Here is a 191,875-nt window from a genome sequence, read left to right on the forward strand (position 1 = left end):
AATGAATTTTTTCTGGGTGAAGAAGAACAAAATCACGACGGGAACCGTCATCATCGTAGCGACCGCCATCATGAGCCCCCACTCCGAGCCCTTCTGATTCTGAAACTGCTGAAGCCCGAGCGACATCGTATACGAAGCTTCATTCGTCAAGTAAAGCAACGGACCGATAAAATCCGTCCAGCTGTTCATAAATTGAAACAGCGCCACCGACAAAACGGCGGGCTTGGCTAACGGGAGAATCACTTTCCAATAAATCGTGAATTCGTGCGCCCCGTCGATTCTCGCTGCGTCCAGCAATTCATCCGGAAGCCCCAGGAAAAACTGCCGGAGCAAAAAAATAAAAAACGGAGCGCCAAAAAACAGCGGAACGATTAAAGGCAGCGGCGTGCCGACCCATCCCAGTTTGTTAAACAACACGAATAACGGGATCATCGTGACCTGGCCGGGAATCATCATCACCGCTACCGTCAGGGCGAACAGCGCTTTTTTGCCGTTCCATCTCAGTTTGGCAAAGCTGTAGGCGATGAGTGGGCACGACAGAACGGCGCCGGCCGTGCTCAAAATGGTAATGACCACCGTGTTCTTGAGATAGGTGAAGAACGGAATGTACTCCATGGCGTCCGAGTAATTTTCCCATGTGAAGGGCTTCGGAATCCATTCCGGAGGCCAAGTGAAAATTTGCGTAGACGGCTTGAGCGAGGTAGAGACAAGCCATATAAACGGCGTAATAAAAAAGACGGAAGCCAGAAGCAAAACGACATGGGCCGACACGTTCGTCAGCCTGCTCTTCGATTTTCGGTTCACCGTGGATTCGCCCCCCTCATTTCCCCTGATAATGAACCCACCGCTTGGAGGTCGCAAACAAGATTCCGGTCAGCAGCATGATCGCCAAGAACAGGAGCCAGGCCATTGCCGATGCATAGCCCATTTTGAAATATTTGAATCCGTTATCATATAAATGCATGACGTAAAACATAAGCGAATGGGCCGGCGTTCCTTGCCCTTTGGTGAGCGTATACGGCAAAGTAAATTGTTGAAACGCCCCGATGACACCCATGACCAGATTGAAAAAAATAACCGGTGTCAGCAGCGGGAGCGTTACGCTTCGAACCTTCTGCAGCCAGCTCGCCCCATCCACTTCCGCCGCGTCGTAATAGTCCTGTGAAATATCCTGCAAACCGGCCAAATAGATGACCACGGCCTGACCGATTCCCCACAAAGACATCAGGATGAGGGACGGCTTGGACCAAAATTCGCTTCCCAGCCAGGCGGGGCCGGCGATCCCGAGCTTATCGAGCATGCCGTTCACCAAGCCGAAATGGGGATTCAGCAGCCACATCCACAAGACGGCCAGAGCGACCTGGGGAACCAGCGTCGGCAAAAAATAGAGCGTCCGGTAAACCGCCAGCCCTTTCACCTTCATGTTCAAAAACAAGGCGAGCATAACGCCGAACACAATGCTGAGCGGAACAAAGAACACGGCGAAGTATACGGTATTATAGACTGCCGCCCAAAAGACTTTATCCTGCATAAGCTCGCGGTAGTTGCGAAGACCGATGAACTCCCCCGGCTCCAAAATGCTGTAGGTGGTAAAGCTGAAGTAGATGGAAGCAGCCAGCGGGAGAAGGAAAAAGATAAACAAGCCGATCAGCCAGGGCGAAGCAAACAACCAGCCGTACAGCCTTTCGCCCGCTTCCACACTTTGTCTTGTCATCGCCGAACCTCCTGTGGCGGCAGCGATAGAGAAGCCGGAAGACGGCTCCCCTACCGCGTCCTCTCCAAAACTATTTATGTAATTCGGAGTTCACTTTTTGTGAAACTTCCTGCAAAATGTCTTTCGGCGTCCCTTTATCATGAATCGCGTTGTCCCTGGCTCGGGATAACTCGTTCCACAACAAGGAACCTGCGGATATGACGGGACGGTTATGGGATTGCGGAAGAATCTCCGCGAATTTCTTCGTCGCCGGGTCTTTAATCCCTTCGTTGACCGATGGGATGGTCGCCAGATTGCCGGTCGTCTCGCTGAATATTTTTTGCCCGTCCTTCCCTGCCGCGAATTTAATGAATTTCCAGGCGGCATCCGCATTTTTCGCGCCTTTGGGGATGATGTAGCTGAATCCGCCGGACCAGCTCGTAAACTTGTCGCCTGTCAGCGTAGGAATCGGGGTGACGCCGTAATTTAAAGCCGGCTTGTATTTTTTGATTCCGGCGATGCGCCACGGACCGCTGACGGTCATGCTAAGCTGCCCCGTGAGGAAGGGATTATCCGCTCCCGAGCCCGCCGAATCGGTAAAGGCGGCGACATCCTCAATGTTATATTTCTTGGCGTAGTCGCGCATCCATTCGAGCGCTTTGACCACATTCGGGTGATCCGCCGTTACTTTGTCGGCCGACTTGTCATAGAAATCGCCGCCAAAGGTCCAGCCCCACGTATAAATCCAGCCCTGATCGTACCAGGGGATAAATCCGATCCGCTCGAACCGCTTGCCTGTCTTCTTGGTCAGCTTCTCCGCCGCGGCTTCAAGCTCGGCGATCGTCTTCGGAGGATGCTCCGGGTCCAGTCCGACCTCCTTGAATTGTTCCTTGTTATAGTATAAAAGCCGGGAGTCCGTGTCGTTCGGGAGCCCGTACAGCTTTCCTTTGTACGTCGCTTCGGCCATCGCAAATTCATAGTAGTCGGAGGCGTTGATCTGGTCGGCCTTCGCTTTATCGGTCAGATCGGTCAATGATCCGCGCGCCGCCCAGGAACCGATTTCGAACCGGTCGAAATAAGCCGCATCGGGAGGATTTCCGCCCGCGATGGCGGCCAGAAGCTTCTCGTTCTGCCCCTCGCCCTGCTGAGCGATATAAGTCATATCAACCTGAATATCGGAATTTTGCTCGTGGAACGCTTTGACGATTTTCTCAAGCGCCTCTTTTTCCGTATCCGTATTGCCGTGCCAAAAGGTCACCTTTGTTTTTTGGGCGCCAGTTCCGTTTCCGGAATCCCCGCTGCCTGACGAACATCCGATCAAAACGACTGAAAGCGCTATCAACGATGCGAACGATCCCATTAAGCATTTGTTCATAGGTTTCACCGGATTGCCTCCCCATTTTGTAATCGGCTGCACAACCTGTAAAGGCTTTCATAATGATCGATACTTTCTTTCTGTTTCGAGCTCCCCCTTTGCTTAAAAATAAAAGCACATTGATATACCAACTTTGATATACCAACATGCTAATTATATTAACATCATCTTTTATTTGTGTCAATTCAGTGATTTTCTTGAAAACACAATAAAAATTCGCTTATTTTGCCGATTTTTGTTATAAAACAACGATCTCCCCCGATATTTTTTCACAAAAAAATATGGTATATCAATATACCATATCATAAATTCAATATTCATTTTCATATCGGGTCTCGTTGTGATCTGATCTTCAGCTTAAAGCCGACAGGGTTCAACAGCGGGACTTCCCGGCGTTCCAATTGCGCCAACAGCAGCTCCGCCGCCTTTTGTCCGATTTCCCGTTCGTCTTGAAGAATGTGGGTTAACGGAAAGTAGCCATGGCGGGAATAGATCATATCGAAGCACACGACTTCGCAGTCGTGATGTCTGTCGAGCTGGCGAAGCACATGGGAAAGCAGAATCGCGTTGTCGTATTCGCAAGCGAATATGGCCGTAATCGAAGGATTCTCGTCCAAGAAAGCTTTCAGCGGTCCGGTATCCCATCCCATAGGATCGGCCGCGTCGTACGCCATGGTATTGAGGGCAGGCATGTCCGTGAAGATGGAGTTTACTCCGATCGCCATCCCCCGCTTCAAAAAGGCGCTCGTGAAGCCTTGAATCCGCTCCTCGATCGACGACGTGTTTTCGGCCGGAGCCGAAACGAAAACGATCTGCTCATGCCCCTGGTCGAGCAAATAGTCCGTCAGCACGCCGGCCGCTTGCTTATGATCGGTATATACGGAGCAAGCCGGAATCCCGGGGAGATATTTATCGATTAGCACGAGGGGAAATTTTCGATAAACTAATTTTAACAGTTCCTCGTTGTAATGCTCTCCGTTGACAGGGGATACGATGAGACCGTCTACGCCGTAGTCGAGCAGCGAACGGATGAACTGCTCCTCCAGCTCCTTCTTGCCGTATGTGCATTTGACGATCAAATGATAATTCCGCGCGGAAAGCGTCCTTTCCACCGTACGAAGAATGTTGAGGCCGAAGGAAGCGGAAAAATACGAAGCAATAATGCCGATCGTTACTTTCTCTGCTGCGCCGCCGGTCGGGCCGCTCAGCTGGAAGGACTCTTCCTTATCCGCAGCATGGCCGAATTCAGCGAACTGCGTACTGTCGAAATGCTCCGAAACATAGGACCCCTTGCCGCGAATTCTGGTGACGACGCCGTACTGTGCGAGTTTCTCCAGCGCTTTTTTTGAAGTGATCCGGCTGACCCCGAATTGATCCGCCAATTCTTTTTCCGACGGGACTCTTTCTTTCGGTTTAAGTTGTCCGAGTTCAATTTTTTTTAACAGATGCTGGATTATTTTCTCGTAAATCGGAGTCCCCATCGTTTCATCCCTCTTGCTTGTTATGTTAACATACCAATTAGAGTGTAACATAGCGCCTTCTTACAGGCAAATAGGAAATTCCTTACGCAGAAAATTGACAACGTTCTATTTTTATAGCATAACGTATTTTTTCATCAGATTTTAAGAAAAATAGAGTATAGTATGCCTATCCTATCAGAGGGGGAAATAGAATTGCTCTCGCAGGAAGCCAACGAAATGAAACAACCATGGATCCCCCGTAGAGAAAGATTGTGGGTAGCAGCTGCAATTGTCGTATCCGTGCTGCTTGTGCTGTGGGAACTCTGGAGTTTGCTGCATCTTCCGTCGTCAACCGTGCATAGCCGGAGTTTCGAGCATACGTTTAAGAACTATGGCTCGATAGCAAGAATAGCTTTGTTCTTCGTCTTGGCGAATTACGTGCTTGCCTTTATAATCAAACAGCGTATATGGGATCGAATGGGCAACCCGAAGAAATGGATAGCTGCCCTGCTTCGCTTCGCGCGAAAGTGGCATACTCCTATCGCGATTGTTGCCATTGCTTTTATTTTGCTTCATGCGGTTGCCGTCTTCATGTATGGCATTAAATTGGATTTCCATAATATGAGCGGGCTGCTTGCGCTGTTCGTCTTGCTACCGGTACCGGTTTCCGGCTTGTTGAGATATAGGCGAATGGACCGAAAGTGGCATTTACGGTCTGGACTGGCTTTTGCTTTTTTGTTTCTGATTCACGCATTCGTATAGTAAAAAGCCAGGTCAACGGACCTGGCTAGAACAAAACCCGGCCAAAATAGCCGGGTTTCGTTTTATTAGATGCCCTTTATCCTTTGGTTCTGAGGCTGCTCATCGGCCGCCCTGCACTTCCTTTACCCAGCGCTCGATCAGCCGGCTGCGGTTGGCTCCCGCCCAAGTCTGATCGTACGGCACGATGCGCAGCGCGTCCAAAGCGACCGCTTCCTCGGGAGATACCGCCTCCCGGTTCGTCAGCCACTGGTAATTGCCGACCTGCTTGCCGAGCTCCTGCGCCTGCTTCGTCAGCGCCCAGTCGATAAAGGTCTGCGCTTCCTTCTCATTCGGACCGCCCTGGATCATGCCCATCGCGCCGATTTCGTATCCGGTGCCTTCACCCGGGTAATGGATCAGCAGATCGCGAAAGCCTTCCTTGTAAAACTTGACGGCATCGTGCGCGAACATGATGGCCGTTCCCGCCTCGCCCATCCCGACGCTGCGCCCGGGCGTGCTCCCGCTCGTCGTATAGCTGCGGACCTGTCCTTGCAGCTTCTTCAAGTAATCGAACGCTTTCTCTTCGCCCCACAGCTGCACAAGCGTGGCCAATATCGTATAAGCCGTACCCGAAGATCTCGGATCGGCCATGACGATCATCCCTTTGTACTTCGGATTGAGCAAATCTTCCCAGGTTTGCGGCACCGACAACCCGACGTCCTGCAGCCATTTGCGGTTGGAGACCAAGGCCAGAGCGCCGACGTAAACGCCGATCCAATAGTTGTCCGGATCTTTGTATTTCTCGTCAATCCACTTGGCATTCGGCGACAAGTAAGGAGCCAGCAGCCCCTCCGCTTTCGCCTGGACGAACGTATCCGCGGGACCGCCGTACCAGACGCTCGCTTTCGGGGCGCTTCGCTCCGCGCGTATGCGCGCCAGGATTTCCCCGCCCGACATGCGGACGTAGGAGGTTTTGATGCCCGTTTCCTTCTGGAACGCTTCTACGACTTTAATCGCGTGATCTTCGTACAATCCTGCATAAATGGTTAACGTTCCTTTGCGCTCGGAAGCGCAGGAGGTCAGCACGGCAGCGCAAAGGATAAGGATTAATGCTCCCCGCCATCTCTTGTTCATGCCTGCTGCCCCCTTGCTGTCTGTAGTTTAGGCCGGAACGACTTGAATCGAATGCTCGGGAAATTCGAGCGTCACGTGCTCCCCGGTCGAGAAAACCGAGCCTGCGACCGGATTATGCTGGGTGACCTGAAACGTTTTGCCGCCGAAATCGATCTCGTATTCCTGCGTTTGTCCCATGAAGACGCTCTTCGTAATGACCGCGTTGTTGTTCGCCGTCTTCAAGATGACGACGGATTCCGGCCGGATGACCAGCGCTACCTGCTGTCCCGCCGTCACTTCCGCATGGTTCGCTGCTACCATTATACCCATTGGCGTATCGATCTCCAAGCGGTCCTCGGCGACCCGCGCCACCTTGCCTTCAACGAAATTGGCCGAGCCGATAAAGTCGGCGACAAATTTCGTCTTCGGTCTTTGGTAAATTTCCTGCGGCGTGCCGATCTGCTCGATCCGCCCTTTGTTCATGACGATGACGACGTCGCTCATGTACATCGCTTCGCTCTGATCGTGCGTGACATAGACCGCGGTGATGCCGAGCGTCCGCTGAATGCGGCGGATTTCGTCGCGCATGACGATGCGCAGCTTGGCGTCGAGATTGGACAGCGGCTCGTCGAACAACAGCACGCTCGGCTCCATCACAAGCGCCCGGGCCAGCGCAACGCGCTGCTGTTGGCCGCCGGACATTTGGGAAGGCATGCGTTCCTTGTACTCGTTCAGATTCATGATTTCGAGCACGCGCGATACTTTTTCCCGAATGACGGCTTGATCGAATTTTTTGATTTTAAGCCCGTAGGCGACATTGTCCCATACATTCAAATGCGGGAACAAAGCGTACGACTGAAACACCATCGTGCAATCCCGCTTATTCGGCGGAATATCGTTTACCGGCTGGTCCCCGAACAAAATTTCACCGGAGGTAATATCCTCGAAGCCCGCAATCATGCGCAGCGTCGTCGTTTTGCCGCAGCCGGACGGACCGAGCAGCGTGGCGAATTGCCCCTCTTCGATGACCAGATTGACATCGGATACCGCATTCGACGGCTGCTTGGTGCCCAAGCCCGCATAAGCTTTCGTAACCTGTTTGAGCGTGACCGATTTGGCTGCCAAGTCTTTCTCCCCCTACATTAACGTTTTTTCTTTGCTGCCGCCGACGAAGCGAAGCAGCAGATTAAGCAGCAGCAAGGCTGCGATCATGATCGCGATCAGAATCGTGCAGTACGCGCTGGCAACGCCGATCCGTCCGGATTCCACCTGCGTGAGAATGGATGCCGTGATCAAGTTGTATTTTGCCGAGATAAGGAAAATGACGGCGCTCATCGCGGTCATGCTTTTGACGAACCCGTATACAAGTCCGCTGTAAAAGGCCGGCTTGATGAGCGGCAGGACGACGGTGAAAAAGTTGCGCGCCTGTCCGGCCCCCAAGTTCGTCGCCGCCTCTTCGATCGACGGATCGATCTGCTGTAAGGACGCGATCCCGGACCGGATGCCGACCGGAATGGCCCGCACGACGAACGCGACGATAATGATCAGCGCCGTGCCCGTGAGCGCAAGCGGAGCCTGGTTAAACGCCAAAATATACGAAATCCCGATGACCGTCCCCGGAATGGCGATGGACAACATGCTGACGAATTCGAGCGCTTTTTTCCCGATGAACCGCTTGCGGACGATCAGGAAAGCGATGATCATGCCGAGCAAGCCGGCAATTGGCGTCGCGATGATCGACAGCACCAGCGTGTCCTTCATCGATTTTTGACCGAGCGAGAACACGTACTTGTAATGATCCCAGGTGAAGCTGTTGTTAATGCCCCACAGCTTGATGAACGAGCCGATCGGCACGAGCAGGTAGAACGCGATGACGATAACCGATAGCAGCATGCACAGCACGAACAGCGCCTGCCGCGTTATCCCTTTCTCGATCAGACGGCGGCCGTGGGCAGGTTTGCCGGTAACGGTGACGTAGCTTTTTTTGCCGATCCAAAATTTTTGCAGCGCGTAAATCAGAAACGTGATGCTCATCAGCACCATCGCCAACGCAGCGCCGGCTTGAATATCATAGCTGCCGACCGCTTGCAGGTAAATTTCGCGGGCGACGGTGGTGTAGTTGCCGCCGAGCGTCATCGGATTGCCGAAATCGGCCAGCGATTGCACGAATACAAGCAGAAACGCGTTCGCAATCCCCGGCATCGTCAGCGGCAGCGTGACGTTCAGGAACGTGCGCAGCCGCCCCGCGCCCATGTTCATGCTCGCTTCTTCCAGCGACGGGCTGATCGAGCGAAGCAAGCCGGCCAGCACGAGGAAAGCGACCGGGAAATACGTCAACGTTTGGACGAGCACCAGGCCTTTGAAGCCGTAAATGTTGGCGTTTTCCAAACCGAGCAGATGCTTGGAAACGAAGCCCTGCTTGCCGAACAGCAAAATCGCGGAAAGCGAGATGACGAACGGCGGGGAAATGACCGGTAATATCGCGACGGCGTTAAACAGCTTTTTGAACGGAACCTTCACGTACGCAAACGTATAAGCGAACATGTAGGCGATGGCCGTCGACAGAACGGATACGATGACTGCCAAGAGCAAGGAGTTTTTCAATGCTTCGAACAGCTGTCCGCCCGACAAAACGCCCACATACGCGCTGAGCGAAACCGATCCGTCCGGGTTGATAAAGCTGCTTTTTAAGATTTGATACAGCGGATAGACGATAAATACCGCCAGACACGCCATGACGAGCAGGATGCAGAGCAGAAGCAGCGGTTCCCGCGTCAGTCTGCGGAGCTCGCTTGCGGTACGGTTCCATGACATGGGCCACAGGCTCCTTTCTTGGGTGGGCCGGGACGGTCTTTGGATTTGGGGCGGGAAATGCAGGATTCTCTTTGGCGATGCCGTGGAGTATATCCCTCCGGCCGCTCTTGAAATCCGTGAAATTTTGATTAGATTTTCATGGTGTTTTCACGGATTTCAAAGGCGGACGTAAACTCCTCCGGGATATACTCCACTTTTCGCAGAGAAAATCTAACAACATCTTCCCGTTCCCGGGAAAATTCAAGGACCGTCCCGGAGTATTATTTCTTCACTTCGCTGTTCCATTTGTCGAGCAGGCGTTTGCGCTCTTTGCCCGCTTCCGTAGGATCGTATTGGATCGGGTTGATATCGGACAGCTTGATTGCCTTTTTCGGCTCTTTCGCGTCTGGGTTCGTCAAGTTCTGGTAGCTGCCTGTGCGCTGTCCGACTTCCTGCGCGCTTGCACCGAGCGACCAATCGACGAATTTTTGCGCCAGCTCTTGGTTTTTCGTATTTTTGATGACCGCGACGGCGCCGGTTTCATAGCCTGTCCCATCTTTAGGGATCGTCAGCTCCATCGTGTCGAAGCCTTCCTCTTGGTACTTGATGACGTCGTGCGCGAACAGCACGCCCACGGCCGCTTCGCCCATCCCGACCATACGCCCCGGAGCGGAGCCGCTAGTCGTGTACTGTTGAACTTGCGGGTGCAGCTTTTTCAAGTAATCGAATCCTTTGTCTTCCGATCCTTTCACTTTCAATACCGTGTAGAGAGCGGTATAGGCCGTGCCGGACGAAGCCGGGTTCGCCATGACGATTTGTCCTTTATACGCAGGATTCAGCAGGTCTTCCCACGTTTGCGGCGCTTGCAGGTTATGATCCTTCAGAAACTTCTTGTTCGACGCAAAGCCGAGGAACCCGACATAAATCCCGGTCCAATGCCCGTTCGGATCTTTATACTTCGCGTCCACCTTCTCGGCAGCCGGCGATTTGTAAGGCGCGAGCAGCCCTTCGTTCATTGCGGCGACGAATGTGTCCGCCGGGCCGCCGTACCAGATATCCGCCTGCGGGTTGTCTTTCTCCGCACGGATTTTGGCGAGGATCTCGCCACCGGACATACGGACCATATCGGCTTGAATCCCGGTGTCCTTCGTGAACTGCTTCATCGCCTCGACGGCGTGGTCTTCCTGGAATCCGACGTATACGGTCAGCTTGCCTTTGGACTTGTCCGTTTTCGATGCTTCGCCGGATGCCGGAGCAGATGCGGCTCCGCCGGAAGCAGGCTTATCGGCGCTGCCGCAGCCGGCAGCTACGGATGCGGTCAAGATTACGGCGAGCGTAGCGGATAGTGCTTTTTTCATTTTTTGTAACGACTCCCTTCGGTTGCTTGGATAGCTATATCATAAGTGAAGCGTTTCCACCCCGGAAGTTTAAGTCTTTGCCACATCAAACGGCAAAAAATAAAACCTCCGGCCCATGACCATAAGATCATGAACCGGAGGCTCAAGCCAAGCAACAACCCGTATTAACCGGCCACTATGCCGAACAAGCGAAGCAGGCCGTTCAAAATCAGCCCGACGACGGCAAAATCCGTATCCGCGAACGTCGCCCGGACGAAGCCGAGGCTGGAGAGCAGCGGCAGCAAAAAGACCGGCAGCAGCGTAATGACGAAGCCGTGGCACAGCGCAGCGACGATCAGCCCTCTCCGGCCGCCGACCTGATACGCGATGACGCCGGAAGCGCCTCCCGAGAAAAAATGCGGGATGACGCCGGGAATGATGACCGTGTACTGGAATGCCATGAGCGTGCCCATCGCGGCAAGCCCGCCGAGGAAGCTGAGCAGGAAGCCGAGCGCCGCCGCAATGGGCGCGTACGTGAACAAAACCGGGCAATCCAGCGCCGGAATCGCTCCCGGCACGATTTTTTCGGCAATGCCGTTAAAGGCGGGAATAATTTCGGCCAGCATCATTCGTACCCCAGACAAAATAACGAACACGCCGGCCGTGAACCAAATCGCCTGAATGGCCGAGACGACGACCGGATGACGACCGGAAAACATCTCGGACAGCGCTTCGGCCGGCACGAACAAGCTGGACAAGCCAAACAGCAGTAGCGTAAAGACGGCGATGACGACCATATGGTCCTGGAAAAACGGATAAATCCGTTTCAAGCCTTCCGGCATCGGCTTCTTTTCCTTCGTCCCCACCAACTGCGCGATCACTCCCGAAAGCGCATAGCCTACGCTGTTGAAATGCCCGATGGCGAACTCGCTGCCCCCGGTCGCTTGCCGGACGTACCGCTGGCTCACCGCCGGTCCGAACGACATGGCAAGCGCCAAGAACAGCCCGCCCCATCCGTACAGCTGCCAAGCCGGAAGATGGGCCGAATCGAGCAAAGCCGCCAGCATCGACGCCATGAAAAGCATGTGATGGCCGGTAAGGAATACATACTTGAACGGCGTCCAGCGGGCGATAGCCAGATGAAGCGCCATGCCGATCAGCATGATAACCGCGATCTCGCGACCGTAGTTGATCTGAGCAAGCCCCGCAATCGTCTCGTTGTGCGGCATAATGCCGATCATTTGCAGCCCGCGCTGCACGATAATCGACAGATTGGATAAAGACGAACCGGCGGCGGAAGCTCCGATCTGCAGCAAAATATACCCGAGCATCGTTTTGATCGTACCGCTCAGCAGCTTTTGCGGAGAAGCTTTTTGCAGCAGCAGTCCGATCAAGGCAATAACCCCGAGCAAAAAGGCCGGTTCGCCGAGCAGCCCTTTATTGATAATTTGCGACCAGTTCATTCCCGCAATCCCTTCTCCCGTTCCCGCCAGGCCAGAAAACGCGGGCTTTCCAGCAGCTTGGTCCGCAAATAATTCCGGTCCGTCATATTTTCCAGCGGTATCCATTCGGCTTGCTCCAGCAGCCTGGGAGGCAAAGAATCGGCGATATGGTGAGCGCCGACAATCAAGTCCGCGGCTGGACTTAAGCCGAGCGACGCGACATCCATATGCTCGATGTCGGCGCGGAGCCCCTGCTCCCGAAGCAGCGCTTCGAGATGGATGCGGATCATCAGACTGGTGCCGAGGCCGCTTGTGCAAACCACGTTAATTTTCAGCGTCAAGCGTCTCGCCCTCCTTTGCCTTCAAACGATCCCATACGGCAGCCGCATCGTCGGCCCGTTTCAGAAATTCCATGAACGCCGCATCGCCAAACACGTCCAGCAGCGTGGATAACGCGGTCAAATGCGACGTCTTGTCCGCAGCGGCCAGCGTAACGAGCAGCCACACCGGCTGCCCCGACGGTCCAAGCGGTACAGGCTCCGTCAACGTGACCAGGCTGAAGCCGGTGCCCCATACGCCATCCTGTGGCGATGCATGCGGAAAGGCAATGCCTTCCCCGATGACAAAATAATGCTTCTGCCCGCCAATCATTTGGAGCAGTTTTTCTTCATACTGAAGCCCGATGATTCCCCGCTCGCGCAGCAGCCTGCTGCCCAGCCGCACCGCCTCTTCCCAGTATTCGGCCGTTTGCCCGGTCAGGATCGAGCCGGCGGGCAGCAGATCCGTCAGCCGCTGAAGCCCTTTGTGGCCGGATACGCCTCCGCCCTGCAGCAGATGGATAAGATCCTCCAGCAGCCGATTCCGGTTGCGAACATCGGCATGCCGCTCGACGATACGGACGATCTCGCCCACCCGCTGCAGCGTATCGGCTTCCATCGGCCGCCCCAGCGGCGACACGCCGAGCAAACGCCCGATTGTGCTCTCGTCCTCGGGGCTCAGCAGCGGCGACACTTTGATCACCTGCACCGGAAGCGACAGTTGAATCTCGATCGTCGATAAAATCGCGTCGATTTGCTCGAACGGCAGCTGCTTGAGCTCCTTGTAAGCGAATCTCCCGGCAATTTCCAGCACAGGGAACATCGACTCCAGCCTCCGCTGAAGAATCGCCGACGAGCCGAGGCCGGAGCTGCATACGATCGCTACCCGTTTCCGGACCGCGCTTACGGCATGCGATAGCCCGCTGCTTAAATGCAAAGAGATGTAACCGATTTCATCACGGTCGAAGCAAACGCCATGCTCCTGCAGCACCCGATTGACCACCTCTTGCGTCACGTCGAGCAGCGAAGCATATTCCTGCTCCAGCTGCGGCAGCAGCGGATTCGCGCTCTGCAGCCCGAATTTGGCACGGTACATCGCAGGCTTCAAATGGACGGACAGCCCGTGCACCACCTGTTCGGTACGCTGAAGCGGCCGATGCAGCTCCTGCTCCACCTCCATGACGATCCGTTTGGCCAGCTGGACGTAAACGGACTGTTCCGCCTTGGCATCCTGCGCTTTTTGCGCACCCAGAATGTGCTGGGTAATATAGCCCGCTTCCTCCAAGGGCACCTCAAGCTGAAAATAACGCTCCATTTCCGGCAGCGCAAGCTGTCGGACAACCCGGAACTCCTCCGCTTCGCTCACCTCGCCGAACAGCTCCGGGTCCATTTGAATGCGGTGGTTGTTTTTCAGCCGCTCGACGGCCATCAGCAGGTGAAGGACTAGTGCCGAATACCCCGCATCCGTAAATTCGACGTTCAGCTTGCGCTCTAGCATCCGCACGATATCGAATAAAAACTGCGCATCCTTAGGCGAGAACCACGGGTTCCACAGATTCGTTCCCCCCATCCGGTCTTCCCGGTCCCCAAGAACGACCCGGAGAACATTCTCATCCGTAATCTCCAGCCGCAGCAGTTCGAGATAAGCCGATCTTTTTTTCCGTTCGTCCCCCAGCACCCGAATCCATCCGCCCTCTCTGGCGAGCTTCAGGTCTTTACCGCCCAGCAGCTTGGTGACTTCCGCGAGATCGCTCAGCAGCGTGCTTTTGCTGATTTTCAGCTCTTCCTGCACCTCGTCCATCCGCAGCTTGGACGATTCCAGCAGGCGCTTGGCAAGCCAGCGCGACCGCCGCTCCGCATCGAGATGATCCGGCCGTTCTCTAAGCAGACGCTCAAGCTTCTCCCGCCCGTCCTCGTCTATGATAAGCGCAATGCCGTGCTTGCGGTTGCGCTCGATCCCGATGTCGTACCCGGCCAGCCAGTCTTCGATCTGCAGCAGATCGTGGCGAACGGTCCGCGCCGAAATGCCATACTCTGACTGAAACCGGTCCACAGGCACAAATCCGCGTTGTTCCAATAGTTCCGTCAATATGCTCTGCTGTCTTGCGGATAACATGCTCTTCTGCCTCCGTAGCCGTAAACTTAAGTGGAAAACGATCGCGAGGCTAAGCCCGCAAGAGCAGCAAGCGCCTCTTGCTCGTCCGGTCCGCTTGCGCACACCTCAAGCTCTGCACCGCCCGGAACGGCGAGCGCCATGAGCCCGAGCGCGCTTTTGCCGTCGACCGTTTTGTCCCGGAACGTCACGGTAATATGACTTTGAAAGGTCTGCGCAAGGCTCACCCACCGCGAAACCGGTCTGGCGTGAAAGCCAAGCGGCACATGTACAGCAATCGTTAATCGCTCCATCGTTTCTCTCCCACGCCCCGTCATAGTCGGAACTATTATATCATAGATTTTCTCGATAAAAGAAAAAAGCCCGGTCAGCTGACCTGGGCTTTACCTTCTCTGTAAAAGTCTAAGTTGATTTGTCTCCTCTTGATCTCGTCTAACAACAATTCGACAAAATCTTCTTCGAGTTTCAAATCGACGGCTTTGAAATAGGAGTCCACTAAAATCTCATTACTGATCAGTTTCATGGAACAACTCACCTTATTCTGTAATGTAAAATTATATTAACATGCGCCCAAAATTAGAACAAGCGTTCCGTTATCCACATGAAATTGTGCATATCTTGTGAGTATTCTGTTAATAAGTGTCGAATACATGTCATTGGCGGGGTGTATAGTGTGGACAAAGTTATACACAAGCTGCGTACCGATTTCGTGATAAAAAAATATGATCGATTTACGACCATTTATAACCAATTAATCTAATATAGAGTAATTATGGATTACGCATGTTATTTATTGTTTAAACTTGAAACTATGCAGCGGGGCGATGCAAACCCGAAACCGGCTGCCGCCTCCGACGTAAGTAGTCATAACATCGATGGATTTTGATATACGAAGAAGGGAGCATCCCTCATGGATACACGTAGACTGATCGCTTCGCTTTGTTATTTCAGCATCTTTTTCGCCGGATTCCTTGTACCGGTTGTCGTGTACTTCGTCACCAACGACGGCTGGGTCCGCGAACACGCCAAAAAAGCGCTTCTCTCGCACATCCTGCCGTTCCTTTCACTGATCTTCTTCCTCATCATCTGGATCGCGACGATCTCGGTCACCTCCACGATTTTTCTGGGCGTCATCAGCCTGATTCTGTATTTCGTCGTTATGATCTGGAATGTGATCAAAGGCATTCAAGTTCTGCTGGAACAGTAACAGCCACGCTGCGGACGCCACTTCGACCAAGAAGTGGCGTTTTTGGCGTTCACCGGATAAACGGCATGCCGCGCTGTGCCGCAGTCCAAGCAATCTAAGCGTGCGGTGCGTATGCTGGAAGTCAAAGAGAGGCGATGGCATATGACGAACGTGTACTTAGATGATCTGCGTCCTTGTCCGAAAGGCTTTACGCTGGCAAGGTCGGTCGAGCAGTGCATCGATTTGATGAAAGCTGGACCGGTTAACATCTTGTCGCTCGATCACGATTTGGGTCTCGGCAAAGCCAGCGGCTACGATCTGGTCAAATATATGGTCGAGAAAAGCTTGTATGCAAAAAAAGAAATTATTATTCACAGCGCCAACCCGATCGGGCGGCATCTCATGTGGACCCTGCTGCACAAGCATAAGCCAAGCCATGTCAAGCTGTCGGTTCGACCGCAGCCGTTGGCGTTTAAGATTTAACCGGCGGATGCGGATATGATACAATGAAGTATCCGTTCGCACGTTCGCTGCCAACTACAGCAGGGACCCGCGGAATAAACCTATGGCTTAGATAGGAGCAGTCACGTGAATGCCAATGTGCTGAATTTTGAAGGAAACTCGCCGAAAGAGGAGGCCAAAGCTAAGCTCGCCGCTAACCCGGATATCATGTTCGAAGAGCTTCAAACGATTGCGATCCGACGGAAGGACGCCGACTTTTGGCTGAAATTTGCTTCTGAATGGGGCGGGGCTTTGTATTTGCTGGACGAAAAAAACTTCAAGCAGTTCGAGCGCGAGGAGATCGACCCGCAGGCGTTTGAGTTTGCACGGAGAACGTATCGGCTCGGCCTGATTACGCTAAGCGTCTTGTATGACAAGCTGAAGGCTTGGTCGGATTCGAATCCGCAAGAGGACTACCGGCTGGCGATGAATGTATTGGAATGTTACTTTTTGCCGAGCTACCTGGACGACTACGGCCGCGCCTACGCGCCGGGAAAGAAACAGGGCCAAGCCTACGTCGAAGCGATTCGGCAAGCCTTCGGCGAAGACGGCGGCCTCAAGCAAAAGGCGGAAGCCCTGCAAGCGCTTGTGCACGAATATATCGAGCACCTGCATGTCTACGCCAAACAGTGAGACGGCTTGCGGCAAACCATCGACAACGGCAAAAAAAGCGGACACCTTGTACAGGAACGTCCGCTTTTGGCATGGGTCCGGCATTCATCCGGCTTGCTTCTCCGCCAGCTGTTTAATGTAGAGATTTCGTTTCAGCAAAAAATTTCTCATGTACGATTCCAGAAACATTCGGTCCGCCACCTTGCCAAAAGGCCCTAGCGGCGACGTGTAATCAAATTCGTCAATCATCAACGTTCCCGAATCGACGGCGCAAAACTCATGCGTATGCCGAAACCGCTTGAACGCGCCCCGGACCATCTCGTCCACAAAATAAAAAGGCGACTCAAATTCCGTTATTGTTGCGGTCAGCCGCTGCTTGATGCCAAAATGGACGGCCTCCCACGTTACCGTCTGCCCCAGCTCGATCAACCCGCTCATGACTCCGCCGACCGCTCTTTCCTTCGTTTGCGAAGTCGATTGGGCATGAACATCGATGCTTCGCGCCAGATCGAAGCAGGTTTCAATCGGCGCTTCTATGTACAATTCGGATCTGATTACCGGCATATTCGTCCTCCTCTCCAAATTGAACGAAGCGCTGCGTCTTCCACGCCTCCCGGTAACAAACACCTGTTCTGATATTACTACAAAATGGTTATTTGAGCAACGAAACCGTAGTTTCTAAGCACCAAGAGCCTGATGTGTTGTAATCGCATTCAAGGTTTCAGTGAAAGCCAAAAAGCGCCCGAAACTCACGAAACCCGCGAGTTCAGGCGCTTTTCAACGGCAGAGCATAAGAGCGGACCTGCAAGGTAGCCCGCTCCTACTCGCCCTTCTCATACAGCGAGCGGATAACCAGCCTAAGCGTCCGTACGGACTTGGCCGCCGAGTCGGCAGCTTCCTCCAAGATGACCCAATTCGGCGCTAGCGTCGAACGCAGAAGCTCGACTTCCGCGACTTGCAGCTTGAGTCCGTTTACCCGGCCGTGCTCGGGCACCTCGTAATCGACGTCCGCTTCGAACCCGAAGCGGTGCTGGAGCCACAGTTGCACCCCGCCGGGGGTATTGAACTTCATCCGGTAGCCGCTGCGAATGGCTTCCTCCAGTGCCTCCCCATGCTGATCGGCGTAGGCATAAAACTCATCATAGCTGTACCATTCGCCGACCGCAGGCTGCAAAACAGCCGTATCCCCTGCCGCAAGCCCGGCGAGCATCGACTCGTCCGTAATGCCGAACCGGCGCGCCCTCTCCAGCAGAATGGCCGTATTTTGCGAAAGCTTTGCCGTTGTGCTCATGCTTCTGTACCCCTTTCCAATGATCTGATGTTTTGCCCAATTGCTTTTCCGTCCGGCTTCCAGCAAGCACTTAAAATCTCATCCTTCGTGCAAATGGCATGCCGCATAATGCCCCGGCGCGATCTCCTTCAAGGCCGGTTCCTCCGCGGCGCAGCGCCCGTTGGCAAACGGACAGCGTGAACGAAACCTGCAGCCTGCGATTTCCTCCAGCGGGCTCGGCAGCTCGCCTTGCAGCAGCTCGCTATCCGCGTTCGCCACCTTAGGGTCCGGCACCGGAATCGCCGCAAGCAGTGCCTGCGTATACGGGTGCGCCGGACGCAGGTACAACTCGTCGCTGGGAGCGACCTCCACCAGCTTACCCAAATACATAACGCCGATCCGGTTCGAGATATGCCGCACCATGGACAGATCGTGCGCGATGAACAGATACGTCAAGCCGAACTCGCCCTGCAGGTCCTCCAGCATGTTGACGACCTGCGCCTGCACCGAAACGTCAAGCGCCGAGATCGGCTCGTCGCATAGGACGAACTCGGGGCGGGGAGCGAGCGCCCGCGCGATGCTGATCCGCTGCCGCTGGCCGCCGCTGAATTCATGCGGATACCGGTCCGCATGCTCGCGCTTCAGCCCGACCTTGCCGAGCAGCTCAAGCACAACCTCCCGCCGCTCCGCACGGCTGTAGGCGGTATGAATTTCCAGCGGCTCGCTAATTAGCTGAAGCACGGTCATCCCCGGATTGAGCGAGGAATACGGGTCTTGGAAAATCGCCTGCATCCGCCTGCGGTAAGGTCTCAGCTGCTTCTCGCTCATCGCCGCCATATTTTGACCTTCGTACCGGATTTCGCCCGCGGTCACATCGTACAGCCGGATGACGCTGCGTCCCGTCGTCGATTTGCCGCAGCCGGACTCGCCGACGAGTCCGAACGTTTCGCCGCGGTAAATCTGAAAGCTGATATCATCCACCGCCTTCATGTGCCGCGTCGTCCGGCCGAACAGCGAGCGCTCCGCCGGGAAATACTTTTTCAGGCCGCGCACGTCGATTAATACATCTTGGCCGGCCGGATGAATACGGTTGCCATTGCCGCTCATAGCGTTTCCCCTCCCTGCTGCGATGCCGTCGAGCTCACTGAAGTCAGCGGCTGGGACGGATAGCCTTGACCGTCCTGCAGCCAGCATAACGAGCGGTGGCCCGGCTTCGACTCGAAGTAAGGCGGCAGCTCGCCGCATTTGTCCGTGGCGTGCGGGCAGCGCTCCTGAAACGGGCAACCTTGGGGCGGGTGCAGCAGATTGGGCGGCGAGCCTTCGATGGATACAAGCCGTTCCCGCTTCCCTTCGGTCACACGGGGAATCGACCGGAGCAGCCCCTGCGTGTACGGATGCTGCGGCGCTTCGAAAATGTCGCCCACCGCGCCCTCCTCCATCACCAGCCCCCCGTACATCACCACGACGCGCGTGCATACTTGAGCGACGACGCCAAGATCGTGCGTAATCAGCACGACGGAGGTGTTGGTCGTCCCGCACAGCCGTTTCATCAGCTTCAAGATTTGCGCTTGAATCGTCACATCCAACGCCGTCGTTGGCTCGTCGGCGATAAGGAGCTCCGGCTCGCAGGACAGCGCCATCGCAATCATGACCCGCTGCCGCATCCCGCCGCTGAATTCGTGCGGATACTGGTCAATCCGTTTCTCCGGCGACGGGATACCGACCTCGCGCAGCCACTCGATGGCGAGGTGGCGCGCTTCGGCCCGCCCAACGTTCCGGTGGCGGCGAATGACCTCGGTTAGCTGCGTCCCGATCTTGAGCACGGGATTCAAAGCCGTCATCGGGTCCTGAAAAATCATCGCGATCCGCTTCCCTCGCGCCGCTCTCAGCTTAGGCTCCGGGAGCCGGAGCACGTCCTCGCCGCGCAGCAGCACCTGACCGCCGACAATTTTGCCCGGCGGCGGAACGAGGCCGAGCAGCGACTTCGCCGCAACGCTCTTGCCGCTGCCCGATTCGCCGACGATGCCGACCATCTCGCCCTCGCCGACGCCGAAGCTGACGCCGCGGACCGACCGCACCTCCCCGTCGCGGGTAAAGAACGACGTATGCAAATCGCGAACTTCCAATACTTGTGCCATATCGCTTCACTCCGTTGCTTTCACGAATTATCGCCGGCCGACTTTCGGCTCGAATGCGGCGCGCAGCACGTCGCCCAAGAAATTAAAGCTGAGCACGGTCGTTAAAATGAACAGCCCCGGAAACAACGCTAATGTCGGCTGCTCTCCGATGTACCCTTTTGCATTGTTCAGCATGCTGCCCCAAGACGAATCCGGCGGCCGGACGCCGAGCCCCAGGAAGCTGAGCGACGATTCCATCATAATAATGCCCGCGATATTGACCGATGCCGCCACAATCACCGTAGGAATGACGCTCGGAATAATATGCTTTGTCAGGATGCGGAAATTGCTTTGTCCCGATACCCGGGCGTACAGCACGTACTCCCGTTCTTTGACGGATATCGTCTCCGCTCGCACAATGCGCGCAATATACAGCCAGCTCAGCAGCCCGATGATCAGTATCATCGTCAGAATGCTCGGCTTTAGGTAGGCATTCAGCACGAGTATCAGGAAAAAGGAAGGCACCGACAGCAGCACATCGATCAGCCGCATCAGAAGCTGATCCAGCCTGCCGCCGAAATAACCGCTGACCGTACCAACAAATGTGCCGACCACGACCGAAATAATCATACTGATAAAGCCGATGCTCAGAGAAATACGTCCCCCATATAACACGCGGGCAAAATAATCGCGCCCGTTATCGTCCGTGCCGAACCAATGTGCGCCGCTGGGCGGAAGCAGACGCTCGGTGATGTTGATGGCGTTCGGATCGTAGGGAACGAGAAACGCAAACGCCGAAGCCAGCGCGTACACCGCCAGCAGGACAAGCGCAGCCAGCCCCGCCTTTTGCTCGACCAATTGCAGACGCAGCATGCGCCATCTCATGCGGTTCATTTTAGCTTCACCTCATTGCCTTAATTCGGGGATCGACCAAGCCGTATAGCAGATCGGCTGCCAAGTTGCCGACGATCAGCAGGAACGAAGACAGCATCGTAATGCTCATGATCAGCGGATAATCGAGCCCGAATACGGCATTGACGCCGAGCGACCCCATTCCCGGCCAGGAAAAGATGCTTTCCACGAGGAAGGAGCCCGCCAACAGCTCGGGAAGCGACAATCCCATGATCGTAATGACCGGCAGCAGCACATTGCGCAGGACGTGGCGAAAAAGCACCGTACGCCGGTTGGAGCCGTACGCATATTGAATCTGCACGTAATCCTCTTCAAGCTGGCTGATCGTACTGGAGCGGATATAACGCATGTACACGGAAATGTGCGTGGCACAAAGCACCATGCACGGCATCATCCCGTGCTTGACGATGTCCCAGACCGAATTCACGCCGATCGTCCGCATCCCCATGCTCGGAAGCCAGTGCAGCTTCACGGAAAACAGGTAGATCAAAAGCATCGCGAACCATAAGCCGGGGAGCGAAATCCCGATATACGCGGTCAAGCTCAGCATGCGGTCGACGAAACGGTTTTTGTACAGCGCCGAGATCAGACCGAGCAGCGTCGCAAAAATCAGCGACAGCACCGTGGCCGAGCCCATCAGCCCGATCGTGGCTGGCAAACGTTCGGCAATCAAGGTCAGCACCGGGCGGTGATTGTTCAGCGAATAGCCGAAGTCGCCTTTCAGCAGATGCAGCAGCCAGTAGACGTATTGCATATACAGAGGTTCGTCCAGCCCCATGCTGTGCCGGATTCGCGCGACGTCGTCCGGGCTCATGTTGGGCGTGACGAACGACATCACCGGGTCCCCGGGGGATAACCTAAGCAGAACGAAACAAAGGATGGAAATAAAAAACAACAACAGAATCATTTGCAGAATGCGTCGGATTGCATGCGTTTTCAAAGTCGGAATTCCCCCTGAGCGACGCCGGCTGGACATTACCGCGCAGACAGGCGTGTTACTTCATGTAAATTTTCGTAAAATCATCGAACAGCACCACTTGCTTCGGCACCGCTTCCTGCAGCCCGCCGAATCTTTTATCGACCGCAATGATCGATTTGCCGTAGGCGATCGGATACGTCGTCACGTCGTCTGCCGCCATTTCCTGAATCCGCTTGTATAAATCCGCTCGTTTATTCGCATCCGTTTCGACCGCCGCTTTGATCCACAGCTTGTCAAACTCGTCGTTCTTGTAGTGCGAATAGTTGTAAGGCGCGTTGCCGAGATAAATCGCTTTGTAGGCATCCGGCTCGTAGCCCATGCTGTAGCCGCCGAAGGACAGATCGTAATCCGCATTGTCCTTGTTCAGCGCCTTCTTGCCGAGCGTAGCCCCGTCGAGCGGGATCAATTCGACTTGAACGCCGATTTCCTTCAGCTTTTGTTGAAGGTACAGGGACATATTGCCTTCCGCCTTGCTCGCATTGTAGTAAGCAAAACGGATTTTCAGATTGTCCGCGCCGGCGGTTTTGAGCAGTTCCTTCGCTTTGGCCTGATCGTATTCGTACGTTTTGAGCTCTTTCTTCTGGTACAGCGTATCCGGGGAGAAAATCGACGCGGCCGGCTCGGCAAAATCAACCGAGGAAAATCCCATCGTAATCAGCTCTTTCTTATCGATCGCATGGGCGATGGCCTGGCGCACTTCCCTCCTCTTCATCACATCGATATTCGTATTGAATACCATCGTCGTGACCCCGCCGGACGGGAACATGAGCAGCTCGGACTTGCCGGTATCCTTCACCTTGTTGTAATCCTGCGGCTCTACCAGCATCATGTTGATCTCGCCGTTTTGCAGGGCGAGTATCGCCGCGTTGCTATCTTTCGCCACACGGTACGTGATCGAGTCGAGCTTCGCCTTGTCGCCGAAATACTTGTCATTACGCTCCACAATCACGTACTCGCCCGAGCGGTATTCCTTGAATTTGAACGGGCCGGAGCCAACCGGGCTGTGGTTCTTCGCGCTTTTCTCCATATCCGCTTCGCCTTCGAAGATGTGCTTCGGAATCGGCGAAATCTGCACAAGGGCCCCTTCGAACGAAGCCGATGCTTGAGGGAGCACAATCTCCACAGTGAGCTCGTCCAGCTTGTTTACTTGCACCGGCTTGCCGTCCAGCACGAACAAGCTCCGAAAATAGCTGTGCTGCTTCTCGTCCAGGATGCTGTTGAGCGTGAAAACTACGTCGTCCGCCGTCAGCTTCTGGCCGTCATGCCAGGTTAAGCCGCTGCGCAGCTTGAGCGTGTATTTCGTCAGATCGGCCGAAGGCGTCAAGCTTTCCGCAAGCACGAACGTTTTCTTGCCATCATTGATCGTGAACAGCGGCGAAAACAGCGCTTTGCCGATGGTTAGCGACATCCGGTCGCCGGCGTAGATCGGATTGAACGTTTTCGGATCGTCCTTGATGGCGACGATCAGGTTGCCGCCTGCTTTTGCGGCGGACGTATTCGTTGAGCCCTCGTTCGCTTCCGGCTCCGAGTTGCATGCGCTTACGATCAATCCCAAAGCGATGACGAGCGCGGTCAGGAAGCTCCGTTTCTTTTTCATCCGTAAACCCCCTATTTCAATAATAAACACGCAATGGATGCCGCTAGCCGTCCAGTAGGCACTTCGGGTCAAACTTCGAAATTCACATAAGATTACTTGGTTAAAGAATACAAAAAGACCGCTTCGTAACGGGCACAAAACGATGCGCCCGCACGTCACGCCGAATCTTACAGCTTTTTAGGCTCCGTTGCGGAGAGTCTCATGTTTGCTGGGAGTTTGCTTTATCCTTCAATACGTTCTCCAGCAATTCGTTCAGCTTCGTCAGACCATGCACAATATCTTTCAAATCGTCTTCCGACGCGTTCCTCACGAACAGCTCCTGGAAGTCTTTCACGTTCCCGAGAATTTCCTGCATCTTATCCCGGGCCGTATCGGTCAATTGAATCTTAACCACCCGCTGGTCTTCCTTCGTCCTTACGCGCTCGATCATATCCATCGTCTCAAGCCGCGAGCACACCGCCGATACGTTGCTGTCCACCATATTGAGCCGCGCCCCGATATCGCCCACCCGGGTCGGACCTTCATGATGCAGCAGCAGCAAAATGTTGATCGACGGGCCGGTCAAATTGTGCGGAGAGTAATGCTGGTTCACGATCTTCGAATGCTTGGTGTCAATGACCCGCAGCAGCTCCCCAATCATGATACAGTAGTCGATTAAACTCATTGCGTACCCCTCACTGAATAATTTATTTATCGCGATAAATATTATTAAAATAAATATTATAACGATAAGGACAAGCCGTCAATCTTTTTCCTGTTTTACATGACAAAACCATTTATAGTGCCAAAAGAGAGTCCATCTTCAACGAATTAGGCTCAGTTTATCTGCATCATGGAGCACGTGAAAATTCAGAAGTTCGTAAGCTGTCATGGCATGGAGTTTCTCGTGCAGGTCGAAAATAGCGATATCTCCTTTATGCGTCTTGCCTAAAATTAATCTGGCACCGCATTCCACGTAAATTCGATGATTTTGTGTCCGGGAAGCCATGGTATAATGAACAATATGGTTTGATATAAAAAATGCGTGCGATTCGTCCGGCGTCAAATAAGCGTCTGTAAGTTCAAAATCATTTTCGCCTGCTTCGAGAACAAGGGTTACCCTCTTCAACATGTTCTGCCACTCCTTTTTGTTTTAAATGTGTTCGTTCCGCAGAAGTACTAAAGCTGAAGCTGCAAAAAATGAACTTTAGTCAATTGACCGTTAAACGTTCATATCACCACTATAACAATTGATCGTTAAACGGTCAATAGATTGCTTATTATCTTTTTGCTATATTTATTTTAAGTGGATTGCGAATAGGAGATTATTGATATGGATATGAACGATGTGAGATTACACTGTCATCTTGGTGAAATTATAAAGAAGAAAAACATCTCGGCGCTTAAACTCTCAACCGAAATTAATTATCGCCGATCGACAATTAATGACTTGATTAATAATGTCGATATGGAAAATAAACGAATTCCCGCAGAACTTATAGCCAAACTGTGCGCATATTTTAACATCACTCCAAATGAACTTTTTAGCGTAATACCCAAAGACGGCAGCCGATCGGAATAAGGGAGTTAGCCTCTAACCCGACAAGCTGCCGTCTTAATTTGTTTCTTAAATTGCGTTAAGGGCATAAGTGATTGCAACGTTGTTACTCCATCCCCTTCCCCTAATATTCGATCCCAAATGAATTAAAATAGTTCTTTCCACGGTAAAATAAGACTTAATAAGTAACGCCACCCGAACGGATAATTCCGCTTGAGTGGCATTTTTGTGTAACGTTATGTTGACCTCTTTAGATCTTCTTTGACTTCGTTGCGTGTCCCCCGCCTTTATCCTCACAAGGCTGCGCCAGCGCTTCTTCCTCCGCCTTCGTGCGGAAGCTGGAGCCGCAGCCGCATGTGGCTACTGCGGCACCTTAAATCCTATTTATTTCTTCTTCAACGCCTGTACATCATCTCTAAAAGCTTCACTATACTGCTCGAATAATCCCGTATTAAACTTATAACTCTTGTCATTGGCTTGGGGCTTATTTTCCTTAAGCTGTTTGTACAAGTTATCGGTTTCACTCGATAGTTTAGTCCATACTTGCTTCACATTATCATACTTCGCATCCAATCCCTTTATATAAGCATCATATTCCGCTTTCTTCTCCATCGCTTTACCAAGTCGGTCAATGGTGAAATCTATGTCTAACTCCTTGCCTGTGCTGCTAGTACCCCTACTTTTGTACGAACCGATGTTTACGAATCCTTCGTTCCAAACAGACACGGTTATAAAGTTGCTAATCTCAACTAGTTTTGACTCCACTGTAGGCTCTTCCTTTTTAGTAGAAGCATCCGCCTTATTAGCAGAGTTCGCAATCGATTTCTGAATGGCCTCAGCCAGCTTTTCCTCATCGGTTTTTTCTTTTGCACATCCGGAACTGACGAACAGCAATACAACGGCCATTCCAATCAAAAAACCAATTTTGTTGCGATTAAACATCTCAATACTCTCCTCTTTTACACATGTTGATTTCCTTTAATATCAGTTACCTCCATATATATCGGATTTTTTAACAAAATTTTGAAGGATTTTTTATGAAGGAAATGATCTTTTAATCATTAAAAACACTGCCCGGCTGCCGACAGCTCCGAGCAGCACACTTTTTTGTATGTACTACATACATGTTTTTGAGCATCAAAACAAAAACCTCCCAACGTTGTATTCCGAAGAATAACGTCGGGAGGTACATAGTCCACAACCCATAAATGAAAAAATTCGGGTTGTTATCGTTCATTTCACACGGTTGATATTACGCTACTTTTTCGATACAATCCGCAACCCACCGCCTCGGCTCACACCAAAAACAGACGTTCAGGTCACCGTAATGCACTCACTCAATCCTCGCAAGGCTGCGCCAACGCTTCTTCCTCCGGCTTCGTGCGGAAGCTAGAGCCGCAGCCGCAGGTGGCTACCGCGTTCGGGTTATGAATGCTAAATCCGCCGCCGATGCCGGTGTCTTGGAAATCGATCTCCACGCCGTACAAATATTTGGCGCTCTCTTCGTCCACGACGACCTTCAGGCCGTGAATGTCCATGACTTTGTCGCCTTCCTGCTCGTTGTCGTCAAAGCCCATCCCATAGGAAAAGCCGCTGCAGCCGCCTTCCTTGACGCCCACGCGCAGGAACAGGTTCGGAGCTTCCTCCGCCGCAAGCATTTCTTTAATTTTATCGCAAGCCGTTTCGCTAATTTTAATCATATCGCCATGCCTCCCTTACCTGCTCGAAAATGTACTTCTATATAGAAGTATACTCCTTCCGGCCTCGGTCCTCAAGGGCTGCCTCATTTGCGGTTGTCCGTTTTATCGGCTTCATAATAACGAAGCAGCAATTGATCCAATTGTCTGCTGCAGTGCTGCACTTCCGGATGCATGAACCCGAGCTGATTGCCCAAACTTACCATCTGCTCACGCATGTCTTCGATTTCTTCGGAAATGGAGGCCTGCTCATCGAGAGCTGGAGTAAGCAACTTGGCACCGTCCTACCCAATGTTATTTCAATCTAACAGTATACTAAACTCCCCTGCCCATGAAAATAGGAACTAAACCCTATCTTGCTTAAAATTACAACAGGAATATAGTTTTAACGATTCATGTATTGCCCCTCTCCGGCAGTAGGTTTATAATAAGGAGTATTGTTTATCACACATGTCATTCGAGAGAAACACATTGTCGGTCTGTCCAAGCGCTCAAGCGAAGCTTCGTATTTCATGGAATACGTCCAAGCTTCGCCTACCTGTGTGTCCTTGGCCGGCTGACCATGTGCAAGCTTTCACAGCTTCCGCCGGTTCATCTGCAGCAGACTGTGAAAGGCACGATTCCCTGTATCGTTGTACAACTTCATCGACAGAGCGTCCCGTCAGTGGAAACCAGGGGCGCCTGACCCATTTACGGAGGTGGCTAAACCATGAGTATGATCATCAACAGCCAGGAAAGGCGCATGGCCGAAATCGCCGAAAAAGTGGAGCACGGAGAGCGTTTGACCCTGGAAGACGGCGTTTTTCTGTACGAAACGGACGATTTATTAACCATCGGACAATTAGCAAACCAAGTGAACCTGAAGAAGAACGGCAAAAAAGTGTATTTCGTCGACAACATGAGCTTGTACTTCACCAATGTTTGCGAGGAGCACTGCGCGTTCTGCCATTTCCGCCGCGACGAGGGCGAGGACGGCGCGTACACCCTGACGGCCGAGCAAATGTTCGATTACATCGACAAGCATTACCACTCGGACATGCGGGAGTTCCACATTACGGGCGGCCACAATCCGAACGTGCCGTTCCAATATTATGTCGACTGTATCAAGGGGCTGAAGCAGCGTTATCCGAATGTGACCATCAAGGCGCACACGGCGGCGGAAATTGAGTTTTTTTCCCGGCTCAGCGGGTTAAGCTATAAAGAAGTGCTGCAAACGCTGATGGATGCCGGACTCGGCACGATGCCGGGCGGGGGCGCGGAGATTTTGTCCGAGCGTTACCGCAAAAAAATGCACTTGGTCGACAAAGCATCCACCGAAGCTTGGCTCGAAGTGCATCGCACCGCGCATCAGCTCGGCATGAAAACACACGCCACCATGCTGTTCGGCTCCATCGAGACGTTCGAAGAACGGATCCGGCATATGATGTACCTGCGCGAGCTGCAGGACGAAACCGGCGGCTTCATGGTCTTTATACCGAACTCGGTTCAGCCGGCTAGCGTCAACGCAAGCATTAAGCGCCGGGTATCGGCGTTCGACAATCTGAAGACGATTGCGATCAGCCGTCTGATGCTGGACAACATTCAGCATGTCAAAGCTTATTTCATCAATCTCGGTACGCAGCTTACGCAAATTGCCCTGACGTTCGGCGCTTCGGACGCCCACGGCACGATTATCCAGGAACGCATCAGCCATGCCGCTGGAGCGACCTCGCCGGAAGGCATGACACGGGACGAACTGGTTTGGCTCATCCAAGGAGCCGGCCGCATTGCTGTCGAGCGCGATACTTTCTATAACGAGATCAAGGTCTACTAATTAAGTCATAAGAGAAAGGGTTAACCGTTGTATGAAAAAACTTGTCATTTTGGGCGGAGGCTACGGTGGACTGACGGTAGCGAAAGAATTGCTGGAAGGAGACATCCCGGCCGATACGGTGATGATCATGGTCGACCGGATGCCTTATCAGGGACTGAAGACAGAATATTACGCGCTTGCTGCCGGAACGGTGTCCGAACAAGAAGTCCGGGTGCATTTTCCGGTAGATCCGAGATTGATTCTGAAATACGGCGAAGTCACGGCTGTCGATCCCGAGCAGAAGGTGATCCGTTTCGCGAACGACGAACCGTTGACTTACGACTGGCTGGTCATCGCGCTCGGATGCGTGGACAAATACCATAACATTCCCGGGGCGGAGGAATTCTCGAACAGCATTCAGTCGTTATCGGCCACCCGCAAAACGTATCAGGCTTCCAATGATGCGGCTCCTTACGGTCAGATTACCATTGTCGGAGGCGGTCTTAGCGGCGTAGAAATGGCGGCGGAGCTGCGCGAGAGCCGGCCGGACCTGAACATCCGCATCCTGGACCGCGGCGCCAGCGTCCTATCTCCGTTCCCGGAAAGGCTGCAGCGGTATGTGCGCGAGTGGATGCTTGAGCACGACATCGAACTGCGTTCGCACGTATCGTTGAGCCGTTTGGAAAGTGGTCTGCTGTATAATCAGCAGGAAATCATTCAGACCGACATTACCATCTGGACTGCCGGCATTCAGCCCAGCCCGATCGTACAGAACTTGAATCTGCCCAAGGACAATCAAGGACGGTTAACGATTAACGAATACCACCAGCTGCCAGATTACAATGAAATTTACATCGTCGGCGACTGTGCGGCCCTGCCCTTCTCCCCGAGCGGACAAGCGGCAGAAGCGCAAGGCAAGCAAGTGGCGGAAGTCCTGCAAGCCGTATGGAAAAACGAAACTCCCCGGCTCGGTAAAATCAAGCTCAAGGGAGTTCTCGGATCGCTCGGCAAAAAAGCCGGCTTCGGCCTGATGGGCAAGCGGACGGTCATGCTCGGCATGGTGCCCCGCGCCTTGAAGAGCGGCGTGCTTTGGATGTCCAAGCGCCATCTGGGGTAAACTTTATTCGTCTTGGAAGAGATCGAGCATAGCCTCGATCTCTTTTATTTTAAGCTGAATGGCCGCCTCCAGCTCCTCTGCGGTGGCTGCCGCTACGATCTCGCCGTTCACCAGCGCGAACGGAGCCAGATAGCATTCGCCGCAGTTGCCGAGACATCCGTACTCGATCACGTCGTATTCCGGATTTTGCTCCAGTTGCTGCATCAGTTTGGCTGTCCCGTGGTGCATATTATTCGTACAAAATTCAATGATCGGTCTCATCGCACTTTCGCCTGCCTTACAGCCATTTTAATTTTCGATTGATTGTACTATAATAAAATAAGAAGGGAGATGATGCAAATGAGCGAGAACACTCAGCAAAGCACCATGTACGACGAGGTTCTTGAAGTTCTAGATAAGCTGCGCCCGTTCCTGCAACGCGACGGCGGCGACGTAGAGCTGGTTGACGTTGAAGACGGCATCGTTAAACTGCGTTTGATGGGCGCTTGCGGCAGCTGCCCGAGCTCGACCATCACGCTGAAAGCCGGTATCGAGCGCGCGCTGCTTGAAGAAGTGGAAGGCGTACAAGAGGTAATGCAAGTATTCTAATGCATTGACCGGCCAAGTTTCTGCGAAAAAACAGCCCCGAGCCCGCATGCTCCATGCGCCGCTCAGGGCTGTTTTTTTGTGCCGCTTGCGGCCGTTTGCACGGACCCGCTGCCAATCATGGCGCGTATCGGGTCCAGTCCTCCGGACACGTCCATAATGTTGCCGGTAATGAAATCCGAGCGCTCTTCGCATAAAAAGGCGATGACCCGGGCGATGTCTTCTCCCGTTCCGGGACGTCCGCGCGGAGATTCGTCATCCTGCAGATGCTCCACCTCGCCGATGGTCCGCTCTTTATTCGCGCCGCGAATGTCTCCCGGACAAATCATGTTGACCGTAATTCCTTCCGACGCTTCTTCCACGGCCAACGTTTTCGTGAAGGAGACGAGACCGACTTTGGCCGCCGCATAGGCTGCCCGGTGCGGCCACCCCCGCGCCTCCGCCGCATGGCCGAAGCCGAAATGAATAATCCGGCCCCACTGCTTCCGGCGCATCATCGGAATAACCAGATGATCCAAATGCATCACGCCGAGCAGATTACCCTGCATCAGCTCGTTGATTTCTCCAAGTTCATACTCCATGAACAGCCGGCGTTCGCGGATGAACGGACCGGCGTTGTTGATCAAAATATCGATCGATCCAAAATGACGAGTCGCTTCCTGTACGAGCCTTTCCCTGTCCTCGGGAACGGATACGCTTCCCTGAACCGCCTCGCAGCGGACGCCCTTGCGGCGTATCGCCTCGCGCAGCTCGAACGCTTCCTTCTCGCTGTGCACGTAATTCAGCACAATATCGGTTCCCCGTTCGGCAAGCAGGAGCGCGGTCATTTTACCAAGACCTTTGGCGCTTCCCGTAATGAGGGCGGTTTTCCGCTGCCCTTCCATGCTCCCACCTCCCGATTCTTGTTCGTTCCCGTTTAATACAAAGTATAGTGCAAGCCGAAGAGCGATTCAACTTAAAGCCACCTCGGATCACCGGACAAGATAACGAAATACGGTCGTCACCGAACGGAAGGCCATATCGCAGCCTTGTTCGAGATCAGCCAAATTTCCGCGGACATTCTCTGTATCGGAACGCAGCCGTTCCCCGTATTTCGCTTCCTCCGCCTTCATCAAATCGTCCAGCAGATCGGCGTTAATCGTATGGATTTCCATGTTGCGCTGATTGCGCAAACGCGTGAGCGGCTCTTTGTAGCTCGTTTTTAGCTCGTAGAGCTTCGCCTCCAAATCCGTAAACAGCTTGTGCTGATGCATATTGCGAAGAACGGTGAAATACGAGAACCGCGATTTGATCTTTTCCGTCTTCAAAGCAAAACGTTCGTTCATGAAATGCCCCAGCTTATCCAGCACGGCGAACAGACGAATTAATGCGTTGTTATAATAATATAAATGGCGGTAGTAATCGTCCAGCTCCTCGCGCTCCATCCGGTCGATAAACGTCGTCTTCACCCGCTCCCCGTAGCGGACGGCCGCGTACTGGCTTTGCTCCATTTCGTCCAATGCCCGCAGAAAGCTTTGGCACCAGATCGCATAACGGCGCTCCTGCGGAGTCGGAGCCGCTCCCTTCTTCCGGATGACGGTCCGCAAATATCCGCGGATCGCCTCGTTGGCCTCAAGCAGCAGCCCGGTATCCTGCCTGCGCGGCTCGCCAAAAATCGCTCTTAACATAGGTGTCCCCACTCCATCCCGTTGTCCCATTCAGTATACCCGATCCCGTTTTGCAAAAACAATCGCATCTGCAAAAAAACGACAGCGGCGCATGGCCCTGGGTAAAGGACACGCCGCTATCGTCGGTTGCGTTCATGATATTAAGCAAAATATTCGCTCCACCGGGAATCAACCAGCTTCACGATATCTTCCCGCGGGAAAAGCTCGTCCGGGTACCCCGGCTTCATCCGGGCGTCGATCACGAGCGGCAGCTCGTAGCCGATATGATGGCGCTTGACCTGCGTGCGCGCGTAGATATCGGCCGCCGGGTTGAAGCGGGTGAACACCGTCCACAGAAACGCCGTCTGGTCGCCGGCAATGGACGTCTCGTCCGCGACGATGACAAGCGGCCATTGGGCAAGACGATCTCCCGCCTCTTCCACCAGCCGGTTAGCCAAGCCGGGGTCGTCCGTATAGGAGGCCCCGGAGACAACGAGACAGCCGCGGCAGTAAACGGCAGCAGCCGAAATGCCCGGCAGCTCCCCGCCCATATAGACGGCCGGCAGCTCTCGCTTCGGCTCGCCGACGCCGACCAGCACCGCCTTGCTTCCGTGGTTAAGCCGGTCGCCGGTATAATCGAGCGTATCGTGCGACGTATTGCCGAATACGTACAGATCCTGCATCGGATCGAATCGCTCCAGCACCGTTTCCAGCAGCGTCGGGAAACGTTCCAGATCCAATTGCCGATCCGTCACCATCAAAAACTTCGTCAGCGACAGCTGGCCCTCACCGAGAATACGGAACGCCGAGACGATCGCTTCGCGGCTGTAGCTCTCGCGGACAATCGCCGCGGCAAGCGCATGAAAGCCGGTTTCGGCGTACGTCCACAAGTCTTTGACGCCCGGCATCGCCATCGGGAAGGCAGGCGACAGCAGCTTCTGCAGAAACTCACCGAGATAGTAGTCCTCTTGTCTCGGCTTGCCGACAATCGTAGCCGGATAGATGGCGTCCTTGCGGTGCCACATATGGCTAACATTGAACACCGGAAAATCGTGAGTCAGGGAGTAATAGCCGTAATGGTCTCCGAACGGACCTTCGGGACGGCGCACATGCGGCGCTACCGAGCCGCGAATCGCAAATTCCGCCTCGGCGACGAGACGATGTCCGCCTTTCGGATCAGCCACGAGCGGGAGCTTCTGTCCCATAATGAGCGAGGTCAGCAGCAGCTCCGGCAGATGCTCAGGCACCGGCGCGATGGCCGATGCGATCAAGGCCGGCGGCCCGCCGAGAAAGACCGTCACCGGCAGCGCTTGTCCGCGCTTCTCCGCTTCGTGGTAATGGAAGCCGCCGCCCTTATGAATTTGCCAGTGCATCCCTGTCGTCCGGTCGTCGTACACCTGCATCCGGTACATGCCCAGGTTATGATGACCGTTTTCCGGATGCTCCGTATATACAAGCGGCAGGGTGACGAACGGCCCTCCGTCTTCCTGCCAGCTCGTTAATACGGGAAGCCCGGCAAGCGGCGCCTCGGTCTTGCACTGCTGCAGCACCGGAGCCGACTCGGAGGACACGTTTTTGGTCCCGACTTTGAGCAGATCCAGAAGAAGCTGCCGCTGATCCCAGACCGCCTTCGGCGTCGGCGGAAGCAGCGTATCCTTCGCCGCGATAATATCCTTCATTAGCTGCTCGGGACGCGGCCCGAACGCAAGGTCTACCCTCCGGCTTGTGCCGAACAGATTCGTTACGACCGGGAAGGAAGCACCTTTTACATTGGTAAACAGCAGCGCAGGCCCTTGCTCGTCGATAACCCTGCGGTGAATTTCGGCAAGCTCCAGATTCGGATCGACCGGCGCGGAGATGACTTTTAATTGATTTTCCTTACGAAGCGCTTCCAGAAAGCTGCGTAAATTTTCGAATCTCATGGCCGAGCGTCTCCCTTCTTTCATCCCACGAAGTGAAATAGATCATTGCTAGATGCCCCCGGATAGGGCGTATAGTAATAAGAGAGGCTTACGGCAGCCGAGGAGCCGCGTAAGCCTGTACCTTCCCCTCTGCCGCGTGCAGAGACGTTATCCCCAAGTAACACAAGATGCCGAACAAGCAGGAGATCAACAACGCATGCAGCATGCTGGCGAGCAGGTAAATGTCGTATCCCATGGCCAGCGTAACAAAGCCGCCGCTTAAGATTTGCAGGATAATAAGCACCAGCGACAAGCGGGTCGCCCGATAGATTGCGCTGTCCGTATGCGCCTGCATCCGAACGACGAGGAACAGAACCAGAATAGCGATCCCCAGTACCGCAGCCGCCACGCGGTGCATGAAGACAATGCCGGTCGCCCCGCTCAGCTCCGGAATGACTTGTCCGTTGCACAGCGGCCAGCCGATACAGCCGCCGGTCGATTCACTATGCCGGACATAGGCTCCCAAATAAACGACGACATAAGAGTAGATCAAAATGCCCCAGATAGCGATGCGCACGCCTTTGGTCAACCTCGTTCCGTCGCCGCGGTGCATCGCCTCTCCGAATTTCGTGTAGACCAGGTACAGCAGCAGCGTAAAGGCAAACGATAGCAGCGAGAAGCCGAAGTGCAGCGCAAGCACCGGGCCGGATTGCGGCCATACGACGGCCATGGCGCCAAGGATCGCTTGCAGCACCGTGAACGCCATCGCACCGCCTACGTACCATTTGGCATCCTTGCGGTGGCTGTATAGCAGCACCAGAATGGTCGTTGCGAGCAAAATCATCCCCACAACGCCGACGACAAAACGGTGGCTGTACTCAATCAACGACTCGATCGTATACGCCGGAACGAACTTTCCGTTACACAGCGGCCAATCGTCGCCGCAGCCCCGTCCCGATTCCGTTTTCGTCACCAAAGCGCCCATCAGCAAGATCAAAAACATGCCGGCCATGCTCGCAAAAGATAAGCGTTTAAGCCAACGTTGTATGTTCATGCGTAACATTCACCCGCTTCTTCTATAAAATACGTCTATACTCATTTGTCGACAACATTAGACAAAAGCGAACGTCCATCCCTTATTATAGCGATAAAAAGTACCTAAATCCATGCGGAAATGTTACAAAGCCTTGAAACCGGGCGAAACCTCCGCATCGCCCTCTTCAACGAACAAAAAGCCCGGCCGGAACGGTTTCCGGCGGGCTTTTGAGCTTTGGTCCTCTATAGCTGTTACTTTTGCAGGGCGTTCGATACTTCCAGCGCGCGGTCCAGGAATTGCTCGATCTCGTCGCGGGTTTTACGCAGCTTGCTGACGAAACGGACAAGCTCTTGCCCGTCGCGGAACGCGATAAAGCTCGGGATGCCCAAAATGTTCAATTCCGAGCAAAGATCCGGCAAATCGTCGCGGTCAATATGAATGAAGTTCAGGCGATCTTGGTACGCTTCCTCCACTTGAGGCATGAACGGATCGATGAAATGGCAGTCCTTGCACCAAGTCGCTTTGAAAACGGCAACGGTCGGCTTGGAGCCGGCGATTACTTCTCTAAATCGTTGTTCGGTTGTCACTTGTTCCATGGAAAGCACCGCCTTCGGTCATCGTTTTGCGCTTATTTCTTTCGCTTACCCCACTTATAGCACTCGGAGCGGCTTCTGTCAATCTTGCGCAGGAGGACCCTATTTCATTGCGAAATTGAACTTCCATTTTATCCTACTTTACAATTATTACTAAAAGTGATATCATAAAAATATCAAAACAATATGATTCCCTTTAAACAAAAGGAGTGTTTGCGATGAAGGAAAGAAAAGCATGGGTGATGAACGGATTTGTCGGGCTGCTGCTGGTGCTTGCACTGGTCGGAGTAGGACTTTTCCTGCTGATTACCGAAACTTCACCCGTTCTGGGCATTATCCTGATCATCCTGTCGGTGCTGCCCTTGTCCTCGTTAACCGTCATTCAACCGAATCAGGCGGTGGTCGTGACGTTCTTCGGCAGCTACGCCGGAACGCTGCGCGAGAGCGGCATGTGGGTAACGGTTCCGTTCTCCGGACGCAAAAAAGTATCGCTGCGCGTCCGCAACTTCAACAGCGCCAAGTTAAAGGTGAACGATATCGACGGCAATCCGATTGAAATCGCCGCCGTCGTCGTCTTCCGCGTCGTCGATTCGGCTAAAGCCAGCTTCGATGTCGACAACTACGAGCAATTCGTTGAAATCCAGAGCGAAACTGCGCTGCGGCACGTAGCCAACAAATATCCGTACGATTCCTACGAGAACGGCTACTCCTTGCGCGGCAACTCCGAAGAGGTTGCCAAAGAGCTGAGCCGCGAGCTGCAGGACCGGCTGTCAGTAGCCGGCGTCGAAGTCATTGAAGCGCGTCTGACGCATCTGGCTTATTCCACAGAAATCGCGAGCGCCATGCTGCAGCGTCAGCAGGCGACGGCGATCATCGCCGCACGCGCCAAAATTGTAGAAGGCGCCGTCGGCATGGTGCAGTTGGCTATCGCCCAATTGCAGCAAGAAGGCGTCATCGAGCTTGACGAAGAACGCAAAGCAGCTATGATCAACAATCTGCTCGTCGCCATCGTGTCGGACCGTTCCGCCAATCCGGTCATCAATACGGGAAGCTTGTACTGACGGTCTGCCATGGCCGGCAAAAAAAATTTCCCGCTGCGGCTTGATCCGAAGCTGTATGAAGTGCTGGAAAAATGGGCTGCCGACGAATTCCGCAGCGTCAACAGCCATATCGAATACCTGCTGCGCGAGACGGCCGCCCGAGCCGGTCGGCTGCCCTCCCCCCGGTCGCTGGGACCGGGAACGGAGACGCAAGCCCCGCCTTCCGATTCAACAACACAGGATTAAGCCTGATCCTCATTTACGAAAAAAAGAAACAGCCCCCATCTTTCCGAGGCGGAGTCGGATGGGAGGCTGTTTTCTGCTTCCAAGGCCGGAATAGTCCGGCCGTTCAAGCACATATTAAGGATAAAGCCAAATTAATCGCGGGTAATTTTCACGGTTTGCGTTTCTTGCTCCCAGCCTATTTTCGCTCCGAGACCTTCGGAAACGACGCGAACAGGAACATAAGTAACGCCTTCTACGAGAACGGCCGGCTTCTCCAGCTTCACGGTTTTGCCGTTGACGGTAGCTTCGTCGCTGCCGATCGTTAACACGAGCGCCGCGCCGTTGAGCGGATCGGTCACTTTGACTTGCTTGGTGGCCTCATCCCACTTCACATCGGCATCCAGTTCCTCGACGACGAAACGCGCAGGCACCATGATCGTGCCGTTGTCGTTATACGGAAGCGTGCCGTACGAATACTCTTTGCTTTCGCCGACGATCATGCTGATATTTTTCTTCGTTACGCCAAGATCGTCTTTAAGCAGTTTATATAACTGGGAGTTCGGATCGAGCGATGCGACGAATTTGCCTGCCGTCAGGCGGCCGTCCGCACCGTTCATTTCGATAACGCCGCCAGCGGTGTCAATCGTAGCCGCTTGTACCGGCTTGTTCACGTTCCACACTTCGTAGGCTGACGTGATTTTGACGCTTTTCAATCCTTCTCCCTTGCCTTGCGGAAGGGTGAATCCAATTTCCGTGTTCGATTTGCGGGTAACGTAATCTTTGTCTACATACAGATCCATCTTAAGCGATTGGTTGTCGTTCAACCAAGCTTTGGCTTCCGGACCCATTGCGTCGACCGACGCGTCGAAATCCTTGAGCGCTTGCTCCAAGTTGGTTTTTACGAACGTATGAATGAATTCTACAGCCAGCGCTTTATTGTTCAAATAAGGCGTAAGCGGGTCGTTCATCGAATTGGCATCATCCTTGCCGGCTTCCTTGGTGACTTCCTTCAGAATCGGCACGTACAGATCGTACAGCACGCCGATGAAATCTTTCAGGCCTTGATCGTCGGCGAGCACGTTCGTCAAAAAGCCTTTCACCAAGCCAAGCAGCTCGTTACCGTAAATTTCGGCATGAACCTTTTGCAAGGTCAGCGCTTCGCCGTTCACGGTTTCGTTCACTTCCGCAGCCGTAATTTTGCTCGGGTTCGGGAAGTTGCGGGTGAAGAACGACGTAAGCGAAGGCATCGCTTCGACCGCTTTCTTGCTAAGCTGTTGGAGCTGCTCCTGCATTGCCTTCGGAAGCTCGGCAGCGGAGCCGTTTATCGCCGTCGCGCTGTTGCGGATGACGATCGGCTTTTTCGCGCCTTCGACTTTGAGGGTGTAATTCATGTCGGACATGACCAGCTCGAACGGCACGCGGCCCTTCTGATACTCGAATGCGCCTTTCAAAGACGCATGCAGCTGATCTTGCATTTTCATTTCGGTAATGTCGATCTTCACCTTGCTGAACAGATCGAAAGCCCGTTTGCCCTCCGGCGACATCGTGACCGCCGGGTCCGGCGTCAGCTCCAGCGTTACCGTTTGCTTGCCTTCCGAAGATTTGACGGCCAAGCTTCCGGCCATCGCCTTGCCTACGTCGACATTGCCGACCGGTTGGCAGCCGGCGAGCAGGATCAGGATGCCGACCAGCACGAGGCTGAGCATGACGTTCCAACGTTTTGTTCTCATCGGGAACCTCCTAAAAATATGTACTATAATGCATGCAACCTACCGTCTTATACGAAATAAATGGCAGAACGTTGCGCACTTGCATATGGAATTATACGACAGCAGTTTGGAAAATCCTTTTTTTAAGGCGGGAGGTCTCGGACCATGAACCGGGGAAAATACCGTTGGAACGGCATCGATCTGCTTCATAAACTCGCGGATTTGCCACAGGAAGCGGTAGAGTGGGTCAAAGGAAAAGCGCAGACATTGGCGCATGAAAAAAAGCTTTTGGCCGCGGCGCACCGCATTCCGATCGATCCGCTTTCGGTCGAAGCGCTGCGCAAGCGCCTGCAATGGAAGCTTGCGCTGCAGGAAGGGAACGCGGAGCCGGCAAAAGAAGCCCCGGAGACCGAACCTGAGGCCAAGGAAGAAGAGCAGGAGCTGCTGGAGCGCATCCTGCGCGAGCGGGACGTGCACATCCGCAACAATGTGACGCGTACCGCGGCTTATTTGCATATGTATCGGGAGCATCCGGAGCTGCATTGGGCGTTATTGGCCCATATGGTGTCGCGCAATGGGGGCTGGAGCATGACGGATCTGCGGGGAGATCTGCTGCCGTTTCTGCTGAACGAAGAGCAGTGCGAGAACGTGTTCGCTTTTTTGGAAAGGGCCAACGCGCTCATCTTCCGGGACGCTTATCCGCAGCTTCTGCTGTACCGGGCGAGCTTGCAGATGAAACGTCCGCTGTTTCATCTGCTTCCCCGGCTCGGCGTCTCTCGCTTTATGCGTCCGGTCTGGGACCGCTTCTGGGTCGAGCGGGAATCCGGGCTGCTCACCGTCGCGTTAATCGTAAACGAGCAGCATTATATTGAGGAGCGCGTCGTCCGTCATCCTTCGTTTCAAAGCACTGTGCTCGACACGTTGTTTTTTCAGACGCAGACGCTGCTTCAGCTGAATCAGGTTTTGCTTCCTTATGTCCAAGGCGACCGCATACGGCTCGCAGGTCTGATTCTGGAGAACTTCAGCAGCGTGCGCGAGCGCATTGAGGTCGGCAAAAAGCTGTATGCCATCCTATTCGGGATTCGCGCGGTAGCCGAAGGCGCTCAGGCGTTCGCTTGCGGACGCCGTCACAGCGGCTCCCGTGCGGATTATTGGCCGCACCTGTTCGCACCCGTGCGCAAGGAGCCGCCCCGGCCCCGCGGCCAGCTGCTGGAGCGGCTGGACGGCTGCAAGCTGCGGCCCGGCGCGGCCCCGCTGTACAGTCCGGCGCTGACGGATGTATGGAAGGACAGGGACGTCGAGCCGCCTATTCCGGGAGATTGGTTCTGCGACCTGTCCGTCCTCGATTATTTTACGGAAATCAGCGCACCGTTCTCCTTCGAAATGACGCAGGATTGCGGCATCGGACTGAAAAAAATCGAGCTTGCCGTGCTCGCCGGCGATCTGATCGTGTAACGAGCGGGCACTGGCGGCGCGTTTAAAACTCCCGGAAGCCGTAACGCTGCGCCGCGCTCCCGTAGAGCCAGCCCCTGGCGACCTGCAGCGCCGTCTCGCGGTCGATCCAGCCCCGCTCCGTTTGCTCGAAGAGGAACTCGGCCATCAGCCGTTTGACGAGCGCGATTTTGCCGTAGCTCCATTCGATGCAGCGCGCATCGGAAACGATCAGCGAGCTTTTGAGTGCAGGCAGCGCCTCCAGCCGGTACTGCATCGCATCGCGGTACGTGCTGGCGCGGAAATTGAACCACCACTGCCCGCCCGTGTGCACATTGGGGAAATTCCACGCCGCTTGGACGATGTCCAGGTTGTTCAGCTCCGAGGCGGCTACCAACTCGAACGGAACGGCATACCGCTCGAACAAGCCGGACAGCTTGGCGATCTTCAGCGGATCGTTGACCGGAATTGCGGTACCGCACCAGGACCGTTCCACGCCCACGAAGATTTGCACCACCAGCCCGTGGCGCTCGGCCGCTTCGCACACCGCATGCAGAAGCATCATCAGGATTTGGTCCTCCGTCGATCCGCCCTCCAGCGAATACGAACGGTTGGCGCTGGCCTCGAAAGCGGGCAGCGTCGTCATCACGCCTGGGCACCCCTGCTCCCGGTACGACGCGAGCAGCTTGTCTATGTTTTGTCTCGCCTCTTCGTACGCTTCCTCCGGCTGTGCCGACGCCGCGATGGCCCGGGTCCACTGCGGCAGCTTGCCGTCGATCCGCGGGAGCAAAATCGCGTCGCGCTTCATGCCGACAAACTTCGCATGGTCCGGGTGATTGACCACGAAGGCGCGGACGTTCAGCTTATCCGCCACCTGCTGCGCCCAGCCTGCCTTTTGAGCCGAAGCCCTCACCGCCTCATCGGCTTCGTAGACGGAGCGCTCGTCGCGAAGCTCAATCCCGTACAGTTGCTTGAATATATGCGTGACGGTCCAATTCATCAGCGTGTTCCGCGTGGCGCGGTACGCCTTCATGAACGCTTCGATGCGCTCCTTTTCCGGCAGCTCCGCCGCATTAGCAGGATACCCGCCCGCCTGAATTTCCCGGTTCAACCAGAAATAATGGGCGATGTCCCAAAAGCTCTGCGCGCACAGCTTATCCCCGATCAAATGGGTGTGCGTATCCAGCGTTTCCATGCCTTCAACTTCCGCAATCCACGTTTCCCGCTCGGTCATGACGGACCTCCCCCCTCCCTAATCCCTTGATCTCTTCATCATACTACTTGTTCGGATAAGGGAGGATGGATTCGTTTTGGAATCGGTTGTATTTTTTTAAGGCTTGCCGCCCCCAACGACCGGCTGGTTATAATCCTTCGCTGGCAGGCCTCTCCCCGTCTCGCGCTCTTTTGTCCCAAGGCTTCACGGACAGCAGGACGGACGAAGCGACGATGAACAGACCGCCCATGATTTGAAAAAACTTCAACGGCTCTGCAAGCCACAGCATCGAAACGACAATCGTCACGAGCGGCTCCATGACGGACAGCGTGTTCGTTTCAGCGGGCTCCAGGTAATGAAGGCTCTCCAAATAAAACAAAAAGGCCAGGCACGTGCCAAACAAGACGATAAACAGCACGAGAATCCAGGAGATGGCGTCCATGCCCTGCACGGCCGAGTAAAAGCCCCCCGAGACAGGCAGCGCGTTAAATACGATCCCGCCGATCAGCATCCCCCAGCCTAGCACAAGCGTGCCGCCCCAGCGGCGGATGAGCGGAACCGGAAACAACGTATAGAAGGCGAACGCAACCGCGGTGGCGAGCCCCCAGCCGACGGCTTTGGGCGATAAGGAAATGCCTGCCAAAGACCCGTTCGTGACCATGAAAAACAACCCGATAATGCACAGCGATACCAGTACCATCTCGATCCAGGTCGGCGGCTTCCGCTTTTTGAACGCCAATACGATCATGACGACCGCCGGGCTCAAAAATTGAAACAAGGTAGCCGTCACGGCATTGCCCGTCTCAACGGTGCTGATGAACGCGTACTGCAGCACCATGATCCCGCAGACCGAAAAGATGATTAAAGATAGGGCCAGGCGAAAATCGGTCCAGACCTTCCATATATTCTGCTTTCTACCCATGGCGATCAATAGCAGGATGGCGCCCGATAGCATGAACCGGAATTGCAGAAGCGCCGTGGCCGACATTTTCTGATGGGAGAACAACCATTCCATCATGGGGGACGACAATCCCCAGCAGCCGGCACCGATAATGATGAGCGCCAGCCCAAGATTTCTTCCTCGATACGACTTTTTCAACATGCTGCTTATGTCCTTTCCTGTCTATGTTTTTTCGATTATAATCATTATTTGAACGGATCATAAGCTTCAGTTTTATGCAAAATGATGAGGTCAGTTTGAGGAAGGGGCATCGCTGATGGATATGTTCACGGTTCATTTGGACCCGGGACGCAAGCAGCCTTTATACGATCAGCTCTACATGCACATTAAGCGGGAAATCGAGTCGGGGCATCTTTCCTACGGGACGAGACTGCCGTCCAAGCGGAAGCTGGCCGGGTACCTGCGCATCAGCCAAAATACGCTCGAAACCGCTTATCAGCAGCTGGTTGCGGAAGGCTACGTCGAAGCGGTGCCGAAGCGCGGATTTTTCGTCAGCAAGACGGACGAAGTGCTGCGGATCGGCACGGAAACGCCCTCGCCCACCATGCGGATGCCGGTAACGGACACGGACGCCATCGTTCCCCGGTACGATTTTTCGCCGACCAGTATCGATTTGGACGTGTTCCCTTTTGCCATATGGAAGAAGCTGGCTAAAGAAACGATTCAGTCCGAGCACAAATCGCTGCTTCAGCTCGGTCATCCGCAAGGAGACGAGAGGCTGCGCAGCACGATTTCCCAATACTTGTACTACTCTCGTGGAGTATCCTGCACCCCGGAGCAAATTATCGTCGGCGCCGGGACGGAGAGCCTGTTTCAGCTGCTGCTGCAAATTTTGGGCCGGGACAACTCGTTCGCCGTCGAGAATCCGGGGTATTACCGGATGTACCGCATTCTCCGAAGCTACGGCATTGACGTTCAACTGCTGCCGCTGGATGAAGAGGGCGTCGACGTTGCGCAGCTTGCGGACGGACGCTCGAACATCGTGTATACGACGCCCTCCCATCAGTTCCCGATGGGCATGGTTATGCCAGTCAACCGCCGGATGCGGCTGCTCCAATGGGTCAGCGAGCGGGATGGCCGGTATATCATCGAGGACGATTACGATAGCGAATTCCGCTATAGCGGCAAGCCGATCCCTTCGCTGCACGGGATGGATTCGAGCGGCAAAGTGATCTATATCGGCACGTTGTCGAAGCCGTTGTCCCCTTCGCTGCGCATCAGCTACATGGTGCTGCCCGGCCGGCTTCTGGAGGTATACCGCACGCATTACATTTCATATGCCTCGACCGTTTCGCGCATCGATCAGCACGTGCTGTACCGGTTTATCCAGGAAGGGCATTTTGAGAAGCACTTGAACAAGATGCGCCGCATTTACAAAAGAAAACGAGACCGGCTTGTGGCGGCCGTACGCAGGTTTCCGCAGCCGGTCGACATCATCGGGGAAAACGCCGGCCTGCACCTGCTCCTGAAGGTGCGCAACGGCTTGAGCGAGGAGGAGCTGTTAGCCCGCGCGAAGGCGGCGGGCGTCAAGGTGTACGGCATCTCGGGCTACTGCTTCGATTCCGTCCCCGAAGGGCCGGACCCGGTCATCCTGCTCGGCTTCGCCGGGCTGTCCGAGGATGACATCGACGCCGCGGCCCGGATCTTGGAGCAAGCTTGGTTTTCAGCGGGACTTCCAACGAATAAAACATAAAAGATTCCATGTCTTTCTTAAATTGTTCAATACCCGTCGCAGCCCGAATCGGATATGATCATTACGGAATCGAAATCACTCTTTTTTCCAAAATACGGAGGGATCGCCGTCAATGAAAAGATACCGTTTGAGCGAGCTGCAGGACGCCCGCGAAGGGCATATTTTGAATCAAGTGCTGCCGGGCGCCTATGTGTCCTCAGGTGGGCTGGCGTTCAGCAAGCCCGGCGAGCGCAGCCACACGAACGACGGGCCGGGCGGCCGGGACTATCACGTCCATGCAGACTGTGAAGCGTTCCTGATCGTGCAAGGCCGTGGGACAATGGAGATCGACAAGACGTTCCACCCGGTAGCCCTAGGCGATATTATCGTCGTGGAGCCGGGAGAAGACCATCACCTGCACTCCAGCATCGAAGACCCGATCGTGACCCTCTGGTGTCATGCCGGCCCGGTACGGCACAAAAATCAGCAGCCATGAGCGGCGAACGTTCAATCCGGAACGCGCGGGGTGCGCGCCAATGATAGCGCTCTCAATTCCCGCCGTCTCCGGACGCCGAACAGCCCCGAACCTTCGCAGCAACATCATCTGCTTGCAAGGCTCGGGGCTGTTTTCATAATCGTCTACCAGCGCTAACGCTTCGCTTAGCGCTTTTCTTGCTGCGTCGTGCGACCAAGACGGGCGAGCAACGGCTTCGCCAGCTTCCGGAGCGGTCCTGGCAGATGCTGCAAATCGTGCAGCGTCATGACCCGCGTCAGGAAGAGCAGGACAGGGTAAGCCGCTCCGGCGATTACACAGATGATCAAGGATTGTACCATATCGTCCAAGCGTTCGCTGCCGAACGGATGGACGTAGGCAACACAAAACTGCTCCAGTCCGTAGCCGATCAGGCAGATCAACGCCGTCGTTGCCGCGAGCGACAGCCAGCGGCGCGGGCCGAACACCCGGAACGGCACGGCGGACCTCAGCACCTTCAGGTTGAGCCAAGTCATCACGATGAAGCACAGAGCGGTGGCGGCGATGATGCCGTAGATGCCCCAGAACGGAGCCAGCGCATAGCTGCCCGCCAGCTTGACGGCGATGCCAAGAATCACGCTCAGTACAAGCGGCCTCATGCGACCCATCCCCATCAGCACCGCTCCCGAGGTCTGCATGACGATCTGGAACATCGCGCTGACGGTGAGCAGAGTGATGATTGGAGGGGCATACGTATCGACGACTGGCGAGCCGGTCGTATTCCCAAAAATAAATCCGTTAATCGGACGGGCCGCCAGACTGATGAGCAGCACCATCGGCAGGCCGGAAAGAATCGATAATTGCAATACTTTGGCCGTCTGATCGGATACCTGCTTCGTGTCCCTTTGCGAATACGCCGACGAAATAATCGGAACGATCGATTGGCTGAGTGCAACGGCTAGAATGATCGGGATGCCTGCGAGCGATTGCGCCCGGCCGGTCAAGATCCCGAGGATTTCCCGGGCCGCCTCCTCACCGAGCCGATCTTTAAGTAGCAAGGTGACGATCGACGAATCGATCGTATAAATCAGCGTGACGGTCATCGAGAAAATGACGATCGGCACGGACAGCTTGAACAGCTGCGCATAGATCGCTTTGAACGTCAGCGGTTGGCCGGACGCGCCCGAGCTCTCTGCCGCTGCGTCGGCGCCCTCCGCGGACCGTTCTCGGCGATCGCTTTGCTTCAGCCGCATCACATAGTACAGCATCACGGCCGCCGCCGCAATGCTGCCTACCACGCCGCCGAACGAAGCGCCCGCGACGGCATAGTCTAAGCTGTGGCTGAGCAGCAAGTAAGCAAGCGCCACCGAAGTGACTACCCGGAACACCTGTTCGATGATTTGCGATATGCCGTTCGGCATCATCATCCGACGTCCCTGGAAGTAGCCGCGCATGATGGCGATCAGCGGAAACAGCAGCAGCGCCGGTGCGATGGCTTGGATCGGCAGCGCCGCCTGCGGGTTGAGGATGCTATCGGCAAAATACGGCGCTGCGGCATAGAGCAGTACGGTCATCAGCACACCTGCGCATACGGCGAACCACAACGCCGCCTTGTAGATCCGGTCCGCCTCCGCATGCCGGCCGAGCGCGGTCTTCTCGGAGATCATTTTGCTGAGCGCGCTCGGAATGCCTGCGGTGGCGACGACGAGCAGCACGGAGTACAGGTTGAAGGCGATGCCATAGGCCGCCATGCCGATATCGCCGAGCAAATAAACGAGCGGGATGCGCTGTACCACGCCGAGCGCCCGGGCGACCAATGCCGCCAAGGTTAGAATCAGCGTTCCTTTGACTAATGAATCTTTGGACAAAACGTTCCCTTCTTCCCTTAATGCCTTACACGACCCAGATGATAAACAGCACGATCATCAGAAGCTGCAGCACGAGTTTTACGACGAGCCCCGAGAAAAAGCCGACCAACGCCCCGATTCCCGCCCGCACCGCTTGACGGAATTTCGTTCCGACGATCAGCTCGCCCACGACGGCACCGAGAAACGGACCGATCAGCAGCCCTGCGACCGGGATAACAAACGGTCCGATCAACAGCCCGATCGTGCTGCCGATGACGGATGCCCGCGTGCCGCCGAACTTTTTGACGCCAACCGCACTGACGGCATAATCCGCCACCATCAGAACGGCCACGATCGTCGTTTGAATGAGCCAGAACCAGACCCCGAACGGTTCAAAGCCGACCATAAAGCCGTAGACGAAAAACGCCGCATAAATCGCGAGCGCTCCCGGCAGTACCGGGTATACCGCCCCGGCCATGCCGACGAGAAACAGAACTACGACGATAATCCATGCGGCGATGAGCATAGATAGATGCCTCCCTTCTCAGCTGTCATGCCTGCCCCGCCGGATGGCACGATCCGCTATTTCAGCGCATACTCTCTGATAATTTGAGCGACGCCGTGTTCTTCGTTCGTCCCGGTCACCGTATCGGCCAGCTGCTTGACTTCCTCCTGCGCATTCCCCATCGCCACCCCGAGTCCCGCTTCGCGGATCATGGCGACATCGTTCAAGCTATCGCCCATGGCGATCACCTGCGACATCTCGATGCCGAGCATGGCGCATACTTGTCTCAGTCCGCTAGCCTTGCTGATTCCTTTCGGATTCACCTCGATATTGAACGGATGAGAATTGGTAATTTCCAGCTTGTCCCACGATTCCAGCTCCCGGCGGATAGCGGTCAGGCTTTCTTCGTTCTCGATATAGTAGCCAAACTTCAGCCACTGCTGCCCATCGATCTCCGCCTCCGGCAACCAGTGCTCTTTGTTGTAGATTTCCTTGACGCAATAAGCCCAAAACCAGGTATCGTAATGAACCGCGAGCGCATGCATGCGGCGGATCAACTCCGCGTTCAACGTATGACGCTCAAGCAGCTCGCCCGGCGCTTTCCATACTTCGCTGCCGTTCACCGTGACGAGCGGCGACTTCAGACCGAGCTCCTCCGCATAAGCCTGACAGTTCTGAATCCCCCGCCCGGTCGAAAACATGACTGTTACTCCAGCGTCGTGCGCCGCCAAAATAGCCGCGCGGTTCTCCTCCGAGATCGTCTTTTCTTCCGTCAGCAATGTGCCGTCCAGATCCAACGCTACCAGTTTGAATCGACTCATGTTCGCTTCTCTCCCTTTTCGTCCGTCCCTTTGGGCGCGTACCTGCCGTGGTCGGCGGCCGCACGCGCTCCTCTGCGGACCTTAGCTTATTGAGCGTGCGCGAGCGTTCGGGCCGGCAGCTCCTCCATATAGGCCGCATGCCAAAGCGCGAACATATAAATCGTCCAAATGCGCCGGGCGTAATCGCCCTTGCCGCTCTGATGATTTCCGAGCATCGCCTTTACCGTATCCATCCGGATGTAATTGTCGATGCCGCTTGCCGCGATCTGCTCCATCACGACGTTTCCTTGCGGACCCTTCAGCCACTCGCGCATCGGCACAGGGAACCCGAGCTTCGGCCGATTCAAAATAAAGTCCGGAATAATGCCTTCCATCGCTTTGCGGAACACGTACTTGGTCGTGCCTTCCGCAATCCGGTATTTGGCCGGAATCCGGCGCGCCACCTCGTACACTTCTACGTCGAGGAACGGCACGCGCAGCTCGATCGAATGCGCCATCGTCATTTTGTCCGCCTTCATCAGAATGTCGCCGGGCATCCACAAGTTCATGTCGATATACTGCATCCGGGATACAGGGTCCAGATGCTTGCTTTTATCGTAAAATGTTTTGGCGATGTCGAACGGATTGCGGTATCGGCTCAGCAGCTCGCGGTCGGCCCGCACGATCTCGGCCTTCATGTCTTCGGTGAAAATTTTGGCGTTGCCGAGGAACCGCTGCTCCAGCGGCGTCGTGCCGCGCAGCACGTAATTGCGGCCGTAGACGCCGTTCGGCAGCAGCCGGGCCAGCGCGTGCAGCAGCCGCTTCACGCCGTGCGGCAGCCGCTCGATCGGCGCGAGCGATTGCGGCTCGCAGTAGATGCGGTACCCGCCGAACAGCTCGTCCGCTCCTTCGCCGGACAGCACGACCGTTACGTGCTCGCGCGCAAGCTGCGCCACATGGTAAAGCGCAATCGCCGAAGGGTCGGCCACCGGCTCGTCCTGATGCCAGACGGCTTTGGCCAAAGTGCCGAAGTAATCTTCCTTCGTGATGATTTTGTCGTAATGCTCGGTGCCCAGTGCCTGCGCGGTCTGACGCGCGATGACGGTCTCGTTGTTGGCCCCCTCGAAGCCGACGGAGAACGTACGGATCGATTCGATCTGGCGCATATGCGCGGCAATCGCCGTCGAGTCGATGCCGCTGGATAAGAAGCAGCCCCGCTCCACGTCGCTCTGCATATGGTGAACGACCGAATCCTTGAGCGCCTCGCGGATCCGCTCGACGCATTCGTCAAATGGCCGCTCCTCCGGCTCCAGCATCGGGTCCCAATACCGCTTCACCGACAATTCGCCGTCATACGATACGGTAACGGTATGTCCCGGCGGCAGCTTATGTATGCCTTGAAACATCGTCGCCGGCTCCGGGACGTACTGGAACGTCAAGTAGTTCAGCAGACTTTCCGAATGAATCGTCCGGGCGACTCCGGCGGCCAAAATGCTTTTGATCTCCGAGCCGAACAGGAATTGGCTGTTGTCGTGGTAATAATAGAACGGCTTGATGCCGAAATGGTCCCGCGCGCCGAACAGCTGTTTTTTCCGGCGGTCCCAAATGACGAATCCGAACATCCCGCGAAGCTGCTTCACGCATTCCTCCCCGTACTCCTCGTACAGGTGGACGATGACTTCGGTGTCCGAATGGGTTTTGAATTGATGTCCTTTCGCTTGAAGCGTATTGCGCAAATATTTATAGTTATAAATCTCGCCGTTGAACGCAATCCATACCGTTTCGTCTTCATTGGCGAGCGGCTGATGGCCTTCCTGCAAATCGATGATGGACAACCGGCGGAAGCCGAGTCCGATGCGGTTCTCACTCCAAAATCCAAAATCGTCCGGTCCCCGATGCACGATACAGTCGGTCATGCTTTTCAGTATGGACGGGGAAGGCTCGCGGTCTTCAAAATACATGACGCCGGTGATCCCGCACATTGTTTTTCCTCCTCAAGCGCTAAAAAATAGTCCGATACAACAGTATACCATATTCGTACGGGTTTCAGGAAATGGTAGGTTTCCGGCAAAAATCATGTCGCTTTTTCCGAGTAGACAGCTTGCGGAGCGGCGGTTTATGATGTGGGCGGGTATACCTTGTCGAAGGAGTGGACGAACGGATGATCAAAGGATTGACAAGAGCGGGCATCGGCGAAGCTGGGCCGATCGACAAGTTTGTAGAGCTGGCTTCCCGCTTCGGGTTCGGCGCGGTCGACGCGCACGGCCAAGAGCTGGAGGAATGGATCGCAGCGGCAGGCTTGGAGCAGGTGAGAGGCTTTTTGCAGGAGAAGCAAGTGCGCATTGGCGCGATCGGACTTGCCGCGGAGTGGCGGCAAAGCGAGGACGCCTTCCGGGAAGGCTTGCCCCGGCTTGCTGCGGAAGCGGCTGCGGCCAGCAAGCTCGGCGTAACCGCTTGCTGCACGTACGTGCTGCCGTCGACGGACGAGAACGCCGCGCGCTTCATGGCCGTCGCGACCCGGCGGCTGCGCCTTTGCGCGGACATTTTGGAGGCGTACGGCATCCGGCTCGGACTGGAGTTCGTCGGTCCGCATCATCTGCGCACGCGTTGGAGCCATCCTTTTCTATGGGATGCGGAAAGCATGCTGGAGTGGATCGATACGATCGGCAAAAGCAGCGTCGGCCTGCTGTTCGACGCCTACCATTGGCATACGACGGGAGGCACGGCGGCCGACATCGCCAAGCTGCGCGCCGACCAGATCGTCCATGTCCATATCAACGATGCCAAGGACGTTCCGATCGCCGAGGTGCTGGACAACGACCGGCTGTATCCGGGCGAGGGCGTCATCGACTTGACGACGTTTCTGCAAGGGCTGCACCGCATCGGCTATACCGGCGTCGTGGCACAGGAGATTTTGACGCCGCAGCCGCCGGCGGACACTGCCGAAGCGTTGGCCGCACGATCGCAGCATGCGTTTAAGCGCGTATACGAAAAAGCCGGGCTCGCCTAAGCCCGGCTTGAACTTGTTGAGAAAGTGGTCTTTTACAAAAATAGAGATGCACACGGAGGTGGGGTATGCACTGGAGGAGCGATAGCGTTCGCCTTTGTCCGCGGGAAATATCCGCTGCGAAGTGGCTTCAAATCAAAATTTCCTGCGGACCCGGGGTCCCCGCAAAGTAGTCGGATTAAGCTTCCCCGGTTCAACTTCACTTTGCGGGGTGGAGCAGCGACCGGAAGTGGATACCCCACCCCCTCATACCCTCTATATTACGCGACTGCGGCCTGCTTCCGTCTGAATTGGCGCCAGACGACGCCGTGCGTCGGCGAGAACAGCAGCGCCAGGATGAACAGCACGCCTGCAGCGACGATCATGCAGCCGGCGATCGAGGCGTCCAGCAGCACGGCGGCAAGGTAGCCGAATACGGCGCTCAGCACGCCGACTCCCATGCTGTAAAGGATCATGCGGCTGAGCTTTTCCGTAAGCAAATACGCCGTGGCGGCCGGCACGACTAGCATGCCGACGACCAGAATGGCGCCTACGCTTTCGAACGAGGCTACCGTCGTCATGGAGACCAGCCCCATCAGCAGGTAATGGAACAGCGCGACCGGAATGCCTACCGCAGCAGCCATGGCCGGGTCGAACGCGCAAATTTTGAACTGCTTGTAGAACAGTCCGATGATCAAAGCGCTGAGCGTCAGTACGATGCCGAGTCCCCAGACCGCTTTCGGACCGATATCGATCCCGTTCCACTCCACCGTTTCCCACGGCACATGAATAATTTCCCCGTACAGCACGCAATCCAGATCGAGGTCCACCTGCCGTGTATACAGACTCACCAAGACGACCCCTGCGGCGAACAAGGCGGTAAACACGACGCCGATGGAGGCATCGGATTGAACGCCGTTCTGATGAAACCATTGGATCAAGAACACCGTCACGAGGCCGATAACCGACGCCCCAAGCATCATCCAGAGCGAATCCCGCGAACCGCTGAACAGAAACGCCAGCACAATGCCCGGCAGTACCGAGTGGCTGATCGCATCCCCAATCATCGCCATTTTCCGCAGAACGAGGAAACAGCCGAGCAGGCTGCAGGAGCAGGCTACGAGCGCAGCCGTCAGCAGTATCCAAAAATCGTTCATGCCTGCCCCTCCTTCCGAAGCGATTCGCCTGCCGCACCGATGCCGTGCAGCTGCGGCCGAAGCTCCCGCTCGCTTAACACGCTCCGTTTGACAGCCAATCGCTCCAACAATTTGGCCAGCAGCCCCCGGCGCGGCGCGAACAGCACCGATACGACGAAGAAAAAGGTCGCGGCCAGCACCGTAAGCGGCCCGGTCGGCATATTGTTCGCCATGCCGCTAAGCAGTGTGCCGAAGAAGCCGCTGAGCGCTCCGAAGACGCCTGAGAGAGCTACCATGACGCCCAGCTTCTCGGTCCAATACCGAGCCGAGACGGCCGGTGTAATAAGCAGCGCCGACATCAGGACGACACCTACGGCCTGAATGCCGACGACCACGGCCACCACGATCAGAAACATCATGAATTGGTCGAGAAAAGCGACCGGCAGCCCGATCCCCTTGGCAAAGCCCGGGTCGAAGCTGAGCAGCTTGAATTCCTTGAACAACAAGGCGCAAATCATCGTCAGCAGCAGCGCCACAACCGCCATTGTGATGACATCCGACAGCACCATGGATGCGGCCTGCCCGAACAGAAACTTGTCGAGGCCGCTCTGGTTGCCGCTGCCGCCGTGCTGAATTTTGGTCAGCAGCACGATGCCGAGTCCGAAAAATACCGACAATACGATGCCAAGCGCCGTATCCTGTTTGATTCGGGAGTTTCGGGTAACATAGCCGATCCCGAAGGTGGCCGCCAAACCGGCGACAATCGCGCCAAGCAGAAAGAAAAAGATCGATTTCGAGCCGGTAAGCATAAAAGCGATGCACACGCCCGGCAGCGCCGCATGCGCAAGTGCGTCGCCCATCAGACTCTGCTTGCGCAAATAAGCGAAGCTGCCAAGCACGCCGCTGCTCAGGCCGAGCAGCATGCTCCCCATCAAGATCCACTGTGCGTTAGGATCACGGAACAATTCCAACCATGCCATGCCGCTCACCTCGCGTTCACGACGAGTGCGCCTTCACGCTGATCCAAAAACGCCAGCCGCCCGCCGTATGTTCGTTGAAGATTGTCCCGCGTAAATACTTCTTCCGCGGGCCCGATGCCCTGAAGCTCTACGTTCAGCAGAATGACCCAATCGAAATACTGCTTCACAGTCGCGAGGTCATGGTGCACGACCAGAACGGTTTTACCCTGTTCCCGGAGCTCGCCGAGCAGCGTAACGATCGCTTTCTCCGTAGCCGCATCGACACCGACGAACGGTTCGTCCATAAAATACAGCTTCGCATCCTGCGCCAGCGCGCGGGCCAAGAACACGCGCTGCTGCTGTCCGCCGGACAACTGGCTGATCTGTCTGTCAGCAAAGTTGGCCATGCCTACTTTGGACAAGCAATCCATAGCAATCTCCCGCTCTTTGGCACCCGGCCGCTTGAGCCAGCCTAAATGACCATATCGTCCCATCATCACCACATCGAGCGCGCTTGTCGGAAAATCCCAATCAACGGACTCCCGCTGCGGCACGTAGCCGATGAGCTTCCGCTGCTCGGCGTAAGGCTTGCCGTAAATCGAAACTTCCCCGGTTACGCTGGGAATGAGCCCGAGAGCCGCTTTGATCAGCGTCGATTTGCCGGCGCCGTTCGGTCCGACAATGCCGATCAATTTTCCTTCCGGTACCTGCAGCGATATATCGCGGAGGACCGGCTTTTTCTGGTAAGCTACAGTCATGCCTAGTATGGATAACGGTATCCGCTGTTCTTTCATTGGTTTCCTCTCCCCTTTTTCGTTGTCCGCTTCTCGCCCTCTCTCCCGGACTCTTATTTCAACGCTTGAACGATCGTATTAATGTTGTGCTTCACCATGCCGATATAGTTTCCTTCCGGCGTTCCTTCTTCCCCCATCGCGTCGGAGAACAGTTCCCCGCCGATTTGAATCTCGTGCCCTTGCTTTTTAGCTCCTTCGATGACGGCTTCAATCGATTTTTTCGGCACGCTCGACTCTACGAAAACCGCCTTAATCTTGTTCGCTACGAGGAAGTCGCGCAGGTCGCTGACGTCCTTGGAGCCGTATTCCGACGCGGTGCTGATGCCTTGAAGCCCCATCACTTTGATGCCGTAAGCATCCCCGAAGTAACCGAACGCGTCATGCGCTGTAACGAGTACCCGCTGCTTTTCCGGAATCGAAGCGATCTGCTCCTTTGCGAACTGATGCAGCTCCTCCAATTGCTTGATGTACGCCTCCGCATTTTTCTTGTAATCCGCCGCGTTCGCCGCATCGTGCTTGCTGAGCTCGTCGCGCACCGTCTCGGTCGCGCTGATCCAGTGCTTGACGTCGAACCATACGTGAGGGTCATGTGCTCCGGTTCCGTCCTCCATGCCGCGAAGCTTCGACTCCGGTATGTTTTTCGTCACGGCCACCGTCGGCTTCGTTTTCTCCATTTTCTCGAAGACGTCGGTCATTTTGCCTTCCAAATGAAGCCCGTTATAGAAAATGATGTCCGCCTGATCCAGCTTCTTCAGATCGCCTTGTGATGCTTTGTATAAATGCGGGTCGACACCCGACTTCATCAATCCGGTCACCTCGACGTGCTCTGCCCCGACCTGCTTGAGGATGTCGGCGATCATCCCGATCGTGGTCGTTATTTTCACTTTGCCAGGAGCGGCGTTCTCCTTCTCCTTAGACGCTCCGCACGCAGCGAGCGATACGGCAAGCGCGAGGAACATGATCGTCATAATAAATCGCTTGAACGAAGACGATAGCCTCGGTTTTGTTTTTACGTTTTTCAAAGTACCCCTCTCCCATCTCTCTAAATAAGTTGTATTAGTCCATTTTTATTTCCCCAAAGACTATATGTTTATAATATACAAATATGTTTACCAAGTGCAACATTTTTTTTATAAAAAAAAGAAATCCCCTCATTCGCGAGGAGATTTCCGGTGCTTTGCTATGGCGTTTTGGTTTCCGTCGGAGGCCCTTTCGGTTTTCCGTCCAATCCGTAATATTGATCGTAAGCGTCGAAGATTTTACGCGCGATCGGCGCCGCTCCGTAGGAGCCGAATCCGCCCTCCGGAACGACGACGGCGACGGCAAGCTTCGGATTTTCCGCAGGCGCGAAGGCGATAAACACAGCGTTGTCGATTTCTTTGCCGCCAGCCACTCTTTGCGTCGAGGTCCCTGTTTTTCTCGCAATCGTATACGGAAAATCATCAAAGCCTTGAATGCCGACCTGCAGCATTCCTTTGATCACGGCATCCCAATAAGCTTTCGGGAAGTCGGTCTGATCCAGCACGACAGGCTCGTCGAATTTCTTAAGTACTTGTCCTTTGTCATACGTCTCGATCCGGTCGACAAGCAGCGGTTGAAGCCGTTTGCCCCGGGTCGCCAGCGTTGTCGCGTACTGCGCCAATTGGAGCGTCGTATACTTCTCGTTCTGCCCCCAGGAGGCGAATACCATCCGGGATTGGGCCGTCTCTTTCATATTCGTCTTGTACTCGCTGATTCCCGGGGTCTCTCGCGGCAGACCACTGCCGGTAAGCACGCCCAGGCCGAACTTGGCCAAATACTGGTCCCAAATTTCTACGGCTTTGTTCGGGCTGCGAGTGTACAGCGCGTTGCCGATCAAAGCGGACATGAACGTGTTCGACGAGTGTTGGATCGCCCCTGTAGCATTGATCGATCCAAAGGCAGCTCTGCCGGAATTCGTCAGCTTGGAACTGTTGTCTTTTCCGTACGTAAATACGCCGGTATCGGTATAATACGTATTGGTCGTGAACAGCCCTTCGTTGAGCCCGACCAGCACCGAGAGCGGTTTAATGACGGAGCCCATATATACAATGGACGTAGGATGATATTTTTGCTCGTCCTCCGGGTAATCCGGATACGCGGTCGTGATCGTGCCGTTGTTGATTTTCGTCTGAACCTGCTTGTAGTCGGTATCCGAGAACGGATTGCTCCAGAAGGTCGGATCGTAATCCGGCATACTGGCCATCGCCACGACTTTGCCCGTATTGACCTCCATCGCTACGGCATAACCCGCGACGGCGTTGACTCCTTTGTTCGCGTACGGGTTGGAGCGGTAAGCCGGACCTTTTAGCGTCCCCAGGTGGTCCATGATCGCCTTCTCGGTGGCAAGCTGGACGTTCTTGTCAATGGTCAGGAACAGGTTGTTCCCCTTCTCCGGCGGGATGACCGGGGGCGCTTCCGCGCTGCCAATAATTTTCTGCAAGGCGTTGACCGGATACGACTTCACGCCGTTTTTGCCGCGGAGCTCTTCCTGGTACATCAATTCAATGCCGTCATAGCCGACGTATTCCCGGTCCAGGTAGCCTTCCGTCTTCGTTTTGTCCTTATAAAATTCAAGCCCGTTCTTCGCTTCTCTCGCCGTCGAGAACGGCCGCATGTACCCGACAAGCTGCACCGCAATCGTGTTCTCGCGATCGTATGTGCGAAGGCTTTCCTCCATGATCTCGATCCACTTCAGCTCGTCGCGATGCTCCAGAATAAATGCCATTTCCGCTTGGGTCAAGTCGGTCTTGATCCGTCTCGGGACCGAGTAATAGCTCGGTTTTTTGGCTGTTTCGTGCTGGTTCAAATCGAAGCCGACATCCATTTCCTTGATAATTTCCTCCGCGGTCGGCTGCTTCACGTCCTTGTTGCCGTACTGCGCGAAAATGTCCGCCAAGCGCTTGGCCAACGCGACCACTTGATCCTTGGGCTGATCCTGCTCGATGCGGAAGTACAGCGACTGCGCTGATGTCGTGTAGGCGATCGGGGCGTTTTTGCGATCGAAAATATTGCCGCGAATCGGCGGGATCGGCGTATCGGCATTGTTGATTTTGTCCTTTTCCGCCGACAGCTCTTTGCCTTCGACAAATTGCAGCATCGCCAGCCGCACGATAAGTACCGAAAACAGGAAAAACGTAAAGAAAAAGAACAGGTTGATCCGGGTCGTAAAATGACGGCGCTGGCTTCCGTCCTGCTTGCTTGAGTCGTCCATGCCGATAGGTTTCTTCATCTTGCTTGCGGCTCCTTCCTTCTAAAAATGGTTCCCCTATGCTACTTCGCATCCTGCAGCAGCTCGCGCAGGGAAAGAATGCCGTCCCCGGAATGATAATCGTATCGCTTGATCTTTACCGCATCGATGCCGACTTGCGCAGGAGCCCAAATGTCGTTGCGATCGTGATCCCCGATGTACAGCACATCTTCCGGTGCCAGCTTGGCGCGCTCCAGCGCCAGACGGAAAATCGCCGGGTCCGGCTTCTCCAGACCGACCTCCGTCGAGACGATAACGGGATCGAAGTGATGCAGGATGCCCTTGTATTCCAAAATCGAACGCAAGGTCGGCGCAAAGTTGGAGATGATGCCGAGCTGCAATCCTTTCCCTTTAAAGGCGAGGAGGCTTTCCTCCACATCCTCGAACAGCGCATACTGCTGCGGAGCCGTGAATAAGTCGTAGAGCTCGTGGCAGCAGACGTGAATCTGCTCTTCCGTCCATTTTTCCTCTTCGACGCCCAGTTTTTTCAAGATATAATCGTACAGCTTCATCCAGAAAGCCCGGTCCGATTCCGGTGTGCAAGCTTCGAACGGATCAAGCTGCTTCCCATAATAAAATAAACGAAAAGCTTCGGTAAAAAGTTCCCCGATTTGCTCTTGTCCCCGATGAAAAGACCGGCTCGCCAAAAACTGCTGCATGATGACCCTAGCCGCCGGAATCGTCATCAGCGTATCGCCGACATCGAAAAATATCGCTTTATATTGCGTTAACGGTTTGCGCTGCAACGATAAACCCACCTTTTTCAGACTCATATCTTCACAAGTGTATCATATTCGAGGAATTTATAGAAACGTACGGAAAAGGAAAAAACCGGTTCGTCGCTTGTGGCGGCCGTCCGGCTTCCGTTATTACGTATCTTTAATATGCGTGTCCTGAAAGCGGGGCGGATTGAACCAGTTGCCCCCGCTGGCCACCCAGGTGGAATCGAGCGGCACCCACTCTTTTTTCTCCCCCAGGTACACTTCGTTCCAGGCGTGAGGGCCGTAACCGCCCCGCCCGTCGTAACCGAGACCGGTCACAACCTTGACGTCCAGCCCCACCGACCTCGCCATGACCGCGTACAACCTGGAAAAGTCGATGCACACGCCCTTCTTCGTGTTAAACGTATCCTCCGGCGTCTGCTCTCTCCAAATGCGCTGCTCCTCGTACGCCTTTACTTTGTCCCAGTCATACTTGATACGCGTACCGACCCAGCGGTACAGCAGCTTGGCTTTCTCTTCGTCGGTCTGACCTTTGGCTGTCACCTGCTTGGCCGCTTCCGCGACATCCTGAGGAACGCGGGCATCCACGACCTCGTATTTCCGCTGTAAAATGTTGCCGAACTCCTGTTCTACAGCCCGCGTGAACACCGGGAGCTGGTTAGCAAAAAAGTCGCCCGTCATCGGCCGGATCACTTCCGTCGCCCCTTTCTGAAAAAGGGACGAATCTTGAATATAAGCGGCCACCGGCGTCTGCGGGAACAGCGTCGTGACGATAAACAGCACGGCAATCATAATCATCCCCCGGCCGAACCCAGTCACCGAGCCGATGATACCGCCGATCAGACTGCTGAGCAGGGAGGGAGAGGCGACTCGCCCTCCCTTGGCGGAGTCCGCATTCGTCCGTTCCGTCAGCCAATCGTCCACCAGCGGGTCAATAATGCGGTAAACCAGCTGCTTAATCAAGCCGTATCCCAAAACAAACAGGACGCTGAACCGCAGTAGGGAGAAATCGCGCAGAGCCGTTGCGGCGGTGTAATACAGCTGCTTCCAAAAGCCGAGCTCCTCGGACGGTATCGTCAGCCCCAGACCTACAAGCCACACCTGCAGCTTGGGCGATAGCCATGAAGTCAGCTCCCAAGCGAGAAACAGGCTGAGCAGCGTAACTGCCCCTTCCGTTACCATGAGTGCGAGATGCTTCGCGGAGGAGGACGCCCCGCGAAGTAAACCTTGTGCAATCGATACTACAAACAATACGGCGATAAGCACGGTAATCAAATTGATTTGCGCCAGCTTTGGCAGTTCGTTCACCAGCGTCCCCCTCCTTTCCTATCGAGATGTGTGCCGACGGCTTATTGGCCGGCGTTTTTCTTCGCCTGTTCGATGAATCCTTTCAGGACATCGTCCAGCTTCATCGTGAACGTTTGGTTCATAAAGGTAACCTGCACATCGCTAGAGCCGGGTTTGCCTTCAAGCTTCACGCTTTTGGTGCTAACAGTATACGAGCCGTCGGCGTTCTGGCTGTATTTCGCTTCTTTCACTTCGTCGGTAATCGCTTTGACCGCTTGATTTTTGGCTTCGGCGGCGACTTTCGCTCCGACCGTCGTACCCAGCTCCAAAAGCTGATCCTTGTAGCTGGCGCCATACCAGACAACACCTGCCAGTATCGCGAGCACGAGAACCCACTTGATGACGGTTTTCACCACTTTGACGACGAGAAACAGCACAATCAGTGCCCCGACGAGCACATACCACCGCTCGGATAAAAAAGCCGTCACGAAATCCACTTCCATCGCTCCCCTAAAAGTCCGTCTTCCATCGCTTATGTAAATCCCTTAAAGCGATTCTCCGCCCTTATCATACACCAGCTCCGCGTCACTCTTCATCTCTTTTTTTGCGGAGCTCGGCGAGCTTTTGTTGGATTTCCGCCCCTTTATCTTCTCTTCGCCTAGTTCGGCGTAACGATCCGAACAGCCTCCACAGCGCCAGCAGCAAGACGGCCACCAGCACGATTCGGATAAACAAGTCCATCCGGCATCCCTCCTTTTGTCAGCCGGAACCCACGTTTCTTATACGCTAAACGATCCGGCACGTTGCAAAAACTTGTACTATCCCTTTGCCGGCAGACGTAAACGTATAGAGTAGCGGTAGACGGACGAACCCCATTATGGAAAGAGGTGATTTCATGAAAACCGCCGTATGGCTCTATCTGTTCATGTTCGTCGCCATTTTCGACCTGCATGCCCAGTACCCGATTCTTACTCCGTTTGCCGTGTCGTTAGGTGCGACGCCTTCGTTCATCGGGCTAATTCTCGGGGTCTACTCGATCACACATTTGCCCGGAAACCTGATCGCAGGCTACGGCGTCGACCGCTATGGAAGCAAGGGCTTCATTGTGTTCAGCCTGATTGTAGCAGGAATCGTGCTCTTAATTCAATCCCGCGTCAGCGATCCGTGGGGACTGCTCGTCATCCGTTCGATCAGCGGCTTCGTCCTGGCGTTTCTATCGCCGGCCTGCTTGTCTCTGCTCGCCAAAATCGCAAAAAACCAGATTCAACAAAGCAAGCTGATGGCCGGCAACGGCATGGTACATACCATCGCTTCCGTGCTTAGTCCGGCGGCCGGCGCCTACCTGGTCTCGCAGCTTGGCTTTGCCAAATCGTTTACGTTTCTAGGATGGGGCCTTATCCTTACCGGCTTGCTCGCTTGGGTCGGGGTAAAGGAACAGCGAAGCGAGCGCCCCGCCAATGCGCCGATTGCCGAGGAACACGCCCTTCCTCCTGCTTCTCAGGAGAATTTACCGGTCTCCGGCCATGAAAACGTTCCTTGGCTTTTCTTCGTTGTTCCTCTTGCGCTTTCTTGCTCGCAAGGCATTTTGTTTTTCGAGCTTCCGTTGATGAAGGAGGCGAGCAGCTCCATCATGACCTCCGGCGTGTTCTTTTCCGTCATTTCCATGGGGTCGCTGGTGACGCTTAGCCTGTTGTTTTTGAACCGGATTTTCCCTTTTTATCGAATGCTGTTCGGCTGTCTGGCGCTGGCGTTCATTTTTTTCGGGATGTCCGTTCATTGGCCGCTGCCGCTCTACGCTTCGCTGTTTCTGATCGGGATGGCCAAGGGCGTCATTTTTCCGGCCATCGCATCGATGCTTGCGGCCCTTACACGCGCGGACCGTTACGGACGCGTCTTCTCGATTCTGTCGATTTCCTACTCGATCGGCGCCTTTATCGGCCCGATTGTCGCCGGGCATACACGGACACAAGTATCGCCGTATTTCCTCGCTTTTCTCTGCCTTATGCTTGCGCTCTCTCTGCTGCCTTCCCGTTCGTTCGCCGCTCCCGTGCGAGTTTGATACGATCTTGGGGATAAGGAGAGATTTGGGCCGTCCGGATGTCGGGCGGTTTTTTTGCTTTTCCAGATGAAATGAGAATCGTATCGATATTCCCAATTCGGTATTTTATAGGAATTTAGTCGCAAATTAATAGTACAAAAGTATCGATAAACGGTTCGTAACGCAACTTTATTTCTGTCTCTGCCGTTTAAGATGCCGAGATGTTTCACTGCGGGCAGATTTGGGTAATGTTCAAAGTGCTGCCGTAATGGATCATTCTGCCATTGGCGCGACGGACATAAATGGTTCTGTCCGATTCGAAAACATCTAACTGATATTAACTTATTGGCAGAAGGAGGTGAAATGCATTTGTCCAGGAAACCCGTTCAAGGCACTAGTAATAATCCATTATTCGTCAAGGAAGATAGGAGTGAAACCTGCATGAAACCTGCTGTGCTTAAAAAGACAGCACAAGTGACCGTACTGATGCTTATCATCTCTGTTTTGGTTCCTGTGTTGGCGTTTGCGGCTTCGGGATTCAAGGATTTGAAGTACAGTAGCGACGGTACGGTGACCGGTGTCGTATACTCCGACGTATACGACGTTAACGCTCAAGTGTATGCCTACGATCCGAGCGGAAATCGGGTAGCTGTAACCAATGTTACGTATGATACGTACGATGAAGTCAACAAGTTGTATATTTACAAACCATTTACGGTAACGGCCGGAGTATACGATTCCGTTTATCTCCATGGCTTGTACGTAAACGGCAAGGAAGTAACCGGGGCTGTTTACGCCCAAGTAAATCGCGATAAGGGCGACGGCAGTAACCCTGGCGGCGGCTCTACTTGCTGCTCCGGCGGCGGTGGCGGCGGTGGAATCTGGGGTTCGGAAATAATCAACGTGAACTCTGACGGTTCCGTCGATGCCGACCAACTGAAAAATTCGTTCAAGAGCAACGACAAAGTGACATTGAAGCTGAGCGGCGACATCGCCCTGATTCCGGCTAAAGCGCTTGTCGATTACGTAACGGATTCCAAGAAGACACTGGTCATCGTTAACGACAAAGGTGCTTACATCATTCCGCTCAACGCGCTGAAGCTGCAAGACTTGGCCAGCAAGCTGTCAGTAACGACGGATGAGCTGAAGGTGAAAGTAACGATCGCCAAAGCAAGCGATACAACGAAGGACGGCGTAGACAAGGCTGCTAAAGCGCTTGGCGGTACGGTAGCCAGCAATGCTGTCGATTTCGATATCGTCGGCCTTGGCAAAGATCAACAAACCGCTGCTCTAGACCTCGGCAACAACTACATCAGCCGGATTCTTCCGCTGAGCAAAGCTGTCGACTCGTCCAAAGCGACAGGCGTTCTTTACAACCCGACAACGGGTAAACTGAGCTTTGTGCCTGCTGTCTTCTCTTCGACGGATGGTAAAAGCGAAGCGACGTTGAAACGCAACGGCAGCAGCATCTATGCCGTAATCGAGTTGGATAAAACCTTCTCCGACATCAACGGCCACTGGGCTGAAAGCTACATCAAGCTGCTGGCTAACAAACTTGTCGTTGACGGGGTAACCGACACGACATTCCAACCGGAGCGCAATATTACCCGTGCGGAATTCGCAGCACTGGTTGTTCGCGCGCTGGGTCTGGATACGAACAGCGGCAGCAGCACGTTTAAAGACGTTGCAGCTAGCGACTGGTACGCAAGCGTTGTAGCAGCAGCGGCCAATGCGAAGCTGGTTGATGGCTACGAAGACGGAACGTTCCGTCCGAACGCTACAATCAACCGCGAAGAGCTGGCGGCTATGGTCGTACGCGCTCTGAACTATGCCGGTGCGAAACCGGACGTCTCGGCTGATAAACAAACTCAGCTGTTGGCGAAGTTCAAAGACGCAAGCAAAATCGTATGGGCGAAGAACGAAATCGCCGCTGCGATTGACGCCGGCATCATCGACGGCATGACGGACGACACGTTGGGCGCCCGCGATACGGCGACTCGCGCACAATCCGCAACCATGCTGAAACGTCTGCTCTCTAAAGCAAGCTTTATCAACAACTAATTGTTAACGCATCATGAACCACTCTCCATGAAAAAGGGCCGTTTCTTTTGTCTCTCGCAGACAAGGGCAACGGCCCTTTGTTAACGAATGTATCTTCCTCAGAAAAGGGGACAATATGGATTTTAATGAATATATGACGTTTGTCAGAAAATGCAGTCAAGAGCCCATCCAAGAGCTTACTGAATTAGATTTTCATGAATTAGAGAAAACTTTAGGTACAAAATTGCCAGTAGAGTTTAAATCCTATTATTTGGAGCATAATGGAAACCATTCTGTTCCAGATGAATGTTATTTGTTTTTCCCGATAAAATATGGATTTTCTATCGAACGTCGATTAGAAGTTTATGCCAAACAAGGTATTCACTTCGGAAAAAAGATACCGTTTGCCGGGGATGGATATGGACATACTTATGCTTTGTCATTGGAAGATAACAGCTTTGGAAAAGTACTATTTTTGCAGCATGAAAACGAAGATAATCAGGAATATGAGGTCGTTGCAAATAGCTTTTCTGAATTTTTAATTTTTTTTGTATCAAAAGGAAAGACATTTGTAAGGTAAACTGATTGGCCTTAGTTTCCCTAAGATTGCCCCGCCGTCCATTACAGACGGCGGGTTTTCTATATCCGTCTTACGCCTCGTCCTCAAGCTCCATCAGCCTGCTTTTCCTCTACCATTCCGAACGACGCTTCTGTCGTTTCTTCTACCGTAACAACAGCCGGTTTCCGACATTTCCTGGGAAATGTAAACACGAAGGGATTGGATCGTACAGCGAAAGGGGATATACTACAAGAAAGAAATTCATTGCAGGAACGGAGGCCATCGATGTCTATCGCGATTATTGTGGAAGGAAAGAACGACAAAAGCAGGCTTCGCCGCTTGCTGACAGAGGACATCATCATCGTTTGTACCTTCGGATCGCTGAATACGGATCGTTTGGAAGAGTTGAAGAAGAGGATCGGAACGTGCGATGTGTACCTGTTTACGGATAATGACCCCTCGGGCAAAAAAATACGCGCCATTCTCCGGGATACGTTTCCGGATGCCGAACAAATTTATACGCGGCGCGGCTATGCCGGCGTCGAAGGCACACCAGACGAGTATCTTATTCAACAATTGGAAAAGGCCGGGCTGGAGGAGTTTATTATCTATCCCCCGATAATCCCGACCTTTGAGAAGTTCTAACCTATAAATTTTATCAAATAAATAACCAGCGTCACCGTAAAAATGCTAAATATCGTCGAAGAAAACACGGCTTGTGACGAAAATTCCGGCTCATTGTCGTACTCGACGGCAATGAGTACGCTGCTCAACGATGTTGGCACTGCGCAGGACAGCACAAGCGCCTGCGCCATGACCCCTTCGATCCCCATTAACATGACGATCAGAAAGCCGACGGCCGGGCCCACACAGAGCCTCAGTACGTTTGACAGCAAGACATCCGTCAGGTTGAACGTCCATTTCATGCTTCCCAACTGTACCCCGAGCGTCAAAAGAGCGGTTGCAATGAACGCATCCGACACATAATTGATCGGCGTATACACCGGTCCCGGAATAGGAATGTGCAGCCCCTTCATCAAAAAGGCGATCGGAATGATATAAATGACCGGCAGCGTCAGGATCGTGCGGAGCGTCTGCCTCATGTCGTTGCGCTTAGAGGCATTGACAGCATAGATGCCGTATGTATTCGGCAGCAGGCTCTGCATCATCATAATGATGATCTGAATCGACAAGGTGAACGCGTCCCCAACAAACACAAGCTGATTGAGCGGAATCGCATAGTTCGCGCTGTTGTAAAAAATAACGCTGTTGCGCATCGCCGGGATCATGCCGCCCTTATATCCCCGCAGACGGATCACGACTTCCATCAAAAGAAACATCACGGCAAAAAATAAGACGAAAAACAGCAGCGTTTGCCCGAGAACAGCCAGCGACAGCGACGATTCATAAAGCATTTTGAATACGAGCGCTGGGGAGAATAAGTAAAAATTTAATTTGGAAAGCGTCTTGATATCGAGCTTGAATGCTCGGTACAAAATGACGCCTATCGCAATCATGATAGTCAGCGGAATGACATTATTGAGCAAGATGTGCGTAAAATAAGTCATGTCAATTGGGTACCCCTGCCGCTTGCCTAGGATTCCTTGCTAACCTGAATCAAATCGTTTGCGATTCTTTCGATATCGATATTTTCATCGTTGCCCGAATAGTAGGTACGCACGTCACCTTTGCCGTCGACCAGCAAAAATAAGTTTGTATGCGTAAAATTGCCGGTTTTCGGGTCTTTAGCTACAAGGACGTCAAATTTTTTGGCAAGGTCTGCCGTATAGGCCTCGTCGCCGCGCAGGAAATACCAGCCCTTATAATCCGGATGAAAGCGACTGGAAAATTCCTTGAGCCGTTCAGGCGTATCTCTCGTCGGATCGAAGGTAATGGAAAGAAGCGCCGTCTTCGTGCCGAATACGCCTTTTTTCACCAATACGTCCTGAATTTTAGACAGGTTGTAGGTCGTCGGCGGGCAGACGTCAGGACAATACGAAAAATAGAAATAAACCAGCTTCGCTTTTCCTGCCGTATCGGCCAACGTTACCGTCTTGCCGTCCAAGTTTTCCAGCTTGAAATCCGGCGCCTTCTTAAGCACCCCGATTTTTTTCTCCGGACCTTTCACCAGCATATAAGCCAATGTTGCGATCAAACCAACCAGCAGTACCATGACGACGACTTTAAAACCGGTTTTCTGCATACCATCGCTCACCTTCCCATTATTCAAAAAATAAATCCCAAGGCCGGGGCCAAGGGATTGTTATCCACCGTTTTGCACCGTCCGCGAATACCCTACGGTAAAGGAGTGGTGCTGATGACCATGATGATATACAGCAAGGTCAAATAGTTAATAGAATAAATAAACATTTTTTTGGCCCATTGCACTTCATCCTCCGCTTTGAACCCTTTCAGGCTCAAGAACGCCCAGTACAAGCCCATAAGCGTTGCCGCGAAGAAGTAAAGTGGTCCTACGAAACCAAGCCAGTACAGCAAGAGCGAAACGGGCACGAGCAGCACGATATAACGGATCATCGCCATCTTGGTAATATACGTTCCTTTAACAACCGGCAGGAGCGGGAAACCGGCGGCGCGGTATTCTTCCATCCGACGAATGCCAAGCGCCCAGAAGTGCGGCGGCTGCCACAGGAACATAATGCCGTACAGAATAAGCCCCGCGGCATCGATCTGTCCCTGAACGGCACAATAGCCGAGCAGCGTAGGCATTGCGCCGGAAAAGCTGCCGACGAACGTGCTCCATACGGATGACCGCTTAAACCATGCAGTATAAATCCAAACGTAAATAAACAAACCAAGTAAACCGAGCAGAGCCGTGAGTGGATTCGTCAAGAACCACAGCACCGATAGGCCAATAACGCCGAGCACGATGCCATACCATAATACGGTTTGCGGAGCAATGGTGCCTACTGCGGTGGCACGCTTTTTCGTCCGGGTCATCTTCTTGTCCATGTCCCGGTCCAAATAGTTGTTCAGCACACAACCGGACGCCATCACCAACACGGTGCCGAGCAGCATATATATCAATTTATCCCACTGGATATGCCAGCCGGAAGCGACCCAAAAGCCGCCAAATGCCGTAATCGCGTTGGAAAATAAAATGCCGGGTTTGGCAAGATTCACAAAATCTCTCCACGTAGCCGGCGAGTTGGCAGCGGTATCCGCCTCAACATCTGTCGTCTCTACGCCCATCCCCAAACTTGCCTGTTTTTCCACCTCTATGCAACCCCCTTGTGTGAGGAATTCGAAATCGATTGTGATTTCCTTCACTCTTAAAAAGTCTTCTTTATCATAACAACCTACGAACCTTTTGACAACAACGGATGGCGTTGTTCAAAATATTGTCGAATCCCCCATCAAGAGACAAGACAGATTGTGCGCTTGTAGACGCCGGGCATTGCACCGTATATTTTTTTGCATATCATCGGAAAATACAAGAAGCGGCGGACTGTCCGGATCTGCCCGAAAAACATACGCAAAAAAATACCTCCGGCAAAAACCGGAGGCAAAACGTGAACTACATAGGAACCCTCAACGTTTCCTTGCCGAACGCTTGTGGTCTTTCGGCTTTTTCGCCCGGTAATAACAAACGCTCGCGCTACCGCTCAACGCGGACGGGAAACTTGGCAAGAAATCCTCTCTGCCCGAGGTTTTCGCTCAAGCTCCATTGTTCGGGCAAAATCAGCCGGGAATACCGCTTCATGAACTCGGTCAAGCCGATGCTTGCTTCCATCCTCGCGAGGGGTGCACCCAGACAGAAATGCGTCCCTTTGCCGAATGACAGATGCTGCTGATTATTCGGCCGGTTCAGATCGAACTGCTCCGCTTGAACAAAATGCTCCTCATCGTGGTTGGCCGAGCCGATCCACGCGATAATCGATTCCCCTTCCTTCATTTCCGCACCGAACACATTCGTATCCTGCGCAACTCTGCGCATCATGAACTGGGCGGGCGAGCGATAGCGCAGCACTTCTTCCACCGCCTTCGGGATGAGCGATAACTCCTTCCTGAGCAGCGGGTAAGCGGCTGGCTGGTCGATTAGGAAGCAATAGAACGCATTGGAGATCAGTCTCGTCGTCGTCTCGTTCCCGGCAAAAAGCAACCCGATACCAAAATAAATAATTTCTTCGTCGCTCAGACGCTCCCCTTCGAGCTCGGCGATCGTCAAATCCGAGATGATGTCATCCGTCGGACGGCTTCTTTTTTGCCGGATGATAGGCAGCAAGTAGTCAGCCATTTCCTTCAGCGCCTGCGTCCTTTCCTTCACGCTTTCGGCATAGGTGTCGCGGCTGCCCGGTGAGATAATTGCATCCGACCACAGCTTGAATTGCTTCCAATCGCTCGCCGGAACCCCCAACAGCTCCGCAATAACGGTCACCGGCAGAGGAATGGCCAGATCGTAGACAAGGTCGATCGTATCCTGCTCCCGGATTTGATCCAGCCAATATTGCGCCACCGTGGCAATTCGCGGTTCCCATGTCTTAAGCGACTTTGGGGTGAACGCTTTGGCAACCAGACCCCGTCTTTTGGAATGCAGGGGAGGGTCCATTGAGGTCAGGCTTCTTTCTTCCTTACCTATAACCGGGAACGACGACAGCTTCCGGTCGTTTTTGCTTGAAAACAAATGATAATCGGACAATACCCGCTCCACGTCCCGGTATAAAAAAACATTCCACACCTTTTGCTTCGGATCGAAATAGACCGGATGGCTACTTCTCATCTCCCGATACCACGAATACGGCTCGAACCGATGCTCCTCCGTACTGAACCCGGTAATCTCATCGGGGTAAACGATCTTTTCCACAACCTCCACTTTTACCGCTCCCTTCGTTTTTTTCAAACAAAAACAACGACGGACGAATGATGGATATGCCATGATGAAAGATGCTTTAAAACAAAAATATTAAGCAATGAAAGTTTATGCATGGATAATTATATTAAATTATGTTATATTTGTAAATGTCTTATTTGAGCGGAACCTCTCTGGAGTTTGGCGGCAAATCAAAAACGCCCCGGAAAAACCGGGACGCTGCGTTATGAACAGTCTATGGGCTGCGATGAGCGGAACGAATTCTTACTGCCTTAACACCGCGTCCTGTACGCCTTTTTCTTCCGCCATCAGCTTACGGGCACGCTCAAAATGGCTAAAGCAGCTGCGGCTTAGCGTCAAGGATTCAGGTACGCCATGCAGCAGGATTTCGTAATTGCCCGGCGTGATCAGATCGGCGCAAATTTTTTGAATATATCTCACGTTGACCAGTTGGCTCTTGTTGCACTGGAAGAGAAGCGGCGAAGTCGCCGCATTCAGCTCCTTTAGGGTGGAGGAGGTATGAATCGTCTGCACCGAATTCGAATCCGTCCATTTGATCGAAATGTGCTTGCAGTCCTTGGAGATGTAAACAATTTTCTCCTCCTTGACATAAAGCTCCCGCTGGATGTTTCGCCCATCCAAATCACAGATTTTTTGCTTGAAGCGGATCAAGCGTTCGTCGTTTAATTCGGCTGCGGGCGATTGCTTTCTTTTCTGCGTCAAATGCTTCTTGGCCTTCTCCAAGCTTTTCTTGAACCGTTCGGAGGTTACGGGCTTCAGCATCAGGGAGAGCGAGTCGATTTCAAAGCTTTCCTCCGCATATTTCATGTCCGTGAGCGCCGTAACCACAATAATGCAAGGATCGTACCCCTTCGCCTTAATCAGTCGGCAAGCCTTCAGACCGGAAATATCGTCCAGGTTAATATCCGTAAGGATGAGGTCCGGCTGCAGCTCGATATACTTGTCCACCAGCTTGCTTCCCGACGACACCGTATCGACGACGATGAGATGATGTTCTTCGGCGAATCGAATTAAAAGCTGCTTTTGTGCAAAATCGTCTTCCGCAATTAAAGCGGTCAGTCGTTCCCTTTGATTCAACGTTCGGTTCACCACCTTATGGATCGTTCATTGGATTGTCTAAATGTGGATTTTGAACATAAACGTAGCGCCAGCGCTTTCAAAATCTTCTACCCAAAGCTGCCCCTTATATTTTTGCACCAGCTCTTTGACCACTTGCAAGCCTAAGCCTTCGTGCTTGAGTTTCGTAGAATAACCCGCGCTTAGAAGCCCGGGCAGCTCCTCATCGCCGATCCGCCTCCCGCGATTGGATACTTTGAAATACAGCAAACGCCCTGCGGTCCAAGCGGACACTTGAACTAGGCGCTGCTCCGCTGGCAGCTTCACGGTCTCGTCAAACGCATTGGATATTAGATTGGTTGCGATGCGAATCAAATCGAGCGATTTCTCCCCGTTCAGCTTCAGATCGCCCGTTACGGCGATGTCGTGCTCCAGCTTCACCTTTTGCTTGATCGCACTGCTGAAAGCGAATTGTACGATGGCTGACAGCGTCGGATGCCGGATCACAACGACATCTTGAATTTCAACCACTTCCTTCACCCATGCTTGCGTTACTTTCTCCAGCTCGTCGTATTCTTTCTTTTGCACATGAGCATGAATCGCGTTGACAATATTGCCGACATCGTGATTTAGCCCCCGGATGGCCGTAAATAAGCTGTTCATATTTTCAAGATATATTTTCTCGGCGGAAATAACAGCCGCTGCAAGCTTGCTTCTCCGGATCAAGACCAGCACGAAAGCACCAAGCATCAGAAAGGACACGACGCTGATCGTCAGAAGCCGCTCCGATTGCCGGTCAAGCTCGTTCTGAATATAGCTGTAATCCGAGACAAGGCCGACCACTAAGGGCACCCCGGTTTCGATAGGCACAAAACTTTTAATCACGTCGCTGCCTTGAACGCTTGCCTGATAGCTGATCGTCTTTTTTTCCCGGTGTGCCTGTCCGACCATCTCCACATCATCGCTCGACCGCATGGTATACTGCCCAAAATAGATCTGACGTTTCGGATAAGGAATAATCAACCGATTATTTTGCTTGACTTCATAAATTCCTTTTCCGATACGCTCGGCATTGAAGCCTGTGATTTCGATCAGGAACGGTTTTTCTTTCTGCAGACGCTCGATCATGTCCATGTAAGAAGCCAAGGTCACATATTCCTCCATATCCTCCTGTCTGTAGTACGGGTTGATCATATAGTCGGTCTGGCCATCATGATAGTATCCGAATTTATGGAGCACGGTCGGGTCCGAGGATGAAACGTCCACCGGTCCGGACCAATAATGGGGAAGCTTATAGCCTTCGGAAATCGATACATTCTTACCGTCCAGCAGTTGGTTGAAGGCGAGAAACCAAAAATCGGCAAATTGTTTGGAAGATATGTTCCGTTGGGTGGGATTGGAGGAGCGCATGGCTACGATATCGTCTCCCTTACGCTGAAATAACGTAATATCCGACACGCGCAGCTCCTTGCTTAGTTCCGTCAACTCCTTATTGCTCACCTGTTCCAAGCGCGGGGGCAGCTTGCTTTGCGCGAGCATGGCCGCCAGACGCAAATTTTGCGCCAGCAGCTTTTCGGCATAGTCGACGGACCGCTGAGAATGCTCCAAATAGATTTTGATACTGCTCGAGATACTTTCCACTTCATTATAGTGATTGTTCATCAGCATCTGTTTCGTCGTATAATAGTAAATGACGTTGCTCAAAGCGAGCAGACACGTTACAGGCACGACAAACCACAAAATAAAGGACGTCCGAAGCTTCATGTTTATTCCTCTCCCTGCCGATGTAGTGCGGCCAACGTTCTAACAGAAACAAGAAGGCAATACACATGATTACCGTTTCGTTCTAATATTTTCCTTAACTTACATAATAAACGCTTTATTACCGGCGTTCAATAACGAAGTTTTCCAATCGGCGGACGGCCCGGGCGAATTTTTCGTTCCGCATTCGATTGTGTTATCATGAAATAGATTGAAATTTGTCCAAGGAGGGAATTTGAACATGACCGCGATTCAGCGAAACGACACTACGGTGTTGAACAATGGCGTCCACATGCCATGGCTCGGACTGGGCGTCTGGAAAACCAAGGAAGGCGACGAGGTCGTCCAAGCCGTGCAGCATGCGCTGGAAGCCGGTTACCGCTCCATCGATACGGCTGCCGTCTACGGCAACGAAGCCGGGGTAGGCCAAGCGATTCAAGCCAGCGGCATTCCGCGCGACCAGTTGTTCGTCACGACGAAAGTATGGAACGCGGATCAAGGCTATGACAGCACGCTTCGGGCTTTCGAGGAAAGCCGGCGGAAGCTGCAGCTCGAGGTCATCGACCTGTACCTCATTCACTGGCCGGTGAAGGGCAAATATAAGGAAACTTGGAAGGCGCTCGAAAAGCTGTATAAGGACGGACTCGTCCGGGCGATCGGCGTCAGCAATTTCAAAGTGCACCATCTGGAGGATCTGCTGCAGGATAGCGAAATCGTTCCTGCGGTGAACCAAGTCGAGTTCCATCCGCTTTTGATTCAACAGGAGCTGCGGACGTTCTGCAAGGAGCACAAGATCCAGCTCGAAGCTTGGAGCCCGCTGATGCAGGGCAATCTCGATCTGCCGCTGCTGAGCGAGCTTGCGAACAAATACGGTAAAACGCCGGCGCAGATCATTCTCCGTTGGGATTTGCAGCACGGGGTGGTCACCATTCCGAAGTCCATTCGCGAAAGCCGCATCCGCGAGAATATCGACGTCTTCGACTTCACTTTGTCCGACGAGGATATGGCGCGTCTGGACAGCCTGAACCAAGACCGTCGCTTCGGTCCGGACCCGGATCATATTGATTTTTAGTTCGGGAAGAGCCCTTGTGAATCGAGGGCTCTTTTTTGCATCCGCGTACGAAAGGAAGATGTTTGGAATGGTGTCGCTATCCCCGGTACGAGACATACAAAAGCTATCTGAAACCGATATTTCCGGTCTTATTGCGCTATCCGAATCGGTCGGGTGGGATTATGCCGAGCCCGAGCTGCGAACGGTGCTCCCGCTTCCTTTCGGGCTGCATATCATCGCTCCCCAATTCCAATAAAAAAATCCGTCACCAAACATTCGCCCACACCATAGTATGAATGGTGTGCTCCAGCCCAGTCGAAACCCAAATCAAGCGAAGTTTGAAGGAGGATAACGAGCGATGTATACCAATCCGAAGAAAGCAGTACCGACTCCATACGGCGCCGGTTACCCGAGCCCCGGCCACGCCCCGATGGGGGGACATCCTACGGCGCAAGCGGTGCCGCCGATGGTTCCGGCAGGCTCGATGATTACCGCAGCAGGACAGCCGGTGCCGACGGCGGCCGCGCCGACCACCCCGGGCCAACTGCCGATGGAGCAGTCCTTCATCGAAAATATTTTGCGCCTCAATCTGGGCAAAATCGCTACGCTGTATATGACGTACGAGAACAACACCCAGTGGAACGCCAAAATTTTCAAAGGACGCCTGGAAGCCGCCGGCCGCGACCATATTATCATCAGCGATCCCAAAACCGGCATGCGCTATTTGCTGCTGATGGTCAACCTCGACTACATCACGTTTGACGAACCGCTTCAGTATACTTACCCGTACGGCGCGCATCCGATGCCGGGACGTTAAGCGCATGAAAGACCGGGTCCTGCCAGGCGGCGGGGTCCGGTCTTTTTTTCGCGTACGAATGCGGGGATTATGCGCGGGAATCCGCAACTGCGGCGCTTCTCCGCTTCAGCATCACGGCCTGGAACACAAGGTACAGCACGAACAGCGCGAGCACCAGCCCGACACCGTAAATCGACGTCTCCACGCTTGTTCCCGCAGCGGTCGCCTGCGTATACGCCCGCACGCCTGCGAACATCAGGACGTTCTCGAACAAGTTTTGTACGGCAATCGTTTTGCCTGCGCCGATCTTCGGGTTACCCACCTTCTGCAGCACCGAGTTTAGCGGTACGACGTAGACGCCTCCGGCGAAACCGACCGCTAGCAAAATGAACACCGTCACGTACAAATTGCCCAACATCGGGAAAACGAGAATGAGCACGACCATCACGACGCCATACACGTAGGAGTTCAGGAACTTGTGCGCCGGGACAAGTTTAGGGGCCATCAGTGCTCCGGCCATAATGCCGATCGCCGTGACCGCAATCAGCATCGAAATCTGATCGACTCCGTGAATGCCGAGGTGCAGCGGAATCCAGGAGATGACCGCCACGCGAATGACCGACGACGTCATCCAGAACGAGCTGGTGCCGATCAGGCAATAGCGGGCCGTCCGGTCCCGGAACAGCCGGGCGATGTCTTTAAAGAACAAGATCGAATCTTTGACGTAATGAATGTTCGGGTTCCCCGCGACCCGCGGAATCGACAGTGACAAAAGCAGCGCGGTCACGTACAGCAGCATACAGGCGACAATGCATACCGTCAGCGACTGCTTCGCCAGAATGCCTCCGCCCACCGTACCGGCCAGAATGGCGATGATCGTATAGCCTTCGATCTTGGCATTCGCCTTGAGCAGATCGGAATCGAGCTGCTTCGCGTCCGTGGCGGAGCGGCTCAAAATTTCGCCGAGGATGCCGTACTTCGCCGGGCTGTACACGGCTGCGCCGATTCCGATTACGGCATAGCTTAAGGCAGGCTCGAGACCGAGCAGCAGCCCGACGATCCCGAGCGCTTTCAGCGCGTTGCCGATCAGCAGAACGACCGACTTCGGATGCTTATCCGCAAAGCTGCCGACGAACGGCGCCAGAACGACGTAAGCGAACAAAAAAGCTTGCTGCACGTTGCCAATATACGATTCGGGATAAGCCTTGGCCCGCAGCATCTCAATGATCGCGAACAAAATGGCGTTATCGGCGAACGCGCTCCAAAATTGCGAAACGAGCAGCGCATGGATCGGCTTGAGTCTGAGTTTGTTCCATACGTTCATACGGCGTTCGCTCCTTCGTCTGCCGCCGGCTCTTCGGCCAGCTTCTTGAGTGCCACATAATCCGGCTTGCCGCTGCCCAGAATCGGCAGCTTCTCGACCCGCACCAGCTTGGACGGGGTCATGAGTTGAGAATGCCCGTGATCCTTTACGAATTGCTTGATCGTCTGAATCTGATGCTCTTCCTGGGTCACGAACAGAATGATGCGTTCGCCTTTGCGGCTGTCCGGCACGCTGACTGCAGCTACATTCGCATCCCGGTAGCAGCTTGCCGCAATCTCCTCCACTTGGTTCAAGGACACCATCTCGCCGCCGATCTTCGCGAACCGCTTCACCCGGCTCACGATCGTCACGAAGCCGTCTTCGTCGAGCTTCACCACGTCTCCGGTATCGTACCATTCAGGGCATGGCTTAAAGCCCTCTTCATGAAGCAGGTAGCCCTTCATTAAGTTCGGGCCTTGAATCAGCAGCTTGCCGCCTTCCAGCCCCGGCACCGGCTCCAGCTTATATGCGATGCCCGGGAGCAGTTGGCCGACCGTGCCTTTGCGGTGCCACATCCGGGTGTTCATCGCCACGACCGGCGACGCTTCCGTCGTGCCGTAGCCTTCCACCGGGCACACATGAAACTTGTCGACCCACAGCTGCCGGACTTCGTCCTTCAGCTTCTCGGCTCCGGCGATCACGCAGCGAAGTGATTGAAAATCGTACGGATGCGCCGCCTTGCCGTACGCCGCCAGAAACGTCGAGGTGCCGAATAGAAATGTCGCATTTCGATCGTAGGCCAGCTCCGGAATGACTTTGTAATGGAGCGGGCTCGGGTACAGGAACACCTTCACGCCGTTCAGCACCGGAAGCACCGTCACCAGCAGCCCGAGGCTGTGGAACATCGGCATTGCGTTGAAAAAGACGTCCCGAGCGTTAATGTCCATCACCGTGCGCGTCTGCTGCATGTTCGCATACAGGTTCGCATGGTCCAGCACGACCCCTTTCGGGACGCTTTCGCTGCCGGAAGTGAAGAGCACGATCTCGGTATTCTTCACCTCCGCCTTCCGCTTGAGCAAGAAATCCGCAAAGCCGGACAGCTTATCGGTCATACGGAGCGTGTCCTTCATGTCTTCCAAATACAGCACGCGGTACTTGTGGCCGAGACTTTCGATCATCGGCGTCAGCTTTCCTTTGTCGACGAACTGTCTGGAGGTCAGAATCGTACGGACGGAAGCGGTTTCGCAGGCGATGCGCATGTTCTTTTCCCCGGCCGAAAAGTTGAGGATCGCCGGCCGTTTGTCAAGCTTGAACAGCGCGAACAAAACAAGCAGATGGGCGGCGGAATTCGGCAGCAGGACGGCGACGCCCGACTCGTCTTTCAGTTCGGCCGCAAGCTTTCTGGCAAATACGTAGGAAGCGGTCAGCAGCTTTTTATAAGTAAACGTCTGGTTTATATCCTCGCACACCGGGAAATTGTACCCGTGATGCTTGGCGGCGGTCAGCAGTTCGTTGAACAGGTTGATCCCGGTCTTCACCCGGCTGCTCACCAGCTCGGCCTCCAGCTTCTTCTGGATTTGCGCCGCAGCGCGTTCCTTTTGCGATTTCATCAACTGGGTGCGGTCGTAATCTAGGGTAAACGGATCGCCGATCTGCACGGTCACCTTGGGGAACCATACCTGCCGGATTTTATGCTTCAGGTAAGAAAACTTGGACCGTTCCGGGCCGTTCAAGGCAATCGGATACAGCGTCGCACCCGTGCGGAGTGCAATGTAGCCGACGCCGCTGTATATTTTCATCAGCGAGCCGCCGCTCGCAGTATTGACGCGCCCTTCCGGGAATACGAGGAGCGGAGCCCCTTTCTGCACCGTCTTGACCATCTGCTTCACGGAGTACGGATTCATTGGATCGACGGCAATATGTTTGCGCAACCGGATCAATGGGGCGAACCTTTTGGCAATGCGCGTGTTCACGACGAACGTGACTTCTTCCGGCAGCCGCGTAGCAAGCAGTGCCGCATCGATCAGCGACAGATGATTCGGAATCAGAATGGTCGGTTTGCGGAAATCTAGCTTTTCCAAACCGCTGAATCTCGCTTGAAATAACAGGTTGAGTACGATTCGGGCCAACCATTTTACCAATACCATAGCCATTCCCTCCGTCGGTGCTTTATGTTTTTTTGCGATTAGTTCTTAGCACCTGGTCTTAAATCTTATTGTACGCGAATTCGACAAAGCGGGTAGTACTAACTTTGCGTAGTACCTGATGCGTACAACATCCTATTCCGGAAGAATGAAAAAAGAAGCGCCTCCAACCGCTTTCGCCGCAAGAGGTGCTTCCTCTGTAAAATAGACGGATCAATTATGAGTTCAGCGGACTACGCTCCTCAAGAGAGGCCAACTCGATCACGGACAACGCCTTCGCTACCTCGGTCCGCGCATCCCCCGGATTCGACCATTCCCGGGTATAGCCGAGACAGCTGCATACGTACAGCGTGCCGCCGAAGGTCTGCCGCTTCCGGTAATGCACATGGCCGCAGACGGCCAGCTTCACGGAGGAGGCGTACGATTCGATCAGCTTCCCGTACTGCTCGCTTCCGAGAAAGGCGTTAAAGTAGCCCCACACCTCGGACGCGTACGGAACGGTAAAATAACGGTGCGGCAGCACGTGAGTCATCACGATGACCTTTTTGTCCCGAAGCGCGCTTAGCTGCTTGTCCAGCTTCTGCACGAAATAATCGCAAACCTCCGTCGTCGGCCGGTCCCACAGGGCAAACAGGCTGTCCTGCCACGTCCGCTCGCCGAGCGACATCCGGTCAAACTCCTCCTTTGTGTAGCGGTCTGCGCCGAACGAGTAATCGTACCAGCCGATATCTCCGACGACGGCCCATTCTTCATTGATCATGTAGGCGCCGTTCGCAAGGTTCCCTTCGAACGCCTGCAGCTCGCGGTACGAATCCCACGCTGTACGTTCCGGGTCGTGGATGTTCCACAGATCGTGATTGCCCGGAACGAACAAGCAGGGTATGGATAACCGCTCCCGGATGTACCTGAGCGTCTTCAGCGTCGTGGCGCTGTTGTTGGATATATCTCCGCCGATCAGCAGCAGATCCACCTTCTGCGCAAGTGCCGCTTCGCAGAGCGCCTCCTCGACCGGAACGGAGCAGCCGGGGTTATTGGTATCAATATGCAAATCCGACAAAATGCCGATGTTCAAAAGGGTTCCCTCCTTGTTCACCTGTAGGCTTGGGCGGATCGGATGGCGATGGCGGCTTCTGTAAGCTGCGCTCCGCCACTCCGATGCGAATGCTGCTTAAGTCATCAGGCAGCGCGCGTAATGGTCCGGGCCGACGGACTTCCACTCCGGCGGCACATGGGCGCATTCCGCCACCGCCTGCGGGCAGCGCGTATGAAACGGGCAGCCCGCGGGCGGATGAAGCGGGCTCGGCACCTCGCCGCGGAGCACGATGCGTTCGCGCCGCTCCCCGTCACGTACGGACGGGATCGCCGAGATCAGCGCCCTCGTGTACGGATGTACCGCGCCGCGAAACAAGGTTTCAGCCGGCGCAAGCTCCACAAGCGTGCCCAGATACATAACGGCGACCCGGTCGCTCATGTACTGCACGACGTTGAGATCATGCGAGACGAACAGCGTCGTCAGCGCGAAGCGCCGCTGCAGCTCCTTGAGCAGATTCAAAATTTGCGACTGCACCGACACGTCGAGCGCCGACACCGGCTCGTCCGCCACGATGAAGGACGGGCGCAGCATAAGCGCCCGGGCGATGCCGATGCGCTGGCGTTGACCGCCGCTTAATTCGTGGGGATACCGGGAGGCGTAGCCGCGGTCCAGACCTACCGTCTCCAGCATGTCGCGGGCCTGCTGCCTGCGCTCGGCGCTTGATCCGATCCGGTGAACGCGAAGCGGTTCCTCCAGAATCGAGCCGATCGTATGCCGTGGATTGAGCGACGCGTACGGGTCTTGAAAGATCAGTTGAATATGCCTGCGCATATCACGTATTTCGCGGCCCCGCAGCGTTGTCAGCTCCCGCCCCCGAAAGCGGATGGACCCAGAGGTCGGCTCCAGCAGCCGCGCAAGCAGTTGGCCCGTCGTCGATTTGCCGCAGCCGCTTTCTCCGACGAGGCCGAGCGTCTCGCCGCTGCGGATCTCGAAGGAGACGCCGTTCACGGCGTTCACCCATGCTCTGGGCTTGCCGAAGCCTGCGGCGGCCGGGTAACGCTTCGTCAGCCGGTCGATGGCCACCAGCGGTTCAAGTTCAAGCGAGCTGATACTCACGGACGGACGGCCTCCCTTCCTCGGCAAGCAAGCAGCGGACCTCGTGTCGGTCCGCGATCATGCGGCTCGCCGGCTTTACGCCGGAGCAAGCCGCAACGGCGCGGTCGCACCGGGCCGCGAACGGGCAGCCTCCCGAGCGCTCCTCCGGCGGCGGCACGCGCCCGGGAATCGCATACAGCGCCTCGCCCCGCTTGTCCGGCGAAGGGATCGACCGCAGCAAGCCGGCCGTGTACGGATGGGCGGGCGAGCGGAACAGCTCCGCTGCCGGAGCCGTCTCCGCCACCTGTCCGGCGTACATGACGGACACGCGACTGCACATTTCCGAGATGACGCCGAGGTCGTGCGAGATCAGCAGCACCGACGTACCCTCCGTCCGATTCAAGTCCTGCAGCAGCTCCAAAATTTGCGCCTGCACCGTCACGTCGAGCGCCGTCGTCGGCTCGTCGGCGATCAGCAGCTTCGGCCAGCACGCCAGCGCCATCGCAATCATGACCCGCTGCCGCATCCCGCCGGACAACCGATGGGGATATTCGCGCATCAACTGCTCCGCGCGGGGCAGCCCAACTTTTTCCAGCATCCCTACGCTATGATTATACGCGTCTTTGCGGGACATCGCCAAGTGCAAACGCGGCCCTTCCATCAGCTGTTCTCCGACCGTAAATACTGGATTGAGCGAGGTCATCGGGTCTTGGAACACCATGGCGATCTCCCTGCCGCGCAGCCTGCGCATTGCCTCCGGCGACAGCTGTGTCAGCTCAGCGCCGTCGTAGTCGATCGCACCGCCCGCGATTCGGGCACCGGCAGGCAGCAGTCCCATCACGGCCTGGGCCGTTATGCTCTTGCCGCAGCCCGATTCCCCCACGATGCCGACGATTTCCCCGCGCCCGACCGACAGCGATACCCCTTCGAGCACGGCGCGCATGCCCTGGCGGGTCGGAAGCTCGATATGCAGCTCGTCCAGCCTCAAAAGAGGCATTTCTTTTCCTCTGGCCATGGTTCGTTCCCCCTTCATCGTTTCGGGTCGTTCCAATCGCGCAGCCCGTCGCCGAGCAGGTTGAAGCCGAGCACGGTCATCGTAATCATAAGCCCCGGCGCCAGCGTGTACCACGACGCTTTCGCAATATAGCTTTGGGCCTCGTTCAGCATGCGTCCCCAGCTCGGGTCGGGGGGCTGAATGCCGAGCCCAAGGTAGCTTAGTCCGGCTTCCGCGAGAATCGCCCCCGAGAAGCTCATCGTGGCCGCCACGATGAACGGCGACAGGATGTTCGGAAAAATGTGGCGGAACACGATGGCGAGCGGACCCGCCCCGATGCCCCGCGCCGCCTTCACAAAATCCATCTCCTTGTACTGCACGAACCCGCTGCGGACGATGCGGGCAAACCCGGGTACGGCCATCAGGCCGATCGCCAGAATGGTATTGGTCAGGTTCGGCTGAAACACCGCCACCAGCATGAGCGCCAGCAGCAGCCCGGGAAACGCCATCATCGCGTCCATCAGCCGCATCAGCGCTTCGTCCAGCCAGCCGCCGACATAGCCGGCAGCGGCTCCGACGAGCAGCCCCCCGGCCCCTCCGATCAGAACGGTCAGGAAGCCGACCTGAAAGGCCGTCCGGGAAGCCGTCATCACCCGGCTTAAGATGTCCCGTCCGAAATTGTCCGTTCCGAGCAGGTGCTTCACCCCGGGAGCGAGAAACCGTTCGGCCGGATTCATGCTATTGACGTCGTAAGGAACATACAACCAGCTAACCAGCATGAGCGCCAGCATCGCGCCGACCAACGCGCCGCCCACGATCAAATGAACGTTCCGATTTCGTATCATGCCGCTCTTCTCCTACTTCAACCGAATTCTCGGGTCCAGCACCCGGTACAGCATATCGACGGCAAAATTGATCGCAATGACCGTCACGGCCGTGAATAAAATCATCCCCTGCACAAGCGGAAAATCGCGGGCGCCGATCGAGGAAACAAGCAGCCGCCCGAGCCCCGGCAGCGCAAATACCTGCTCGACCACCAGGCTGCCGCCCAGCACGTCGGCAAAAATCATCCCCATCACCGTGACGACGGGAATGAGCGCGTTTTTCAGCACGTGCTTGTACAGCACCACTCGTTCTCTCAGTCCCTTGCTGTAGCCGGTCCGGACGTAGTCCTGCTTGAGCTGCTCCAGCATCGTCGTCCGCAGGTAGCGCACCACGACGGCGACCTGCGGAATCGCGACGGCCAGCGCAGGCAGGAACAGGGAGCGCAGCGCTTCCAGCGGCGAATCCGACCACCGAACGTAGCCTCCGGCCGGAAACCAGCGGAAGGTCAAAGCGAACAGCAGCACGAGCAAAATGCCGAGCCAAAACGACGGAACGGCCAGTCCAAGCTGGCTGAGCAGAGAAATCCACCAGCCGGACGCCCGGCGCTGGGACTTGGCCGCCGCAATGCCGAGCGGCACGGCGATGACGATCGTTATCGCCATGGACAGCACCGCGAGCGACGCCGTCACCGGCAGACGGTCCAGAATCAGCTCCCCGACCGGCCTGGAAAACTTGAGCGATTCGCCAAGATCGCCAGAGACGACGCCTCCGAGCCAGCTCGCAAATTGCTCGCCGAGCGGGCGGTCGGTGCCCAGCTTCGCTTCAAGCGCCACCACCTGCGCCTCGTCCGCCTCCATCCCGAGAATGGTCAAGGCCGGGTTCCCCGGAATGATCCGAAAGACGGCAAAGGTCATCATCAGGACCAGCAGCACCGTCAGCACGAACGTAAAGGCTCTCCGCCATGCGTACGTCACGTCGCTTTCTCTCCTCTCCTGAAAAGTTGCGCGACTTCTGAGACCGCTTCGCGAGCGGATCGTTTTTTCCAATTGATCCGCCCGCTTAACTCGTCATTTTGCGCAGCTTGTTACTTCACACGGTGAATCGTGGACATATCCTGCACGTAAATCGGGTACAGCTTATAGCCGTCCAGCTCTTTTTTCATCGCTACGGTGAAGTTCGGGTCCATGATATAGACGGCGACGGCGTCTTTGGTCAATAGTTTTTGCGCGTCTTTATAAAGCTGCGCCCGTTTGGCGTCGTCTAGCTCGACCTGGGCCGCCTTGATCAGCTTGTCGTATTCCGGGTTGTTGTAGTTGTAGAAGTTCGACTTGTAGTCGGACGCGTAGCGTACCAGCACCTCGTGCGGATCGAGCTTGCCCGTCAGCCCGATAATCGTCATATCGTAGTCGCGGCCTTTGTAGATCCGGTCCAGCCAGACGGCCCATTCGACCATTTCGATTTTGGCGGTGATGCCGACCTTTGCGAGCTGCTGTGCTATGACCTGCGCGGTATCGACATGGAATTTGTAGTTGGATGGCACCGAAATCGTCGTGCTGAAGCCGTCCTTTAGCCCCGCTTCGGCCAGCAGGCTTTTCGCCTTGTCCACGTTCACGTTGTAAGTCGATTCCAGACCTTCCTGAAAATATTTCTGCATGACCGGGCTCATGTTGGAGCCAAGCTTCGTTCCTTTGCCGTCAGCCACGACTTTAATGATTTCATCCGTGTCCACGGCGTAATTGACCGCCTGACGCACGCGCGGGTCATCGAACGGCTTGCGGGCGATATTCATCGTCATGAGCTGGACCATGTTTTGCATGCCTTCCACATAGCGGAATTGATCCCCCAGCTCGGCGATGCGTTCGTTGCCGAGCCGCGGATACATGTCGATGTCCCCGGATTTCAATGCGAGCAGCGAAGCTTCGGCATCCGGCATGATGCGAAACTCGACCTTGTCGAGGTAAGGCACGCCTTTGATGTAATAGTCTTTGTTCTTCTCGATCACGAGCTTCTGGTTCGGCTGGAACTCGACAAACTTGAACGGCCCGGTGCCGATCGGCGCTTTATTCTGGTTGTCGTATCCCTTTGGCAAAATAGCGGCCGTGAAGTTGCTCATGAACGAGACGTCGTTCTTTTTCAGCTTGACGGTAACCGTCTTGGCATCCGGCGTATCGACGGCTTCGACGTTCGCAAAGGCGCTGGAGAGGGGCTTGCCCGTATCCTTGCCCATCAGCCGCTCGTACGAAAACTTCACTTCCTCCGCCGTCACCGTCTTGCCGTTATGGAACTTGACGCCGTCGCGCAGTGTGAACGTATACGTCAGCCCGTCAGGAGAAACCTTGTATTCCTGTGCGACCGCGGGCTGCAGCTCCCCTTTTTCGTTGGGCTTCAGCAGACCTTCGAACACGTTGAACATCATCTCCTGCGTCCCCGAAGCGACGGCCAAGTGCGGGTCGAGATAGTCCGGGTCCTGCGGAACGGCGACGACGACGCTGCCGCCCTGCACGGGCTCTTTGGCAGCTTCGGCGCCGGTCGTCGGCGTCTTGGCCGGGTCGCCCGAGCCGCAGGCGGACAGGACGGTGACGGACAGCAGCAGAGCGGCAAGCAGCAGGGGGGTCCTTCGCAATCTTTCGGTTAGCATGGTTTCTCCTCTTTTCTATCCGTTGTTTTTATTTCTTCCAGCTGTATTACAGCTTGGACAAGGCGTTGAGAAGGTGGTTTTTGACTTAAATAGAGAGATACATACGGAGGTGGGGTATCTACTGGAGAAGCGATAGCGGCCGCCTTTGTCTTCGGGAAATGTCCGCTGTTAAGCGGCTTCCAATAAAAATTTCCCGATGACAAGAGCGGTCGGAAGTAGATACCCCACCCCCTCGTACACCTCTATCACCTCAATTCAATACTTTCTCAACGCCCACTCCAGCCGTATTACAGCCGATATTGATCGCCCGTGCGGGCGAGATCAATCGGTCCATGATACGTCTCCTGCGCTTCCCGGACAAGCTGGCCGAGATCGCCGTACTGGGGAAGATGCGTCAGCACGAGCCGCTTCGCTCCGCACTGCGAGGCGAGCCTTCCCGCTTCGCCGGCGGTCAGGTGTCCGCCGATTTTGCCGAAGTATTCATTGTACAAATTGCTTTCGCAGAGCAGTAGATCCGCATTCCGGCCGATTCGCACCAAATCGTCGTTCCAAGCGGTATCCGCCGTAAACACAAGCGCCTGCTCCCCATGCTCGATGCGCATGGACAGACACGGAACAGGATGAGTCGTATGCCCGAAGGTCCAGGTCAGATCTCCCAGCGTAAGCGTATCTCCTACCGCAATGACATGTGAGTGCATGTACTCTCCGTAAGCGAGCGTTGCGAAGGCCTCAGGGTCCGCGTCGTGAGCATATATCTCGATCGGCTTCGTCCTGCGGCCAAGCTGCATCAGGATCATCGCCGCATGCTGAAGGCAGTACACGTCGGCGATATGGTCGGTATGGTAGTGCGTGAGCACGACCGCATCCAGCTCCTCCAGCGGCAGATACCGCTGGAGCTGGGCGAGCGCGCCGGAGCCGCAGTCCAGCAGCACGTTGACCGACTCGGTCTGAATCAAATACGACGCCGACGCGGAATCCGCAGCCGGATAAGCGCCCCACGGGCCCAAAATCGTCAATTTCATTTCGTTGTCCCCTTTCCGTTCGGTCCGGTCCACCCGGACGATTCCGTTTCGAACATCCGGAACTTCCGTTCCATCTCCACCATATTGCGCTTGATCCGCTCCAAGTCGAGCTGGGCCATCTTCTTGATCAAAGCATTCGCCAACGCGAGCGGCGCCACGTACGAATCGAGAAAGCCCCGCGAACGGGTCGCGGCAAGCAAATACACGTCGGCCAGCTTGGCAAAAGGCGATACCGGCGAGTCCGTCAAGGCGACGATGCGCGCGCCCTTCTCTTTTGCCGCTTCCGTCAAGTGCCTCGTCGTCTGGCAGTAGCGGGGAAACCCGGAGACAAGCAGCACGTCTCCCGGCCGGAAATGCGCCGCATATTCCGCCGCCTCGCCTTGCGGCACCAGCCGGGCCTGGCCGAGCATGTAATGCATGATGTAGGCGAGCGGCGCCGTCACCGTGAGACCGGCGCGCCAGCCTGCCGTATACGTGCGCTCCGCGTCCAGCAGCAGCCGGACCGCCTCCTCCACTTTCGCCTCCTGCTTGAGCGCAGCGGTCTCGCGGAGATTGTCGATATCCTGCGCGAACAACTCGTCAAGCCACGTCGCCTGCTCCTCCTGCGCCGTCTCCAGCAGCCGCTGCACGGGACGCGCCTGCAGAAACTGCGATTGCAGCTCGCTCTGCAGTGCGGCGTAGCCTTCGAAGCCGAGCGTCTGTGCGAGCCGGTGCACCGTAGCCTCACTGACGCCGGCCAGCTCGCCCATCTTTTTGGCCGGCAGCACGGCCGCCTGTCGGATGTCCTTGGTCATAAAGTAGGCGGCTTTCTTTTGACTCGGACTCAGCGAATCGAATAGTTGCTCGATCTTGCGCTCTACGCTCATACGCTGTGCTTCCATTCCTTTCTTTGCAAATAAGCGGGCAGCTCCTGCACCGACGCAAGGACGGGCTCATGCTGCACCTCTTCGATGCCGGTCCGGCCGAACCGGTTGATCAGGCAGCATTCCATCCCCACCTCGCGGCAGCCGACCACATCGTCGTAATAATTGTCTCCGACGTAGCAGCACTCCTCCGCACGTACGCCCGCCTGCCGCAGCGCCAGCTCGAAGATGGCCCGGTCCGGCTTCTCGACGCCTACCTCCGAAGAAACGATCACGTGGTCGAAATACGGCAGCAGCCCGGTATCCGCCAGCACCTGTCTAGCGCTGGAATCCCAGTTGGAGATCAGACCGATGCCGTAGGACGCCTGCTTCAGCTCCTCCAGCATCTGGGCCGCGCAAGGATACGCCGCCCAAGGCGAACGGCGATCCGTCCGCAGCTCGTTCAGCCGCCGCCACTGCTCCTGCAGATTGAGACACAGCCCCAGCCGGTAATTCAGCACGCCGAGGTACCACGGGAAGAACGTCGCCGCTTCCCGGCCGAGGACGCCGGGGTATTCGCGCATGAACAGCTTGTCCGCATAATGGTAAGCCAGTTCGATCTCCCGCAGCTTCCTGGCGATCCCCTGCTCGGCCAAATAAGCCGCAAACCATTGTTCCCTTTCCAAATAAACTAACGTATACCCCAAATCGAACCACACAAACGTCGTTTCCATGCCTTTCCTCCGCTCCGTTACCCGTCAAGAAGGAAATCCTTCATCTTCCTTCACTTTGTTGTATTCTCTACATCTTCACTTTATCCTCCGATTGTTTGCGCAATGTTAAATGAATCCAAAGATGGTGTGAAGACAGCGCGTAAATAAAGCAACAGGCCCATGCCTAATGACATGGACCTGCCGAATAATCCGATTCCGCACCTATCTTCCTTTTGTCTTGTCTCCCCGTTTCGCTGCGTCCGATGGATATGCCGCCGAGATTCCTGAAAATAAAGGAACTGATGTTCGTTATTCAGAGGTTTTGGTCGTCATTCCGAGCAATAGAGGAACCTGGTTCCTCTATTAAGACGGATGGTGCCTGATAGCCCTGATTTATGCCGTCGTGGCGGGACAATAGATCACCGGAGTTCCTCTATATTTCAGAATGGGGCTGTTGGAAGCACCATAGCGCATCTGGGTTCCTCTATTGGCCGGGAGAAGGTGTGCCGGTCCGGCTGCCCGGGGGCGCCTTTCTTCCTCGCAGAGAGCCGCGCCAATTACTTGATGGCCCCGCTGCTCTTGAGCGTCAGCTTGACCTTGACGTTCACGTCCGCTTTTGCGAGCACGTCTCCCCACTGCTCCTGAACCTGCTTGAATTCCTTATACTGATACGCCCTCGCGATGATGCCGAAGCCGACCGGATCGATCTTCAGGCTCTGGAACTTTTTCACCAGCTCCGAGAATTGCTTGTCCAGTTGCTTTTCAATCGCGGCTTCCAGTTCTCCTCCTTTTTTGGAAAAGTCAAAAGGGAACAGTCTCTGCGTCAAAGCTCCCGACAACTGGATGCCGACATCAAAGCGAAACTTCCCTTGATTGTAGGCCGTTTTGATTTTGACCTTCTCCACACCGGCGTTGAAGCTGACAATATCCGAGGCGAAAACACCACTTTTCCGCTCGTTCGGGACATGGATACTGAAGGGAACTTCTTCTACCGTACGCCGCTGCAGAATAAGCAACAAGGAGCTTTCCTGTTGATTCAGCGAGCCCTTGTATTTGCCCCTTCTATCCAGCAGCGCCGTGCCCGTCACCTCGATTTCCTTGTTCAATTTTAGCTCGGTTATGGAGATGGTCATGCCTTTCTCATATTTCTGATCGATCAGCTTTTGAAGCGTCGTGCGGACGGTGAAATTTCGCTGGTTATTTTTATCGAGCAGCCTGGTCAGATGAAAGGAAAGCCGTGGCTTGTCCTTGGGATAATGGTGTATCACATCGGATACCGGACCGTTCACGAGCACGACCTTCGCATTGACGGTTTGCTTCCCGTCCCGGAAAAAGGTATCCGTTAAGGGAAACCAATCCCCCCGCTCGGTCAACCGCTTGCCGAGAAACAATATTTGCGACTTCCCCCCGACGGTAAGAGCACTCACTACGGCATCGAATCGGTTTCTGGCCACGCGGAGCGTCTTGGACCGGAATTCGTAGACTTCATTTTTTTTCTTCGCTTCTTTACTGAACACGGGAGCGGCCATATACACCATCAAGTTATCTTTCTCGTCCAAATCGATGCCTGTCGTTAAACTGAGCGTTAAATCCTCGATATTCGCCTGATCCCAACATCCGGGCAGCATCGCCACGCATACGGCCAATGCCACTGTCCGTACCCATCTCTTCATGCCCCCCTTCGCCTCCACCGCAAACGATCGTGAAGCCATACGTACAGCCACAAAACATAAGGAGACAAATAGCCGAAGAAGATCCCGATCAAGCTGACGATTTCAATCCATTTATCGGTCTTGTTGAACGTCGGCTTAATAAAGAGCACGCTAACGACAAGAAGCAGCATGAACCATTGAAGCAGTTTACGGTGATCTTCTTTGCCGAACATCCAATTTATCGAGAAAACGGACAGGTAAATTACCGGCAACCATGTCGTTGAAATGGTCATAATAAAGAAAGAGAGAAAAACGATTTCCAGCCGTTCGATAAACCGGAATTCCATCGTTTTGAGCACATTGACCGGCGGCTCGTTAAAGTGGGTAATCGTATCCGGACTGTAAAAGACGTTGCAGGTCAAGGTAACATGCAGGTAAACGAGCAGCGTGAGCGTATTGGCAACAATAATTCCCTGGGAGGCGTATTGTTTGGATTTTAGAAACGGATAAAAGAGAAACGCCGCTTCAAACCCTAAAAAGGCGAACAGCGACGGCTTCACCGCGAGCAGGATCGGCTGCAGGCCTTCTTTAAACAAAGGAAGCATATACAGCCAATTGCTCTCTCTCAAGGAGAGGAGGTAGAAAAAGGGCATCCACAAGGTGATATAAAAAACAAGCTCCGCATAGCGGCCTAACACGCGGACGCCTCCCCGGGCAATCAAATACGACGGGATGGCGAGCAGAATCAGCATGACGAAATCAGGCGTTTTCGGTAAAATCCACGACCTGACGAACAGCACCGCCCTCACCATAATGGTATAGGAAAAGAAAGCGAAATACAGCGCGGTCAAGAGCGCTGCGGCTTGTCCCGCCCACTTCCCTACGTAGCGCTTCAGCAGATCAAAAAGCGTCCCGTCCGGGTACCGCTTCATCACTTGGACAATCATTAAACTGGAGCAGGTGGCGATGACAAAACCGATAAGGATGGCGATCCACCCGTCGGTTCCCGCAAGCTCGGCCAATTCACGGGGGAGCTGAAGCAGACCGACCCCCAATTGAATACCGGCGATCAGAAAAATATATTGCATCAATGTGATATCATTAAACGCATACTTTTTCATTCGTCATCACCCGCTTTACGGATTAAACATGCTTCGGGCATCGCTTATTTGACCGGCCCCATATCGGTAATTTCCGTTTTCACGGAAAGCTTCACGTCGGCCTTAGCGAACGCTTCACCCCAATGCTCCTGCACCTTCTTGTATGCCTCGTATTCATGAGCGCGGGCGTATAGTCCGAGACCGATCGGATCGATTTGATGCTTTTGAAAGCTGTGGATCACTTGTTCGAATTGCCGCTTCAACTGCTCGTCAATGGCCTTCTGCAGCTTGTCTCCCTCTTTTCTAACGTCAAACGGGAACAACCGCTCCGACAAAGCAATGGGCAGTTTGATATCGATGTCGAATTGAAACCTGTCTTGAACGTACTTGGTTTTAATTTTCGTCTTGGCGCTTTTGATCCGAAAGGTGATTATGTTTTTGCGAATCGGCCCTCCATGACCCTTTCCGGGAATTTCAACCGACACATTCATTTCCTTCACGTTCTTTTGCAAAATAAGCAGCAAGGTGGTCTCTTTCAATTTCAGCAGCTCCGCATACTTTCCTCGATCGTTCAGCACCGCCGTTCCTGTCACCACAACGGCTTTGTTCTTTTTCACTTCACTGATCGAAGGCGTTATCCCCTTCTCATACATTTGCCGGTGCAGCTCCTGCAGCGTCGTTTTCACGGTTAGCCCCCTCCGATTGGCCGTATCGATCAATTTGGTCATATGCAGAGGCAGCCGCGGCTTATCCAACGGGTAGAAGTTGATGATCTCCGAAACCGGACCGTCCACGGCAACGACTCTGGCGTTCACGGAATACTTGGCGTCCCGGTACGCGACATCGAGCAATCGGAACCAATCCGGATGCTGCAGCACGCGCTTCCCTATCAGCATCACCTGTACCTTCCCCCGAATAGTCAGCCCTGTCGTCATTGCATCGAACCCCGACATCGATTGGCGAAGCGTTTCCGCCTTGTGGCCGAACTCTTCGTTCTTCTTCTTCGCCTCTTTGTTAAATACAGGGCTCGACAAGTAATACACCATATGGTTATCTTGGTCCAGATCCATGCCGAGCATTAAGCCGAGCGTCAAATCCTCGACATTGATCTTATCGCTGCTGCAGCCGGTCACGAACAGAAGAACCAGCAGTCCGAGCGTAAGCCATCGTTTCATGCAAGCTTCCTCCGGGTAAACCGAGTTTTCATCCACAGCACAAACCATAAGGCGAAAGGAAAGCCGACGATAAGATACAGCGCAATGTTGCCAAAAATCTTCTGGGACTTATCGCTCTGGGGAAATGTCGGAACATAGAAAACGACATAAGCGATAACAACCGCCGCCACAACCAGAAAATGCCTACGGATAGCCTTCGTGCCGAACAGCCAGTTCGAGCAAAAAATAGTCAAATACATCATCGGCATCGTTGTGGTCGACAGAATGAATAAATAAAAAGCCAGGAAGACAATTTCCATCCGCTCGACAAACCGGAGCTCCGTCACCTTCAGCACACTAAGCGTCGGTTCGTTGTATCGCGTAATTTCGTCCGGACTGAAAAACACGAAGCAGATGAGCGTAACCCCCAGATACACGATCATGGTGAGGATATTCGCGACGATCATTCCTTTGGAAGCGGACTGTTTCTTTTGCAAGAATGGATAGAGGAAAAAGGCCGTTTCAAATCCCAGGAAAGACACGATGGTCGACAGGGAGGTCTCCATGATCGTTTTCCAGTCTGTCTTCAGCACGGGAAGGAGATGCAGCCAATGATGGCTAACCGACAAAGGAAGCAGGTAGAAGAACGGAAGCCACAATGCCATATAAAAGACCAGTTCCGCGTACCTCCCCAAAATGCGCACGCCTCCCGGAACAATGAGGTAGCTCGGGATCAGAAACAACACCATGATCATTGCATCCGGGGTCTGCGGCAAAATCCACAGCTTCAAAAAAAGCACGGCCCGGACAACGACAATAAAGAAAAAGTAAAAGAAGTATGCGCAAAAAACGAGCGCCCCGAGCTTCCCTGCCCAACGGCCGAAATAATGGGACAGGAGCTCCAGAATCGTTCCCTCCGGGTAATATTTCATGACCCGGATGATCACTAGACTGACAGCAAGAGCAACCAGCCAGCCGATGAACAGCGATATCCAGCCGTCGGTTCCGGCCTTCTCCGCCAGTAGACGGGGGAGCTGGAATACGCCGATGCCGACCTGCATCCCGTGTATCGCCAAAATATATTGCATCAGCGTGATCTCGTTAAACGCATACTTCTTCATTCAACCGTCACCTTTCGGATGGTTGTCACCCATTCTTCGCGATTGAACGGCCCGTGAGCTCTTGGGACGCGTCTTCATGCTCCATAAGGGCAATCGAAGGAACGTGTCTTTCATATCCGCGAATCGCATTGGGGCAATCGGGTTCCCGTAAGGCGTGCCCAGCGATTCCAGCGAAATCAAGTGCCCGATCAAGGTCATCATGCCGATCACGATGCCCACAATCCCGAACATCGAGGCGATGATCATCATCGGAAACCGAAGCAGCCTGATGCCGGAGGCCATGTCGTAATTGGGGATAATAAACGAAGCGATCGCGGTGGAAGCGACCACGATAACCATAATGTTGCTGACGATTCCCGCCGAGACGGCCGCTTGACCGATAACGATGCCTCCGACTATTCCGACCGTTTGCCCGATCGGCGCCGGGAGCCGAATCCCCGATTCCCGCATCATTTCCAGCGTAATTTCCATGAGCAGCGCTTCGACAAGCGGAGGAAACGGAACGCGCGCCCGGGATTCTCCGATCGACAATAGCAGCTGCAGCGGAATGACCTCATAATTAAAGGAAATGACGGCGATATAGAGAGCCGGTAAAAAGACGGCTAAGGCAAATCCCCCAAACCTCATCAAACGTATAAACGACGCGACCATCCAACGTGTACTGTAATCGTCCACACTTTGAAAAAACGAGGTAAACGTTGCGGGGCCGATCAGTACGCTGGGCGAACGGTCGACGATGATGACGATTCTCCCTTGCAGCAATTGAGCGGCTGCCGAATCCGGGCGTTCGGTGGCGATAAACTGCGGGAAAGGCGAGTACGGGTTGTCTTCGATCAACTCGGCCAATTCCCCCGTGTTAATAATGGCATCGATGTCCACCTGGCGAATGCGGTCATCGATTTCCTTCAACACTTCGGGATGAACGATATCCGCCATATATAAGATGGAGACTAGGGCGTTCCCCCTTCGGCCAATCGTTAGTTCTTTAATTTTCAGCTCACGATTCGGAATGTAGCGGCGGATCAGTGCAATGTTCTGGCTGCCGGTTTCGACAAAGCCTTGATGCGCGCCCTTAAGCGATGCTTCGAGCTGCGGGTCTTCGATCGCCCGCTGCGGCCATCCCTGGGTATTGAAAATGACAGCTTCACTGCGGCCATCCTCGAATAAAATGCTGACGCCCTGCAGCATGGCCATTTCGAGATCGGACCATAGACTTAAGGTCCGGACATTCCCGACATTCACCCGGGGCAAATTGCCCGACGCGTCCGCATCCGATTCAAATTGAAGCGGGCGCAGTACGTTGTTGTTAAGGGCGTTTTTGTCCGTGAGCCCGTCCAAATAAGCGATTGCTGCCTGGTTGCCCGTTTGTTTGATCACGAAATGGCGTACGACCAAATCGGGCGTCTGGCTGAACAGCTCATGCAAATCGACTATATTTTGCGATAATACGGAGCTGATCGGGGTATTCAGCTTGTGGTTTGCCTGCGCCTGCGCCGCAAAGCTCTTCTTTCCTCGAATCCAATTATGCAAAAAAGCCATGGCAATCATCCTGTGTGTTAGAGAGAATAAGTTACACGTTAGGATGCGATTTCCATGGCAAAGTTATACGTCATCATCCAGGACTCCTTTTATATGGTGCTTAGCCCGATCCATCTGTAGACCCCTAATCAACTTACTGACCCATGCTGGAGAACATCCCAAGATTTTGGCTAACTCTCTTTGTGAGGCTCTAGGGTTTTCCTTCATCACTTGATGTAGCCGATCCAATGCTTTTTTCCTTCTTGGAGCATTGTCTTTCTTGTTGCTCTCACTTGCTCGTTCACGTTCTACCCGCGCCAAGAAAACTTGAAGCGCCGGAAGGCTTTGAATACAGGACACACAAATATAAAATTTTTTAAAGTAAATGGTTTGTTTCCCACTCAAGCAAAACAAACATTCTTTGCTATGGTATCTATAAACCAAAATCGCCTCTCTCTTGTCATCACAGAAGTACTCTGTCTTAACGTTGGGATCAAGATTCAACATACGCCTAAGCTCTGTAGGAATTACGATTCTTCCTACATTGTCGACCACTCTAACAATTCCAGTTCTTCTATCCTCTTGCATAAGCACACCTCAAACAATAACGATTTCTAGCTCACACATCGCATTTTTCGAATTTGAGCAATTAAAACGTATGTATCTAATTGTTGACTCAACTGGACCACATATTCACTCGTTAAGCTTTCGCCTTGCTGTACCGCCTCTTTCATTTGGTTTAGGATGCTTTCCATACCGTTCTGCAATGCCTCGTCGCTGATATCATCTCGGGCATAATCCTCCTTTCTGGATACTAACACGACCATGGTAAAATTCCCCTTTCTAATCAGAATGTAACAAAAATAGCATATCAGCTATTCCTTCTATTCGTGATTTGACTGCATTTGAGGAATAAAAAAAACAGGTACCAATTAGCACCTGTTTGCATAACATTTTATTTTCAGTATCGTTTATCGTTTTACAACCCGGGTTCAACCTCACTATATTGAATAATGCGACCCGGTTCTTTAGTTAAATCTGGTGGGAAATTGAACAATGTTACAACAAAAACTAAAGACAATATTGCCAGTAGCACTTTCTTTTTCATGGCATTCGCCTCCGAATAAGATTAATTCAAAGACCCTATTTGCGATTATATACCTCCTTCATGAGAAGGAGATGTTTTAATTCTATTGCATTTCCACTTCTTATGCAATAATTAACAATTTTGTTCATACATTCTTCCCTTTCCTTAAATGCGTTGACTTTCCCATATGAATCCATACTTTTCATGATACCTTGAATTCCCTCGTTAATGAATCCACGGATAAATTGATACTCCCCTTTATGCAAGTAGTATTTCCCAACTGCTTTGCATATTTGAGGACCATTGATATCTACTGGTAAGAAGTCTTCTTCTCTTTGTATTAGTTTCTCACATGCATTCAAATCGCCCATCTCAAGGTAAATTTCAAAAAGTTCGTCCGCTATATGAATCTTGTAGTTTCTACTCAGTTCATCCAAGTATTTTTGAAGTAACGGTAAGGCGACATCATATTCTTTTTTTCTCGCTTTTGTTATGGCCCGTGTAATTTTCGCTGATTCTGGGACAAATACATAATTAAATTTTTCGAAGATATCTAAATTTCTTTCCACTTCTTCATAGTTTTTCAATATTAAATATGAGTTGATCATGGCAAGGTACGCTCTTGCTTTTAATTCGGTATCATTCTTCTCCATAACAATTCCGGTCTGACACAATTGAATACAGTCCTCATATTTTTTTGCTGCAAAAGCTAGTAATCCCATTCTTAAATAAAATGTGATTTGTTCCTCAAACGATAAAAAATTGATGTAATGTAAAATCTCCTGTCCTTCCTGAAAAGATTTTTCCAATCGCTTTAAATTGAGTCGTTCTATTAAGTGCTTTTGTAGCAATCCTTTGGCTAAATATTTCATAACTCCATGCTCTCTGGAATATTTAATAATTCCTTTGTAAAGTATCACTTTTAAAGTATTATCATTTACAATTTCAATAAAATGATATAACTCATCTAAATTATTCTCCGTCTCACCCTGAGGACATTGTAATATCTTCAAAGCTACCATTGATACTAAAGAAAAGTGCTCCTCCTCCTTTTTATTAACAATTTCACTAAGTATCTCAAACAAAACATCAATTCGTTCCTCATCTTGAATGTAGGACTCCATAATTTTTTTAGAGTGAGTAGGATATATTGCCGCGATTGCCTTCACAGTTTTAAATTCTGGATGTTTCGTTTCCCCATGTTCAATTCGATACAATACACTTCTGCTAACACCTGTTCGTCCTTCAAGTTCCGAATATGTTAAGTTGTTCTCTTTTCTAAGTTGGAAGATGATATCTGAGATGGTTTTATATTTAATGTCCACCATAATACATACCTTCCCTTTAACCAAAATTTTACACTGGTTAATTATAGCAAAGTATGTTCTGTCTTACAATTTATTGATTCTTACAAAATCCTCGTAATTCTTACACGAAACACAACTATTCGATAAACTTCTACAAAACTAAACAGGTATTTGGTAGTAACTGTATTTACTTGTACATTTTGAGGAAACTATCGAAACGAAAATAGACACCTACTCCTATCCCATATTTTGTGCCATTATGATAAATTATGTTTGGACAAGCAGTCGGCCGACCATTGTTCAAATTTTTTTGAAGGAGCGGTTCGGAATGGTTTTTAATGTAAAAAAAAGTGTAGTAGCACTTGGGGTGGCAGCGTCTCTTCTGGCGACGTCCTTCCTCCCAACAGAAGCGGCATTTGCTGCAAACACCGAAACGGCAATTTCATCGCAACGGTTTCAACAATTAAGTGCAAGTCAATCGATGCTGCTCAATCAGACGTTGTCCGCCGGGGAAATTATTAACCCTTACATCAAAGTGGAGGACAATCTTTACAAGCTGGACCCCGCAGCAGCCGATCTTGTCAGCAAAGAAGTTTTGAAACATATTCAAGAGGGATTAACGTTGTCAATGAAGCTATCAAGACGAAGCTAGTAAAAATTGAGAACGGCCAGCTTGTTTCAACCGGTGCTCCATTACAAGCGTCTCCTCACGGATCAATCTCCCCAGACGCATTTGGTGGGTGGTACTGGTGGGGAATCAATCTGTACTTCACTCAACAAGAATCCAAAAATCTTGTTTACGAAGTAAGAACTCAAGGCCTTTACGCAACTACTGTATTTGGATTAGCAGGTATCGTGAATCCACCTGCGGCGCTTGTAGCGATCCTCGTTAATTTCGGAGCAACTGCTTTTGCAAACAAAGTTGAATTCGAAACGACTTCGAATGGGGTAAACATCGATATTTCGTACGTTGGAACACTGAATATTTATGGTAAATAATCCGGCATAATTTAGTTTGCATTTGGCTGTAGAAGGGGTAATCCCATCTACAGCCCTATATCTTTTCAGGGGTTTCAATAAGTAAATAATTTGCATATAATAAAAAAAATTCATATAATAAGATGAGTTTGGAATTTAAACGAATGGAGTGATTGGATGAGTACAACCTTGACTGCCTCCCTGATCGTATCCATATTCATTATTTACGCTCTTGGTTTAGTTTTCTTGCTTAAATTTCTTACTACTAAAGCATTAACCAAAAAATCAGCGGTTTATTTCGTCTTAGGTGGAATTGCTTTTTTAGTCCAATCCTACATGTTATATGATAATTTGAACAAAGGAGCCCTCAGCTCCACTAACATTCTACTTTTCATCCTCGTGCTTATGATGTTTTATCGAGGCTACACATCTTGGAAAAGTGAAAAAGCAAAGTAACTGAAAATAAGCCCCTCGTCGGCGTAGTAGCTGACGAGGGGCTTTTACTATTGCGCCGGCTGCCTCGAAGCCTTCCGCAGCTCGTTCGCCAACCAATGAATGTAATCGGCCTGCTCCTCATACGCTGCGGCCGCGGTGCCGTCTCCGGCACGCTCCGCCTCTTGCCGTTTTACCTCCGATTCCTCGGCTATGCCTGCATACGGTTTTTGCGAAATAAACTTTACATCAATTCGCCTTCTTTGTTCCCCTCTTCTTCATATACTTGCTGTGTAAAATGCTCTAGTGAAGCTACGCACTCGTCCAATTTATTTTGACTTTCTGTCGTGTAATTCGTTTGGAAAAAATCGCGGTTCAATATTTTCCGATGCCATCTTTTGAGTCGAACCAGTTCTACCTCATTTTCTTCTACTTCATGATAAGAGAAGTTCCCTATGCTTGTTTCCTTTTTAATTTCTTCAAGAAAGACATTACAACTCTCGATAAATTCCTTATACTCGACTTCACGTTGTTGATTAAACGAAGCGACCATCTGCTCTTCTGTAATGCCTGAAAACTGCTCAACCTCTAACAATATCACCTCGCCATGATTGTCGGAAATGAGGTTTTGAAGTTGAGTGGCTTTCCCTTGAATATCTGACGTAAGAGGGAGCACGCATACGGATTGCTGTAAATAAAAGGCCCCAATGGATTTGAGCGTCCGCCAAACCCGAACGCGCAATGTAGATGGCTCTGCAGGTACACGATACGATAATATAAGCCACTTCCGCTTTTCGCTCAAAATGATTGCCCTCCCAAGTAGTGGTTTGAATTAAAAACGAAACAACTGTTGCATTTTTCGTATTATTATACTATATAATTAAATGTAACATCTGTTTCATTATTTTACAACGTTGGAGGGAATCGTTTTGGTTGCTTTGAAGATGATTGCTTTGATTTTAACACTTGGAATGGATACGCTTATGATTTCGCTATCTTTAGGGTTTGTAAAAACAAAAGGAAAAATGAAAATTGCCTTTGCATTTGCGTGTGCGGAAGCATTAATGCCTTTAATTGGGCTATTTATCGGACAAGGCGTGGGTCAACTCATTGGTAATTGGGCCTCGTTAATTGGCGGAATTGCTCTGTTAGCGGTAGCCTTCTGGCTTATCTTTTTTGAAGACAAGGATGATACAGAAGAGAAGCTGGAACGGAATTTGGTTGGATGGACATTGATTGTAACAGCACTTAGCATCAGTTTGGATGAATTGGCAGTTGGTTTCTCCATTGGTCTTGTTGGGGTGCCTATTGCGTTAACCATTAGTTTAGTTGCACTTCAAGCATTCGTTTTTACGTTTTTGGGACTTACGTTTAGTTCAAAGTTGAAACGGTACCTTGGCGAATGGTCAGAGAAATTTGCCGGAGTTATTCTAGGATTGCTTGGATTATGGTTACTCACTGATGCCATTATACGTTTATTACATGACTAGACTTCTTCAAGGAATAAACGGAGCTTTCGCAGCAAGCAGACGAGCCGTTGATCTTCAGCCGATGGGTATATATAATTGCATGTCACTTGCCGCGTGTCACCTGTCCATACCTTTGCTTTGTATTTGAATATTCTATGATTAAGAGTTACCGGGAAGGGTTAAAACGGTACTCAATCCAATTCAGAGGAGTGTTGACTAATGAGTTGCGCAAGAGGATTCCATCACCATTTTACTTCTACAGGTGTTATTCTGGTTCTTTTCATTTTGCTGGTCATTGTTAGCCGCAGTCTTTTCATTTAATATTAAAACGAGGTTTTTTTGAAAAAGCCGCCGCAAGCGGCTTTTTTTCTTCAGCGGAATAACCGTACAACGAAAAGAACCCTTGTCCGTCGAAGTAATGAAGTACGATTACTTTGATGAACAAGGGTTTCCTAAATATACAATGAACGCATCTTTTGAGCGTTTAGCCTGTATCGTTTCGTTCATCCGTTCTCATTTCGCGGCTGTTTCCCCATTCAAATCTTCATCCGTTATTGAATATCTAATCAGAAATTCATACCAATATTGATCAAAAGAAATTTTGTTCCTGTCCTGTAAGGTTAAATATCGATCCCATAATCTCATCCGGAGTTTTTCCAAGTCGGTCGTTGGCTCCATGTAGCATTCTCCTCCCAGGGCGCATGATCAACTTTATGTGATCAGTCTATGGGGATATATCCAGAAGAAGCACGGTATTTACCTAATAAGAAGAAATAATGATATCGCAAAAAAATAGAACCAGCCTGTTACGGCTGATTCCATAAGTTCTAGCGCTCCGGGTGCTTCGGCTTAAGCTCTGGCATCTCCAGAACGGCCGAAATGTTGCACAACATGCCGTTCGCCATGAACATGCTGACGGCCACCTCCGGCTGCGAAATGCCCGCTTCGCGAAAGCGCGCCTCCACGGAAGCCGTCACCTGATGTATGCCTTCCCGCATCACTTGGCGGATCGGCTCTTCCTTGATGACCATCGCTTGCATTTGCAAAACGATCTCATGGTGATGCGTGCGCATCAGCTCTTCGTAAGTTTGAATCATCGCCTGCTCCAGCCGGTCCGAAGACGCATCCACCCCCGAGAACGCACGGACGATACGCTCGAAGGCCAGCTTGAGCGCAGCGGCGAACAGCTCCGCTTTGCTTTTGAAAAATTTGAACACATAAGGCTGCGAAATGCCTACCCGCTCCGCAACTTGCGCCGTAGTGGCGCTGTAGTAGCCATGCTCCGAGAACACCGCAACGGCGGCTTCCAATATTTCTTCTCTGCGGTTCGCTGCGGCAGACTCGCCGGTCTTCGACTTTATCTTGCCCATCGTTCCTCCTGCGAAACCGGAGTGCTCCGGCCGATCCCCTTGATCAGTTAGTTATTAATTACTAACTGTACTATACGCGGACCGGCCGGAAATTTCAAGAATCGATTTCCGCCGGAAACAGCCAAGTCATCGCTTCCGGAAAACGCTTAATGAAATATTTCGCTTCGTGACCCGCGCCGTCTTCGATCTCAAGCCGCAACCGGTCCCCGGTAAACCCGCGCTCCGTCAATATCGCATGTGCTTCGTGGGTGTACGGAACCATCATTTTCTGGGCGCTCGGTTTATGGATGCCTTCGATGCTTCCGACATACATGTAGATTTTGCGTCCTGCTGCCTCCATCGGCTTCGTTCTCACATACTCCATGAAGTCCGGATACCAGAAGGAAGCGGACAGCAGTCCGAATCGGCCGAACACGTCGGGATGCAAATAAGCGGCGTAAAGCGAGACCAAGCCTCCGAACGAACCGCCGGCGATGCCCGTCTCCTCCCGCAGGCGGGATGTCCGGTACTTCTCATCGATCCAGGGCTTCAACCGGCCGGTAACGAAGGCTAGATAGTCGGCGCTCTTTCCGCCGAAATTCCGGGACGTGTCCGCCAGCGAGGGGGCAAGCCACGGCGTGTATTCGTCATTCCGGTCGAACGGCGTAATGCCGACGAAGATAAGCTCGCGCAGCTCCCCGCTCTCAAACCTTCGTTCCAACTCCTCCATGGAGGAATCGAACAAATAGCTTCCATCTTGCACGTAAACGACCGGGTATGCCGCCCCGCTTGTAACATACGAAGGCGGGAGATAGACGGCTATCTCCCTGCCATCGAATAATTCGACTATGATTTTTCCCTGCATGACGCCCTCCCGGGTTGGGCCAGTCCTTGCATCAGGCTCTGGCCTTAAATAACAAATATACAAAATACGGCACGCCGATAATTGAAATCACGATGCCGACGGGCAGCTCGGCGGGCGAAAATACCGTCTTCGCAATAAAATCCGATACGACGACCAGCGCCATGCCGATCAGGCCGCAGAGCGGAACCATGCGGACGTGCCGGATGCCCACAAGACGTCTGGCGATATGAGGCGCCATCAGGCCGACGAAGCCGATCCCTCCCGATACGCTGACGCAAGCGCTCACTAGTCCGATGCTGCCGAGCAGCAGGATCATCCGCTCTTTTTCCACAGCGACGCCCAAGCTTCTGACGCTGTTCTCCTCCAGTTGGAGCAAGTCCAGAATGTACGATCTGCGCACGATGACGGGAATAAGAACGATCAGCCACGGGAGCATCGCGACAATAAACTTCCAGTTGGCGTTGTAGATGCTGCCGGTCATCCAGACCGTCGCCATCTCGAAGTCGGACGGATTCATTTTAAGGCTGATGTACATAGCAACTGCGCCGAGACCGGAAGCGGTCGCGATGCCTACCAGAAGGACACGCTGCGGGTCCAGCTTGCCGTCCTTCCAAGCGAACAGATAAAGGAATGCTGCCGTAGTTAGACCGCCCGCCCAACCGAACAACGGCATCGCCATCGTGGAGAACCAGCCCGCTCCCTTAATTTGCCCGCTGAAAAAAAACATAAAGATGACAACTGCCGCGCCTGCTCCGGCGTTGATGCCCAAAATTCCCGGATCGGCCAGCCCGTTCCGCGTGACGCCTTGGATCGTCGCGCCAGCCACGCCCAGCCCCAAGCCGACCAAGGCAGCAATAACGATCCGGGGCAGCCGGAAGTCGAAGATGACCAAGTCGTGCTCGGGCTGCGGGTCGATCCGAAGCAGCGTTCGAACGATATCGCCTACCGTCATGTCGAAGGCCCCGTTCGTGAGAGACAGGTAGGCGGCGGTGACGATAAGCGCGACCGCTCCGAGCAGCACCGCGATGTACCTGCCGGTTGATTGATTACGCACGCTGTTCCCCTCCTTTCTTCCGGATCAGATACAGAAAGAAAGGAACCCCGATCAAGGCCGTCACGACGCCGATCGGCATCTCGAACGGGTAGTTCATGAAGCGGCTTGCTACATCGCATAAAGCAAGAAATACCCCGCCCAGCACACCGGCGCACGGCACGATCCACCGGTAATCGAGGCCGACGAGAAAACGGGTAATATGCGGAACGATCAGGCCGACGAAGGCGATCTTGCCGGCCAGTGCCACGGAAACGCCCGTAAGCAAAATGACGGCAAGCATCGCGACCACTTTAACGAGCAGTGTCCGCTGTCCGAGGCTGACCGCCACTTCTTCGCCCAAGGAAAGAATCGACACGGATTTCGAGATGAGCAGTGCCAGCGCGACCCCGACCACAGCAAAAGGAATCGCCAGCTTGATCAGATTCGGGTCCATCTGATGCAGGCGGGCGTTATACCAAAAGCCGATTTTTTGCGAAACTTGAAAATACGTCGAGAACGCGGTCGCCATGCTGCCGAGAAACGTTCCGATCACAGTGCCTGTCACCGCCAGCCGGACCGGAGACATTCCGCCCGGCAGCAGCGACGCCAGTCCGAAGACAAGCCCTACGCCGAACGCCGAGCCGATGAACGAATAAACGATCATTTCGATCGAAGAAGAGCCGGGCAGCGCGATCATGCAGACCGTAATGGCGAATACCGAGCCGTCGGTCACCCCCATGATTGAAGGGGATGCAAGGTAGTTCCTTGTCATCCCCTGCATGAGTGCTCCCGACATCGCCAGGAAAGCGCCAATGAGCAGAGCTCCGACCGCGCGCGGGACACGGGAGTGCATCACGATTTGATGATTGACGTTGCCCGGGTCAAAATTGGCGAACGCCTCCCAGAGCGTGCCTGCATCGATCGTTTTGGAGCCGAAACGGACGGATAAAATGATCGAGAGGACGATCGCAACCGGCGAAAGCCATAAGATCCACGCCGGGTGAAGCTTGTATGCTTGTCTCATGTTTTGTCGGCTCGCCTGCCTGGAATCAGGAGGCCAGCTTTTCCATAGCTGCTTTCAGGAATTGAATTTTGCTCCACGAGGTGCCGCCTTGTCCCAACGGATCGACGACGTTGACGAATACTTTGCCGTTTTTCACCGCATTGATGCTTTGCCAGATCGGATTTTTTTGCAGATCCTCCAGCGCCTTCGGCGTGTCTTTGTTTTCGTCCTCCGAAAACTGCAGGAAAATGTAATCCGGGTTCATTTCGCTAAATTTTTCGATCGAGATGAGCTCCTGCGCCTTCGCCGCTTTCACTTCCGGAGGCGCCGTAAAGCCAAGATCGGCATATAGCGACGAGTTGAAGAACACGCCTTCAGGATAAATGTACATGTTGCCGACCCGTACTCTTAGGGCGACGACCTTCTTGTCTTTCATACGATCGCCGAGCTTCGCTTTGGCCGCTGTGGCATCGTCCTTATACTTTTGCAGCACCTGCTTGGCCTGCTCCTGCTTACCGGTCAGCTCGCCCAGCAGCAGCAGATTGGACTCCCAGTTCGTCGAAACATGGGAAACCGGGATCATCGGCGCGACTTTGCCCAGCTTCTCGGCCATTTCTGGCGGAAACTTGGTGGAGCCCAGAATAACGTCGGGCTTCATCTTCAAAATGCCTTCGATATTCGGCTGCATTTTTTCGCCGCTGCTTTCCACGCCTTGCGTGATGCTTTCGAACAGCTTCGGAAATTTGCCGCTCACGGTATTCGCGCCGATCGGCTTCACGCCCAGCACAAGCGCGTCCTCCATCGCTTCCATCGCGCCGGCGATGACGATTCGGTCCGTTTTGCCGGGAACCGTGTAATCCTTGTCGAGATATTTGATCGTTTTGGTCGCCGGAGCCGCGGCTTCTTTGGTCGCTGCCGCCGGTTTCTCCGTTCCTGTCGAAGCCGCCGGCTGCTCTTTCCCCTGACCTGCCGTGCCGCAAGCGGACAAGGCAAGCGCCAGCAGCGCCGCAGCTCCTATTCCTGACCAACTGCGTTTCATCATCTTGCTAATCCCCTCTCATTGATAACGATTCTCATTTGCGATTATAAACTACCCTCCCCCCTTAAACCATGGACGATTTCCGGAGTCACTTTGGACAATTGTCGGAAAACAGATGTAGCGCTGCATCGACGATCCGATCGTGGGCGGTAGCGGAATATTCGTACCACGGGTCGGAAGGAATGCGGTGCACCCGATGCTTCCGGACCGCTTTCAAATCCTGCCATGCGGGAGCGCTGCTTAAACGCTTGGCGTGAGCCAGCGATTCGGGCTCCTGGCGAACGAGCAGCAGCAGGCGGTCCGCATCGATCTCCGCCAGGCGTTCCAGCGTAATCGGCTCATCAAGAACGGTGCGGCCAACCGGGCAAGCCGGCTTCACTTGCAGGTCGCCATACAGCACTTCCCGCATGCTCCGGTTGCTGAACACATGGCATTCGTCCTTATAAATGCGCAGGATCAGAACCGTATCGTCCCCCGCCTCGCGGGCAAGCCGCTCCCGGACGGACTGCACCTTGCGATCGTACTCTCTCAGCCACAGCTCCGCTTCCTTCGACGCCCCCAGATATTCCGCCGTAAACTGCAACTGCTCCCGCCAGTTCTTCTCGGCCCACGGCACCTGCAGGAGCGGAGCGATCTGCTTCAGCTTATCCTGTTCTTCCTCATCCAGTCCGGTGCGGCACAGAATAACGTCCGGCCGCGCTTTGCGCAGCGTGTCGATGTTCGTTTCCCAATCCATATTGTTGCGGTAGGCACTGAGATGAACAGGAATATCGTTGCGGTATGTTTCGTAGTAGTAAGCCGTCCACTTCGGATGAAGCGGGGCGGCATAAGGCAGCATCCGCAGCGCCACGAGCTGGCCGGTGATGGCCGAGCTGTAGGCGGCTACCTTGCGGCTGCGGTTCTTCATATAAACCGTCGGCGATACGCCGACTTCCTGCTTGAACTTTCGGCTTAAATAAAACTCGTCGCTGTAACCGACCTGCTGGGCGATGTCCCGCAGCCTGACGTTCGAACCGGCCATCAGCTGCTTGGCCCGCGTCATGCGGAGCTCCGTCAAGTAATCGATGGCGCTGCTGCCATACGTTTTTTTGAATAGCTCCACATAGTATTTGGGGCTGACCCCGGCCATCCGGGCGAGCTGCTCGATCGACAAGCTTTCGTTGAAATGGCGCTCCATATAGTCTTTCGTCCGCCGGATGGCGGCTTCCGAATCTTTTCTCGCGGAGAGTCCGACATTCTTCATGACGCCATAGATCAGCTCGCGGAAGGCAAGGCGGGCGCGCGGGCGTCCGGTATCCTCGCCGCTCTGCCAATGGCGGCTCACGGCGTCGCATAGCGTAATCATCTGCGCGGCGGGAATCATCGGAATTTCGTCCTGCACCCAGAACAAGCCTTGCTCCTTCTCGAACCGGAGCTGCCCCTCGTCCTCTTCCGTCTCCCGGTACAAGTCAAACCGGAACAAAAACAGGCTCAACCCTTCGGCCGTATCCGAGGCGGCGCCGAACGTCTGGCCCGGAGAGCACACATAAGCGGTATCCTGGCGGAGCCGGCCTTCCTTCCGGTCCACAATCAACCGCCCGTGTCCCTTCGTCACCGCGAGCAGAACGTACGAATCCGCGAGCTGCTGCTCCATGCGCCATTCGCCGTCCCCTTTGACTGCTTCTACGTCCCGAAGCTTCCAATGCTTACCGTCCAGCCAAGTGACCACCTTATCCCCCGGTTCCGTGATGCTTGGATTCATAAGCTTGTGCACCATCCTATATGATAATGATTCTCAATACATTTTTTGAAGTATACCAAAAAGCCATCCCCTTGTCGATGAGATCGGCGTCCAGCAAAGAAAAACAGACCTCCGATACCACGGTGAAAGTGGAATTCGAAGGTCTATTTTTCAGTCCGATCATTCAATTGTCTAATCGAAAGCGGGCTTTACGGCTTCACCCATTTCGCTCCCTGCCAAGTGTGGATGTAATACCAGGACTCCCCGTTGGGGGATTTCCAGACCCGCGATGCCGTAACGGTTTGCGGGGTAAACGTGAGCCATTTTTCCGCAGGCTGATTTTCCACATAAGGGATGTCGAACCCGATCGAGGACCCGGTAAGCTCAAGCCGTTCGCTGCTTAGCTGCACCCCAAGCTTGGCATCCTGCTCGAAATCGCCGGTTAATCGCGAGGCGATTTCCATGGACGGATTGATCCATTTCCCGACGCCCTCGCTTACCGTAAAGTACCAACTTCCTTTTTTCCCGATGACCTGAACGGTTTGGGCCGGTTGTTCTCCCGCCGTTTTATTGGGATCGGAAGAGAAAGCCAAAGGCGTCTGGTAATAATGGAACGAAACGGGAATATCCAGCTTCCGATCAACCTGCTCCAATCCTTCAATGCCAAGCCCGTAGTCGTCGCTGCAGCGTATCCATCGCAGCCCGTTCGGCGTCTCGACCTGGTACCAGACGCTCGGAGGAACCATGCGGGCTTGACGTGTATACTTTTCCACAGGCTTCAATACTTGAGGAGGCAGCTTCGGCTCGTCGGCCAACGGCTTTTCAAAGGGCAGGCTGTACACCTCACTCTCCCGCGCAATAGGAATCATGCCATCAACCGGTTGGCCTACGCCCTCGTAATACTCCGCATAATGCTCCGAACGAATCCATTGCTCCCCCAGCCAAGAGGTCGCGATCAAATGCCACTTCGCCGACGTGCGGCAGGGCGTATACGGATCGCATGCATCAATGGAGGCAACGGCCTGAACTTGCTGCGGAGAAAGACTGTATCCGGTTACTTTCATCCGGGAGTCATAAAGCGGGGTCTGGAGATCCAGCAGAGTCAAGGTCTGTTCCTGCTTCTGCAGCTGGCCGTACTTGTACGCCCCTTCCTTCAAGTTAATCCACGCTTTGCCAAGCCACGTCTCGACCGGCACTTTGTCCATCCTCGTAATATCGAGCAGTCTGTCGCTTTCAATCGGGGCGAGCTTCACCGATTGATAAGCGCTGATGGAGCCCAGAATTTCATTCGGTTTCGTTTTATCGCTGGCGTACAGTTTAAAATCGTCAAGCAAAGTAATATAAGGCATCGCGCTCGGTTCGGCAAGCTTCTGCTCCGCAGGCTTTTGGTCGGCACGAGCGGTCTGCGATCCCGACGGGAAGGTTACCGCTGCGGCCAGCAGCAAAATGAGCCATTTGCTTATGTCGTCCATCTCCTTTTCAAAAAAACCAAAAGTTTTCCATTTTTCATCCTAGCATAAATATGGAATAAAAAACAGAACTTTCCCATGCGTTTCCCCTCAACCGGCAGACGGCTTTTGCCAAAAAGTTCATTTTATCTTCACAGGAAACCACCCCCGATAGCCCGACCGGGCTATGGGCAACCCGCTTGCCGTTCTATACAATGAGGGTGCTTGCCTGTTTTGTAAGGAGTGATGAGATGAATCGTAAACGAATGCTGACGGTCTTGCTCAGCCTGCTGCTGGCGGCCGTGATGACCGCCTGCTCCTCGGAGCGTCCGGTCGACCCGTCGGAGGTGGAGGTCACGCTGACGACCGAGCCTTCGCCGCCCAAGGCGAACGCCGTCATCAAGTTCACCGCTACGGTAGGCGGTGTGCCGGAATCGACCAAAGCCACCCTGGCCTTCGACATTCGCAAGTCCGAAAACGATACGTTGTCGTATTTGAATGCGAAGCCCGAAGGAAACGCGTACTCCGCGGAAAAAGAATTGAAGGAGCCGGGAACGTACACCGTCTATGTGCATCTGTACATCGGCGACCTGCACATCATCAAGAAAAAGAAGATTGAGGTCGCTTCATGAGCCGCAACCGCATCCGCAGCCTGATGCCGCACGGGTCCGCCCTGCGCGCCGCGCTGCTGGCGTTCGCGCTCGCGGTGCTGCCGTCTACGGCGGTCTGCGCCGAAAGCAGCGGCAACAGTGGAAGCAGCGGGAAAGAGATCCCGCTCCAGCAGCTCATTGACGAAGCGCCGCCGGGCGGCACGCTGAAGCTGGCGGAAGGAACCTACCGGGGACCCGCCATCGTTGCGAAGCCGCTGCGGATCGAAGGCGCGGGCGGAGCGCAGATCGTCAACGAGTCGGATCAGCCGGCGGTAGAGCTCCGTGCCGACCGCTCCGCGTTAGCGGGCCTGGCGATCCGGGACACGGGAGCCAAGACTACGGCAGCCGTGCTGCTTTCCGGCGCCGACAGCACGCTGGAGAATCTGCGGATCGAGACGGTGTCCTCCGGCATTCATCTGCGGGACGCGAGCCGCAACGAGATCCGCCGTACAACGGTGAGCTGGGCGGGGCCGGACGTCAAGATAACGGAGAAAGGCAACGGCATCGACCTGTACGCCTCCCATGACAACGTGATCGCAGGTAACACCGTCACCGGTATGCACGACGCCATCTACATCGAGAACAGCAACGGCATCCGGGTAGAACAGAACGAGGTGAACGAGTCCCGGTACGGCGTGCATTTCATGTACGTCAACGATTCGTCGATCCGGGGCAACACCGGGGCGCGCAACATCACCGGAGCGATGGTCATGGCCGTCAAAAGCGTAGAGGTAACGGGCAACACGTTCGTTAAACAGAGCGAGAACGTCAACTCCCAGGGCCTGCTGCTGTTCGACGCGAGCGATTCCGTCTTCGCGGACAATCGTCTGGAGGGCAACCGCGTCGGCATCTACGTCGAGCAAGCGCAGAAGAACGTACTGGAGCGCAATCGGGTGACCGTGAACTACGTAGGCCTGCAGCTCAAAGAATCCGAGAACAACCGGTTTCAAGGCAACGATTTTCAGGGCAACGTGATTCCGGCGGAAGCGACGGACAGCCAGAATAACGACGTGAAAGGCAACTATTGGGACAGCTTCCAAGGCGTCGATCTGGACGGAGACGGGTTCAGCGATATGCCGTATGCGATCAATCCTTTTTTTCAGAAGATGACCAAAACGACTCCGCCGTTCCAACTGTTCTTCCAGTCGCCCGGCATGGCGTTTCTGGAAGGCATGCTGACCTCGTCCAAGAAAGCTTGGACGACCGACCGGGCGCCGGCGATGAAGCCTTACGCAGCGGACGCCTACCGTCTGCCGGCCGGATCTGAAACGGCGGGAACGCTAATCGTCAGCCTCCTCCTATTGGGGAGTGCAGTAACAACCATATTCGTAACGGGGGTTCGAAAAAAATGAAAAAATTTACTTTAAGCCTAGCCATCGTCATGATCATTCTAGTGCTGTCGGCATGCGGAGCCAAAAAATACGAGCCGCAGGCCATCAACGAAGCGACGGACAAATGCGCCGTGTGCAACATGCAGGTGAAAGACGACCAGTTCGCAACGCAGGCGGTCCTGAAGGACGGCAAATCACTGAAATTCGACGATATCGGCTGCTACAACGAATGGAAGAGCAAAAACGGCACCGAGCAGGTCGGAGCGACATTCGTCCGGGACTACCATTCCAAGGAATGGATCGAGCTGGAGAAGGCTTACTACGTATACGACAAATCGTTCAAATCGCCGATGGCTTACGGCATCTATTCGTTTAAGGATAAAGCGACTGCGGAGAAGTTCATCGCGGAGAATGGAAAAGGCAAGCTGATGACGGGCTCCGAGCTGGGCTCCCATACATGGGAACGCAATTCGGACAAGATGAAGCATATGAAAGACAGCCACAAGCCCGGCGATGAAGGCAAGCAAGATATGAAAGATATGAAAGACATGAAGGACGGTCATGGCGGCAGCGAAGCGAAGAAAGAAGAGCCGAAGGTCGCACACTAATGAAACCGATGCTGACTGTGGCGATTCGCGAGATGCGAATCGGCTTCCGCAACCCGTGGGCATATTCGTTCCTTGCGCTCTTTTCCCTGTTCAGCCTGGCTCTGCTGCTGATTCACTCCAGCCGGGTCGTTGAAGGATACTCCAGCGTCACGGGAACGATGCTGAACCTGATCTTGTACCTGCTGCCGCTTATGACGCTGCTGCTCGGCTCCTTCTCGCTAACCGCGGAAAAGGAAGAAGGCGGCTGGCAGCTGCTCTCCGCCTATCCGCTCGGCACGCCCGCGTTCGTGCTGGGCAAATATGCGGGCATTGCCGCCGTGCTGCTCGTCATCGTCGCCTTCGGCTACGGCTTGACCGGCGTCGTCGGACAGCTCACCGGAAAGCCGTTCGATGTGAAAACCTTCACGTTGTTCCTGGCTTTCTCGGCCGGCATCGTTCTGCTGTTTCTGGCTGTGGCCGCTATCGTCGGCACGCTCGCCAAAAACCGCTGGCAGGCGCTGACGTACGGCGTGGCGATCTGGTTCTTCACCGTCATCGGCTGGCCGACGCTGCTTGTCGCTGTGCTCGGCTTGCTGCCGTACCTGTGGATCAAGCCGGCGCTGGCCGTGCTCACCCTGTTCAATCCGGCGGAGCTGGTCCGGCTGTTCATCGTCGTCAAGCTGAGCGGAGGGTCCGTGCTCGGGCCCGAATATTACGAATGGATCGGGTGGATTCGCGGAACGGGCGGCACTCTTCTGTTCCTGCTCGTCTCAGCCGTCTGGATCGCCGGTTGTCTGGGCGCCGCCGTCGTGCTCTGGGAAAGGGGGCGGTCGCGTGGCTGAACCGGTGCTGAAGCTGACGAATGTCCGCAAAACGATCAACAAGCAGCCGATCGTCAAGGGAGTCGATCTGGAGCTGTACCTGGGGCAGGTGATGGCGCTGTGCGGCGGCAACGGAGCGGGCAAAAGTACGCTGCTGCGCATGATCGTCGGCAGCTCGCAGCCGACCGAAGGCTCCATCGAGGCGTGCGGCCTCCAGTGGCGCGCCGACCGGATGCGCTACGCCGCTTCCGTCGGCTACATGCCCGACGACTATGTGTTCGGGCAGGCGCTGTCCGCGCGGGAGACGCTCACGTTCTGGGCGAAGCTCCGCAACGTACCGCCGTCCCGCGTCCAGGAGCTGCTGCACAAGGTCGGCTTGGCCGAGGTGCAGCAGAAGCCCGTCACCTCCTTCTCCAAAGGGATGCGGCAGCGGCTGCTGTTCGCACAGGCGCTGCTCGGCGACCCGCCTCTGCTCGTGCTGGACGAGCCGACGAACGGCCTCGATCCGTACTGGCTGCAATCGTTCGTGCATCTGATCGAAGAAGTGAAACGCGAAGGCCGCGCCGTCATTTTCTCGACGCACCACCTGCAGGTGGCCGAATCCGTCGCCGACCGGGCCATGTTCCTGCGGAACGGGGAATTGGTGCGGCAGGGCTCCATCGACGAATTTCGGGAGCACTACGGGCCGAAGGGACTGGACGGAGCGTTTACGGAATTTATGGCTTAAGCGCATCTCGTCTGGACTCAACAGAAAAGCCTTGTCCTCTTTCCAAGGGAAGAGAACAAGGCTTCTTTCATTATCCGCGAACAAGTCCCGCCTGTCTGCACGCCGCCTCCAGCTCCGCCAGCAAATCGGCCGGCTCCGGGGAACGCTTCAAATTCGCCAGCATGCCGAGCACGATGACCTTGCGTGGACGAATCTCCACCAGCTCCTGCTCCAACACCGCCAGAGAATCGAGCGCCTCATTGCGCGCTTCCCCTTCGGAGAGCCGCTCCAGCCGTTCCCGGCACCGCTTCACAAGCAGGAGCGGATGAGCCGACTTCGCATTTCTCGCGCATACCTCTTTCAGCCTCGGCCAATTGCTTTCGTTCAAAAGAGGGCGCGGCTTCTCCCGCAGCACGCGTTCCGCTACCGCATCGACGATATGCAGGATATGGCTGCATACTTCGTCCGGTACCAACGTGATCTTCTCGACCAGTTGCAAGCCCATGTAGGTCGACAGCAAGCTGCTTAACAGCAATACGCCTTCCGGCGCATAGGGCGTGTAGCCGTCCCCGTAAATGCCAACGAGGCTGTCGATAAAAAACATACTGATCTCGGTATCCATCCGCTTCAAGTAATCCCGAATTTCCTGATTTACGAAGCCTCCGTTTTCCCGCATCTGCATGGTAAAAAATTCGGGATATTCTATCCACAGGCGAAGGCAGACGAGTATTTTCCGCTCCAGGCGCTCCCTCGGGCCCAACTGCCGTTCGCGTTCCACGAGCTGCATCCCGTCGTTCAAACGCTTAAAAAAGAATTTAAAAATATCCAGCAGCAGCGCTTCCTTGGAGGAAAACTGCTGATACACGCTGCCTTTGGACATTTTGCAAGCTTCGGCGATTTCCTGCATCGTCGTCTGCACATACCCGTTCGCAGCGAACAGCTTCATCGCGGCAAGCAGGATGTGCCGCTTCTTCTCGTTCCATTTCTCTTCCACCGTTACACCGCCCCGAAACTTGTATGGTCTGCTTCGTTTCCGTCATAGCGACTATAGCGGATACGCAGGTAACTTGCAAGCATCGTCCTAGTCCCGAACGGCCGCGGCACCTTCTTGTAACGGTGCCGTGCTTCCACCCCCATTGCGTTCCTTCCAGCCGATCAGCATGGCCGTGCTTGCCACCATGAAGGCCGCTCCGAGCACGTAAGGGTAATTGACGTTAACGTCGAACAGCACGCCGGCAATCGACGGTCCCGCAATCGTACCCAAGCTCATATAGGCGTTGTTCATTCCCGCAACGAACCCCTGCTCGTTTCCGGCCATTTTGGACAACAGCGTATTGACGGCCGGCCGGATAATCGTCGTGGCAACGAAAAACAGAATGGTTACGGCAAAAACGGAAACGTACGTCTTCGTCACGAGGACCGCCAGCATCATGACGGCGGAAAGCAGAAACATAGCAATAAGAATTTGACGCTCGCTAAACCTCCGCAGCAGTCTTTCGAACAGAACGGCTTGGGTGAAAACCCCTGCCAGCGCGCCGAGCGTAATCATCAGTGAGATGTCCTTCGGTGTAAATCCGTGCTTCACGTCCACATATAAACTAATCACGGCTTCAAAATTCATCAATCCGAACGTCAGCATGAAAACAAGCAGAAGCAGCACGAAGTACGGCGCGCGAAACGAGCCATGCAATTGCTTGAACAGATTTTCCCGCTTTCTCTCCGCCGTCCGGGCCAATTGCCTCGCTTCCCGGCTCTGCGTCTCCGGCAAAAACAACAGGGACAGCAGCACCGACACGCCGGCTATCGCCGTCGCCACATAGAACGGAACCCGCAGCCCGTAGTCGGCCAGAAATCCGCCGATGCCGGGTCCGATCACGATGCCCAGCGACATTGAGGCGCTGAACAGGCCCAATCCTTTTCCGCGATCCTTCTCCTGCGTAATGTCGGCCACATAGGCCATCATCGCCGGTGTCAGAAGCGCCGCCCCGATTCCGCCGAGCAGCCTGGACACGTAAAGCAGCCACATCTGATCGGCCAGCCCGAACAGCAGCTGGGACAAGGCAAACACCCCGATCCCCCCGACAATCATAATTTTACGTCCGTATTTGTCGGACATCTCGCCGGCGATAGGCGAAAATACGAGCTGTGTCACCCCCACAGCGGCGACAAGATATCCCATGTCCTGGCCGCTTGCCCCGAATTCCGTAATGAATTTTGGCAAAATGGGGATGATCAATCCCATTCCCACCATCGTAATAAACATGTTCACCATCAAAATGACGAGCGGTCCCCAATTCGATCCGGTTTTCGTCATAACGTTCACCTCTCTTGCAGATTCCAATTTCATTTTGACCAATCGGTTCTATAAACGACCATATGGTCATTCGAAATTATATCCTTCCCCTCCCGTGAAGTCAAATAGTTGATATTAACAAATAGTTATGATAAGATGGCTCTAAATTAATGACAGGAGCTGAAAAGATATAATGTAAAATAACTTTCTTGCTAAAAAATATAAAATAGTAAAACAAACAAGCGATACGAGCGCATGTTTTATTATTTATATGCAAGAAAGTTACGATATCTTTTCACTCAAACAATATATCCTTATCTAACTCTATATCTGGGTTGGATTTGTTGTATTTATTTGAGCTGTGGGAAAGGTAACTTTCTTGCAGCTCTTTTATTTTTGTACAGGAGGATCTATTCCATGTCATTAATCAATGTAACAAACCTGGCGTTTGCCTATGACGGCAGTTACGATAACTTATTCGAGAACGTAAGCTTTCAAATCGATACCGATTGGAAACTCGGATTTACGGGAAGAAACGGCAGAGGCAAGACCACCTTCCTCAACCTTTTGCTTGGGAAGTATGAATACAGCGGAACGATTTCCGCCAAGGTCAGCTTCGAGTATTTTCCATTTCATGTGGAGAACAAGGAGCATAACACAATCGATGTCATCGGCGACATTTACCCGGATTACCTTCACTGGGAATTGATGCGTGAGCTTTCGCTGCTCAAGGTATCGGAGGATGTTCTATACCGGCCCTTTGCTTCATTGTCCAATGGGGAGCAAACGAAAGTACTGCTGGCTGCCTTATTTCTGAAGGAAAACAGCTTTCTGTTGATTGACGAGCCGACCAATCACCTGGACATGAACGCCAGAAAGCTTGTCAGTCAATATCTCAATACGAAAAGCGGCTTTATTCTCGTCTCTCACGACAGGTCGTTCCTGGATCGCTGCGTAGACCATATTCTGTCCATCAATAAAACCGACATCGAAATTCAAAACGGCAATTTTTCTGATTGGTGGGAAAATAAGCAGAGACAAGACCAATTTGAGCTTGGCGAGAACGAAAAGCTGAAAAAAGACATTAAACGCTTGTCGGAAGCGTCCAAACGAACGAGCAATTGGTCGCATGAGGTGGAAAAAACGAAGAACGGAACAAGGAATTCCGGCTCCAAGGTGGACAAAGGGTACATCGGGCATAAGGCTGCCAAAATGATGAAACGCTCCAAATCGATGGAGCACCGGCAGCAAAACGCGATCGAGGAAAAGTCGCAGCTCTTGAAAAATATCGAAAGCTCCGAGAGCTTAAAGATTACCCAACTGGCTTTTCATAAAAATCAGCTCGCCGAACTGGACCACGTTTCCATTTATTATGGGGAGAAGACGGTTTGCACTGATATCAGCTTTACGATTGAGCAAGGGGAACGAATCGCGCTCTCGGGTGCGAACGGCTCCGGAAAATCAAGCATTATTAAGCTGATTTGCGGCGAGGATATCGTGTATACCGGCACGTTCAGAAAAGGAAGCCAGCTGAAAATATCGTACGTTTCGCAGGATACTTCGCATTTACAGGGAAATTTAACGGATTACGCCAGAAGCAGCGGGATTGATGAAAGCCTGTTTAAATCGATTCTTAGAAAGCTTGATTTTTCCAGAGTTCAATTTGACAAGGATATTTCAGATTATAGCGGCGGCCAAAAGAAGAAAGTGCTGCTGGCGAAAAGTCTTTGCGAGAAGGTTCATTTGCATATTTGGGACGAGCCGCTTAATTTTATCGATGTGATCTCCCGCATGCAAATCGAGGAACTGCTGCTTGAGCACTCGCCGACCATTCTTTTTGTGGAGCATGACAGCGAATTTTGCAAAAATGTGGCTACCAAGATCGTTAAGCTCTAAATGGGCGCAAGCTAAATAGAGGCAGCGGCAGTCTGGAACGTTATTTTTACGTCCGAAGCTGCCGCTGCCTTTTTATTTGAGAGTTTACTTTTTTTCCATGACCGCAAAGTAGTTGTCTTCATCATCTGCAAAGTTAAATACTCTTCCGGCAGGCATCGTTACAATTTCTCCGACTTTGACATTTTTATTGGATAAATCGCCATACAACTGATCGAGATTTTCCGTAAAAAACATCAGAGAGGGCGTACCGAGATCTAATCCGGGCGACATTTTGGCAACGAACTCCTTATTATGGAGAATGATGCTTGTTTCCGCACCCTTGGCAGGAGCAATTTCAATCCATCTCATGCCTTGGCCGTTATTTTCTTCTGAAACGACCTTAAATCCTACTTTTTCCGTCCAAAAATCCCGCGCCTCATCTTGGTTATTTACATACAACATAATTTGACCGACTTGACTAATCATTCGCTGTTCATCTCCTTTGTTATAAGTAATTACCAAACCCGATGCTTCTCATTACTACAGGTACAGGTTTCTTGATCGGCAGTAGAATTATGGCCTCCTTTTCCGACGCGTTTATCAATCCAAGGAGTCTTCCGGGCCGTACGCCTCCAGATTTTCCTTGACCCGCTGCAAAAAGCGCCCACAAACGACCCCGTCCAAGATGCGATGGTCCAGCGCAAGGCACAAACGGACCATCGAACGCACGGCGATTCGGTCGTCGACGACAACCGGCTTTTTGACGATTGATTCGAATGTTAAAATCGCGGCCTGCGGGTAGATAACGGTCGGAAAAGAAGAGATCGAGCCGAACGCTCCCGTATTGTTGACCGTGAACGTGCCTCCCTGCATGTCGCTTGGCGATAGCTTGCCTGTACGCGTCAATTGAGCCAGTTTGTCGATTTCCAGCGCCAGTCCGGCGATATTTCGGAGATCGGCACCCCGGATGACCGGGGCCAGCACCGAGTCTTCCGTCCCGACCAGAAGCGAGAGATGGATGTCCCGCTTCACGATAATTTTATCGTCCGCCCACATGGAATTCATGATCGGATAGTCCTTGATTGCCCGGACGACCGATTGGATAAAAAAGGCAAAGTACGTCAAGTTGACGCCTTCTTGCCGCAAAAAGTCGTCTTTGAGCTTGCTGCGCAGCAGGACCAGATTCGTTACGTCCGCTTCGATAACCGTCAGGGCATGTGGAATCTCCGTCACGCTCCGCAGCGTGCGTTCGGCAATCGTCCTTCGGATAGGCGTCACGTCGATGGCATAATCGGCAAGCTCCTCCTGCCGCTGAGGCACGGTCATTTCCATAACATTGGACTGGCTCACGATGTTTCCTCCAATCTTTGTTCTAAACTCACCCTCTCCCCACGAAGTCTTCACAAAAAGTTAGTATGTAATCATAGGATCAGGTACTAATTCTAATCCAATCGTACCCCTAAGAAAGACGGGTGTCAACTCCGGTATTTCGGTTCATTTCGTATCCCCAAGCCGCAAAAAAAGAGCGCTGACAGATCCATCGGTCGAACCTGCCAGCGCCCAAGTCTGCCTCGCCGAAAACTCGTTATCCTTACGGCCAAATCACCGCTTCTTCCCGGCTTAACGGCCTGTCGTATAAATTATTGCTCATCTGGCCCGAGTAGACGATATGCCGGACCACTTTGCCTTTATCACAAAAAACGACGATCCTATCGGCATCGTCATTGGACAAATATTGATCGGTCCAGTTATAGCCCACAGTGGTGTTGATGGTTTGCGGATCGGTGTAAGGCCCAAAGACGTACACCTTGTCCCAAGCATGCTACAGCTCTTTTCGGAAAACTTGCTGCGTCTTCGTATTTTCGAATCCTGCGTGCTTGTAAAATTGGTGGGCCTCCACTCGGGTGACGTTGACCCGGACGCGAAGCTCCTGGTACCCCTTCGTTCTCGCCCATTCCTCGCAATGTCGTACCAACTGCTTGCCGATCCGCTGGCCTCTGAACTCCTGATCCACGACCAGGCCTCCGATTTCAGCGTAGGGCGGAGATTCGACTAGCAATCTCCCATGCGCATGAATCCAGCCGACGAGCTTGCTCTGCGCTTCCGCCACGATCACGACATGATCGTCCGCATTCAGAATCGGAGCCAATCTTGCTTCGATTTGCTCCGAGTTAGCAGGGTAGCCTAATTGACCGGATAACCGGGCAATCTCCAGGCTATCCTGCGGCACGGCTTTCCGGTAAAGCAAGTCCATTTCGTCTCATCCCCTGTCTCTGTTCTATTCTTCTTTTATACCGTCAGCAAATAGTTTATCACATCATCCTCCCTAAAAAATAACACTTGCTTGCGGCAAGCCGGAAACGCGAAAAAGGACCGGGCATAAGCCCAGCCCCTACGAAGCGTATCAAACCGGAGGATTCGGATCGAACGGATAGTTCACCGGCGTAAAGAAGTCCTTGTATCGTTTGAATGACGGCGTCGTCGGCGACAAGATCTCCGCTACGGAGTTGCCGACAATCGTTGCGACGTTGGCCAATTTGTCCTTGCTGATTTTATCGATGGTGTCGTACCGGGTATGGTATTCGGGCTCGGCAGGAGAATGGGTATACAAAGCGGTGGCGACTCCCCGCTGGTAGAACGGAACATGATCGCTCCGTCCGAACCGGCCGTACGGAATAACCCCGGATAATCTGGAGGCAAAGGTCGCACCCAAGTCGGTGACCACGTTTTTCTGTCCATTCACCGTGTACATGCCCAAAGTGCCAGAATTTTTGCTGCCTACCATATCGAGTTGAAAATGCCCGATGAACCGGCCGATATCCGTGGAGCTGAGCGAGTTGGCATAGGCTTGAGAGCCGTATAAGCCGTATTCTTCCGCGCCGAACGTCAGGAAGCGGACCTCCGAATCCCGCTGGGTACCGGCGACGGCCCGTGCAACCTCCAGCACAACGCCTACGCCGGAAGCATCGTCGTTCGCTCCGGGGCCTGCGGACACCGAGTCGTGATGGGCGCCAACCGTAACCAGATCGCTGGTCGTTGGCGTCGTATTGGGCCCAAGCGTAGCTATGACGTTATAGGAGGTGGCAGCCATGGCGGCTACGCCTTGAACACTGAGACGTACCCGGGGAGCGCCGTTTACCGCCGTCTTTTGCTTCAAGGCTTGCGCGTCTTTACCCGAAAGGCTGACGGTCGGAAGGGAAAGGGTGCTGAATTGCGTATCCGAAATCGAGGCATCGGAGGAAGGATTGTAAAGAATGACGGCCACGGCGCCCTGGTCTGCGACGTTGGCAATTTTTGCATTGGTGTCGATTTGGCCCGCTTCGATCAGAGCTATTTTTCCCTTGAGCTCAAGACCTTTCAAATCCTGCGGCGTGCCTTTTTTCGCATCGACAACCTCGCCGCTGACATCGCCGCCTTGCGTGTTTTGCAGGGCTTGCGGGGCAAGCTGCTCGCTTGCCAGTCCATGAGCTCCTTCGATCGTCAGTTGAATGCTGCTTGGGGCGGTAAATTTGGGGAAGGTAAAGGACTGCAAGGTGACCGTATAGCCGTACTTCTCGAACTCGCCTTTGATGTACTGCACCGCATTGTACTCATTTTGCGTCCCGGCTACCCTCGAAGACGCGGCCAAGCGCGAAACGTGGTTAAAGATGGCGTCTCCATTCACAGTAATGGCGGTAGGCGAGCCATGGACGACAGCGCCTTCGGGTCCGGCCTCCGGAGGAGCCGCTAACGCGAGTCCTGCGCCCGACCCCCAGCAAAGGCTGGCTGCCAAAAGAAAACGCGACCAAAAAATTCCTTTCATCATGTCACTCCTTTTTGTTGTGAAATGTAATACGCTTCTACTTTATTGCGGCGGCCAACTCAAATATGTATGCATTTTTGGAATGAACGAATGAAAAAAGCGCAGCCATCTTCCCGTAAACCGGGGAGGCTTGCGCTTTTGAATAATTAACCTATGTTTAATTTTATTTAATGAATCACGCTCTCGATCCGATACGGCTTCGGTCCGAGCTCGATACTGCCGGCACGTTCCGTCTGAAGCTTAACCGTCGTCGGAAAAATGCCGGGCATCCGCTCATCCGGAAACCAAGGGCGCTTGATATCGATCACGATCAGCAGACCTTCCACATTGCCGACCGCGGCAAATTGCAGGCCGTCTCCGCTCCATTTCTCCAGCGAAAACGATTCGTGCAGCTCCCGGAGGGCGGCTGGCAGATCCTCGACCGGAAGCCCGATCTCGCTAATCCGTAAAATATCTTTGGACGAGAAAGGCTCGTTGGTTGCATTGCTCAAGGAATGGTGAGCGATCAATTCGACGAGATTGCCGTCCGGATCGTAGAAATATAAAGCCGTGGCATTCCAATTCGGAAAAGGATATTGCACGGCATCGTCTTTGGCAATCGGCTCGATTCCTTTGCTGCGTACCCATTCGAGCGCTTCATCCGCTTTATTGTCGGGAATCGTGAAGGCGATGTGGTAGTAAGCTTGCTCCCGGTCATCCGCAATAAAAGTAAGCTTGGATTCCCCCGCCTGAATCACCAGCGAATCCGCACTCTCTTCAAGCACGGGAAGCTGAAGCGTATCGCAATAGAACTGTTTTGTCGCCTCGTAATTGGAGGAGTGCAAAATCACTTCGCGTATTTTCATTTCGATCTCTCCTTCGCGATAGATAGGTCACGAGAAGACTTTCGACGCGTCCCTTCCTGCCCGCGGAACCAAGGGATAGCTGTGGAACCCTTGTCCGTACACTTCGCTGGCCTCGCTTAGAATGACGAACGCTTGCGGATCTACCGTGCTGACGATCCTCTTAAGCGGCGCAATGTCGGCATTCCTCAGGACGACCATCAGTACCCCGCGGGGTTCCCCGGTATAGCCGCCCCAGCTTGTGAACCGGGTCAAGCCGCGGTCCAATTCCAGCAAAATCGCGGCGCGCAGCGTCTCTTCGCGTGTTTGATCCGTAATGATAAAGGCTACCTTGGAATCCGAGGCCGAGTGGACCAGCTCCAGCGCCTTTTTGGTTAAAAACAACCCGATCCATGCATACAGCGCCTTCTCCGGCGAAAAGACGATCGCAGCCATTAAAATAACAGCAAAGTCGAGGATCATCAGCGCCTTTCCCAGCCCGATGCCGAGCTTGCGGTTCAGAAGCAGCGCCACGATCGTAAACCCGCCGGAGGAGGCGTTGCCTTTGAAAATCAAGCCCAGCCCGAGCCCTGTCCCGATGCCGCCATAAATGGCGGCCAGCAGCATGTTGTCGGTCAGCGACGGCACGCCTTCGGTCAACAGGATACACAAAGGCAGCAGGAAGGAGCCCAATACCGTTTTGACCGCAAATCCCCGGCCGAATACCGCCGCTCCCGCCAGAAGCAGCGGCACGTTGATCAGCCATTGGCTGATTGCCGGCTTCAAGCCCGTTACATATTCGAGGACGGTGGACAAGCCGGTCACACCGCCCGCAGCAATCTGATGCGGATGCTGAAACATGTTATAGCTGATTGCCATCAGCAGGCAACCAATTGTCAAATAAGCCATCTGCACTCCGAAGGCCGCCGCACGGCCATACCCGGAAGTGCCGCGATCCTGTTTCATGTTGCCTTGCACACTCCCTGCTCTTGGATGTAGTTCTTCATCTTTTTATCATGAATGCTACACCCCCGCAAGAGCGCAGTGCACCGCGAATTCGCTGTATAACGCCTACGCCGCAGTGCTTTCACACTTTCTTGCAGTACAGCAATCCGCTCAACTCCGGCTTGCTTTCAACCGTTATCCGATCTGCAGCATGTCGCGTTCTGCGTAGCGTCCGCCGTTCATTTCACCGGTGACCTCCATAGCCTCCGGACCGTTGATATGCATCGCCAATTTCTGAATTTCGCTCACCACTTCGCGCAGCGCCTGCCCTTTCGCTGTCAGCTCATAGTCAATACGTACCGGAATTTGGTTGCTTACCTGTCGGATAACAATGCCTTCAAGCTCCAGATGCTTCAACCGCTCAGACAAGGTGCGGGAATTCAGGTTCAGCAGCAGGGCGATTTCCGTAAACCTAGTATAGCCGTCAAGCAGCGCGGATATGATTTGCAGATTCCAACGCGTTCCGAGAAAATGATAAGCTGCCGAGCAATCAGAATGATTCGGTTCAGCACCCGTTTCCGACAGGTCATGAAGCGGACGGGCCGCCTGTTTGCCGCTATGTACCATGAGGGCTTCCTCCCTTCTCGCAAGGATTTATATACTTTTTAAACTTTTATGTTTATAAATTATGGTATCAGTTTGCGAATTTGTCAATCACTTCTTCGCTAGCCTTTTTCCGACCCGCCATGACTACGAAATTAAAATATTTGTAAATGCAGTCTACGTCCGAAAATCCGGCCTGCTTCAGCCAGACAAGCTGCTCCTCCAAGGTGGACATCTGATCCAGCTTGGTCCGTTCGTAAGCCGCCGAAATTTCAGCCGCAGACAGTCCGCTGCTCTCTACCTTGCAGCTCCAATCCTGCTTATACCGCTGCTCCAACGCAGGCGTGCTTCCCAACACCTGATCCGCATTAATAAACAGTCCGTTGTCGTTCAGCAAGGCGTAGGCGGTACGGTATACCTTTTGCTTCTCGGCATCGGCAAGATGGTGAATCGAAAGGGACGAGATGACGATGTCATACTTCTCCCGGTACTCGCAGGTTGTGTAATCCCCGACAATGTACGTGACATTCGGCACGCCGCTAAATCTCGTCCGGGCCACGTCCAGCATAGGACCGGAAAGATCCACGAGAGTCAGCTTAGCCCGAGGGTGCTTCTCCAACATGAACGCCGAAAATAAGCCGGTGCCCGCGCCCAAATCCAAAATGCTCAGAGCATCGTTCCCCTCGTCCGTTAACGAAACGGCAATTTGGTAAAAGTCATCGAAGCAAGGAATCAATTTGCGCCTTTGGCGGTCGTATGCGCTTGCGGCTTCGTTAAACTGTTCCATAAGCTGCTTTTTGGTATGGCCCATCTCGGTTCCCTCCAGAGAAAAAGATTAGAAGATTGCTTTAGCGATAGTATAAGCAAAGTACAGTTATAACGAAAATATATTAAACTTATAAAATATATAGTTAATAACTATTAATATGTGCTGATCAGCATAGCTTAACTGGGTATACCCACAATATAGTTCTTTTTTTTGGAAATATATTTAAATATTGGGTTCAAAATGGTATTATTATAGAGTAAAATTATTCCAAAAATCAGGAGGTTTGGATCATGAAAAAAACATTTCTTGTCCTGCTGGTCTTCATCACATCGCTTAGCGCATCCTTGTCCGCATCTGCTGCAAATCGGGATTCCTGGATTAAGTGGTATACGCAATCCTCGACTTATTCGGGAATTGTCGGGGAGCTTATCGTTCCATCAAATGTGAATGCAACCAATGGCAGCGTTTTAAACTTTCAGTTAGGTTTGGGCGACTATGTTGAAGGCGGAATTTCTTATACAGCCGGTAAGTATAAGGCCTTCATCAACACCGGGTACCACGCTTGTAAAAACACAGGAAAATCGGATAGCGAATGCGCCCCCTACTGGAGATCCGAATTTTTGAATGTGCAGCCGTCGCCAGGGGAAAAAATTACCGTCAAAATTGTCAATAACGGAAATAGTACTTTTGATTTTTATGTCAACGGATCAAGGGTGATTAACGGCGCCGACTGGGGGACAAGAAAACACTTCCTTACGATACCTGCAACAACGCAAGTTAAACAAATGCACATTACAACCGACACGGATGGAAAAACGCACTATTCCAACGCGTCATGGCAAAACGTTAAGATGAGAGCCAATGCCACTGGCAGCACTTACACGGATTGGAACGGCAGTACGCCGGTTATCGCTGCCCATCAAAACCAAACTGATTTTATCATTCATAGCAGATATGATCCATTGAAAACATCGCGATAAGATGATTATGCGGATAAGTATTTAAACAAAGGAGCTGCGATTCCGCAGCTCCTGAGAAAAACAACCGCCCCGGAGCCGTCACAGACGCCAGGGTCAGTCCAATCCGATTCGATTATAGCGCGAGCTCCTTCAGCTCGGCCGACTCCAGAAATCTCTCGCAATCGAGCGCCGCCATGCAGCCTGTGCCCGCTGCGCTGATCGCCTGCCGATACCGGCTGTCCTGAACGTCACCGCATGCGAATACGCCGGGAATGTTCGTTTCCGTCGTACCGGGCTTCACCAGCAGGTAGCCGTGCTCGTCGGTCGTCAGCTGGCCGTCCAGAAACTTCGTATTCGGCGTATGGCCGATCGCTATGAAGATGCCGTCCGTTTCGACGATTTCTTCCTCGCCAGTGTCGTTGTTTCTCACCTTAAGCCCAGTCACACCCCGTTCGCCCGCGATGACTTCCAGCGGAGTCCGGTTCAGCTGCCAGCTGATTTTCTCATTGGCGCGCGCCCGCTCCTGCATGATCTTCGACGCGCGAAGCTCGGTGCGCCGGTTCACCAGAACGACCTCCGAAGCGAAGCGGGTCAGGAAGTTCGCCTCTTCCATGGCCGAATCCCCGCCGCCGATGACGATAATTTTTTTGCCCCGGAAGAAGAAGCCGTCGCATGTCGCACAGGTGCTTACCCCACGGCCGACGTTTTCCTTTTCTCCCGGAATGCCGAGGTATTTCGCGGAAGCTCCTGTCGATACGATCACCGTTTCCGCTTGAATATCGCCCATGCCTTCGACCGAAAGGGTAAACGGCCGCTTGGAGAGATCGGCTTTGTTCACCCATCCCGTCCGGAATTCGGCGCCGAAGCGTTCGGCCTGCTTGCGCATATTGTCCATTAATTCGGGGCCCATGATTCCTTCCGGGAAGCCCGGGAAGTTCTCGACCTCGGTCGTCGTCGTCAGTTGTCCCCCCGGCTCCGGACCTTCGATCACCAAAGGCTTCAATCCCGCTCTCGCCAAATAAATAGCCGCCGTCAACCCTCCGGGGCCGGTTCCGATAATTACGCTATTGTACATGATGTGTTCCTCCTTCATACTGCCTATCCTTAAGCTTTATCATATCTCCCTCGGAGACAGGTTGCATGAAGGTTTGATTAAGGTCACATGAAGGATTCATGAAGAAATCGCCAGCGGCGGAGCCGTTCCTCCGCCATGCGGCTATGCTTCGAGATATTCCCGGAAAAAGCGGACAATTTCCGTATTCATCGCGATGTGATTTTCCATTTTTTCCGTTTGATGCCCTTCGTCCTCGAAAATAATCAGCTTCGCTTCTTGACCGCGGGCCCGCATGTCCGCATACATCTGCTCCGCCTCGCTGACCGGGACGCGCGTATCGTTGCGGCCGTGGAAAATGAGCAGCGGCACCTTGATGTTCTGCGAATGGTTGAGCGGGGCGATCTCCTCGAAGAAGTCCGAATCGTCCGCCAGCGTGCCGTATTCCGCTTCGCGCAGCGCTCTGCGCCATTCCCCGGTGTTTTCCAGAAACGTGCGGAAATGCGAGATGCCGACGATGTCCACCCCGGCCGCCCATAAATCCGGATAATGGGTCAGCGCAGCCAGCACCATAAATCCGCCGTAGCTTCGCCCCATAACGCCGATTTTGCCGGTGTCGACCGTCGCGAAACGGCTCAAGTCCTTCACCATCCACGCCAGATCGGCCACCGCGTCCATCCGTTTTCTCGCGTTGTCGAGGTTCAGGTACGTTTTGCCGTAGCCCATACTGCCGCGGACGTTAGGCGTCACGACGTTAAAGCCTTGCCCGACCAAATATTGAATGACCGGGTGAAATTCGAACCGGATCTGCGATTCCGGCCCGCCATGCACGTACACCACCGTAGGCGCGGGCCCACTTTCCTTCGTCTGCTCGGCGCTTCCGGCCGGCCGGTAATAAAAGTACGGCACCTCCACCCCGTCAAACGAACGGAACGTGTACAGCTCGGCTTCCTGCCACAGATGCTCGATCGTCTCCGACCTGCCGAACGAGGTGAGGCGCCGGAGCGTCTCGCCCTTCAGCTCGTAGCGCCAGATGTCCCCCGGCAGCACCGGGCTTTTCAACGCGAAAATCAGCTCGTCGTCATTCAGCCACGACAGCGACTGAATCACGCCGCGCGGCAGTTCCACCGCCGTGGATTGTCCGCCTTCCACCTCGTACAGGTACAGCGCGGAAATGCCGCCTTCGTTCACGATGTATGCGATCCGGCTGCCGTCCGGCGACAGCTTCGCCGCCTCGATATCCCACGCCGGGACATGGACGAGCAGCTCCGCCCCCGCCCGCTCCGGCGAAAAACGGTATAGCGCCATCGTGTTCTCGGCCGCATTGGTCACCAAGTACCCCGTGCCGTCCTTTGCGAGCTGCACCGAAGCGTAATCGCCCGCCCCCGGCACGCCGATCTCCCGGATCGCGCCGCTGCGCAGATCAAGCACGTGAAGCGACTGGACCACATTCGTCACATCGGCCAAAATCAGCAAGCCGCTGCCGTCCGGCAGCCAGCAGAGCGGTACGCACCGGCCCTCATGCCGGTAAACCTCCTCGACCTGCTTCGTTTCGACGTCCTGCACGAAAACATCGAACAGTCCGGGACCCCGTCGGTTGCTGGAAAATGCAATTTTTCGCCCGCAGGGAGACCAGTCTCCGACATTGTGAAAATGCTGTGGGGAAACCGTTAGCTCCTGCACGTCCAGCGTGTCGTTGTTCAGCACATAAAGCTGCTGCTTCTCGTTCCCCTTATGATCCATCCCAATAACCGTACGCGAACCGCACGGAGAGTGCTTGGCTTCCACGACCCGGTCGGGCAGCTGGATCACCTGCTCGCAGCAGTCCGTCGCCGCATCCCAGCTCCACAGCTGAGGTAGGCCGGTTTTCTTGGTCAAAAACGTAACTCGCCCGCGCCCCGGAACCACTTGCGGCTGATAGGCGGACAGTACGGTAAGATAAGCGTGCAGCTTATCGTTTTGCTCGGTCAAAGCTTTCGATTCCATCGGTTGGTCGCTCCTTTATAGCGGAAAATGGCAAGCCGCCAAATGGCCTTCCGCTTGCCGCTCCAAGGCAGGCGGCGCGCTGCGGCAAATGTCCTGCGCGTAAGGGCAGCGCGTATGAAAGCTGCAGCCCTTCGGAGGGTTCGCCGGATTGGGCAGATCGCCCTGCAGAATGATGCGCTCCTTCCGCTGCGTCGGATCGGGCACCGGAACGGCCGATAGCAGCGCTTGCGTATACGGATGGCGGGGGTGCGCAAACAAGGAATCGCGGTCCGCCAGCTCGACGATTTTGCCCAAGTACATGACGGCGATGCGGTCGCTGATATGCTTGACCGCCGGCAGCCCGTGGGCGATGAAAATATAAGTCAGCTTCAGTTCCTTTTGCAGCTTCTTGAGCAGATTCAAAATTTGCGACTGGATCGACACGTCCAGAGCGGACACCGCCTCGTCGCATACGATCAGGCTCGGATTCAATGCGAGCGCCCGGGCAATCCCGATGCGCTGCCTCTGGCCGCCGCTGAATTCGTGGGGATGCCGCGACATATGGTGCTCGTCCAAGCCGACCAGCCGCAGCAGCTCGACGACCCGCTCCTTCAAAGCTGCGCCTTTGTACAGACCGTGCACCTCCAGCGGCTCGGCGACGATGTCCTCGACCTTCATTCTCGGATTGAGCGACGAGTACGGGTCCTGGAAAATGATTTGCAGATGGCGGCGCACCTTGCGCACGTCCTCTTTGCCGAGCGCCGTTAAGTTCCGGCCCTCAAACCAGACTTCGCCTGCCGTCGGCTCCAGCAGCTGCAAAATAAGCTGGCCCGCCGTCGACTTCCCGCACCCGGATTCGCCTACGATCCCGAGCGTCTCCCCGCGGTTCACGGTAAAGTCGAGGCCGTCTACGGCATGCACAACCCCTTTTTGCCGCGAAAACAAGCCTTGCTTATAAGGAAAATGCTTTTTTAACCCTTTAACTTCCAATAGTAGCTGGCTCGTTTGGCTCATGTCAAATCACTCCTTACTGTAGAAGCAGCGCGCCCAATGGCCTGCGGCAACGGGTTCAAGCATCGGGACGTTGGACTTGCAGTGCTCGGTTGCGACCGGACAGCGCGGGTGGAACGCGCAGCCGCCCGGCATGTTCAGCGGATTGGGCACCGAGCCGTAAATGGAGTCCAGCTCTTCGCGCTGCTCGTCAAGCTTCGGCAGCGAGCCGAGCAGTCCTTTCGTATACGGGTGCCTCGGGCGGGCGAACAGCTCGAACACGTCCGCTTCCTCCACGACCTCGCCGGCATACATCACGACGACCCGGTCGGCCATCTCCGCGACGACGCCGAGATCGTGGGTGATCAGCACAACGCCCGTATCCCGGTCCTTGCTCAAGCCTTTGAGCAGCTCCAAAATTTGCGCCTGAATCGTCACGTCAAGCGCGGTTGTCGGCTCGTCGGCGATCAGCAGCGCCGGATGGCAAGCCAGCGCCATCGCGATCATGACGCGCTGCCGCATACCGCCGGAGAGCTGATGTGGGAAATAATCGACGACTTTGTCCGCCTGCGGGATGCCGACGCTCTCCAGCATGGCGATGCTTTTCGCTCTTGCCTGTTTTTTGTCCGCGTTCTGGTGATTGCGAAACACCTCGCCCAGTTGATTCCCGATCGTGAATACCGGGTTCAGGGATGTCATCGGCTCCTGAAAAATCATCGAAAGCTTGTTGCCTCTGAGCTTGCGCATTTCTTTATGACTCTTGCCGAGCAGATTCTCGCCTTCGAGCAAAATCTCCCCGCCGACTACTTTGCCCGGCGAAGCGACGAGTCCCATAATGGACAGGGACGTGACGCTTTTCCCGCAGCCGGATTCGCCGACGATGGCGAGCGTCTCCCCTTTCGATACCGTGAACGAAACCCCATTGACGGAAGCGACGACGCCTCCCTCGGTTTTGAAATGGGTTTTTAAGTTTTTAACTTCCAGCAGTGGCGCCAACGGTTTCACCTCGATTCGTGTCGTGTACATCCCGCGAGTCAAGATTCTTTCGTTTTCATTCGCGGGTCCAATATATCGCGCAGCCAGTCGCCGAGGAAGATGATCCCCAGCACGGTAATCGTAATGGCGATGCCGGGGAACGTCGCGACCCACCAGCTGGTGGCCAGATACTGTCTGCCGTCGCTCAGCATACCGCCCCACGTGACGGTCGGCGGCTGAATGCCCAGACCGAGAAAGCTTAAAGAAGCTTCCAATATAATGGTCGTGGCGATGCTCAGCGTGGACACGACGATGAATGATGATACGACGTTAGGCAGAATATGCTTGAAAATAATCCGTACGTCGCGCGAGCCGACGGCGCGGGCCGCTCGCACGTAATCGCGCTCCTTGACGCTGAGCACTTCCCCCCGGATAATGCGCGCGTACTTGACCCAGTTGGTGACCCCCAGCACGAAAATGAGCGAGAACAAGCCGGGACCGAGCACCGCAAGAATCACAAGCATGAATAAAATGTTCGGAATCGCCAGGAAGGCGTCGACGATCCGCATTATGATCCGGTCGGTCCAGCCTCCGTAATATCCCGAGACCAGCCCCAGAATGACGCCGATCGTTCCGGCAACGGCCACGGCGCATACGCCGACGAGCAGCGAGATTTGCGAGCCGTAGATGATGCGGCTGAGGACGTCGCGTCCCAAATTGTCCGTGCCCAGCGGATGATCCGCCGTGCCTTTCGCCATCCACATCGGAGGCAGCAGCCGCTTGGCCGCACTCGTCTTGGCAGGATCGTGCGGGGCCACGGCGCCCGCAAAAACCGCCATGAACAAGACCGCAACGACGATGATAAATCCGATGGTGCCCGTCTTGCTCTTCAGCAGCGAACGGACGATGCGCGCCGCCTTGCCGGGACGCTTCGATGCGGATGCTGCGCCGACCTGTCCGCTTTGCGCTTCTATCGATACGCTCATGTGTGCGCTCGCCTCCTGCGTTTAATTGAATTTGATGCGCGGATCCAGCAGCCGGTAGACGAGGTCCGCGAGCATGTTGCTGAGAATGACCAAGAACGCGATGACAAACACCGCAGCCTGCACAATGGCCATATCCCGGGTATTGACCGCTTGAATAATGAGCTGCCCCATGCCGGGCCACGCATAGATCGTCTCTGTAATGAGAGCCCCGCTGATCAGCGTGGAAATTTGCAGCGCCATGATCGTGACGACCGGAATGAGCGAGTTGCGGAACGCATGCTTGTAAATGACAAGCTTCTCGGCTACGCCCTTGCTGCGGGCGGTTCGAATGTAATCCTGTCCCAAAATTTCCAGCATACTGGAGCGGATCAAACGCGTCATTTCGGCGGCGATCCCCGTGCCGAGCGTCACCGCGGGCAGGACCAGATGCAGCAGCGTGCCGCGGCCGGACACCGGGAACATCCCCAAATTCACGGAGAAGAGAAGAATAAACATAATGCCGAGCCAAAAATGCGGCATCGCCTTGCCGAGCACCGCCGCTCCGGTAGCGAACACGTCCCAGAACGAATTGCGCTTGGTCGCGGAAATGATGCCGAGCGGAATGGCGATAACCGTCGCGACAAGCATCGCCGCAGCCGCAAGCTCGAACGTCGCCGGCAGCCGATCCAGCACGATCGGCAGCGCAGGCTGGTGGTAGCGGAACGAATTGCCGAAGTCCCCTTGTACCAATTGCGCCATAAATTTGAAATATTGAACGTACAGCGGCTGGTCTAGGCCGAGCGCCGCGGTCAGCGCCCTACGGTCTTCGTCCGTCGCCGTGTCCGGAAGCATCAGCGTGACCGGATCTCCGGAGACGTGGACGAGCAGGAACACGATCAGGGAGATCAGAAACAGCACGGGGATGAACTGCATAATCGACTTCACGAAAAATTGCCTCACGGTGTACCTCCCAAGGACAGGATGGAATGACAAAGGGGTCTGCGACTGAGACCCCTCGAACAAGTTAGGTTAGCCTACTTCAAAATAATTTCGTCCGCATATGTGATTTCGTCGATTCTCGGAGTAAATTCTATGCGTTTGTTGATGCCGTAGTTCGCGCCCAATTGCAGCAATGGAATTTGCGGACGGTCCTTGGCTAAAATGTCCTGTGCCTGCTGGAACTGCTTCTCCCGCTCCTGGGCGTTCATATTTTTCTCTGCGTCGCTCAGCAGCTTCATCACTTCGGGATTGTTGTACCCTGTATCCGGTTTCAGACGCTTGTACAGCAGCGCGGCGTCGAACATCGAGTTGGAGTACGCGACAAGGAACATATCGCCGGTCGTACCGGCATTGCGTTTTTCGTTGAATTTGCTCGATTCCAAAATTTCCATCTTCACCTTGATGCCGACCTCTTCCAGCATCGCCGCGATCAGCTCCGACGTTTCCTTATCCTTGAGCGACTTACCTACCGAGCCGGTGAAGCTGATCGTAAGACCGTTTTCAAAACCGGCTTCCTTCAGCAGCTGCTTGGCGCGCTCGGGATTGTAGTTCGACTTGCCGAACAAATCCGGCTTCGCTCCGAAGATGCCCGGGATAATCGGCGTCAGCGTTTCTTTGCCGTCGCCTTCGAACAGGCTGTCGATAATCGCTTTTTTGTTAATCGCCAGATCGATGGCCTCGCGCACGCGCGGATCGGCCGTCGGGCCGCTTGTCGTACGCAGCGACAGCAGCATGACGCGTGTCGTCGGACCGCTGATCGTCTGAGTCGAGTTGACGTTGTTAATCCGTTTCATATCGGTCGGCGGAATCTGCACCGCGATGTCGACTCCGTCGGTCAGCAGCTCGGAGACCCGTGTCGCTTCCTCCGGAATCGAGCGGAACACCAGCTTGTCCCATTTCCCTTTTTCGCCGAAATAATCGTCGTTTTTCACCAGAACAACGCGGTCGTCGCGAATCCATTCGGAGAATTTGTACGGGCCGGTGCCGACAGGCTTTTTAAGAAACTCGTCCCAGCCTTTTTCCTGAATATATTTGGACGGCAGCATGCTGGAGCCGAGGCGGGACAGGCGCGACAGCAGAACCGGCTCCACTTCGTGGGTAATGACGTCGGCCGTCAAATCGTCGACCACCTTCACTTCCTTGATCTGCTTGTAGTTGCCGTTCTCCACCAGCTTGGCGTCTTGGGCGACGCGCTCCAGCGAAAATTTCACGTCGGCCGCCGTAAACGGATCGCCGTTCTGGAATTTGACGCCCGGGCGCAATTTGAACCGCCAGGTGGTCGGGTTCACATTTTCCCACGATACGGCCAGATCGGGCTGAAATTTGCCTTCTCGGTCCCGCTTGACCAAGTAGTTGAACATGTTGACGTGAACCGACTCCGTGCTCGTAAAGCCATGGTTGTGGACGTCGAAGCCGAGAATGTCGCCGCTTCGGGCAATGGTCAGCACCTTCTCCTTCGCTTTTCCGCTCCCCTGCTGCCCGCCTGCGCCCGCCGCATCCGGTTTGCTGCAGCCGGCAAGGCCGACCGACAACGCAAGAACCAGCGCCAAACTGATGGATGTAAACCTTTTCACAAATGTGTCCCCCTTCAGGATTACTCTTGGATGGAAAAGTCTTCGATAATGGCCGCGATATGCTTGATGCCTTGGATATAATCCTCGACGGCGATATTTTCATTCGGGGCATGGTTATTCGAAGCAAAATGCCCGACCCCGACGGAAACTGCAGGAATGCCGATGCGCTGGCACAAAATGTACATTGGGCCGGTCGCGGGCGACATCGGCTTCAGCGTCGGCTCCGTCCCGTAGACCTGCTTGGCCGTCCGGACGACCGACCGCGCCAGAGCGTTATCGAGCGGCGTACGGGCCGGATACGTCATCGTATACGGAATCGCTTCGATATCGGCGAAGCCGTGCTCGTCCAGGTGCCGGCGCAGAAGCCGGAATATTTCGAACGGGTCCTGGTTGGGCACGAGACGAAAATCCAGCTTCACTCTCGCTTCGGACGGCAGGACCGTCTTCTTGCCCTGGCCGGTATAGCCCGATTGAAACCCGCACACGGTACAGGTCGGCTGGTAAATCAGCTTTTCTTTCAGCGGCAGACCGGACAGCCCGAGGACGAACGAGTCCAGACCGAACTTCTCCAAAGTGCTTTCTTCGTCGTAATCCATTTGCTTGAGCACTTCGATGTCCGTTTCGGACAAGGTAGCCACCTTATCGTAAAAGCCTTTGATATGTATGCGTTCGTCCGGCGTTTTGAGCGTGTTCAGCGCCCAGATTAACCGCCAGGCCGGATTTTCGATGACGGCCGCGTGCGAGGAATGCATCTCCGTATTCGCCCCCCGGCACACGAGCTCGACGTAGCACATGCCTTTTACCCCGAAGCTAGCCTGCAGGCTGCCGTCCGCGTTCTTGTAGCCGAACTCCCAGATGCAGCCGTCCGCTTGCACAAGCTCCCTGTGCCCGTCGACGAATTCGCGGAGATGCAGGCTGCCGATCTCTTCTTCGCCCTCAATAACGAACTTCACATTCAGCGGAAGCCCGCCCCGCACCGCCGTATAGGCATGCACCGCAGCGAGCCGGGCGGTCAAATTGCCTTTGTTGTCTGTGACCCCCCGGGCATAGATGCGTCCGTCCCGGATTTCGGCGGCAAAAGGCGGCGAGTCCCACAGCTCCACCGGGTCTTCCGGCTGCACATCGTAGTGGTTATAAAAAGAGAGCGTTTTCTTTTTATCGTTTGCAAACTCGCCATAAACGACCGGGTAGCCGGAAGTGTCGATCCGCTTCGCGCGGCCGCCGATCTCCCGGATCAGCCCCTCCACCATCTTCGCGGTTTCCGCCATCCCCCGGTTTTGCGCCGCAACGCTCGGCTGGCGGCATAACGCCTGCAACCAGCGGATGTACTCGTCCTGGTGCCGCTCGATATAGTCAAAGACGTCCTGCAAGAATAACCACCCCCGATTTAGTGGAAAAATTCCCTTAATAGTCCCTTAATAAACTATAAAACATGTGCTATGATAGTGTCAACAAATAAAAATCGATCCGGACCCGCATTTCAGAAGGATTTTTACAGGCTGCTCCGAAACTGGAATAGGTCCGGCATTTTACATTCGGAAAGGACATCAAACGATATGATTGCCAGAGTTGGAGCCGTCGGCCCGAAAGATTCGATCGACCTGATTCGCGAGATCGGCCAAGAGTTTCAAGACCGGTTGACGATCGTTCCGTTCGTCTATCAGAACGTAAGCGAAACGGCGAATATCGTCCGGCGCGAAGAACATCACATTGACCTATGGGTATTTTCGGGACAAGCCCCTTACGCGATCGCTCAGGAGCAGAACATTAAGCAAACGGCGCTTTTCCCGCAGTTAAACGGGTCCTCCCTGACGAAGGTGCTGCTCGAAATCGTATACCGCGACCGGCTGCAGCTCGGGCGTGTCAGCTTCGATACGATCCTGCCGGAGCATTTCTACGAAACCTGCGCGGAGTCGGATCTGGCTTACGACGCCATTCCGCTGCTGTCGTATACCGGCTTCAAGCCGACCGAAGAGCTGGTCGCCTACCACTCCGGACTGTTCGCTCAAGGCAAGGTCGACGCCTGCGCCACCTGCTTGAGCCGGGTGTACGAGGAGCTGAAGTCGCGGGGCATTCCCGTATACCGGATTACACCCAACCGGATGACGATCCGCACGATGCTCCATCTGGCCAGCACCGCGGGCGAAACCATGCATTTCAAAAAATCGCAAATCGCGGTCATGTTCATCGATATCGAGGAACCGGAAAAGCTGATCGGGCAAAACAAAAGCTCCTACGACGTGCGCCGTCTGGACCTCCAGCTTCAAGAGACGATTCTGGGCCATGTCGAGGCGCTGTCCGGCTCCTTCGTCGCCCTCGGCAACGGCAAATATATCGTCTTCACGACCCGGGGAGCGTTCGAAACGGCCGAGGAGAGCGCCCATCCTTCCGTGCTGCTCGAAAAAATCGCCTTGCTCACCGACCTGAAAACGAACATTGGCATCGGATTCGGCGTCACCGCGCTGGCTGCCGAACGCAATGCGCAGATCGCCCTGCAGCATGCCAAAAAAATCGGCAACTTCTGCGCCATTCTGGTCACCGACACGGGAGATATCGAAGGTCCCCTGCGGCAGACCGGCAGCATCAACTTCAACTATCGGACGGAAGATATCAAGATAAGCGAGCTGCTGAAAAGAGCGGGCGTGACGATCACGACCTACAACAAGCTGCTGTCCGTCCAAAAAAACTTGGGGCAAAATTCGATCAGCGCCCCCGACATCGCCGAATGGCTCGGCATGACCAAGCGGAACGCGCGCCGCATCCTCGGCGACTTGGAAGAGCACGGCCTCGTCGAGCTCATCGGCGAGGAAGCGCCGACCAGCCGCGGCCGTCCGCGCAAAATATTCCGCGTCAAGGAGCTGCACTAATCGTTCGCCGCAACCGCTACCGCCCGCCAACGGCGCTTACGCACGGCGCCGCTTTCGCGGGCGGACGGTCAGGTTAGCGCTTTCATAGAATAACACACCCGATTTGTCCCCGCCTGGACCCCTTCTTCTTAGACTCATCAGTCCTGACATGCCAATACAAGCCGGACCAAAATTTCCGTCCCGATCAGCAGCACGTCCTCGTCAAAATCGAAGCGGACCTGATGGTGCCCGTCGGTCAGCGGCGAGCCGAACAGCAAGTAAGACGCTTGACCGCCCTGCTTCTGCACGCGGTTCATCATATAGACCACATCCTCCGAGCCGCCTAAATCCATTCTCGGCACGAAAGACTTGACACTGCCCATCTTCTCCGCTTCCTGCCGGATGAGCGGAATTAACCCGGGACTGCTCTCGGCTCCCGGCGCTTCGCCGACGATCTCCCATTCGCAGGCGACGTCGTGCAATTTGGCCGTCTGCTCCAGAATGCGGATCGTCTCCTCTTTCATAAAATCGTTCAGCTCGGTCGTCTCGCCGCGCGTTTCCAGCTCCATCACCGCTTTGTCGGCTACGATGTTACGGCCCGAGCCCGCTTTGAGCGTGCCGACGTTAATCCGGGTCGCCCCTTCGCTGTGGCGGCTGATGCCATTCAAATGCACAATCGCCGAGGCCGCGGCCAGCAGGGCATTGCGCCCTTCCTCCGGAGCCGCGCCCGCATGGGCCGCTTTGCCGGTGAAGACGGCGTTGATCTTGGTCGTCGCCAAGAAGCCTCCGACCGCGCCGACGATTTCGCCCAGCATTTTGCTTCGGAAGGCGATGTGGCCGCCGAACAAATAATCCACGCCGTCGAGCCATCCGGCATCGACCATCGCTTTGGCCCCGCGGCTGCCCTCCTCGGCAGGCTGGAACAGCAGGCGGATTTCTCCGGTCAGGCGTTCCTTGCATCCCGCCAGCAGCTCCGCCACGCCAAGCCCGATCGCTGCATGTCCGTCATGCCCGCAGGCGTGCATCATGTTCTCGTGGCGCGAAGCGAAGCCTTCCCGGACGGGACGGTGGTCGGCGGCGGCGCACTCCGTCAGGTCGTTGGAATCGATGTCGAAGCGCAGCGCTATGACAGGTCCCGGCTTCCCCGTCCGAATGACTCCTACGACGGCCGTATGACCGTCCCGCATCCGTTCGACCCAGCGCGGATCGGCCCCTTCCTCAATCGCTCTGTTCTCGTGGTACCACAGCACTTCGGGCTGGGGAACGCCCATGCGCGAAGCGGATTTGCACGCTTCCTCCCGCACGTGAACATGGTACCCCAACCGGCTCAATTGTTCCGCGATAATCGCCGCCGTGCGGTATTCCACCCAGCCCGATTCGGGGTACATGTGAAAGTCCCGCCTTCTTTGTATGAGCTTGCTTTTGATGCGCAGCACTTCCTGACTGATGTCCATCGGTTTATAATCCTCTCCTGTGCGAAACCTGACTGGCATTTTATTAACGGAATAATTCCTTAATAGTTCCCAATTAAAATATAAAATTTAATACCGCTTCTGTCAACAAGAAGCGGTATTATCCGGGAAGCCAGTTATTATTTTTGCTTTCCAGCCAAGAGAGAGAGTAAAAACGAGGCTGCGGCGAGTACCAAACCCAAAATAGCGACCCCCGGCCATCCTGCCAAATTCCAAGCGGCGCTGCTTGCGGCCGATCCAAAGGCGCCGAACAGAAAAAGGCCCGTCATATAGACGGTATTGATCCGGCTGTGCGCACCGGGCTCTAGAGCAAAAATGACCGACTGATGGGAAACCATCGCCGTCTGAACGCCCGCATCCATCAGCGCCACCCCCAGGCCCAGTCCCGGGATCGTCGGGTAAACGGCAAAAAGCGCAAATCCCGCCAGCGTCAATAAAGCGCCAAGCCCCCGAGTGCTGCCCGGGCCGCGTTTATCGGCGATACGTCCGGCAAGCGGAGCAGCCAATATTCCCGCGAGTCCAATGATTCCGAAGAGTCCGGCCACATCGCTGCCTAAATGATAAGGAGGTCCTTGCAGCAGCAGGGATAGCGTAGCCCAAAAAGCGGAAAAGCCGGCGAACAGGGCACCCTGAGCGACAACGGCCCGCCGCAATTGGGGATACGACCGGACCAGTTGGACAAGCGAAAGCATCAGGCGTTTGTAAGAGTATGTTTTCTCTGGCTTGAATCGCGGCAGTTTTACGGCAAGCATCGCGCCGATTGCCACAGCGATACCCGCGCCCAAGAAGTACATGGCGCGCCAGCCAAAGTGCTCACCCACCAAACCGCTCAACGTCCTGGCAAGCAAAACGCCCGCAAGTAAACCGCCCATGACCGTCCCTACCATACGGCCCCGCACTTCCGGCGGCGCCAGCTCCGCGGCAAGCGGAATGATGTGCTGCGCGATCGTGGCGCTCGCCCCAACTACAACGGACGCCACCAGCAACAGCAACGGGGATGGAGCCAAAGCCGCTGCGACGAGAGCGAGAACCAGCCCCGCCGTTTGCCATAAAATCAGCTTCCTTCGGTCAAGCGTATCGCCAAGCGGAACAAGAAGCACCAGGCCAAGCGCGAAGCCGAGCTGGGTTGCGGCCGGAATGAAGCTTACGCTGTTGGCGCCCTCGCCATAGCTATGGGCCATATGCCCTAACAAAGGTTGGTTGTAATAAATATTTGCGTTGGAGAAACCTGCGGCTGCGGCCAAAAACAAGGTAAGACCACGGATGCCCCGCCCCTTATCGCTCATATTGCCTTCCCCTTTCTTTGCCGGGGCGGATTACTTGATCGTCGCGTGTTCCGGATACACCCGGTTCACGACATTGTAGTTCAGTCCGGTCCAATATTCGGATGCTTTCGGGTCGGCGATCCGGCGCTCGTCTTTCTCGATTTCGCTGTAATCATCGGTCATCAGAAAATCCTCTACATCGTTCATATTGGCAAAAGCCATGATCGTAATACCGTCAATTCCGCTTGAGGCGGGATGCCAGAACGGCTCCCCTTCGGATACCGGACCTATATTATGAAGCTGAACGTAACGCTTGACGTATTTGTGCGCCGCAGACTTCGCCAGTACCAGATTCGCATGCTTACGGAGCCAGTCCTCCTGAAACTCCTCTCGGCTCATGCCCTCTTGTCTTCGGTGAATCTTCACGAGCAGGATCGGGTCGCGCTGCGTTGCGCTCGGCAATATAATGTGCTCTGTCGCAATAACAGGGGCCAACTCGCGGAAAATGGCCTGGTCTTCAGGAACAATTTTCGTCCGGAGATTCTCTTGGCTGAAAACGGCTTTCAAATCGTCGGGGGTGCTAAAAGCAAGATAGGCCATGCCATCCCAATCCGGTCGTCTGTATTCCGGAATGTGACCGATGACCGTATCGTACAGCTCGCCGTTTGCGTCGGTCGGGGCCACGTAAGGCGGCGGGGTAAACTGGGTCGGACCCGCGGAAATGCGATGCACCTGATCGTATCGGGCCAAGTGCTGGATCTTTCCCTCCTCCGTGTCCTGCGCATAAATAAAGCGGGGGCCGTGAACTTTGCGCCAATACTCCGCCCATTTTTCATAACTGGTATTCGGATCGCCCCCTAATGCAAGCTTCTGCGAGGGATCCGCAGGGTCGGCAACCGCCTTTCCTTCCTGATCAAGAAGGGTATTCGGATCTCGTCGGCGTTGATCCAGCGGCGTGTTGTCGGCGCGGGACAACAAGGAGGCCAGAACGGTCATTGGCTCCCGGAGAGACCGGTAATTCTCAAGATAAGGCGAACGATGGGAAAACTCACTCTCGCGTGGCGAATGCTGTTTCATGATACTCGCTCCTTTTGAAATTTTTGTTGGCATGGACTCCATTTAGATACCAAGGCGAATCCAACTTTTCGTCCGCATTTCTCAATATGTATATATCCAGAAATTTAGATATATAACTGCAAAAAATAAGAAGGCAGTGCCCGACGAACAGGCGTGCCTACAATTCATTCCGCATATATTCCGTAAATTCCCGCAGCAATTGTTCATTTCTTCGGTAATAGGTCCACTGGCCGTAACGTCTGGATTCCAAAAGTCCTGCTTTTTGCATCATGGACAAATAGCTCGAAACAACGGATTGCGTTAACTCGGTTTTGGCTTGAATACTGCCTACGCAAATCCCCCCTTTGAAATCGGCATCTTTGGGCAAGTAGATTTGAGGGCCAAAATGTTGTTCCGGATGCTTTAGCCATTCCAAAATTTGACGACGGGCTTCGTTAGACAACGCTTTAAATATCATCGTGGTATCCATAGCTTTACTATATCTATTTTTTCAGATATGTCAATGTCTATATTTCGATGGCGCTGTTCTACAAGCCAAGTCCGGGTCCAGAACCGGCGTGACTTTGCACATCCGTCAAGAAAAGAAAGAGGCAACTCAACCGCCTGCTCTACTCGACTGGGCGTTTTGATCGTTAAACCATCACCTCCTCAATGTGCAGCTGCCGCTCCCCGCTCAAATCGAGAAACGATTCCCCGACTTTGACCAGCGGATGCGTATCGTCATGCGGATTAATGAACACCACCTCTCCCATCCGGCCATCGGTTAGCTTGACACTGCGCCCGATCAAGCCTTTGATCATGTTATCCAGAAAAACAGCGGATACGTGCGGATCCAACTGGCCGAATGCACCCTTGCGCATCCGGTCGATCACCTCATGAAACGGGAGAGCTTCGTGATAAGGACGGCTGGACGACATCGCATGATACACATCGGCCACGGCGACGATCCGGCTTAACAAATCCGGTTGATTCCCCTTCAGCCTCAATGGGTATCCTCTTCCGTCTGCGCGTTCATGGTGCTGCAGGGCAACTTGGGCTACACGGGAATTGAGCCCGACCGTCTCCTTTAACATCTCGTAGCCGTAAATCGTATGGCGCTTCATCTCCGCCGATTCTTCGGGAGTTAATTTGCCGGGCTGCTGCAGGATTTCACCCGGAATTTTTACTTTTCCAACATCGTGAAGCACGGCCGCCAAGGACAACAGCGCCATATCGGCCTTTCCGAGCCCCAGCCACTTGCCGAGCATGATCGACAGCACCCCGACCCCGACACTGTGCTTGTGGATATACTCCTCGTCCTTTGCCTTAACGGCTGCGAAAATGTAAAACATATCGGGATATTCCGCGATTTCCTGCACCATGGGAAGAAGCTCGTTTTTGATTTCGAGCAGGGGAACCTTTTTTTTCCGAAGAATGTGTTCGAACAAATTTTTAGAATAGCGTGAAGCCTCCGACACCAAATCAATGGGGGCCGGTTCGAGACCCGATGCATTGTTATCCATTAAGATCACCTCCGAATAATTCACACGGTGCTGCTCCAGCAGCCTGATATGCTCTTGCTCCATCGGGAAGCGCGCAGGAACCAGTACAAGTCCCGCGGCATTGGTAATATCCCGCTCCGCCTGCTTGCCGAGCAGTTCTTCTAATGACATGACGGGCCCTCCCTTTTTTCCATATGCTATCAAACCGTCCTCTCAAAATTCTCACAGACACCGACCGGAACGAAAAAAAAGAAGCCGCCGGAGCGACTCCGACGGCCTGTGTGCGTTACGGATCAATCGTTTCATACTCTTCCCAGGACCCCTGCGCGGATCCTTATCTCCTCCGGCGGCTCCGTTCCGAACTCTCGGCGATAAGCGGCTTCGAACCGTGCATAATGCGCCGCCAGCTTCTCTAATTTCCCGCGGTTCGCGTACATGTCCATCAGGAGCAAATTCATCTCTTCCTGCAGCGGATACAGCGCCAAATAGCTGTCCAGTCTCCGCTCCGCTCTCGTCCATTCTTGTCCGGCGATATCGCGCTCGACCAAGCTGCGCAGAAGCGCCGTATACTGTCTGGCGTACCCTTCTTCAAGCGAAGCTTTCCACACGTAATCTTTTTTATCCAGCAGCGGACCTTTGTACAAGGAGCATAGCCGTTCCGCTTGCTCGGCATCCTGCATGACTCCGAGCAGCACGGGTCCGTACCCTTCATACGCCAGCACATCGTACGTCAAGCCGGCCGCGTCCAGTCTGTATCCATCGTTTATTTTTCGGATGTCCATTCCGATCTCGTGCCCTTTCAGCAGCTTCTTCAAACGGTAAATCGTATTGTGCAGATTATGAGACGCCCGGTCCTCCTTCATTTCCGGCCACAATAAATCGGCCAGATGCCACTTGCTGAGCTCCCGACCCGGATGGCAGAGAAACAAAGCGAACAACTCCTCGGTTTTGCGTGTCGGAAATCGGACCGGCACCCCTTCCCGATTGCGGACCTCGAAGCCGCCGAAGCAGCGGATCGCGGCCGCGCGTTCCTGCGGCTCGGCAGGGAGAACAGACCGCTGCTGCTTGACCAGACGATCCGCAATCCGTTCGATCGCCGCCGGGGTCACAGGCTTCAGAATATAATCGAAGGCATATACTTGAAACGCGTCCAGAGCATACTGCTTATAGGCTGTACTAAAAATAATTTTGGTCTCTTCGGACAGCTCGTTTATGTTCCGCGCCAGTTCGAGTCCGTTCATCTTCGGCATTTCCACGTCGAGAAAGACGACATCCGGCTTAAGCTCCGACAGACGGGCCAGCGCTTCCAGCGGATTCGTAAATGCGCCCACAATGGTATAATGCGGATTTTGGCCGATGACATAGTTCATTAAATCCAGAATCGGTTTTTCGTCTTCGACAATAATGGTATGAAACAACCTCTTCCCTCCCAATAAGGCATTTCGCAGGCAAAATCCGCTTTCCGGCGGCTTCGTTTAACCGTCGCTGCCGGACGCCTCGGCAGAGTCCACGGGCAAGTACATCGTTACCTTGGTTCCGCTTCCCGGTTCGGAGCTAATGATCAATGTAGCTCCCGGGATCGAATCGAGCCGCTTGCGGATGTTCGCAATGGCGATGCCGCCGTCCGACGCCTCGCCTTTGGACATCCGGTACAGCAGATCGTCCGGAATGCCGATGCCGTCGTCCTCGACGACGACTCTTATGTACCCTTCTCCCTCGTGAATCTTTAGCGCAACCGTGCCGAACCCTTCCTTTTCGAACAGTCCGTGCCGGATCGCGTTCTCCACGAACGGCTGGATGCATAAAGAAGGAATGTGATGATGATGATCGACCTCGTCCACATCGCATTCAAATTGGAACCGTTCGCCGAAGCGCGCCTTTTCGATCTCGACATACGCCTGAATCAGCTCCAATTCCCTATACAAGGGAACGAACAGCGCGGAGCGGTCCATTTCGAGAATATAGCGCAAATATTGGCTGAGCATCGTCAGCAAATAAGCCGCCTTCTCGCCATTCGTGTAACAGAACGAGATGACGCTGCTCAAGGCATTGTATAAAAAATGCGGCTTGATCTGGGCTTGATGAAACGCATGCTCGCTCTTGATCGCTTCTTGAATCGACGTCTTCATGGCGATCAGCGTTTGAATTCTGGCGGTGAGCGTCTCCGCCACAAACGGCTTGGTGATATAGTCGTTCGCCCCGGCTCCGAAGCCGAGAGCAATGTCCTGCGGGGTGTCTTTAGCCGTCGCGAACAAGATGGGCAGATCGAGAATGGAATACTGGTTCCGCAGCATCCGGCACAGCTCGATCCCGGACATACCCGGCATCATGACGTCCAGAATGACCAGATCGACCTGCGGATGCTTTCCCAGCTTGACCAACGCTTCTCGGGCGGAAAACGCCGTCAGCACGTTATATTTATGCTGCTTCAGAAGGTTAAGCAAAAGATGAATATTCGAAGCCTCGTCGTCGACGATCATAATCGTGCGGCCTGGCTGATCCTGAACATCCAGCGGCACGCTGCCGGAGGCGACCCGCTGCGGCTCCGAAGTCGTATACGCCGCTTCGCGGTAAGCCGGAATCCGCTCCACACTTGGCAAAGTAAACATCATCCGCGTTCCTTGGCCGACCTCGGACCAATCTACCCGGATTTCCCCTTCCATTCGCTCGACCAGCTTTCGGCTAATGTACAAGCCGACGCCTATCCCGGTGTATCCGTCCTGCGGGAGCGGTGGACCCGGCTGTTCGAAATAATCAAAGATGATTTCGTGTTTGTCAGGAGCTATCCCCGTTCCCGTATCCTCGACGAAGATCGATACCGTGCCGCCGAGCACGCTTGACCTTACCCGGACAGTCCCTTGGCTCGTATGCTTGATCGCGTTATGTACGAGGTTGTACATGACCTGACGCAGCCGGTTTTCGTCCGCCCGCACCCAGACGTCGGAACCGACTTGATTATCAAGCCATACCTCTTTACCCAAAAGCTCGAACTGCAGCACATCGAACACGATCTGCACCACGACCCTCACATCCACGACGGTTAGCTGCAGCCGCAGCTCTCCGTGCTTCAGACGGCTGACATCAATGAGATCGTGAATCAGCATCGACAGTTTGACGGACGTATCCTTGATCAGCCACAAATTTTGTTTTTGCTTCGAAGATAAATTGCGCTCCTCGTCATCCAGCAAATACGCCGTCATGTTCATGATGCCGTGCAGAGGCGTCTTGATCTCGTGGGACGTCTGCGCCAAAAATTCATCCTTCAGCTGATTGGAAACCGCCAGCTGATGCGAAAGCGCCTCCGTCTTCTCATAGGCATTGGCGAATCGCACCGCCAGCAGCATGTTGATGAATCCAATGAAGCAGGCAATGCCCACTTTTCCTAGTAAGTCGGTCGGGGTCATATTCACCGTGTAAAGAATACTATCGATCATAAAGACCGTCAGCGAGACGATCCCCCCGATAAACAGGGTCAATTCCTTCCGGTTTGCCGCATCCCATTCTTTGCGGGTATACAAATAAATCATTCGACCAAGGAGAAACAGGGAGACAACGCCCATATACATTAAAAATAAAGGCTTGACCTCGCTATGCATACGATAGGGCAGAACAACCACGGCCACCATGTAAACGACAATCGGGGCCAGCATTCGGCCGATGGTGCGGGATCTCAGCAAACGTACGTCGATGGAGCAGAAGAACAGCACAATGACAATCCCGCCGAAAAACTCGCTTAAATCGATCAGCTTGTAGGCGATGTCGAAAGGAACCCAGGGCAGCAGCCTCATAAAAATTTTCTCGCCGATAAGCGTCTGCTGAAACAAAAGGGTCAACAAATAGATGCCGCTGAATAAATACGTTTTGTCTCTTCTGCCGAGATAGTAGAAGCTGAGATGATACGCTCCGAATATGCCCAAAATAAAGACAGACGCAATGTCGGTGCCGATCTGGATGCTGTTGAGCTTCGTCATATCCCCGTGCAATCCGAATTGAATCGAATTGACGATGCCGCCGTTGGCGTACACGTGATTCGCCACTTGAATCACAATTTCGATTTCGCGCCCATTCGTGTGAAAAAATGCAGTATAAGGTGTATTGCCCGGTTGATGCACGGCTCCGTCCGCTGCGGGATATCCGCTGCCCCCTTCGGCCTTTCCATTGACGAACAGACGGTGGGACATCCGGATGCTTCTTATTTTTAAACCGAATACTTCATCCGCGGCCGGCACGATCACTTTCAGCCGGTACGTCCCGAAGCCCTGCTTGCTGATGCCGCCGGCTTTTTGCTCCCCTTTCCACGTGCCGGGTACGGATACGTAAGAACCCCCGGCAAGCGGGCCCCGCTGAAAATCGGCAGGCTCCAGCAGCCGCCCTTCGTAAAACTCCCACTCCCCGTCCAAGACGGCCAAACCCTGCCGGTGAAAATCCCAGCCGGACAAATCCTGCACTCCCCGCTTGGCCGGCGGAGTGTTCCCGTTCGGGATCGTCTGGGCATAAATCGCGACGAATAGCGCCATGGAAAGTGAAAAGATCAAGCCGATCATGATGAGCTTGCGGTAATGTGCGCTTGTCATTTCTAATCTCCTTCCCATGAAATGCCGTCCTATGGTCATTCTATCATTTCAACCTCTCAAAAAACTCACAAAAATTACAGCATGATGCAAAAACAAAAAAAGAGCAGCTCGCCGCTTGCTCCATGCCGTTTCTTTCGTTCGGTTTTGTAAATGCGTCCGCTTGTCCGTCCGGTCCGTTGCTCCCTCTAGCCTTCTCCTTTTTTCAACGCCTCGGATACTTTCGTCAGGGCCTTCTCGACGGCCTTCCGCTCCTCTTCGTCCAGCACGCTGACGAAGTAATTGTAAATCCCCTCCGCATAGACCGGCCACGTTCTGAGAAATTCCCGCTTCCCTTCCCGGGTCAGTACGGCAAAAGCTCCCCGACGGTCTTCCTCCGTCCGTTCCCTTTCGACAAGCCCTTCTCGTTCCAGCCGCTCGATCACCCGGGTCAGTCCGCTGCGGGTTAACACGACTTTATTGGCCAAATCGCTCATCCGCAGCTTTTTGTCCGGCGACTGGTACAGGGCTACCAAAACATCATACGTCGTAAGCGGCTCTCTTCGTTGATCGGATAAATCCGCTTCGATTCGTTTAATCACGGCGGCATGGGCATTGACAAAAGCCCGCCAAACCGAAAGCTGGTCTTCCTCAAGTCGGTGCATCCCGTTCTTCCTCCTGAATTGAACATCGGATAACTTCATCATACTTGATTCCGCGTTGACGGAGCAACTAAACCGTGTTAATTTAGTTGCATAAGAAATAGTTGATTACACAACTATATTCGAAAGGGAGGGAGCTTTCTTGAACGGCATGCTTCTCGGGCTTGTGTCGGCTTTATCCTTCGGAACGGCCGATTTCTTCGCGGGAAAATCGAGCAAAAAAATCGGCGTATTTTCCACTCTCTTTTATATGCAGCTCGTCGGCCTCCTCTTTTTGACGGCCGCCGTCTTCTGGAAGGGACAATGGCATGCTCTGCTGTCGCCCCAACATGTTGCCGCAGCCAGCCTCTGGATGGCGGTCGATCTGATCGGAATTCTTTGTCTGTATCAAGGCCTGCGCACCGGAAGCTCCGCCGTCGTCGCGCCTGTCGCCTCCAGCTTCTCGGCAGTGACCGTCGTTCTGGCTTTTCTGTTCGGGGAACGATTGGGCGCAGGGACTTGGCTCGGCATCGTCATCACGTTGTCGGGAGTCGTACTCGCATCCATGGTATGGTCCGGGAAGTCAAAACAGCGCTCAGGCGCTGCGATGGCAAGCGGAGTGTTTTGGGCCATCCTGGCCTCTCTGTTTCTCGGTGTGGCCTTCTTCGGACTCCGTTTCGCGCAGGAAGCGCTCGGCGGTCTGCTGACCGTCTGGATCGGACGGCTTCAGGCCACGATCCTGCTTCCAGTCCTTTATTGGCTGCTGAAGATCAAGCTCACTCCTCCAAGCCGAAGCAGTGCCGGATTGGTCGCCATCGTCGGCATTCTGGATGCAGTCGCTCTTGTCAGCTACAACACCGGGTTGGGACTGGAGGATACCTCCATCGTCATCACGGCAACTTCGCTGTTTGCCATCGTGACTTTGCTGTGGGGGGTGCTTGCGGGAGGCGAAAAACCGGCATGGAATCAATGGATCGGGGTAGGCTGCACCTTCGCCGGCATCCTGATCGTGTCTTGGCAGTAACGGCATGAAAGTCAACTGTTCGCAAAAAAATAAAAAGATTGCCGCGCCCCGGCCTTTCTGGCGGGACGGTCGGCAATCTTTTTCGTACATATTACCCTTCGGCAGGAGAGCTGCGTTCTCCCACAGTTTTGACCGGGGCTGGAGCGCCCCGCTTGCGGAGCGTTGTGGCGGCATCGGAATCGCGGATACCGGACGCCAACCACAGGCCGAGCAGCAGGAAGCCTGCCGCCCCTAGCAGTGCGGACCGGTAAGCCGTCAAATTCGGCTCTATGACTCCGACAGCGTTCGCCGCTCCCGTGCCTACGGCTGCGAGAATGCCGGACAGCACCGCAAGACCGATCGCGGAGCCAAGCCGGTTCTGGACCGAAAACCAGGTCGATGCGCGCCCCATCGACGAAGGGGGAATGTTGGCGAACGAGGCGATCTGCACCGCGCCGACCGTATGGCCCAAGCAGACGCCCACGCCGAACAGCAGACCCCGGATCAGCCATGGGTCGGTACCCTCGTGAACGAAGCTCAGCAGTACGAAGATCGCCGTCGTGCAGAGCAGCCCCGTCATGATGAGGCGTTTGGGGCCGAGCTTCGGATAAGACCAAGGCACGAGCTGAGACGACACCATCAGCCCGAGTGCTTCCGGAAACGTCGTCAGCCCGGTCTCCAGCGCCGAGGCGCCCAGTACATATTGGTACATCAGCGGGAAGACGTAGAGCATCCCCAGCAGGCCAGCGGCCGAGCACATGCCGACAAGCCCCGCCGTGCGAAACAGCCTGTCGCGCAGCAGACGCAAATCCAGCATCGGCCTCGGCGCACGCAGTTCGACGACGACGAGAGCGGCCAGCAAAAGCAAGCCCAGGAAGCCGGAGCCCGCAATCCAAGGCGAATGCCAGCCGAGAACCGGCCCTTGGCTAAGGGCGTACATCGTCAGCGCCATGCCGGGAGCGGAGAGCAGGAAGCCTGGCAGATCCAGCCGGCCGGCTTCCGGTTCCTTATGCTCCTTGAGATACAGCAGTCCGAACAGCAGAACTGGAATACCGACCGGGAGATTGATGTAGAATATCCACCGCCAGGAGAACTGATCCGTCAACAAGCCGCTGACGATCGGCCCAAACGCAGGCGCTGCGGCAATGGGCAGCACCAGCGCCCGCGACACCTTGGCCCGCTCCTGCGGCGGGAAAGCCCGGAACAGCATCGCCATGCCGACGGGCGTGAGCAAGCCGCCACCGATGCCTTGCAGCACCCGGTACACGGTAAGCTCCGCCAGACCGTCGGCCAATCCGCACAAGGCGGAAGCCCCGGTGAACAAGCCGAGCGCCAGCAGCAATACCCGCTTGCTCCCCCAGCGGTCTCCGAGCCAGCCGGCGACCGGCAGGACAAGAGCAAGGCTCGCCAGATAGCCGACGTTGAGCGCGCCGGAAGCCGCCGGCGGTATGTTCAGCTCCCGGCTGATGGTGCCCAACGCAACGTTCAGCACGGTGGCATCCATCGCCGTCATGAACATGGCGGCGACGTAGACGATGCACACGACGACTTTGGGACTCGGTCCTCCCTTCATCCCTGCTTCGTGTCGGCGTAGGCAGGCTCGGCATCAAGGCTGCGAGGCCGCAGATCCGACCAGTGTGCAGCGATGTAGTCGAGGCACGCCTCCCGTGCAGCCTGCCCGAACACCGCAGTCCAGCCCTGCGGAATCGGGATGAAAGCGGGCCACAGCGAATGCTGCCCCTCGTCGTTGATCAGCACCAGATAGTCGCTGTCCGTTCGCTCGAATGGATTGGTCATCGTTTGATTTCCTCCCTGAAGGTTTTGACTGTCCGGTTTTTCAGCGCCTGCAGCTTCACCGAAAGCTGCTGTCCGATCTCCGTCAGCGGTCCGGGCTGGCACAGGTCTTTATGCCGGCACGCAATATCGTAGCGCTCCATCTGCCCGCTAATATACGGAAGCCACATCTCGGGATCGATCGGATCGAACCAGTCCGGGATGATCGTGGAATGGAAGAACAGCAGATCGCCCTCGTACCGCTTCGGCACGTACGCCCCTAATAGACGGACCGAGTTCTCGTAGGTCGTGCGCAGATTCCGGATAATCGCTTCGTCCAAGCTTGCCAGCGCGCTGCCGTCGCTGCGCAAAATCTCAATAGCGGCGGCCATGGTAAGCGGAACGTCGCCGAGACTGTCCGGGTCGTAGCCGCCGAGCGCCAGCATCGCGGTCAGTGCTTCTTCCTCGTCCACTTCGCCGCGAATTGGCAAATAATGGCTCGGAAAGGCATCCAGCATCGCAAGGAACTCGACTTCCTCCCCTTCCTGCTGGAGCTGAACGGCCATGGCCTGCGCCACGTTGCCGCCGAGCGACCAGCCGAGGAGCCGGTACGGGCCTTTTGGTTGCACCGTGCGGATGTGCGCAATATAATCCGCCGTCATCTCGTCCATCGTCTGCGGCAGCGTCTCGCTCTGTGCAATGCCCCGGGCCTGAAGGCCGTAGATCGGGTATTCCATCCCGAGATGCTTCATCAGGCCGGCGTAGCACCAGCTAAGCCCGCCCGCCGGATGCACGCAGAAGAGCGGCCGTTCGGTACCGTGAGCCCGAAGCGGCAGGAGCACTTGGAGCGCGGATTGATCCGTCCCCATCTCCAGCCGCTCCGCAAGCCCGGCCACCGTCGGCGTCTCGAAGAGGACGCCGATGCCGAGATCGCGGCCCATCGCTTCGCGAATGCGGCTCATCAGCCGTACCGCCAGCAGCGAATGCCCCCCGAGCTCGAAGAAGCCGTCGTCAATCCCCACGCGCCGCAGCCCCAGCACTTCGGCGAACAAATCGCACAGCACTTCCTCTTGCGGCGTCCGCGGGCCTCTTCCGTCGGGATCGACGGTCCAATCCGGCGCAGGCAGCGCCTTCCGGTCCAGCTTGCCGTTCGGCGTAAGCGGCAGGGCGTCCATGCCGATGACGGCCGACGGCACCATGTAATCCGGCAGCGTGGCGCCCGCATACCGGCGCAGCTCGGCAGGCTCGGCGAGCGAGTCCGGCGCGGGGACGACATAAGCGACCAGCCGCTTGTCGCCCGGCTGATCCTCGCGCACCACGACGGCGACCTGAGCGACGCCGGGATGCTTTGCCAGAACCGCCTCGATCTCGCCCGGCTCGATACGGAACCCGCGGATCTTCACCTGATGATCCGCCCGGCCCAAATAATCCAGCGAGCCGTCGGCGAAGCACCGGGCCAAATCGCCGGTACGGTACATCCGGGAGCCCGGCGCACCGAACGGATCGGCCACGAAGCGCTCCGCCGTCAGACCCGGCCGTCCCCAGTAACCGCGAGCCAGCCCGGCGCCGGCGACATACATTTCTCCCGTTACCCCAGGCGGTACGGGCTGCAGCGCCTCATCCAGAACGTAGACCCGCAAATCCGGAATCGCTTCGCCGATCAGGCTGCCGCTCCCCGAAGCGGCGCTGCTGCGGTCCAGCTCCTTGTAGCTGACATGTACGGTTGTCTCGGTAATGCCGTACATGTTGATCAATCTCGGAGCGTCGTCCGGATGGCGCGCATACCATTCCTCCAGCCGTCCGAGCTCCAGCGCCTCGCCGCCGAAGACGACGTAGCGCAGAGCCAGCTCCCCACCCAGCGACGGATGCTCGCGGTCCGCCTGCATCAGCTGATAAAACGCCGACGGCGTCTGATTCAGCACCGTAACCCGCTCGCGTACGAGCAATTGCAGGAACTCCGCGGGCGAGCGGCTGACCGTATGCGGCACCGCCACGAGGCGGCCGCCATGGAGAAGCGGTCCCCAGATTTCCCATACGGAAAAATCGAAAGCATACGAATGGAACAGCGTCCAGACATCCTCCGATCCGAAGCCGAACCAATGCTGCGTCGAGGCGAACAACCGTATGACGTTCTGATGCGGAATCACGACGCCCTTCGGCTTGCCCGTCGAGCCCGAGGTATAGATCATATACGCAGGGCTAAGCGGCGACAGCGGCCCTCTGCGATCACGGTCGCCGGGGTTATCCGGCGAATACGCCCTTAGCCGTTCCGCCGTATCCGGCGCATCCAGCGCCAGGCGCGGCAGGCTGCCGGTATCCGGCAAGCCCTGGGCCCCAGCTTCGCTTGTGACGACATACACCGGCCGGGCGTCCTCCAGCATATAAGCCAGCCGGTCGGCAGGGTAATCCGGGTCCAGCGGCAAGTACGCAGCCCCGGCCTTCAGCACGGCCAGCACGCCGACGACCATCTCTACCGAACGCGGCAGCGCCAACGCCACCATTTGCTCGGTGCCGACGCCTTCGGCGATCAGCAGATGCGCCAGCCGGTTGGCGCGGCTGTTCAGCTCCGCATAGTCGAGGAGCGCATCCTCGCAGACGACCGCCGTCGCGTCGGGAGTGCGGGCAGCCTGCGCTTCGAACAGCGCGGGCAGATGGGCCCCCGGCGTCCCAGGCAGCGGCTCGCGCCATTGCGCCAGCAGGCTGCTGCGCTCGTCGGGCATCAAAATATCCAGCCGTCCGATCGGCTGATCAGACTCGGCCGCCGCTCCTTCGAGCACCTGCACAAACCGCGCGGCCAGCCTTTCTGCCGTGCTGCGCTCGAACAGATCGGAGCTGTACTCCAGCAGCCCTTCCAGCCCGTCTGGCGTGCCATCCGGCCTGCGGCGCTCGTTCAGCTCGAAGGTCAGATCGAACTTGGATGTTCCGGGGCTGTCCAATTGGAGACGTGCCGACACTTCGGGCAGCTCCAGCGCAGCATCGGGCGTATTTTGCAATACCAGCATGATCTGGAACAGCGGATGCCGGGCCCGCGAGCGTACGGGATTCAGCACTTCCACCAGACGCTCGAAAGGCACATCCTGATGCTCGTATGCGGCCAGACTTGCCTTGCGGACGCGGGCCAGCAGCTCGCGGAAGGACGGATCGCCGGACGTATCGGCGCGAAGCACCAGCGTATTGATGAACAAGCCGATCAGGCCGTCCAGCACATCGTCGCTCCGTCCCGCAATCGGACTGCCGATCGGGATATCCGTCCCGCCGCCGAGCCGGGTAAGCAGCGCCGCAAGGGCGGACTGCAGCACCATGAACAAGCTGGCCTTGCTTTCGCGAGCAAGCTCCGCAAGCCGGAGGTTCAGCTCGCTGCCGATCCGGAAGCGGACAACCCCTCCCCGGTAGCTTGCGGCCGCAGGCCTCGGACGGTCGGTCGGCAGCGTCAGCTCGTCCGGCAAGCCCTGCAGCGTCCGGGTCCAATAGGCGAGCTGCCGCGCAATCAGGCTGTCGGCGTCGCCCTCGCTGCCAAGCAGCCGCTCCTGCCAGATCGCATAGTCGGCATACTGCACCGGCAGCGCAGCCCAAGCGGGCGATTCTCCCCGCAGACGGGCAGCGTAGGCGGCGGACAGCTCACGGGTGAGCGGCACCAATGACCAGCCGTCGCCCGCGATATGGTGCAGCAGCAGCAGCAGGGCGTATTCGTTCTCGCCCAGCACGAACAATTCGGCGCGGAGCGAAGGCTCCTCGGCGAGCCGGAAGCCGTAGCGCACCGCCTCCGCCAGCCGCTCGGGCAGCTCGTCTTCGCGGACTTCGGTCACCAGCAGCCGAGGCTTGGCAGCCGCCGCCTCCAGAATGAGCTGCTGGGAAGAACCCTGCGTATCCGGGAAAATCGTGCGCAGCGTCTCATGTCGGCTCACCACATCGCCGAGCGCTTCTTCCAGCGCAGCCACGTTTAACGGGCCGGACAGCCGGGCAACCAACGGAATATTGTAGGTCGGACTCGGGCCTTCCAAACGATACAGAAACCACAGCCGGTTCTGGGCAAAGGAAAGCGGAACCGCCTCCGGCCGCTTGGCCGGACGCACGGCCGGTCTCGCGGCCTGCGCCTGATCGAGCCGCTTGGCGAGACCGGCCACGGTAGGCGACTCGAAGAGGCCTCCGATGCCGAACTCCACGCCGAACACTTCCCGGATTCGGGCCACAATCCGCCCCGCCAGCAGGGAATGGCCGCCGAGCGCGAAGAAGTCGTCGTCGATGCCCGCCTTCGCCAAGCCGAGTACCTCCGCGAACAAGCCGCACAGCAGCTCCTCCTGCGGCGTTCTCGGACTGCGACTGACGGCTGCATGAAAATCCGGGGCAGGCAGCGCCTTGCGGTCGATTTTTTTATTGGGCGTCAACGGCATGGCGTCCAACGGCACGAAGGCGGAAGGCACCATGTAATCGGGCATCTCTTCGGCCACATATTGCCGAAGCTCCGCCGGATCGGGAACGTCCGGTGAATTGGCTGTGAAATAAGCGACTAGCCGTTTATCCCCGGGCCGGTCCTCCCGTGCGACGACCGTAACCTGATCGATGGCGGGATGCCGCGAGAGCAGCGACTCGATTTCGCCGAGCTCCACCCGAAATCCGCGAATCTTGATCTGATGATCGGCGCGTCCTATGTAATCGAGGGTGCCGTCCTCAAGCCATCTCGCAAGGTCGCCCGTACGGTACATCCGGCTGCCGGGCGGTCCAAACGGATCGGCTACGAATCGCTCGGACGTCAAGTCCGGCCGGCCCAAATAACCGCGGGCCAGTCCCGCCCCCGCAAGATACAGATCGCCCGCTATGCCCGGCGGTACCGGTGATAGCCCCCCATCGAGCACATAGGCCTGCGTGTTCGCAATCGGCCCCCCGATCGGCGGCGTTCCCGTACGCTCTTCGCCCAGACGCCCGGCGGTAGAATAGATCGTCGTTTCCGTCGGCCCGTATTGGTTATGAACCTCGCAGCCGAGCGACTGCATCGCGAGCTTCAGCCCCAGCGGAAACGCCTCGCCGCCCGTGATGATCCGCAGGCCGGGGAACGGCTCGGGCTTGCTCGATGCGAGCGCCTGCCATAAGGTCGGCGTCGCCTGCATGATCGTAGCCCCCGACTCATGGATCAGCCTCACCAGCGCGGGCGGGTCGATGATCACCGGCCTTGGGGCAATAACGATGCTGGCCCCCGTCGTAAGAGGCAGGAACATCTCCAGCACCGAGATGTCAAAAGCAATCGTCGTCACCGACAGCAGCCGGTCCCGGACGGTTAGCCGGAACTTGTCCTGCATGGCCGTGAGCAAGTTGGTCAAGCTGCCGAAGGTCACGATCACGCCCTTCGGCTTGCCGGTTGAGCCCGACGTGTAAAGAATATAGGCAGGATGAAGAGGCGACAGACGGCCGGTACGGTCCTCGTCGCCGGGAGAAGTTTCCGGCTGGCGCAGCAGATGTGCTTCGCTGGCGGGCTCGTCAAGCACCAGAAGAGGCCCTGCCGCTCCGGGAGGCAGCCGGGAAGCCGTTTCCCTGTCCGTCAGGACGCACAGAGGGGCGGCGTCTTGGAGCATGTAGACCAACCGGTCCTGCGGGTAGTCGGGGTCCAGCGGCAAATACGCGGCACCGGTTTTATGGACGGCCAGCACCGCCACGACCGCTTCCGCCGACCGCGGCAGCAGCAGCGCCACGATGCCTTCCGGACCGATGCCTTGCGAGATTAACGCATGAGCCAGCCGATTGGCGCGCCGGTTCAATTCGGCGTATGTGAGGACCGTGTCCTCGAAAACGACGGCGACCTCATCCGGCGTGCGGGCCGCTTGGGCCTCAACCATCGCGGACGTGGAGACTTCCGGCAATTCACGGGCCGTTTCGTTCCATCCGATGAGCACCTGTTCCCGTTCCTCGGGCAGCAGCATGTCGATCTGCGAGATCGGCTGCCCGGGATCGGCCGAGGCAAGCCGCTCCAGCCAGCCAAGGAACCGCCGCTGATGGGCCGCCAGTTCTTCCGCCCCGTACACCGCGGGATTTCCGTCGAAGTCCACCCGCAGCCCGCTTCCGTCCGACCGATCATAGACGTGGATCGATAAATCGTCCACAGGCCCGGCGGACAGATTATGCGGAATGCCGGGGCAGCCGGCAAAGCTCAGCCGATAGTCGAACGGCATCACGTTGACCATTGGCCCGAACAAGCGGCGGTTTTCCCCGAGCAGCTTCAACTCCCTCCGCATGTCCTGCTGCCGGTAAAGCTGATGGCGCCGGGCCTCGCGAACCTCCCGCGAGACTTGGCGCAGCAGCTCGGACAGCGGCATCTCGGGCCGCACGGCCAAGCGCAGCGGCAGCAGGTTCATGACCATGCCCGGAATGCGCAGCGAAGCCGAGCCCAACCGGCACATCATGGGCAGACCGAGAATCACGTCGTCGGCCCCGGTCATCCGGTGCACGTAAGCCGCCACCGCCGCAATCACGACATCGGGCCAAGTCGTTCCCGTCCGGTCGGCTGCGTCCCGCAGCGCGGACGCATCGTCCGGCGACAGCTGCGCGGTCCGGCGCAGGAAGCCCGCCCCGGCTCTGGCCGTCCGGCTGCCCAGACTCACCGCTTCCGGCACGTCGGCGAAGCGGGCAAGCCAGAAGGCCCGGTCCCGCTCCTGCTGCTGCTGCTCCGAAGCGCGATAAGCCTCGTCCTCCTGGAGAATCGATTGCAGCGCGCCGAACGCTCCTGGTCCGGGCGACTGGTCATGGGAGAAGGTGGTATAGAGCTGAGCGGCTCTCTGGGCCAGCAAAGAAAAGCTGTAGCCGTCGATGACAAGATGATGGATGCGCTGATACCAGAGAAACCGGTCCGGGGCCAGCTTGAACAACGCTTGCGTAAACAGCGGTCCGCGCGTCAGGTCCATCGGCTCGGCCAAGTTCTGTCTCATCCAAGCCTCCGTCGCTTCCAGCGGATGGCCCGTTTCGCTGAAGTCGATATGATGCAGCATCCAATCGGACGACGGCTCAAGACGCTGCCAAGGTCCGTCTCCGTCTTCGCCGAAGCGCAGATGCAACGTTTCCGCCTCCGCCACGGTTTGACGCAGCGCCGCTTCGAAACGCGCCGGGTCTATAGATCCGCGAATATCGATATATTCCCCCGTATTGAACATCGGGCTCTCCGGGTCAAGCTGCTGGGCGAACCAAATCCCCAGCTGCGCCCCCGTCAACGGCCAGCGGGCCTGCCGAGCTTCGGACATTTGCGCTCCCTCCTTCATGTCGTAATATAATCCCCGTTCGGCAAAGTCCTGCTTAGGCGAGTAGACAGCAGAGCCCACCAATCGTGCAGCGTCGGACGCTCCGCCAGCTCTACGAAAGTGACTTCCGCCCCGGAGCGCCGCCACCGTTCGGCCAGACTCATGATGCGGATCGAATCCAAGCCCCACTGCGTAATCAAGTTGTCGTGCTCCGCAATGGACGGCGGAGCTTCCTGCAGCAAGTCCGCCACCAGCTCCCGCAAGCCGTCCTTGGTCAACGTCCCACTTTCTGCCGCCGAAGCCGCTTCCGATCCAGCTTCCGATAGGGCTTCCGGCTCGGCTGCGATCCCCGCTTCACTGTGGAGCGCCTTGATCAAACGCTCCGTTGTCATGACAACCGCGCAGCGTTCGGCCGCGTAGGTGATCGCCAGCCGGTGCTTCTCCAGCGAGAAGTCCGCCACCGCATCGGCGACGAAGAAAGGCTCCACTTCCTGCATGAACGCTTCGCAAGAAGTCATGAGGCAGCCGATGTGAGCGTAGATGCCGCACACGATTAACTGGTCGCGGCCAAGCTGGTTCAGTCTGCCGCGGAAATCGGTCTTCTGAAAGGCGCTGTACCGCCATTTGGTCAGCACGATATCGCGCTCGCCCGGCGGCAGCTCCTTGACGATCTGCTTCTGATAGGGTCCGTCATTGATCCCGGGACCCCAGAAATCCTGCAGCAATCCGCGCTGCTCCGGCGTCTGTCCGCCCGGTTGGGCGGAATAGACGACCGGTATGCCCAGCTCGTCGCAAGCGCTTCGGAGCGCGCGGATGTTCTCCAGCAGCTCGATCACAGGGGATGCCCCTTCTGTGAAAGCATCCACGAAATACTGCTGCATGTCATGAATCAGCAAAACCGCGCGTTGCGGGTCGGGCGTCCAATTCACCCGGTTGGCGGGCAGGTCGGACGCCGTCGGCATCGGATAAGGCGTTATGGCAGGAAGAGCCATCGTATCTCCTCTTTTCTCACGTTATTTTATCGGAGGTGCAGCTAAAGTCTGCTGCTTCTGTTCTATCAGTTCACGCAACGCCTTTTTGCTGATCTTGCCGACCCCGGTTCGGGGGAACGACTCCATAAATTCTACCCGGTCCGGAATTTTGTAAGCGGCCAGCCCCCGCTCCCTCAGGAACGCTTTGAGCTCGGCCGGAGTAGGCGCCGGTGAATACGGTACGATAAAGGCGCAGGTGCGCTCGCCAAGGTAAGCGTCGGGCATCGATACGACGGCGGCGTCATGCACACCCGGATGCGCGAGGAGATGGTTCTCGACCTCCTCCGCCGCCACCTTGTCGCCGCCGCGATTGATCTGGTCCTTGGCCCGGCCCTCGACGACAAGATAGCCCTCGGGCGTCATTCTCGCCATATCCCCTGTGCGGTAAAAGCCATCCGCCGTGAACGCTCTGGCGTTGTGCTCTTCGGCTTTGTAATAGCCCCGGATCGTATAGGGGCCCCGCGTCAGCAGATGTCCGACCTGACCGGGAGCGACCTCTTCATCCTCGTCATCCACGATGCGAATCTCGTCATAAGGCGACATCGGTCTGCCCTGCGTGTTCACCACAATGTCCTCGGGATCGTCCGGGCGGGTATAGTTGACCAGCCCTTCCGCCATCCCGAACACCTGCTGCAACGTGCAGCCCAGCATTGGCTTGACCTTGCGGGCGGCCTCCGCACTGAACTTGGCCCCGCCGACCTGCAGCAGCCGAAGCGACGAGAGGTCGCTGCGGCGCGACTCGACGGCGTCCAGCCAGACGAGGGCCAGCGGAGGCACGACGGCGGTGATCGTGACGCGTTCCCGCTCGATGAGAGGGAACGCCTCGTCCGGGCTGGAGCCGCGGGACAGCACGACGCGTCCGCCCGCGTAGAGCGTGCCCAGCACACCCGGGGAGCTCAGCGGATAATTGTGGGCCGCGGGAAGCACGGCAAGATAGATGCTCTGCTCGCCGAGAGCGCACACTTCGGCGCTCATTCGCAAGCTGTAGATATAATCGTCGTGCGTGCGCGGAATCAGCTTCGGCAGCCCGGTACTCCCGCCGGACAGCTGAAGAAACGCCACGTCGTCGGAGCTTGGCCCCGGCAAATCGGGCAGCGGATCGGCGTACAGGTCGCGCAGCGCCGTAAACTTCCCGGGATCGCCGGCTACGATGACATGGCGCAGCGTCGGTACCTGCTCCTGTACTTGCGCCGCCAGCTCCCGGTAATCGAAGCCCGCTTCGACATCCGGAATAATATAAGCATTCGCATTTGTAAACTCGGAAAAATAAACAATTTCACTCCGGCGGTGGAGCGGAAGAGCGAATACCGGCAGCGCGCCCAGGCGAAACAGCGCAAAACACACCTCGATAAACTCCGCGATATTCGGAAGCTGTAAAATCACCTTGTCGTCCTGCCGAATCCCGAGCTTGTAAAATCCGGCGGCCAACCGGTCAACTCTCGCATCCAGCTCGGCGTAGCTGATCCGGCTCGTTCCGCTGACGACCGCGATGCGGTCCCCGTAAGCGGCGGCGCGCCCGCGCAGCATCTCACCGAACGTCTCGCCCTGCCAGCAGCCGGTCTCCCGGTAAAAATCCGCCAGCTCTTTCGGCCACGAAGGGTATTGCGAACGCATCATTTGTCCCCCCTTACAGCTGTCGGCTGCGGCTGATTCAGCCCCATCGCCTGCAGAAGCGTACGGAATTTGGCGGACGTTTCCGCCAGCTCGGCCTGCGGGCTCGATCCCTCGACGATCCCCGCGCCCGCGAACAGCCGCAGCTCGCGCCCTTCCACCTCGGCGCAGCGAATCGTCACGATCCATTCCCCGTCGCCGCTCGCATCGCACCAGCCGACCGCTCCCGTGAAGAAGCCCCGGTCAAACGGCTCGCTCTCGCGAATCGTTTCCCGCGCCAAATCGGTCGGCGTCCCGCAAATCGCCGGTGTCGGGTGCAGCGCCAAAGCCAGCTCCAGCGACGATGCCCAAGGATCGGCCAGCTCTCCGGTAACGACCGTGGACAGATGCCACATCGTGGACGTCTGTACGAGCGAAGGCTCGCGTGGTACGTCCAAGCGGCTGCAATAGGGGCGCAGCGCGTCGGCGACGGCTTCGATCACGACCGCATGCTCATGCCGGTCCTTGGCCGAAGCAAGCAGCGCCTCCGCTCTCCGCCGATCCTCGACCGGATCGCTGCTGCGGGGCGCGGAGCCCGCCAGCGGATTTGCCTTCAGCCGCCCTCCCGTTCTCGTGACAAGCAGCTCCGGGCTGGCACCGATCAGCGTTCGCGGTTCCCGGCCGTTCGGCTCGTCCGGCGTCCATGCGGCCCGGGCTTCTCCCGGAGCCAGGTTCACCGCAAACGTATAGCCGTGCGGATTATGCCGGGCTAGACTGCGGAGAAGCCGGTTGACATCAACCTTCGTCGGAAGCGTCAGATGCAGGGTTCTCCCAAGAACGACCTTGCGGAGGTCTCCCTTCTGAAAACGAGTCAACGCCCGGCTCACGCTATGCTCGTAGACTTCCGGCTCCGGTACGGGGCGCAGCTTATAATCCGCGGCGTCGGACTGCCTTTCCGCAGCCTCGCTGTTCAGCTGCAGCTTACCGGCCCACCGGACGGTCTGCGGCACAATCAGCTCCGCAGGCTTCGCGAGATCGAAGGGAATCGCTCCCACGACAACGGAAGGCGCCCCGCCGGAAAATTGCGTGCGGGCCAGCAGCTCGGCCACGTGCTGCGGCAAGCTTTTGAGCCGATCCGCACCTCCCTGCACGGACAGCCTGGCCGCCTCCCCTTTCGCCAGCAGCGTACGCTGCGGCGAGGCCAGGAAAAACGACGAGCCGGCTTCGTACATATCGATCAGTTCGGAAGCCCATGCGGCAGGAACCGTTTCCAGGTTCACCATGTCCATCATTCCTCTCTTTAGAATGAAATTATTTTCCCAGCATTGCACCGCCGTCGATGCACAAATCGCTCATCGTAATATGACCCGCCCGGTCGGACACGAGAAAAACGACCGCATCCGCAATATCGGACGGTCTGGCCAGCTTCCCGAGCGGAATGCCCAGCCGGAACGATTCCGGCGAGCCCGCAATGACCGCCTGCTCCCCGGCCTCATCCGCCCACAGCAGACGCTGCATCGCCGTATCGGTCGAGCCCGGCGAAACGATATTGCAGCGGATATTGTGCCGGGCATGCTCCAGCCCCAGACATTTGGTAAATACCGTCGACGCTGCTTTGGAGGCCGCATAAGCCGCCATATGCATGCGCGGCACCCCGGAGGCATTCGACCCTACGGTCACGATCGCCCCGGATCGGCGGAGTGCCATGCGTCGAACGACGGCGCGGGATACGTAAAACACGCCTTTCGTGTTGACGGAAAATGTCGCCTCCCAGTCCTCGTCGCTGTACGATTCGATAGGCCCCATCCGGAGCACCCCGGCGACATTGACGAGAATGCCGATGGGCCCAAGCTCCCGCTCGATCCGCTCCACCGCGTCCTCTACCGCCGAGCTGTCGCTGACGTCCACCGGATAAGCCGCAGCCTGATAGCCCCGGGCTTTGAGCTCCGCTGCAAGGCTGTCCAGCCCGTCCGCATTGCGGTCGACGGCGGCCACGGAAGCCCCGAGCTCAGCCAGCGCACGCGCCACGGCTTCCCCTATGCCTTGGGCCGCTCCGGTGACGAGCCCGACTTTTCCTTTGATTCCAAGCTCCACCTCTTCATCTCCGTCCTTTCCCCTAATCTCGATGTCCTTGCTTCTCCTGCATCTCCTTCCCGGTAGCTCGGCCGCCGTCACGGCTTCGGCCGAAGCGCCAGCCGCAAAGCCCGGCTGATCAGCACGGGCAGTACCGATACGTGCCCTTCGCCTTCAAACTCCTTATATTCCACATCCAATCCGCGCCCGGACAAGGCCGCCAACCGCTCCGAGAGCGCCAGCGCGCGGTCGCAATTGCGCGAGACGTGCGTCTTCTCCAGCTCGCCTACGCCGAGCAGCAGCTCGATCCGATTGGCCGCAGGCTGCAATCCTCTCGCAAATTCGCGCTCCGCCTCAAGCAGGAACGGCTCGTTCCAGTGCAGCGACGGGCTGCCCGCGATATAGCTTTGAAACGTATGCGGCTTCGCAAACAGCGCGTACAACACAAATAACCCGCCGAGCGAATGTCCGAAAATCGTCTGTCTGCTGCGGTCCACTGGAAACTCGCCTTCGATTTGCGGTTTTAACTCCTCCTCGATGAATTTCAGGAAATGAGCGGCTCCGCCTTGCTCGGGAAGCGGCGTGCTGTCCGATCGGTTCAAATATTCCTTCGTAGCCGCCGGCGTCAGATCGTAAAACCGCTCCGGCGCGAACGGTCCGTTCACCGGATACCCGATCCCGACGATAACCGCCGGGACGATCCCGGTTTTGTCGGGCCGCCGGCTTTGCAGCCGTACGGCTTCCACCATCGTGCCGAATACCGAATTCGCATCCAGCAAATAAATGACCGGAAATCCGGCAGGAGGCGGCGCCTCCGGAGGCTTAGCCACGAGAATCTGGTACCTCCGGTGATGATCGCGCGATTTCATCGTCCACGTCTCCGCCCACGGAATATCGACTTTGCCGCGCGCGAGGTCTTTCAGCGTTACTTCGCTTTGTTCGTTCGGCTTGAACGCCACTATGCTTCCATCTCCTTCAATGCTTACGCTCTGAACCGCCACGTTTCCGTTCATCGGCAAATTCCGCTTATTTGACCAAATGCTTGACCGTATCGTCAATAATTTTCTCGTAAGCGATCAGGCCGTTCCCGAGCCAATAATTGTCGCTCACCTCGAACACCTGTCCCTGCTTTGCCGCAGGCATCGCCTTCCAAATCGGGCTTCCCGTAATTTCTTTTATCCGCTCCGTGCCTTGACCATATTGATTGATGATGAAAATATAGTCCGCATCCAGCTGAGGAAGAATCTCCAGGGAAATGGTGGCGCTATTCTCCTTCTCCACCAGCTTGGGCTTGCCCAGACCGAGCTTCTGGTACAGAACCTGCCCGCTCATGTAGTTCCCGCCCATCAGGCTCACGCCTCTGGCTGCGAAGCGGATGACCGCCACCTTTTTCCCTTTTGCGGCTTGATCCAGCTTCTCCTTGGCTTCCTGTACTTTCTGACGGTACGCTTTCAGCGCTTGCTCCGCTTCTGCCGACTTGCCAAGCAGATTCCCCAGAGTCGCAAGCGATTTCTCCACGTCGCCGGAGGCATTCGTAAAAGCGTACGTCGGTGCAACCTTGGCGTACTTCTCGTAATTGCCGTTGCCCGAATAGCTGTTATTTTGCAAAATGATCAAATCGGGATTATAAGCCATCAGCACCTCGGGAGAAGGGGGGCCGCCCGAGAAATCGAGCCGGGGAACGCCGCTCAGCTCCTGCTGCAAATAATCTTGTCCTTGCGTACCGCTTGACCATTGGGCGACCGGTTTGATCCCCAGCTTCAACAAGGAGTCCTCCAGATACGGGGCAAACACCCGCTGCGGCGCGGCAGGCACCTTGACTTCATGACCCAACTCGTCCTTGACGACCTGTTCTTTGGCAGGAGCCTGGCTTTGGCCGTCGGCGGCAGCGCTTTTTTCGTCGGTATTGGCCTCTGGCGCATGGGCTGCCCCCTTGTTCGCCGTGCCGCAGCCGGCCAGCAGCCCGCCCGCCACAACGAGACACAGCAAGACGGACAGCGGCATGCGGCCGGCCAGCCTTAATCGATGAAGCATGTCACGCATGGAATCTCTCCTTCGATGATAATAATTCTCATTCACGAGGATTATACATCATGGTCCGAAGCGGGCACCATGGACGCTATCCTGTATTGAATTTGGACAATTCCCTGTAAACAAGAGCTGCGCTTCATCCAGCATCCGCGCAACGGATACAGCAGAATACTCGAACCAGGGGTCCGAGGAAATCAAGTGCACCTGCCCATTTCGGACGGCTTTGAGCTGACGCCATGCTGCCGAATGCTGGAGCGCCAGCCAATACGCCCGCGAAGCGGCCTCGGGACATACGAGGAGCAGCAGACGGTCGGGATTCAGCTCCGCAAGCCGTTCCATTGTAAGCGGCCGGTGGCCGGACGGCTCTGCCCGGTAAACCAAGTTCAGCTTTAAATCCCGGCACAGCACGTCCTCCATGCCGCGGTTGCAATAAGCATGAAGACCTTGCCCGAAAATACGCAGAACCAGAATACCGTCGTCACCGAGCGCCTCGCCGATGTGCGCCCGGGCCAGCTCCGCCCGCCGTTCGTAGCCGGCGATCCACTGCTCCGCCTTGTCCTCCTGCCCCAGAAACCGGGCGATCAGGCGAAGCTGCTCCCGCCATCCGTCCCGCTCCGCCGAAACGAAGAAAGACGGCGCGATGTCCTCCAGCTTCCGTTTCTCGTCCTCGCCCAGCCGGTCGGTGCCGATAATCGCGTCGGGGCGAGTCCGCGCCAGCGTCCCCAAATTTTCCTCGAACGACCAGCTCGTATAAGGGTCCGTCAGCTTGAGGGGGCGCTTGATCCGCTCTTTATAGGCGTTATAGTAATAAGGAGTCCACTTGGAATCGAGCGGCGCCGCCGCCGGCATAATATTCAGCGCCAGCAGCTGGCCGGTGACCGAGGAAGAGCATGCGGCGATTTGCTGCCTGGCTTTTTTGACATAGTCGGAGGGGGATACACCCACCTCCTTCTTGAATTTGCGGCTGAAATAAAACTCGTCCCGGTAACCGACCTTTTGGGCGATTTCCCGCAGCCGCTCCTCCGATTCCATCAAATAACGCTTGGCCCGGTTAATCCGGAGGTCCGTCAAATAATCCATCGCGCTCTGCCCGTACGTTTTCTTGAAGAGGTCCACAAAATATTTGGGGGTAATATTGGCCATCTGCGCCAACTGTCCGATGGACAGAGGCTCGTTATAGTGCTCATTCATAAACTCGCGGATTTCAATCAGGCTTTTCTTCGGACTCCGGCTCCTCGCAGACGCGGTTCGTCCCCTCGGCAGCCTTTCTTTTTGAAGCATGATAGCCCTCCTCCCGGTATGCACACGATGATTTTTCGATAATGATAATCATTATCAGTAAGGTATCATATCCCTTTATTTCCAGTCAATCCCGTTCAAGAAAAATATAAGATTCGCCCTTCCGCGCAGCGCCGATAAAAAAATGACCGAAGAAACAAGCAACGTTGCTTCGAACGTCGCCTTTCTCCGGTCAGGCTATCAACTCAAATCTGCTTTAGGGATAATCAGGATTTTCCGTATTCCGCACATGCCGCCTCGTGAAACGCCGCTCGGACTTCCTCCACGTCAATCTTGTAGCTGCAGCGAATGGAGAAAATGAAGCCGTCGGCGTGAGACGTGGCGATGCAGTTGAACAGCGAATAAATCGGCAGCGGATTCGGCTGTTTCACGACGGTTTCATCGTACAGGCTTTCCTCCAAATGCCCTTTAGTGCTGTTGCCCAAATAATTAAACATGAACAGATCGAGGTGCTCGTACTGCTCCCCAAACTGCACGAGCTCCTTGGTTCGGTCCCAGTCGCCACGGCAAGCGGGATCGGTAAGCAGGTGCATAAAATTGATGTTGCTGTCCTTTAGAAGATCCAGCCGGGTTCTTACGGTACGAATCATCCCGTCCTGATGCAGCCGCGCATCGATCAAGAGAGGCACGAAATCGATAAATTCCCCGACCGTATTGTAATACGACGCCTCTTCGTACCTTCGACTGTCATATAGGAACAGCAAGGGCAGATGATTTGCCGCCAAATAGGTTTGCAGCCCCTTGGTATAGACGGAAAGCGCAGCCCCCAAAGAGTGCTCCTTCGCCGGAATATTTACATTAAACAACAAAGCCTCGTCACTCGTTCGATGCGCCATCCGCCGCAAAATGTCCCGTTTGCTCTGTTGAAACGTTTCCAGCTCAAAGGCCGAGATCCATTCCTGTTCCGTGATGCCTCTGGGGCCGTGCTGAATTTGCTGCACATATTGGGCAAACGGCTTCACTTCCTCCGAAGGCGGCGCCTGGCCCTGAAGCAGACTTCGGTAGCAAGAGACCAACTGCCGCTCGATGACTTCCGTTGTCACCCGGTCGCACAGGACATGATGCAAGAGCCCGATGACATAGTGCTCGCGCAGGTTTCGTTTCAACAGTACCATTTGATACAAAATATGCTCCCCGACGTAGCGGGTGTTTTCAACGAAATCCTGCAGCATGTCCATAAACGGACCGCTCGGATCGCGGCCCGAAACGTCGATGAGGCTAAGCTTCGGCGGGCGTCCGGAAGGAAATGTGTATTCCTTCCAGCAAACGCACGGCTCCCCTTGGACGGGAACGCTTCTCAGCTGACCTTGATTTTGTACGAGCCAAGCGTAAGCCCGGTCTAAAAGCGCGTAATCCACATACTCGTCCAGCTTGAAGAAAACCAGGCTGGAAGGCGTGTGGAAATTAATTTGCACCTGTTGTATCGCCCCGAGCGGGTATTCGTGCGTCGCTTGCCCCGTTTTGATCCACCGGTCCGCTTGATCGTAATCGTCCTGAAGCTGCCCGCGAACAGCTGCGGCCTCATCCGCTTCCATCCTTGTTAAACCGAGACGGCGGCAAAAGACCTCTTCATCGATCGATTCGTCGATCGCTTGGTTCGGGTCCGTTTCGATCCTTTGATGCAGAGGCACGATATAGTGGGGCAGGAGCGTTTTGGCCACTTTGCCGTTCATCATCCGTACGAGGCTTTCAACGCGGTCCCCCTCTGCGGCATCGCTGTAAAGAACGTAAATCTCTTTCGTTTCGTGAAGAAAATCCCGCACGCGATACGAGACCAGCTCGTATACGCCCTCCGTTTCCCGGTGCAGCCAGGACACCAGCTCTTCTTTCGTTTCGATAAGATGTTCCTGCTCCTTGGCCGATTGAAGGTAAGCGGCCAGCGCGCGGATCGAATTATAGTGGTAAATATCGGTTAAGGTAACGTAACAACCCGCTTTCTCCATTTCCGACATCAACGCCAGCGCTTTCAGCGAATGTCCGCCAAGATCGAAGAAGCCGTCCAAGACGCTGAGGTTCGGAACGCCCAGTACCTCCTGCCAAATGTTCGCCAACTTGGCTTCCAACTCCGTCGCGGGAGCGGCGTGCTCTGCGCCGGTGTGCAGCCTGTCTTCCGGAGCCGGCAGCGCCTTGCGGTCTACCTTGCCGTTGATGGTGAGCGGGATCTGCTCCAACTGCACGAAGTAGGACGGGATCATGTAGTCTGGCAGCTCTTGCGCCAGAGCGCTTCGCGCCTCGCTTGCGGTGAACGGGCGGTCCGCCACAAAGTAGGCGCACAACTGCTTCTGCCCGCTCTCGTCCTCCCTGGCGACGACGACGGCTTCGCGGATCGCTTCCACCTTCGCGAGCTGCGACTCAATCTCGCCCGGCTCGATCCGGTATCCGCGAATTTTCACCTGCCCGTCGATCCGGCCTTTGTATTCCAGCGTGCCGTCGGCTTGCCACCGGACCAAGTCTCCCGTGCGGTAGCAGCGCTCTCCCGGCCGAAAAGGGCTGTTGACGAACTTCTCCGCCGTGAGCTCGGGAAGGTTCAAATACCCGCGCGCAACGCCGTCCCCGCCGACGAGAAGCTCGCCCCATGTTCCAACGGGCAGCAGCTTCATCGAACGGTCCGTCACATAGGCTGTCGAATAGCCGATCGGACGGCCGATGGGTACCGCTTCCGTCTGCATGCCGACGACCGGATACGTCGTGGAGAACGTCGTGTTTTCCGTCGGGCCGTAAGCGTTCACGACAGCGAGCCCGGGGTTATCGCGCAGCACAAGATTGACGTGCGGTACGGATAGGACATCGCCCCCGACAAGCAGCGTTTGCAGGCTGCCGAACAGCGTGCTGTCCTGCTGGGACAATTGATTAAAGAGCGGCGAGGTGAGCCACATCGTCGTAATCCCGTAACGCCGGATCGCCTCCTTCAATTTTTCCGCGTTCAAGATGACCTCGTTGTTCACGAGATACAGCCGTCCGCCATTCAGCAGCGCTCCCCAAATCTCGAACGTGGAGGCGTCGAAAACGATAGCGCCCGTTTGCAAAATTCGCGTCGTTTCATCCAGTGCGACGTAGTTGCAATATTTCACCAGCCGGACGATGCTGCGGTGCTCGACCATCACGCCTTTCGGCTTGCCGGTCGAACCCGATGTATAGATGACATACGCCAAATGATTGGGCCCCGTTGCGGGCTCGACATTCGATCCGTTCCCGTCGTAAGCTTGCGGATCATCCAAACGTACCGTTTTCCCGCTAAAGTCCGGATGTCCCGCTAACCCGCCCCGGGTGAGCAAAATGTTCGCGCCCGAATCGTCCAGCATGTAGCGAGTGCGCTCCGCCGGGTAACCGGGATCGATCGGCACGTACGCGCCGCCGGCTTTCAAGATGCCCAGGAGGCCCACGATCAAGTCCAAGGAACGCTCAATCATGATGCAGACCGGTTGATCCGGCTGCACTCCTTCCGCCCGCAAGGTACGCGCCAACCGGTTGGCCCGCTCGTTCAATTCGGCGTACGTCAGCTGCCGGTCCTCGAATACGAGAGCCGTTTGGTCCGGCGTGCGCTCCGCCTGCTCCTCGAACAGTTGAACGATCGTCTTCTCCCGCGGGTATTTGGCCTTGCTCTCGATCTTTTGCAGCAATTGCGCCTCCTCCTGCATCTTTACTGCCTCCCGTTCATCCATGCTTCCATTTCCGGACGATTGCCGATAACGAAAGTGCATTCATATATCATACAAGATTGTTATATATTAACTCTTTCATTTCTAAATGTAAGATTAACATTATTGTTACTTTTTTGTCCAACGAAGCGCGATCGTCCCATCATTCGTCCGATAATTGGATCCCGGCTACCGAATATAACCCGGAACGCATAATTTTGGTCAGCTGCTCGGCCATAAAGTCTGCGGAGTAGGGCAAATCCTTATCGAGCCATCCCTTGATGACCATCATCAGAGCGCCTGCGGAATAATGCGCGAGGAACGGACCGGGCACTTGAAGCTTTTGCGGATCGGAATTAAGCAGGGTTATATCTTTAAGAATATGTTCCTTAATCATTTCGACGGTTTTCCAAATGAAGCCCGGGACATGCCCGACCATGACCCGATAAAACTCCCGATTCCGATGAATGTGCTCGAACAAGCATATGAATCTCGGCATCGGATTGTATTTTAAAGATGTCCCCACAGCTTGAACGCTGTTTGTAGCCGACTCGATCTCCGTAACGGCTTGCTCCAGCATTTCGCGAATGCTTTGCTGCAAGAGGTCCTGCTTATCCTCATAATGATAATAATACGTGGACCGGTTGATATCCGCCCGCTCGATAATATCCTGAATTGTTAAAGAATCAAACCCTTTCTCGGCGATCAGTGATACGAGCGCTTCTTGGATCGCTTGCCGGGTCCGTTTAATTCTGCGGTCCATGGCTCTGCCTGAATGCGACATGTGCTCCTCCTTTGTTGAACATTTTCGCTTTCCCCCACATTTGCGTTCGTTTTGTACGATTTCCGATAAATCGCGGCAAATTAACGGTAGAACGCCCTCCTATAATCGTTATAATAAGGCTTAAGCTTCACGATTTCCAACACTTTGTCGGAAAAATTCAAATTGGAGGGGAGCAAGGTTTATGTCACATGTTTTCTTCAAAGGCGGCACCTTGATTGACGGGAATGGCGGAGTTATGGAGGATTCGGGAGTTTTGATCCGCAATGACGAAATTGTCCAGATCGGGAAAGCTTCCGAAGCCAATCTGCCACCGGACACCCGTGTGCAGGAGATTGGCGGGAAAGTGATCATGCCCGGACTGATTGACGCTCATGTGCATCTGGTCGGCGTCAGGACGCCGAACCCGATTTCCGCTTCGTTTACCCCTCCCGAGCTGCTTGTGGGACGAGCGCTGAACGATACGAAAAAATTAATCGAGGCAGGATTTACAAGCGTCAGAGACGTGGGAAGTCATATCGCTCTGCATGTACGCAATCTTATCGCGGAAGGCGAATATGAAGGACCAAGAATTAAAGCGTCGTATAAGCTGCTTAGTCAAACAGGCGGACACGGGGATATGCATATGCTGCCTCCGGAGTTTAATTCTTACGGGCATATTTGCGACGGCGTGGCGGAATGCCGAAAAGCGGCGCGGACCATGTTCCGCGAAGGCGCCGATTTTATTAAGGTATGCGCTTCGGGAGGTGTAATATCCGAAAAGGACGATCCCCGTTCGCCCCAGTTTACCCTCGAAGAGTTGGAAGCGATTGTTTACGAGGCGGGCGCGGTGGGTTCCTATGTCGCCGCTCATGCCCATAGCACGCTGGGCATCAAAAATGCGCTGCGGGCGGGGGTGAAGACGATCGAGCACGGCATTCTGATGGATGACGAAGCCATCGAATTGATGCTCGACCGGGATGTTATCCTGGTTCCTACAATGACCATTACCAGCCTTCTGGTTGCGCACGGTTCGCGCATAGGCTTGCCTGAATCGACCTTGCGGAAAGCCCAGCTCCTGAAACAAGTTCATACTCAAAACCTGCAAAAGGCATACCGGGCCGGCGTCAAAATTGCAACGGGAACCGACCTCATGGGCGTAACTCCGGTGGAACACGGCCAAAATGCCATGGAGCTGAGTTTGCTGGTCAGCGAAGTCGGTTTAAGCCCGATGGAAGCGATCATTGCCGCCACCAAAACCGCGGCCGCCGCACTCGCGCTCCAAGATTCCGTAGGCACCGTTGAACCCGGCAAAAAAGCGGACTTGCTCGTTGTTTCCAACAACCCGCTCCAGGATATCAACGTGCTGACGGATACCGCGAATATCGAACAAGTCTATGTGGGCGGCAAACGCTTGAAATAAGAGGATAGCCGTCGAAGGCGAACTTTGCTCCCGGACACTAACTTGTCATTAGTGTCCTGAGCTTGTTGAGAAAGTGGTCAAACGGGATTATAGAGGTTACGATGGGGTGGGGTATCCACTTCCGACCGCTCTTGTCCTCGGGAAATTTGGATTGGAAGCCGCTTAGTAGTGGACATTTCCCGAAGACAAAGGCGGCCGCTATCGCTTCTCCAGTGGATACCCCACCTCCGTATGCTTCTCTATCTTTGTAAAAGCTCACTTTCTTATTCCAAAAAAAGAAGACGCGCTCAGGGAACAGTCGTCCCCTAAAGCACGTCATCCATGCTATTCGTTCATGTATGATTGCATCATCGGATCTTTGAAGATAAATCAGTCGGGAAACTGAACACTCCCGGGAACCATGTAGGAGCCGGACCCATGCTCGGGAAGGCCGGGGATGGTGTCTATGACGGTGGCTTGTACGCCGTTGTAATTATAATCCGCAGGATTTAATGCCGTAATTTCCATATCGGACGGAATCGGATCAAGCAGGTTCAAAAATACGTTATTACTTCTTGCTTGCAAGGAACGCATCGAGCTGTTTTTGCTTTTCGGCCTGTATTTTGTCTAAACCGGCCGCTTTCAGCTTCTCCGTATATTTCGGAAGCGTTTTTTCAGGATCTACGGACCCCGTATCGAGAGCGGGATCGTACTCTTTGCCGACATTCACGAGCGCCGCAACTTCCGTTTTAACGGGCTCGGCATTAAAGGTAAAACCAAGGCCGGGGGATTTTTTCGCATCCTTGTTGAATTCTTTGAATTTATCCCATTTTTGCGGATCTTCGGTATCCCAGATATAGTTCAGGAACTGATTGCCGAACATCCACGAAGCCCCGGGGCTGTAATTCTTTGTGGCGTCCGTCGCCTTGATCGTATTGTCGGAAACTTTCCGGTAATGCACGCCTTCGATTCCAAAGTTGAGCAGATTGTTCAATTCTTTGTCCGTATGCAGCAAGTTGATGAGCATCATGGCCCGCACCGGATCATCCGACGTGGTCGAAATTCCAAGCATAGAGCCTGCGGTTTCTCCTGTCGATACGGTTTTGGCCGTCATTTCGATTTGCTTCAGCTTCCCCTGCAGGTTAATCCCATTGGCCATCTCGGCATCTTTCCCCGGTTTTAAAGGAGAAACGATCATAAACACGTTCCCTGCCTTTAAAGCGTCTCCGGTGCCAAGCGAAGTCGTGGCCGCATCTTTGTTGATATAGCCTTTTTTCATATAATCACGCGTCATTTTCAAGGTTTCGTTATACCGGTCAAGCTCGCTTGTTTTCACTACCTTCGTACTGTCCTGATCCTTCAGAATGACGCAGGGAATGGTAGCATCGCCAAGAGCGTCGGTTTGGGCAAAGTAATGCGCGTTGAACGTATCTCCTTGTCTCAGGAACAGTGGAATCATATCGGGCCTTTTCTCCTTGACGGCATATAAGATAGGCTCAAGATCTTGGATTGTCTTGACGTGGGTCATATCCAGGCCCAGCTCTTTAGCGATATCGGAACGATAGATCACTCCGCCCTGGGCAGCCAATTCCTTATTTGTCGGCACGGCGTAATTTTTACCGTTAATTTTCGCTCCTTCCAGGAACATGGGACTTAAGGTGTCGAGAATGCCTTGGCCGTACTTTTTCAGCAAATTTCCATAGTTGTCGAGTCCGTCGTCATTCAGCGGGAGAAACGCGCCCTTGGACACATTGACGGCATGCCCGTTCCACTGGGCGCTAAACAGGATGTCAAACTTTTCGCGGGACGCGATCATCAGATTGGATTTATTATCCCATTGTCCCCAGTCGATCGGCATCAGTTCAATCGTAGCATTGATTTTGGGCTGCAAAATTTTGTTCAAGGCTTCTTCGACTTTGGCTTGATCCGGCTGAGGGCTTCCCGGGTACACCATTTTCAATGTATATGGCTTCTGGTTCATCGCGGATTGACTGCTGCCTTTCGAAGGGCTACCGGCCTCATTCATGCTACCGTTATCACCGCTGCATCCGGTCAGGGTTAAAGAGAAAAATAAGAAGAACGCGAATAACCCAAGAACGTTTCTTCGCCATGCTTTCATGTTAATACAACCTCCGTTTAGCTAAATTGCTTTAGGCCAGCACCGCTCACCCTTTTACAGCGCCTACCGTTAACCCTTTGACAAAATATTTTTGGAAAAAGGGATACGCGAACACAATGGGGCCGATTCCCAGCACGGCCATGGCCATACGCGCGGTTTCCGTTGGAAGCTGAAGAGCTCCCGATTGATTGATCGCTTGCAGGGCTTGCGTGTTGGAGTTTAGGAATTGGATATCGAGCATCGTTTTATACATTAAATACTGCAGATTGACATTTTTACTGCCGGTTATAAAGACCAGGCTCGTAAACCAATCATTCCAGTAATTTAAAGTCTGAAACAAGGCAACGGTAGCGAGGACGGGTAAAGAAAGCGGCAAAATAATTTGCGCAAATATTCGAAACTCGCCGGCTCCGTCAATTTTAGCCGACTCCATCAGCGCCGGCGGTATCGTGCCCGAAAAGAACGTTCGCAGCATCAGCACAAAAAACGCGGATACCAACAATGGCAAAATCAGAGCGGCCAACGTGTTTTTCAGATTCAGCATTTGGGTATAGACCAAATACCAAGGAACAAGTCCGCCATTAAACAGCATCGTGAAAAACATAAAGAAAGAGAATACGTTTTTGTGCGGAAAATCCTTGCGTGAAATCGGGTAAGCATACATCGCCATAATGATCACGCTGATGATCGTCCCGACCGCCGTAACAACGAGGGAAACTCCAAACGACCGCAAAATTTGTTCCCAGTCCTTGAACAGAAATCGATACGCCGAAAGACTGAATGACTCCGGTAGGAAACTATAGCCGTTTAGCAAAACAGCCTTTTCATCGGAAAAAGAAACGATGATCACGAGCAGGAGCGGCAAGATGCATACTGCCGTATAAAACCAAAAAAACAGATTGATGATAAAATGAGCCGTGTTTGAAATGTCGTTTGGCTTACGTCCGTTCACCCGAACCACCCTTTTTAAAATAACGCATTCTCTTTGCTGATCCGCCGTACAATCAGGTTTGAGCCAAGAACCAGCAGAAATCCTACGACCGATTGAAATACCCCCGCTGCAGATGACATCCCGATATCTCCCATCGACAAAAAGGTTTGATACACGTAAGTGTCAACGACCTGCGTCGCAGGATAGAGCGCTCCCGCATTCCGTGTCACTTGAAAAAACAACCCGAAATCGGCATAAAAAATTTTTCCGATTTGTAATAAGGTCATCACGATCATGACCGGTACAATGAGTGGAATCGTAATGTTTTTGATTTGATGCCATTTCGAAGCGCCGTCCATTAGCGCGGCTTCATAGTATTCGTTGTCAATTCCCAGCATGGCCGCCATGTAAATCACGGTATAATAGCCGATATTTTTCCAAATATTGACGAACGGCAAAATCAATGGCCAGTACTTCGGTTCGGAATACCATTCGATCGGCTCGATCCCGAATTTGGGAAAAACGACGGTGTTCAAGAAGCCGTGGTCCTGCCCAAGAAAAGCATAAACCAAATAGCTGACAACGATCATCGATAAGAAAAACGGAAGAAACATCGCGCTTTGATGGAATTTCGACAGAAACCTGCCGCGCATTTCATTGAACATAACGGCAAATGCAATAGCAACCAAGAGATTCAGGATAATAAATACGGCGTTATAACAAATTGTATTTCGGGTGATGATCCAAGCGGCTTCTGTGGAAAATAAAAACTTGAAATTTTGAAAGCCAATCCATGGGCTTTGAAGAATTCCTTTGGCGTAGTTAATGTTCTTGAAAGCGATGAGCACGCCGAACATTGGAATATAGTTGTTCACAATCAGAACAAGACCCGCGGGCAGCATCATGAGATAGAAAACCCAATAGGCGCGGACTGTCTTACAAAACGCGGGAAGCGATTCAGGCATTTTCCAAACGTGCCCTCCTCTTGGCCGAATTGCTTATACCATTGCTCATGGTTCTGTCCCCCCTAGTCGGTTAGTTATTACTTATTATCACAAATATGGATTATCCAGGTCTATCCGATGTGTAACTTTTTGAGCAGCATTATGACTTGTTGGTTTGGAATTTTTTTCGGTATTCTTGCGGGGAAATGCCGGTGACCCTCTTGAACATTTTGGCAAAATGTGAGAAATGGCTGTAACCGATAACTTCCGCTACGCTGCTGATTTTACGATTCGACTCGATGAGCAGCTTCTGCGCTTTGTCCATTCTGATCTTGAGCATATATTCAGATAGCGATAGCCCCGTTTCTTTCTTAAAAAGACGGGACAAATAAGCCGGATTCAGGTGGACGAAATTAGCAATATCGTCCCTGCTCACTTCCTCATGCAGATGATCGTTCATATATTGCTGGACTTTAGCGACGACAGCGGAAATATCCTGATGATGCCTGCTCATATACTCGATGCCGGTCGATACAACGCGAATGGCCCAGCTGCGAAGCTGGTTGAGCGACCGGGTAGCGGCAGCAATATCCTGCAGTTCGTCATGAGGGAACATGTTCTGAATCGACAAGCCCTTTTTATGACCCACATGATATACCATATGAATTAGACCGTAACCCAAAGCTTGCAAGGTTTCCGAACGCACCGCGCCTTGCTGCATCCGAGCTGTAAGTTCATCAATGCGCAGAAGCAGTTCGTCCAGCTTGCCGAGTTCATACAGTAAAAGCCAATCGGTGATTGAAGGAGCCGCCGGCAAGAGACTCCCGGGTACTTCGTCGCGAAGCTGATGCAGCACGCAATTGACCTTGACCACATTATCCCGTTCCATTCTAAGCAAAGTGCCCACCACCTGATTGATTTCGGTAACAGGCGTCTTTTCCCCGATATAACACGATAAGCTGCAGTGAAAGAACCGATTGCAGGCCTGAATGTAGTCGTAACACCTCCTGTCTAATTCCGTGGGAACAGGAGGGCTATCCTGTACATAGAGGAGCACCAGATGAAAACCGTTTTGATCCAGTATGACGCAGCCGGGATGCTCTTGAAGAATCATTTCCGCACCCGCTTTGCGCAAAGCGTAACCCATGATTTCCTCGTCTCTTGCGTTCAAGTCTTCCTTCCATTGTTCCACGCTGATCAGAACGGGAATCACCAAGCTCTGTGCGTTCAGCGGAATGCCGTACATTTCGAAGGCCGCCTGCAGCCGTTCTTGCGTCAAGGGGATTTTGCCGGCCAACACCTCTTGCCAAAACCGCTCTACAAGAATAGGCAGTTGATTTAACCAATGCTTGTAATAGGTTTCGTACGTTTTATTGAAATCCAGCAGCTCCTTCTCCGATTGAATTTGGTGAATCGCCTTGGCGACGATTTCCTTCAATTGGCTATGATCCACAGGCTTTAACAAGTAATTAAAGCTTCCAAGCTGGATCGCTTTCTGCGCGTAATCGAAATTGGCGTGGCCTGTCAAAAAAACGGTTTCTGTAAAGGGAGATTGCTCCTTGACCCATTCCTGCAGCTTCAAGCCGTTGGCATCAGGCATTTCGATGTCGGAAATTAATACGTCAATAGGGCAGGCCGTCAATATACGCTTGGCTTCTTCGGCACCGTAAGCCTCATAAATTTGCCCGATAGGCAGGTCGGACCAATCGATCCCTTGCGTAATGCCTTTTACGGCGAATTTCTCGTCATCCACGACAAGTAAGTTAAACACCCGAATCATCTCCATGTCCAAAATGTTGAAGAGGAAAGCGAATTTTAATTTCAGCCCCCATGTGCTCCCGGTTTGCAAAATGGATTTTGACCGCCCCGGAGCTCATTCCAAGCCGGCGCATCACGTTCCAAATCCCCAAATGCTCCTCTCCGGATTTCTCCGCATAGCCCCCGGAATTCAACTCATGCAGCATCTCCGGCGCAAATCCTTTTCCGTTGTCGGAAACCGTGACAATAAAGTAATGTTCCGGATCATCCGGGTCGGGGAGCGCTTCGATTTCCACATAAAACCGGTCTTGATCCATCCGGTAGCCGTGAATCACCGCATTTTCCACGAACGGCTGCACGGTCAACGGCGGCAACGGATACTGCCGGTACGCTTCTTCGACTCGTATGGCAAACGTCAGATTGTCGGGATATCTCATGACCTGGATTTCCAAGTAATTGCAAATGTGCTGAAGTTCGTCTCCTAGCGATATGGATGTGCGGTTGGTGCGAATGAGATTGCGGAAATAGTCGGCCAAATGAAGCGACATTTTTTGCACGGATTGGTGGTCTTTTAAAGCGGCTAGATTGTAGATGATATTCAAGCAATTCATGTAAAAGTGGGGATTGATTTGCACCTGAAGATGTTTGAACTCGGCTTGCTGCACCCTTATTTTTTCTTCGTATACGGAAATTTTTAAATGCTCGATTTGCTTGGCCATATCGTTAAAAGTCGACATCAGGTACGCAAACTCGGCAGAGTGGCTTTCATTCAGACGGACATCGAATTGACCACGGCCGATTTTTCTCATCCCCTGAATGAGCTGAGCCATCGGCTTAAAAAAAATTTTTTGCAGGAAAGCAAGATATAACGCAAGTACCAAGGCGACTCCTAAGGGGAGGAAATAAATGGCCTTTTGCAAATATGGCAAATTCTGCAAAATGTTCGTCTCGGCTACTACAACCAGGTAACGAATACTCGCATACTGAGACGATCTTCCGACCACCAAGTATTTCTTGTTATTCGTGTCGTCTCGTACGGTTTGATATACCTCGCTATCGGGGGTAAGCTGGCTTTTAATCGCAGCATAAGTTTGAACCGGCAAAGCACGGCTCGTCAACGGCTGTCCGTCGCCCGTCACGATAATCGTTCCGCCTCCTTCCCCCACATCCCACGTGCCAAGCGGCTTCGCCAAGCTGCTCAAATCTATAAGACAGCCTGCATACATATCGGAACCTAAATCTTTCATTTGTGCTATGAAATAAGAATCTTTCGATTCAATGAGCCTCCAGTTGCCCTGATGAGGCGCCGTTCGACTCGAATTTAAGGCTTGCGAAACATATTTCTGTACCGTTTCATAGCGCTCGTGGAAACGCCCGTTCTCCTGCGTGACGATGAGCAGGTCATCGTTGGACTTGGCGTAAACGAAAAAAGTGTTGATCAAGCTGTAATATCCGATGTCCTGGATAAGTTTGTTGTACACTTTTTGTTTGGCCAAAATGTAGTCGTCCTTAAAGGATTTATAAGCTTGCATCGAAACAATATCCGGGTCGCTCTCCATGCGGTAGAAATAGTACTCGAATTCCTTCAACGCATTATCCGTAACATTTACATAATGAGCGAGCATTTTGCTGTAATTCATGGAAACTTGATCGCGAACTACATTTATCGAATATACGTTATTGTAAAAAAGAAAAAATACAAGCGGAGCCACAACCAATATGAATCCGCTTACAACTTTGAATTTGACGGAATTTTTGAAGTTCATGGCATGACCCCTCAGCATGACGGAACAGTTTTTATACCGATATTATACAATTCGTAAGGTTTTCGCTCTAGCATTTTTAATGTAAGATTGACACTTTTGTTACTTTTTTGCCCAATTATGCGTGATCGTTTTGAAACAAGTCATGAAAGTGTCAACGATATCACGCCATGGATAGATGTCCTCCTGCCGAATCGGTAAAATAAAGACAATTTATGGGAGGGAGGTACTTTAACCGTCGGCACGACAACAAGGAGAGAAAAAAATGATGAGGAGGTAATGTTCATATGCTGAAAAGAATGGTTTCGTTGCTATGCGCATTTCTTGTCGCTGTCATGCTGTCCGTGAATTTCGTTCCGGCAAGCGCGGCAATGGCCGAAGCAAGTACGTTCGTCGCCCAAAACGGTCAACTGAGCGTTTCCGGAAGCCAGTTGGTGAACCAGGCGGGGCAGGCCGTCCGATTAAAGGGGATGAGTTCCCATGGGATGCAGTGGTTTGGACAGTTTGTGAACAAAGACAGCATCAAATGGTTGAGAGACAATTGGGGAATCAACGTATTTCGTGCGGCGCTCTATACAGGTGGTCAAGATGGCTATATTAAAAATCCTTCGCTGCAAAAAAATAAGATGAAAGAGGCCGTTCAAGCCGCGATTGATCTTGGCATCTATGTCATCATCGACTGGCATGTACTGGAGGAAAGAGATCCGAACGTCTATAAACAAGAAGCAAAAGATTTTTTCCGGGAAATGGCCTCATTGTACCATAGTTACCCGAACGTCATTTATGAAATCTGCAACGAGCCGAATGGAAGTAACGTCACGTGGAATGGCAGTATAAAGCCTTATGCGGAGGAAGTCATCCCGGTCATCCGCTCCATTGATCCGGACAGTACCATTATCGTAGGGACCGGAACATGGAGTCAGGATGTGCACCATGCGGCGGACAATCCGCTCTCTTACAATAACGTTATGTATACCGTGCATTTCTATGCCGGGACTCACGGTCAATGGCTGAGAGATCGCATAGACTATGCGAGAAGCAAAGGAATAGCTGTGTTCATTACAGAGTGGGGAACGAGTGACGCTTCCGGCGATGGCGGCCCTTTCCTTCCGGAGTCGCAGCAATGGATTGACTTTATGGATAGCCGGAATTTAAGTTGGGTCAATTGGTCGTTATGCGATAAAGCTGAAGTATCTGCTGCATTACTGCCTGGCGCAAGTCCATATGGAGGATGGTCCGATGCGCAATTATCGGCTTCCGGCAAGTTTGTCAAAAGTAAAATGAATCCGGCACCGCCCCGCGACGGCATCATTTCCGGCAAAACCTACAAACTGATTAATGTCGGGAGCGGAAAAGCTCTGGATGTAGCCGCCGGCAGTAACGATGACGGTGCGAATGTACAAATCTGGGAAGATAACGGCTCTGGCGCTCAGCGATGGGTGATTACCGATGTAGGTGGCGGACTGTATAAAGTGGTTAAAGAATATACCAATAAAGCTTTGGATGCAGCCGGGAGTTGGAATGGCGCGAATGCACAAATATGGAATTACGGCGGCGGCGCCAATCAGAAGTGGCGCATTGTCGATGCAGGCGGCGCCTACAAATTAATCGACAGCAACAGCGGCAGAGCTTTGGATGTAAATGCCGGCGGGACCGAGAATGGCACGAACGTTCAAATCTGGGACGATAATGGTTCGAACGCTCAAAAGTGGAATCTGTATAAATTGAATTAAACTAGGAGAGCACATTCCCTGTAACTGAAAAAGCCTGCATCGTTTATTGATAAGCGATAGCAGGCTTCCTCGTTGAAACGACGACCATGCCGATACCCGTACCTTATCCGGGATCTTTCTCTGAAAGCTCTTGAAGCACCTCTCTTACCCGCTCAACCAGCGGAGCCGGCGCTTTCTTTAACGAACCCGTATCAAACGGAGGCTGGGGATCGTATTCCAAGATTAATTGGACCGCTTTACTCACATCTTCCCCGAATTCCCATGCCGCCAATTGAAGCGCCATATCGATACCGGAAGAAACGCCGGCTGCCGTTACGATTTGACCATGGCGAACCACTCTCTCGTCTGTCGGAATGGCTCCAAGAGAACGGAGCAGGTCGAAGGAACCCCAATGGCAAGTAGCCGTCGCTCCGTTCAACAAGCCTGCGGCGCTCAAAATCAAAGAGCCGTTACAAACCGACGTCGTCCATTTCGCGGTCCCGTGAATTTGGCGAATCCACTCCAGCGTTTCTTCGTCGTTCATTGGCGTTTTATAATTAGGCGGACTGCAGCCGGGAACGACAAGAATATCGGCTGAAGTTATTTCGGAAAAGCTGTAATCGGCGTGCAAATAACCCATCTTGGAGTCCATTTGGACGATCCCTTTTTTCTTCCCGATAAACTTCACGTTACATTTCATGGTGGCTGAAAATACTTCATACGGACCAATGGCATCCAAAGCTGTGATTCCATCGTAAAGCATGATTGCGACTTCCATGATGATAATCTCCCCCTTAACCTTAATGATCGATTTACTGCAAATGAAATATACTATACACATGTAGAGTATGTCTGTGTCGGCGTTATGAATCCCCGATAGCTCTAAAGAGCTAAAAAAACCGAAGGCCGCTCTCCTAGGCGGAGGCCGCTTTCGGTTTGTCGTTCGATCATCGACTAAAGCTTGATCATTCTCCACTTCTGGGCGGACGTGTTGTTATCGGACCAAATTTGCACATTGGTCCCATCGGCAGTTCCCGCGGAACTGACGTCCAATGCTTTTCCACTACCGGTATTTATCAGCTTGAAGCTGCCATCGCCATAATCGACAATATTCCATTTTTGCGCGACAGATTCATTACTTGACCATATCTGGACATTGGTTCCATCGGCTGTTCCTGCGTCGGCGACATCCAAGGATTTGCCGCTTTGCGGATTCGTCAGCCTATAGCTCCCGTCTGCATTGCGGATTACTTGCCATCTTTGGGCGGGCGTGTTGTTATCCGTGTAGATCTGCACGTTCGTTCCGTCAGCCGTACCCGCGGCATAAACATCAAGAGCTTTGCCGCTGTTCACATTGATCAGCTTATATACCGCTCCCGGCTCTACGGGCGTAGACCCTGCCTTATACACTCGTACATAATCAACCAGCATCATTTGCGGAAACGTCGTACCGGCGTCCGGATCCCCCGGCCAATTCCCGCCTACGGCCAAATTCATGATCATAAAAAACGGATGGTCGAACACCCATGTTTGCCCCGAGCCAAGCTGACTTTTATTGAATGTGTGATAAAGATTCCCGTCCACATACCAGCGGATTTGCGTAGGTTCCCACTCCATAGAAATCACATGGAATGCGTCTTTAAACAGCTGTCCGTTCGGCAGCGTGTAGGATTTGCCGATTCCGCCCGAACCGGAATAGCCGGGACCGTGCACAGTGCCGTAAATCGTAGAGGAATCATGACCAAGATGCTCCATAATATCAATTTCACCGCTGTTAGGCCACCCTGCCGAATCCAAGTTATCTCCGAGCATCCAGAAGGCGGGCCAGATTCCTTTGCCAAACGGCAGCTTGATGCGCGCTTCAAACTTTCCGTAAGCTTGCGTGAATAATCCTTTTGTGAGCAAGCGGGCGGAAGTATAAGAATTTCCCCCGAAATTTTCTTTAACAGCTTTAATGACCAAGTTCCCGTTACCATCCAAATACGAATTGTTCCTGCTGTCCGTATAGTACTGCAGTTCATTATTGCCCCAGCCGCTGCCTCCGATATCATACTTCCATTTTCGGGAATCCGGCGCAGCGCCGAAGTTTCCGTTAAATTCGTCGCTCCATACCAAGTTCCAGGTTGTCGCAGCCTTAGTCGAAGGAAGCGAAGAACAAAACAGACTGAAGAGCAAAAGGCATACCAGCGTGCGAAGCAAGATCATTTTTAATTTCATCCTGTCCATCCTCTCTTGGAACCAATTGATAAATGTTCCATAGTTTTTTTAAGGTTGGATTCCCCAGACAAGAGTTCCGTTCCGGAAAAGCGTCACTTTGTCCCAATCCGCAAACGATGTCTTGGTCCCATCGAACGAGTAGTCGTTCGATTCGTTCAAGTTTGACCAGTCCGCTTTGGACATTCGGAGCTGGATTTCGCCAGACTGTCCGCCTGCCGGGATAGAACCGGCCCCCGAAGCGAAGCTGAGCTCGACGTAGGTGTCCGTATTGACGCCGCTTGCGCTAACGAACGATTGTTGAATATTTTCAGCTCCCACTTGTGCCCAATCGATCCATGCGTTCATCTCTGATATGCCGTCTTTCGTAAAGTAGTACCGGAGTTTGAGGTCGCTTAATCGAACGGAAGTCGTTCCGTTATTCTTGATATTGAAATGCGCTTTGATCTGGCCATTATTGACGTCGGTATCCGCTGCCCGATATTGTACGATCAAATTCTGAGAAGGCACCGTTCCTTGCGGTGTCACGTTCACTTGCATGGAGTTCGGACTTTCTCCCGAGCTGTTCAATGCGCTCACAACATAGTAGTATGTCGTCCCATTGATCAAGCCTATGTCTTTGTAACCTGTTCCTGCCACCTCGGCAGCCACCGTCGTATACGGACCGCCGCTAGTTATCGCACGCTTAACGTTGTAGCTCGTCGCGCCTTCTGAAGATGTCCAGTTCAGCATGGCTTGCGCGTTACCGGCCGTAGCTGTCAGACCGGTTGGAGCAGCCGGTACCGTTGAATTATCGACGGGGATTTCCGGATAAGCGTTCTGTATAAGTTGCAGGAACTGGTTGTGGAACCAATGACCGGATAACGGGGCATCAGGCAATGCTCCCGTCGGCGTACCATTGCTGCTTATATACGTAGGATCACACATTCTGTCGAACCCCTTGCCCTCGTTATTTGGAATCTCTGAGCTTGAGCCGTCCGACTCCCCCGGAGGTTTTACCCATACGAACGCGTCGAGATGTGATTCAGGGTACCCTGAGGGTGCTGCCGTTGGAGGCTGCCCCATACCTGCACCGGAGGGATTGCACCAATTTCCGCGGTGAAAACGTTTATCGATACGGCCGGAATTGGCGTATTCGTTAACGCTATTGCCGCTTGCGCCGGTCGGCCGGCCTGGACCGCCCCATCCGTTGCGAGAAGTATCAATCAGGAAGCCGATACTTTCGGGCCAGCCCTTCGCCACAAATCCAGCATATAATGCTGCAGTGAAATCCGCTTCATCAAAGTACGGATTCCATTGATAGAAATTCGCAGACCTCAACTGCTGTCCGTCAATTGTCAAGCTCGGATCGGTCAGATAAGGCTCCTCCAACGGAGTAGTGTTCGCCGTGTTGGTGATAAACCCGTCGACGCTTGCAAGCCCGTCTCTGCTCCCCGCCACCACAGTGGTAAAAAGGTCGATGGCAGGCTGACGGTTCGAATCCCAGCCAAGCCACCCGGAGTGGCCGATGTCCAAGTAGGTGTAAACATTAGGGATCTCATGCAGCTTATCCAGCGCGTACTGATTGGCATCCCGGTAAATATTCGTGGAGTTAGCCTGTGCACACTTCGGATCGTTCAGATTCGTGACGAGATTGGGTAACGAGTCCGGTTCGATCACCGTTACAATCCGGATGTTTCGGTATTTCGGGTTGGAGAATATCTCTGCGATCGGGTCAATATATTGCTTCTTATACGTCTGTAAACCTTCGGGAGTCAACGGTAGTTCTCCGTTCGACGCAAGTGCATGGCAATCTCGCCCCGGCATGTTATAGATAACGAACATGACAGTGATCGGGGTATTGCCATTCTTTTGCGCTAATACGGCATCCATCGTTTCCACAAGGCTCCTGCGGCCACCGTTCGCAGCGCCGCCTTTAATCGCCGCGATACGATCGAGCCATATAGCTGTCGGGTACGATTTAACCTTCCGCATCTTTGCAATCAGCGCGCTATCGCTCACCCGTGCGATCGACGTGTCGATAAGAGCGGCATAATCGGGGTTCACATACTCCGTCGCTCCCAGAAACGGATTATTCACATGTGCTTCAGCCGCAAAAGTGCCGGTTTCATAAGAAATGTTAATAACTAAGGCGAAGATCATAAAAAGCATCGTGGTACGCTTAGCTATAGACAAAGCAATTGTCATGATTTTAACTCCTTCCTTTTTAAATGGCACGAGTTAGGCAAAGGCGGAAATCCTCCTTTCCTTCGCAGGATCTACATTTATACCGCCTCCTTTGTCTATCCGAGAAGGAAATAAGTGGGACAAAATGGGAATGTTATACATTCGGTCGTGAGCCTATTATAAGAAGCACTGGCCCGCTAGCGCTACAATTTTAGTTACCTGATTAACATTTTTGTGATAAATACCTTATTTTCAACAATGATTTTCATGTAAAAAGCAACTGCGAAAACCCGCCAAGTTTTAGGACTGCCCGCCCGGCAGCTAACAAGTCACAATCATGTTCAACGTAGTCATTTTTCGGATAGAACACTTTTTCCCTAATCAGGTAGTATATATAAGCAGGAGGTGATATTTGTTGAACCATCGCAGCAAATAAATGCAGGGCTAAATGAACTTTAGGAAGGAGTGCTTTTATGTACCTTAAGAAGAAGTTTGGACGTGTCTCTTCTGTTATTTGTGCAATGATGATACTGATTCAAATGATCATCCCCCCTCCAATTCGTGCAAGCGCTTCTGCAGATTCAAGTTCGTCATCTTCCATATACTCCATACCTGCCTCCTCCATACCCGCACCGACCGGAAACGGTGTAATGTCGTTTAAGGTCATGAATGGGACCAATGGCGCTTACTCGGATAGTCAGATCTTCTGGGGTGTTCTCGGGATTAATCCGGCGAATGGAAAGTGGAGTTATTTGGACCTAAACGGCAATTTGCTGCCTATTTCGCTTGCGCTTAACGATGCTCCCGGACATTTATCGAAAAACGGCATCAACTATGCAAACTTTTATCATAAAGTTAGCGATGCTCCGTGGGTAAGTCTGCCAAAAATAACCTCCGGAAGAATGTTCCTTTGCGTGGCCACGGAATGCTACATTAAAACTTATGATAACGGGTTTGCCGGACCGGATATTAATAATCCGAATGACCCGAATCTCAATGTATATTTTGACTTTATCGAATTTACGATTGACGCGACAGGATATCATGGAAACACGACCAGAGTCGATATGTTCGGTTTCCCTATTCAACACAGACTTGTAAATGTAGAAGGAAATTATGATCGAACCGTCGGCGAATTGGAAGTTGAAACCCGCTCCGGTTTATTTTCCAAATTTTCCAAAGAAGTGCCTTCACAATTTACATCGCTAGGTACAATTCAAGCTCCCTACCGAATCGTCGCTCCCGTTCGCGGTTCTTTTGCCGCCGGCGGCGTTAACGCCAATTACTTTGCAGGTTATTCCGGCTTTTCCACACAGGACATTCTCAGGTGTGATGGGGCGGTCACCAACGCTCAAACTTGTGCTGCAATCAACAGACATGTCTATACGGATAATAATTGGAACATCGTCGGCAACTATTATCAAGCTGCTCCAGCCAACTATTATTCGAAATTTTGGCATACTCACGCCATTGACGGTTTAGCCTACGGCTTTGCTTATGACGACGTTAACAATCAAGCTGCCTATCTGGAAACAAGCAGGCCAAAAGGTTTAATTATTAAAGTCGGATGGTAGCCAATCCCCCCGACCACCACCAAAAAGGCTATGATGAGGATGTTCATCATAGCCTTACACAATAAATAGATCTGTTTCTTTCTGCAGTTGTTCCGCCATCTCTGATAGAGACCTGGCAGATAAAGAGATATCCGCCATGGCGGCAAGCTGGGTTTCATTCGCTGCCGAGGTTTCTTCGCTAAGGATCACACCTTGCTGGGACACTATCGATACTTGATTCACCACGCCGATGATTTGCTCGCTGCCTTCAACCAATGTTCTAAACAGTTCCGAAACCGCTTCGGCCTGTTCCGTCGCTCTTCGAAACGATTCTTCATTAGAATGAAGGGAATTGCTTACTTGATCGGTCATTTGCACGCCCGTTAAGGCATGCTCACTTCCCGCCTTCATCGACAAGACCACTTCCTTGGTTTGAAGCTGAATTTGGTTTAGCATCTCCCCGATTTCCTTTGTCGCCTTGTTGGTTTGATCCGACAATTTTCTTACTTCCTGGGCAACGACATGAAAGCTTTTGCCGGCTTCCCCGGCGCGTGCGGCTTCGATCGCAGCGTTTATGGCAAGCAATTTGGTCTGCTCGGAGATATCCGCAATCAAGCAAGTGATCTGACCGATTTGCCGAGAGCGCTCCGCTAAAATGTCTACATGTTTCTCCGAAGCGCGAACTTTCTTGTAAATGGCATCCATTTGGTCGCGCATGGCGTTTGCCGAAACGGACCCTTGGCGCGAAGAGAAGGCGGCCGCATCCATCAAGGCCGTCATATTTTGGCTCTGTCGATGAATGAGATCGATATGGCTTTTCATGCGATGGATCGTTTGCACGGATTGCGTCAAGCCTTCTTCCTGATTCCGCAAATCGAGCGTCAGCTTCTCGGAAGAAGCGGCAATGAGATTTGCCGCTTGTGTGCTTTCTTCCGATTTAGAAGCGAATTTCCAGGCGTTGCGCGATAACTGCTCCGCGTTATTTTGCACTTTGTGGATCAATTGTCTTAACCCTCGAAGCATGGAATCGAACGATTGATTCAATTCGCCGATTTCATCATTAGAGCGATATTCGGTCTGAACCGCCAAATCGCCTGAAGCGGCTTTGGACATCAAATCCTGCAGCTGCTGGATCGGCCCGACAATAAGCTCGGTGATCCATCGTCCGAGAAAATAAAACAAACCGATGGAGAAAACGAGGGTGAAGATAAAAATTTGAATCAGGTTCGAATGAAGCCGGCTTCTTTCGCCGTTGCGCTGCATCGCAATAGCTAACCGTTCCTTCTGCAGCCCGTCGATCGTGTGATCGATATCTTCCATGATTTTCGTCATGTGCATTTGATAGTAAAGATAGGCGTCCTGGGTCTGGCCTTTTTGCGAAAAATCGATCACTTGCTGCCGTACTTCGGCATAATGGATCAAAGACTGCTTTAATGCGGCTATTCCAGTTTTCGAATCCGATTCGCTGTTCAGAGCTGCTTCAAGCTTGTCGATCGTCTGGTTCGTTGAAGCTGCCCGACGATGGATTTCATCTTCCAGTGCTTTTTTATTGGGAAGATCAGCAACCAGCACATGCTCCAAAAGCTTGCTGTTCATCGCCTGTACATCGCTTGAAACGGTACCGATCCACGATACCGACGAGTCATCATCATACATCGCATCCGCATTATGATTCGAGCTGACAATAAAGAAGTAGCTGGTGATACCCAGACCAACCAAGAAAACTACCGCAAGTAAGGTGATGATCGAAATTTTGCGAGCTATTTTCAAATTTTTCATGGAATGTTCCTCTTATCCTTCAGTGAAGGCAACCGTTATGTTCCACAGTTTACTTACAACCATTCGTTGAATTTGCGGATGTACCATTTTTTGATCAGTTGAGTTAGTACGCAGTAAGATAACAGCGTCGCTACTAGCCAAGGGAAGTATGACATCGGAAGTGGCTCCAGACCGATGCTTCCCCCAAAACCGCTGAAAGGCAGATAAATGCCCATCGCCATAATCAAGCATGTCAGGAGCACGACGGGAGCGCTCGCCGTACTTTGAATAAACGGAATTTTTTCGGTACGGATCATGTGCACGATTAGCGTTTGCGAAAGCAATCCTTCAATGAACCAGCCGGACTGGAACAAGGTTTGGTGATCGACGGAATTGGCCGAGAAAATATACCACATCAACGCATAGGTCGTAATATCGAAAATCGAGCTGATCGGACCGATGAAAAGCATAAATCTGCTGACCGACTTGGCATTCCATTTTTGCGGTTTGCGCAAATATTCTTTATCCATCTTGTCCCAAGGGATGGAGAGCTGCGAAATATCGTAAAACAGATTTTGGATGAGCAAATGAATCGGAAGCATCGGCAAAAACGGAATAAATGCGCTCGCCACCAATACGCTAAACACATTGCCAAAGTTGGAGCTGGCGGTCATCTTAATGTATTTAATCATGTTGCCGAATGTGATGCGTCCTTGAATGACCCCTTGCTCCAACACCATCAGGCTCTTCTCCAATAGAATGATATCGGCGGATTCCTTGGCGATATCGACGGCCGTATCGACGGAAATCCCGACATCCGCTTCCTTCAAGGAAACAGCGTCGTTGATTCCATCCCCCATAAAGCCGACGGTATGCCCTTTGCTTTTCAGCACTTTCACGATTCTTGCTTTTTGCAGCGGATTTACTTTCGCAAACACCGTTGTCTTCTCCGCAATATCGGCCAATTGCTCGTCAGCTAAGGCATCGATGGAGCTGCCCAGCAAAATGTCATTTACTTTGATGCCTACATCTTTGCATACTTTACGGGTAACCGCCGCATTGTCGCCTGTAATGACCTTGATGTCGACGCCGTTTTCCTTCAGCGCCCGAATCGCCATTTTCGCAGTTTCCTTCGGAGGGTCCAGGAAGGCAAGGTATCCGACGAGAACAAGATCTTTTTCATCCTCCACCCCATAGGCCTCATCCCGGCACTCGGTTTCTTTGATGGCCACGGCAAGAACGCGCAAGCCGTCCAGGTTCAAATTATGGACAAGCAGCTGCACCTTCTCGACAAGCTCCTCCGTAAGGGGGATCAATTGCCCGTTGACGGACACGTGTGAACAGATGCCGAGGACCTCTTCCATCGCTCCTTTGCAAATGAGCGTATGACCGTTGCCTTTTGTCTCCAGTACGACAGACATTCGCCGGCGGTTGAAATCGAACGGGATTTCATCGATTTTCGTATAGTTTTTCTCGACGCCCAAAACATGGGTAAGCTCGGCATGCTCCAGTACGGCCACATCCAGCAGGTTTTTGAGTCCGGTTTGGTGATAGCTGTTCAAATATGCGTATTCCAGCACCTTCTTGTCTTCTTTGCCTTGAACATCGAGATGCTTTTCCAAAATGATTTTATCCTGCGTCAAGGTTCCGGTTTTGTCCGTACATAAAATGTCCATGGCTCCGAAATTTTGAATGGCGTTAAGACGCTTGACGACAACCTTATTGCGGGCCATGGTAGCCGCACCTTTCGCCAGATTCCCGGCAACAATCACCGGCAGCATTTCCGGTGTCAAACCGACCGCGACCGATAGACCGAATAACAGAGCTTCCCACCATTCCCCTTTCGTAAAGCCGTTGATTACGAAGATGATGGGAACCATGATGAGCATGAAGCGGATCAGAACAAAGGTGATGCTTTTGACTCCCTTGTCAAAGCTGGTAAGCGGTGTTTTACCGATAAGCGTGTCTGCCATGGAACCAAAATACGTATTGGCGCCGGTCGATACGACGACAGCCGTAGCCGAACCGCTGATCACGTTGGTCCCCATGTAACACATATTGTTCAATTCAAGAGCATTCATTTGCTTGTTCTGCGACTTGTTTTTTACTACGTCAGGCGGGAGAGTATCGCTTTTCTCAACGGGCATCGCTTCTCCCGTGAGAGCCGATTCTCCGACGTGCAAGTCCTTCGATGCGATCAGCCTTACATCGGCCGGTACCATGTCGCCGGCAGAGAGATGGATGATATCCCCCGGCACCAAAAGCTCCATGTCAATCTCTTTGCGCCCCGACTGGCGGCTTACAGATGACGTCGTTTTCACCATCGCCTTAAGCTTTTCCGCCGTCCGTGTCGAACGGTACTCTTGGGTAAATGTAATGATGACGCTGACGGTGACCATGGTCGTAATGATGACGACGGCTTGGATATCATCGTCCATAAAGTAAGAAAATCCTGCCAAGCACAGCAAAATCAGGATGAACGGATTTTTAAAGCAGGAAAGCAATTGAATAAACCAAGCCGGCGGTTTGTCGTGGGCAACTTGGTTTTTCCCGTGGATTTCAAGCCTTCTTTTGGCTTCGGTTTCACTAAGGCCTTGTGGGCTGGTTTCCAAATCCTTCATTACATTTTCTTCCAGCGAAACCGATGCTTGAATGAGACGCTCTGCGATCTCTTGTGTCACTTTCTCTTTGTCTTTCGTCGGTGTTCTCATTTGGTTTCCTCCTCTCGATTCAAAAACGGCACAAAAAAAGCTCTCTCCGTTTACCAGAGAGAGCTTTGCCGAACCGTGTACTTTGCGCTCACACATCAAATACGCATACTTAAATAAACCCACACGGAATGATTTTTTTGCGGGAATTTAAATATGGAAAAGATTGGAGAGCAAAGAACTTTCAGTTCTCCCTCTGTATAGTCTTGATTGCAGCGACGCGATCGATAACTCGGACTACTGTCCATACAAAATTCCCCCCTTTACAAAATAAAAATCCCTCTAGAACCGCTAGAGGGATAATAAAGCACGCCAAAAAAGCTTCGTTTCCCCCTAGTCGAGTTTTGGCACTATATAACGTAAAGAGAACAAATTTTCTCTTAGCCACTTTATGAAAAGCCTTAATCCGGCAATCCCTGTTCTACCCATGGGCATCTTTCGATATTTCTGGGCAGTGGCCTGTGTTTATATAGGAGCCTCACCTAACGAGGACGTATTCAATTCCTCTGCCATCTTAAGTCGAGAATTTACGATTGTCAAGAAAAATTTATTTTGGGGAGCGATTCTAAAAAAGATTGACATTTCGAAGGACGGGAAGTACGATTCCTTTGTCTATATTTGACGCTTCGAGAGACTGGAAACAAAGGGGGGATGATGCGCCATGGACAGTAGTAGTTGTCTATCTAACCATCTACAACCGCATAAGCGTAGGGAGGAAACGTACACACCCTGCTGCTTCCGATGCCATCTATCCCTTAGTGATATTGCCCCGGTCTTCGGAAAATAGCATGTTTCGCGACCGCTCCCTACGGCTCCCTGCTTCTTGCAGCGGAGTAATTTGTTGTTGCATTCAACCAACAGGAGAGGGAGAACCGAAAATGAACTATTCTACATTCGGAAGACATGTTGTTGCAGACCTGTGGGGGGTCGATTTCGAACGGATTAATAACGCTGAGCTATTGCAAATCCAATTAATCGAAGCAGCCGAGAAATGCGGAGCAACGGTACTGTCCGTTCAAGGGAAGCAATTTAAGCCTCAGGGGGCCACCGTGCTGCTGTTATTGTCCGAGAGTCATCTCTCGATTCATACTTACCCGGAAAAAGGATTTGCGGCACTTGATTGTTACACTTGCGGAGAAACCGCCGATCCCGAAGTTGCCATTCAGCATCTGATATCCGTGCTAAAGCCTCAAACGTGCCATTTGCAAAAACTGGTCAGAGGAATCGGAGAAGTGTTGACAAAGGAGATTTTTGTCACTTATGATGTGGGTAATTGAATACGAACCTCGTTAGGTGAGGCTCCTGCATGGAGAAATGCTGCTGCCCAGAAACGTCGACAGACGCCAATGGGTCAACAGAAGCCATCGACATAAGGTGGTTTTTAATGTAGCTGGACGCAAGCTCCTATGCCATGCAGTGCTAAAACTCAACGAATGGAGGTCGCCATCATCGTGTTTTTTCGCGCGCGTGCACCCTCTTATTTGATGAGGGTGCTTTTTTATATGCCGGCAAGGTAAACGGATGATTTCTGTTCAAGGAGGAGAGAACACGTGAAAGCACTGCAGGTCAGCGAGATGATGTTTAAAGACCTGTTCCAATATGCCAATGACGCTGTCTTTATCACCAGAATTGAGGAAGAGGCCGAAGAGTCGAATGTATTGCTTGAAGTCAATGAAGTGATGTGCAGTATGCTGGAATATTCGAAAGAGGAGCTATTGGCGCTCAAGCCTCAAGCCATCATCAAACCCATGCAGGACGAAAGGCTTCAAGATGCGCAAGAAAGGCCAGCTGCATCCCAAGAGCACAAGACAGAAGCCTGGTTCCTATCCAAAAAGCAGCGAAAAATCCCTGTGGAAATAAACTCCAGAGTGGTCAAGCTGAATCAATCAAAAGTCATGCTCTCGATTGCCAGAGATATTACGGAGAGAAAAGAGGCGGAAAGTAAAATTCGTCAAATGCTCTACTACGACGAGTTGACCAATCTGCCCAATCGGCGATTGTTTATCTCTCGGCTCGAAGCTGCGATTCAAAGAGCGCGTCATAACAATACCATGGTCGGCGTATTATATCTGGATGTTGACGGCTTCAAAAATGTCAATGACACGCTAGGCCACAATTATGGAGATATGGTCATTCGAGCTATTGGCGGGCGACTTGTCGACACGCTGGGTATCCGGCCATTCCCGGCCAGAATCGGAGGAGATGAATTCACGGTGTTTATTCCCGATTTGGGAAGCAAGGAGGCCGCCGTTCGGATTGCGTCAAATCTGAGCCAAATGTGGACAGCCCCGTTTATATTGGACGGGCAAGAATTTTATTTGTCGTCCAGCATAGGGATCGCCTTTTATCCGGACGATGGGGAGCATCCGGGCGAGATCATGAAAAGAGCAGACAGGGCTATGTATTATGCAAAAGAAGGAGACGGAGCCCCGTACCGTATTTTCACGCAAGAGATGGACCAGGAGTTTTATAAAAAAATCGAGATGCAAAATTCATTGCGAAAGGCACTGCAGAGGAACGAGTTTGTCTTGCATTATCAGCCATTGGTGGATGCGACGATGGAGACAACTTCCGTCATCGGAGCGGAAGCCTTGATTAGGTGGAACCATCCGGACTGGGGAATGGTCTCGCCCGGCGATTTCATCCCGCTTGCTGAAGAAACCGGACTTATCGTTCCGATCGGAGAGTGGGTATTGAAAACGGCGTGCAGGCAGTTCAAGGAATGGCAGCAAGCGGGCTTTCCGCCGATCACCTTGAAAGTAAATCTTTCGGCCCGCCAGTTCAAGCAGCCGGACTTGGCAGGAATGATACAAAGAACATTGCTTGAAACCGAATTCGAGCCCCGTTATTTGGGATTGGAAATTACAGAAGGCGCCATGATGCAAAATCCTGAGCAGACTATCGCCACATTAAACGAACTAAAGACGACCGGAATCCGGGTTTCGGTGGACGATTTCGGTACCGGCTATTCATCCTTAAATTATATTCGGATATTTCCGATCGATATTATTAAAATCGACAAGTCTTTCATTCAGGATATTTGCAAAGATGATAAGGATGAAGTGATCATTTCCACTATTATTTCAATGGCGCACAATTTGAACCTGAAAGTCGTTGCCGAGGGCGTGGAAACGGAAGAGCAGCTTTCGTTCCTTCAGCAAGAGCGCTGTGACGCCGTGCAAGGCTACTATTACAGTAAGCCGTTGCCGGCACAACATTTTCTTCATTACTTTGCCGGTCAGAGCCGGAATCATGAATGAAAAAGACGGCCGCAGAATGCGACCGTCCTTGATAACGGGCCCTGAAAATGAAGGAGCTTACTTCATTTCCCAGTCCGTAACTTTAGCAATCTCGGAATCAACGTTCTTCAGATTCATTTTCCCCATATCCACGAGAGTGTCCCATTGTTTTACGCGGTTTTTACCGTTAGGTGGCTTGTTGTATTTGTTGGTATCCACAACCAAGGTACGTTTGGCATGGAAATTTTTCATAAAGGTTTTCTCGTTCGAGCTGCTGCCGGAACGGGCAAGCAGGCCTTGAAGCGTATTCGAGCCGCCGGTAGCACCTTGATTCAGTGCCGTATCGACAAACGATCCGATCGTCACCGCACTGGCAAAGCCGCGCTGGCGCGCTTGTTCAACGCTGTACCGGATATACACGTTATAGAATGTTTCCCACATCGCTTTTCTCCAAGCCGCATCGTTTTGAAGCTTTTTAATCTTGCCGCAGAACACCTTCTCACTATCTTTAATTTCCAGAATCGAGCCATTCATTTTCCCGTTGATGCCAAGGCGCTTCAATGCGCCATCGGCCGACGGGTTGCTGGCTCCTTTGGCGGCGTCATAGGCTTTGAAGAGTTCCGGGCCATCGGGATGGGTATCTCTGGAGCCGCCTGTGGTAGCACCGAAAAGACCGATCGTATACCCGCGCTCATCAGTAATGTCTTCGCAGTACCCGTAGTATTCGATCCAGTTCAAATCGTCCTGCTCCGGTTTATTGATAAGCTTCATGATGTTGTTCCATTGCTCGCCATCGAGCCCCGTATTATTGCGAAGGAATTGCAGAGTTTCCGGGGAGAAATTATCGTCAGGAGAGGCTGCGGCTGCTTTGGATGGCTGGAACAAAGCGGTTGCGCCAAACAAGGAAGCCACTAAGGTAAAACAAAGAAAGGCTAACAGAAATTTGGTCTGGCTTTTGGATGGTCTAGCATTGGACATAGGCATGTAATCCCTCCTAAAAATGTTGACCGCATGGATAAACAACAGGCTGCTTGCCGCTTTACAGGCAATTCAAATCTAATGCTCCTTCTCCTTTCCTTTCAACAAAGTATAAACGCTTACACTTTTGTGCATCAGTTAGCCAGCTCGTTTACAAGCTATACCTTTCCCTCCCTTCTTCGTTTATAACATAAACGTTTATATTTTTGGCCGTCAGTTCCTTATCGGATCTCCAACCCTAAACTTTCCTCAACCTTTTCTGAGGAGAATATAAACGTTTATATTTTTAGGCTAAAAGAGGTGTTGTATTTGAAAAGTAGATCCGTGTTGCGTACAGCACCGAATCACTTTTAACCTCGCGTAAAAAACCGCTTACTTCCAAGATTACCATCATCTTCGGACATTGTGAAGACACTTTTTTAATAAATATGGCTTTCGCTCGATTCAAATATATGCTGCATCACCGCTATTAAACACACCATTAACTCCAAAAAAAGACAACGCGCTCAAGGAACAGGCGTTTCCTGAGCACGTCATCGATACATATGTTACCAGTTGATCAAAGACTCCGCTATAACGTTCTTCTCCTTGTACTTTAACGATGTGCTTGAGCCTTCGCCGTATGTCCGCTACGTTCTTTGCGCAGGCCAACCACCAACACACTAATCCCCGCAGA

General features: G+C 54.0%; 168 protein-coding genes, 2 pseudogenes and 2 riboswitches (1 of these 172 only partly in view). Of the genes and pseudogenes, 38 read left to right on the forward strand and 132 right to left on the reverse strand.

Going from position 1 to position 191,875, the window contains the following annotated elements:
* The 4 genes from ET33_RS08725 to ET33_RS08740 all read right to left on the reverse strand — a co-directional run.
* Positions 1–804, reverse strand: partial view of a carbohydrate ABC transporter permease gene (locus ET33_RS08725; protein WP_036679395.1) — the 5' portion only. The gene continues 33 nt to the left of window position 1, outside the view; 804 of the gene's 837 nt are visible here — the first part of the coding sequence; it begins with the start codon at positions 802–804; its stop codon lies off the left edge, out of view.
* 16 nt (positions 805–820) lie between these two features.
* Positions 821–1,714 carry a carbohydrate ABC transporter permease gene (locus ET33_RS08730; RefSeq protein ID WP_036679398.1) on the reverse strand — a complete coding sequence of 298 codons (894 nt, stop codon included), beginning with the start codon at positions 1,712–1,714 and terminating at the stop codon, positions 821–823.
* Between the two features lie 70 nt (positions 1,715–1,784).
* Positions 1,785–3,068: an ABC transporter substrate-binding protein gene (locus tag ET33_RS08735; RefSeq protein ID WP_036679400.1), complete on the reverse strand. Its 1,284-nt coding sequence runs from the start codon at positions 3,066–3,068 to the stop codon at positions 1,785–1,787.
* Positions 3,069–3,391: 323 nt separating this feature from the next.
* Positions 3,392–4,549, reverse strand: a complete 1,158-nt coding sequence (locus ET33_RS08740) for a GntR family transcriptional regulator (RefSeq protein ID WP_036679405.1) — start codon at positions 4,547–4,549, stop codon at positions 3,392–3,394.
* Between the two features lie 216 nt (positions 4,550–4,765).
* Here ET33_RS08740 and ET33_RS08745 point away from each other — a divergent pair, with 216 nt between their 5' ends.
* Entirely contained in the window at positions 4,766–5,290 is a 525-nt protein-coding gene (locus ET33_RS08745) for a hypothetical protein (protein ID WP_152570608.1), read from the forward strand.
* 99 nt (positions 5,291–5,389) lie between these two features.
* Here the strand turns inward: ET33_RS08745 and ET33_RS08750 are convergent, their stop codons facing one another.
* From ET33_RS08750 to sda, 9 genes are all read right to left on the reverse strand, one after another.
* Positions 5,390–6,403 carry an ABC transporter substrate-binding protein gene (locus tag ET33_RS08750; RefSeq protein WP_036679410.1) on the reverse strand — a complete coding sequence of 338 codons (1,014 nt, stop codon included), beginning with the start codon at positions 6,401–6,403 and terminating at the stop codon, positions 5,390–5,392.
* 27 nt (positions 6,404–6,430) lie between these two features.
* Positions 6,431–7,507 (reverse strand): ABC transporter ATP-binding protein, encoded by a 1,077-nt coding sequence (locus ET33_RS08755; protein ID WP_036679415.1) that lies wholly within the window; start codon positions 7,505–7,507, stop codon positions 6,431–6,433.
* A 12-nt stretch (positions 7,508–7,519) separates the two neighbouring features.
* The gene (locus ET33_RS08760; protein WP_036679418.1) at positions 7,520–9,196 is read right to left on the reverse strand and encodes an ABC transporter permease; all 1,677 of its coding nucleotides are present in this window, start codon (positions 9,194–9,196) and stop codon (positions 7,520–7,522) included.
* Positions 9,197–9,456: 260 nt separating this feature from the next.
* Positions 9,457–10,533, reverse strand: a complete 1,077-nt coding sequence (locus ET33_RS08765; protein ID WP_036679420.1) for an ABC transporter substrate-binding protein — start codon at positions 10,531–10,533, stop codon at positions 9,457–9,459.
* A 164-nt stretch (positions 10,534–10,697) separates the two neighbouring features.
* On the reverse strand, positions 10,698–11,975 hold the full coding sequence (locus ET33_RS08770; RefSeq protein ID WP_036679425.1) for a PTS ascorbate transporter subunit IIC: 1,278 nt from the start codon (positions 11,973–11,975) through the stop codon (positions 10,698–10,700).
* The gene (locus ET33_RS08775; protein WP_036679428.1) at positions 11,972–12,295 is read right to left on the reverse strand and encodes a PTS sugar transporter subunit IIB; all 324 of its coding nucleotides are present in this window, start codon (positions 12,293–12,295) and stop codon (positions 11,972–11,974) included. Before ET33_RS08775 ends, ET33_RS08770 begins: the two co-directional genes overlap by 4 nt.
* Positions 12,279–14,387, reverse strand: a complete 2,109-nt coding sequence (locus tag ET33_RS08780) for a BglG family transcription antiterminator (RefSeq protein WP_036679432.1) — start codon at positions 14,385–14,387, stop codon at positions 12,279–12,281. The genes ET33_RS08775 and ET33_RS08780 overlap by 17 nt, the downstream gene beginning before the upstream one ends.
* Before the next feature lie 26 nt (positions 14,388–14,413).
* Positions 14,414–14,677: an HPr family phosphocarrier protein gene (locus ET33_RS08785; RefSeq protein WP_036679435.1), complete on the reverse strand. Its 264-nt coding sequence runs from the start codon at positions 14,675–14,677 to the stop codon at positions 14,414–14,416.
* 74 nt (positions 14,678–14,751) lie between these two features.
* Positions 14,752–14,907, reverse strand: coding sequence for a sporulation histidine kinase inhibitor Sda (gene sda / locus ET33_RS08790; protein ID WP_036679438.1), 156 nt, complete (start codon positions 14,905–14,907; stop codon positions 14,752–14,754).
* A gap of 387 nt (positions 14,908–15,294) precedes the next feature.
* Here sda and ET33_RS08795 point away from each other — a divergent pair, with 387 nt between their 5' ends.
* From ET33_RS08795 to ET33_RS08805, 3 genes are all read left to right on the forward strand, one after another.
* Positions 15,295–15,591, forward strand: coding sequence for a DUF4870 domain-containing protein (locus tag ET33_RS08795; protein ID WP_036679441.1), 297 nt, complete (start codon positions 15,295–15,297; stop codon positions 15,589–15,591).
* 141 nt (positions 15,592–15,732) lie between these two features.
* Positions 15,733–16,053 (forward strand): cyclic-phosphate processing receiver domain-containing protein, encoded by a 321-nt coding sequence (locus ET33_RS08800; RefSeq protein ID WP_036679443.1) that lies wholly within the window; start codon positions 15,733–15,735, stop codon positions 16,051–16,053.
* Positions 16,054–16,158: 105 nt separating this feature from the next.
* Entirely contained in the window at positions 16,159–16,704 is a 546-nt protein-coding gene (locus ET33_RS08805; protein ID WP_051775194.1) for a hypothetical protein, read from the forward strand.
* 84 nt (positions 16,705–16,788) lie between these two features.
* Here ET33_RS08805 and ET33_RS08810 read toward each other — a convergent pair whose 3' ends face one another.
* From ET33_RS08810 to ET33_RS08850, 9 genes are all read right to left on the reverse strand, one after another.
* A complete protein-coding gene (locus tag ET33_RS08810; protein WP_036679448.1) occupies positions 16,789–17,247 on the reverse strand; it encodes an SRPBCC family protein in 459 nt (152 codons plus the stop codon).
* A 256-nt stretch (positions 17,248–17,503) separates the two neighbouring features.
* Positions 17,504–17,974 (reverse strand): hypothetical protein, encoded by a 471-nt coding sequence (locus ET33_RS08815; protein ID WP_036679914.1) that lies wholly within the window; start codon positions 17,972–17,974, stop codon positions 17,504–17,506.
* A 78-nt stretch (positions 17,975–18,052) separates the two neighbouring features.
* The gene (locus tag ET33_RS08820) at positions 18,053–19,060 is read right to left on the reverse strand and encodes an ABC transporter ATP-binding protein (protein ID WP_081890254.1); all 1,008 of its coding nucleotides are present in this window, start codon (positions 19,058–19,060) and stop codon (positions 18,053–18,055) included.
* Entirely contained in the window at positions 19,057–20,091 is a 1,035-nt protein-coding gene (locus ET33_RS08825; RefSeq protein WP_051775195.1) for an ABC transporter ATP-binding protein, read from the reverse strand. Before ET33_RS08825 ends, ET33_RS08820 begins: the two co-directional genes overlap by 4 nt.
* Before the next feature lie 27 nt (positions 20,092–20,118).
* Positions 20,119–20,964, reverse strand: a complete 846-nt coding sequence (locus ET33_RS08830; protein ID WP_036679451.1) for an ABC transporter permease — start codon at positions 20,962–20,964, stop codon at positions 20,119–20,121.
* A gap of 7 nt (positions 20,965–20,971) precedes the next feature.
* A complete protein-coding gene (locus ET33_RS08835; protein WP_152570609.1) occupies positions 20,972–21,922 on the reverse strand; it encodes an ABC transporter permease in 951 nt (316 codons plus the stop codon).
* A 55-nt stretch (positions 21,923–21,977) separates the two neighbouring features.
* Positions 21,978–23,558 (reverse strand): ABC transporter substrate-binding protein, encoded by a 1,581-nt coding sequence (locus ET33_RS08840; RefSeq protein WP_036679455.1) that lies wholly within the window; start codon positions 23,556–23,558, stop codon positions 21,978–21,980.
* A 199-nt stretch (positions 23,559–23,757) separates the two neighbouring features.
* A complete protein-coding gene (locus tag ET33_RS08845; RefSeq protein WP_036679458.1) occupies positions 23,758–24,222 on the reverse strand; it encodes a MarR family winged helix-turn-helix transcriptional regulator in 465 nt (154 codons plus the stop codon).
* 138 nt (positions 24,223–24,360) lie between these two features.
* Positions 24,361–24,669, reverse strand: a complete 309-nt coding sequence (locus ET33_RS08850; RefSeq protein WP_036679461.1) for a hypothetical protein — start codon at positions 24,667–24,669, stop codon at positions 24,361–24,363.
* Positions 24,670–24,870: 201 nt separating this feature from the next.
* Between ET33_RS08850 and ET33_RS08855 the strand changes: the two genes are divergently transcribed.
* A complete protein-coding gene (locus tag ET33_RS08855) occupies positions 24,871–25,119 on the forward strand; it encodes a helix-turn-helix domain-containing protein (protein ID WP_036679464.1) in 249 nt (82 codons plus the stop codon).
* Positions 25,120–25,479: 360 nt separating this feature from the next.
* Here the strand turns inward: ET33_RS08855 and ET33_RS08860 are convergent, their stop codons facing one another.
* The 3 genes from ET33_RS08860 to ET33_RS08870 all read right to left on the reverse strand — a co-directional run bounded on the left by ET33_RS08860 (position 25,480) and on the right by ET33_RS08870 (position 27,064).
* A complete protein-coding gene (locus ET33_RS08860; RefSeq protein ID WP_036679468.1) occupies positions 25,480–26,037 on the reverse strand; it encodes a hypothetical protein in 558 nt (185 codons plus the stop codon).
* Between the two features lie 395 nt (positions 26,038–26,432).
* On the reverse strand, positions 26,433–26,795 hold the full coding sequence (locus ET33_RS08865; RefSeq protein ID WP_010493708.1) for a HesB/IscA family protein: 363 nt from the start codon (positions 26,793–26,795) through the stop codon (positions 26,433–26,435).
* Between the two features lie 83 nt (positions 26,796–26,878).
* Positions 26,879–27,064, reverse strand: a complete 186-nt coding sequence (locus ET33_RS08870; RefSeq protein ID WP_036679471.1) for an aspartyl-phosphate phosphatase Spo0E family protein — start codon at positions 27,062–27,064, stop codon at positions 26,879–26,881.
* 437 nt (positions 27,065–27,501) lie between these two features.
* Here ET33_RS08870 and mqnE point away from each other — a divergent pair, with 437 nt between their 5' ends.
* Together mqnE and ET33_RS08880 are read left to right on the forward strand one after the other, a co-directional pair.
* Positions 27,502–28,605, forward strand: a complete 1,104-nt coding sequence (gene mqnE / locus ET33_RS08875; protein ID WP_036679473.1) for an aminofutalosine synthase MqnE — start codon at positions 27,502–27,504, stop codon at positions 28,603–28,605.
* Between the two features lie 31 nt (positions 28,606–28,636).
* Positions 28,637–29,701 carry an NAD(P)/FAD-dependent oxidoreductase gene (locus ET33_RS08880; RefSeq protein WP_036679475.1) on the forward strand — a complete coding sequence of 355 codons (1,065 nt, stop codon included), beginning with the start codon at positions 28,637–28,639 and terminating at the stop codon, positions 29,699–29,701.
* Between the two features lie 3 nt (positions 29,702–29,704).
* On the opposite strand, the gene ET33_RS08885 is transcribed toward ET33_RS08880, so the two are convergent.
* A complete protein-coding gene (locus ET33_RS08885; protein WP_036679477.1) occupies positions 29,705–29,962 on the reverse strand; it encodes a YuzB family protein in 258 nt (85 codons plus the stop codon).
* 78 nt (positions 29,963–30,040) lie between these two features.
* Between ET33_RS08885 and ET33_RS08890 the strand changes: the two genes are divergently transcribed.
* Positions 30,041–30,289, forward strand: coding sequence for a NifU family protein (locus ET33_RS08890; protein WP_010493716.1), 249 nt, complete (start codon positions 30,041–30,043; stop codon positions 30,287–30,289).
* 62 nt (positions 30,290–30,351) lie between these two features.
* Here the strand turns inward: ET33_RS08890 and ET33_RS08895 are convergent, their stop codons facing one another.
* From ET33_RS08895 to ET33_RS08915, 5 genes are all read right to left on the reverse strand, one after another.
* Entirely contained in the window at positions 30,352–31,170 is an 819-nt protein-coding gene (locus ET33_RS08895; RefSeq protein ID WP_036679480.1) for an SDR family oxidoreductase, read from the reverse strand.
* Between the two features lie 87 nt (positions 31,171–31,257).
* On the reverse strand, positions 31,258–31,953 hold the full coding sequence (locus tag ET33_RS08900) for a Cthe_2314 family HEPN domain-containing protein (protein ID WP_036679483.1): 696 nt from the start codon (positions 31,951–31,953) through the stop codon (positions 31,258–31,260).
* 140 nt (positions 31,954–32,093) lie between these two features.
* The gene (locus ET33_RS08905; protein WP_036679486.1) at positions 32,094–33,854 is read right to left on the reverse strand and encodes a UbiD family decarboxylase; all 1,761 of its coding nucleotides are present in this window, start codon (positions 33,852–33,854) and stop codon (positions 32,094–32,096) included.
* Between the two features lie 88 nt (positions 33,855–33,942).
* On the reverse strand, positions 33,943–34,896 hold the full coding sequence (locus ET33_RS08910; protein ID WP_081890255.1) for a COX15/CtaA family protein: 954 nt from the start codon (positions 34,894–34,896) through the stop codon (positions 33,943–33,945).
* A gap of 224 nt (positions 34,897–35,120) precedes the next feature.
* Positions 35,121–35,465, reverse strand: a complete 345-nt coding sequence (locus tag ET33_RS08915) for a thioredoxin family protein (RefSeq protein ID WP_036679489.1) — start codon at positions 35,463–35,465, stop codon at positions 35,121–35,123.
* A 215-nt stretch (positions 35,466–35,680) separates the two neighbouring features.
* Here ET33_RS08915 and ET33_RS08920 point away from each other — a divergent pair, with 215 nt between their 5' ends.
* On the forward strand, positions 35,681–36,523 hold the full coding sequence (locus ET33_RS08920; RefSeq protein WP_036679493.1) for an SPFH domain-containing protein: 843 nt from the start codon (positions 35,681–35,683) through the stop codon (positions 36,521–36,523).
* Positions 36,524–36,532: 9 nt separating this feature from the next.
* Complete coding sequence (locus ET33_RS08925) at positions 36,533–36,748, forward strand: hypothetical protein (RefSeq protein ID WP_036679497.1); 216 nt, start codon at positions 36,533–36,535, stop codon at positions 36,746–36,748.
* Positions 36,749–36,879: 131 nt separating this feature from the next.
* Here the strand turns inward: ET33_RS08925 and ET33_RS08930 are convergent, their stop codons facing one another.
* On the reverse strand, positions 36,880–38,457 hold the full coding sequence (locus tag ET33_RS08930) for a copper amine oxidase N-terminal domain-containing protein (RefSeq protein ID WP_036679499.1): 1,578 nt from the start codon (positions 38,455–38,457) through the stop codon (positions 36,880–36,882).
* 144 nt (positions 38,458–38,601) lie between these two features.
* On the opposite strand from ET33_RS08930, the gene ET33_RS08935 reads away from it, so the two are divergent.
* Positions 38,602–39,891, forward strand: a complete 1,290-nt coding sequence (locus tag ET33_RS08935) for a DUF2515 domain-containing protein (protein ID WP_036679502.1) — start codon at positions 38,602–38,604, stop codon at positions 39,889–39,891.
* A 22-nt stretch (positions 39,892–39,913) separates the two neighbouring features.
* Here the strand turns inward: ET33_RS08935 and ET33_RS08940 are convergent, their stop codons facing one another.
* Together ET33_RS08940 and ET33_RS08945 are read right to left on the reverse strand one after the other, a co-directional pair.
* Entirely contained in the window at positions 39,914–41,101 is a 1,188-nt protein-coding gene (locus tag ET33_RS08940) for a hypothetical protein (RefSeq protein ID WP_036679506.1), read from the reverse strand.
* 127 nt (positions 41,102–41,228) lie between these two features.
* Positions 41,229–42,182 (reverse strand): DMT family transporter, encoded by a 954-nt coding sequence (locus tag ET33_RS08945; RefSeq protein WP_051775197.1) that lies wholly within the window; start codon positions 42,180–42,182, stop codon positions 41,229–41,231.
* A 115-nt stretch (positions 42,183–42,297) separates the two neighbouring features.
* Between ET33_RS08945 and pdxR the strand changes: the two genes are divergently transcribed.
* Both pdxR and ET33_RS08955 read left to right on the forward strand, forming a co-directional pair.
* On the forward strand, positions 42,298–43,734 hold the full coding sequence (gene pdxR / locus ET33_RS08950) for a MocR-like pyridoxine biosynthesis transcription factor PdxR (protein ID WP_036679509.1): 1,437 nt from the start codon (positions 42,298–42,300) through the stop codon (positions 43,732–43,734).
* A gap of 112 nt (positions 43,735–43,846) precedes the next feature.
* Positions 43,847–44,209: a cupin domain-containing protein gene (locus tag ET33_RS08955; RefSeq protein ID WP_036679512.1), complete on the forward strand. Its 363-nt coding sequence runs from the start codon at positions 43,847–43,849 to the stop codon at positions 44,207–44,209.
* Positions 44,210–44,373: 164 nt separating this feature from the next.
* Here the strand turns inward: ET33_RS08955 and ET33_RS08960 are convergent, their stop codons facing one another.
* The 4 genes from ET33_RS08960 to asnB all read right to left on the reverse strand — a co-directional run bounded on the left by ET33_RS08960 (position 44,374) and on the right by asnB (position 49,319).
* Positions 44,374–46,053, reverse strand: coding sequence for a putative polysaccharide biosynthesis protein (locus ET33_RS08960; RefSeq protein ID WP_036679515.1), 1,680 nt, complete (start codon positions 46,051–46,053; stop codon positions 44,374–44,376).
* A gap of 25 nt (positions 46,054–46,078) precedes the next feature.
* On the reverse strand, positions 46,079–46,558 hold the full coding sequence (locus tag ET33_RS08965) for a DUF456 domain-containing protein (protein ID WP_036679518.1): 480 nt from the start codon (positions 46,556–46,558) through the stop codon (positions 46,079–46,081).
* Positions 46,559–46,614: 56 nt separating this feature from the next.
* On the reverse strand, positions 46,615–47,358 hold the full coding sequence (locus ET33_RS08970) for a Cof-type HAD-IIB family hydrolase (protein WP_036679521.1): 744 nt from the start codon (positions 47,356–47,358) through the stop codon (positions 46,615–46,617).
* 86 nt (positions 47,359–47,444) lie between these two features.
* The gene (gene asnB, locus ET33_RS08975; RefSeq protein WP_036679524.1) at positions 47,445–49,319 is read right to left on the reverse strand and encodes an asparagine synthase (glutamine-hydrolyzing); all 1,875 of its coding nucleotides are present in this window, start codon (positions 49,317–49,319) and stop codon (positions 47,445–47,447) included.
* Between the two features lie 179 nt (positions 49,320–49,498).
* Between asnB and ET33_RS08980 the strand changes: the two genes are divergently transcribed.
* A complete protein-coding gene (locus ET33_RS08980) occupies positions 49,499–50,347 on the forward strand; it encodes a sugar phosphate isomerase/epimerase family protein (RefSeq protein ID WP_036679527.1) in 849 nt (282 codons plus the stop codon).
* A gap of 257 nt (positions 50,348–50,604) precedes the next feature.
* On the opposite strand, the gene ET33_RS08985 is transcribed toward ET33_RS08980, so the two are convergent.
* From ET33_RS08985 to ET33_RS38890, 9 genes are all read right to left on the reverse strand, one after another.
* The gene (locus ET33_RS08985) at positions 50,605–51,480 is read right to left on the reverse strand and encodes a metal ABC transporter permease (protein WP_036679531.1); all 876 of its coding nucleotides are present in this window, start codon (positions 51,478–51,480) and stop codon (positions 50,605–50,607) included.
* Positions 51,477–52,439 (reverse strand): metal ABC transporter permease, encoded by a 963-nt coding sequence (locus tag ET33_RS08990; RefSeq protein ID WP_036679534.1) that lies wholly within the window; start codon positions 52,437–52,439, stop codon positions 51,477–51,479. The genes ET33_RS08985 and ET33_RS08990 overlap by 4 nt, the downstream gene beginning before the upstream one ends.
* A 5-nt stretch (positions 52,440–52,444) precedes the next feature.
* Positions 52,445–53,212: a metal ABC transporter ATP-binding protein gene (locus ET33_RS08995; RefSeq protein ID WP_010493741.1), complete on the reverse strand. Its 768-nt coding sequence runs from the start codon at positions 53,210–53,212 to the stop codon at positions 52,445–52,447.
* Between the two features lie 53 nt (positions 53,213–53,265).
* Positions 53,266–54,180 (reverse strand): metal ABC transporter solute-binding protein, Zn/Mn family, encoded by a 915-nt coding sequence (locus ET33_RS09000; RefSeq protein ID WP_051775219.1) that lies wholly within the window; start codon positions 54,178–54,180, stop codon positions 53,266–53,268.
* Positions 54,181–54,392: 212 nt separating this feature from the next.
* Positions 54,393–56,462 (reverse strand): peptidoglycan D,D-transpeptidase FtsI family protein, encoded by a 2,070-nt coding sequence (locus ET33_RS09005; RefSeq protein WP_036679541.1) that lies wholly within the window; start codon positions 56,460–56,462, stop codon positions 54,393–54,395.
* A 41-nt stretch (positions 56,463–56,503) separates the two neighbouring features.
* The gene (locus ET33_RS09010) at positions 56,504–57,226 is read right to left on the reverse strand and encodes an HAD-IA family hydrolase (RefSeq protein ID WP_235206670.1); all 723 of its coding nucleotides are present in this window, start codon (positions 57,224–57,226) and stop codon (positions 56,504–56,506) included.
* 123 nt (positions 57,227–57,349) lie between these two features.
* Complete coding sequence (locus tag ET33_RS09015) at positions 57,350–58,510, reverse strand: transglutaminase domain-containing protein (protein ID WP_036679548.1); 1,161 nt, start codon at positions 58,508–58,510, stop codon at positions 57,350–57,352.
* A 41-nt stretch (positions 58,511–58,551) separates the two neighbouring features.
* Positions 58,552–58,992: a hypothetical protein gene (locus tag ET33_RS09020; protein WP_081890256.1), complete on the reverse strand. Its 441-nt coding sequence runs from the start codon at positions 58,990–58,992 to the stop codon at positions 58,552–58,554.
* A gap of 82 nt (positions 58,993–59,074) precedes the next feature.
* Complete coding sequence (locus tag ET33_RS38890; RefSeq protein ID WP_161783533.1) at positions 59,075–59,230, reverse strand: hypothetical protein; 156 nt, start codon at positions 59,228–59,230, stop codon at positions 59,075–59,077.
* A gap of 154 nt (positions 59,231–59,384) precedes the next feature.
* Here ET33_RS38890 and ET33_RS09025 point away from each other — a divergent pair, with 154 nt between their 5' ends.
* From ET33_RS09025 to ET33_RS09040, 4 genes are all read left to right on the forward strand, one after another.
* The gene (locus ET33_RS09025; RefSeq protein WP_036679552.1) at positions 59,385–60,548 is read left to right on the forward strand and encodes an MFS transporter; all 1,164 of its coding nucleotides are present in this window, start codon (positions 59,385–59,387) and stop codon (positions 60,546–60,548) included.
* A gap of 420 nt (positions 60,549–60,968) precedes the next feature.
* Positions 60,969–62,588, forward strand: coding sequence for an S-layer homology domain-containing protein (locus tag ET33_RS09030; protein WP_036679555.1), 1,620 nt, complete (start codon positions 60,969–60,971; stop codon positions 62,586–62,588).
* A 115-nt stretch (positions 62,589–62,703) separates the two neighbouring features.
* The gene (locus tag ET33_RS09035) at positions 62,704–63,147 is read left to right on the forward strand and encodes an SMI1/KNR4 family protein (RefSeq protein ID WP_036679557.1); all 444 of its coding nucleotides are present in this window, start codon (positions 62,704–62,706) and stop codon (positions 63,145–63,147) included.
* A 264-nt stretch (positions 63,148–63,411) separates the two neighbouring features.
* Complete coding sequence (locus ET33_RS09040; protein WP_036679561.1) at positions 63,412–63,771, forward strand: toprim domain-containing protein; 360 nt, start codon at positions 63,412–63,414, stop codon at positions 63,769–63,771.
* Here the strand turns inward: ET33_RS09040 and ET33_RS09045 are convergent.
* From ET33_RS09045 to ET33_RS09070, 6 genes are all read right to left on the reverse strand, one after another.
* Positions 63,768–64,694 carry an AEC family transporter gene (locus ET33_RS09045; protein ID WP_036679564.1) on the reverse strand — a complete coding sequence of 309 codons (927 nt, stop codon included), beginning with the start codon at positions 64,692–64,694 and terminating at the stop codon, positions 63,768–63,770. The genes ET33_RS09040 and ET33_RS09045 overlap by 4 nt on opposite strands.
* Positions 64,695–64,720: 26 nt before the next feature.
* Positions 64,721–65,329: an SCO family protein gene (locus ET33_RS09050; RefSeq protein ID WP_036679569.1), complete on the reverse strand. Its 609-nt coding sequence runs from the start codon at positions 65,327–65,329 to the stop codon at positions 64,721–64,723.
* Between the two features lie 92 nt (positions 65,330–65,421).
* Positions 65,422–66,360 carry a heme o synthase gene (cyoE, locus tag ET33_RS09055; RefSeq protein WP_036679572.1) on the reverse strand — a complete coding sequence of 313 codons (939 nt, stop codon included), beginning with the start codon at positions 66,358–66,360 and terminating at the stop codon, positions 65,422–65,424.
* A 382-nt stretch (positions 66,361–66,742) separates the two neighbouring features.
* The gene (locus ET33_RS09060) at positions 66,743–67,957 is read right to left on the reverse strand and encodes a cytochrome P450 (RefSeq protein WP_063761626.1); all 1,215 of its coding nucleotides are present in this window, start codon (positions 67,955–67,957) and stop codon (positions 66,743–66,745) included.
* 261 nt (positions 67,958–68,218) lie between these two features.
* On the reverse strand, positions 68,219–69,052 hold the full coding sequence (locus ET33_RS09065; RefSeq protein WP_036679576.1) for a LytR/AlgR family response regulator transcription factor: 834 nt from the start codon (positions 69,050–69,052) through the stop codon (positions 68,219–68,221).
* A gap of 39 nt (positions 69,053–69,091) precedes the next feature.
* Complete coding sequence (locus ET33_RS09070) at positions 69,092–70,795, reverse strand: sensor histidine kinase (RefSeq protein WP_036679580.1); 1,704 nt, start codon at positions 70,793–70,795, stop codon at positions 69,092–69,094.
* Between the two features lie 238 nt (positions 70,796–71,033).
* Here ET33_RS09070 and ET33_RS09075 point away from each other — a divergent pair, with 238 nt between their 5' ends.
* The 3 genes from ET33_RS09075 to gerQ all read left to right on the forward strand — a co-directional run bounded on the left by ET33_RS09075 (position 71,034) and on the right by gerQ (position 72,660).
* Positions 71,034–71,864, forward strand: coding sequence for an aldo/keto reductase (locus tag ET33_RS09075; RefSeq protein ID WP_036679584.1), 831 nt, complete (start codon positions 71,034–71,036; stop codon positions 71,862–71,864).
* Between the two features lie 67 nt (positions 71,865–71,931).
* Positions 71,932–72,099, forward strand: a complete 168-nt coding sequence (locus ET33_RS38380) for a hypothetical protein (protein ID WP_200879193.1) — start codon at positions 71,932–71,934, stop codon at positions 72,097–72,099.
* Positions 72,100–72,201: 102 nt separating this feature from the next.
* Entirely contained in the window at positions 72,202–72,660 is a 459-nt protein-coding gene (gene gerQ / locus ET33_RS09080) for a spore coat protein GerQ (RefSeq protein WP_036679587.1), read from the forward strand.
* A gap of 67 nt (positions 72,661–72,727) precedes the next feature.
* On the opposite strand, the gene lplT is transcribed toward gerQ, so the two are convergent.
* The 20 genes from lplT to ET33_RS09175 all read right to left on the reverse strand — a co-directional run bounded on the left by lplT (position 72,728) and on the right by ET33_RS09175 (position 94,208).
* On the reverse strand, positions 72,728–73,963 hold the full coding sequence (lplT, locus tag ET33_RS09085; RefSeq protein ID WP_036679591.1) for a lysophospholipid transporter LplT: 1,236 nt from the start codon (positions 73,961–73,963) through the stop codon (positions 72,728–72,730).
* Complete coding sequence (locus ET33_RS09090; RefSeq protein ID WP_036679594.1) at positions 73,960–76,089, reverse strand: AMP-binding protein; 2,130 nt, start codon at positions 76,087–76,089, stop codon at positions 73,960–73,962. The genes lplT and ET33_RS09090 overlap by 4 nt, the downstream gene beginning before the upstream one ends.
* Before the next feature lie 214 nt (positions 76,090–76,303).
* Positions 76,304–77,158: a metallophosphoesterase gene (locus tag ET33_RS09095; RefSeq protein WP_036679599.1), complete on the reverse strand. Its 855-nt coding sequence runs from the start codon at positions 77,156–77,158 to the stop codon at positions 76,304–76,306.
* 96 nt (positions 77,159–77,254) lie between these two features.
* Positions 77,255–78,235, reverse strand: a complete 981-nt coding sequence (locus tag ET33_RS09100; protein ID WP_036679603.1) for an ABC transporter ATP-binding protein — start codon at positions 78,233–78,235, stop codon at positions 77,255–77,257.
* Positions 78,216–79,229 (reverse strand): ABC transporter ATP-binding protein, encoded by a 1,014-nt coding sequence (locus tag ET33_RS09105; protein ID WP_081890258.1) that lies wholly within the window; start codon positions 79,227–79,229, stop codon positions 78,216–78,218. Before ET33_RS09105 ends, ET33_RS09100 begins: the two co-directional genes overlap by 20 nt.
* Positions 79,230–79,243: 14 nt before the next feature.
* A complete protein-coding gene (locus ET33_RS09110; RefSeq protein WP_036679608.1) occupies positions 79,244–80,053 on the reverse strand; it encodes an ABC transporter permease in 810 nt (269 codons plus the stop codon).
* Positions 80,054–80,065: 12 nt separating this feature from the next.
* Positions 80,066–81,007 carry an ABC transporter permease gene (locus tag ET33_RS09115; protein WP_036679612.1) on the reverse strand — a complete coding sequence of 314 codons (942 nt, stop codon included), beginning with the start codon at positions 81,005–81,007 and terminating at the stop codon, positions 80,066–80,068.
* A gap of 110 nt (positions 81,008–81,117) precedes the next feature.
* On the reverse strand, positions 81,118–82,671 hold the full coding sequence (locus ET33_RS09120; RefSeq protein WP_036679616.1) for an ABC transporter substrate-binding protein: 1,554 nt from the start codon (positions 82,669–82,671) through the stop codon (positions 81,118–81,120).
* A gap of 287 nt (positions 82,672–82,958) precedes the next feature.
* Positions 82,959–83,693, reverse strand: a complete 735-nt coding sequence (locus ET33_RS09125; RefSeq protein ID WP_036679619.1) for an MBL fold metallo-hydrolase — start codon at positions 83,691–83,693, stop codon at positions 82,959–82,961.
* Entirely contained in the window at positions 83,690–84,559 is an 870-nt protein-coding gene (locus tag ET33_RS09130; protein ID WP_051775198.1) for a MurR/RpiR family transcriptional regulator, read from the reverse strand. Before ET33_RS09130 ends, ET33_RS09125 begins: the two co-directional genes overlap by 4 nt.
* On the reverse strand, positions 84,556–85,269 hold the full coding sequence (locus ET33_RS09135; RefSeq protein WP_036679622.1) for an HAD family hydrolase: 714 nt from the start codon (positions 85,267–85,269) through the stop codon (positions 84,556–84,558). The genes ET33_RS09130 and ET33_RS09135 overlap by 4 nt, the downstream gene beginning before the upstream one ends.
* A 536-nt stretch (positions 85,270–85,805) precedes the next feature.
* Entirely contained in the window at positions 85,806–86,921 is a 1,116-nt protein-coding gene (locus tag ET33_RS09140; RefSeq protein ID WP_036679626.1) for a Ger(x)C family spore germination protein, read from the reverse strand.
* On the reverse strand, positions 86,918–88,021 hold the full coding sequence (locus ET33_RS09145; RefSeq protein WP_036679630.1) for a GerAB/ArcD/ProY family transporter: 1,104 nt from the start codon (positions 88,019–88,021) through the stop codon (positions 86,918–86,920). The genes ET33_RS09140 and ET33_RS09145 overlap by 4 nt, the downstream gene beginning before the upstream one ends.
* Positions 88,022–88,065: 44 nt before the next feature.
* Positions 88,066–89,175, reverse strand: coding sequence for a Ger(x)C family spore germination protein (locus ET33_RS09150; protein ID WP_036679635.1), 1,110 nt, complete (start codon positions 89,173–89,175; stop codon positions 88,066–88,068).
* On the reverse strand, positions 89,172–90,275 hold the full coding sequence (locus tag ET33_RS09155; protein WP_036679638.1) for a GerAB/ArcD/ProY family transporter: 1,104 nt from the start codon (positions 90,273–90,275) through the stop codon (positions 89,172–89,174). The genes ET33_RS09150 and ET33_RS09155 overlap by 4 nt, the downstream gene beginning before the upstream one ends.
* Positions 90,276–91,814, reverse strand: a complete 1,539-nt coding sequence (locus tag ET33_RS09160) for a spore germination protein (protein ID WP_036679641.1) — start codon at positions 91,812–91,814, stop codon at positions 90,276–90,278.
* Between the two features lie 63 nt (positions 91,815–91,877).
* Positions 91,878–92,381 carry an AbrB/MazE/SpoVT family DNA-binding domain-containing protein gene (locus tag ET33_RS09165; RefSeq protein ID WP_036679645.1) on the reverse strand — a complete coding sequence of 168 codons (504 nt, stop codon included), beginning with the start codon at positions 92,379–92,381 and terminating at the stop codon, positions 91,878–91,880.
* 26 nt (positions 92,382–92,407) lie between these two features.
* Positions 92,408–92,620, reverse strand: coding sequence for a Spo0E family sporulation regulatory protein-aspartic acid phosphatase (locus tag ET33_RS09170; RefSeq protein ID WP_036679649.1), 213 nt, complete (start codon positions 92,618–92,620; stop codon positions 92,408–92,410).
* 152 nt (positions 92,621–92,772) lie between these two features.
* Positions 92,773–92,901, reverse strand: a complete 129-nt coding sequence (locus ET33_RS40250; RefSeq protein WP_258958916.1) for a hypothetical protein — start codon at positions 92,899–92,901, stop codon at positions 92,773–92,775.
* Between the two features lie 35 nt (positions 92,902–92,936).
* Positions 92,937–94,208, reverse strand: coding sequence for a helix-turn-helix domain-containing protein (locus ET33_RS09175; RefSeq protein ID WP_036679653.1), 1,272 nt, complete (start codon positions 94,206–94,208; stop codon positions 92,937–92,939).
* 307 nt (positions 94,209–94,515) lie between these two features.
* Here ET33_RS09175 and ET33_RS09180 point away from each other — a divergent pair, with 307 nt between their 5' ends.
* Positions 94,516–94,839 (forward strand): hypothetical protein, encoded by a 324-nt coding sequence (locus tag ET33_RS09180; RefSeq protein ID WP_036679657.1) that lies wholly within the window; start codon positions 94,516–94,518, stop codon positions 94,837–94,839.
* A gap of 1,002 nt (positions 94,840–95,841) precedes the next feature.
* Here the strand turns inward: ET33_RS09180 and ET33_RS09190 are convergent.
* The gene (locus ET33_RS09190) at positions 95,842–96,399 is read right to left on the reverse strand and encodes a Chromate resistance protein ChrB (protein WP_036679665.1); all 558 of its coding nucleotides are present in this window, start codon (positions 96,397–96,399) and stop codon (positions 95,842–95,844) included.
* A gap of 127 nt (positions 96,400–96,526) precedes the next feature.
* On the opposite strand from ET33_RS09190, the gene ET33_RS09195 reads away from it, so the two are divergent.
* Both ET33_RS09195 and ET33_RS39695 read left to right on the forward strand, forming a co-directional pair.
* A complete protein-coding gene (locus tag ET33_RS09195) occupies positions 96,527–97,087 on the forward strand; it encodes a manganese efflux pump MntP (protein WP_081890260.1) in 561 nt (186 codons plus the stop codon).
* A gap of 198 nt (positions 97,088–97,285) precedes the next feature.
* Positions 97,286–97,387: a YjcZ family sporulation protein gene (locus tag ET33_RS39695; RefSeq protein WP_235206671.1), complete on the forward strand. Its 102-nt coding sequence runs from the start codon at positions 97,286–97,288 to the stop codon at positions 97,385–97,387.
* Between the two features lie 506 nt (positions 97,388–97,893).
* Here ET33_RS39695 and ET33_RS09200 read toward each other — a convergent pair.
* From ET33_RS09200 to ET33_RS09230, 7 genes are all read right to left on the reverse strand, one after another.
* On the reverse strand, positions 97,894–98,436 hold the full coding sequence (locus ET33_RS09200; RefSeq protein ID WP_036679668.1) for a TetR/AcrR family transcriptional regulator: 543 nt from the start codon (positions 98,434–98,436) through the stop codon (positions 97,894–97,896).
* Positions 98,437–98,530: 94 nt separating this feature from the next.
* A complete protein-coding gene (locus ET33_RS09205) occupies positions 98,531–99,280 on the reverse strand; it encodes an alpha/beta hydrolase (protein WP_036679671.1) in 750 nt (249 codons plus the stop codon).
* Between the two features lie 31 nt (positions 99,281–99,311).
* Entirely contained in the window at positions 99,312–100,334 is a 1,023-nt protein-coding gene (locus ET33_RS09210) for a FecCD family ABC transporter permease (RefSeq protein ID WP_036679674.1), read from the reverse strand.
* The gene (locus tag ET33_RS09215) at positions 100,327–101,337 is read right to left on the reverse strand and encodes a FecCD family ABC transporter permease (RefSeq protein WP_036679677.1); all 1,011 of its coding nucleotides are present in this window, start codon (positions 101,335–101,337) and stop codon (positions 100,327–100,329) included. The genes ET33_RS09210 and ET33_RS09215 overlap by 8 nt, the downstream gene beginning before the upstream one ends.
* 25 nt (positions 101,338–101,362) lie before the next feature.
* Positions 101,363–102,358 carry an iron-hydroxamate ABC transporter substrate-binding protein gene (locus tag ET33_RS09220; RefSeq protein WP_407668087.1) on the reverse strand — a complete coding sequence of 332 codons (996 nt, stop codon included), beginning with the start codon at positions 102,356–102,358 and terminating at the stop codon, positions 101,363–101,365.
* An 85-nt stretch (positions 102,359–102,443) separates the two neighbouring features.
* Positions 102,444–104,096, reverse strand: coding sequence for an ABC transporter substrate-binding protein (locus ET33_RS09225; RefSeq protein WP_036679681.1), 1,653 nt, complete (start codon positions 104,094–104,096; stop codon positions 102,444–102,446).
* 188 nt (positions 104,097–104,284) lie between these two features.
* The gene (locus tag ET33_RS09230) at positions 104,285–105,547 is read right to left on the reverse strand and encodes a hypothetical protein (protein WP_036679683.1); all 1,263 of its coding nucleotides are present in this window, start codon (positions 105,545–105,547) and stop codon (positions 104,285–104,287) included.
* 227 nt (positions 105,548–105,774) lie between these two features.
* On the opposite strand from ET33_RS09230, the gene ET33_RS09235 reads away from it, so the two are divergent.
* Genes ET33_RS09235 through ET33_RS09255 form a run of 5 tightly spaced genes read left to right on the forward strand, consistent with a single transcriptional unit; the run spans position 105,775 to position 109,639 of the window.
* Positions 105,775–106,155, forward strand: coding sequence for a FixH family protein (locus ET33_RS09235; RefSeq protein ID WP_051775199.1), 381 nt, complete (start codon positions 105,775–105,777; stop codon positions 106,153–106,155).
* Complete coding sequence (locus tag ET33_RS09240; protein ID WP_051775200.1) at positions 106,152–107,525, forward strand: right-handed parallel beta-helix repeat-containing protein; 1,374 nt, start codon at positions 106,152–106,154, stop codon at positions 107,523–107,525. The genes ET33_RS09235 and ET33_RS09240 overlap by 4 nt, the downstream gene beginning before the upstream one ends.
* On the forward strand, positions 107,522–108,112 hold the full coding sequence (locus tag ET33_RS09245) for a nitrous oxide reductase accessory protein NosL (protein ID WP_036679685.1): 591 nt from the start codon (positions 107,522–107,524) through the stop codon (positions 108,110–108,112). The genes ET33_RS09240 and ET33_RS09245 overlap by 4 nt, the downstream gene beginning before the upstream one ends.
* Entirely contained in the window at positions 108,112–108,933 is an 822-nt protein-coding gene (locus ET33_RS09250) for an ABC transporter permease (RefSeq protein WP_010493834.1), read from the forward strand. The genes ET33_RS09245 and ET33_RS09250 overlap by 1 nt, the downstream gene beginning before the upstream one ends.
* The gene (locus ET33_RS09255; protein WP_036679687.1) at positions 108,926–109,639 is read left to right on the forward strand and encodes an ABC transporter ATP-binding protein; all 714 of its coding nucleotides are present in this window, start codon (positions 108,926–108,928) and stop codon (positions 109,637–109,639) included. The genes ET33_RS09250 and ET33_RS09255 overlap by 8 nt, the downstream gene beginning before the upstream one ends.
* 70 nt (positions 109,640–109,709) lie before the next feature.
* On the opposite strand, the gene ET33_RS09260 is transcribed toward ET33_RS09255, so the two are convergent.
* Both ET33_RS09260 and ET33_RS09265 read right to left on the reverse strand, forming a co-directional pair.
* Positions 109,710–110,612 carry a TetR/AcrR family transcriptional regulator gene (locus ET33_RS09260; protein ID WP_036679690.1) on the reverse strand — a complete coding sequence of 301 codons (903 nt, stop codon included), beginning with the start codon at positions 110,610–110,612 and terminating at the stop codon, positions 109,710–109,712.
* A gap of 87 nt (positions 110,613–110,699) precedes the next feature.
* On the reverse strand, positions 110,700–111,932 hold the full coding sequence (locus ET33_RS09265; protein ID WP_036679692.1) for an MFS transporter: 1,233 nt from the start codon (positions 111,930–111,932) through the stop codon (positions 110,700–110,702).
* 396 nt (positions 111,933–112,328) lie between these two features.
* On the opposite strand from ET33_RS09265, the gene ET33_RS09270 reads away from it, so the two are divergent.
* Entirely contained in the window at positions 112,329–113,807 is a 1,479-nt protein-coding gene (locus ET33_RS09270) for an Lsa family ABC-F type ribosomal protection protein (protein ID WP_036679695.1), read from the forward strand.
* Positions 113,808–113,891: 84 nt separating this feature from the next.
* On the opposite strand, the gene ET33_RS09275 is transcribed toward ET33_RS09270, so the two are convergent.
* The 9 genes and pseudogenes from ET33_RS09275 to ET33_RS09315 all read right to left on the reverse strand — a co-directional run bounded on the left by ET33_RS09275 (position 113,892) and on the right by ET33_RS09315 (position 120,768).
* The gene (locus tag ET33_RS09275; RefSeq protein ID WP_036679698.1) at positions 113,892–114,272 is read right to left on the reverse strand and encodes a VOC family protein; all 381 of its coding nucleotides are present in this window, start codon (positions 114,270–114,272) and stop codon (positions 113,892–113,894) included.
* Positions 114,273–114,386: 114 nt separating this feature from the next.
* A pseudogene (locus ET33_RS09280) lies at positions 114,387–115,076 on the reverse strand (dihydrolipoamide acetyltransferase family protein); the annotation flags it as partial.
* A 301-nt stretch (positions 115,077–115,377) separates the two neighbouring features.
* The gene (locus ET33_RS09285) at positions 115,378–115,593 is read right to left on the reverse strand and encodes a hypothetical protein (protein ID WP_051775201.1); all 216 of its coding nucleotides are present in this window, start codon (positions 115,591–115,593) and stop codon (positions 115,378–115,380) included.
* A gap of 15 nt (positions 115,594–115,608) precedes the next feature.
* The gene (locus ET33_RS09290) at positions 115,609–116,040 is read right to left on the reverse strand and encodes a GNAT family N-acetyltransferase (RefSeq protein ID WP_036679700.1); all 432 of its coding nucleotides are present in this window, start codon (positions 116,038–116,040) and stop codon (positions 115,609–115,611) included.
* Positions 116,041–116,190: 150 nt separating this feature from the next.
* The gene (locus tag ET33_RS09295; protein WP_051775202.1) at positions 116,191–117,588 is read right to left on the reverse strand and encodes a M28 family peptidase; all 1,398 of its coding nucleotides are present in this window, start codon (positions 117,586–117,588) and stop codon (positions 116,191–116,193) included.
* A 167-nt stretch (positions 117,589–117,755) separates the two neighbouring features.
* Positions 117,756–118,433 carry a VOC family protein gene (locus ET33_RS09300; protein ID WP_036679705.1) on the reverse strand — a complete coding sequence of 226 codons (678 nt, stop codon included), beginning with the start codon at positions 118,431–118,433 and terminating at the stop codon, positions 117,756–117,758.
* Positions 118,434–118,460: 27 nt separating this feature from the next.
* Complete coding sequence (locus ET33_RS09305) at positions 118,461–119,375, reverse strand: YitT family protein (protein ID WP_036679945.1); 915 nt, start codon at positions 119,373–119,375, stop codon at positions 118,461–118,463.
* 174 nt (positions 119,376–119,549) lie between these two features.
* Positions 119,550–119,981 carry a winged helix-turn-helix transcriptional regulator gene (locus ET33_RS09310; protein WP_063761627.1) on the reverse strand — a complete coding sequence of 144 codons (432 nt, stop codon included), beginning with the start codon at positions 119,979–119,981 and terminating at the stop codon, positions 119,550–119,552.
* Between the two features lie 67 nt (positions 119,982–120,048).
* Positions 120,049–120,768: a class I SAM-dependent methyltransferase gene (locus tag ET33_RS09315; RefSeq protein WP_036679708.1), complete on the reverse strand. Its 720-nt coding sequence runs from the start codon at positions 120,766–120,768 to the stop codon at positions 120,049–120,051.
* 248 nt (positions 120,769–121,016) lie between these two features.
* Here ET33_RS09315 and ET33_RS09320 point away from each other — a divergent pair, with 248 nt between their 5' ends.
* The gene (locus ET33_RS09320; RefSeq protein ID WP_036679710.1) at positions 121,017–121,706 is read left to right on the forward strand and encodes a hypothetical protein; all 690 of its coding nucleotides are present in this window, start codon (positions 121,017–121,019) and stop codon (positions 121,704–121,706) included.
* Between the two features lie 112 nt (positions 121,707–121,818).
* On the opposite strand, the gene trxB is transcribed toward ET33_RS09320, so the two are convergent.
* From trxB to ET33_RS09360, 8 genes are all read right to left on the reverse strand, one after another.
* Positions 121,819–122,760 (reverse strand): thioredoxin-disulfide reductase, encoded by a 942-nt coding sequence (gene trxB, locus ET33_RS09325; protein WP_036679713.1) that lies wholly within the window; start codon positions 122,758–122,760, stop codon positions 121,819–121,821.
* Positions 122,761–122,901: 141 nt separating this feature from the next.
* On the reverse strand, positions 122,902–124,722 hold the full coding sequence (locus ET33_RS09330) for a S9 family peptidase (protein ID WP_051775203.1): 1,821 nt from the start codon (positions 124,720–124,722) through the stop codon (positions 122,902–122,904).
* A 15-nt stretch (positions 124,723–124,737) separates the two neighbouring features.
* Complete coding sequence (locus tag ET33_RS09335; RefSeq protein ID WP_036679715.1) at positions 124,738–125,715, reverse strand: ABC transporter ATP-binding protein; 978 nt, start codon at positions 125,713–125,715, stop codon at positions 124,738–124,740.
* Positions 125,716–125,721: 6 nt separating this feature from the next.
* Entirely contained in the window at positions 125,722–126,717 is a 996-nt protein-coding gene (locus ET33_RS09340; protein WP_051775204.1) for an ABC transporter ATP-binding protein, read from the reverse strand.
* An 8-nt stretch (positions 126,718–126,725) separates the two neighbouring features.
* A complete protein-coding gene (locus tag ET33_RS09345) occupies positions 126,726–127,652 on the reverse strand; it encodes an ABC transporter permease (protein ID WP_010495885.1) in 927 nt (308 codons plus the stop codon).
* Positions 127,653–127,673: 21 nt separating this feature from the next.
* Complete coding sequence (locus ET33_RS09350) at positions 127,674–128,591, reverse strand: ABC transporter permease (protein ID WP_010495884.1); 918 nt, start codon at positions 128,589–128,591, stop codon at positions 127,674–127,676.
* Between the two features lie 74 nt (positions 128,592–128,665).
* Entirely contained in the window at positions 128,666–130,204 is a 1,539-nt protein-coding gene (locus tag ET33_RS09355; RefSeq protein ID WP_036679718.1) for an ABC transporter substrate-binding protein, read from the reverse strand.
* A 20-nt stretch (positions 130,205–130,224) separates the two neighbouring features.
* The gene (locus tag ET33_RS09360; RefSeq protein WP_036679720.1) at positions 130,225–131,574 is read right to left on the reverse strand and encodes a M20/M25/M40 family metallo-hydrolase; all 1,350 of its coding nucleotides are present in this window, start codon (positions 131,572–131,574) and stop codon (positions 130,225–130,227) included.
* A 186-nt stretch (positions 131,575–131,760) separates the two neighbouring features.
* Between ET33_RS09360 and ET33_RS09365 the strand changes: the two genes are divergently transcribed.
* Entirely contained in the window at positions 131,761–133,071 is a 1,311-nt protein-coding gene (locus ET33_RS09365) for a helix-turn-helix domain-containing protein (RefSeq protein WP_081890262.1), read from the forward strand.
* Between the two features lie 137 nt (positions 133,072–133,208).
* Here the strand turns inward: ET33_RS09365 and ET33_RS09370 are convergent, their stop codons facing one another.
* From ET33_RS09370 to ET33_RS09405, 8 genes are all read right to left on the reverse strand, one after another.
* Positions 133,209–134,504, reverse strand: coding sequence for an amidohydrolase (locus ET33_RS09370; RefSeq protein WP_036679723.1), 1,296 nt, complete (start codon positions 134,502–134,504; stop codon positions 133,209–133,211).
* A gap of 137 nt (positions 134,505–134,641) precedes the next feature.
* Entirely contained in the window at positions 134,642–135,808 is a 1,167-nt protein-coding gene (locus ET33_RS09375) for an MFS transporter (protein ID WP_036679725.1), read from the reverse strand.
* A 30-nt stretch (positions 135,809–135,838) separates the two neighbouring features.
* Positions 135,839–136,864 carry an EthD domain-containing protein gene (locus ET33_RS09380; protein WP_235206672.1) on the reverse strand — a complete coding sequence of 342 codons (1,026 nt, stop codon included), beginning with the start codon at positions 136,862–136,864 and terminating at the stop codon, positions 135,839–135,841.
* Positions 136,865–137,021: 157 nt separating this feature from the next.
* Positions 137,022–137,333, reverse strand: a complete 312-nt coding sequence (locus tag ET33_RS09385) for an ArsR/SmtB family transcription factor (protein WP_036679728.1) — start codon at positions 137,331–137,333, stop codon at positions 137,022–137,024.
* Between the two features lie 163 nt (positions 137,334–137,496).
* Positions 137,497–138,516, reverse strand: a complete 1,020-nt coding sequence (locus ET33_RS09390; RefSeq protein ID WP_036679729.1) for an HD-GYP domain-containing protein — start codon at positions 138,514–138,516, stop codon at positions 137,497–137,499.
* 131 nt (positions 138,517–138,647) lie between these two features.
* Positions 138,648–139,763, reverse strand: coding sequence for a response regulator (locus tag ET33_RS09395; protein WP_036679732.1), 1,116 nt, complete (start codon positions 139,761–139,763; stop codon positions 138,648–138,650).
* Between the two features lie 57 nt (positions 139,764–139,820).
* Entirely contained in the window at positions 139,821–142,919 is a 3,099-nt protein-coding gene (locus tag ET33_RS09400) for a hybrid sensor histidine kinase/response regulator (protein WP_235206673.1), read from the reverse strand.
* Between the two features lie 185 nt (positions 142,920–143,104).
* Entirely contained in the window at positions 143,105–143,560 is a 456-nt protein-coding gene (locus tag ET33_RS09405; protein ID WP_036679736.1) for a MarR family winged helix-turn-helix transcriptional regulator, read from the reverse strand.
* A 148-nt stretch (positions 143,561–143,708) separates the two neighbouring features.
* On the opposite strand from ET33_RS09405, the gene ET33_RS09410 reads away from it, so the two are divergent.
* Positions 143,709–144,560, forward strand: a complete 852-nt coding sequence (locus tag ET33_RS09410; protein ID WP_235206679.1) for a DMT family transporter — start codon at positions 143,709–143,711, stop codon at positions 144,558–144,560.
* 91 nt (positions 144,561–144,651) lie between these two features.
* Here the strand turns inward: ET33_RS09410 and ET33_RS09415 are convergent, their stop codons facing one another.
* The 12 genes from ET33_RS09415 to ET33_RS09470 form a co-directional block, all read right to left on the reverse strand.
* Positions 144,652–146,112 (reverse strand): DHA2 family efflux MFS transporter permease subunit, encoded by a 1,461-nt coding sequence (locus tag ET33_RS09415; RefSeq protein ID WP_036679741.1) that lies wholly within the window; start codon positions 146,110–146,112, stop codon positions 144,652–144,654.
* Positions 146,109–146,336 (reverse strand): MbtH family protein, encoded by a 228-nt coding sequence (locus ET33_RS09420; protein WP_036679743.1) that lies wholly within the window; start codon positions 146,334–146,336, stop codon positions 146,109–146,111. Before ET33_RS09420 ends, ET33_RS09415 begins: the two co-directional genes overlap by 4 nt.
* Positions 146,333–153,535, reverse strand: coding sequence for an amino acid adenylation domain-containing protein (locus ET33_RS09425; protein WP_036679745.1), 7,203 nt, complete (start codon positions 153,533–153,535; stop codon positions 146,333–146,335). Before ET33_RS09425 ends, ET33_RS09420 begins: the two co-directional genes overlap by 4 nt.
* A gap of 14 nt (positions 153,536–153,549) precedes the next feature.
* A complete protein-coding gene (locus ET33_RS09430) occupies positions 153,550–154,524 on the reverse strand; it encodes an isochorismatase (protein WP_036679748.1) in 975 nt (324 codons plus the stop codon).
* Positions 154,525–154,545: 21 nt separating this feature from the next.
* Complete coding sequence (locus tag ET33_RS09435; RefSeq protein ID WP_036679750.1) at positions 154,546–156,177, reverse strand: (2,3-dihydroxybenzoyl)adenylate synthase; 1,632 nt, start codon at positions 156,175–156,177, stop codon at positions 154,546–154,548.
* Positions 156,177–157,436, reverse strand: coding sequence for an isochorismate synthase DhbC (gene dhbC, locus ET33_RS09440; protein ID WP_036679956.1), 1,260 nt, complete (start codon positions 157,434–157,436; stop codon positions 156,177–156,179). Before dhbC ends, ET33_RS09435 begins: the two co-directional genes overlap by 1 nt.
* Before the next feature lie 28 nt (positions 157,437–157,464).
* The gene (locus tag ET33_RS09445; protein WP_036679752.1) at positions 157,465–158,247 is read right to left on the reverse strand and encodes a 2,3-dihydro-2,3-dihydroxybenzoate dehydrogenase; all 783 of its coding nucleotides are present in this window, start codon (positions 158,245–158,247) and stop codon (positions 157,465–157,467) included.
* A 77-nt stretch (positions 158,248–158,324) separates the two neighbouring features.
* Complete coding sequence (locus ET33_RS09450) at positions 158,325–159,185, reverse strand: alpha/beta hydrolase (protein ID WP_036679959.1); 861 nt, start codon at positions 159,183–159,185, stop codon at positions 158,325–158,327.
* Positions 159,186–159,252: 67 nt separating this feature from the next.
* Positions 159,253–160,269, reverse strand: a complete 1,017-nt coding sequence (locus tag ET33_RS09455) for an ABC transporter substrate-binding protein (RefSeq protein WP_036679754.1) — start codon at positions 160,267–160,269, stop codon at positions 159,253–159,255.
* A gap of 48 nt (positions 160,270–160,317) precedes the next feature.
* Positions 160,318–161,538 carry a helix-turn-helix domain-containing protein gene (locus ET33_RS09460; protein ID WP_051775205.1) on the reverse strand — a complete coding sequence of 407 codons (1,221 nt, stop codon included), beginning with the start codon at positions 161,536–161,538 and terminating at the stop codon, positions 160,318–160,320.
* Positions 161,539–161,762: 224 nt separating this feature from the next.
* Positions 161,763–165,194, reverse strand: coding sequence for an amino acid adenylation domain-containing protein (locus ET33_RS09465; protein WP_051775206.1), 3,432 nt, complete (start codon positions 165,192–165,194; stop codon positions 161,763–161,765).
* A 163-nt stretch (positions 165,195–165,357) separates the two neighbouring features.
* On the reverse strand, positions 165,358–165,978 hold the full coding sequence (locus ET33_RS09470) for a TetR/AcrR family transcriptional regulator (RefSeq protein WP_036679757.1): 621 nt from the start codon (positions 165,976–165,978) through the stop codon (positions 165,358–165,360).
* A gap of 181 nt (positions 165,979–166,159) precedes the next feature.
* On the opposite strand from ET33_RS09470, the gene ET33_RS09475 reads away from it, so the two are divergent.
* Positions 166,160–167,377, forward strand: coding sequence for a metal-dependent hydrolase family protein (locus ET33_RS09475; protein ID WP_051775207.1), 1,218 nt, complete (start codon positions 166,160–166,162; stop codon positions 167,375–167,377).
* Positions 167,378–167,824: 447 nt separating this feature from the next.
* On the opposite strand, the pseudogene ET33_RS38385 reads toward ET33_RS09475, so the two are convergent.
* From ET33_RS38385 to ET33_RS09505, 6 genes and pseudogenes are all read right to left on the reverse strand, one after another.
* A pseudogene (locus tag ET33_RS38385) lies at positions 167,825–167,908 on the reverse strand (Expansin-YoaJ); the annotation flags it as partial.
* Positions 167,909–167,924: 16 nt separating this feature from the next.
* On the reverse strand, positions 167,925–169,475 hold the full coding sequence (locus tag ET33_RS09485; protein ID WP_036679762.1) for an ABC transporter substrate-binding protein: 1,551 nt from the start codon (positions 169,473–169,475) through the stop codon (positions 167,925–167,927).
* Positions 169,476–169,521: 46 nt separating this feature from the next.
* Entirely contained in the window at positions 169,522–170,427 is a 906-nt protein-coding gene (locus tag ET33_RS09490; protein ID WP_152570610.1) for a carbohydrate ABC transporter permease, read from the reverse strand.
* A gap of 14 nt (positions 170,428–170,441) precedes the next feature.
* Positions 170,442–171,371 (reverse strand): ABC transporter permease, encoded by a 930-nt coding sequence (locus ET33_RS09495; RefSeq protein ID WP_036679767.1) that lies wholly within the window; start codon positions 171,369–171,371, stop codon positions 170,442–170,444.
* Positions 171,372–171,510: 139 nt separating this feature from the next.
* The gene (locus tag ET33_RS09500; protein ID WP_036679769.1) at positions 171,511–173,121 is read right to left on the reverse strand and encodes a helix-turn-helix domain-containing protein; all 1,611 of its coding nucleotides are present in this window, start codon (positions 173,119–173,121) and stop codon (positions 171,511–171,513) included.
* On the reverse strand, positions 173,114–174,874 hold the full coding sequence (locus ET33_RS09505) for a sensor histidine kinase (protein ID WP_051775208.1): 1,761 nt from the start codon (positions 174,872–174,874) through the stop codon (positions 173,114–173,116). Before ET33_RS09505 ends, ET33_RS09500 begins: the two co-directional genes overlap by 8 nt.
* A gap of 284 nt (positions 174,875–175,158) precedes the next feature.
* On the opposite strand from ET33_RS09505, the gene ET33_RS09510 reads away from it, so the two are divergent.
* Entirely contained in the window at positions 175,159–176,604 is a 1,446-nt protein-coding gene (locus ET33_RS09510; protein WP_051775209.1) for a cellulase family glycosylhydrolase, read from the forward strand.
* A gap of 103 nt (positions 176,605–176,707) precedes the next feature.
* On the opposite strand, the gene ET33_RS09515 is transcribed toward ET33_RS09510, so the two are convergent.
* From ET33_RS09515 to ET33_RS09525, 3 genes are all read right to left on the reverse strand, one after another.
* Entirely contained in the window at positions 176,708–177,361 is a 654-nt protein-coding gene (locus ET33_RS09515; protein ID WP_036679771.1) for a DJ-1/PfpI family protein, read from the reverse strand.
* Positions 177,362–177,537: 176 nt separating this feature from the next.
* Entirely contained in the window at positions 177,538–178,800 is a 1,263-nt protein-coding gene (locus ET33_RS09520) for an RICIN domain-containing protein (protein ID WP_152570612.1), read from the reverse strand.
* Between the two features lie 48 nt (positions 178,801–178,848).
* Positions 178,849–180,948 carry a glycoside hydrolase family 6 protein gene (locus ET33_RS09525; RefSeq protein WP_235206681.1) on the reverse strand — a complete coding sequence of 700 codons (2,100 nt, stop codon included), beginning with the start codon at positions 180,946–180,948 and terminating at the stop codon, positions 178,849–178,851.
* Between the two features lie 554 nt (positions 180,949–181,502).
* Between ET33_RS09525 and ET33_RS09530 the strand changes: the two genes are divergently transcribed.
* Complete coding sequence (locus tag ET33_RS09530; protein WP_407668088.1) at positions 181,503–182,537, forward strand: glycoside hydrolase family 64 protein; 1,035 nt, start codon at positions 181,503–181,505, stop codon at positions 182,535–182,537.
* A gap of 54 nt (positions 182,538–182,591) precedes the next feature.
* Here the strand turns inward: ET33_RS09530 and ET33_RS09535 are convergent, their stop codons facing one another.
* Entirely contained in the window at positions 182,592–184,295 is a 1,704-nt protein-coding gene (locus ET33_RS09535; protein ID WP_036679778.1) for a methyl-accepting chemotaxis protein, read from the reverse strand.
* A gap of 53 nt (positions 184,296–184,348) precedes the next feature.
* Entirely contained in the window at positions 184,349–186,985 is a 2,637-nt protein-coding gene (gene mgtA, locus ET33_RS09540) for a magnesium-translocating P-type ATPase (protein WP_036679779.1), read from the reverse strand.
* Positions 186,986–187,305: 320 nt separating this feature from the next.
* Positions 187,306–187,479: riboswitch (M-box (ykoK) riboswitch) on the reverse strand.
* Positions 187,480–187,860: 381 nt separating this feature from the next.
* Here mgtA and speD point away from each other — a divergent pair.
* Both speD and ET33_RS09555 read left to right on the forward strand, forming a co-directional pair.
* Positions 187,861–188,259, forward strand: a complete 399-nt coding sequence (gene speD, locus ET33_RS09550; protein ID WP_036679781.1) for an adenosylmethionine decarboxylase — start codon at positions 187,861–187,863, stop codon at positions 188,257–188,259.
* A gap of 1 nt (position 188,260) precedes the next feature.
* Positions 188,261–188,428: riboswitch (M-box (ykoK) riboswitch) on the forward strand.
* 104 nt (positions 188,429–188,532) lie between these two features.
* Entirely contained in the window at positions 188,533–190,242 is a 1,710-nt protein-coding gene (locus tag ET33_RS09555) for a sensor domain-containing protein (RefSeq protein WP_051775212.1), read from the forward strand.
* 57 nt (positions 190,243–190,299) lie between these two features.
* On the opposite strand, the gene ET33_RS09560 is transcribed toward ET33_RS09555, so the two are convergent.
* The gene (locus ET33_RS09560) at positions 190,300–191,205 is read right to left on the reverse strand and encodes a chitosanase (RefSeq protein WP_200879194.1); all 906 of its coding nucleotides are present in this window, start codon (positions 191,203–191,205) and stop codon (positions 190,300–190,302) included.
* Between the last annotated feature and the right edge of the window lie 670 nt (positions 191,206–191,875).

Origin of the sequence: Paenibacillus tyrphae, assembly GCF_000722545.1 — a bacterium.
GTDB lineage: Bacteria > Bacillota > Bacilli > Paenibacillales > NBRC-103111 > Paenibacillus_G > Paenibacillus_G tyrfis.

Bases quoted from the DNA above. Each gene is read 5' to 3' on its own strand.
- ET33_RS09230 (WP_036679683.1), bottom strand. From the start codon at position 105,547: ATGGACGACATAAGCAAATGGCTCATTTTGCTGCTGGCCGCAGCGGTA.
- ET33_RS09175 (WP_036679653.1), bottom strand. From the start codon at position 94,208: ATGGTGGACATTAAATATAAAACCATCTCAGATATCATCTTCCAACTT.
- ET33_RS08990 (WP_036679534.1), bottom strand. From the start codon at position 52,439: ATGGCATGGTTGGAATTGTTCCGTGATCCTAACGCACAGTGGATCTTG.
- ET33_RS09365 (WP_081890262.1), top strand. From the start codon at position 131,761: ATGATTGCCAGAGTTGGAGCCGTCGGCCCGAAAGATTCGATCGACCTG.
- ET33_RS08930 (WP_036679499.1), bottom strand. From the start codon at position 38,457: ATGAGAACAAAACGTTGGAACGTCATGCTCAGCCTCGTGCTGGTCGGC.
- ET33_RS08850 (WP_036679461.1), bottom strand. From the start codon at position 24,669: ATGTTGAAGAGGGTAACCCTTGTTCTCGAAGCAGGCGAAAATGATTTT.
- ET33_RS09385 (WP_036679728.1), bottom strand. From the start codon at position 137,333: ATGGATACCACGATGATATTTAAAGCGTTGTCTAACGAAGCCCGTCGT.
- ET33_RS08995 (WP_010493741.1), bottom strand. From the start codon at position 53,212: ATGAAAGAACAGCGGATACCGTTATCCATACTAGGCATGACTGTAGCT.
- mgtA (WP_036679779.1), bottom strand. From the start codon at position 186,985: ATGAGAACACCGACGAAAGACAAAGAGAAAGTGACACAAGAGATCGCA.
- ET33_RS08745 (WP_152570608.1), top strand. From the start codon at position 4,766: ATGAAACAACCATGGATCCCCCGTAGAGAAAGATTGTGGGTAGCAGCT.
- ET33_RS08780 (WP_036679432.1), bottom strand. From the start codon at position 14,387: ATGTTATCCGCAAGACAGCAGAGCATATTGACGGAACTATTGGAACAA.
- ET33_RS09225 (WP_036679681.1), bottom strand. From the start codon at position 104,096: ATGAATCCAAGCATCACGGAACCGGGGGATAAGGTGGTCACTTGGCTG.
- ET33_RS08945 (WP_051775197.1), bottom strand. From the start codon at position 42,182: ATGTTGAAAAAGTCGTATCGAGGAAGAAATCTTGGGCTGGCGCTCATC.
- ET33_RS09220 (WP_407668087.1), bottom strand. From the start codon at position 102,358: ATGATGAAACGCAGTTGGTCAGGAATAGGAGCTGCGGCGCTGCTGGCG.
- ET33_RS08910 (WP_081890255.1), bottom strand. From the start codon at position 34,896: ATGTTACGCATGAACATACAACGTTGGCTTAAACGCTTATCTTTTGCG.
- ET33_RS09315 (WP_036679708.1), bottom strand. From the start codon at position 120,768: ATGGGCCATACCAAAAAGCAGCTTATGGAACAGTTTAACGAAGCCGCA.
- ET33_RS09300 (WP_036679705.1), bottom strand. From the start codon at position 118,433: ATGAAAATACGCGAAGTGATTTTGCACTCCTCCAATTACGAGGCGACA.
- pdxR (WP_036679509.1), top strand. From the start codon at position 42,298: ATGGATATGTTCACGGTTCATTTGGACCCGGGACGCAAGCAGCCTTTA.
- ET33_RS09515 (WP_036679771.1), bottom strand. From the start codon at position 177,361: ATGGAAGTCGCAATCATGCTTTACGATGGAATCACAGCTTTGGATGCC.
- sda (WP_036679438.1), bottom strand. From the start codon at position 14,907: ATGAAACTGATCAGTAATGAGATTTTAGTGGACTCCTATTTCAAAGCC.
- ET33_RS09075 (WP_036679584.1), top strand. From the start codon at position 71,034: ATGACCGCGATTCAGCGAAACGACACTACGGTGTTGAACAATGGCGTC.
- ET33_RS09435 (WP_036679750.1), bottom strand. From the start codon at position 156,177: ATGCGTTCGCAATACCCTTCGTGGCCGAAAGAGCTGGCGGATTTTTAC.
- ET33_RS09165 (WP_036679645.1), bottom strand. From the start codon at position 92,381: ATGCAAGAGGATAGAAGAACTGGAATTGTTAGAGTGGTCGACAATGTA.
- ET33_RS09050 (WP_036679569.1), bottom strand. From the start codon at position 65,329: ATGCAGAAAACCGGTTTTAAAGTCGTCGTCATGGTACTGCTGGTTGGT.
- ET33_RS09025 (WP_036679552.1), top strand. From the start codon at position 59,385: ATGAAAACCGCCGTATGGCTCTATCTGTTCATGTTCGTCGCCATTTTC.
- ET33_RS08935 (WP_036679502.1), top strand. From the start codon at position 38,602: ATGAACCGGGGAAAATACCGTTGGAACGGCATCGATCTGCTTCATAAA.
- ET33_RS09245 (WP_036679685.1), top strand. From the start codon at position 107,522: ATGAAAAAATTTACTTTAAGCCTAGCCATCGTCATGATCATTCTAGTG.
- ET33_RS08970 (WP_036679521.1), bottom strand. From the start codon at position 47,358: ATGAGTCGATTCAAACTGGTAGCGTTGGATCTGGACGGCACATTGCTG.
- ET33_RS09150 (WP_036679635.1), bottom strand. From the start codon at position 89,175: ATGAAACGATGGCTTACGCTCGGACTGCTGGTTCTTCTGTTCGTGACC.
- ET33_RS09180 (WP_036679657.1), top strand. From the start codon at position 94,516: ATGGTTTTTAATGTAAAAAAAAGTGTAGTAGCACTTGGGGTGGCAGCG.
- ET33_RS09405 (WP_036679736.1), bottom strand. From the start codon at position 143,560: ATGCACCGACTTGAGGAAGACCAGCTTTCGGTTTGGCGGGCTTTTGTC.
- ET33_RS09145 (WP_036679630.1), bottom strand. From the start codon at position 88,021: ATGAAAAAGTATGCGTTTAATGATATCACATTGATGCAATATATTTTT.
- ET33_RS09460 (WP_051775205.1), bottom strand. From the start codon at position 161,538: ATGCTTCAAAAAGAAAGGCTGCCGAGGGGACGAACCGCGTCTGCGAGG.
- ET33_RS09090 (WP_036679594.1), bottom strand. From the start codon at position 76,089: ATGGTATTGGTAAAATGGTTGGCCCGAATCGTACTCAACCTGTTATTT.
- ET33_RS08905 (WP_036679486.1), bottom strand. From the start codon at position 33,854: ATGAGATTCGAAAATTTACGCAGCTTTCTGGAAGCGCTTCGTAAGGAA.
- ET33_RS09200 (WP_036679668.1), bottom strand. From the start codon at position 98,436: ATGGGCAAGATAAAGTCGAAGACCGGCGAGTCTGCCGCAGCGAACCGC.
- ET33_RS09265 (WP_036679692.1), bottom strand. From the start codon at position 111,932: ATGACGAAAACCGGATCGAATTGGGGACCGCTCGTCATTTTGATGGTG.
- ET33_RS09240 (WP_051775200.1), top strand. From the start codon at position 106,152: ATGAGCCGCAACCGCATCCGCAGCCTGATGCCGCACGGGTCCGCCCTG.
- ET33_RS09455 (WP_036679754.1), bottom strand. From the start codon at position 160,269: ATGCGTGACATGCTTCATCGATTAAGGCTGGCCGGCCGCATGCCGCTG.
- ET33_RS08810 (WP_036679448.1), bottom strand. From the start codon at position 17,247: ATGCCGGTAATCAGATCCGAATTGTACATAGAAGCGCCGATTGAAACC.
- ET33_RS09525 (WP_235206681.1), bottom strand. From the start codon at position 180,948: ATGCTTTTTATGATCTTCGCCTTAGTTATTAACATTTCTTATGAAACC.
- ET33_RS09370 (WP_036679723.1), bottom strand. From the start codon at position 134,504: ATGGACATCAGTCAGGAAGTGCTGCGCATCAAAAGCAAGCTCATACAA.
- ET33_RS09290 (WP_036679700.1), bottom strand. From the start codon at position 116,040: ATGGACTTGCTTTACCGGAAAGCCGTGCCGCAGGATAGCCTGGAGATT.
- ET33_RS09215 (WP_036679677.1), bottom strand. From the start codon at position 101,337: ATGAGACAAGCATACAAGCTTCACCCGGCGTGGATCTTATGGCTTTCG.
- ET33_RS08765 (WP_036679420.1), bottom strand. From the start codon at position 10,533: ATGAAAAAAGCACTATCCGCTACGCTCGCCGTAATCTTGACCGCATCC.
- ET33_RS09270 (WP_036679695.1), top strand. From the start codon at position 112,329: ATGTCATTAATCAATGTAACAAACCTGGCGTTTGCCTATGACGGCAGT.
- ET33_RS09410 (WP_235206679.1), top strand. From the start codon at position 143,709: ATGCTTCTCGGGCTTGTGTCGGCTTTATCCTTCGGAACGGCCGATTTC.
- ET33_RS09335 (WP_036679715.1), bottom strand. From the start codon at position 125,715: ATGAGCCAAACGAGCCAGCTACTATTGGAAGTTAAAGGGTTAAAAAAG.
- ET33_RS09160 (WP_036679641.1), bottom strand. From the start codon at position 91,814: ATGGCTTTTTTGCATAATTGGATTCGAGGAAAGAAGAGCTTTGCGGCG.
- ET33_RS09520 (WP_152570612.1), bottom strand. From the start codon at position 178,800: ATGAAATTAAAAATGATCTTGCTTCGCACGCTGGTATGCCTTTTGCTC.
- ET33_RS09105 (WP_081890258.1), bottom strand. From the start codon at position 79,229: ATGGCCAGAGGAAAAGAAATGCCTCTTTTGAGGCTGGACGAGCTGCAT.
- ET33_RS08845 (WP_036679458.1), bottom strand. From the start codon at position 24,222: ATGAGTTTAATCGACTACTGTATCATGATTGGGGAGCTGCTGCGGGTC.
- ET33_RS09140 (WP_036679626.1), bottom strand. From the start codon at position 86,921: ATGAAGAGATGGGTACGGACAGTGGCATTGGCCGTATGCGTGGCGATG.
- ET33_RS09170 (WP_036679649.1), bottom strand. From the start codon at position 92,620: ATGGTCGTGTTAGTATCCAGAAAGGAGGATTATGCCCGAGATGATATC.
- asnB (WP_036679524.1), bottom strand. From the start codon at position 49,319: ATGTGCGGGATCACCGGCGTCATGTATTTTGAAGACCGCGAGCCTTCC.
- ET33_RS09205 (WP_036679671.1), bottom strand. From the start codon at position 99,280: ATGCAGGGAAAAATCATAGTCGAATTATTCGATGGCAGGGAGATAGCC.
- ET33_RS09320 (WP_036679710.1), top strand. From the start codon at position 121,017: ATGAAAAAAACATTTCTTGTCCTGCTGGTCTTCATCACATCGCTTAGC.
- ET33_RS08915 (WP_036679489.1), bottom strand. From the start codon at position 35,465: ATGGAACAAGTGACAACCGAACAACGATTTAGAGAAGTAATCGCCGGC.
- ET33_RS08900 (WP_036679483.1), bottom strand. From the start codon at position 31,953: ATGTTAAGAGCGATTTTTGGCGAGCCGCGCAGGCAGGATACCGGGCTG.
- ET33_RS08735 (WP_036679400.1), bottom strand. From the start codon at position 3,068: ATGAACAAATGCTTAATGGGATCGTTCGCATCGTTGATAGCGCTTTCA.
- gerQ (WP_036679587.1), top strand. From the start codon at position 72,202: ATGTATACCAATCCGAAGAAAGCAGTACCGACTCCATACGGCGCCGGT.
- ET33_RS09235 (WP_051775199.1), top strand. From the start codon at position 105,775: ATGAATCGTAAACGAATGCTGACGGTCTTGCTCAGCCTGCTGCTGGCG.
- ET33_RS09400 (WP_235206673.1), bottom strand. From the start codon at position 142,919: ATGACAAGCGCACATTACCGCAAGCTCATCATGATCGGCTTGATCTTT.
- ET33_RS08840 (WP_036679455.1), bottom strand. From the start codon at position 23,558: ATGAAAAAGAAACGGAGCTTCCTGACCGCGCTCGTCATCGCTTTGGGA.
- ET33_RS09530 (WP_407668088.1), top strand. From the start codon at position 181,503: ATGATCATCCCCCCTCCAATTCGTGCAAGCGCTTCTGCAGATTCAAGT.
- speD (WP_036679781.1), top strand. From the start codon at position 187,861: ATGAACTATTCTACATTCGGAAGACATGTTGTTGCAGACCTGTGGGGG.
- ET33_RS09035 (WP_036679557.1), top strand. From the start codon at position 62,704: ATGGATTTTAATGAATATATGACGTTTGTCAGAAAATGCAGTCAAGAG.
- ET33_RS09000 (WP_051775219.1), bottom strand. From the start codon at position 54,180: ATGACGATCATGTTCCTCGCGCTTGCCGTATCGCTCGCTGCGTGCGGA.
- ET33_RS08885 (WP_036679477.1), bottom strand. From the start codon at position 29,962: ATGAGACCGATCATTGAATTTTGTACGAATAATATGCACCACGGGACA.
- ET33_RS09345 (WP_010495885.1), bottom strand. From the start codon at position 127,652: ATGAGCGTATCGATAGAAGCGCAAAGCGGACAGGTCGGCGCAGCATCC.
- ET33_RS08880 (WP_036679475.1), top strand. From the start codon at position 28,637: ATGAAAAAACTTGTCATTTTGGGCGGAGGCTACGGTGGACTGACGGTA.
- ET33_RS08895 (WP_036679480.1), bottom strand. From the start codon at position 31,170: ATGGAAGGGCAGCGGAAAACCGCCCTCATTACGGGAAGCGCCAAAGGT.
- ET33_RS08925 (WP_036679497.1), top strand. From the start codon at position 36,533: ATGGCCGGCAAAAAAAATTTCCCGCTGCGGCTTGATCCGAAGCTGTAT.
- ET33_RS09495 (WP_036679767.1), bottom strand. From the start codon at position 171,371: ATGCCTGAATCGCTTCCCGCGTTTTGTAAGACAGTCCGCGCCTATTGG.
- ET33_RS09110 (WP_036679608.1), bottom strand. From the start codon at position 80,053: ATGATACGAAATCGGAACGTTCATTTGATCGTGGGCGGCGCGTTGGTC.
- ET33_RS09330 (WP_051775203.1), bottom strand. From the start codon at position 124,722: ATGGAATCGAAAGCTTTGACCGAGCAAAACGATAAGCTGCACGCTTAT.
- ET33_RS08770 (WP_036679425.1), bottom strand. From the start codon at position 11,975: ATGAACTGGTCGCAAATTATCAATAAAGGGCTGCTCGGCGAACCGGCC.
- ET33_RS38890 (WP_161783533.1), bottom strand. From the start codon at position 59,230: ATGGACTTGTTTATCCGAATCGTGCTGGTGGCCGTCTTGCTGCTGGCG.
- dhbC (WP_036679956.1), bottom strand. From the start codon at position 157,436: ATGGTGAACCTGGAAACGGTTCCTGCCGCATGGGCTTCCGAACTGATC.
- ET33_RS09470 (WP_036679757.1), bottom strand. From the start codon at position 165,978: ATGTCGCATTCAGGCAGAGCCATGGACCGCAGAATTAAACGGACCCGG.
- ET33_RS38380 (WP_200879193.1), top strand. From the start codon at position 71,932: ATGGTGTCGCTATCCCCGGTACGAGACATACAAAAGCTATCTGAAACC.
- ET33_RS09045 (WP_036679564.1), bottom strand. From the start codon at position 64,694: ATGACTTATTTTACGCACATCTTGCTCAATAATGTCATTCCGCTGACT.
- ET33_RS08940 (WP_036679506.1), bottom strand. From the start codon at position 41,101: ATGACCGAGCGGGAAACGTGGATTGCGGAAGTTGAAGGCATGGAAACG.
- ET33_RS09020 (WP_081890256.1), bottom strand. From the start codon at position 58,992: ATGGAAGTGGATTTCGTGACGGCTTTTTTATCCGAGCGGTGGTATGTG.
- lplT (WP_036679591.1), bottom strand. From the start codon at position 73,963: ATGAACGTATGGAACAAACTCAGACTCAAGCCGATCCATGCGCTGCTC.
- ET33_RS09005 (WP_036679541.1), bottom strand. From the start codon at position 56,462: ATGAAGAAACCTATCGGCATGGACGACTCAAGCAAGCAGGACGGAAGC.
- ET33_RS08815 (WP_036679914.1), bottom strand. From the start codon at position 17,974: ATGAGCACAACGGCAAAGCTTTCGCAAAATACGGCCATTCTGCTGGAG.
- ET33_RS08800 (WP_036679443.1), top strand. From the start codon at position 15,733: ATGACGAACGTGTACTTAGATGATCTGCGTCCTTGTCCGAAAGGCTTT.
- mqnE (WP_036679473.1), top strand. From the start codon at position 27,502: ATGAGTATGATCATCAACAGCCAGGAAAGGCGCATGGCCGAAATCGCC.
- ET33_RS09560 (WP_200879194.1), bottom strand. From the start codon at position 191,205: ATGCCTATGTCCAATGCTAGACCATCCAAAAGCCAGACCAAATTTCTG.
- ET33_RS09505 (WP_051775208.1), bottom strand. From the start codon at position 174,874: ATGAACTTCAAAAATTCCGTCAAATTCAAAGTTGTAAGCGGATTCATA.
- ET33_RS09250 (WP_010493834.1), top strand. From the start codon at position 108,112: ATGAAACCGATGCTGACTGTGGCGATTCGCGAGATGCGAATCGGCTTC.
- ET33_RS09120 (WP_036679616.1), bottom strand. From the start codon at position 82,671: ATGCTAACCGAAAGATTGCGAAGGACCCCCCTGCTGCTTGCCGCTCTG.
- ET33_RS08890 (WP_010493716.1), top strand. From the start codon at position 30,041: ATGAGCGAGAACACTCAGCAAAGCACCATGTACGACGAGGTTCTTGAA.
- ET33_RS09340 (WP_051775204.1), bottom strand. From the start codon at position 126,717: ATGTACACGACACGAATCGAGGTGAAACCGTTGGCGCCACTGCTGGAA.
- ET33_RS08825 (WP_051775195.1), bottom strand. From the start codon at position 20,091: ATGGCACAAGTATTGGAAGTTCGCGATTTGCATACGTCGTTCTTTACC.
- ET33_RS08920 (WP_036679493.1), top strand. From the start codon at position 35,681: ATGAAGGAAAGAAAAGCATGGGTGATGAACGGATTTGTCGGGCTGCTG.
- ET33_RS09130 (WP_051775198.1), bottom strand. From the start codon at position 84,559: ATGAGCGTAGAGCGCAAGATCGAGCAACTATTCGATTCGCTGAGTCCG.
- ET33_RS08865 (WP_010493708.1), bottom strand. From the start codon at position 26,795: ATGATTAAAATTAGCGAAACGGCTTGCGATAAAATTAAAGAAATGCTT.
- ET33_RS08855 (WP_036679464.1), top strand. From the start codon at position 24,871: ATGGATATGAACGATGTGAGATTACACTGTCATCTTGGTGAAATTATA.
- ET33_RS09535 (WP_036679778.1), bottom strand. From the start codon at position 184,295: ATGAAAAATTTGAAAATAGCTCGCAAAATTTCGATCATCACCTTACTT.
- ET33_RS09040 (WP_036679561.1), top strand. From the start codon at position 63,412: ATGTCTATCGCGATTATTGTGGAAGGAAAGAACGACAAAAGCAGGCTT.
- ET33_RS09295 (WP_051775202.1), bottom strand. From the start codon at position 117,588: ATGAAAGGAATTTTTTGGTCGCGTTTTCTTTTGGCAGCCAGCCTTTGC.
- ET33_RS09420 (WP_036679743.1), bottom strand. From the start codon at position 146,336: ATGACCAATCCATTCGAGCGAACGGACAGCGACTATCTGGTGCTGATC.
- ET33_RS08985 (WP_036679531.1), bottom strand. From the start codon at position 51,480: ATGAACGATTTTTGGATACTGCTGACGGCTGCGCTCGTAGCCTGCTCC.
- ET33_RS09465 (WP_051775206.1), bottom strand. From the start codon at position 165,194: ATGCAGGAGGAGGCGCAATTGCTGCAAAAGATCGAGAGCAAGGCCAAA.
- ET33_RS09430 (WP_036679748.1), bottom strand. From the start codon at position 154,524: ATGGCTCTTCCTGCCATAACGCCTTATCCGATGCCGACGGCGTCCGAC.
- ET33_RS08785 (WP_036679435.1), bottom strand. From the start codon at position 14,677: ATGGAGCGATTAACGATTGCTGTACATGTGCCGCTTGGCTTTCACGCC.
- ET33_RS08830 (WP_036679451.1), bottom strand. From the start codon at position 20,964: ATGAACCGCATGAGATGGCGCATGCTGCGTCTGCAATTGGTCGAGCAA.
- ET33_RS08965 (WP_036679518.1), bottom strand. From the start codon at position 46,558: ATGCTCATCGCCGCATGGATTATCGTCGTAGTTCTGTTTCTCGTCGGC.
- ET33_RS08760 (WP_036679418.1), bottom strand. From the start codon at position 9,196: ATGTCATGGAACCGTACCGCAAGCGAGCTCCGCAGACTGACGCGGGAA.
- ET33_RS09155 (WP_036679638.1), bottom strand. From the start codon at position 90,275: ATGAAGAAGTATGCGTTTAACGAGATCACGCTGATGCAATATATTTTG.
- ET33_RS08750 (WP_036679410.1), bottom strand. From the start codon at position 6,403: ATGAACAAGAGATGGCGGGGAGCATTAATCCTTATCCTTTGCGCTGCC.
- ET33_RS09475 (WP_051775207.1), top strand. From the start codon at position 166,160: ATGTCACATGTTTTCTTCAAAGGCGGCACCTTGATTGACGGGAATGGC.
- ET33_RS08860 (WP_036679468.1), bottom strand. From the start codon at position 26,037: ATGTTTAATCGCAACAAAATTGGTTTTTTGATTGGAATGGCCGTTGTA.
- ET33_RS09415 (WP_036679741.1), bottom strand. From the start codon at position 146,112: ATGAAGGGAGGACCGAGTCCCAAAGTCGTCGTGTGCATCGTCTACGTC.
- ET33_RS09275 (WP_036679698.1), bottom strand. From the start codon at position 114,272: ATGATTAGTCAAGTCGGTCAAATTATGTTGTATGTAAATAACCAAGAT.
- ET33_RS08820 (WP_081890254.1), bottom strand. From the start codon at position 19,060: ATGAGCGGCAATGGCAACCGTATTCATCCGGCCGGCCAAGATGTATTA.
- ET33_RS08795 (WP_036679441.1), top strand. From the start codon at position 15,295: ATGGATACACGTAGACTGATCGCTTCGCTTTGTTATTTCAGCATCTTT.
- ET33_RS09390 (WP_036679729.1), bottom strand. From the start codon at position 138,516: ATGTCATTAGAAGAACTGCTCGGCAAGCAGGCGGAGCGGGATATTACC.
- ET33_RS09310 (WP_063761627.1), bottom strand. From the start codon at position 119,981: ATGGTACATAGCGGCAAACAGGCGGCCCGTCCGCTTCATGACCTGTCG.
- ET33_RS08730 (WP_036679398.1), bottom strand. From the start codon at position 1,714: ATGACAAGACAAAGTGTGGAAGCGGGCGAAAGGCTGTACGGCTGGTTG.
- ET33_RS09380 (WP_235206672.1), bottom strand. From the start codon at position 136,864: ATGAAACAGCATTCGCCACGCGAGAGTGAGTTTTCCCATCGTTCGCCT.
- ET33_RS09305 (WP_036679945.1), bottom strand. From the start codon at position 119,375: ATGAAACAGGATCGCGGCACTTCCGGGTATGGCCGTGCGGCGGCCTTC.
- ET33_RS09125 (WP_036679619.1), bottom strand. From the start codon at position 83,693: ATGAAATTGACGATTTTGGGCCCGTGGGGCGCTTATCCGGCTGCGGAT.
- ET33_RS09510 (WP_051775209.1), top strand. From the start codon at position 175,159: ATGCTGAAAAGAATGGTTTCGTTGCTATGCGCATTTCTTGTCGCTGTC.
- ET33_RS09135 (WP_036679622.1), bottom strand. From the start codon at position 85,269: ATGGAAACGACGTTTGTGTGGTTCGATTTGGGGTATACGTTAGTTTAT.
- ET33_RS09425 (WP_036679745.1), bottom strand. From the start codon at position 153,535: ATGTCCGAAGCTCGGCAGGCCCGCTGGCCGTTGACGGGGGCGCAGCTG.
- ET33_RS09375 (WP_036679725.1), bottom strand. From the start codon at position 135,808: ATGAGCGATAAGGGGCGGGGCATCCGTGGTCTTACCTTGTTTTTGGCC.
- ET33_RS08980 (WP_036679527.1), top strand. From the start codon at position 49,499: ATGATCAAAGGATTGACAAGAGCGGGCATCGGCGAAGCTGGGCCGATC.
- trxB (WP_036679713.1), bottom strand. From the start codon at position 122,760: ATGTACAATAGCGTAATTATCGGAACCGGCCCCGGAGGGTTGACGGCG.
- ET33_RS09070 (WP_036679580.1), bottom strand. From the start codon at position 70,795: ATGAAGCTTCGGACGTCCTTTATTTTGTGGTTTGTCGTGCCTGTAACG.
- ET33_RS09030 (WP_036679555.1), top strand. From the start codon at position 60,969: ATGAAACCTGCTGTGCTTAAAAAGACAGCACAAGTGACCGTACTGATG.
- ET33_RS39695 (WP_235206671.1), top strand. From the start codon at position 97,286: ATGAGTTGCGCAAGAGGATTCCATCACCATTTTACTTCTACAGGTGTT.
- ET33_RS08955 (WP_036679512.1), top strand. From the start codon at position 43,847: ATGAAAAGATACCGTTTGAGCGAGCTGCAGGACGCCCGCGAAGGGCAT.
- ET33_RS09485 (WP_036679762.1), bottom strand. From the start codon at position 169,475: ATGAAAGCATGGCGAAGAAACGTTCTTGGGTTATTCGCGTTCTTCTTA.
- ET33_RS40250 (WP_258958916.1), bottom strand. From the start codon at position 92,901: ATGAAAAAGAAAGTGCTACTGGCAATATTGTCTTTAGTTTTTGTTGTA.
- ET33_RS08740 (WP_036679405.1), bottom strand. From the start codon at position 4,549: ATGGGGACTCCGATTTACGAGAAAATAATCCAGCATCTGTTAAAAAAA.